This is a genomic window from Butyrivibrio sp. AE3004, assembly GCF_000703165.1.
In the GTDB taxonomy this organism is placed as follows: Bacteria; Bacillota; Clostridia; order Lachnospirales; family Lachnospiraceae; genus Butyrivibrio.
This window is the reverse complement of the sequence record NZ_JNLQ01000001.1, coordinates 113,802-344,487: the sequence shown is the minus strand read 5'-3', so window position 1 is coordinate 344,487 and position 230,686 is coordinate 113,802. Positions and strand designations below refer to the sequence as shown.

The following is a 230,686-nucleotide window of genomic DNA, read 5'->3' as shown; positions in this document are numbered from 1 at the left end:
CACATTCAAAGGGCTTTCCCATATAAAAATTATCGAAGTGACAGGTGATATGCCTTTTTGAAGGAGCGGTTTCAAATTTCATCTGCAGGCGCTTGTCTTCATAAATGGTTGTGCCACCTTCAGAAGATGCGGGCAGACAAAGTTTGCCCATTGGAAATGCATTAAGAACGGTTTCAGTGTGTTCCTTCGGATTATCGCCAAACTCCAGAAGAGAAACAGATTGAAGGCCAATGTATCCGTCATCTGAGATGGTAAAAGCACCGGCAAAGCTATCCGAGAGAACAAGATAGTAATCCCATTCCTTTATTCGCCATGTGGGGGCTTTTATCATGGCTCTGTCATAGCGTTGTATCAGAGCCCTTGACCATCCGGGCTCAGTGAGTTCACCGTCATTTCCAAGTAAAGGGTGCGATGTGGTTACTTCATGGTTTCTGCCCATACAGACCTCCGGATCTGAAAAATGATTGATGCTACATATCAATATTAACACTATTTTTGAACGGTTACATGATAAAATATTTTTATGGAATATAGTCTGATATAAACTGCAGTTTATAGAGGTGCAATTATGTACAATGAATCAGAGATTAAACACATAGTCAGCAGGCAACGTGATTTTTTCAGAACAGGAAGAACGCTTGATACAGAGTGGAGGATAAGACAGCTAAAAAGGCTTAAGAATGCTGTTTTAAGGCATAGGAAAGAGCTTGAAGCAGCGTTATATGATGATCTGGGAAGGTCACCTCTGGAGGCATATTTTTGTGATATAGGCAGTCTTATTCTTGAAATCAATGAAGCTATACATGGACTCCATAGATGGGCAAGACCCGAGACTCATTTTAGCGGAATTCATTGCTTCCCAAGTTTGATCAGCAAGGTATATAAGATGCCGTATGGCGTTACTCTGATAATAAGTCCATTCAATTTTCCGGTTCTCCTTTCACTTGGGGTACTCTGTGCAAGTATGGCAGGCGGGAATACAGCAGTCATAAAGGCAAGCTCCAAATCCGAAAGGTGCACAGCTATTCTGGAAAAAATCATAGCTGAGATTTTTCCGCCAAAATATGTCGTGGTTATAGGTGGCGGACATGATGTGGCTGATTTGTGTCTTGAGCAGCGTTTTGACAAGATTTTTTATACAGGATCTCCGAGAGTGGGAAAGCATGTTATGGAAAAGGCATCGAAGAATCTTACACCTGTTGCTTTGGAACTCGGTGGTGAGACCGGTAACTGGTGCATAATAAGAAAAGATGCAGATATAAGGGATGCCGCAAGAAAGATTGCTTTTTTCAAACTCTTAAACAGTGGGCAGATATGTATAAACATAAACCAGATTGCAGTTGCGGAAGAAATAAGAGAACAGTTCGTTTGTGAATTAAAGAAGGCATTTTCAAGGCAAATAGGTGAAAACTGTCTGAAAAATCCGGAATATCCAAGGCTTATAAATCATGCAGCATATGAGAAGTGTCGGGATACTGCTGAAAAATACAGAGACAGGATTATTTATGGCGGGTACGGTGATGAGACTTCCTTGAAGTATGCACCGACAATAATATGTCCCGTGGATATTGCTGAAGATATAGTTAACAAGGAACTGTTCTGTCCGATTCTTCCGCTTGTACAGTATAAAGATGAGGATATTGATCATTTGTTACATAGTATATCTATGCGGGAACACGGACTTGCTTTATATATTTTTACTAGTGATACAGACTGGGCAAAACAGGTCATGCAGAGAATGCAGTATGGTGGTGGATGTATAAACGAGGTTTGCCTTCATATGATGGTTAAGGGCGTACCGTTTAATGGCGTAGGTCATTCAGGTATGGGGGCTTATCATGGGGAATGGGGATTTAGAGAGTTTACTCATCCTTCGACAGTTCTTATCGGATCGACTAAATTCAATATGTCCATGCGGGAGCATCCCTATGACAGGTTATGGAAAAAAATACTGATTGAGTTCTTTGAAAAATGATGAAGCATATATACGCAAGTCAGCATTTCTTCAGCATAGTCAGTATGAAGTCTGTAACAGACGGTTATTCCCAAAATAGTTCATCGAGTGTTTTGTCCAAAGCTTTACATATTGCTATACAAAGCTTTATTGTTGGATTGTAGTCACCTTTTTCGATAGCACTGATTGTTTGTCTTGAGACGTCGCATAGTTTTGCCAAGTCTTCTTGAGACAAATCCTTAGCGGCTCTGGCAGATTTTAATCTCAAATTTTTCATGGCTTTAGTCCTCGCTTACCTTGTTTTCTTTAATCTGCTTAATACCTATAACAACTGCCAGTGTTATAAACGTTATTGCCATCATAGCGCTGGTGGATACCTTGGAAATCAAAAGTTGCCAGAAGTTTTCATTATGTTCGCTTTTGTCAAAATAGCGAGAAATGGTGGATATAAATTCAATAAGTTGAATAATACCGATGGCGATACAGACTCCAAAATAGCTTTTCCAACTCTGCCCGAGATAAAAAAAAGCATCATGCCATATCGAATAAACCGCAAAAACAAGGAAGCTGGTCATCACAACGATAATGAGTAATCCGCTTAATACATACGGTGGAAGAACCTTACCTGCGCATGTATCATACACAATAATTCCACAAAGCAAAATAATCATTGTAAAAAAGGCCCTTTTATATGCATCGGCTCTGATTTTTTGCTGCATTTCATCATATTGTTCATTTTTCTGTCTGCGCTTTATTATAAGAGCGAGCAGAACTACTATTACTGCATAAAATATTAGTAATATCAAAGATTCATTCATCACATTTTCCTCCTGAAGTTTAGTCAATTTTAAATGCGCATTTGGCTTTGTGATTTTATAATATTCTCTCATTAGAATAATGTCAAGTATATTTGACAATATTCTAATGAAATATGTGCAATATATTTTACATTCTAATAATCACCTCAGATGTTGGATGCGTAAAGTGAGTTATGAAAAAGCTTGATGGACATTTGTTGGACAGGATGAAATACATTATATTAAAAAAAACAACATGATCGAGGAGGCAAAAATGATTGATATTCAGTACTTATTGTGGTTACAAGAGATCAGAAACGCGACCGGGGGACTTTTTGATGAGTTCTTTAATAGTATTTCAAAGGTTGCAGTAGATGTTATGCCGTTCTTACCATTTATCATTTTTTGGTGTGTGGATAAGAAATGGGGGTACCGTTTCCTTATGACTTTAGGAGTCGGAGAAGTAGTAAACGGAATAATCAAATTGACGGTTTGTGCTTATAGACCTTGGATAAGGTCAGATCTGATCGAGCCGGCAGGGGATTCTAAGTCGGCAGCGACAGGCTATTCTTTCCCCAGCGGACATACTATGAGTGGGACGTGTACCTATGGTACAACATTTGCCTGGCAGAGAAAAAAGAGGTCATGGGTGGCAGTAATCTGCGGTGTTTTGATAGCTTTGACCGGTTTTTCAAGGAATTTTCTGGGAGTACATACTCCACAGGATGTGATCGTAGGTTTTACAGAAGCTGTGATAGTAATCTGTATAGTTGGAGTTGTTCAGAAGAAAATAAATGGTGATGATAAAATACTCGATATTCTGTCAGTAATTGGAGTTATTGCTATTATAGGAGCCCTGATATATATCACTCAAAAGCCTTATCCTATGGATTATGTGGACGGTGTGCTCCTTGTAGATCCCGGAAAGATGATGAATGATAGCTTTAAGGCATGTGGTGCATTTATAGGACTTTTGGTGGGAAGCTATATTGAGCGCCACTATATCAGGTTTGAGATTCCGGTTGGGGCCAAAAACCTTCCTATTCTTGCATTTGTAGGATTCATTATAGCTTTTTCCTGGAAGGAGTATTTTGCACCGGCGACAATTGTTGCAGCACTTGGCGGACATTGGGGCAATTTCGTAGCCAGATGTATTTTATGGTTCTTTGTTGTAGCTGTTTGGCCGGTGGTTATACAAAAAGAATGCGATTGAAAAGGGTTGATTTTTTGTAAATAAGGGTTAAAATTACAACAAATGCAGAGAACAGAAATAGTAGATATCTTGAGACCTTCAGAGAGGAGCCGGCCGGTGAGAGGCTTCGGTTTTCGGATATTGAACCCGTCTGGGAGCAGCAGAAGGGAAAACTGATTATTTCAGAAACTTCTGACGGAGGTCACCGTGATCATAGACATGTGAGTATCAGCTCACAATGAGGTGCAGGTTTAGAGTGTAGTGTATTAGCCTGAATTTAGGTGGTAACGCGGATATTATTATTCGTCCTAAGTGTACAAGTAAGGTATACTTAGGACGTTTTTTTTGAAAGGAGCTTAGTATTTATGAAACTTAGTAAATTAGTAGGAGTACGATTCAAGGAAAAGCCGGCATATTGTGTAATCGACAGCCACACTTTCAGTCTTCGCGGAGGATATGTTAAGCGTGTGTCTAACGGTATTTTTTCACTCTATAATCCAATGAAGAGAGTTACCCAGAATATTGAGAGGATTTTAAGAGAGGAGATGGATGCTGTAGACTGTCAGGAAGTTATGTTTCCTGTTGTTCTTCCCGGTTCACTCTGGGAGGAGTCAGGACGTTATACAAGTGTCGGTGAAGAGCTCCTTAGATTTAAGGATCGTAACGACACACCTATGGTGCTTGGTATGACACATGAAGAGGCAGCCGTTCACCTGGTGAGAGAGTATGGCAGTACTTATGCAAACTATCCTTTCTCGATTTTTCAGATTCAGACAAAGTATCGTGATGAAGCCCGTCCAAGAGCAGGTCTTATAAGAGTTCGTGAGTTCACAATGAAGGATGCTTATTCTTTTCATACATCGCAGGAAGACCTTGAGCAGTACTATGAAAAAATGGCAAGAGCCTATGACAGGATTTTCGAGCGCGCAGGTGTTCCCGATGTTATATCTGTTAAATCTGATTCAGGTATGATCGGTGGCAGCGTATCTCACGAATACATGCTTCTTACGGATGCGGGTGAGGATTCAATTGTTCTTTGTGATAACTGCGGTTACAGCGCAAATATGGAGGCAGCTGATACAACTGTTGATAATTCGGGATGTACGCCTGCTGCTGAGCTTAAGAAGGTTCACACTCCGGGTTGCAAGACAATCGAGGATGTTTGTGCATTTTTAAACAGCAAGGTAGAAGAATCCTGCAAGGCAGTTGTTTATCAGTTAAATGCTACAGATGAGTATGTTGTTGTATTCATTCGTGGTGACTACGAGGTCAATGAGACAAAGCTTACTAACTATCTCCATGAGGATGTTCATCCTGCAGAGATTACAGAGGATTCAGGACTTGTTGCAGGCTACTGCGGACCTTATCAGCAGAATGCAAAGTGCAGGATTATTTATGATAAGTCTTTGGAAGGAATCGAGAATCTTTGCTGCGGTGGTAACGAAACTGACTATCATTACACAGGACTTAATATCAAGAGAGATATCGGAGATGTTGAGTATGTTGATGTCAGCAAAATCCGTGATGGTGATATTTGTCCCTGCTGTGGCAAGAAGACGATCAGAATCAGCCGTGGTATTGAGGTTGGTAATATCTTCCAGCTTGGCACAAAGTACTCAAAGAGCATGGAAATGTCATATACAGATGAGGATGGTACATCAAAAACACCTATTATGGGATGCTATGGTATAGGTGTAGGACGTCTTGCTGCAAGTATCATGGAAGCCTGCCACGACGAAAAAGGACCTATCTGGCCCATCACTGTTGCGCCATGGAAGGTGCATGTTTGCTGCATGAGAAGAGATGATGATGCATGCAGAGAAGCAGCAGACAAGATTTACGAAGAGCTTACAAACATGGGTATAGATGTTCTTTATGATGACAGAGATGTCCGTGCCGGTGTTATGTTTGCTGACGCAGATCTCCTTGGTGTTCCCGTACGTGTTATCGTTGGACCCAAGGCTTTGGCAAACGGTGAGATTGAGCTTTCTACCAGGGATAAGAGTGTACAGCTCTCCGTTAAGAAGGAAGACATTATCATTGAAACAAAGAAACTCATGGATTCATTGTATGAAAAAATAAATTCAAAAGTTAAGAGTAAAATATAAGGGGCTACGTGTAATTGAGAATTGATTTTAGATTATGTCAGTGATTGTAAGCATGATACAGAACCCGGATGCGCTGTTAAAGCTGCATTAGAAAGTGGCGAACTGTCACTTGAGCGATATAATCTGTATAAATCGTTAAGTAATGAAAATACAAAGAACTATGCCAGAAAGAAATATCAAAATGGGCAAAGGCTGCAAAGAAGATGAAAAATTCAAATCTTTATACAATCTTAATACGAGAGAGCAATGTTTAATATAGTCTTATTTGATTAGGAGTTAATATCTAGATAAGCGATAAGACCTCATAGCTGTTTTTATGTAATGTAAGAGGTCAACAGGAGTTTATATATGATATTAATAAAAAGTGTAAAGGAGAGGCTTACTTCCTTTCAGATTATTATTTTAGGGTTTGCCGGTGTCATTTTGCTGGGGGCATTTTTTCTTATGCTGCCGGTATCATCAGGTATGGGAGTTGTTACATCTTTTGATAAGGCTCTTTTTACATCTGTATCAGCAGTTTGTGTAACTGGACTTGTTGTAGTTGATACAGCTACATATTGGTCGTTTTTTGGGCAACTTGTGATTTTGATTTTGATTCAGATCGGAGGGATGGGGGTTATTACAGTCGCATCTCTGATGGTGATGCTCGCGGGAAGAAAAATCAGTCTTATGCAGAGACAGACTATGCAGAATGCAATTTCTGCTCCACAGGTAGGTGGAATTGTAAAGCTTACAAGATTTATTTTAAAAATATCTTTTCTGGTTGAAGTGGCAGGGACCGTGCTGCTCCTTCCGGTTTTTGTGCCCTCGTATGGCATACAAGGAATATGGATGTCACTATTTCATGCAGTTTCAGCCTTTTGTAATGCCGGTTTCGATCTGATGGGAAATAAAACAGGCAAGTTCAGTTCACTGTCAGCTTTTTCCGGTAACGGATATCTTAGTTTAGTCATTTCAATGCTGATAGTAATAGGTGGTATCGGCTTTGTCACTTGGAAGGATGTTATATCCAAAAAAACTGCTTTTAATGAATACAGAATGCAGACCAAGGTGGTTATAGTGACTACCATGATTCTTATAATCATTCCATCAATTATTTTCTTTTTTGCGGAATTTTCAAGTGCTCCTTTGGATAAACGCATTTATATGTCGATTTTTCAGGCAATTACGCCCAGAACGGCTGGATTTAACACAGCTGATTATACGAAAATGACGGACGTGGGACAGGGTATAACTATGATTCTCATGCTGATCGGAGGGGCTCCGGGATCAACTGCCGGAGGTATGAAAATAACTACAGTGGCTATTCTTTATGCCAATGCCATTGCAGTATTTGGAAGTAAACCAAATGCTAATATTTTTGGCAGAAGAATTGAGGACTGCATAGTAAAAAGTGCATCTACAATTTTTTTTATGTATGTGACCTTTTCCATAGGTGCAGCAACAATTATTAGCATGATAGAAAAGCTTCCTATGGAGACCTGTATGTTTGAAGCTTTTTCAGCTATCGGAACAGTAGGCCTTACGCTTGGGGTTACACCGTCACTTTCGTCTTTTTCGCACATTTTGTTGATGTCGCTTATGTTTTTTGGCAGAGTCGGGGGATTGACCATTATATTTGCCGCCTTTTCACACAAGGATAAGAGTATTCTCAGATATCCTACTGAGAACATTATGGCGGGATAAGGAGTAAAAAATGAAATCTATACTAATAATCGGAGTAGGTAATTTTGGAATGCTTATTGCCAAACAGGTTCATGAGCTTGGACATCAGGTTATGGCAGTTGATAAGGATGAAGAGCGAATTAACGAGGTTCTTCCTTACGTTACAAATGCTCTTATAGGAGATAGCACAAATGAGAGCTTTCTACGGTCTATAGGAATAAATAATTTCGATGTGTGCATTGAAACTATAGGAAATGACTTTCAGAGTTCACTTGAGACAACTTCACTTTTAAAGGAGCTTGGCGGGAAAAAGGTGGTTTCAAGAGCAAACAGGGAGGTACAGGCAAAGTTTCTGTTAAGGAATGGAGCAGACGAAGTGGTTAATCCGGAAAAAGAGATGGCTAAGTGGACTGCTATAAGGTACACATCAAAGCATATTCTGGATTATGTCAAACTGGATGATAATCACGCTATATTTGAAGTAAAACTTCCAAGGGACTGGATAGGAAAAAGCATAAAAGAAATAAATATCAGACAAAAATTTGGAATAAATATTATGGCAATCAAAGAGAATGGTGATATGAAACTGACAATTTCGCCGGATGATGTATTTGAGGAGGGACAGACTTTACTGGTATTGGGAGAACATAAAGCGATACAAAGATGTTTCCATATATGAGTGGAGGTTTATAATTATGTTAGAGGGTATAGTCTTTATTGCAACGATTCCATTTTTTCTTGGGGCTTTTTATATTACAAATAGAGTGTTTTCCTTTATTTGGGGTATTGAAGGACCTAAGGGTGAACGAAAAAAGAAAGGGATAGTTCATGACCTACGAAACACGAGCAGAAAGCACAATCCCGGCTGAGCATGTACTTGTCTGCCTGTCGCCTTCACCAACGAACAGAAAGATCATTGATGAGGCATCAAAGCTGGCAAAAGCTTTTCATGCAAATTTCACTGCACTTTATGTGTCCAAAACGCAGGAGGATAATCTGCCTGCGGAGGATTCTGCCAGACTTCAAAATAATATAAGACATGCAGAGGATATAGGTGCGACGATAACAACAGTAATTGCAGAGAGTATACCCTTTGCAATTGCAGAGTTTGCCAGAGTTTCGGGAGTTACGAAAATTGTTATAGGACGCAGCAATACAAAAAGATATCATTTTTGGGAGAGACAAACTGTCACGGAACAGCTTATTTCAATTGCCCCCGGTATCGACATATATATTATTCCCGATTCAAAAACTAATAGCAAAATAGAGCAAAGCAGCAGATTTGCAGAACATATTGCTCCTACAGGAAAAGATATTCTGATTACTGCAGCTCTTTTGGTAGGGATGACTCTGGTTGGAATATGCTTTCGCAGGCTTGGTTTTACCGAATCCAATATTATAACGGTATACATCTTTGGTGCTTTACTCAGCGCCATTCTTACGAGGAGTCATTTTTGCAGCCTTATAAGTTCATTTTGCAGTGTTCTTCTGTTTAATTTCTTTTTCACTGAACCAAGGCTCACTTTTCATGTATTTGAACCCGGATATTTTGTCACTTTCATAATAATGCTGGTAGCTGCCCTGCTGACAGGTTCTTTGGCTTACAGATTAAAGGATGTGGCCAGAGAATCTGCTCAGTCCGCTTTTCATACAAAGGTATTATTTGATACCAATCAGCTTCTCCAAAAAAGAAGAACTGCTGATGATATTTTAAAGGTTATGGCCAATCAGGTGATTTTGTTGCTTGATAAGGATGTAATAATATATCCTGTGGAAAATGGCGAACTTGGCGAGGGATATATTTATCTTAGCGATGGTGACGGTAATGGGACACCTTTTCGGGATCATAATGAAGACGAGGTTGTAAAATGGGTTCTTGAAAATAAGAAAAGAGCCGGAGCTACGACCAAGGTTTTTAATAATGCAAAATGTCTGTATCTGGCTATCAGAATAAACGGAACTGTTTATGGAATAATGGGAATAAACGTTGGGAAAAAGGTTCTGAGTTCGTTTGAATACAGTATCCTTCTGTCTATACTTGGTGAATGTGCACTTGCTTTGGAAAATCTCAACAATGAGAAAGCCAAAGAAGAAGCGGCACTAATGGCCCAGAATGAAAAGCTGCGGGCAAATATTCTAAGGACTATATCACATGATCTAAGGACTCCACTGACATCAATATCGGGAAATGCAAGTAATCTCTGCAGCCATTACAAGTATCTTGATGATGAGACCAGAGAACAGATTTTTTCTGACATCTATGATGATTCCGAATGGCTTATACAGCTGGTTGAGAACCTTTTATCCGTAACAAGAATAGAAAATGGGGAGATGCAGCTGAATAAATCATTGGAAGTTCTTGATGATATTGTAGATGAGGCAATTAAACACATTGACAGAAATAAGGCGGACCATGAGATAAATATCAATTGCGCAGATGATCTTGTCGTTGCGGAAATGGATGCAAAACTAATTACGCAGGTTATAATTAATCTTGTTAATAATGCAATAAAGTATACCCAGAAAGGTTCCAAGATCGATATTTCATATGGGGTAAAGGATGATCTGGTTTATGTGAATGTTATAGATAATGGCCCCGGAATGGATGACAATATGAAAGAGCATGCCTATGATATGTTTTACACCGGACATAACACTGTTGCGGATGGAAAAAGAAGTATGGGACTTGGACTTGCCTTGTGCAGATCAATAGTGGAGGCTCATGGAGGAACTATTGAAATAAGGGACAATTATCCTTCGGGGTGTATAATAACTTTTTATCTGAAAAAGAAAGATGTGTGTATAGATGAATAAATTTCAGATTTTGGTAGTGGAGGATGATCCTCCGATCAGAAACCTAATAGCTACAACTTTAAAAACTCATGACTATAAATATCTGTTGGCGAAGGATGGAGAGGAAGCAATTTTACAAGGCTCAACGCACAATCCGGACGTTGTTTTTCTTGATTTGGGACTTCCGGATATTGATGGAGTTGAGGTGATAAAACGAATTCGTGAATGGTCAAATATGCCAATTATTGTGATAAGTGCCAGGAGCGAGGACGAAGATAAAATAGAAGCGCTTGATGCAGGTGCAGATGATTATCTCACAAAGCCTTTTTCTGTGGAGGAACTTCTGGCAAGACTTCGTGTAATGCAAAGAAGAATAGCCATGCTACAGCCGGACAATGATGTTGCAGAGAGTTCTGTTTATGAAAACGGAAAACTGAAAATTGATTTGGCGGCAGGCTGCGCTTATAAGAACGGAGAAGAATTGAAGCTTACTCCTATTGAGTATAAGCTTCTCTGCCTTCTTGCAAGGAACACCGGAAAAGTACTTACGCACAAATATATAACACAAAAAATCTGGGGTAGTGCCTGGGATAGCAATGTTGCGTCACTTCGAGTGTTCATGGCCACTCTCCGGAAAAAACTTGAGGACAAAAACGATAATGCTGTTTATATTCAGACACATGTCGGAATAGGCTATCGGATGCTTAAGGTGGATGCAGGATAAAACCGCAAAGCAGCTCATATCTGAGCTGGGAATAGGGAATGCAGTACTAAAGCATATAGTCTGTTGAGGTGAGTAAATAAATGATATTTATGGAATATGGTCCGGATCAAAGTGATACGATTATTTTACTGCATGGTGGAGGATTATCATGGTGGAATTATCGGGAAATTGCTGAGTTATTACAGGGAGAGTATCATATTATTCTTCCGATTTTGGACGGACATGCAGGAAGTGACAGACCATTTACGACAATCGAAGAGAATGCAGAAGAGATTATCCGGTTCATTGATGAAAAATTATCCGGTTCTGTCCTGCTGATTGGAGGGCTATCGCTGGGAGGACAGATCCTGTTGGAAATGTTATCGAAGCGCAAAAATCTCTGCTCTTATGCACTTGCAGAGAGCGCAGCAGTTATTCCTTCAAAGCTGACGAATATGTTGATCGCACCGACCTTTGGGTGTAGCTATGGACTCATTAAAAACAGATCTTTTTCCAAATTACAGTTTCAGTCTCTGCACATAAAACCGGATTTGTTTGAAAACTATTACCGGGATACCTGTCAAATTAAAAAACAGGATATGATCGCATTTATGAAAGAAAGTACAGCTTATGTATTGAAGGATTCTATAAAAGAGTCATCTGCTATAATCCATGTGTATGTCGGTGAAAAGGAAAAACGTGAGATTCTTCTATCTGCCAAGGCCATTTGCCGGATAATCCCTTCATGCAAGCTGCATCAGATGGACGGTCTTAGGCATGGAGAGTTTTCAATTAACCATGCGGACAGGTATGCGAATGCGATACGGCAAATAGTTAAAGGCGAATAATACCATACATGATAAATGAAGTTGACACATGCCCATAGCGGAATTATGAGGTTGTTTTATGCTACGTGATGCTGATATCAGGGATGGCCTTTGTGACTATCTTGAAACAAAATATGGTAAGATACGCTTCTTTGAAGAGCTTACTATGGGAAAATCCAGAGCGGATATTGTCATGGTTACAGAACAAGGGCTATACGGCATAGAGATTAAAAGTGATGCCGATACCTATGAACGGCTTTCAAGACAGGTAAGGGACTATGACAGATTTTTTGACTACAATTATGTTGTAGTGGGGAGTACTCATGCAGGCCATATAAAAGAGCATGTGCCGGACCATTGGGGAATCATTTCTGTCGAAGATGTTGGCGGCGAACTTGATTGCTATGAGATGCGTTCGCCCCAGCCTAGCCCAAAGGTAAAGCTGACGAATCAGATGGGGCTTTTATGGAAGCGAGAGCTTGCAGTGCTTCAGGAGAAGAACACACTGTACAAATATTCGGATAAGAGCAAGATGTACCGTAAAAAGTACCTTATGGAGAGTGTGGATAAAGAATTGCTAAAAAAACAGATGCTGGAAGTGCTGTTTGAAAGGGATTATTCGATATTTGAGGATTGATAAAAGGGATGCTCATTGTACATTGTACTGATGAGAATCCCTCTTTAATTATTTATTATTTAATAACAGCGCTCTTGGAAAGACCTTTCTTTGCAAAAAGTTTGCCGTAAGCAGCTTTCTTCTTGGCGGGAACCTTAATTGCTACATTCTTTCCGATGGATGAGAATGCTTTGTTGGAAACAGTTTTCTTAGTGAGCTTAGTGGACTTAATTGTAATTTTTGTTAGTCCCGGAGCTCCTTTGAATGCGGTAGCATCAATGGTTTCTACGTTGGCTCCTACAGTAATCGTCTTAAGTTTTTTGCATCCACTAAAGGCCTTAGAACGTATTCCTGTTACTTTATAGGTTACACCCTCGTAGGCGATAGTATTTGGAATAGTTACCTTTTTCCCTTTCTTGTTAGTGAATTTATCAAAACTGACTGTAGGATTGCTCTCGTCTGTAGAGGTAACAACATACTTGTTCCATTTACCTATTAAGATATTGGAATCTATCTCCTGAATTTTTTTATAAAACTCAGTGGATTCAACGCGGGATTTTGTTTGTTCTTCCTGCTTTTTTACCGGCTCTTCTTGCTTTTCCGGAAGGTCGGGCTTTTTGTTATTTGAAGTCTCAACCCACTTTGCATAAAGTGTAAAGCTTGATTTTACAGGAGTATTAAAATCGTATTTGTTATTACCTGCAGCGTCAGTAGTCCAGCAATCAATAGTAAATCCTTCTACGGATGTAACGTTCAGGGGCCTTGATGCCTTCTGCCCTTCTGAAATTAGCTGATCTGCGGGAATTGTTCCCTGCTTGCCGTTAAGGTCAAATTTAACGGTATATTTTGGAATTGAAAAATCGGTGATAACAGTCTTAGCAGGTTTGTTAGTGCTCTTATCTGTAATTGTGTAATAACCCGGGAGACCATCACCAAAATATTGTCCTTTTGAATATTTTTCCGGTTTTTTAACAGTTATGTTATCTCTGATTGCTATATCGTGGGAAATACCACCATATAAAGCGCATCTATCACCGGTTATATTGCTTTTTCCTCCGGCTATGTCTATTGTACCGGTATTGGTATGAAGGCCGTAATAGGAGCAATTATTCACAGTAAGCGATCCGTCAAGCAGTGTGATTGACTTTTCTGAATTAATACCAACGCCTGTTTTATTTATTGTGATTCTTGTATCCTTTCCACTTATTTCAACACCTTTATAAGCCCAGATTCCCTGTTCACCTCCGGACAATGAGAAAATACCGTCTATGCATAAGGAGGACTGATCACAATAGATAGGAGTAACGTAATCCTTTGATACTGTTAGAGTGGCATTTCCGGTAATTGAAAGATCTTTCTTTGAGTACACAATAGTATTGTAATTGCCAACTGTTCCGTAAACATCATTCATTGTGACATTGCTGAAATATAGAGTGCTTGTAGCCGGATTATATGTTATCTTCCCGTCCAGCTTGGGTAATATATTATTTTTGTTGAATTCATTTACTCTTATTCCGGCAACCCAAACGTCGTATTCAGTCAGTTTTTTCCACTTCGCATAAAGCATTATGGATTTATTTACGGGCTGCGGAAAATCGAATTTTTCATCATCTTTGCACTGGTTTGATGTGTACCATCCCTCTATATAATAGCCATTAGCTATAGAAGTTGCAGGGGAGTTTACGACAGCACCCTTGCTAAGCGATAATATAGATGGATTTGTTGCATTATCCGGAGTACGTCCGTTGAAATTAAAATAGACACTTACGCTATTTGAATTTTCAATAGGCTTTACTTCGATATTACGAGCACCGAATTTTTTAGTCGAACCCACGTCGCTTATGCTTGCTAGAGTAGTATACATGGCAGGTACGTTATCAACCTTACTGCCTGATGGATTTGTAATCTTAAATTGCTTTTCAGGAATGTATAAACAATTTACTTGTGCTAAAATTGCTTCACTATTTGCTGTAATTTTTACATGTCCATTAACAAATAAAATTTTGCCTAAGTATGATAGAATTCCATGCCTTGTGCATTGTATGTCAATATAGCTGCAGTTAATTGTAGTACCGCCAACGGCACTTATTCCATCGTGGCTTATGTTTTCCATTTTTACTGATGTTTTATCACCCGAAATGGTAAGAGTCGGACATTCTATGCCGTTGTAAAAACCTTTTATATCATATTTTCCTATAATAGTAAGATCCTCTGTGCACTTGATTGCAGTAAAACCGGCGTCTGAACCATAATTTTGAAAATTAAGGCTGCCGACTTTAATTGTAAGCGGAACTTTAGAATAGATATAACAGGATTCGTATGTGCCTGTAACATTGGCAAGATTACTAATATGAAGTGTATTGGTCTTCGGATCAAAATGATCTTTCGAATCTCCTTTACCATTGTTAATTATTGTTCCGATCTTATCTTTGTTTTCACTTGTAATTTGCGTATCGCCTAGCCAAACATTATATTTTGTTTCTGCATAAGCCTTGTTTTTTATCCCCAACAGCATGAATAGCGCCATGCCAAACATGAGGACATATTGTGTCAGTTTCTTCATTCTTTGCACTTTTTTCATACAACCCCCTTTTTTCGCTGTAAAATTTTGAAATATTGTCCGAATGTTCATTAAACAATGCACCGGAATAGATTCACCCCCTGCGTTTTAGTATATATCATATTTGCGACAAAAAGAATACGGAATATAAATTAAGCGCAGTTGTATGAGACGAAATGCGATACCATTAAAAGTTTATCGTCTTTTAATAATTTAAATGTGCTGAATATCGTATCATTATTAAGAGAAGAACTTTGGGACAAGCCCGCAAAAGGAGGTTAGAATGAAGAGAAAAGTATTATCTTTTTTAATGGCAATGGTTGTTTCAACATTGCTGGTTGCACCTACTAAAATGATCGCGAGTGCAGAAACTGACAGTTCAGGATCTACCTATGTTGTTCAAAAGGGTGATTTTTTGGAGAAAATTGCTCAGGAACAGCTTGGTGACAGCAAAAGATGGAAAGAAATTTACGAGCTGAATAAGGATAAGATAAAAAATCCCAGTATAATCAGGGCGGGAATGGAGCTGCGGCTTACAGCAGAAGAGGAAACCGCTGATACAGAAGAAAAATCAGAAGAAGTCAGTGCCCAGGAAGACAATACGAAGGAAGAGAAAGTAGAAGAAAAGCAAGACGATAAAGAAGAAGCCAAGGAAGAGAAAGTAGAAGAAAAGCAAGACGATAAAGAAGAAGCCAAGGAAGAGAAAGTAGAAGAAAAGCAAGACGATAAAGAAGAAGCCAAGGAAGAGAAGGTAGAAGAGAAGAAAGACGATAAGGAAGAGGCTAAGGACGAGAAGGTAGAAGAGAAGAAAGACGATAAGGAAGAGGCCAAGGACGAGAAGGTAGAAGAAAAGAAAGACGATAAGGAAGAGGCTAAGGACGAGAAGGTAGAAGAGAAGAAAGACGATAAGGAAGAGGCCAAGGACGAGAAGGTAGAAGAGAAGAAAGACGATAAGGAAGAGGCCAAGGACGAGAAGGTAGAAGAGAAGAAAGACGATAAAGAAGCCAAGGATGAAAAAGTAGAAGAGGAAGAATCTGAAGAAGATGCTGAGGCAGAAGAAACAGACGAGGCAGAAGAAAAGGAAGAACCTGAACTGGAATACTGGGCAGCGGATTCACCCGTGGCAGCTGCAATCGTTGAGTATGTTGAGGATGTTACCGACGAGAATTCTGAACACTTCATTCCTGTTGAGGATAGAATAGCTGTTTCTGATATGGATGGAACTCTTATCGGAGAATTATATCCGTCATATTTTGAGTATATGATGTTCATTAACAGAGCACTTTACGATGACACTTATGAAGCTCCGGAGGACATGAAAGAGTTTGCTAAGGCCCTTGAGAAGGGTATTTACACCGGTGATATGCCTGAGGAATTTGAAACCAAGCATGCAAAATACGCAGGTCAGTCCTATGCCGGAATGACACCGGATGAGCTTAAAGAATATACTAAAAAGTTCATGGATACAGAGGCTGACGGATTTAAAAACCTTAAAAAAGGAGAAGCTATTTATAAGCCAATGGTATCAATGATTGAATACCTGGTTGAAAATGATTTCCAAGTCTATATAGTCAGCGGTTCCGACAGAACAGTTTGCAGAGCTATTATAAAGGATAACCTTCCGATTCCTGAAAACAGAATAATCGGTATGAGCTACACCATGGTAGCAAAAGGTCAGGGAGATACTGATGGTCTTGAATATGTTTACTCTAAGGATGATGAAGTGATTCTTGGCGGAGACCTTATCATCAAGACTATTAAGATGAACAAGGTTAGTGAAATTGCACAGGAGATAGGAAAAGTGCCTGTGCTTTCATTCGGAAACAGCTCCGGTGATATTTCCATGGCTCAGTATGTAACCGACAATGATAAGTATGAGTCAAGAGCATTCATGGTTTTGTGTGATGACCTTGAGCGTGAGCATGGAAACATGGAAACAGCAGACAAAATGAGGAAGACATGTCTTGAGCGTGGATTTATGCCTATTTCCATGAGAGATGATTTTGGAACAATTTATGGCGATGACGTTGAGGTGGAGCCTTATGATGATTATGAGGAGCTAGAGAACGCCGGCTGATAATAACGAAAAGGCTTTGATAATAGCAAAAATATCGTAGAATACAGTGCCCTACTCTGTTTTGCATTGTTTGTGCTCGCAATAATCGGACCGGTTGTTTATATCATTATTGCATTTTTTATGGATCCCATTACCTTGCAGAACAAAGGAATAGTCTTTGATATCAGCAAATGGACGCTGACAGCTTATGAGAGAGTAATGACAAATCCGCAGATATGGACAGGATTTGGTAATGCAGTTCTTTATTCAGTGTTATTTAGTGTGATATCGGTATTTATCACTTTGCTTGACAGATACAGCATGGAGCTTTTTATAAATGACGGAGAGCAGGTCATGTCCATGGGTGTTTTCACTGATATAAAGGCTGATGGAATAAGCTTTAAGACAAATGGAGAGCTTGCTATGGATGTTATCATGCATGAGTTGAGGAAAAATGATGCAAAGATATGATGTTGTCGCACTTGGAGAACTTCTGATAGATTTTACGGATAATGGAATAAGTGACCGGCGAAATCCGACATTTGAAGCAAATCCCGGCGGTGCACCGTGTAACGTCCTTTCAATGCTTAAAAATCTGGGAAATAAAACTGCATTCATCGGTAAAGTGGGAGATGAGCCTTTGTTAACAAGCTTCCAAACGGTGACAGAGATTTCGCTTTTTATAGAAATCCCGGTGCGGATATGATAATGACATTGATACGCGGGCGGTATAAATAGTGCTACCGATCAGGAAATAAAAGGCAGGAAATCTCTGACAAGTTCACTTGTTTTACCATTTTCTGATGGGTAAACAAACAGTATAGAAGTTTCTAATGATTTGCATTTTATTGGAAGAATTATGAAATCTTCTCCGGAATCGTCCTTTAACGAAAGGGGATACACTGCTACTGCCTTTTTATTTCTGACCCAAAGAAGAGAGGTACGAGTGTCATCGCATAGACTGAAAATATTTAAAGTAAATCCCTCTGCACTCATGGTATCTTCCAAAAGCTGCTGGTAGCGGCGGTAAATGGAAATTGGGAAGGTGGACAATTCCTCTAAAGTAATGTAGTCTCTGCTTTTTAATTTAATAGAGCTTGTTAACAGAGCCTTTGGTATTGCAGCTACCATGGGCTCTTTTCTTATGGGGATGGATTTTAGGGCACCGGTGGCAAAAGGTGTACGAAGAAATGCAGCATCTAAAGCATCCGTATCAAGCAGATGGGATAGCTCCAAAGTAGAACCATCGTATATGCGATATTTTACTTCGGGAAATGTATTGGAAAACCGGGCCAACATATCAGACACTACAGGGATGGTGGATGGAGTCAGCCCTAAGGCAAAGGTTCTTTGTGAACCGGCCTTTGAAACCTCGGATGCAGTGGAATCTGCAAGTTCAAGGATGCTGCAGCTGCGCTGATAAAAAATCTTTCCTGCTTCAGTCAGGGAAATGTGCTTGTTACCACGAATCAGTAGCAACGCACCAAGTTCATCTTCCAGTTTTTTTATAGACATAGAAAGGGGTGGCTGGCTCATGTGTAAAATCTTTGCAGCCTGATTAATACTTCCCTGATCTACAATTGTCTTAAAGTATTCCATCTGCTTTAAATCCATAGTGCCTCCAAATACTGATATATATTTTGCATATAGCTACATGATATTATTGATATTATGCATATAGCTGCTAACAGTATAAACTAGTCATAGTCATTTTTTCAAATACGAGGAGTAACAGAAAGCAGTAAAAATAATGAAACAGATAGATTTTGAGAATGGAAGAACATTAACAAATATTTTTAGGACAGCACTTCCGATGTTGGTGGCGCAGATATTGAATCTGCTTTACAACATTGTGGATAGAATTTATATAGCACGAATCCCCAAAGTGGGTACGGCTGCCTTGGGAGCCGTAGGTCTTTGTTTCCCAATCGTGATTTTGATCACAGCATTTACGAATATGTATGGAAGTGGCGGGGCACCTCTTTTTTCCATAGCAAGAGGGCGTGGTGATAAGGAAGAGGCTAAAGGAATTCAGAATACGTCCTTCTTTTTAATCCTTGTAACTGCAGTGGCTCTTACATTATTCGGAGAGCTTTTTGGCAGACCGGTACTTTCCGTATTTGGCACATCAGTCGATGCCATGGTTTATGCTCTGCCTTATTTGCGAATATATCTGCTTGGTACTGTTTTTTCCATGGTGGCCACGGGAATGAATCCATTTATCACCGCGCAGGGGTTTTCCACTATCGGAATGACCACAGTAATTGTGGGAGCAGCAGCTAATATTATTTTAGACCCGATTTTCATTTTCTTTCTTCATATGGGAGTGGAAGGTGCTGCAGCAGCCACTATTATTTCTCAGGCCTTGTCTGCAGCATATGTTGTGAAATTCCTATTTGGTAACAGATGTGAGTTCAGACTTAAAATCATGAGATTAAAGGAAATGAAGAAGTCTAAAAACAGGGCAATCAAAATCATTACCCTGGGTACCGCAGGCTTCATGACCTATTTTACTAATGCGGTGGTTCAGATTTCCTGTAATAGCGTGCTATCTCATGTAGGTGGAGATGTCTATGTGGCAGTCATGACCATAGTGAATTCCGCACGTCAGATGATGGAGACCCCAATTATTGCTATTTCCGAAGGAACTTCGCCAATCATCAGCTATAACTACGGAGCCCGAAAATTCGACAAGATAAAGAAGTCAATCATAATAATGTTTACATTGGAAATGGCCTATACAATTTGTGTTTGGCTGGTTATAAGATTTGCACCGGAGACGATCATTGGAATTTTTACAGATGACAAAACAATTCTTAAGGACGCGGTGCCGGCCTTTAACCTGTATTTCTCAACCTTTGTTTTCATGGTGTTTCAGTATACAGGACAGATTGTTTTTAAATCTTTGGGAAAGAAATGGCATGCAATTTTCTTCTCACTGTTTAGAAAAGTTGTGATTGTGGTACCGCTTACCTATATGCTTCCATATCTGTTTAATATGGGTACAAATGGTGTGTTTGCCGCCGAACCTATCAGTAATGTGGTAGGTGGTCTGGCTTGCTTCCTGACTATGCTTGTTGTTGTGAAAAAGATTATAGCGTGCTCTTAGTCTTTTATAATAAATGTATTTCTGTCATAGTCTATTAATCCATCGGCTTTCATATTTGACAGCTCCCTTGCCATGGCGCTACGGTTTATCGAAAGATAATCCGCAAGTTCCGTCCGTGACAGGGGTGTTTCTACATAGCGGCTTTCTTGCTGCTGTGAGAGCATGGACAGATATGCAAGAATCTTTTCTCTTATGGTAGTTTTTCCCATTATTTCAAGTTTGTTCATAAAAGAAATGCTTTTAAGGCCAAGTAAATGGAACATGTTCTCTGATATTTGTGCATGGAAGTGGCATGAGTTGGGACATGTGTGGATTATGCTTTTGGCTGCAAGGAAAAGAACCTTGGTATCGGTAGCAGCAGTGAACGAAACAGATGATTCCTGCACCTTGGTCACAGCAAAGTTCTCTCCAAATAATTCGCCTTCTTTTATGTACGCAAGAAGAGTTCTGTTTCCCCAGATGTCCTCTTTTATGATATGGACATTGCCATATAATACGATTCCTATATAAGGAACAGTATCCTTTTCTAAAATGATATTTTCACCTTTCTGATAATCCTTTTTGAATGAGCCTATACACATCAATAGTTTTTGCAAATCTTCGGGTGAAATATTTTCAAATAACGGTATACACTGATAATCTATCTCTTTATTCATAATAATTTATACTCTTGGTTAAATATTCCAAGAAATAGCCCCTTTCTAAAGACAGAATAAATGAGTTTTGTTGCAATTGCAACAGAATAAGAGCATTGTTTGAATTATTCTGATTGATGAAAATGTTGTAATTCAAAACAAGGAGGTTATTTACCATGGAAAATATAAAGGTAACAAAAGATATGCTGATTGGAAATGTGATTAGTGAGTACCCTGCTGCTTATGATGCTCTTATGGAAGCAGGGATGCACTGTCTTGGATGCCCGTCTGCACAGATGGAATCACTGAAAGATGCATGTCTTGTGCATGAGCTTGATCCGGACGAAGTAGTAGAGAAGGTCAATGCCAGAATTCAGATGGTATCGGTTAAAGCTTAAGGGAGGGCAGCATGAGTGCATTTTTGGGACCAATACATTTTTGGTTGTATGACAAGATTTTATTTCAGGAAAAAATTACAGCAAAGATAGCAGACAAAGCAATAGCTAATGGCTGGATATCTGATGCCTGTGACTTTGAAAATAAATATGTGCAAAAGGAGCTTCCTGCACTGGAAAGTGTTATTGATGAATCTAATATCCATGGCTGGCTCCAGGGAAGGATAAATGATGCAGAAAAAAGATATGCACAGATGATAGATATTCTTCTTTCCGAAAAAGAAGACCACAGGGATGATATACTTAAAGAAGCATACATTGCCGGTAATCAGAAAGCTGTCAGCGGCGGATTATCACCTGACCGGGTTTATAAGCTTTTTGAGGATACTTTTGTAAATGGGATGCCTTGCGACAGGGTAAATTCTGTTATTGGACAGGGAGATGATTTTATCATATGGTCACAGTCCCGGGATATTCATGGTCAGTACTGGGAAGATACTGAATGCGGAGTAGGAATGTACTATTTGCTTCGTGAACAAATCATGAGAGGAATGCTGGAAAATAGCGGATATATATTGCAGACCATCTCAGATGACACATGGAAGATTGTTAGAAGAGGTTAATGATTATGAGTATGGATCAGGAAAAGAAAATATTTGTTCCAACGATGACGCCTGAGCAGATGAAAGAGATGCATGAAAAGAAGGGTGAGATAGCGGCTTCTCTTATTGCTATAAAAGGGCATCCTTTAGAGACGCTTACAAGGGAGAACGAGGTTCTTTCCCGGCTTTTGGAGAATGCTAAAAATGGCAATACAGATCTGGAGAAGATAAGAGAAATCGTAATTCATTATGCAAAAAAGGGAGATCTTATCTATCCACTGTTAAAGGAAAAATATGAAATCGCCGGACCATCAGATCTCATGTGGACTACAGATGATGAAATAAGAGATGAGATATCTTCACTTCTTAAATCCGATTCTTCTGAAAATGATTTTGACGAAAGACTTTCAGTTGTTCTTAAGCGTGCCGGTGAAATGATTTATAAAGAAAACAAGATTCTTTTTCCTATGTGCGCAGTTCAGTTCTCTGAGGATGACTGGAAAGGGATTTATCAGGATTCCAAGGACTATGATATATGTCTGGATATAGAGCCGGGCATATGGGAAGATGGAGAGAAGTACAGAAATGACAGCAGCGAGGGAGTTGATGGAGCCAGGGATGAGATTGTCATGGCAGGCGGTCATATGACAGTAGAACAGCTGACAGCCATGCTCAATACTATCCCTATGGAGATCAGCTTTGTTGATGCTGATAACATAAACAGATATTTTAACGAGGGACACAAAGTATTCAAGCGCCCATCAATGGCAATTGACAGAGAAGTCTTTTCCTGCCATCCACCTAAGATTGAGATTATGGTCAGGTCAATAATTGATGATTTCAGAAATGGCACCCGTGATAAAGTTCCTGTATGGATGAATAAGGGCGGAAGAACAATGCTCGTAACATATATGGCAGTAAGAGACAAAGGCGGCAAATATCTGGGAACCCTTGAACTTGTCCAGGATATGGAATTTGTGAAAGAACATTTTGGTTTAGAGTGACCTGTTTATCCATATTTTTGTATATAATGATTATGCTTTAGGTAGCGTACATATTATGCCCTTTAGATTTCTTTTCATTAACAGAAAACAACAATCGAATATCAGATTACAGACATTTAAGTGTTGAGGAAGCTAACAAAGATATTTTCTTTGCAATTGCTTCCTCGTTTTCTTTGTAACCGCTTTTGATCCAATAATCTATTACGCCTGCGCTTCCTGCAGCGATGTATGAAAAGATTACTTCTTTTTCAATGTTTGATTTTGCCGGTATCATAGGATTGATAAAATTTGAAAACTTGCAATATACCAGCCTTGAAATCTTGTCTGTAAAAGAGGAAGCACCTGATGGGGTAACTGAGATAAGATTGTCATGTCCATCGCTGTTATTTCTTAAAAAGACCAGGGTCTCAACAAGAAATTGTTCAGTTGTGTTGTTTTTAGTTGTAAATTCCAGTTTTTCTGCCAGCTCATTTATTGTTTCGTCCTGGAGTTTATCTATGAGATCCGGAACATCCAGGTAGTATTTATAAAAGGTTGCCCTGTTGATTTCAGCGCGATTGCAAATAGCAGTAACAGTTATCTTTTCATAATCCATTTCACGGATAAGCTCATGAAATGCAGTTCTGATTCTCATTTTTGTATATCGTATTCTTCCGTCTTCTTTTTTATTAATTTTCTGTGACATAATCAACACTTCTCCCTAATGTGTTTACTAACTAACATTTGAACATATATTGATGATTGAAATAAGGTTTTACTCTTTCTATAATCAATCACACAACAAAATAATAAACAAATGTATATTAAATATCAATAGTATATTATTGGGAAAGAGGGAGAAATGAAAGATAAACAGATGAAGGTTTATGAGAGTGATAATCTGTGGGCTTCAGTATTGAAGATGGTTATTCCGGCTCTTATCGCCATAATGGTCATGCTGATCTATAACATGGCTGATATGATATTTGTCGGTCAGACAGGAGACACAGCGCAGGTTGCTGCGGTGTCGGTGGTAAGTCCAATATTCAATATCATTATGGCTGTTGCCATGCTTATTTCAGGTGGCGGTACGGTAATTATTTCAAGGGATCTGGGAGCAAAGGATGTTGAACATGCAAAAATGGTTTCATCACTATGTATGTGGACTGCGGTTATTCTTGGATTTATTTCAGGAGCACTGATAATAACCTTTAGCAAACCGCTTCTCATTTTCCTGGGAGCTACTACAGATATTGAAGGATATGCAAGAAATTACATGATCATTCTTGCCATGGGAGCACCTTTCCTTCTTCTTACCAATATGCTTGGGCAGGTAATGAGAGCCGAAGGTGCAATGAAAGAAGGATTGCTGGGTAACCTAATGGGAACGATCATTAACATAATTCTTGACCCCATCTTCATACTTGTTTTGGGAATGGGAGTTACAGGTGCAGCTATAGCAACAGTAATCGGCAATGTGGCAGCAACAGTTTATTACGGATTGTACATGAAAAAGAAGGCAGTAGTTCTCAACATGAAGCCACATTACGCATTTATAAAACCGATATACATTCTTTCAGTTATGGCACTTGGACTTCCAAATGCAGTCAGCACACTGCTCTCCGGATTATCAAATTCTTTTGCCAATCAGCTTTTGGCAAAATATGGTTCGGACTCTATAGCAGCGAATGCCGCAGCCGGGAGAGTGAATATGATCATAGTAATGATACTCATGGGGATCTGCATGGGAGCGCAGCCGTTGCTTTCCTATAATTATGGTGCAGGTAACAGGAAAAAGCTTGCAGGAGTGATGAAAATACTATTGATCCTTACTTCATCAGTTGGCATCATTACCACGGTTTTAGTCGTAGTACTTAGAAACAGCATAATCGCACTGTTTTTGAAGGACCCGGCAGTTGCAGCAATTTCAGAGAGTATCCTGACAGTACTAATGATAAGTTCCCCATTTCTTGGTTTCTTTTTCCTCGGAACAAATTTCCTGCAGGCTACCGGTTCAGCCATGAAAGCTACGTTTATTTCAGCTTTACAAAAAGGATTGCTGCTTACACCGTTGCTTTTCCTTTTTGAGTGTATTTTTGGCTTCTTCGGAATAAGATTGGCTTATGTGATTGCAGATTTTGGAGCAGTAATCATCTCTTGCATTTTCATGATCTGCGAGTGGAAAAGAATACCGGGAAAGAACCATAATTCAAGTGAAACGGATAGAAGAAAAACTGATGATTTAAGAAAGACAATTGCAAGTTTATCATAATATTGAGAGAGGTATCGACAAATGGTGATATTATTTGATGTTTTAAACGGACTAAAGTACTTTCTGATTTATATGTTTTCTGTTGCTGCATTGCTTTTTGGGGTCAATCGAATTGTAAAATTACCCAAAGAACTGTTTAGGAAGCTTTTTCATTTCGTGGCATTCTCATCAGTTATAGTGATGATCTATGCAGCACAGGAATGGACTGCGGCTGCTATCATTCCAATCGTAGTGATACTGATGATGTATCCGGGGATGCTTATATCAAGTAAGAATGAAAAATTCACAGCGTTGATGTCTGAGAGACGGCCCGGGGAGCTTAAATCAAGTCTTCTTCAGCTATTTGGAACTATGTCACTGATCATTATTCTCAGTTGGGGAATTATTGGAAGAAAAGAGCTTGCAGTAGCAGCAATTCTCATGTGGGGATTCGGTGATGCAGCGGCAGCTCTTATTGGAAAAAGATTTGGAAAGCATAAGGTGCTGCGTTTTAAGCGCGTTGATCATAAAAAGAGCTGGGAGGGTACAGCAGCCATGTCTTTTATTGCCTTCATTTTTGGAATAGCAAGTCTTTTGATAGTTGGCAATGTTCCTCTTGAAATATGCATTCCTGCCGTTATGGTGGCAGCACCACTCGCGGCTATAACTGAGCTTGTAACGAAAAATGGTTATGATACTGTGACTGTTCCGGTGGTAAGCACTCTTTCAATATATGTAATGTATATTGTCATGGGAGTTGCTTAGTCCTTCCTGCTTCTGTATACAGAAGGGGAAACAGAATAGATTCTTTTAAAAACTTTGACAAAATAGTTGTTGTCTGGGTAGCCTACAAAGCTGCTGATTTCCTGAATTGGGAGTGATGACTCTCTAAGGAGCTCAGCGGCTTTTTGACATCTTTTTTTGGCAATGTATCCTGTAACAGTATCTCCGATTTCTTCTTTAAAGATTTTAAGAAGATATGAAACAGAGATGTTTGCTTCTCTTGCAATATCTTCCGATGATATCTTTTCGCTGAGATTAAGACTGATGTATTCAAGGGCTTTTTGTATCGCCGGAGAGTGTCCTCCTGTAGATAAACGATAGTCATGAACGGCTTCAGTTAGCTCTTTTATCATATCCGTAAGATATTTTGTCTGAAGGTCGCGGTTTGCTGCTTTTGTGCTGAGCTGAATATATTTTTGTGTTATGGTATCGATCGTGATAACAGAAAGCCCGGATTCTTCAGCGGCTTTTCTGGAAAGTGCGCGAAGAATGGCAATTCCGGATCCGGAAGCATAGTAAGACATAGTCTCTTTTGGAAACGCAGTCAGTGGATTACCTGATTTCATGGCACTAAAAGCAGATAGCAGATTTTCCGTATCGCCATTTTTTATCATTGAAAGAAATCTTTTTTCAGAATCGTATCTTTTATAAATCTCACTATAGTTCTTTTCTTTGTATTCCTGAGCGTCAAAAGTTTCAGTTTCGTCCTGAATAAAACCCGATAAACGTCTGTATGAGTATTCTGTTATTTCCGGAGCAAAAGAGACAATACAGTTATTTATGATTTTTGTGAGCTGATCGGTATAACAGATCGGAAATCCTGTATAGTACAGTTTTAATGGTATTGATTTGGAGGAAGGTTCATTATACTGAGCCAAAATAGTTTCTGTTTTAATATCAGAATACTCATCTTTCACGTAGGGACCGAGAATGAATCTATGATTTGTGAATTCAAAAAAGCAAGCGCAGACACCGATGGAATCAATGATCTCGTATATGGTATCCGGATTTGATGCGTTTAAGAGGTAATGAAGGGCATCTTTTGTAAACATGGGTTGAAGATGGCTGCTAAAGCAATTTTTTTTCTCGAAAATTTCAAGTGAAGAGGACATGTCTGTAACATCTTCACAGGCGATGCCCAATATATTTTCAAGAATTGTTTGAAACAAAGCGTAATCCATAGCGGCTCCTTCCACTATTCATAAAAAGAATAAAATAATACTACTAATAATAAAATAATACTAACTACAATCGTCGTCAAATGATAGTATTGCCTAAGAAGGAAAGCTTTCGTCAATAAAAGACCAGTAATTGAAAGGGGAATACAGATGGCAAAAAACAACTCTCTGATAAGAGAAGAAAATGGTGTTATGTATAAAAAAGCCAAGACTTGGCATATAGCTCTAGCTATGATGACGGGAGCCGGGCAGATGGCATTCTATCTGCTTATGAACGGAGCAACTTACATCGGAAATGCAAACTTCGGGATTTTGGTTGCTGTAACAGGACTTGTCATTACGGGATCAAGGTTACTTGATGGAATAACAGATCCGATAATCGCATATTTTCTTGAACGATTTAATTCAAAATTTGGAAAGGTGCGTTTTTCAATAATGTTTGGATGGTTGATAATGGCTCTTTCCACAACTCTTATGTGTAACATTGGACCAAAGCTCGAACTAGCCGGAGGAAGAGGTATCGCATATTTTATCCTGTGTTACGCAATATATATTATCGGTTATACATTTGTCAGCATAGCCGGACAGATCAACATGAGTATTCTTACGAACGATCCCAAGCAAAGACCTACAATCGGGGTGTGGAGCACGGCTTATGCATACCTGCTTCCAATGATAATGGGCGTAGTTGCATCAGCTGTGATTCTTCCAAGATTCAATAATATTCAGGGAACAGAATATTTTGGAACATACAATGCTGTAGTAATTATCGTATCATTGTTTTTCTACATTCTTGCATGTATCGGAATAGCTCCATATGACATTCCTGAAAATTTTGAGGGCATAAAGTCTGCAGATTCATCTGATACAAAACCTGGCATTAAAGATATGGTCGCACTTATAAAGGACAATAAGGAACTTCAGAGATTTATTGTGGCAGCGACTTCGGATAAGCTTGCTCAGACTATAGGATCAGCTGCAGTTGTATCGACAATGCTTAACGGAATTATGATTGGTTCAATGGCGATTTCTTCAATTCTATCAGCAGCTGCAATGCTTCCATCCATTATATTTGCCATTATCGGAGCAAAGATTGCCGGGAAAAAGGGAAGCCGCGCAGTAATGATCAGATGGACGCAGATTTGTATCGGGATGAACATAGCATATGCTGCGTATTTGCTTTTTGCACCGACGCAGCTGGTAGGAGGCATACTCGGTGGAAATATTACTACAGGTGCGATTTTGATGGCAGTAATATATGTGCTATTTAACTTTGGTAACAATGCTGTAAAAATGGTTGTTTCCGTTGCAACAAGCCACTTGAGAATGGATGTTGTTGATTATGAAATGGACCGCTCAGGAAAGTACATGCCGGCAACAGTTTCAGCGACCTACAGCTTCGTAGATAAGATTGTATCTTCATTTGGCGCTACTATTGCGACTCTGTGCGTTGGACTTATAGGGTATACAACAACTGCTCCTCAGCAGGGAGATCCTTTAACATGGGGAGTCAAACTAATGACAGTACTTCTAATGATAGGCTTTCCAATCGTTGGCTGGATATGTACTTTGGCTGCAATGAAGAACTCTGCAATCACCTATGAAAAAATGGAAGAAATCCAGAAAAATATCTCGAATAAAAAAGCTGCACAGATGCAGAATGAATATGAACTAAAACGCGATGAAGAAGGAAAGATATTGAGGGCATTATGAGGACAACAACTCTTTGGAATGATAAATGGATATTTGTTAAAGAAGGAAAGAAACAGGAAATCTCCCTTCCCCATACCTGGAATGCGGTTGATGGGCAGACCGGACCCGAACAGTACTACAGAGGTACATGCATTTATGAGAAAACATTTGGCAGGCCTGTATTTAATTATGGTGAGCGTGTCTACATAGAGTTCAGGGGAGTTAATTCTTCCTGTAAAGTTTTTTGGGGCGAAAAAGAAATAGCAGCTCATGATGGAGGGTATTCGACTTTCAGAGTAGATATTACCGATTTTTTACAAGATGAGAACCTTATTCAAGTTCATGTTTCAAATGAACCTAATGGAGATGTTTATCCGCAGAGAGCTGATTTCACATTCTACGGCGGTATATACAGAGATGTGTACATGGTAATAGTAGATGAAAAGCATTTTGATCTGGATTATTACGGTACAAATGGGCTGTATGTAACGCCAAGGATTATTGGAGATGATGCTGAAATAGAAATAAAAGCTTATGTGAATGGTGGTGACAGTGTTCTCATATCTGTTGATGGTGTTTCTGAACAGAAATTCCCTGTGATGGAAATTGATGGCAGAAAAATGGTACACGGAAAATTCATGATAGCTGACGTTCACCTCTGGAACGGGATGGCAGACCCCTATTTATACAACATAACTGCTACACTTTTTGATGACGAAAAAGAGTGCGACAGGATATATGACAGGTTCGGAGTAAGGGAGTTCTCAGTGGATGCTAAGAAGGGATTTTTTCTAAATGGCAAGAGCTATCCTCTCCATGGCGTATCAAGGCATCAGGACAGAGAGGGTGTTGGAAATGCACTTACCCGTAAGATGCATGAGGAAGATATTGACCTTATCCTTTCAATGGGGGCCAACTCCATTCGTCTTGCACATTATCAGCATGACCGGTATTTCTATGATCTGTGTGATGAAAAGGGCATTGTTGTATGGGCAGAGATTCCATATATTACGGTCCATATGGATGCAGGGAGAGAAAATACAATTTCGCAGATGAAGGAGCTTATAGTACAGAATTATAACCATGCATCCATCATGTGCTGGGCACTTTCCAATGAAATCACCCTTCAGGGAATAACAGAGGATTTAATGGAAAATCACAGGATTCTAAACGATATGGTACATGAGATGGATCCTGCAAGGTACTCTGCAATGGCAAATCTGTTTTTGCTTGAGACGGATTCTCCTCTGGTGACGTTGCCTGATATCAGGGGTTACAACCTTTATTACGGCTGGTATGTAGGAGAAATGGAGGATAATGACAGGTGGTTTGATGAGTTCCATAAGAATCATCCTGATGTGGCTATTGGACTGACAGAGTATGGTGCGGATGCTGTTATAGATCTTCAGTCTCCAAAGCCTGAAAAAGGTGATTACACCGAAAGTTATCAGGCGCTCTATCATGAGCATATGCTTGAGATGTTTGCTGCTAGACCATATATATGGGGAACATATCTGTGGAATATGTTTGAGTTTGCAGCCGCAGGCAGAAACGAAGCAGGAGATCCCGGTAAGAACCATAAGGGTGTGATTACCTTTGACAGAAAGCAAAAAAAGGATGCGTATTACATATATAAGGCCTGGTGGTCAGATGAGCCATTTGTTCACCTGTGCGGAAGAAGATACCATGACAGAATTGAAGAAGAAACAGAGATTAAAGTATATTCCAACCAAAAGTCAATAACACTATATGTTGATGGTGAAAAGTATGCTACTAAAAACGGAGAACATGTATTTAAGTTTAAAGTTACAATAAGCGGAACACATAGTATTAAAGCTGTATCAGGAATATTCTCTGACGAGATGGAGATAAAAAAGGTTTCTGAGCCTAATCCTTTATATTTTGCTCCGGATAAAAAGGTCAAAAACTGGTTTGACGTTCCGGCAGGGATAGAAGAAAAAGAAGGTTATCTTTCCATCAACAGCACAATGGCAGAAATACAGGCTGTCACTGAGGGTAAGGCGATAATTGATCATATAATGGCTTCCATGAAAAAAGAAACGGCCGGAGGAATGGGCGAAGGTGTTAGGATTTCAGAGGCAATGCAACAGATGATAGCAAGGCAGCCACTTGTTAAGCTCCTTCAACAGGGCGGTATGGATACAGATTCAGAAGAAGTGCAGGCAATATCAGCGGCACTTCTGAAAATAAGGAAGATATGAATACTAAGCAAACTATTTTTTATAAGTCAAAATGGATAACACCGGAGAAGGAAACAAAACCGGAAGTCCGTAAAGGTGCAGGATATCTAAGACAAAAGTTTTCCTGTACATGTGATAAAGCTGTGCTCTATGCTACAGCCCATGGTGTTTATGAGGTTAAAATAAACGGGCAGGAAATAACAAAAGGACGGCTTATGCCCGGATGCGATTCCTATGATAAGAGGCTTCAATATCAGGAATATGACATAACAGCATTGTTGCGGGATGGAGAAAATGAGATAACTGCCTTGCTGGGAGATGGCTGGTACAGAGGATGTAATGGAATAGATGGTGTTCGTAATCTGTATGGCAGCGATATTTCTTTTCTATGTGCAATATTCGCGGATGAGAAGGAGGATGACCCGATTCTTGTAACAGATGAAAACTGGGATGCCTGTGAAGACGGAGCTATTCTTCTTACCGATCTTGAGCTTGGAGAGAATTTTGATGCCGGAAAAGAAACTAAGGATTGGCATAAGGCAAGAGTCCTGGATTTTTCATTAGATAATCTTATAAGCCAGTCTGCACCTTTTATAACAGAACATGAGGCATTTGAAGGAAAACTCTTACAAACACCTAACGGTGAAAACGTATATGACTTTGGACAGAATCTGGCAGGATATACATCTTTTGTCATTGAAGATGCCATGGGAGGGGAAAAGATAACTCTCATTCATGGGGAGACACTTGATGAAAACGGAAACTTTACAATCGCCAATTTTCAGCCCGGGGACAGAAATAAGTCGGGTGGAATAAGGCAGGAAATTAACTATATCTGCAGACGGGGAAGAAATGAGTTCAGACCGCATTTTTCAATATTTGGGTTCAGATATGCAAAGGTCATAACGGATATTCCTCTTGAAAAGATAAGCATAAAAAGTATCGCAGTTTATTCGGATATGAAGGTTACGGCAGGTTTTGAGTGCGGCGACACAGCAGTTAATAAGCTTTTTAATAACAGCCTATGGTCAATGAAGTCAAATTTCTGTGATATTCCTACAGACTGTCCCACAAGAGAGAGGGCAGGCTGGACCGGCGATGCAGCTGTTTTTGTAAAGACAGGCACATATCTGATGGACTGCAGGGATGTTTATGAAAAATGGCTTGCGAATGTCAGGCTCAGTCAGCATGAAGACGGGAAAATGGCATATATATGCCCTAAGAATTCTGAGCCGGGAAAGATAGCAGAGATGTTTTCTGCGTCAGTTGGATGGGGAGATGCGTCGGTAATTGTCCCGTGGAATCTTTACAGAGTGTATGGGGATAAAACTATTCTCTCAGATAATTATGAGATGATGAAAAAATGGGTGGATTTTCTTGGGGAAAGAGCCGGGAAAAGCAAGCTAAAAAACCGGTTTGGAAAGAATCCATATAGGAAATACATAATTGACACCGGAATGGATTATGGCGAATGGTGCGAGCCTGGAGCAGATGTTATGAAGACTATGATGGCTGCTTTTAAGAACGGGCAGCCGGAAGTTGCAACAGCTTATTATGCATATTCATCAGGAATCCTTTCCCAAATAGCAGATATATTAGGGAAGGAGGAAGACTGTGCCCGTTATAAGCAGATATCAGAGAAGGTAAAAAGTGCGTACAGATATCTGGTATTAAAGGATGGACACATAAGATCTGAGAGACAGTGCGAGTATGTAAGACCTCTTGCTTTAGGGCTGCTTTCTGATGAAGAGGCCAGGGATGCGGCGAGGGACCTTAATGAGCTGGTGATCAAAAATGATTACCACCTGAATACAGGCTTTTTATCGACACCGTTCCTTTGTAGTGTTTTATCAGATTTTGGATATGTGGATACTGCATACAGACTTCTTTTGCAAAAGGGTTATCCATCATGGCTGTATGCAGTTGATAAAGGTGCCACAACCATCTGGGAGACCTGGGATGGTATCAGAGAAGACGGCACAGTTCATGATTCGCTGAACCACTATTCATACGGAGCTGTTTCCGGATGGCTTTTGTCAGGTGTTTTGGGTATTCAGTATGATTTTGAAAAGGTCAGAATAAGGCCTGTACCGGATAAGAGTCTAAAGTTTGCCAAGGGATTCTATGATTCGCCAAAAGGACGCGTTGTGTCTGAATGGAGATATATGGAAGATAAAGACTCTTTTTCCTATCATTTTGAAATACCGGATGGAATGGAAGCAGAGCTTATACTTCCGGGACAGGAACCGATTATTTTGTTAAGCGGAAGTTATGATTTTTAAACGTACTTAGGAATCTATGCATTTATATATGAGAGGATAATTAAAATGAAAAAATTTGATAAAGGATTTATGCTTGGCGCATCAACTGCAGCTCACCAGGTGGAAGGGAACAATACAAACTCCGATTACTGGATAATGGAGAACATGGAATATTCCCAGTTTGTTGAGCCGTCTCTTGATGCGGTTGATCACTATAACAGATATGAGGAAGACATCAGGATGCTTGCCGATGCAGGTCTTAATACATATAGGTTTTCAATCGAGTGGGCACGTATTGAGCCGGAGCAGGGTAAATTCGATGAAAAAGAGATTGAGCATTATAGAAATGTGATCAGATGCTGCAGGGAAAATGGAGTCGAACCTGTTATTACACTCATGCATTTTACATCCCCAATATGGCTGATCAAGCAGGGGGGATGGGATAATGAAAATGTAGTGGAGCTGTTTGCGAATTACACAAAGTATGTAACGGAGCAGCTTGGAGACGACATCAAGTACATCTGTACCATCAATGAAGCTAATATGAGATTGCAGATTGGTGCCCTCATGGAAAGATTCAAAAAGCAGATGATGGCTAAAATGGCAGCTGCAGCAGGGGATGCAGGTAAGGAACACCACACTGATAATAGTGAAAAGGATTCAATGGAAGGCCAGGTTCAGGTAGGGCTTAATCTCTCTGATCCAATGGAAAAAATGAAGATGGCAGCCATGGAAAATGCAAAAGTATTTGGAGATCCTCAGCCACATACATTTGTTTCGGCTACCGATGCCAATGGAGACATGATCGTAATAAAAGCGCATCAGGCAGCGAAAGCAGCGATAAAGGCTGTCAATCCGGGTATTAAAGTCGGAATAACGTTGTCTCTTCATGATTGTCAGTATATAGAGGGTGGCAAGGAAGCAGCAGACAGAGAATGGGATGAAGAATTTGTACATTATATTCCATATATAAAGGATGACGATTTCTTTGGCCTGCAAAACTATACAAGAACTACATATGGACATGATGGAATAGTGCCTGTTCCGGAAGGGACACCAATGACACAGATGGATTATGAGGTATATCCTGAGGCTCTTGAGAATGTGATCAGACGTGTTCATAAAGAGATGCCGGGTATATCCATTATGGTTACAGAGAATGGAATTGCCACATCAGATGATGCTCAGAGAGTTGCATTCATAGATAAGGCAGTAGAAGGTGTGCAGAATTGCATAAGTGAAGGTATCCCGGTAATTGGATATTGTCACTGGTCTCTTATTGATAACTTTGAGTGGCAGAAGGGCTATGCCCTTACTTTCGGGCTCTGTGCTGTTGACAGGAAAACCCAGATCAGAACACCCAAACAAAGTTTGAAACATCTGGGGAGCTACATACAATAAAGGTAGTTGGCCTGATAATCAGAAATTACAGAAGAGTACCGGGATTATGTTTGAAGGGATTTAAAATTTTAAATGAAACGGAAAATAATTGCTGCTATTATTGCAGCAGTAATCATTATATTTTGTCTAGCAACATTTTTTGTTACAGGAAGTGGTGAAGAAAGAGTGTATACAAGAGAGAATAGCCCTATTGATTATGAGTCGGAATTACAGGCAGGAAAGGAGCAGAATCGAATCCTTACAGGTGTTCAGCAGATAATGATAGGGAGCAGGTGCAATAATTATGATGAAGCACTTGCTACACTTAAACAGATCAAAGAGGCTGGATACGATGGTATAGAGCTTAATGAATTCATGATTAAGCCGACGCCGTTAATGGTAAAGATAATGACTAAGGTTGCCGGAATGCCGGCCGGTAACGGTGGAAAGCTTGACTGGCAGAAACTGATAGCAGAAAGTGGGCTTAAGGTCATAAGTGTTCACAGTTATTTGAACAGTATTGAAGAAAATCCTGCAGCTGTTGCTGAACAAGCGCTTAGTTTTGGGACGGATACTGTGGTTATAACAGGAATGTACAGGTTTGATTACGGTAATCCCACGGAAGTGAATAAGCTGGCAGAGAGGCTTAACAAAGCCGGTGAAATGCTTTCAGAATACGGGGTTAAGCTGCTTTACCACAATCATAATGTTGAGCTTCAAAGGGTTACAGAAGATAAGACTGCCTATGATATCATTGTGGAGAACACGGATCCGAAATATGTAAATTTCGAGCTTGATACATATTGGATGACCGACGCAGGCGCGGATGTGAATGCCATAATAAACAAGCTGGGTAACAGGATGGTAATGTGGCATATCAATGACAGAGGATGCAAAAAAACAGGACCATTTACGACTCCAATACTCAAGGAAGATGCTGCTGAACTGGGAACAGGGAATATGCCTTTGGATACTTATTTGGATAATGTGCGCGTAAATACAAACGTAAGAGCAATTGTATTAGAGACACATAAAAACTGGATTGATAAGGATCCTGTTAAGAGTCTTAAAGTCAGTGCCAAGTGGTTTGAAAGATTATCCTGATTGTTACTTTTCAAAAAGCAGAGAGCTGAAGCTTTTCATAATAAGTCGGATCCGAAAATTTTTCTTGAAAACTATTAATAATCATATTAGCCTTTTCTTAGGACATGTGAGTTTTGTCTAAGAGAAGGCTTTTTGATTGCTAATGAGAGTTATTTTTCCAAATTAAGTAGAGATTGAAAAATAAGTATTGAAGAGGTGACAGGTGAAAAGAAAACTAATAGCTTTGATAGTGATGTCTGCAATCACATGTAACCTGCTTTCAGGATGTGGCAATACTGATAATGGTGAATCAGAGATAGAATCTAAGGATAGCGATGCATCCGAGTCTGCGTCGGAAGCTTCCTGGACTCCAATTGAAAATTTTCCAGAAGCTATAAAAGGATGAGGAATAACTGATTATGGCAAACATTATTGATTATGTTCAATGGAAAGGTGATATTTCCTTTGAAGAAAGACCTTTTAATATAGTGGATAATCTTGTTTTTTCGGAGTTGGGTTATCTGGAAATACCCAAGTGGCTGATGTCTGAAGGACAGATTACCATCAGAGAAATATGGGAAAAACTTGGAAAAAGTGCGCAATTCAGAGCCCTTTCGTTTTCGGATGGTGATATCTTGTTGTTGGAAGCCTGTGCATTGTCAAATAGATTTGCAGATGTTGTCATATCAGATTATGAAGATAGTAGTTATGATTCTGACAATACGCAATTTGCTGCGATGACGTTCAGTACTTCTTTCGGGGAGAAGTATATTTCCTTTAGGGGTACAGATGATACAATTCTTGGCTGGAAAGAAGATTTTATGATCAGCTACTGCAAGGTCCCTGCGCAGGAAAGAGCACTTGAATATCTAGAGAAAATTGCGGCTACAGGGCAGAAGTTTTATGTAGGGGGGCATTCGAAGGGGGCAAATCTGGCGCTATATGGGGCGGCTCATCTGATAGACACTAAGGACTGCATAAAAAAGGTATATCTGAATGACGGACCGGGATTTTGCGAAGATGTCCTAAATGCAGATCTGATACGGCAAATAGATGATATATGTGTGAGAATCACTCCTGAATATTGTATAGTAGGAGGTATTTTTCAGCCGGAAATAACAGTGGACTATATTGTAAAAAGCTCAGCACCTCAAATACTGCAGCATGCCCTTCTTAGCTGGCAGATTAAGCCTGAAGGGCTTGATCTTGCTGATGGACATGATGCGGTCAGCGACAAAATAAATTCATTATTTGGTGCATTCATCGAGAAGATGGATGCTCTTGAGGACAGACAGGCATTTGTAAACTCTATTTTTGATACAATGTCGCAAAACGGGGCAATTACTATTTCAGATTTTGTAAAAAAAGGTCCCAATGCATTTGAAGACCTGATAATGAAAATCGCCACTGATGACGAAAGTGGGCATCATCCGTTAAAAAAAGTAAAAGAAAGCCTTGTTCAGGACTTTTCAAAAACATTTCTGTGGAAAGTGATTACAGAGGAAGGTGAAACAAAAAGTATCATAAGAATATGCGTATCGCTCTTGATTGCCGGTATGTGTTATATCATTCCCAATAGTTTGATACAGACCGCTTTTGCAATTGCAATTTTTGCGATAGTTGCATATCAGGTTTCGAGGTCACTTTATTATCTCTATAAGGTAAAATGGGATTTTAACAAAGAAAGAGTGAGAGTCAACCTGAGTATAGTGCTGATAGTATCCTATGTGATCCTGATAATGAAAGATGCGGCGCTGCTTCTGTTTTCCAGTATACTGTTTGGCATTTTCTTTTTTATCAGTTCCTATCAATGTTTGGCAAGGCTTAAAAACAGTACTAATAAGTGGCAAAAGTCCAGATACTGTTTTGAGATGGTCATGACATTTTTATATGGCGGATATCTTCTGTTTTCACCATCGGTCGTACTTGGATGGTACATGATTTCTTTTGGAACATTCATGCTAATTGATGCCATATTTGAGATAATAGAGCTTTATATCAGGCAACGTAAATAATGTAGAAAAAGAATTAGTGCATGGATAGACAATTGACGCCATATCTTATTATCGTCCATTATCAATCGTAATTACGCCTATATATCCTTGAAATGCCGGCCCAAAAACGTGTTCATGAACATTTTCTGTTATTTTTCCATCCCATGAAAAATGCAGATGTCCGCCTAATACTTCCGATACCTTACTGTCAGGTGCATAGATAAGGTCTAATATTTTTTGTGTATTATTATCAGGAACATAATATGTCGTAGCGTTACCCCATGTTAAATCTCTATCACTCCATGCAGCCCGGGATGCATCTTCTAAAGAAGAATCCACTTGTGAATGAATTGGAACATGGGTTAAGAGGATAATAGGTTTATTCTTCTGGCTTAATTCTGTCAGTTTCTCTAAAGCCTGGGGCGGTAACTGGCTTGTACTGTTATTAAAACCAAGGATGATAAATTTTTCATACTCCATATACATTATATCTTCATTTTTACAAACAGTATCTTGAAGGCTTTTACCGTGACCTAAATCTTGCTCTGTAAGCCAGAATGGATAAACGTCATGGTCTGCACGAATATACATATATGGAGTTTTTATAGAGCTTAATCCATTTTTAAGACAGGAAACAGTAGCTTCTGAACAAAAGTCAATCATATCCCCACCAAAGAAAATACCGTCCGCATGGGCCTCATCTAACAATTTTGGTAAGGAATCCGCCCAAACATCATGCGATTTAATACCGTTTTCATTTACAAATGCATTTTCTCTGGCTTGTACTGTGGGTTTATCGGATTCTGCTACCTCGTCATTTGGTATTGTAATATGTAAATCTGATACCCATATAAAATGATAGGGACGGTCAATATCTTCAACTTTGATATGAACATTTTCTATCTTATATCCGGCTTTTTCAAATTGAGTAATATGAAATTCGTCGTTTTTGATGCCCATTTTAATTGCAACTATTACTACTATTGCAACAATGGAAATCATTAATATCTTTTTATATGAATTGTGAGCTAATTTTTCCAAAATCGTTTCCTTTAGCTGTAAAGATTATGTTTATTAAGTACTTATTTACAACCTATTGTAATCAATAATATTGGTCACTGCAATATGTTACAATAATCTCTATGAGTAAAGACAGACTATAGTGATAGCCGTAAAAACAATATATAATCATACGAAATAGAATGAGAAAACTTATTGTTTATGTGGATTGACAGATCATAGTTGGATAAAGGAGAGCCTGAAAGGATGAATGCTTCGGATCTCATAATCAAAAGGCATTCTTTTCGTTCACGGAAAAAGAGCAGGAAACCATTGTGAGCCTCCTTGAAAAGTACAACAAAAGGCTTGAAGATGAAATGAATAGATTTTGAGGTCAGTTATGTTTTTGAGAAAAGAAAAAGATGTGATCCAGCTTTCGGACCACTTTGATTACAGAAGATTATTAAGATACTGCTTTCCATCAATGACAATGGTGGTGTTTACGTCGATATATGGAGTGGTTGATGGACTGTTTGTATCCAACTTTGTTGGTAAAAACGCCTTTGCGGCGATAAACATAGTGATGCCGGCGCTTATGATCCTGGGAGCACTGGGCCTTATGTTTGGCTCCGGTGGAACAGCACTTGTTGCGAAAACTCTCGGAGAAAAGAAAAATGATCTGGCCAATAAGTATTTCTCCATGATGATCGAGTTTGCAGTGCTTCTGGGAATGCTCTCCACATTCATAGGATTTGTTTTCATGCCTCAGATTGTGGATGCTTTGGGAGCATCAGCTCTTATAAGAGACGAGGCAGTTCTTTATGGAAGGGTTGTTATTCTCTTTACTGCGTCAGCTGATCTTCAGTTCGTGTTTCAAAGTTTCATGACTGCGGCCGAAAAGCCGCGACTTGGGCTTAGGATAACTGTAGCTGCAGGACTGACCAATATGACACTTGATGCTGTTTTTGTCGGATTCTTAAAGTGGGGAGTAACCGGAGCTGCTCTTGCAACAGGTTTTAGTCAGATAGTGGGAGGCATTATTCCGCTAATTTATTTTGCCGGGGAAAATGACAGCCTTTTGAGATTCTCTTTTACCAGGATTGAAATGGATGTGGTGGGAAAAGCTGCATTTAACGGCATGTCAGAGCTAATGGCAAACATCGCATCATCCCTTGTGAGCATGGTATTTTACCAATTATATTTGGAGTAAATGGAATCTGGGGAGCTGTAGCTGTGGCGGAAGTTGCATCGTGTTTACTTTCATGGATATTTCTCTTTACGCAGAACAAAAAGTACAATTATCTTAATTTCTAAATCTGTGTAAAATTTTTTGTAACTATGATGGTGGTAGTACTATAAATAAAGAACAATTATAGCCATTCAATTATAGAATTCATTAAAAGAAAGTATATTATATGGATGTGAATGAGCAGGTTTTAGATTATTTGATGGAGACAAAGGGCAATTATTAAGTATAAGGGAGCGAAAGAATAAAAAATGATTTACATAGGCTGTCATTTATCGGTTACAAATGGATATGAAGCTATGGGATGTAAAATGGTAGAGTTTGGTGGAGATACATTTTCATGGTTTACAAGAAATCCTCGGGGAGGAAAATCAAAGGATATTGTCACGGAGGATGCTCAAGCACTGAATCGGATACTTTCTGAAAATAAATTCGGGAAGCTTGTAGCTCATGCCAGTTACACTATGAATCTTTGTTCAGCAAATGCTGATACGAGAATTAGTGGGCGGGATATGTTGAAGAATGATTTGAAGAAAATGGAATTTCTTCCGAACCAATATTACAACTTCCATCCCGGATCCCACACAGGACAGGGAGCAGATATAGGAATTAAACAGATAGCGGATGGACTAAATGAAGTACTCTGGCCGGAGATGAGGACAACAGTTTTGCTTGAAACCATGGCGGGCAAAGGTTCAGAAATTGGAAGAAGTTTTGAAGAGATCAGGCAGATAATTGATCTGGTGGAGTTAAAAGATAAACTTGGAGTCTGTTTCGATACATGTCATATCTGGGATGCCGGATACGATATTGTTGGTGATCTTGATGGTGTACTTGATCAGTTTGATAGGATTATTGGTCTGGACAGACTTAAGGCGGTTCATTTTAATGACAGCAAAAATGAACGTGGTTCCGGAAAAGATCGCCATGAAAAACTCGGACAAGGAATGATAGGATTGGAGGCAATGAAGAGATTTGCAGTGCATCCTGTTTTCGAAGGATTACCATTTATCTTGGAGACACCTAATGATAATGAAGGTTATGTACAGGAGATAGCGACAGTGAAGAGTTGGTTTTACTGAAGCATTAAGACTCATTAAGAGTGTGATAGAATTTTCACTCATTCTGCAAAAAATCTTTTTTGACATAGATATTATTATTGTGATAATATTTTTCAATAAATCCCATGAGGGAGTAGCAAGCGCGACAGCGTAGCAAGTCAACATACTGGTCGGCGGATCTGGCTTGTTTTAAATTGCGAGACTCATGTATAGTGTGGCTATACGTGTGTCTATATATGAGAATGTACCCGGGTATAGTCAAGGCTATATCCGGGTTTTTATATATTAAATCAGGTTAAGGAGACAAATTTTATGGGTTTAATTGAATTATTACTTCTGGGCATAGGTCTTTCCATGGATGCATTTGCTGTTTCTATATGTAAAGGAATAGAGACAAAAAAGGCCGGATTCAAACAGGTAATGCTGTGCGGTGTTTGGTTTGGCTTTTTCCAAGGGCTGATGCCATTCATTGGTTATGTTTTGGGATCAAGGCTTGAATTTATCATCAATAAAGTAGCACCATGGCTGGCGTTTATACTTCTTACCATCATTGGTGTAAATATGCTGCGTGAGGCCTTTTCTTCTGAGGAAGAAGATACCAGAGCAGGTTTTGATGTAAAATCAATGTTCATTTTGGCGGTTGCCACTTCAATTGATGCGCTGGCTGTCGGCATCACATTTGTGGCTGTTCCGGTTACGTTAGTAAAAGCTTCGGCGTTGCTAAACACTGTAATTGGATGTCTGATCATCATGGCTACGACATTTGTCTTTTCTTCATTTGGAGTTAAGATAGGTAATGCCTTTGGGACAAGGTTTAAATCAGGAGCAGAGGCGGCGGGAGGTTTTGTCCTTATTTTCATAGGGCTAAAAATATTACTGGAGCACCTTGGAGCGTTGGAATTTTTGGGCAAGGGAGATGTTGTGTTCGGATTACTGATTCCATTTGTAGGGACCGTTCTGGGGTCAGCCCTTGTATTCATTACAGACAGTGAGATAAAGGAAGATTTCAAACTGATCATGATGGGCATGGCCGGCGGTATAATGATGGCTTGCGCTATGTGGACACTGCTATATCCATCAATCCTTAGGGGAAAAATAGTAACGGCTGCAGTTGGATTTATCATTGGAATAGGCTTCCAGTATTTGCTTGATAAGGTTGTGCCCCACACTCATGTTTTCACAAAAGCTGAAGAAGGCCCATCAAGCAGCCTGAAATATCCGTTTAAAGTAATGCTTTCAGAAGTTATTCACCACGTTCCGGAAGGAATGGCTGTGGGAATCATGTTCGCCGGGGCACTAAACGGAGCAGAGGGAATGTCTTTGGCTGCAGCTTTTGCGCTTACTATCGGCATTGCTGTGCAGAATATCCCGGAGGGGATTTTTGTTTCGAATCCCATCAGGACCGGCGGAGAGGAGAAGAGTAAGTCATTCCTTATGGGGGTAGTATCAGGTGCCGTTGAGCCGCTTCTAGGAATTGTAATGATGATTCTGATTACTGCGTTCCCGGGAATTCAGATGTTTGTTATGTCTCTTACAGCAGGTGCGATTGCATTCCTGGTATTGGAAGAAAACATACCATCTATGCACACAGGAGAGCATTCGGATAAAGGGACCATATCATTCATGCTGTTCTTCTGTTTGATGATGGTCATCACTTTTTCTACAGCAGTATAAGATTGTGTGAGGTTTCAGTATGAAGGTTAAGACCCTTGGTAATAAAAACAATCCAGCGATAGCCATTTTACTTAGGATGTCAGCTGAAGAATCACAGAAAGTATTCTGTGACAGCATGTATCCAGAGCTTCCATGGACAGTGCCAGATCTTTTTTCTTTTCAAGGGCATCAAGAATCTCCTGAATGTCAGAGTTGTTTCCCGGCATGATAAGGTCATTACCTGCTTCAATACATTTTGTTGCAGCAGATCCTCCATTTGCGTTTGTGGTAAGCCAATCGGTCATTATTATACCTGAAAAGCCCCATTCATCTCTTGCCGCTGTGGTGCACAGGTCGTAGTTGTTAGCCGAGTGCACTCCGTTAACCTTGTTATATGAAGTCATTATAGCTTTAGGATCAGCTTCTTTTACGACGATTTCAAAGCCTTTTAAATAGATTTCTCTAAGGGCTCTCTCGGATACTATGCTTGATACTCCGCGTCTGTTTTCCTCCTGGTTGTTGCAGGCAAAATGCTTGATGGTAACTGCACAGTTCTTGTGCGATGAGACACCCCTGGTGATAGCGGCAGCCATTAGCCCACTTACTAAAGGATCTTCCGAATAATATTCAAAATTTCTTCCGCAGAGTGGGTTTCTGTGTATGTTCATCCCGGGAGCAAGCCATAGCTGAACGCCCATTTCTTCCATTTCGGTGCCTATAAGATCACCGATTTCTTCTATGATTGCAACGTCAAATGTTTGCGCAAGCGCTGTGCCAACAGGGATAGCGGTGCAGAACATATAGTGGTCTTCACCTTCAGGGTGAAGGAATTCTTTTCCGAAAATACGATTTTCTAAAGACTCGTAGCGGTTCATCTTATAGATAGAGCCATCTTCCGGATTCACCTGATAATGCTTCTGAAGCCTTATACCTGCAGGACCGTCCGCAAGAATAAGGTGACCGATGCCAAGGTGTTTTAGACCATTAAAGGTTTCTCCTGCTGCGCCCGGTATTGTCATGGCCGCAGAGCCTATTATCTCACCGCTCATAACACTGGGCTGACCGCAGACCAACCTGGCTTTTTCATCTGCTGTCATTTTTGCAAGAACTTCCGTGGCCTGTTTGCTAAATGAAATGTGGTTCTTTTTGATGTTAGCCCTTAAAAGCCTGTCTTTTTCGATGTAGGAAGTGACGGCATTTTCAATGTCAATATCGCTTATGTCAGTGAATGCATATGGATCATTTTGCTTGTAGGCTGTCGGACTATCTGTTCTTGCTGATAACTCATCACGTTTTTGGGGCACGGGGTCTGATGGCACCATTTCCTTAAGCGAATCAAGAAGAGGGCAGATAGGACTTAATGTTGAAAGCACAGTTTTTTTCTGTAAAAGCAAGGCACTTTCCCGCCTTTTCTTTAAATAGCCACATGAATCACATATCTGCGATTCAAGAATATATCTTCCGGCATCAAGGAAGTACTGTGACCTGGCTGTGTGGTAGGATGCCAGGAGATAGCAGGAAAATGAGAGTGAAAGAGTCTGTGACTGCCCGGGATTTAGAATGCCTGTCTTGGCAAAAGCCACAAGCCTTTTATTTTCCTTATGGCGTTCACCTTTGGGGAGGTAGCTATATAGATGAACCACCTCTTTTCCGGGAATTTCACCTATATTTGTCACGTTATAATTGACTGTTATTATGTCCTCGTATATGGAGATTTCAGTCTGGCAAAATTCAAAGGTTGTGTAGGATAAACCAAAGCCAAATGGATACCTGGGTGTAACATCAAAAGTATCAAAGTAGCGATACCCTACATAAATCCCTTCTGAGTATTTTTCCTCAATAACATTTGCGTTGTTATGACTAAAATCAGCACTACCGGGGTAGTCAGAATATTTCATGGCCCAAGTGTCAGTTAGTTTACCGCAGGGATTAACGCTTCCTTTAAGGACATCAGCAAGGGCATTGCCACCTTCCATACCTGCCTGTGACATGAGAACAAGAGCAGATATGTCTAGTTTATCCATGAAGGACAGATCAATGATTCCGCCCACATTCAGAATTACAATGGTTTTTTTATATTGTTCAGTAATGCATTTAAGAGTTTCAAATTCATCCTCAGAGAGTTCATAATCCCCCGGTATATTTTTTCTGTCTGCACCCTCTCCGGAGACCCTGGCTATTACATAAATGGCAATATCAGTATCCTTTTTTACGATGGGACCACCCTTGGGCATGATAATGGGGTTTGATGCGTGAGCATCGTATAGTTTTGCGAAATCTCCGATAGTTCCTGCAATGTCATATATTTTCTGAACCCATGCTTCACGGCAGGATTCATATTCAGCATCATAGTCAGCAAGCCAGTCCTCATTGAGAATCTTAAAACCCGCAGCCCTAAGACCTTCAGTGATATTTACATTATTCCTGTTATTTACCATGCCAGAGCCTGTACCGCCTTTTACGGTATATGATGCTCCGCCGCCATAAAGTGTGATATTCTCACTTTCTTTAAGCGGCAGTATGCCATCATTTTTAAGTAGAACAATGCCCTCTGCTGCAGCTTTTCTTGCTGTTTTCATGGAGGATAATTCTCTATCTGATATTTCAAGAGAAGTTGTTCCTGGATATTTTTGCTGACTCATTTGCGTTTTCCCCCTTATGATGGTTCATGGTTTTATATTGTAAATGATATTGCCAATTAACTTTATTTGACGACTATATTTTACCAAATATTGTTTGATTAAGGAGGCATATATTATTATTCCTCGGACAAGGGATATGCAGTTCCCTTGTCTTTTCTTGTGGTTTCATGATGTAGCAAGGCTGAGAGCAAACCTTAATAAATCTTAAGGTTTGGATAAGGTTTTCTTAATGCAGATTAAATATACTGATTTCCGTAATAAATGCAAAGAGATATGAGGTTAAGAATGAAAAAAATAGAGTTAAAGGATAAAAGGAAAGCAGGGATTATACTTTCCGCAATCGTTCTGACTATTACAATAGCAACAACCGGCGGAGTAAGAATCTATAAAAAATCAGTGGTAAAGGCTGCAGATAATGAAAATCAGCTACAGACAGAGGATATTACCAAACAGGATCTTGAGAAATCACTTTCCATAAATGGTACTATTGCAGCTCTTGAGAGCCAGTCTGTAACAAGTGAATTGTCAGGGGTTAAGGTAAAATCCATAAAGGTCAGGGTAGGTGACCATGTAAAAAAGGGTGATGTGGTTGCAGAACTGGATACATCTACTATAGAAAAGGCATTGAAGCAAGCAGAGGACAGCCTGGAAATAGCTAAACAGAAGGATGCTCTTGAAATGGCTACAGCCAAAAGAAACTATGATACTGCAGTAGAGCAGGCAAGAATTCAGCAGGAGAGAGCACAAAGAGAGGTGGATAGAGCACAGCAGGAATATGAAAAATCTGTCAATGCCTCCGGTACTGCTGATGGACTTTATGCTTCCGCTCAGGAGAATGTTGATAATAAAACAGGAGAAGCTAATTATGCTCAGGGCACTTATGATGAAGCAAGCGGAAATGCTAAAAATACGGCTGAAAAGTACGAAAGAAAGCAGGAAAAGCTTGAGGATGCCCAAAAGAGACTTACTGAAGCAGAGAGGGTAAAAACCGAACTGGACGGAATGCAGGAAGATCAGGTAGAGAACCTTAATGCACAAAAGGAAGAGGCACAAAGAGAACTTGACGATGCGAGAGCAGCGGTTGAAAAGGCAGAGAAGGAAGTGAGAAAAGCAAAGCATGAAAACGAGAAGGCTCAAAGCGCACTTGAATCAAATCAGAATGCACTTAGTGATGCAAAGAGTAATCTTGCTGATGCAAAGGCAGATCAGGCAAATGCTGAGGCAGATGCGAAATCGAAAAAGGAAGGAATTGATGGAGCACAGGATTCAGTCACAAAGGCAAAGGATTCACAACAAGACATTATCAGAGATGGTGAAAAGAGCTTAGCTGATGCAAAGGATAGCATTAAGAGTACTGAGCTTGGACAATCTTCCAGCAATATTTCACTGCAACAGGAGATTGAAAAGTGTAAACAGCAGATTGCGAGCGCAACGCTTATTGCTCCCTGTGACGGGCTTGTTACCTCAGTGGGAATAAAGGAAGGTGCTATTTACGACAACGGTAAGGAAATAATGAACATTCAGAATGATAAGGGCTACAAGGTTAATGCTACTGTAGATCAGTTTGATATCTGTGATGTTAAGGAAGGAATGCCCGTAAAAATAAAAACAGATTCAATGGGAGATGAACTTCTTGAGGGTACAGTTTCTTTTGTATCTCCTATACCCGGAGGCGAGGCTTCGGGCACTGAGCAGTCATCGGGCACAGCTTCAAGCAGCAATGATTATCCTATTGAGGTTTCAATAAAAAACAAGACCGACAGACTGAGAATCGGGATGACAGCTAAGATTACAATAGTCCAGCAGGAAAAGAAGGATGCACTTGTTGTTCCGGATTCCGTAATACAACAGTCAGATGATGGCAAAAACTATATTGAGGTGGTGACAGGAGAAAGTACTACAGAAGAAAATGCGGGAGGAGAAAATCCTGTTCCAAAGACGGAGAAGATAGATGTTACCTATGGAATTAAAACAGATTACTATGTGGAAATAAACGGAAAAGGAATTAAGGAAGGAATGAAGGTGGTTATACCAACCACTGACTACAGTGAGGATACTTTGGAATGATCCGGGCCGAAAAAATATATAAGCGTTTCAATATAGGAACAGAAAACGAAATAGAGATACTTCACGGAATAGATATCAATGTGAAAAAGGGAGAGTTTGTTTCAATTGTAGGAACTTCAGGTTCAGGAAAATCAACTTTTATGAACATTATTGGGCTCCTTGATAAGCCTACAGAGGGAACATATCTCCTTGATGGTATTGATGTGTGTAATGCTTCTGATAAGGAACTTTCACATATAAGAAATCAGAAAATTGGGTTTGTTTTTCAGACCTATAATCTGATTCCAAGGACAAGTGCCTTAAAAAATGTCGAGCTGCCCATGCTTTATGCAGGGATAAAGGCAAAGGAACGAAAGGACAGAGCAATGGAGCTGCTAGAGCTTGTGGAGATGAAGGAGAGAATGCTTCATAATCCTGATGAGCTCTCGGGAGGGCAAAAACAAAGAGTAGCTATTGCAAGAGCACTGGTTAATAATCCCTCGATAATCCTTGCGGATGAGCCTACTGGAGCGCTTGATTCTGCAACAGGAAGAAAAATAATGGATTTATTTCATAAGCTCCACGAAGAGCAGGGGATAACAATAGTTTTTATTACTCATTCACCGGAGCTTGCGACAGAGACAGAAAGGATACTGACCTTGAAGGATGGCCGCATTGTTGATGAAAGGATAGGATACAGATATGCTTCTTGAAAACATAAAGCTTGCACTGTCGGGGCTTTTGGCAAATAAACTCAGAACATTTCTGACTATGCTGGGAATAATAATTGGAATTGCTTCGGTGATCACAATTATGAATGTGGCGGATGCAATGAAAAATTCCACAATGAGTCAGATGGGGGATATGGGAGTCAATAATATATCCTTTTACCTGAGTCAGAAGCCTGATCACGATACGGGAGAATATAGTGAAAATATAAGGGCAATGAAGGATAAGGACTATTTTTCACCGGAGATGCTAAGTGATGTAAAGGGTCATTTTAGTGGAAGGGTAAGTGGAATATCCCTGTCAAGATCAATTGCGGATGCAAAGATCGAAAATGGAAAAAAATATGCAAACGTAAGCATAGAAGGTCTGAATGAAGAGGGTATAAAAAATAAAAAGTTTACGATAATCTCCGGAAGAAATATTACAGCAAAGGAGCAGGAGGACGGCAGAAAGGTGGCTCTTGTATCAGACAGACTGGTGAACAATCTCTTTGGCGGGGATACAGGAAAAGCTCTGGGAAAACAGTTGGAGGCTGTTCTTGAAAATAAATATTATAACTATACGATAGTAGGCGTATACGAGTATGTGGAAAGCGCCGCCGGAGGCTATAGTGCTAAGATATCCCAGAGGGATCTGCGGACAGGGTTGTATATTCCGCTAAAATGTGCGGTTAAACAGGCAAGATCGGGTGAACTCTATGAAAACTTTGATGTGATTGCGGCTACAGGAGAAGATCAGGGAAGTCTGGCCACAGAAATCATGGAATATATTAATACAAAATATTATGACAATAACGATGCTTATGAAGCTTATGGATATAGTATGAAGGAAGAAATAAAGTCCATGGAATCAATGTTGAATACCCAGACCTATGCCTTTATGGCTGTGGGTGCGATATCACTACTCGTAGGCGGTATTGGGGTGATGAACATCATGGTGGTGTCAATAACAGAAAGAACAAAGGAGATAGGTACCAGAAAGGCTCTTGGCGCTACTAATGGCTATATTCGCCTTCAATTCATTACTGAAGCAGTTGTCATATGCCTTATAGGTGGCATATTAGGAATAATAACAGGGGAGCTTTTTGGATTTATTGCATCCAAATTCTTAGGAGCAAGCGGGAATGCATCCGTAAGTGGTATAATATTATGTGTATTGTTCTCGATGATTTTTGGTGTCTTTTTTGGGTTTTATCCCGCAAACAAGGCAGCCAGGCTTAATCCTATAGAGGCTCTTAGATATGAGTGATAATAAAAATATGATACTGATTGCGGAGGATGATATGGATATAATCGAACTGCTTAGATTATATCTGGAAAAAGATGGCTATGAAATACTTGTTGCCATGGATGGCATCACTGCTTTCGGAATTATTGAAAATAATAATCCGGATCTTATTATATGTGACATAATGATGCCCGGAATGAATGGATATGAGCTTATAAAGAAAATAAGGGCATCCTATAATAACATCCCAATAATTGTTTTATCCGCAAAAAATCAGGACAACGACAGGATCCTGGGGCTTGATATGGGAGCTGATGACTATATGACTAAGCCCTTTAACCCGCTTGAACTGGTGGCTCATGTAAAAGCTGCTCTCAGAAGATTTTATAATCTTGGTGGAGGAAATGCGTCACAGAGTATTTATCAGGTTGGAGCGTTACGACTTGATACTGATAAAATGAGATTTACCAAAAATGATGAGGAAATCATTCTGACTCCCTTTGAATTCAAAATAATGAAGCTTCTCATGAAAAATCCCGGAAGGGTTTTTACTAAGGTTCAGATTTATGAACAAATTAATGGAGAGTATTTTGAAAATGACGAAAATGCATTAATGGTTCATATGAGTAAGCTTCGAGATAAGATTGAGGATGACAGAAATAACCCCAGATATATCAAAACCATACGCGGACTGGGTTATAAGATTGATAAGGAATAATGAAAAAACTATTTAAATCCGTAAAACGAAATAAAAGAACACTATACTCATTGATCACCGGGAACTATATTATGTTCGCGGTGATCGTTGTAATTACTGCGCTTTTAATATTTGGCCTTTTTAACCTTTATATGGCAAAAATTCAGTCCAACTATGGAATAAACAGGATAATAGAACAGAAAGACTATCTAAAATCGGAAAATTACCAGAGACTTCAGGTGGAAAGATATCTGGGTAACGGAAGTTATATCGAAATTCTTGATAGAAATGGGAAGGTTTTGTACTGTAGTGATAAAGCTGTTAATAACAGTTATACAGATGAAATATTAGAGTATATCCCAACCGTTGATGGAACAACCTTTTACGCACTTGAAAAAATATACGAAAACGGTGCTGCGGGTGGGTATCTGATACTAAGATATTCCTATGATGAAGATGAACAATATACACTTAACAGTGTGGCAGTTCTTGATGCTTCGAGAAAGACCGTCTATTCCGATAATCAGACTGAAGGCAAAAAGATGTCTGAAAAGGAGATTGAATTCTTAAGTGGTGGATTTGAAGAAAATACTTTTGTTCAAAAGTATGAGTATACCGATAACAGAGGGGAGAGAAGAATTCTGCTTGTCCATGATACTTATGAGAGCACAAATGAGGCGGGGGCATACAGAAGGGTAATCTTTTCGGTATTGCTACTTTTTATAATTGCCATGGGAATAATACTTATTATATTTGTATTAAGAGTATCGTTTGCGGTAAAAAGACCGCTTGATATGTTGAAAAAAGCCATGGCCGAGTTCTCTGTAGGAAGTGAAAGCAGTGGCCTTTCTTATTCGGGTCCAAGAGAGTTTGTGGAAATTATAGATGCATATAATGACATGGCCAATCGGCTTAAGGAAAGTGAAAAACTACGAATTAAGGCAGAAAATGAAAAGCAAAAGATGCTTGCGGACATATCCCATGATCTGAAAACTCCTATAACAGTAATTCAAGGCTATTCCAAGGCTATTGCAGACGGTGTAGTCCCAAGGAAGGATGAGAAGAAATATCTTGAGGCCATAAGGCTTAAATCTGAAAATCTCTCAGAACTAATTAACAGCTTTTATGAATACTCAAAGCTTGAGCATCCGGAGTTTAGCCTTAGTAAAGAAACCAGTGATATCTGTGAGTATTTCAGAGAGTATCTTGCACTAAAATATGAAGAGCTTGATCTTATGGGATTTTTCATGGAAATAGATATACCTGATGAAAGAGTGGAGTATTGCTTTGATAAGATTCAGATTAAACGAGTTTTTGAAAATATAATATCAAATTCCGTTAAGTCAAATAAAAAGGGGACTACAATTTACGCATCTCTTTCCATAGCCGATTCAGCGATAGTAATAAGGCTTGGTGACGATGGAATTGGCATTCCGGATTCACTACGTAGAAATATTTTTGAACCATTTGTGGTAGGTAATGAATCCAGAACAAGTGGGCAAGGCACAGGTCTTGGACTTTCGATTGCAAAGTTGATAGTCGAAGCTCACGAAGGGAAAATCAGCCTACTTGATGGTGATAAGACCTGCGGAAGAACTATGTTTGAAATAACCCTTCCAATGTAGAAGTAGATAAAATTTAAACTAATTTATAGCATCCTTTTCCAATCTTTTGAACAACACCATCGTTTTCATAAGAATTAAGGATACGCTGAAGCTGTCTTGAACTGCAATGCAGTTTAAAGGCAGCTTTTTCTATACCTTTCAGGATATTATTCTCACATTTGTAAGTCATGTAGTTGATAACACGTTCTCCAAGAGTAGAATAAGTGGCGTCCAGATGCATACCTGTTTCAAGCTTTTTGGCCATAGAACAGGCTGCAAGTCTGGTAAAAGAGACGTTAAATTCTGCTGTACCATAGGTGAGCATCTCGCGCCCATCTTCATCAACTTTATCAACCGAATATGAAAGTGCCATAAGTCCTCCAAAATAAAAACGATATTGTACTATTATTTTACAGAATATTGCACATTTAATACTATTACTACTGGAATAATAAACGATATAATCTTATCAAATCAAGAATAAGTTGAGAAATTATTTAAACGAAGGAGAGACAGAAATGGGTTCTTTACTACTGGCTGTTATATATCTGATTTTTATAAGTCTGGGGCTTCCGGACTCACTTTTGGGTTCGGGATGGCCTGTAATGCAAGGGGCGTTTGGTGTCCCGTCATCCTATGCAGGATACGTGTCCATGACAATATCATTTATGACTATAATATCCGCACTTTATAGTCCGAGATTCATAAAAAGATTTCATACAAAATGGATTGTAATATTTTCAATATTTTTGACAATACTGGGACTTTTGGGATTCTCGATTTCCGGGCAGTACTATATGCTGTTTTTGTTTGCGATTCCCTATGGCCTTGGAGCAGGGGCGATTGATGCAGCAGTAAATCACTATGTTGCCAACAACTATTCAGGGTCTGTGATGAATTTTCTGCATTGCTTTTATGGAGTAGGAGCCGTTATAAGTCCGTCCATTATGGCACTTGCTCTTAAACATGCCAGATGGAATGAAGGATACAGATGGACTGCGTTTGTTCAGATAGGTATTCTTTTGGTATGCATTCTTTCGCTTCCTCTATGGAAGAAAAACGAGCAGGAACGGGATGAGGAAATAGCTGATAGCGCGGGGATAAGAGAAACCTTAAAAGTTCCCGGAGTCATACTTACACTGATAGCTTTTTACGCTTATTGTTCAGGAGAAGCAACCTGTGCTCTCTGGGTACCAAGTTATTTTGCCGGAACAAGAACAGGGCTTGGGAATGAACTGATTGCCTCATTTGGTTCGCTGATGTTCGGTGGGCTTATGCTTGGCAGACTTATTTCCGGGTTTATCTCCGATAGATTTGGCGATAGAAAAATGATAAGGATTGGAATAGCTGTAGAACTTTTGGGGATAGTCATGGTAATTCTTCCGATTACCGGCTATATGGTCGCAGTTATAGGCTTTGTGATTATCGGAATGGGAATGGGACCTGTGTATCCTGCCATTCAGCACATGGCGCCAACCAATTTTGGTAAAAGATACAGTGCAGCAGTCATAGGTCTCCAAATGGCATCAGCATACATGGGTAGTACATTCATGCCACTTGTATTTGGCCATCTTCAGGAGCGGATGGGCATATGGATAATGCCGTTTTACCTGCTTTTGTTTGCAGCATTAAACATAGGAATGCTTGAAACAGCATACAGAAGGTTGAGGTGAAAGAGAAAATAAAGATTCAAAATCTTTTTGATGAGTCAATAAAAAACATATCTTGTTGCAATTGCAACAGTATTAAAACTCCGCCGGGATTATCCTTGATGATGAAAACAAGGAAATTCACAGGTAGGAGGTTTTTAACCATGGAAAATAAAATGTTCTGTTATCAGTGCCAGGAGACAGCAGGCTGTACCGGATGCACAATGGCCGGAGTGTGCGGAAAAAAGCCGGAGGTAGCTAATCTTCAGGATCTTCTTGTATATGTGACAAAGGGACTTGCTGTAGTTGCAACAAGACTTAGAAATGAAGGAAAAAGGGTTGATGAAGATATCAATCATCTCATAACCATAAATCTATTCACTACAATTACAAATGCAAATTTCGATTATGACAGCATTGCCCAAAAGATTGATCAGACTATTAAAGTAAAGACAATTAAGCTGAAGCAGCTTGACACAAAGGAAGGACTTCCGGAAGCTGCTCTCTGGAATGGTGAGAAGAGTGAATACGATGAGAAGGCGAAGCTCGTTGGCGTTCTTTCTACAGAGAATGAAGATATACGCTCACTTAGGGAGCTGATCACTTATGGTCTTAAGGGACTTGCAGCTTATTCAAAGCATGCTAACGCACTCTTACAGGATAATGAAGATGTTGATAGTTTTCTCCAGGAGGCACTTTCAAAAACACTTGATGACAGTCTTACGGTGGATGACCTGGTTGCACTTGCTCTTGAAACTGGAAAGTACGGAGTGTATGGAATGGCACTTCTTGATGGAGCTAATACTTCCGCATATGGTAATCCTGAGATTACAAAGGTTGATATCGGAGTAAGAAATAATCCGGGAATTCTTATATCCGGACATGATCTTAAGGATCTTGAGATGCTTCTTGAACAGACAAAGGGAACAGGTGTTGATGTATATACTCACTCAGAGATGCTTCCGGCACACTATTATCCGTTCTTTAAGAAATACGATAACTTTGTCGGAAATTACGGTAATGCATGGTGGAAGCAGAAGGAGGAATTTGCAAGCTTTAATGGGCCTATTCTGATGACAACCAACTGCATTGTACCTCCGGCTGATTCATACAAAGACAGACTCTTTACAACAGGTGCAACAGGATATCCGGGATGCAAGCATATCGAAGGTAAATATGGAGATAAAAAAGATTTCTCTGAGATTATTGAGCTTGCCAAAAAATGCGAAGCGCCCACAGAGATAGAAAAAGGTGAAATTGTTGGCGGATTTGCTCACGAGCAGGTGTTTGCCCTGGCTGATAAGGTTGTGGAAGCAGTAAAATCCGGAGCGATCAAAAAGTTTGTAGTAATGGCAGGATGTGATGGACGAGCAAAGTCCAGAGAATATTACACAGAGTTTGCCAGGGCACTTCCAAAGGATGTGGTTATCCTTACGGCCGGATGCGCAAAATATAAGTACAATAAGCTGAATCTTGGTGATATTGGAGGAATTCCAAGAGTTCTTGATGCAGGTCAGTGTAATGATTCTTATTCACTTGCCCTTATTGCCCTTAAGCTCAAAGACGTATTCGGACTGGATGATATAAACGAATTGCCAATTGTTTATAACATTTCATGGTACGAACAGAAGGCAGTTATAGTACTCCTTGCACTTCTTCATCTGGGAGTGAAGAATATCCATCTTGGACCAACACTTCCGGCATTCCTGTCACCAAATGTTGCAAAAGTGCTGGTAGATAATTTTGGAATTGGTTCTATAACAAATGTAGATGATGATATAAAAATGTTCTTTAATTAAAAATAGAACATGTGTCATTCCTTAATTATTTTTCAACGTTGTTTTAATATTGCACCTTTATATTGGCTTAAGCAAACCAATATAGAGGTGTATTTTTTATGAAAAAAAGAGACATTACAGGCATGAGCTTAAGTATGACATTACCTATGTCCGGTATCTGGAGCTTGTAAGGTCAAAGCAACTAACGCTGATACTGTTACAGTTCCTCAGGAGACCGGAATACATCAGGAATATGAGAAAAAGATCTTTGATACATCAAAACCTATATCGATCGATATAAGGATGGACGAGAAAAAATGGGCGGAGCTTTTAAAGAATGCTTCAAAAAAGAGCGGAAGATACGTTAGAGCATGAGCGTAAGGTTACAAAGACTGATAATCGGGAAAGATAAAGGCAGTTTTTTCTATATGCAGGCCATATTGACATATGTCAATATGGCTATTATTATATATTTGACATATGTCAGAAAGGATAGATTATGCCAAAGATTACAAAATGCAGAAAAATAGCGGGTCTTCCGGGACAGTTTGGATTCATTCCGGCAGATAATGTTGGGGAAAATGCAGTTAAGCTGACTTTTGACGAGTTTGAAACAATCCGTTTGCTTGATAGAGAAGGAATGACCCAGGAGCAGTGTGCAGATAAGATGGGAGTTGCAAGGACAACTGTAACAGCTATGTATGAGAGCGCTCGCAAAAAGGTTGCAGAGATGTTAGTTGAAGGAAGGAGTCTTACTATTTCTGGCGGTAATGTCAGATTTAATATTATGCAGAGCGAGAGTTTCAAGAATATAAGAGTAAAAGGAGAAAACGACATGAGAATAGCAGTTACATATGATAACGGTGAGATATTCCAGCATTTTGGTCATACGGAGAAATTTAAGGTTTACGATGTGAAAGATGGAAAGATTGTCAATGAAGAGGTAGTGAGCACAAACGGACAGGGACACGGCGCTCTTGCTGGATTTCTCATGGGTGGAAAGGTTGATATCCTGATCTGCGGGGGAATCGGTGGGGGTGCACAGGCAGCTCTTAGTGATGCCGGAATTACCCTTTATGGTGGTGTATCAGGCAATGCCGATGATGCTGTAAAGGCATTTCTTGCAGGGGAACTTGATTTCAATCCTGATGTTAAATGTAATCATCATGGCGAAGGACATGCATGTAGCGATCATCACGATGAGGATCATCACTGTGGAGGTCATTGTGGCCATTGAACTTTTTATCACTTTTGTAAGAATTGGACTTTTTACTTTTGGCGGTGGATATGCCATGATCTCACTGATACAGGATATCTGCGTGGAAAAGAAAAAGTGGATCAGCCATGATGAGATGATGGACATTACTGTCATTGCTGAATCAACACCTGGTCCGATAGCAATAAACTGTGCTACTTTTGTAGGCTATAAGAGGCGGGGAATGGTAGGAGCTATAGCTGCTACAACAGGGGTAGTTCTTCCGTCCTTTATTATTATCTATCTGATTTCACTGTTCCTTGACAGATTTCTTGAAATAGCGTGGATAGCGAGTGCATTTAGAGGAATTAAGATAGCTGTAGGGATACTGATATTGGATGCAGCTCTTAAGATGATAAGAAAAATGCCAAAGAAACTATTTCAGATAACCGTGTTGATTATTGCTTTTCTTACTATGATGGCTGTAAATCTTTTTTCAATAAAAGTATCATCCATAACACTAATGGTTACTGCAGGTCTCTGTAGTCTTATAGCATTTTACGTCAAAAATTCCATGAGAACGGAGGGACGAAGCCTATGATATATATTGATCTTTTCCTTGGATTTCTGAAAGTAGGGCTGTTTTCTTTTGGCGGAGCATATGCAGCAATACCGCTTATTAGGGATGTGGTTCTGCATTATGGATGGATTGATGATGAGCAGCTTACTTATATGATTGCTGTAAGTGAAAGCACTCCCGGACCTATTATGGTCAACATGGCTACATATGTAGGCAGCATGATGGCTGGGATTCCCGGAGCTTTGGTTGCAACATTTTCTGTTGTTCTTCCTGCGTTTGTAATTATCATACTTATAATGATCATGTTTAAGAGACTGTTAAAGAATCCCTATACACAGGCCGTGCTCAGAGGACTGAAGCCCTGTATTATGGGAATAATCCTGGCAATGGGAATCAGCATGATTGTGCAGAATATTGTTATTAAGGGGACGGCTTTTTCGCTGGATTTTCGAGCAGTCGTGTTATGCTCCGTTCTGGCCGCTGTCTACTTTGGCTCAAGAAAAATAACGAAATCAGGGATATCTCCAATAGTGCTGATATGTGTTGCTGCAGTGATAGGGGTGGTTATGTACTAAATTATCAACTTAATGTTAGAGACTGGTTGGTGGGGGCTATACAATGAGGATGAATGCCCTGCTAGATAGCTTTAGTATGCCTATGGTATTTGCCAAAGATTAAAATTAGGTTCATGTTTGCTTCACTTATTTCCATGTTTACCCTATAATTGAAACTTGGGGAACTTTTAAAATGGAGGAAAAGCGTATGACTAAAAGAAATGTTGGCTGGGTGCTTGTTATCATCGGCTTATTCATGTTGTTCAAGATGGTTCGTGTATCATCATTTGGATTCTTTAGGATCGGCAGGGTAAGCACATCTGCAATCGTTCTGGTACTTCTTATTATTTCAGCAATAGCAGTAGTAGTTAATAAGAACAAATTCACATGGGGCTGTTTCGTAATGTCGCTGTGTCTGCTGGTTGTAGCGCTCGTTCTTGGAACTGAGCTTTACTTTGCATACTCATCATTTACAGATATCCTTCTTGTGTTCATTCCGGTAGTAATTGGTACAGGACTTATCATCAAGAGCGTTTTTGAGAAACATCATAAAGCAGCTAATAAATACGAGTATTGATCAATCAATTCAGACGGAGGAATATATTTTGGTAAGTTTATTGTTGGGATTAATTACATTAGCCGTAATTTTTATATTTATTGTGATAGCAGCTATTCTTATAGGTATGTTTTTCACTGGATTAACAGGAGGCATAATCCTTCTTTGTACAGGCAAACACTTTTCCAATGACACAAAAAAGAAGGTTGCAAGTCGTATATGCATTGGTGTAGGGATAGTATTACTAATTCTTGCCGGCGGATCAGCAGGCATAATCATCAACTATGCGATAAAAATCTTTGGATGAAATATGATGAGTATCATCTTAATTAGGATCATTACCTAATTTATTCAAGGCATGGTAGTTGGTATGTTATTTGCCGGGCTTTTGATGTCCGACCGATATGGTTCCAAAATCAGAGCATTAAAAAAAATAGTGAAAAAAGGAAACTGATAGTGTAATAGAGACTGAGAGGATATATGAAAACAGTTGTTATTAAGTCAGATATCATAGAAGCTTTACATAATATAGGACTGGAAAAGTGCGATAATGTAATGGTGCATACCTCACTTAGTCAGATTGGCTATGTGTGTGGTGGTGCCAGAACAGTTATAGAGGCACTTATAGAAGTAGTGGGAGATGAAGGAACAATCATGATGCCCACACAGTCATGGAAAAATCTGGATCTTGAGACCGGAGTCCACTGGGAGGTGGATGAATCGGAATGGGACATTATCCGTGAAAACTGGCCTGCCTACAATAAAGAAATTACGCCTACCAATACTATGGGAGCTGTTGCTGAGATGTTTCGTTCCTGGCCTGGAACAATAAGGAGCGACCACCCGGCAAGATCAGTAGCAGCCTAGGGAAAAAATGCCCTTTATCTGACAGAAAACCACGATCTTTCTAATATTTTCGGAGATGAATCCCCGATTGGAAAGCATACGAAACACTATTCGTTGATGGTGAGGATTTTAAGGAAATCGGAGGTGCATTTGAAACTATTCATAAAGTAAACCGACTAACGCTGAGCGGTGCAGACTTACGCTTAATGAAGCAGCGTGAGTTAGTAGATTTTGCTGTTACATGGATAAACAAGAATAGGGGCAGTAGATTATAGATTTTATCTAAGCAATATAGTCAAGAAATATAAAAACAACTACACTAGTGTACTGACACATCCATAATTAACCAAATTGCTTGTCTATGAATTTGATTAAAGATGGACATGTCAGTACACTAGCTTACTTAGAGGATAGGATTTTATAAAAGAAATGGCTGTATTGAAACATGTTTACGAGTAAGGTGCGTTCGTTGGTGTCCACATGTTGAATTTACTAATAAAATACAGCCAAAATGTATATTTCACTGTGTCCACTTCTTGGGGGCCATTTTAATTAAAATACACTGTTGCAAAAAACACAACATAAAATTGCGGTAGAATTATCGATGGAAAAGAAGTTTAATGGTTATTTGTTAATTGGTTATTAAGTCCTGACTCTTACGTTACGTAAGAGTTTATAGTTAATAGACATAAAAAGAGATGCATGCGGAGGACATAGACTATGATAGTAAATAAAGTTTTTTCGCCGGATATTTACAGAAAAATAATGCTGGCAGAAGCAGATAAAAAGGATGATATTTATCGTTACGATATGATGATGCCTTTTAAGGGTAAATGGGATTGTTATCATATTCCGATCAAGCCAACACATCCCGGTGGTTATGACATTATTATGGCAAACAACAGATTAGGACTAATGCCTCCATCTGATATAGACAGGGACTGTGAAATACAGATAGAAGCTCTTAATGATGTGGCAATATGGGATAATTGTCAGAATGCCATTGAACTGGCACTGAAACGCTTTGAGGAACATAATGTTGAATTGAAAGTGCAGGAATATTTATATTCAATCCTTTTAGCAAATCCGAAGAACGCCTATACTGTTATGAATGAGGGATATTGTGGAGACGGAGGTATTCCCGGTTACATAATGGGGTGGCTTATTCCATCTGAAGATACTATAAAGCGGCTTCCTTCAGCGCTGGCGCATGAGACAAATCACAATGTGCGTTATCAGTATATCAAATGGACTAATGATGTTAACCTTGCTGAAATGATAGTGAGTGAAGGATTGGCAGAAAACTACGCTACAACAATATTCGGAGAAGAGTTTCTTGGCCCATGGGTTACAAAAACAGATATGGAATTGATGCCACTTATCAAGGAAATCATTCATGATGGATTAAATGTAACCGGTTTTGACAATATTACATCTTACTTATATGGAGATGAGATGGCTGAAATTCAGGGCTTCCCTAAAATTGGCCTTCCATACTGTGCCGGGTATGCTACAGGATATTATCTGATCAAATATTTCTTGGAAAAGACGAATATTCCGATTGAAAAAGCAACTGTTCTTCCGGCTGAGGAAATATTGAATGTAGTTCCGGAGTTCTGGGAACTATAAAGATTCTTTAATCACATAATCTGAGTTATGCTTAAATTCGGGATAACTAAGATCGTGGTTTCCGGTATATAAGAAAAAAACGAGTATCATTTAAAATCGAGATATGTTTCACTAAAGAGAATGTATTTTATTTTTTCAAGATCCTCACATGTGATGCAAGACTTGTTTTTTTACATAGTGCTTGGCAATAGTTGTTAGTCCGGATGCCATGAAATCAATTGTGATAGCATCAGTGAGTTTATCAGGTGATGACTCACTTTTGTAAGTACAGCCTTACGATGACTACTGCAATAGCGTCTCTTGTGACCGGAAACGATGTGAATCCTAAGATTGCAATGACAGGTGAGGTTTCGCTGCGTGGGCTTGTTATGCCGGAGAAGCGATATGTTCCTTTCTTTTTGTGTCTTTTTCGATGTACTGAATTTGGAAGCAATTTTCGTATTCTTCGAAATACTGAAAATTGCTTCCGTTATTATATTTATTCGATAACGGCTGTTCCGTTTACATATAGTGTATAACCATTACTTACTATTTTAGAAACATCGCCATCAAACGATGTGATATATGTATCCGCTGTCAGAGTCCAGGTGCTGTCCTCGTCGATAGTTACATTGACTTCACCGACTTCCGTAGAAACTGTATCGCCTTTTGCATTTGTGATTTCTCCGCTGATAGAACCTGTAAAGCTGGAACCATCAGTAAGGTTAAATGTAAGGGTAGAATTGCTGCCTACAAGGATTGTACCTTCGAGAGTCTGATTTACGGCATTAACCGTTGCGATATTGTCGGCACCATTCCATCCGTCATCACAGACTGAGAGTAGGATGTTTTTAGAATCCTTGTTAGTGATTGTTACATTGTTCAGATTAATTACAGCGTTGGTGTTTGTTACATGGAACACGTGACCACTTTCACTGGTAAGGCTGCCACCGGTCATGTCAAAGGTTGATGTACCACTATCTGCATCACCTGACATGGACTGATAAATCATGATGGAATCAAGGAAAGTAGCGTTACCATTCATTTTTGTGTTGTTTGCTGTCATGTCACAGTCTTTCAGAGTAATGGAGTTCATTCCTTCAATACATACTGCTTCTGAAAGATTTGAAACAAGAGTTGCATTGGAAACTGTTATGTCAGCAGTTGAGTATATTGAAGGTGAGCCAAGTCCATTAGTTGTATAAATTCCGCCATCCACCGTAACGGTTCCACCACCACGGTCTGTACGTATTGCAGCTGATGACTGTCCGCTGGTTTCAACTGTGAGATTAGAAGCTTTTGTGATTCCACCGCCGGTTGTCATGATACCTCCGGAACCATCGCCTTTTGTTGTAATTGTTGAATCAGAAATGATAACTGTTGTTCCATCTCCGTCTGCACCGTTCTGGCCGCCGTTTCCACCATATGAAAATACACCGTTAGCACCATCTGCATCAGATGTAATGGTAGCATCTGTAATAGTGGTTGTTGATCCGTCCTTTACCAGAACTGCTGCATTAAGGCCGTAGAAGTTACAACTGTCTCCGCCGTCAGAATCACCGGTTTTACTGACAGTTGCATTTGAAATAGTAACATCCTCTGATGTTTCGATCAAAAGAGCGCTTTCATCAGCAGTAGTGCTCTCATAGGTCTGGCCATCCTGTGAATCGCTGCTTGTTATATTCACAGCTCCGGTATAATCTATGTCAGCGCTGCTCATTCCGCCACCACCAAATCCGCCGCCAGGTGCATCACCGGGGGCATTACCGGGTGCTCCGTCAGGCTTATCTCCACTTGGTGGTTCACCGGGAGCTTCTCCGTTTGGTGCTTCACCGTCAGGCTTATCTCCGGCTGGTGGTTCACCGGGTGTTTCTCCGTCCGGAGCTTCTCCATCAGGTTTATTCGGCGTTTCGGTCTGAACCGGCTCTTGTGCAGATGCTGTGGCTTCTTCTGTGATTACTTCAGTAACGGTCCCATTTTGTCCGCATGCTGATACTGACATGCACATTAGTATTATAGTTACGCAAGGAATTAGTTTTTTAACTTCGATTCTTTTCATAATATTTCACTCCTAATTTCAAAAAGGTTTTGTTTTTTGGTTGAACGCATGATAACATAGTGAACCTAAAAATAACCTAAAAGTCAAAAACAATTGAAGTAAAATGAATGATAGCTTTTTGAATATAAAATTAAAGACACATATTTGAAAAGGAGCAGATATGAATACAGATAGAATAACAGAATTAAGAAAAGAGTGGGAAGCAGAGGAGAAGATAGCTCATATACACGGATGGGATTTTTCTCATATTCATGACAGATACGAAGAAGAGGAAGATCTTCCCTGGGACTACAGGCAGATAATTGATGAGAACCGTGTAGACAGTATGAAGTTATTGGATTTCGATACAGGCGGTGGAGAGTTCCTGTTATCGCTTGGACATCCTTATGGCAACACAGCAGCTACAGAGGGTTATCCTCCAAATGTGGAGTTATGTAGGAAAGAGCTATTGCCTCTTGGCATTGAATTCAAAGCTTGTGATGATGCTGCAAATGTTCCTTTTGCAGACAGCTCTTTTGACATGATCATAAATAGACATGGTGACTTTGATTCTTCAGAAACATCAAGACTGCTGAGAGAAAACGGATTGTTTATTACTGAGCAGGTTGGGGCGGAAAATGACAGAGACCTTGTAAAGATGGTCCTGCCTGATGTACCGAAGCCGTTTCCGGAGCTTGAGTTATCTATTCAGAAGAAAAAGTTTGAGGATGCAGGATTAAAGGTTATTAGAGCAGAGGAAGCATTCAGACCTATCCGCTTTTATGATGTTGGCGCATTTGTCTGGTTCGCACATATAATAGAGTGGGAGTTTCCGGGATTCTCTGTAGAAAAGTGTTTTGATAGACTTCTTGAAATGCAGGAAGAGATTGATAATAAAGGATTTGTTGAGGGAACAATTCACAGATATCTCATCGTTGCACAGAAGATTGACCAATAATTATAGGCGATTTTCTGCCCTGCTTTGGTAAGCCGGGCAGAGCCGGTATCAGCTATTGTAATGAAACCTTCATCTTTGAGGACATGTATACTGCAGTAAAAGTCGAGAAACAACACATAACCGTACGGAATAGAGTGAAAAAACTTATTATCTGCATGGATTGACAGAGCGGGTTAGCATAGTCTAACATATAATACAAATGATAATGATTTTCAAGATATATAATAGACCCGATTTTTTCGGGTTTTACTTTTGATAAAAGGTTAGCTATAACTAACGTGCAAAGTGAGAAAGATAGTAGTGGCTGAATGAATAATGAGAAGATAGTTGAGGCTTTAAAAGAACGTGGGATGAGGATTACAAAGCAGAGGATGGTTGTTGCAGATGTCATTGCTGATAATGACGGAGCCAGCTGCAAGGATATCTGCTGTATTGTGCGAAGTAAAGATCCTTCAATTGGAGTGGCTACTGTATTGGTGGTGGAAGAAATTGAAGGAGTTTTAAAAGGAGCTGGTTTTTCTAAGGTAAAGACTGATCATCATAAGAGCAAACCGTGGATTACTGTGATAGCAAAGAAATAAGGATAAGGTTTATGTATCATATTGAAAAAAATACAGTACAGGAAACATTGATAATACCTTTATTTGGTAGAAAAGTATGCTCAGAGCATTTTCCGGATTTGTTTAAAGACCCTGAGGCAGAGCGCATCTGCTCTTTGCTGGATTATGATTTTGCAGAAAAGGGTAAGAAGATGGAGAGTGCAGTAGGGCTTTTTGGCGCGCTTGAAGTCGCGCAAAGACAGTATGATCTTGCATGGGAGGTTAAGGATTATCTAAAGAAACATCCAAACGCAGCGGTAGTAAACCTTGGATGCGGACTGGATGATACTTTTCGAAAATGTGATAACGGAGTCTGCAGGGGCTACAACATAGATATGCCGGATGTAATAGAAATCAGAAACGAGATCCTTTCTGCAGGAGAGAGGGAGACTAATCTTGGATATGACCTTAATGATGAACGCTGGATGGATGAAATAGACCCGTCTCATGGGTGTGTGTTCTTTGCATCCGGTGTTTTCTATTATTTTAAGACCGAAGTGGTAAGAGAATTATTTCAAAAGATGGCAAAAAGATTTCCCGGTGCAGTAATAGTATTTGATTCCTGCAATAAGCGTGGTGCAAAGATGATGACAAAGACCTGGCTAAAGGAAGCAGGCATAGCAGATGTGAATGCGTTTTTCTCTATTGAAGACAAAGCTGAAATAGAGGCGTGGAGTAGAGATTTTGTATCGGTAACCGCGCGAAGTTACATGAGAGGTTACCGAGATATCTACAATGATGTGAGAATCCTGCATAAGCTGATGATCAGGTTCTGTGACAGCTTGGTAAAAATGCAGATCATAAGGATTAAATTCAAGTAATGAGGCTGTGATATTCATGAAATGTAGCAGTTGATTTTAGCCAACAAAGCTCTTTACCCAGTATATTTGATGAAACAAAACAAACAGACGCCCATTGCTACCGAGTAGTGGGATTTACGTCATTTCTTTATCGTTAGGTATTAGCAGGTAGGGAAATGGCGTATTTTATTATGTGGACAGGGATGGGGATTATTCGAACTATGCTGTTAGGAATGTTTCTTTTCCATGAAAAGCTGACAGTTCCACAGGTAATATGTGTTATTCTAATTGTAGTTGGAGTAGCCGGTCTTAAGATTTTAGCCAAAGAATGAGGTGCAGCATGTTTAGAAAAATGAGAGGATATGGTCAGCAGATTTCGGAGCCCATTCATGGAATGTGGAACCTGGATAGGTACGTAAATCTGTTGATGGGTGAGATCCCGTGGCTTCAGGATGATATCAATGGATATGGACCTAAATATGGAAAAACTATCAGAGAGGTTAATCCTCTATATGCATCATTGAGCGGTGAAACCCAAAATAAAACAAAGATTATGGAGAAAAATTAGAAACGTGATAAGAAAAGCCGAACCAAAAGATCTATCAAGAATTGCTGAAATCCTGGTGTTTGCAAAAAGAATAAAGTACCGATCAATCTTTCATAATGATGAATATTCTTTTAACGAGTTGCAGGTAGTTAAGGTTGCCGATGAATTCAAGGATCCGGAACTCCTCGATAAAGTCTGGGTATACGATGATGGTATAGTTAAGGGAATGATCCATCTTAGTGGAAAAGAAATTGTAGAATTATATGTAGATTACTTCTTCTGGAAAGAGGGCATCGGATCTAAGCTGGTAGAATTTGCAAAAGAAAAATTTGATGCTAAGTTCGTATGGGCACTGGAGAAGAACGAAGACGCCATTCGCTTTTATGAGGCGCATGACTTTAAGCTTAACGGGAAAAGACAATTTGAAGAAGGTACACCAGAATATATTGTTATGTTGGAGCGAGACTGAGAAGGAGTATTGGAAAAATGGTCAAATATAGAGAAATGACAGAGGCTGACAACACTGTAGTCGCTACGATGATCAGAGACAACCTGAAAAAGTTTAAGCTTGATATTCCGGGAACGGTTTATTTTGACGAAGGACTGGACCACCTCAGTGATTATTACGGAAGAGATGAGCGAAGATATTTTGTTATTGAGGACGATAATGGTAAGGTAATTGGCGGAATTGGATTTGCCAGATTTGAGCTAGGACAGGATACAGCCGAGCTACAAAAGCTCTATCTTATGGATTCAGCAAAAGGCTCAGGCCTTGGCTATGAAATGATCGACTTCATTGAGGACAGGATGCGCGAGGCAGGATTCAAGGTTTCATATCTGGAGACTCACGATAAACTTCAGGCCGCAATCCACATCTATGAGAAGATGGGGTATAAAGAAATAGAGCGCCCCAAGGAAGTGAATCACAGTACCATGAACAGGTTTTTCAGAAAATGGCTATTTTCATAACAATCATCTGTCTCATAAAACTAATGATTTTCGATACACTTTTGAGAAGCTGCACATTATAGATTTTAGGGGCATATAGTAGGCTAAAAGCCACTAAATGCCTTTATTTATGTGCAAAAACAGGCTATAGTTGTAATAAGCACTTGTTTTGAGGGATTATGACAACGATGGAGGAGAAGTATGAGCTATCCAGATAGGCAAAAGGCCGAGGAAATATTGCGCGAAGCGGAAAGATGTAATCCAGGGCCTTGGGGAAACCATAGCAGGACAGCGGCTTATTGTGCTGAGAAGATAGCAGAATGTTCTGGGATGGATAAAGAAAAGGCATATGTTCTTGGCTTACTGCATGACATAGGAAGAAAGTTTGGAGTAAGACATCTTGGACATGTCTCAGATGGCTATTCGTACATGATGTCGCTGGGCTATGATGAGGTTGCCAGGGTTTGCCTTACTCATTCATTTAACAATATGACCACAGATGAATATATAGCGTGCGGATTAGCTTGGTTCGTACATCATTCGGATCGTCATTTTCTCTAATGCTATCAAGTTCTTTATCAAGACGTTCTGCTTCCTGGAGCAGGACGTCTTCCTTTAATCTACTGCATACTGCTCAATATTGGTTAACGATTAAAGACTACATTTTTCCATAACCATATAGAATTATGCAGTTGTGGAAAAAATGTAGAAAAAAGCATTACAAGGTGGTACAATCAAGGTGTAAAATTTCCACAACTACAAAAAATAGCAAGTTATGGAAGAAATGGCGGGAGCATATGATAGGAAGAGAAGCGGAAATAAAACAACTCAGATCGCTAAAGAATGAGGAGGAACCGCAATTTATAGCAGTTTATGGGAGAAGAAGGATTGGAAAGACATACCTGATTAGAGAAAGTTTTGAATATGAGTTCACCTTTCAACATACCGGAGTAGGAAATGACGAGAAAAAGAGTGCTGAAACACAGAAGCAGGAGCAGCTAAATAAGTTTAGTGAATCCCTATCAGAAGCGGGATATGACTGTGAAGAAAGACTTACTTCATGGACAGAGGCTTTTAATGCGCTTAAAGAAGTAATAAAGAAGTCAAAAGAGAAGAAGAAAGTCATATTTATTGACGAATTGTCATGGATGGATACAAAAGACAGTGGTCTTGTAACTGAGCTTGAGCATTTTTGGAATGGGTGGGCAACAGCCAGAAAAGAGAAAGATATTATTCTTATCATCTGCGCATCAGCAACCTATTGGATTATGGAAAAAATAGTGAATGATAAGGGTGGATTCCACAACCGATTGACGGGGCAAATACATCTGAAGCCATTCACATTGAAGGAATGTGAGGAGTATCTTCATACAAGAAAAATATTACTAAACAGACACCAGATTATCCAGTGTTACATGATCATGGGGGGAGTTCCGTATTACTGGAGCCTTCTGAAGAAAGGACGAAGTCTTCCTCAAAATATTGATGAACTTTTCTTTGCAGAAAATGCTCCGCTTCAAAAAGAGTATAACAATCTGTATAGAGCACTTTTTAAAAAGCCGGAGCAGTATGTAAAGATAATAGAAGCATTAAGTTCTGAAAATAAGGGAATAAGCAGAGAGGAAATATGTAAAAAGACAGGGATTGCAAGCTCCGGCGCATTTTCTAAAAAATTACAGGAACTTGAGGTTTGTGGATTTATTAGGAAATATATCCCGGCAGGATATGTAGAGCGGAATGCGATTTTTCAATTGGTAGATAACTATACGCTATTTTATTTGAGATTCTTAAAAAATAACACCTATGATGAACATTATTGGCAGACTCTGAATAATAGCCCCAAAATAAACGCATGGAGTGGAGTCGCTTTTGAGCGTGTTTGTCTGGAACATGTACCTCAGATTAAAGCGGCGCTAGGAATTGCTGGTGTGCACACAGAAGTCAATGCGTGGAAATGCGATGCAGATAAGAAAAAGGGATTACAAGGCTCGCAGATAGACCTTCTGATTGTAAGGGATGATCAGATTACCAATATATGTGAATCTAAGTACTCAAAGGCTGATTATCGAGTTGATGATTCATTTGATAGAGATATGAAGCGGAAAATATCGGATTATCTGATTGACAGTAAGACAAAACATGCCATTCATGCTACTTTAATTACTAATTATGGTGTTGTGGAAAACGAGTATTCAGGAGAATTACAAGCTGTTATAACCGGGGAAGAGTTATTCAAATAAAAAAATCTGATATAAACACTCTTTCTGAAGTTATAAAGATATATCTCTTTAAAAATGTGAAAAACTAAGAAGGACTAGGAATGAGATTAGAGATTAGTAATATAGGCCCATTAAAAAATGCAAATATAGAATTAGAAGGAATAACAATAATAGCCGGGCAGAATAATGTCGGAAAAAGCACAGTAGGAAAAACATTGTTTGCCCTACTTCAAAACATGGAAGTTTGGAGCATGATATATGAGGATCAATGTGCTCGATTAATATATGAGATTTTTGATAAAGAAAATGTAATCTTGGAGGATTTATGTCTTTCAATTGAGGGGGTATATAGGAGAAGAACAAATAGGATATCTATGATATTAAATGCATTAGCGTTTAGTGAAGATATCCGAATTGCGATTGAGGATTATAAGAGTAAGGATTGTAATTCTAAACATACTTTGGAAGAGTTGGTTGACAAGTTTTGTGATGACTATATATCTGTCTATATGCCTGCTGATGATGAAAGAAAGATTTTCAAAAAGCAGCATAGTGAAAAGCTAAATAAATGGAAAACCGAAATTCTGAACCATATAGATGATATGGAATTTGATGAGCTTGAATTGCAAAAAGGAATGATTTTTAACTGCATTAATGAAGTTTTTGAAAAACAGGCTATAAAAATTGGAAGTCAGAACGCAGAGATTAAATATACTGATTCCATTGAAAGAGATATTCGTTTTCAATTTGATCATGATAATTGTGAGCAGAATATTGTTATTAGAGAGAATAATAGGATTTTTTATATTGAGACATCAAAACTTTTTGATTTCTTATCAGATGCCAAGCACGGAAGTGATCAAAAGGCTTTTCTACAGTTCCTTATGAGACCAAATATATACAAGATGAAAAACTTGGAGAGACAGTATGATTTGGATTATAACAAGAGCAAAGGTCTTTTAAATCTGGACAAGAGTTTTTCAGGGATACTTGCACGTTTGGAAAATGTAATGGGGGGAAATGCGTCATTTTACCAAAAGATAGGACTTGAATTTAAAGACGAAAGATATACGGAGACAATTCATGCAGGTAATGTGTCAGCAGGGCTTAAATCTATGGCACTTTTGGAATATGCATTGAGGATTGGTGCTATAAAAGCAGGCGATATTATGATTCTTGATGAACCGGAAATAAACTTGCATCCGGAATGGCAAGTTGAATATGCAAGGACAATAGTTGAACTGGAAAAGCAATGCAATATTAAATTTATTATTACTTCACATAGTCCGTTTTTTATCAGAGCACTAGAATGCTATGCTGATATTTATGGAAAAATGGGTGAAATGAATGTATATGAGCTGACAAAGAGAGAAGATGGGGAAATTGAAGTGGAAAATGTTTCATACAGCGAGTTTGGAATGTCAAAGCTGTATGATGATTTAGCAGCGCCGCTTGATGCATTGGATGCTTTATTGGAGGGTAATGATTAAAGTTTTAGATTATGTAAAAAAAGAGAAGGAAGGTAGCACACACGTAGAATATGAGGATGAATATATTTTTTCAACATTAAAGTGTGCGGCATATAGTCATAGCGAGAGAGCATTGGCAAATGATTCTAAAGGAAATAGTAATGATGATTGGATTGGGAGTAAATCCAGTCAAATACCTACTATTCTTATGGATAATGTCAAAGGTCTAATTGATAGGAACAGAAAGTCCGTAGATGCTTTCATGTATCATTTTAGCAATGCTGAAAAACTAAATTACCTGATTGAATTTAAAAAAGCATCTAAAAGCGGTGTTATAGATATACTTGATAATGGGAAAGACGATTCGATATATTTTAAGTTTAGAGATACGGCATTACTTATGAAAGACGAAATCCTGTTTGGAGGATGTCTTGAGTCGGTAGATCTGATTAAGAATACACATGTGATTGTGGTATATGCCGGAAAGAATGATAAGGCTGGAAATGAACAGCCACGTCTTCCAGGTTCCAATAAAGCGGAAAAGGATGATAAAGGAAAACAGAAAAAGGCTGTTAGAAACGCATTTCATAGCCCAAACAGAAATATTAATAAAAATAGAAATTATGATAAAAAATCAAAAAAGTATAGAGACTTAGATACGGAATCCACTCTAGATAAAGATTTAGAAATTGAAAACCGTAAAGACATTGCAGACAAAATAGACAGTTTTGCTTGTAAGATTCGTGATTTGCAGTTTGCGTATTGTTTAAAGGATGAATTTTCTGTACCAGGTATACCTAAGGAACGCAAAGATAAAGCAAAGGGTAAAATTCGTCAGGTTACACTTTTTTCTGGTACCGATTTTAAAATGCTTTTAGAAAATGGTGATTTTGATAATTGGGATTGGGGAGATTATCTATGATTAGGTCACTCATAGGTCATGAGAAACTATTTTTGCTAGTCAAATGATTGTGGGGGTTACTGTGCATATACTTTAACAAATTAACGCGATAAAGTGAGTGAGGAAGGCTGTCATCTTGGCAGCTTTCTTTTTTTGAGGATTTTGGGGTATTTCTTAGGTGGAATAATTGAAATTATGTGTTTATGAAACATAAAGATGAAAATACGTAGTGTGAATGGGCAAGGGCACTGCAACAGACAGGTATGAGTCTGAAAAACATTCGTTTATAGATGAGAGAGGTTGTTATGAAGAGCAGGTTAATGAAGAAGTTTGGTTTTTTATGGGGAAGCTCGAGGAAAGAGATTGTGAGGTTACTTGATGAGAATGACAAGGATTATATCATTCGTCAGTGGGGGAGTGAGGAGCTGCCATTTAGGGATTTTTATATAAGCAGGGCTGTGTTTGTTGAATTACTGTTGTTGTCTAATGAGGGCGTGATTGTGGTTGCTTCTACTACTGCGGATGATGGTAAGGGAGGTATAGAACCAGGGAGGTTGGTCTGGGGAGGAAGGTTTGGTGGAGAGAAGAACTGTTCTGATATGTAATTTTTTTGAGCTAAGAATTGTTTGTGTATGTTTCTGTGGGTATAATAATTCAGGATTATTACCATGAAGATGTATAACAAGAGGAGAAGAACTTGAAAAGAATACTGGCTATAGCATCGTTTTATTTGATAAATTTTGGATTGTGGGAGTTGCTTAAAGGATATATTGGTAGTGAATGGGATTCATTTCTGGTATATGTGATTCTATTTCCGTTGATGATTTTTATTTTTTGGAATGAACTTAAATCAGAATGGAAGGAATTTTCTTCTATTCTGAAAACGAAATCATTTTATGTATATCTGATAATTTGGTTGGTTTTGGATTTGCTTTTTACCGGTTTATTACTTTGGGGAATAAATACTTTTGGATGGGATATTTTACCGCAGAATAATAATAACGTAAAAGACCAAATGGTGGTAGTTCCGCTTTATTTGACCATGATTCAGGGGTGCATTTTTGCTCCGGTTATTGAAGAGTTGGTATTTAGATATGCTATTATTAGCAAAACCGAGAATAGAATTGCACAGATGCTATTATTTATTGTTTCAGTGGTAATGTTTGATTGTATTCATATAGTGAGGCTTCCTGAATTCTTTTATTATCTTATACCATCACTCTTTTTAACATCATTTTATATGAAAAAGAAGAATCCATTTACTTCAATAGCTTTACACTCAGCAATAAACGTAGTTGGATATATTTCTTTGATTGCGGGTATTTTGTGAGATATAAATGGATACGAGAAGGGCACAAATGATAGAAATATATTATTTCGATATAGAATCTATAAGCGAATATCAGTTACAAAAAGCATATTCATGGATTTCAGAAGATAGAAAGAAAAAGGCTAGAAGATATAAGTTCCGGGATGATGAGAAAAGATGTGTTTTTGGTGAAGCTTTAGTCAGATATGGATTATTAAAGAAAGGATATGAAAAGGACATTTCAATTTTTCATAATTCTTTCGGAAAGCCTTATATGGGAAAAAACGACACCTTTTTTAACATTTCACATGCTGGAAATTGGGTAAGTGTAGCATTTTCAGATGATGAAATAGGAATTGACATAGAGAAGAAGATATATGATGAAGATGTATGTTAATGCTATACCGCTTGAAACAAAACTCGCAGGAAGAACTTTTAGGGAGTGTTTGAAGGAAACATCTGTAGCGGTTTTTGAAACAATGCGCCATCAGAAATGTGTTTTGTTGAATATATATGATCGGGATGATATCGCTAATACGATTTCCAGCGTAGGTAATATGGAGTTGGAGTAAATGATTTTGTAGCAATCATGGCTGAAAAGAGTCTTTCGATGGTTGTTGGATTATGCGGAATTATTAAGGCAGGTGCAGCTTATGTCCCAATAAATCCTGATTATCCTGAAGACAGAATACATTATATTTTAAAGGATTGTTGTCCTAAGGCGATAATTGCTCATGATTTTAAGTTTGAAACTGATGTACAGGTGGTTGATATAGAAGACTATATGGGACTTGAAGATGATGCTATAGATATAGCTAATAGTCCTGATGATTATGCCTATGCAATATATACATCCGGAACAACAGGTCAACCAAAGGGCACTATTATTAGCCATAAAAACATAAATAGATTAGTAAAAGGTGTTAGCTACATAGATTTGGATGAAGATACCAGGTTACTTCAGACAGGATCTATAGCCTTTGACGCTTCTACATTGGAGGTATGGGGCACTCTATTAAATGGAGGATTGCTGGTTTTAGCAGATTCTGACAAGCTATTGGATTGCAAATTGCTAAGGGAATGTATATCTGAAAATTCAATTACTACAATGTGGCTTACTGCAGCACTATTTAATCAGATGATAATGATGGATAAATATATTTTTTCCGGATTATCTCACTTATTAATAGGAGGAGAAAAACTAAAGGAAGATCATGTACGACTGTTTAGGGAGAATAATCCTAATATAAGACTTACGAATGGTTATGGACCTACAGAAAGTACAACATTTACTACTACATACGAAATACATGCTGTAGATGGAAATATACCTATTGGAAAGCCTATAGAGAATACGCAGGTTTATATTTTAGATAAAAATAACAAACTGTGTGGTATAGGCATGGCTGGTGAATTATGTATAGCCGGTGATGGATCCTCAACATCGCAAATATTAAATATATCCAACGAATAGCCTTTATTTTGCTCAAATGGTTTAACTACAATATTTCCATCTTTATAAACTGCACGAAGCATATCATGATGTTTTGTCAAAGCTTGCAATATAAGCTCTGTCATATTCTCATCATCCTGCGTATTTATCATTATTGACTGATTAAAGTGCCAGGGTTTTGGAAGATTCCAATTCTCAAATTCATGTATTATTGGTGTTTTCTGAACCTCTCCGGATACCTCTCCCTGCTCATATTTGACATTGTCTTCAGCAGCTGCTGTCATAGCTATTTTTCTTGGGCATCGACCTGTCATTACATCCTTTACACTAATCAAGTGATTACTCTCTCTAACATTAGATACAATTCTTATTGCTTTTATAGAGTCACCACCCAGTTCAAAAAAGTCTTCATCAACACTTACACTTGAGATCCCAAGAATATCTTCAAATGCCTTACATATTGCCTTTTCAGCATCTGTTTCAGGTGCAATATATTCAGCCCTGTTGTTTGTTTTGATTTCCGGTAATGCTCTCACATCAAGCTTTCCATTAGTCGTTACTGGAATTTTATCTATCTGCATCATATATGCAGGGACCATATAATCAGGAAGGTTTGTCCTTAAGACAGCTTTTATATCTTCTAAATCCAGAACTGTATCGCTAGTCATGTATGCATATAACGCTTTATCACCTGATAAATCTTCTTTTGCCACAACAACACAGTCATTAACATTCTTATATTGGCGGATAGTACTTTCTACTTCCTCTGGCTCAATACGAAATCCATGAATTTTTACCTGATTATCATTTCTGCCAAGGTATTCTATATTTCCATCTGGCTTCCATCTGGCAACATCACCGCTAAGATACAGCTTCCCTTCCCCGAAAGGATTATCTATAAATTTCTCATTTGTAAGTTCTTCTCTATTTAAATACCCAATTGCCAATAGCTTAGGTAGAAGTTTCATAATTATAGTTTCAATTATGATATCTGCATTAGTTATTTTTCTGAATTTTGTAACAAATAATGACATAGTAGCCCAGTATGAAGAAGCTCAAAAAGGGATTTATCACGATTATGATGCACTTATCACTTCTGATGATCTTACCTTTAAAGTAAAAGATCTAAAATACAAAAAAGATAATACAGAGGATTCCATAGAGCTAACTTATTATGTAATCGAAGATAAGGACAATAAAAATACATATTATAAGCTACTCGGAACGGATGTTAAAAAACTAGTGGATGCGGGACTTATCACACTCCAGTCTGAGTTAGGAAAAAAACCGGTAATTATCAGCAAGAGCACAGCATCAAATAATAAACTTGCCGCTAAGGATAAAATAAATTTTTACACGATGGAGGGAGAAAAAAAAATATCCATAACAAATATTTGTGAGGATAAAGGTTTGTTCCAGGCGGATTCAACATTTCCTTTGGTGATTATGGATAAGAATTTGCTTGTAAAGAAAACGGGCATTGATAAAAAGGCTGTTTCCGCAATGCTTCTTAATTTAAAAGATGACGTTGATATAACTGAATTCGCAAGAACAATTAAAAAAGATAATAAAGGATTTACAGTTAGAGATAATTGAAAATTTAAGAGGCTGGACTACAGGAATGGCAGTGCCGGTATTTGTAGTAGATACCAAAGGTGGAAAAGGAAAAGTTCCTATGCAACCAAATTATATAGTACATTCGGATTCGAAATCATTGGTTCTTAGAAATTATTTGAACGAAAAAATAGAGTATAAAGAATCAGAGTTTTTACTTGCATAAATGTGCGGAGTATTTTCAAGAAAGGGGTTAGGTTATTGTGAAAGAATATGACATTACTAGTTTAGATGCAAACATGTCTTCTTATGATAAAGGAAAGAAAAAACAAATAACAATAAAAATAAATAATAATACTATTGATTATTTTAGAGATTTATCAGAGAAGGTTGGGATTCCTTACCAGACCCTTATGAATTTGTATTTAACTGAATGTGCAGAAAGCAATAGAAAGTTGAAAATGGTTTGGGCATAGAAGGTAAGCGGTAAATAAAAAGCCCTCTAGTTGGTCGCTTACAAATGAAGTACAAAAAGAAAAGACTCAAGCTGCGTAGAAACTTGAGTCTTTTCTTTTTATTCCTCGCCCGTATATGTTCTAGTATAGTGTACCATGCTTACTTTCTTGGCAATCCCCAGTATAAACAATGCTGCCATAATAGCAATTGCTGCTTCAAAACTGAAAAAGCTTACTACTATTGCAAATAATAATAGGAAAATAGCTGCAAACTTTACTGTAAACTTCCCAGATAGTGATTCGATATGACACATACGCTCATCATGCATTTCGTTATAGATTTGTGTAAGTTTCTTATCATCCTTAAGAGCATTTGAATACTTTACAAGATGATAAATACTTATGATGTCCAATACGATTACCATTCCTATTACAAATCCCTGCATGAAATCAGCATAATTAGATGTTGCATACCTTGCAGTTATAGTTGGTCTCTGTGACACAAAATACAATGCTGCACTAAGTAGTATAATTCCAACATATGCAAAATTCTGTTTTTTAATTGATTCTCTCATCTGATTCATTTTTTTGTTATTCATTAGTCTTCTTCCTCCAAGCTCTCAAAATCAAATACTTCCTCAATGTTCATATTGAAGTGATGTGCAATCTTATACGCTAATATCAGAGACGCTGTATATTTTCCTACCTCTATAGAGGTAATTGTCTGACGCGTAGTTCCAACAATATCAGCAAGTTCAGATTGCGAAAGTTTATTCACTTTCCTTAACTCCTTTATTTTGTTTTTCATGACAGCCTCCATACTCTTGCTAAGTTTGCTTTGCAGATTTAGTATAGTTTGCTTTGCATATTATGTCAAGTTAACTTTGCATTATTTTTTATCTTTTTTTAAAATCATCCGTAAGCATTAAAGAGGAAGCCCACACAGAATACCATTTTGAAAAATCAAGAAAGTTTAAGACTTTTCCTACTTTCTAAACTTTTAGTCAACAAAGTTCCTGCAGATTTAATCTGCAGGTTTTCTTATGCAATAGCCGTATCTGATTGCAAATCAGATTTTTCATTATTATTTGATACCTTAGGCTGCTCTGGCATAGGAAATAGATTATCAAGTAAGTGCCTGTTTGCTTCAATCTGATCTATTTCGTATTGTCTGTACTCTTTAGATCATCAAATTAAAAACATTAGCTCTGGATTCTTGTTATATATAGAGTCCAGAGCTTTTTTGGTCGTCAGATTGGATTTTTTCTCATAAACAAATCAATAGACATAAAACCAAACAGATATTGTGTTTTTAAAAACAGATAAGAAGCATAATACAGACATAAGGAAAACACAAACACCAAACACAGATGAGGAGGAATATACCATGAGATTTAAAGATGTTCAGGATACAAGAAAAGCAGAAGTAAGAAAAGAGCAGAGAGATGCAGCTGTCCAGAAGATATTTTCACAGTTTATGGAGAGACTTTCCTGTGTAAACATGTGTAACAGAAAAGCCGTAATGGTATTTGGTGCGACATTTACTATCTGATATATATTAAAGAGAGACTTTGATGCGCATGATTCAGTATGAATTGTGCGCTAAATTTTTAATATATATAATAAATATGTGATTCTTTAGCGTAAATCGTGGGGCTAAAACAATAATGGTCAAGGTGATAGATTATGCAGGATGAAGTGGTAAAAAAGATGGATGTAGCGCTTTCAGATTATCTTTTCCGGCAGCGTGAAGAGGAGTATGTTCATGCAACACTGCCCCAGGAGATGTCAGGCTTTGAATATGTAAAAAACGGTGATATCAAAGGGCTGAAACGCTTTCTTGTAAGGCATAGAAAAGCTGAGTTTCCTAAGCTGTCAGAATCTCCGGTACAGCAGGAGCGATATTTATTTGTATCAGTTATAACTACTTGTTGCAGAGTTTGTATTGAGAGTGGGATGCCATCCGATGAGTCCTATGGATTATCGGATCTCTATATCTTGAAGATGGACAGCTTAAAAACGACTGAGGATATAAAAGCTCTGTACGAGGAGATGATGCTTGATTATGCAGGCAGGATGAAAGCATATCATGAAAATCACACGGATTACTCACCCAAAATCCTTCAGTGTATGGAATACATTGAAAATCATATGCATAATAGGATCACAATAAAGATTATTGCTGACGAAATCGAGATGAATGCTTCATGGCTTTCTACTGTTTTTGCAAAAGAAGTGGGGCTATCAGTATCAGATTATATAAGGCAGAAAAAATTGACCGCTGCAAAGCACCTGCTTTCATATAACGAATATAGCTGCACAGATATAGCTGAATACCTGGGGTTTGCCAATGAGAGTCATTTTTCAGCGCTTTTTAAGAAGTATGAAGGTGTTACACCTAAAGAATATAGAAAGAAAACTTATAACAAAACATTTACCAGTATGGGAAGGAGAGAGTGAGTATGGCAGAGAAGATCGTTCAAACAGCAGGAAGGGATCAGCTTGGAGATTTTGCTCCTGAGTTTGCACATTTCAATGATGATGTTCTCTTTGGTGAGAACTGGAATAATGAGGATATCGACCTAAAGACCAGGAGCATTATTACTGTGGTTGCGCTCATGGCACAGGGGCTTACAGATATTTCCTTTAAACATCATCTTGAGAATGCCAAGAAAAATGGTGTTACCCAAAAAGAGATTGCAGCTGTGATAACACATGCAGCATTCTATTCAGGATGGCCTAAAGCTTGGGCAGCATTCAGACTGGCAAAGGAAGTCTATGAAGCTAACTAAATGGAATAATATTCATGGATTAATGAGAAAATCCGGATTCTTGTCACGTAGAATCCGGATTTTATTTGTATGAAGAAAAGTGTTTCTTATGAGGGGGGTTATATGTTTTGTTCTATGATGTTATCTTACATTGGAAATCGTAACTTAAAGTGAAGTTTATATGTTTTTTATGTGAATTCGATAATCATTACTTTGCAAAGATGAGAATTTATAGAAATTTAATACTTCCCAAGACCTTTGCATTAGATCAAATATTTTAAGGTTAAATATACCGATCATGCAGATGGAGGTGTTTATGGGAAAAATCAGCAAAGCCATCGAAAAGAAAAAGAAAGGAGCTTCTGTAAGCCTTTCGAATGGAAATATGGTAAACGATTCAAAACATACTATGAAGGATTGAAGACGATCCGAAAACTCATGAAATAAAAAGATTATTTTAATGAGTGATGGGAACTACATCAAGTGATTGTACACTTTTTGGATATACGGTATAATGTATATACATTAAAAGGAGGTGATCACATGGAACAGGTTGCAATAAGGGCCTGGGGTAATAGCCAGGGGATTCGAATACCTAAGGATATATTGGAAAAATTGCAGTTAAAGGTTTCTGATGTGTTGGATATAGAAATAGAAAATGACACTATCGTGCTTAGAAAACAGTTTGTTCATAAAACTTTCGAAGAAAGACTTGCAGAGTTTAACGGTGAAATAACAGTTTGCGATTTTGATTGGGGCGAACCGGTAGGGAGAGAGATTTTATGAGCGAGTATAATCAGGGGGATATTATAAGGATTACAGGTTTCAAAAGACAGCTGTTCGTTATAGTTAGCAAAAATGCTTTTATAAACGCAACTGGCATATTTCATGTATGTCCTATGCTTTCTAATATTCAGGCGGGGCCTATACATATTCCAGTGTGTGGGAAAAAGAGTGAATCAGGGACTGTAATTTGCGAGCAGATTAAAGCAATAGATCCTAGGGCAAGAGGATGTAATAGAGTAGATTCTCTTGCATATGAGGACATTATGAATGTATCAGATGCGGTGCAGGGAATTTTTGAGTATGATTGATAATACATTTTAATTTCGAAATAAAGACTGTGATAAAGGCTTATGTAGCTTCATAGTCTTTTTTGCTTTTACTTGTTGGTGGCAGCTGAATTGCAGGAGCCATACATCGAGGATTAAATTTTTTTATGATTTCACTTGAAAACAATTTTTAATCATATTCTCGCACATAGCCCGCTGCTTCATCAACTGTTTTAGCAATTCAGAATCCGAGAGGCCAACAAGACGTTTTCTGAAGCAGTATCTGCAGTACATGGCGCAGACATTGGTGGAGAGTATAAGGGCTGTCTGTTTGTATTTATGCTGAACCCCCCCTCACATTTAGTGTTTTCGCATTCTCCACTTGTATCATAGCTTCCGTTTTGCAATAGTTCTTCCTTAGAAGGAATGCACATTTTTGCAATGGGATCCTCAGGATCATTAATATCTATCAGTGAAAAATAATATGGAGTTATCATCATGGGATAACGTGAGACTATTTTTTCAAGCTTATCTGTTTCAGAAGAGGACAGCCCTAGTTTATCACCCAGTTGTTTTGCGGTTGTAATGGAATTACTTAACTCGTTCTGCCAGCTCAAATTAAATACCTCCTATTAGTGTCCAAATGTATTGCTGGTAACAGCAGCTGCTTTTGCAGCGACAGTGTTAGTTGCCGCATAAAGAGAGTTTGTTGGTGCAACGGGACTCATAAGAACTCTTCCGGTTCCTCGGTATACATTTACCAGACCTTCGCCGCTTACTGCGGAACCTAAGAGTGTCTTCGTCGATTTTTCAACAGTAAACTCAAGATTTGAAGACCAGCATACTGCAAGGTTACCATCAATCTTCAGAGTTTCATTGTTAAGTTCCACTTCTATCATTTCGTCATATGGAACATTACTCTCAAGTGCTGCTATACCACTTCCTGAAAGGCTGAGATTAAAAAATCCTTCTCCTCCGAGTGCTGCTGATGACAGGTTTTTCCTTGCAACCACTGAATTTTTAACCGTTCCGGAACATGCGTAGAACATGCCATCCTCTATAGTAATCCCGGATCCCCATGAACCTACATCTACAAGTATTATATACTTATATGTTGGTTCAAGAACAAGCCATCCATTTCCTACATATTCAGGCTTAACAGCGGACTCTTTGGTAACAGCTCCCTTTACCATCTTTCCGAAAAGATCTCCCACACCTTTTATTCCTGATGTTGCCCGAACATCTCCTGCCATCCATTGCATAGCACCTGCCTGCACAATTGCAGAATTGTTCTCATCAAGCTCTATTACCACCTGCCTTCTTCTTACTCCCATCTTGCCCATAAAATACTCTGCTGTAGCATTTGCCGGTGATACGCTTGAATCTTTAATGTATTCAAGTACATGAAAATTCCCCATATTACTGACAAATTTTCTTCCCTCATTTTCAAAATTTCTGATATTCATTTTATGTTCCTCCTCACAATATAATAATATCATATATTTGGAAAACCCTGTAGATAAATACCTGAATGATGATTTGCATAAGGGGGATTTTTCTTTTATTCCGGATATCGGCAATAAGAGAAATTGGAAGACAGAGTAGCTGTATGGTTAACATCAACTAACAAAAATGTCTGATAAAAAGGCTTGACAAATACTCCCCTCTAGTATATATTGCAGATGGTAGGGGGGACTATAGAGCTCTTTGCAAAGCACTGCGGTCCCAATATCAAGATCAAGGCATCAGGCGGAATTGCATCCATTGAAGATGCTGAGAAGTTTATCGAGCTGGGAGCTCACAGACTTGTAAAGATTGTCAAAAACATGTGATAGTACACAGGACTATTTAGGAGCGATAAATGACGCAGTATATTGTTACGGGAATGACCTGCGCTGCATGCCAGGCCAGAGTTGAAAAGGCGGTAGGAAAGCTACCCGGGGTAAAAGAGGTGAGTGTTTCACTTCTTACCAATTCTATGGGTGTAGACGGTGATGTCAGCGAAGCTGATGTTATACGTGCTGTAGAAGAAGCAGGCTATGGCGCAAAGCCAAAGAATGCAGCAGATGCAAAAGAGAATAAGGAAAAGCACAGCGCTTCCGCTAAGCTTGCTGCGGAGGAAGAAGCCTTAAAGGACCATGAGACCCCAAAGCTTGTTAAGAGGCTTGCCTGGTCCATAGGATTTCTTTTAATCCTTATGTATCTGACCATGGGGCACAACATGCTTGGGTTCCCGGTTCCGGCGTTCCTTGAGCACAATCATCTTGGACTTTCTCTTACGCAGATGCTTCTGGCAATAATCGTGATGTATATTAACAGAGCATTCTTCATCTCGGGGTTCAGGACGCTTTTCCATGGGAGTCCCAATATGGATGCTCTGGTGGCTCTTGGTTCATCGGTATCTTTTGGCTGGTCACTGTATGTTTTTTATAAGATGACCGTGATGATTACTCAGGGAACACCTAATTCGGATCTTATGGAGATTTACCACAGTCAGCTGTATTTTGAGTCAGCGGCAATGATTCCGGCCCTTATCACAGTAGGTAAGACCCTGGAATCAATGTCCAAGGGAAGAACAACAGATGCGCTTAAGAATCTTATGAAGATGGCCCCCAAGACCGCCACGGTAGAGCGTGATGGGAAAGAGATTTTGGTGGATATCGACGAAGTTCAGACGGGAGATGTATTTGTTGTAAAGCCCGGAGATTCAATACCTGTAGATGGAACAATCATTGAGGGAGATACTGCTGTTGATGAATCGGCCCTTACAGGAGAATCAATACCTGTAGATAAATCCGTAGGAGACAGCGTAAGTGCTGCAACCATAAATCAATCCGGATTCTTTAAGGCGAAAGCAAGTCGCGTCGGTGAAGATACAACCTTTTCACAGATCATTCAGATGGTCAGCGATGCTGCAGCCACAAAGGCACCAATTGCCAGAATAGCAGATAAGGTTTCGGGTGTATTTGTACCGGCAGTTATAGCTATTGCAGTCATAGTTTTTATCATATGGATGGTTCAGGGAGCCGGAGTGGTGTTTGCTCTTGAACGGGCTATAAGCGTGCTTGTTATAAGTTGTCCGTGTGCATTGGGACTTGCAACACCCGTTGCGATTATGGTTGGTAATGGTATGGGCGCCAGGAACGGATTTCTGTTTAAGACCAGTGAATCTCTGGAGTCTACAGGAAAAGTTCAGATTGTGGCGCTTGATAAGACAGGAACAATAACTGCAGGTAAGCCTGAGGTAACAGATGTAATTCCTGTAGACGGAGTCACAGGAAAAGAACTTGTTACTGCAGCTTACCTTATGGAAGTAAGGAGCGAACATCCTCTGGCAAAGGCAATCGTAAACTCTGTCCCCAATCCGCCATGCCCGGTGCATCCCATCATTAACTGGAAGGCGCTTCCGGGAAACGGAATATCCGCCGAGCAGGATGGTAAGGCTTTGTATGCAGGTTCCGGAAAATTTATCCGCACTGTATGTAAGATAGATGCTGCTATGGAGAAGAGAGAAAAGAGCCTTTCAGAAGAAGGTAAGACCCCGCTGTTTTTTGCAAGAGATGGGAAGCTTCTCGGGATAATCGCTGTTGCTGATGTTATCAAAGAAGATTCTGCTCAGGCTGTAAAAGAACTTCAGAACATGGGTACCATGGTTGTCATGCTTACCGGTGATAACGAAAGGACAGCCAGGGCAATCGGAAAGCAGGCTGGAGTAGACAGAGTCATAGCAGGTGTTCTTCCGGAGGGTAAAGAATCGGTTATTAGAAAACTTCAGAAATATGGAAAAGTCGCAATGGTAGGTGATGGAATCAATGATTCACCTGCACTTACCCGCGCAGACATTGGCATAGCAATCGGTGCAGGAGCTGATGTTGCAGTGGATTCCGCTGATGTTGTACTGATGAATTCAAAGCTTACTGATGTATCAGCAGCTATAAGGCTCAGCCGGGGAACTCTTAGGAACATATATGAGAATCTTTTCTGGGCATTTGCCTATAATATTATTCTCATCCCCATGGCGGCAGGGCTGTACCGCGGTATTCATATGAATCCCATGTGGGGAGCAGCGGCAATGTCCCTGTCAAGCTTCACGGTATGTATGAATGCGCTCAGACTTAATCTTTTCAAGGTACATGATACATCTCATGACCATAAGATGAGACATCCTGCTTCGATAGAGGAAGTAATAGATAATAATAACAATAACGAAATGGAGGAAAAGACGATGACAAAGACACTTAAGGTAGAAGGAATGATGTGTGAGCACTGCGAGGCCCGTGTAAAGAAGGCCCTTGAAGCTATTGCAGGTGTTGAAAGCGCTGTGGCTGATCACAACGCTAATACAGCAGTGGTAACACTTAGCACAGATGTAGCAGATGATGTGCTTACAAAAGCTGTAGAAGATCAAGACTATAAGGTGTTGGGAGTGGAATAAGCTATGACTTCAAATATCATTATCATTGCAGTAATTGTTATCATTTTTATTGTTGCACTCAGAGGTTCGATCAAGCATTTTAAAGGAGAAGGCGGATGCTGCGGAGGCGGAGGCGGGACCGTTAAAGAGCCTGATAAAAAACTATCCGGAAGTGTGATCAGGACAAAAGTATTCAAGATTGACGGAATGCATTGCGAAAACTGCACCAATCGTGTGAAGAGGGCAATCAATAGAATTGACGGAGTATCTGCTAAACTTAATCTCAAAAAGAAGCAGGCAGTTGTGCAGTATGAAAAAGAAGTAGAAGATGAAACTTTGATAAAAGAGATAGAAGGACTGGGCTATAAGGTTGTATCAGTACAATAAAAAGCCGGTACAATGATGATTTGCAGGAGATTACTTATGGCAAACAAAAAGACAATGAGAACAGCAGCACAGAAAAAGGCTCTGATTAACCGCTTAAAGCGCCTGGAAGGACAGATACGCGGGGTGGAAAAGATGATTGAGGAAGACGCATACTGCAATGACATCCTTCAGCAGTCCATGTCAGCTGCTTCCGCAATAGATGGCTTTAATCAGGAACTCCTTGGATATCACCTGAAAGGATGCGTTACTGATGGAATAAAAAACGGAGATGAAGAAATCGTTGATGAACTATTAAAAACGATAAGAAAGCTTATGAAATAATAGTTTTGAAAATTTTTGGCAATTTTAAGTTTACGGAACAGGATATACTTCGGCACAGTATAACCTGTTCCTTTTTTTGTGTTATGAGCTATACAAAATGTTGCGCAAGTTGCGCAAAAACACAATAAATTTTGTGATTATTCAACAAAAACAGCAGAACGAAAATTGTGACTTAATACAATGGATAAGCTAACTTTTTAAGTGTTATACTAACAGAGCATTAGTTGCGCAAACGGTTGCGCAACTGTTGCGCAAGGAAATCAGGTTTAGCAAAAAGGGAGGATACAAATGAGAAGGGTTAGCTTGAAGAGAAAAGCGGCAAGGGGGATTAGTGCCACCCTTATGTCAGTGATGACACTGGCACAGATTGGCACATCTGTTTGTGCAGAAGAAATGGACTATGCAGCTCCGGAACGAAATTGGAAACTTACTCAGCTTGTAGTAAATGGGGATTTTGAGACAGGCAATACGGAAGGTTGGGAAGTTAATCTTAATAACGCTGATGGAGATAGCGCAGGTACTAAGATTAAAATCGATGAATGGGCATCAAATAATAAAACTCAAATATTTAATTTTTGGAATAATCATGCAGATGCCGAGGACTTTTGTCTTTCGCAGAATATTGAAAAGGTGCCTGCCGGCACATATAAACTTGCTTTTGATGCCGATGGTGCTGAGGCTGAACCCGGAATAGTTCTGAAAGTCTGTGATAAAAGTGTTGAGTATACTACTACAGGTTGGGACGCTTGGTCTACCTACGAAACCGAAGAATTCACTCTGACAGAAGAGAGTGACATTACAATCGGCTTCGAAGGCAGTATTAACAGTGGTTATTGGGGCGATATAGATAATGTCTGCCTTTATACGGATGGTGAAACAGGTACTTCTACTGAAGGTGAGCATACTACGGTAGGCGAAAAAACTTCAGAAGATGATCCGAAGAATACTGAGGGCGAAAAAACGGAAAATGACAAAAAAGAAGATACATCAGTAAATGCAGAGATTTTTGTTGAGAAGGTTCCCGGATGCGATGAGAACTTTATCACAGGAGTAGATGTGAGCTCATATATCGCACTGAAAAATGGTGGTGTAAAGTTTTACAACTATGAAGGGGAGGAGCTTGATGACCAGGGATACTTTAATTTTCTTAGTTCTTGTGGAGTTAATTATGTTCGCCTTCGCGTATGGAATAATCCTGGTGATGAGAATGGCAACGGATATGGAGGAGGAAACTGCGACCTCGAGAAAGCTAAAACAATCGGACAGTGGGTCACAAATGCGGGAATGAGAGTGCTCATTGATTTCCATTATTCAGATTTCTGGGCTGATCCCGGAAAGCAGACTGCACCTAAGGCTTGGGCAGGTATGGGAACTGATGAAAAGGCAGCGGCACTTAATGAATATACAAAAGTAAGCCTGAAGTCACTTCTTGACGCAGGTGTCGATGTAGGAATGGTACAGGTTGGTAATGAAACAAATAACGGAATTGCCGGAGAGAGCGAAAGTGCCGGTATGGTGAAATTGTTCGCTGCCGGTGCACAAGGAGTAAGAGCGGTTTCGGAAGAAACAGGAAAGGATATTCTTGTTGCAATCCATTTTACTAACCCTGAAAGCGGAAGATATTCAGGATATGCCCAAATGCTTGAGAATGGCGGAGTTAATTATGATGTATTCGCTTCTTCTTACTATCCTTATTGGCATGGAACAATAGACAACTTAAACAGCGAATTATCCAAGGTGGCTGAAAAATACAATAAGAAAGTAATGGTTGCGGAAACCTCATATGTTTACACACTTGAGGATGGAGACGGCTGTGAAAATACAGAAACAGAGGCTGATTATACTGAAGGAAAAGATACCTTCAATTTTGATGTATCACCTCAGGGTCAGGCTGATTCAGTCAGAGCGGTAGTTAACGCAGTTGCATCAGCAACTAACGGTATCGGTGTATTTTACTGGGAACCCGCATGGCTTCCTGTTAACCAGGATAAAAAAGATGGACTGAGTAATGAGGAGTTCCTTGCCATAAATAAGGGAAACTGGGAAACCTACGGGACAGGCTGGGCTACAGACAATGCAGGCAGCTATGACGAAGGCGCAAGAAAATATGGCGGTGGCGGCGCTGTTGTTGAAAATGAGGCATGGTTTGATTTTACAGGACATCCCCTTGCATCCGCAAAGATGTATAGCTATATGCGAACAGGCGCAAAGGCTGAACTTAAGATAACCGGCATTAGCACAGAAAAGGTAACCGCAGAGTTTGGCGAAGAGATAAAGCTGTCTGATACTGTTACTGTAAAATACAACAACAATACTTCAAAAGAAGTGGCTGTTGCATGGAATAGTGAAGAACTCGAAGCTGCGAAAAATGGTGGTGCCGGTGAGTATACCATCACAGGAACGGCGGATGTTGACGGTGAACAGGTGGAAACAACCTGTAAGCTTGAAATAAAAGCAAAGAATTACCTTGTTAACCCCGGATTTGAGGAAGGAAAGGACGGATGGGAGCTTACATCCGGCGTTGAAACAAATGAAATTGCCATAAAGAAGGATTCATCCAATACTCACTCAGGTGAGTGGTGCATGAAGTTCTGGAACGAAACTGCTTATGAATTCGACATTAAGCAGACAATTACGCTTGATAAAGGCATATACAGTCTGAGTGCGTTTTTAGAGGGCGGAGATGCCGGTGAAGGTGATGAATTCAAGCTGTATACAATTCTTGATGGTGAAGAAACAGCAGAAAACACTACATTAAATGGTTGGCAGGAATTTACAAATCCTACAATAAGTAACATTGTAATCAGCAATGATGGTACACAGCTGACAATCGGAGCCTATACTAAAGCTTCTGCAAAGTGCTGGGGAGCCTGGGATGATTTTGCACTGATAAAAACAGGTGATGTTGTTCAGGAAAAAATTGAAGAGCCCAAGGATGATTCAGCTAAAAAAGAGACAACCGACAGCAAAGATAAAACCGGTAATGAGACAACAGAGACAACCGGTAGTAAAGGTAAGACCGGTAATGAAGCAACAGAGACAACCGGTAGTAAAGATAAGAACGGTGATGCGACAACAGATAGCAAAGATAAAACCGGCAATACAACAAGCGATAGTAAGGCCTCAAATACAACCATAATTCAGGATAATAAAACACCGGCTGTAGATATACCTACAGAGGAAACAGTAGTAAAGGTTACAGAGGTTAAGCTCAACAAAAAGAAGAAGACACTGAAAGTCGGTAAGAAGTATCAGCTCAAGGCAACAGTTAATCCTACTGATGCAACAAACAAAAATGTGTCCTGGAAGAGCAGCAACAAGAAGGTTGCAAAGGTTAGCAAAAACGGAAAAGTTACGGCTGTAGGAAAAGGTAAAGCTACAATTACAGTTGTCACAAAGGACGGAAAATTCAAGGCAAAATGCAAAATAACAGTTAAGTAATACAAAAAGCAGAAATGTTTCTGATACGGGAAACATTTCTGCTTTATTTTTTTGTCGATCTACAGAGTTTGTCCATTTAATATACTGACGGGAATGATTACATGCCCGGTCTAAGGATTTGTTTTACTGGTATCAAAAGGTCATTGCTACTAATGGCAAAGGTATGAAATAATAATTACATATGCAAAGAAGGTATTTTTGATTATCAGTATTATGGGAAAGGAGTAATATGGGATTATTTGATATGTTTAAGAAAGAAGAAAAGGCTACTGCCATGTTTCCTATATCAATGAAAGCTACAGCAGAAGGTGAGATAGTAGCAATGAAGGATATACCGGATCCGGTTTTTTCACAGGGAATGGTTGGGCCATGTGTTGGTATAGAGCCAAGTAAAGGCACGGTTGTTGCGCCATGTGATGGCAAGATTGCAACTCTTTCCGATACACTTCACGCGTTCGGAATGGAGTGCCCCGGGGGAGTACAGCTTCTTGTTCACATCGGCATAGATACAGTCGAGATGAAAGGTGAAGGCTTTAAGGCATTTGTAAAAGCAGGTGATAATGTGAAGGCAGGTCAGTCTATTGTTGAAGTTGATCTGGATAAGGTAAGAGAAGCCGGTCATCCTACAGTTATTATGACTGTTGTGTCAAATGCAGGTGAATTCAAAAACGTATCATTCAGGGAACAAGGACAGGTAGCTTTCTCCGATGACCTGATCACGATTGAAAATTGATATATCCGGGAAACAGTAATATAAGAAATATGAAAATTGATATACCTGTATGGGACGAAAAATCCAAGAAATAAAATATATACATGAGGAGTATAAATTATGGAATATAAATTGTCAGAAATAGAAAATAAGCGTATATGGGGAAGATGTTCTTCCTTAGATGACTGCACTACATTATTTTGGACCGGGAGTGGAATAGAAGTAAATGTCAGTGCGGGATATCTGTATGCAGATATAGAGTCTACCTTTGGAACACTTGAGTTGTGGATAGATGTTTTTGTTGATGATGCTCGTATAATGCATTTCCCCCTTCAGGAGGGCAGACACAGATATCAGCTGATGCGGGGATTTGATAAGTCACATGTTACAAATGTCAGGATTGCGAGAAGTACACAGTCCATGATGGAGGAATGTGCTTCTGTAATTAAAATATTCTCTTTTGATACAGATGGGGAATTCCTTCCTGTTAAGAAGAGGAAGTACAGTCTTGAATTCATTGGTGACAGTATTACATCAGGGGAGGGAGCGTATGCGCTTTCGCGTGAAGAATGGATACCCACAGTTTTTGACAGTGTAAACAGCTATGCATATATGACTGCAAAAAAACTTGATGCGGATTACAGTATTCTGAGTCAGAGCGGACAGGGAGTGTATGCTTCCTGGGATGGCAGTACCGAATGCTCACTTCCGAAGGTATATCCCTATGTGTGTGCTGCGCAGATATCTGAGGATGCCAAAAAACTCGGATGTATGGATAGCTGGGATTTTAGCAATAATGAAAAGGATGCCATTATTATCAACCTTGGAACCAATGACGGCGGTGCAATGAAACTGGACAAATGGAGTAAAGATGAATTCCTGCAGCAGTTTAAAACCTGTGGAAATCATTTCCTTAAATCCGTAAGGGAGAGTAATCCAAAAGCAAAGATTATCTGGGCATATGGAATGCTTGGAAATGAGATGGAAGAGTATATCTGTGAAATTATTGATACATATAATGCGGAAAATGATGATAACGTTATATATCTGAGGCTCCCGGATTGCTCAGGAATACACGTAGGTGCAAGGCTCCATCCTGATCCGGAAGGTCACCGTATAGCGGCGGAAGTACTATCGGATTGTCTCATGAAGAGTATGTGACACTTTTTGCCGGATGAGGCAGTAGTTAAAGCGCTTAAACTTAATAACAACAAAACAAGTTGAATAAAAATTCTGTAAATTTCAAATATTGTATTGACAAAGATTTTCATTTGGCATAACGTAGTAGTTGCTTGTGACACTGTAAACTTATTTTTTTAGAAAGGAGGTAAACGCAATGATTAAGACTAGACATATTGATGGACTGAACATGGTAATTGTGGTTACCTCGCAGAAGTTTGCCAAGTAATACTATCAGGCATATTTTGGCGTGGTATCCGCTCAGGAGACCACGCCTTTTATATTATTGGGCACATGCGCGCGATGTGCTACAGGCGATAACTAGGCGATAGGGTCTCCGATCCTGTCGCTTTTTTATTTCATAGGAATTGCCTATGAAATAAAAACCGCTCCGCTTAGGTTGCTGCTCATCTGGGGGATGAGCGTTTCGCAACGAGCGAAATGGAGTGTAGAGCGCACAACTGTGCGTTTGTAGATAGAGAGGTAAAACAATGAAAAAGTATTTGATAAAAAACTGGTGGCGATACCTGATTGGAGGAATATCTCTGATCTGCAGCACCGCAATTGATGTAATGCTGCCTTTCGTTACCCTGTCCATGGTTGATGATGTTATCGTGGGCAGAAATATGGATATATTCAGGAGAGATATTATTCTCTTTGTTGCAGCAGGCCTTGGAAGAGCCTTCTTCCAGTTTGTTAAGGAGTTCCTGTGTGACATGTCCGGTTGCCGCGTGGCATCGGGACTTAGAAAAGACATGATGAAGCACATATTCTCCCTGAATAAGGGCTATTTTGACAAGACCAACACCGGTGAGCTTATGGCCAGAGTCAAGGATGATGCCGGATCTGTATGGGATCTTACGGGATTTGTGGGCATGCTTTTGACTGAGGCAACCGTTTATTTCATAGGCGTTGTAATCTGTATGATCACACTGAACTGGAAGCTCAGCATAATCCCGCTGGCATTTATGCCGCCTCTTGCATATGTGGCCCTTCACCTTGAAAAAAAGCTGGGCAAGGACTACGACGATATCAGCGAAAGAAACGCCGCTCTCACAAAGGTTGTTGAAGAGAACATTTCAGGTGTCAGAACTGTAAAGGCATTCTCTGCCGAGGGCCTTGAGATGGAAAAGTTCGATGAAAAGAACGAAGCCTACAGCGATGCTAACAAGCAGTTTGCTTCAGATCTTGCGGACAGCGATCCTCTTATCGGCCTGATTCCCAAGATCATGCAGGTTCTGGTGGTGGCCATCGGCGGCTACGCAGCCATCAAGGGCAGCATCACCTACGGAACACTTGTTGCATTCGTGTCATATTCAATCCAGGTAGTATGGCCCATTGAAAATCTTGGTTGGATGCTTTCTCTGGTTTCCCAAGGGCTTGCAGGCTACAAGAAAATTACCAAGGTTATGAAGACCGAGCCCGAGATTACAGATACCCCGGCAAAAGAGATGCTTAAGGAAGCTGGCAAGTCAGGTGAGATCAGCTTCGATCATGTGAGCTTCAAAATTGACGGCAAGACAATCTTGGACGATGTCAGTTTTAACTTAGGAAAAGGTAAGACCCTTGGAATCATGGGTGCCACCGGTGCCGGAAAGAGCACCATCGTAAACCTTATTGAGAGGTTCTACGACGTCACAAGCGGCAGCATCAAGATCGAGGGAAAAGACATTATGAAGATGCCACTTAGCGATGTAAGAGCGTTTTCCTCGGTTGTAACGCAGGATGTATTTCTTTTCTCGGATACCATTACTGAGAACGTCAGACTTGGATTCAAAGACACAATGGACGTAAGAACCGTTAAGTCTGCCATCAAGAGTGCTCACGCACAGGAATTTGTCGAGAAGATAACCGACAGTTATGACGCTGTCATCGGAGAAAGAGGCATCGGCCTCTCCGGAGGGCAGAAACAGAGGCTTTCCATTGCGAGAGCACTTGCCAAGAAAGCAGATCTTCTTGTGTTGGATGACTCTACATCCGCATTGGATATGGAAACTGAAGCTGCAATTCAGCAGGAACTTCAGGAAAAGAATGATATGAGCAAGATCATCATCGGACACCGTATTTCTTCAGTGAAGGATGCCGATGAGATCCTTGTACTTGAAAACGGAAGGGTGGCCGAGAGAGGAACCCACGCTGAGCTCATCAGAAAAGGCGGTCTGTATTACAGCACCTATGAGGCTCAGTATGGCGACTACCACAAAGCTATGGCTGCCTGCGAATAAGGAGGTGCATATTATATGGCAATAAACAGCACCAGAGAGGATGAGGATTTAAAGGAAACCCTAAAGCTTGATGTACTAGGGCGTCTTCTTAAAAATCTTTTGGAATACAAAGGAAAGATTGTACTGGTAACAATACTTATACTGATCACAGTAGCAATCTCAACCACTTATCCTCTGCTGATTGAAAAAGTAATAAACGACGAGATCATAGACAAGAATGAAAAAGGCCTGTTCATTATGGCAGGTATCATGGTGGCCATGGCTCTCATACACTACGCCGCCACCAGAGTCTGGAGGCGCATAATGGCCGACATCTCCAATGACATGATCAGGAACATCAGAAGAAAGCTCTATGTTCACATTCAGGAGCTGGGAGTGGATTTCTTTGATCAGAGGCCTTCGGGCAAGATCCTGGCCAGGGTAACCGGCGACGTAAATGCGCTTAAGGAAGTTCTCTCCAGTACCATTACAACCCTGGCTCCTGAGGCCATAAGCCTTGTGGTGATCCTGGCAATAATGATCATCAAGAGCCCGGTACTTGCTCTTTCTGCGGCAGTGGCAGTTCCCATCATCATGATGGGACTGTTCTTCTGTGAGATTCTTGCCCACAAGAGATGGCAGAAATGGAAGAAGAAGGACTCCAACATGACAGCATTTATCCACGAGGGTATCGAGGGCGTGTCGGTAATTCAGAGTTTCAACGCTCAGGAGGAATCCTCCAGAGAGTTCAACGGAATAGTAGACGAAGTCATCAATGCTTTCAGATCCGCAGTTCTCATTGCTGACTTGTACAGTCCCACAATTGAGATTGCAGGTGGTCTTGGAACAGCAACACTGTATTACCTGGCCGTGACAAAACTCGGTGTGACACAGGAATCACTGGGAACTCTGTCGGCCTTCGTACTGTACCTGGGGATGTTCTTTAGTCCCATTAGGAACCTGGCCAATTACTACAACAAGCTCATAACCAACCTCTCATCTGCGGAGCGGGTTTATGAGATTATGGATATGGATCCTCTGGTAAAGGATGGCGAGAAGGCTATTGATCTTCCGGAGATCAAGGGAAATGTGGAATTTGACCATGTTACCTTTGCTTATCCCGATGAGCCCGATGTGGACATTCTCCACGATGTGAGTTTCACAGCCGGGCAGGGCGAGACCATCGCACTTGTTGGTCCCACAGGTGCCGGGAAGACAACCATTGTCAGCCTTCTTAGCCGCTTCTACAACACTAAGTCGGGAAGAATTATGGTGGATGGATATGACATTAGCAAGGTTACCATCCAGTCTCTGAGAAATCAGTTCGGCATCATGACCCAGGACAACTATCTGTTCTCGGGAACCATCAGGGACAACATCAAGTACGGAAGACCCGATGCCACTGACGAAGATATGATAGAAGTATCCAAGGCGGTACATGCCCACGACTTCATCAGCAAGCTGGAGAAGGGCTATGACACGGTCATCACCGAAAGGGGTGGCGGACTTTCCAATGGCCAGAGACAGCTGGTGGCATTTGCGAGAACTCTTTTGACGGATCCAAAGATACTGATCCTGGACGAAGCAACTGCCAGCATAGATACCGGAACTGAGATCCTGGTTCAGCAGGGAATCGAAGAGCTTCTTAAAAAGAGGACTTCCTTTGTGGTGGCACACAGACTTTCAACCATCAAGAATGCAGACAAGATCTTTGTCATTGACGATGGCGGAATTCTGGAGTGGGGTGGCCACGAGAGCCTCATGGCCAAGAAGGGCGCTTACTACGAGTTGTACTCCGCTCAGTTTGTGAGGGCTTCGTAAAATTTTAAGTATAATACTCCTGGAGCGGTTTTATGGGTTTGTGAGTGTTTTAGGGAACGACTGATTTGTAGAAAACACTAAATATTACAGGACCAATCCTAGTGTCGCGGTAGCCAGAGACTTCTGATAGACACTAGGATTAGGTTCATGTTTGTCAAAAACAATAAAAAGAATTAGCTATTGTTGCAAAAAAATTGTACAAAACAACAATTGTCAAAATAATTGCAAACCGTATACTTATATACAAACAAAGGCGTTTTGATTCACACAGTGTTTCAGAGCGCCTTTTTCTTTTAATCTTTTTATATAACTAATCCTATATAAGTGCGATAAGACAATGGCGTTTTGGGTTGATACCTGAGCGCCATTTTTTTTCTATAGGACAAAAAAGGGTAATGACCAAACAGGAAATGAGAATATGAATTTGGGAGATCTTCACGTACTAAATAATGTGAAGTATGAGGCTTAAGATGGAGAAAAAGCAGACAGGGTGGGAATCCTGCGCTGAGCAATGAGGAGAGTTTTGGACTGATATATGAGAAAAACATTACCGCACATTCCGCATATAGGGATGCGGATTATAAAATCTTCGCTTGGTGTGCTTATCTGTTTTGCAATTTATTTTATTAGGGATAAGCAGGGCACACCATTTTATTCAGCACTAGCGGTTTTATGGTGCATACAGAACCAGACAAAAAACACGGTGGGAAATGCATTCCAACGGACAATAGGAACGGGAATCGGTGCAGCATATGGACTGGTTTATATTCTTGTAAAGCAAAAATTTTCTGTACTTGGTGATAGCTTTCTTCATTACTGCAGTATTGCACTGGCACTAATCCCCATAATATATACAACTGTTGTTTTAAAGCAGAAGAAGGCATCATATTTTTCCTGTGTTGTTTTTCTGAGCATTGTTGTAAATCACCTCATGGATGAAAACCCATACATATTTGTGGCTAACAGATCGCTTGATACCCTGATCGGGATATTTGTGGGGCTTGCTCTTAACTCCATATGTATTCACGGTGAATATGACAGGGATACACTTTTTATTGCAGATGTTGATAGGGCAATGGATGGACTTTCTACAGGAATAACACCGTATGGTCAGATCATGATAAGGAATATGCTTGAAAAGGGAATTCGGCTTACATTCATGACTTTGAGGACTCCTGCGGGATTTTTGGAAGGAATGCCGGACATAAGACCTACGCTTCCTATAATAGCGATGGATGGAGCAATCCTTTATGACATAAAAGAAAACAGATATCCAAAGGTATATGTGATATCAGCAGAACATTCTTCCAATCTGGAGAATTTTATCAGAGACAGGGGATTTAATATCTTTACAACAATAATTCTTGAGGATGTACTTATCATCTATTATGACGAGCTGAAGAATGTGGCGGAAAAAGACATCTATGGGAAAATGCACAAGTCTCCCTATCGCAACTATCTAAATAAAGCAAGACCTGAGGATCATCCGGTCGTATATATGATGTGTATTGATGAGACCGTAAAGATAGAGCAGCTTGTAAAGGATATAAAGGGAAGCGATTTTTATGATGAGCTAAAGATTCTTTCGTATCCGTCAGATGAGTACGAAGGATATTCATACATAAAAATTTATAACAAGAATGCCTCTGTACAGAATATGACAGACTACCTGAAAAATATGACCGGAGCGGTAGATATGATTACTTTTGGTGACAATGAAAGCAACAGGACAGATTACTGTTATACAGAGTGCGACCAAATAGTGCGTAAACTACACCATATGTTTTATTTCAAGAGAAGGGAAAATGCCTATGAACAATGTGAACCTGCTAAAACATACAGATGATGTCAATGCTCTGCTGGCAAGGTATGGAGTGAAATTCGGAATTTATAAAAATAATGAGTTTAAGGAGCAGCTTTTTCCTTTTGATGCCATACCAAGGATTATTGAGCACGATGAATTTGAATACCTTGAAAAGGGACTAAAACAGCGTGTTACGGCACTTAACCTTTTTCTAAGGGATATTTACAGTGATAAGAAGATAGTGAGGGACGGTGTCGTGCCGGAGGATTTTATCTTTGCTTCCAGCGGTTATATGGTGGAATGTGATGGAGTGTATCCGGTAAAAGGGATATATTCCCACATTTCCGGAATCGATCTTGTAAAAGGTAAGGATGGGCAGTGGTATATATTGGAGGACAACCTACGTGTTCCTTCAGGGGCTTCATATCCTATGATCGCCAGAGAATTCTGCAGGAGGAGCTCTCCCGGGACATTTAATGATGTAAGACTTGAGGATAACAGAAATTATGCAAAGCTTCTGAGAAGAACCATGAATAACGTTAATGTAGGAGGACATACAGTTATCCTTACACCGGGAAGGTACAATGCTGCATATTTCGAGCATTCATATCTTGCTGAACAGACAGGAGCCCATCTTACCAATGGTTCGGAACTTATAGTGGAAAATGACAAACTGTACTTTATTACTGCTGACGGAAAGCATGAAAGAGTCGGGGCTGTTTACAGGAGAATTTCGGATGAGTACCTTGATCCCATGAATTTCAACCCTGAGTCCGTCATAGGAATACCGCATATATATGATGTTTTCAGAAAAGGAAATGTTGCTCTGATAAATGCTCCGGGTAATGGAATAGCTGATGATAAAGGAATTTATTATTTTGTCCCGAAAATGATCAGTTACTATCTGGGTGAAGAGCCAATTCTTCATAATGCGCCTACATATCTGCCTTTCTATGAAAAAGATATGAAATATGTGCTCGATAAGTTCGACAGTCTTGTACTTAAGGATGTGGCTGAAGCAGGCGGATATGGAGTAGTATTTGGCTCCTCAATGTCAAAGGAACAGAAAGAGAGTTTTATAAAACTGCTTAAGGCTGAGCCTAGAAGGTTTATCGCACAGGAAGTTATTGATTTCCAGGATTTGGATATTCTTGAAGGCGGAGAGATGGTTCCGAGAAAAGCTGACCTGAGGGCATTTGTCCTGATGGCAGATGAACCACTTGTATGGAAAAGTGGCCTTACACGTTTTTCAAGAAATCCTGATTCGTTTATTGTTAATTCTTCACAAGGAGGAGGGTTTAAGGATACATGGGTATTATCTCAGTAGAACAGACAAACAGACTATACTGGCTGGGCAGATATGCCGAGAGAGTATACACGTTGGTACGATGCTATTTTAAAAGCTATGACACTATGATAGATGAGCTTTGTGACAGTTATCCTGAGTTCTGTCGGATGATAGATATTCCAAACATTTATGCTGACAAGCAGGATTTTATGAAGTCATATCCCTTTGATGAGAATAATCCAGATTCCATAATCAGAAATCTCATCAGAGCTTATGATAATGCCATTGTGCTGAGAGAAAGCATTGGTTCGGAATCTCTTTCATATATACAGCTTGCAATATATGAGATGAACAAAGCAAAGCTCAGCGATGCTCCACTTATTGAGCTACAGCTTGTTATAGACGATATCCTGGCATTTTGGGGAATGATAGATGATAAGCTGGATGATGATCATGTAAGAAACATTATCAAGTCCGGTAAAAGAATCGAAAGATTTGACCTTTATGCCAGGCTTGGTCTGGGAAGAGATGTATTGATCAGAGAGGCAAACAGAATGATCCCCAGGATTGAAAAGAGCGGAATTGATGTAAAAAAGGACAGACTCGAGGAAATACGTAAGGCTGTGGAAGAACAGGAAGTGGATTATTATGGCGTGATAAAAATGGTAGAGGCGCTGATTGCCTAAGGGTTAAGGGGATGTGATGTCGTGAAAAAACTTCATTTTGATTATTGCATGGAAATCCACTATTCTGCGGATGTTTCGTGGTGCTGCTACACAATAAAGTGTATCCCAAAGGATGATGACAGACAGAAAATATCAAACATAAAAATTGATATGATACCTGAAACAAAAGCAGAATGGTCTACGGATTCTCATGGAAACAGATACATATATGGCAGCAATGAGATACCGCATTCATACTTCAAATACCATATAAAAGGTGAAGCAGAATGCGGATACACTCCACATGAATCTGTAGCAACCGAAACCGAAGAAATGATATACAGACATAGTCATGGACTTACTGTTCCCGGAGATAAACTACGTGAATATATGAATTCCATTAGGGATTCTATGCCTTCTTTTGATGATATGAAACCGCTTGATAAAGCGAAGTATATAATGAGAAAGCTACAGGAATGCTTTGTTTATGAAAAGGGATGCACCAAGATTGGTACAGGAGCAGAGGAAGCTTTTTCTATTGGACGCGGAGTATGTCAGGATTATTCTCATATCATGATTTCACTGCTCAATTTGTCCGGGTGTGCAGCCAGATATGTTACAGGACTCATCATAGGAGAAGGAAAGTCTCACGCATGGGTGGAAGTTGCAGATAATGGCAAATGGTATGGCTTTGATCCGACTAATAATACTCTGGTGCAAGATTCACACATAAAAATAGGCTGTGGTAGGGATGCCAATGAGTGCCAGATAAACAGAGGAATTATGCATGGTGGTGGTCAGCAATCCCAGGATATTTATGTAAATGTTTCGGAGATAAGTCCGGCACAGGACATTATAAGCAGAGGAGCATTGTTTTAATGATAAGTACAGTAGCAGAGGTGTCACTACCTGTTGATGAGGTATTAAGGATAAAGAAAAGGCGCATAATGCCGGACGATTCTAAAAGTAGTCCAAAGCGAATCAGCATTGTTACCGGAATACATGGAGATGAGCTTGAGGGGCAATATGTATGCTTCGAACTTGCCAGGCGGATAGAGGAAAACAAAAAATGTCTTAAGGGAATTGTAGACATTTACCCTGCCATGAATCCGCTTGGGATAGATTCGGTGACTCGTGGGATTCCTGCTTTTGATCTTGATATGAACAGGATATTTCCAGGGAATGCTGAAGGTAATATGACAGAATTACTTGCAGCAAAGATTTTAAAGGATGTTTCAGGTTCAGATGTGGTATTGGACATACATGCCAGCAATATTTATCTGACCGAGATTCCGCAGGTAAGAATAAACAGGCTTCATAGAGAAGAACTGGTTCCGCTGGCAGAGCAAAGCAATGTTGATTTTGTCTGGATCCATGAAGCAAGTACAGTACTTGAGTCAACTTTTGCATACAGCTTAAACAGTACAGGGACCCCATGTCTTGTAGTTGAGATGGGAGTAGGCATGCGGATAACTAAAGAATATGGTGACCAGCTTGTGGATGGAATTTTTAATCTTATGCATTACATGGGAATGTGGACGGGAAAGACAAAGGCGCCAAGAAAAACTATTATTTCTGAAAAATCAGAGGATGTTTGCTTTATCAATGCTGCGGCGGGGGGACTCTTTATCCCGGATGTGAAACATTGGGAGAAGCTTAAAAAAGGTGACAGGATAGGACGTATCATCGATCCGCTTTCAGGAAAAGTTCTGCAGAATGTTGAAAGCCCTGTGGATGGGATTCTTTTTACAATAAGAGAATATCCTATTGTTGATGAAGGCTCACTTATCGGAAGACTGCTTAAGAAGGAAGTCATGGCTTAATGGAAAAGATAATAATTTACGAGATTAAAGGGCTGTATAGAGACAGCTTCAGGATAACCGGTTTTGAATTTGGAATGGGGCAAAAATCACTTTGCATTGTCGGAAGCATGCGGGGGAATGAAGTCCAGCAGTTATACTGTTGTTCCCAGCTTGTTAAGAAATTCAGACAGCTTGAGGAAGAAGGACGTATCAGCCCAAATGTCAAAATTCTTATAATACCATGCTGTAACCCATATTCAATGAATACACAGAAACGATTCTGGACCATTGATAATACTGACATAAACAGGATGTTTCCCGGGTATGACCTTGGGGAAACTACTCAGAGAATTGCCAATGGCATTTTTTCTCAGATAAAAGATTACGATTATGGGATACAGTTTACGTCATTTTATATGCCTGGTGAGTTTGTCCCACATGTGAGACTGATGGATGAAGGATATTCGGATATCAAAACTGCATTGAAGTTTGGTTTACCTTTTGTAGTAAAAAGAACTGTCAGACCGTATGATACGGCAACATTGAACTATAACTGGCAGGTGTGGGACACAAAAGCCTACAGCATTTATACGTCCACTACCAGCAGAATTGATAAAAAGAGTGCCGGACAGGCGGTGCTATCTATACTGAGATTCTGTAAGAGTCTTGGATTTGTGAAATATCATGAAAAGGGTGAGCATCTGACAAAAGTAATAAGTGATAAGGAACTGATCAGCGTAAGGACCGCCAAGCCGGGAATATTTGAGCCGCTTGTAAAAGTGGGTGAAAGTGTAGATGAGGGGACTCCCCTTGCTGATATCATTAACCCTTATGATGGCTCAGTAATGGAAACATTGTACGCTCCAAGGGATGGTACGCTGTTCTTTATGCATTCCGACCCAATCACATATGCGGAAACAGCCGTAATAAAGATGGTATGAGATGCTTCTGTAATTCTCATCATTACATTTTTTGTATGTCATTGTAAAAAATTTTAAAAACATATTGATTTTTTAAACAGATAGGTGTACTATCTGTTTCAAGCAAAGGGGCTGTGCATAGATGCATGGCCCTATTTTGTTTCTAAAAATAATATTGAACAAGCGAGGCGAGGACGTTTCATAATTCATGATATTTCCTCGCTTTTTTATTTTGCTAAGTGGCGAGGATGTCAATAAAGGATATCCTCGCCACTTGGCTTTAGTAGGGATGGTGATTGTATGGAAGTCAGATATTTACCTGCAGGTGACGAAGCAATGGTCATCGAGTTTGGAAAAACAATAGATGATGAAGTAAATAACAGGGTCATTTCCATGACTGCATCAATAAAAAACAAGAGAATAAGAGGAGTCAGGGAAATACTTCCTACTTACAGAAGCCTAATGATTTTTTATAATCCCAGGAAAATCTCCTACATAAGATTAGTCAACATGGTGAAAAGTCTTGGCTATGAAAAAAAGAGCAACGCCGATGAAGATAAGAAAACACTCATAGTTCCGTGCTGCTACGACGACATTTATGGGCCGGATCTTACGCAAATGTCAAAGGAGCTGAATATCACAAAGGAAGAGATAGTAAGTATCCACTCAGGTATGAAATACAAGATATTCATGTTGGGATTCCTTCCCGGTTTTGTTTATCTTGGAGGCCTTGATAAAAGGATAAACATTCCAAGACTAAAAAACCCGAGAACTAAAATTCCCGCAAGGTCAGTTGGGATCGGAGGTTCACAGACAGGTGTTTATCCGATGGATTCTCCCGGAGGCTGGAGACTTATAGGAAGTACACCACTTGATTTTTACGACATAAAAAGAGAAAAGCCAATCCTTTGCGAAGCCGGAGAATACATAAGATTTAAGCCTGTTTCAGGAGATGAATATAAAGATATCAGAAGAGAGATTGAACTTCATAATTACAGTACGGAATATGAAGAATAAGTTAGGACTGAATCATCATATGGGATAGGGGGATAAGGTTATGAGTATAAAGATATTAAATCCCGGTGCAATGACGACTGTACAGGATGAGGGAAGATTTGGATATATGGATTCCGGAATAAGTGAATCTGGTGCCATGGATAAGAACTCATATAGGAAAGCGAATTACCTTGTGGGAAATAAAAAAGGTGAAGCAGTTCTGGAAATCACACTCATGGGACCTGAATTACTTTTTGATAAAGATACAGTATTTGGTTATATGGGCGCGGAAATGGATGCTACGCTGGATGACGAAATTGTTTCAAGAGGAAAAGCCTACATGGCAAGGAAGGGACAGTCATTAAAATTAGGATTTGCAAAAAACGGTATAAGAGCTTATCTGGCTTTTGCAGGCGGTATTGATGTTCCGATAGTTCTGGGAAGCAGATCTACTAATATCAAGTGCGGAATTGGCGGATATAAAGGAAGAAAGCTGCAGGCCGGGGACACACTTGATATAAGAGATCCAGGATATTCAGCACTTAAGTTAAGAAGAATTTTGAAAAGAAAAGCTACTCCCAGTAAATATAGTTCAGAGATTCAGGTGAGAGTAATACCCGGACCCCAGGATGATTATTTTTCCGAGAATGGCCTGATAGATTTTTTTAATACATCCTACAAAGTATCTACAGACATAGACAGGATGGGAATACGACTGGATGGAAAAGAGGTAGAAGCAAACGCACCGACTGACATAGTATCGGACGGAATAACCTTTGGTTCAATTCAGGTCACTTCATCCGGAATGCCAATAATCCTGATGGCAGATCATCAGACTACCGGAGGATATGCAAAAATAGCAACGGTAATTAGCGAAGATCTTCAATTCCTGGCACAGGCAAGGCCCGGGGATGTTATCAGATTTAAACAGGTAGATATTGAAGATGTTCAGAAATTGAATTTTTGGGATTTATTAGCATATATATATGAATCAACTCCGGGGGTGGAGATGATTTATTATCCGGAGGTAATTCATGCAAGATAAAAAGGGGAAGATAGTTACAAATAAATACGCGGAAGTTACACCGGCAGAAGTAAGACAGCTCATAAGAGAAGGGGAAATTATAGGACAGACAAGTGGCATGTGTGAAGGCTACGCACAAGCAAATCTCATTTCTCTTCCAAAGAAATACGCCTATGATTTTTTGCTATTTGCCATGAGAAATCCCAAAGCATGTCCGATACTCGAGGTTCTTGAGGCTGGAGAGGTGTTGATCAGAGAAGTGGCAAACGGAGCAGACATCAGGAGGGATATTCCTAAGTACAGAATTTTTGAAAACGGAGTACTTACAGGGGAATACACAGATGTGAAGAATTACTGGAGAGATGATCTTGTCAGTTTCCTTATAGGATGCAGCTTTTCCTTCGAGGATGAATTGCTAAAAGCGGGAATTCCGGTAAGACATATTGAAATGGGCTGTAATGTCCCGATGTACCTGACAAATATTGCCTGTAAAAAAGCCGGAATGTTCAGTGGATCAATGGTTGTCAGTATGAGACCGATACCGTATGAGCTTGTTCCAAAGGCAGTTCTGGTAACCGGAGAGATGCCCAAAAGAGAGCTTAAGGCAATGGTTCAGTATCAGATTGGTGCCTTATATGCGTTCTGCAAATCTCATGATGTGAAGTTATCACATGTAAAGCCACACGGTGCTATGTACAACATGGCTGCAAAGGACAAGAAGCTTGCAATAGCAATGTGATGTTAGATACATATGCCAGAGTATATGCAAAGGTCGATCTGGAGGCTGTTAATAAAAATGTTGAAAACATGCATGCATCCCTTCCTGATGGAACAAAGATGCTGGCGGTAGTTAAGGCTAATGGATATGGCATGGGAGCAGCCCCTATAGCAAGTATGATTGAAGTAAAGGACTATATCTGGGGATTTGCCACTGCTACAGCAGAAGAAGCATTTGCGCTTCGCGATGAAGGCATTACCAAACCAATACTGGTTTTAGGATACACATTTCCTTATGCGTACAGAAGAATGCTTATGGAAGGAATAAGACCTACTGTATTCAGAGAAGACATGTTAGCAGAGCTTTCAAAATGCTGGAAGGAAAATCGCAAGTCAGCGGAAGATGAGAGGTTTTACGTCCACATAGCAGTTGACTGCGGAATGAGCAGGATCGGTATAAGACCGGACACTGAAGGTGAAGAATTTATCATGAAAGCTTTTAAGACAGAAGGAATAAAGGTTGAGGGCATTTTTACGCATTTTGCAAGAGCAGATGAAAAGAACCTTGCAAGTGCGAGAAAATGCTTTAAAACCTTTGAGAAATTTGTTTATGGAGTAGAAGAGAAAAAAGGAGTGCACTTCACCTTGAAACACTGCTGCAACAGCGCAGGTATAATCCAGCTTTCAGAGGCACATATGGATATGGTAAGGTGCGGTGTCACAATGTATGGCATGTGGCCATCTGAAGAAGTGGATAAAGAAAAAATACAGATAAATCCGGTACTTTCCATGATCAGTCATATCACATATGTTAAGACTATTCCGCCCAAAACAGAAGTGAGTTACGGAGGTACATTTGTTGCTGACAAGGAAATGAAAATTGCAACTATACCGGTGGGATATGCAGATGGATATCCCAGAACTCTGTCAGGCGGGAAAGGGCAGGTTCTTATCAGTGGAAAAAGAGCCCCTGTTCTTGGCAGAATATGCATGGATCAGTTTATGGTTGATGTCACTGATATTGATGATGTAAAAGAGGGTGATGAGGTGGTTCTCATAGGCCATGGATCCTCAGCTGATGAAAATCAAGAATCGATTTCACTGGAAGAATTGGGAGAAAAAAGCGGTAGGTTCAATTATGAGTTTGCCTGTGAAATAAGTGGAAGAGTACCACGTATTTATAAGCATGAAATGAATAAGTACTTAGTATGATGCTACAGGAGATGCGATAGTGTTTACAGATTGTCCTCACCCCGTTTTTTGTGTTCATGAAGAATGGGGATGAGGCTTTTTGTTTTCTCATGGTATACTTTTCCTTACCAGATAAATAAAAACTGCGTACTTGATATAAAATATGTACCAACTATAATAAAGGCATGAGCTGAGAAAAACAAGTAGTTATGAGCATACCTTATTTTGAGTTCATCAAGAAGGGCAATTTCTATGACGATGAAAAAGGAGAAGAATTTCAAATGAAAAAGGCAGCTAATGATATAAAAAGATGTGTTGCCTGCGGTGTCTGCGCGTTGCAGTGTCCAAGAGAGGCAATAGACATCTATAAAGGCTGTCATGCAGTCGTGGATGTCAATAAATGTGTTGGATGCGGAATTTGCGAGAGAGCATGTCCTGCAGGTTCGATTAAGGTAGAGGAGATACATGATGGCATCAAATAAGACAAAACACTGGTATGATTACCTATGGATATGGACAATAGTATATTTTGCACTTGGATTCTTTAATATTCTGTTTGCGTGGCTGGGAATGATTGACTTTATAGTTCCACTTATATTTGCAATTGCGGGCGGAAACAAAATGTTCTGCAATAAGTTTTGTGGAAGAGGGCAGCTTTTCTGGGTGCTCGGGAGAAACTGTAAGTGTTCCCGTAGTAAGCCTGCGCCCGGATGGATATCCTCCAAATGGTTCAGGTACGGATTCCTGGCATTCTTCATGACAATGTTTGGGACTATGGTGTTCCAGACATATCTTGTGTTTTCAGGTACGAACTCACTTAGAAAGACGATAAAGCTTTTTTGGACATTTAGGGTTCCGTGGAAATGGGCGTATAATGGAAGTGCATTCCCTGATTGGGTTGCACAGTTTGGTTTTGGCTTTTATAGTTTGATGCTTACATCAACTCTTATTGGACTGATTGTAATGGCATTGTATAAAGAGAGAACATGGTGCTCATTCTGTCCCATGGGAACTATGACTCAGGGAATATGCAGAATCAAAGTAGGGAAAGGAAAAAAATAATCATGACACTAAGTGAGAGAGCCGAAAAGGCTGTGGAATTAAAAAATTCAGGAATGTATAACTGTGCCCAGGCTGTGACGGCAGCATTATCCGATCAGACAAAGCTTACGGAGGAACAGCTTAAGCAGGTATCAGCAGGGTTCTGTGCCGGAATGGGCAACCTTGAAGCTACATGTGGAGCACTCATAGGAGCGGGAATGATAGCCGGGCTTAATACTGAAGGGAAAGGAACACTGGGAGTTACCAAACGGATACAGGAGGAATTTGGCAAGAGGTGCGGTGCATTGAAATGCAAAGATCTTAAGGCAATCACTGACGGAAAACCCCTCTGCCGCTGTGAAGAGTGTGTTAGAAATGCTGTCGTAATTTATGGTGAGATAATGAATATAAAATAAGTGCAAAACAGACCGTAATCAGTGTAAGTGATAAGGTCTGTTTTTTATTATGGGTCGTGACCCAGTTGAGCTCGCGAAGCGTGCGAAATATCAACCACCCGCTATGCGGGTGCGCGGTGTTTGTTATACAAAAAAATCACCTTTCCGTTATAATTTTGGATGTTCAAGCCTAAATTATAACGAAAGGAAAGGTGATTTTAATGGCCAATAAGGCAAATAGTTTAGCACACACTAAATGGATGTGTAAGTACCACATAGTGTTCACACCAAAGTATAGGAGAAAAATAATCTATAATCAATACAAGGCAAGTATAAGAGATATCTTGAAACAGCTTTGTGCTTATAAGGGAGTAGAGATTATAGAAGGACACTTAATGCCAGATCACGTACATATGCTGGTTAGTATTCCACCAAAGCTTAGCGTATCACAGTTTATGGGATATCTAAAAGGAAAGAGTGCGCTGATGATATTTGATCAGCACGCAAATTTGAAATATAAGTTTGGAAACAGACATTTCTGGGCAGAGGGATACTATGTAAGTACAGTGGGACTTAATGAGGCGACAATAAAGAAGTACATTCAGGAACAAGAAAAACATGATATAGCAATGGATAAACTGAGTGTGAAAGAGTATGAGGACCCCTTCAAGGGGTAGCCGGTATTACAAGCGCCCTTTCAAGGGCTGCGACGAGTCAAAGGCGTTAAAGGCTTGAACAAAGTGAAAGCCAGCGTCTTTAGGCGCTGGCCGGTAACTGCCCCTTATAGGGGCGAGCAAACCACCCGTTGGACGGGTGGTTATGATTGTAGTAACATGAATATAGAAAGAAGAATTCTGATTGAAATTGGAGGAACCGAATGAAAAATATTGGACTCCTCAAAAAACGAATACAAGCGTATTATTGAAGATATGAAGATTATGGAGGACAAGATTTTGAAAGAAAATCTGTAAAAGCACAGGTCAGAGTATTTGATCATCCGGATGCGCTCATAGAAGAGAGGATGCGATTCCAAGCTTGCAGGGTTGCTGGTACTGTAAATATGCGGATTTTCACCTTAAGGAAGAAAGAGCACTAGAGGTGGGAATCTGTTGTTGGCCTAAAAAAATTATAGATTAGAAAGAGAAATAACATGAGTATTTGCATAGAAAAAAATTACAGAAATAACGAGGCTCTTAGAGCATCATTCAATAGACTTGCTGAAAAGACCTTTGGTCTTAACTTCGAAAACTGGTATCAAAATGGTTTTTGGCAGGATAATTATATTCCGTATTCTGTCACGATAGACGGTGAGGTAGTATCCAATGTTTCGGTAAATGCCTGCAACATGAATTATAAGGGCAAAATAGTAAAGCTGATTCAGCTGGGAACAATTATGACAGATCCTGATCACAGAGGAAAAGGCTATGCCAGAATGCTGATGGAAGAGATCATGAAGGATTATGAAGAAAAGGTAGATGGCATTTATCTATTTGCCAATGACTCTGTCCTTGAGTTTTATCCCAGGTTCGGCTTTAAAGAGGCAAAGGAATATCAGTATTCAAAAGAAGTAGTGATAACCGGCGATAATAAAGCGGTAATGGTTCCTCTAAGCAGTAAGGATGATTTTGATAAGGCTGCACGCATTCTTGACACCAAAAGCCAGAATGCTGCGATGTATATGGTTGGAAATTCCGGATTATATATGTTCTATCTGTCACAGTTTATGACGGAGAATCTGTTCTATATTGAGGCTTGCGACAGCTACGCAGTTGCTGAACTGGAGGATAATACGCTGATCCTTTATACTATCATCGGAGATGGATCTTTGGACGAGGTTATTACTTCCTTTGGATCTAAGGTGAAAAAGGTTGTCCTTTGCTTTACTCCAAATGATGTAAATGGCTTTGAGAAAAACGAACTTCATGAGGAAGATACCACTTTTTTTGTTAAAGGAAAGTTCTTTGAAGAAAACGGTGATGAAGAATACATGCTTCAGGCGATAACACATGCATAACCGGACTTTTGTTTGTTGTGATGCATTGTCCATTTCAAATAAAAACTTTTTAGATTTTTCTTGAAAACAATTTTTAATCATATTAGCTTTTTTTAGGACGTCCAAATCTTTCTAAGAGGATGATGTATAATCGAAACAAAAAAATATGTGTAAAGTGGAGGAACCGGACTATGCAAATTTCAGATATTGATAACGGAAAAGCTTTTGACTGGGGAAATACGTCAAAGGATTATGCAAAATATCGGGATATTTATCCGAAAGAGTTTTATCAGCAAATTCTGGATTTGGGACTTTGCAAGGACGGGCAAAAGGTTCTGGATATCGGAACCGGGACTGGGGTTCTTCCACGAAATATGTATCAGTTTGGTGCCGGGTGGATTGGAACCGACATTTCAGAGAATCAGATAGAGCAGGCCAGGCTACTTGCAGCTGATCAGGGAATGAATATTGAGTTTTATGCCTGTCCTGCGGAAGAGGTGGATTATCCTGACAATACTTTTGATGTCATAACCATATGTCAATGCATATGGTATCTGGATGCTAAGGTGATAACCGGGAGATATGCGAGGATGTTGAAGCCCGGCGGGAAACTGCTGATTCTGTATATGGGATGGCTTCCTTATGAGGATACTATCGCAGGAAAAAGTGAGGAAATCATCCTAAAACATAATCCTAACTGGTCCTCATACGGAGATACAGTTCACCCTGTTTTTGTTCCGGAAGAACTATTTGAAAATTTTGACATGGTGATGCAAAAGGAATTCCGGGTTGATGTTACATTCACAAGGGAAAGCTGGCATGGACGCATGCGCGCCTGCAGAGGAGTGGGAGCAGCAATGGACGAAGCACAGCTTCGAGCATGGGATGAGGAGCATTTTAGGATGCTTAATGAAAACGCTCCGGAAGTGTTCGATGTCAAACACTATGTCTCATTTGCTGAACTACAGGTAAGAAAATAATATAAAATAAGTGTAGAACAGACCTGAATAAGTGCATATGAGTCTGCTTTTTTGCAAGTGTGTTAGTGTAATTTTAATTAGAAAACTGGCGAAGGAATAAACTAACAGATATTATTATGGTAATAGTGAAGGATGGACACTATGAAACTATATAAACTTGGAATATGTGGAATAATCAGTTTACTGTCGTATACAGCAATGGTGGGTGCCTTGCAGCAATGCTCATTGGACCTATAGGAACAGGGATTATGCCTAAGGCAGTTTTCGGATTATTTGAGAGATTCAGTACCTTTTCGGCAGTAACCTTCAATGCGGTGCTGGGTTTCGTTTTTGCTAAAGAGATTTATGGTGCCAGGAAGGTATCTCTTGGAGTATTTAAGAACAACGAACCAGCCTACTATTGCTACAAATCAGTAGGATTGAAGGACCTGCCGGATACCGATACCTATGAGATAAATGGTGAAACATGGGACTGCCTGGAACTTGAGATGAATTTGAAATGAACCTTGTATCGGATAATTATGTCTGGCTAAGGAGAGAAAAGCCAGATGTGTCCTGGAAACGAAGACCATTGAGGCTTTGAAAAAATCTGTCGGTTGGCTGAAGGAAAATGATATGGTGTGACAGATAGTACATATATAAGTGAGCCGGGAGATGAAAGATGATAGAAATAAAAATTGCTACAAAAGATGATATAGATAGTTTGATGAGCATTCGCCTTGAGATGCTTAAAGTAGTGAATAATTTATCAGAAGACTATGAGTATTCTGATGAAATAATAACTGAGAGTCGCGATTACTTTTTGAATGGAGACCATTTGACTGTTCTTGCGATGGATGGCGACACGGCTATTGGATGTGCATCCATGAGTTTTTTAAGGATAATGCCGACTTTTTATCACCCAACCGGGAAGAGAGCTCATCTTATGAATGTCTATACAAGAAGTGAATACCGCCGTCAGGGAATTGCCCGGAAAATGGTTGAATTGTTAATAGAAAAAACATGGGAAAAGGGTGCAACGGAAATAAGTCTTGATGCAACCGAATTAGGAAGACCGCTCTATAAGAGTATTGGATTTACCGATTCAACAGAATGTATGGTTCTGACAAAAATGTAGGAGAAAGAGTATGAGAGAAATAACACAGAACGAGGTGAGCAAACTGTACGATTGTATTCGTGAATTATCAGACTATCACAATAAGGCATCTGTGAATTTCAAAGGGTGTTATTCTTTAAATCCTTATGAAAAGACTCTGGAATCTTTCGAAGATGCATTAGGAAAAAAAGAATCCTGTATTGCAGTTACTGAAGAGGAACAGTTGAAAGAAGACTAGATATCAACGGAAGAATAAATGTTGCAGGAACAAGAGGGATTAAGTATGAAGACTTAAGCCTTGCCGTGTGTGATGCTCTTGAAGAGCTGGCATTATCTCACATTACCCCACAGGAAGCAGCCAGCCGGATACAAAAGGCATCGGATAGTATTATGCGTTAGCACTCTGCAAGAATTAAAGTTGAATATAAAATAAGTTTAGGACAGGCTCAGATAAGTACATTTGAGTCTGTTTTTATAAAGTTGGGGCTTGATTTTATAAATAATTGTATTATAATAACATTGTATCCAATTAAATATGGCAAAATATATAAAATGGGCAGGAGGTAATTAAGTCTGTTCCTACCGGCAGTCCAATGCCTGAGGCCCCTGTTTGTCATTTTTGGGTAAAGAATTATAGAACAGAAGATTGATTGGAGGGCATAGGAAATGATATATGATTACAAAGTTACTACAGGAACCGGAGAAGAGCTAAATCTTGCTGATTATAAAGGAAAGGTTATTTTGGTTGTGAACACAGCTACCGGCTGTGGTTTTACACCACAGTACAAGCCCATAGAAGAGCTTTATGAGAATTATCATGACAAGGGACTGGAGGTTCTGGATATCCCATGTAACCAATTTGGTGGTCAAGCTCCCGGAACCGATGATGAGATTCATGAGTTCTGTACTCTTCACTACAACACAACTTTCCCTCAGATGAAAAAGGCTGATGTAAATGGGGATAATGAGCTTCCTCTATACACATACCTTAAGTCACAAAAAGGATTTGAAGGCTTCCAGGACCATCAATACAGAGAAGTACTTGAGAAGATGTTTGCGGAAGCTGATCCTGAATGGGACAAGAAGCCCGATATCAAGTGGAATTTTACCAAGTTTATAGTGGACAGGGAAGGCAAAGTGGTAGCACGTTTTGAACCTACTGCTGATGTTGCGGATGTTGAGGCATGCATCAAATCACTTCTTTGAGATTTGGTTATCAATTGAAAAGTTAACAGAAACTAACATTTACGATTTTACTGTATATTTTGGAATTATGAGTAAGGATTTTAACATTCAGGAATATATGACACACGGAGTTGAAAGGGTAGTTTCAGACGCTGTAAAAGCTACTCTCAAGAACCCAAAAGAAAGTGTTTATATGGCCAAGTTTGCATTGGCAACAAAAACAGCGTCAAAGAAAAGAGCTAAGCTGGAAAAAGAAGGCGAGCACATCCCACCGTTTCTTATTGCAAGTATAACAAGCAGTTGTAATCTTCACTGCTCGGGATGTTATTCAAGATGCAACAATGCTACGGAAGATTCCGCGCCTGTCAGTCAGCTGTCTGATGATGAATGGCTGAAAGTGTTTGATGAGGCAGATGATCTGGGAGTAAGTTTCATTCTTCTTGCAGGTGGAGAGCCTCTTCTTCGGAAAGGCGTCATCGAAGCAGCCGGTAAGAAACAGAACATCCTGTTTCCTATTTTTACCAACGGAACATATATGGCTGATAAGTATTTTGATATGTTTGATGAAAACAGGAATCTTATCCCTATTATGAGTATTGAGGGTGAGAAGGAAGCAACTGACAGAAGGCGTGGCGAGGGTGTTTATGATAAGCTTGCTTCAAATATGGATGAACTGCAGCGCCGGGGGCTTATTTATGGGGCATCAGTGACTGTGACAACTGAAAATTTTAAGGATGTATCCTCAGAAAGCTTTATAGGTAAACTCTCTAACAAGGGCTGTAAAGCGGTGATTTTTGTTGAGTTCGTACCTGTTACGGATGATTCAAAGCACCTTGCTCCTAAAGATGCGGAAAGAGAATATCTGCGAAAAGAAATCATGAGGCTGCGACAGGAACATCCTGAAATGGTGTTTGTATCTTTTCCGGGAGACGAGAAGAACTCTGGTGGATGTATTGCAGCAGGCAGAGGGTTTTTCCATATCAATTCGCATGGCGGAGCTGAGCCTTGCCCGTTCTCACCATATTCAGATATAAATGTGAAGGACACATCCCTCAGGGAAGCAATGAACTCAAGATTATTCAAGGCATTACAAAATGAAGGGGTACTGCTGGATGATCATGATGGCGGATGTGTGCTGTATGAAAAGAGACATGAAGTAGAGGCAATTCTAGGTAGTTTCATTAGTTAAATGTTCCATGACTTCCAGGACAAGCTGGGAGGTAAATCGAACTGCTTGCATATGAAATGTCTAATAATAACACTTTAGTATGCACGACCGATTGGTATCGGGCTGATAAATAAAAAAATTGTCAAATCTTATGCAATCAGCAGAGGTTTGACAATTTTTTTATATCTTTTCATTAATAAATGCTATAAGAATAGCCGGTACCATAGGATACAGGAAAAGTTATGATTTGGCTTATCAAGAAAATGTGCTATTGTATTTACATACATATTCTAATTTTGCTTAAGAATATATATTTCATGTTTTGACTGCTGCTATATTGTATATAGCACAGCAAAAATATCAGGAGGCATAAATGCTACATATCATAGTTCTCAGCAAGGGGTATTTCCCTGAAAAATTAAACACTAAGGATGCTGCAAAGGACAGGGTCATTGTCATTGCATCAGCAAACGATTCCATACCTGTGTCTGCGTATCAGAATGAGATGGTAAGGAACATGGAGGTAAAACTCCTTCCTGAGATAAAGGATACTTTTGCAGAAGGAAAAAACATTTTGCGTATTGCCCAGGCGGTGCTTATAGGTCAGCTTACAGCAGATGAAAATGAATATGAACTCTATACAGATGATGATGTTCTCAAAAAAGGGATTGCCCCTTCTTCAGAATTAAAAGCTTCTTCTAAAAAGCAGCCACGCAAAAAGGTGAACATAGAAGTCGAGACAAAAGAGAAGAAGTCTGAACCCTCCAGCGATAAGGCAATAAAGAAGCAGGAAGAAAAGAAGGAAACACCTTCTGATAAAGAGACTGTAAAGACTTCGGAGAAGAAAACAAAGTCTGAAACAAATGAGAAAGAAACAAAGTCAGCACCGGCAAAGAAAAGACCAATGATCACAAATAAGATGACTGACTTTGCGCCAAAAAAGGAAGGCAAACCTGAAAATAAGGAGAAAAAAACACCTAAGGCTTCTTCGACAAAGAAAGAATCTGTAAAGATTCCCACAATTGCTCAGATTAAAAAGGTATTAGGAGCTGCAAACAGTGGCTACGCTAAAAGTTTACTTGAGGTGTGCAAGAATTCAAATCAGATAACATTCGAAATGAATGTAAGAATGGAACTTGCCAAGGCAGGAATTGATGCAGGTACATGCCAGGAGATTGCAAAAACACTAAACGATGAATTTGGAAAACAGCTCCCAATATCATAAAATTTTAGTTAAAGAAGAAAATTATGTCTATGGATAATAGACTTATAAGAGGTAGGAAATTATATGGATTATCAGTCATGGATAGAGGGTATAGACGGCTTAGCAAGTCTGTATTCTTTTGATCTTCTGGAAGACGGAAGTTATAGCGAGATTCGACTGATGGCAGTTAATAAGAAAAATGTAAGCATGCTTCAGATGAATCCTGCAGCACCGGAATTTTATCCCGGAATATCGTACCGAAATTACTGGATGGATCTGAATTTTGAGAATTATGTTTATAAATGTGCAAGTACTTCCAGCCCTTTGTATTCATATGTTAATGCCCGCGGGGTCTGGCTTAAGGGTTTTTATCTGCCTATATCGAATATCTGGGATGATGATAAATTGCCGGGAGCACCTGCGGGAAGTAGGAGACTATTCTGTCTTTACGTGATAACTTTTTCAGATCAGGTGGAGACGGATTCAATGTCTATGAAGTCTCCGGAAGTTGCCAGTGCTGTGCTGGATATAGGAATCAAGCTACATGAAGCACAGGATTTTTACCAGTCTGTTACTGATGTTGCAGCGCAGATCAGAGTATTCTGCGGTGCTGAAAGGTGTGCCCTGTATACGGTAGATAAGGATACGCAGGAGTGTTCATTTATAGATGCTAGCGGAATGCGAAATCAGTTTATGGAAGAACTTGCCCGGATGATGGGGCGCACTCCTTTTGAAGTGGCAAAGGCCTGGGAAGATGATTTGGCGCTTTCTGACTGTTTGCTGGATGATGATCTTCATATCATAAAAGAACGAGATCCTGCCTGGCATCAATCCTTATGCAGTTATGGGATCCACAATATCATTCTCTATGCTATCAGATATGGTCAGACGTTGGTAGGCTTTATCTGGGCTGCAAACTATGATGCGACAAAGACGGATAAGATAAAGGAAACGCTGGAGCTTTCAACGTTTTTGTTTGCTGCGGTTATAAAAAACCATCAGTTAATGTCTAAACTGGAAATAAAGAGCACAGTAGATGCATTGACACAGGTTGGCAACCGTAATGCTATGGACGAGTACATTGCTGAACTTGTCAAGGAACCCGGACATTTCCCTGAATCTATGGCTGTTGTATTTGCAGATTTGAATGGACTTAAAAAGACTAATGATGAAAAGGGGCATGACGCTGGAGATAAACTGCTAAGGAGGGCTGCAGCTCTTTTAAAGATTGTCTTTGCTGACAATCAGATTTATCGCATCGGAGGAGATGAATTTGTGGTTCTTTGCCCGAATATCACTGAGGAAAAGATGAACGAGCAGGTACGTCAATTAAAGGGTATGGCAGATAATACATACGACGTAAGCTTTGCTGTGGGTAGTGTATATTGCCATGGTGAATATGATTTAAATACTGCTATCCAGGCAGCTGATGAGCAGATGTATCAGGATAAGAAAGCATATTACGGAAGATTAAACTAAAACTTACAATTAAGCTAAATATAATAAAATTGTAGGAATATATAATAGGATAAGTTATGGTGGGGGTGGATTTCTATTATGAAGACAGTTTATGAGTTATTAACAGTGATAATAAACGCTACTTCTAATCAGTTTACCGGTGAAGAAAAAATAGTCCTAATTATTGGAATTATATTTATTTTTATTCTGCTTTCTATTGTCTATTGCTTCTTTATATATATTGTGTACAAAATATGCAAAATGATTTTCAGAAAGATCAAGGCAAAGCACGGAAACAGTATTACTATTCAGTTCGTGGAAAAGGCTATTACAGTGCTGATAATAGCATTTTTCATTGTTGTTCCTATGGGAGGTGATAAACTTGCCCAGTCATTGCTTGGAAGTACTGCAGTAATAGCAGCGATTGTCGGACTTGCTGCAAATGATGTAATAAAAAATATGTTTGCAGGGTTGGAAATAAGTATATATAAGCCCTTTGATATTGGAAACAGAATAGTGTTGGAAGATGGACAGTCCGGAATTGTGGAGAAAATGAACCTGAGACATGTTGTAATACAGCAGCTTGATACAACAAGATTGATTATTCCTAATAGTAGACTTAATGGAGTTACCATAACCAACTTCAGCTATGAGGAGGATGTTCCAAGGTCTATACAGCTTCATTATTCCGTAAGCTACGATACGGATTTGGAAAAGGCTAAAGAGGTAATAAGGAAGACTATTTGTGAAAATCCGCTGACACTAAATAAAGATGGTTATAATCCTGATAATCCTAATAGTAAATCAGTATATTTTCTTGAACTTACTGATAGTTCCATAGTCCTTGGGGCAACAATCTATTATCCACAGGGTATCAGAACAGAAGTAGTAAAAGATGAGGTGAATACTGCTGTATTTAATGCACTAAAGGATAATGGAATCGAAATACCATATAACTATGTCAATGTAGTAATGAGCGGCAACGTATAGAGCCCTGAAATTGTTTAATATGTTCTATTTTAGTTTAAGCTCTTGGCCTTTGCGTATAAGGCTCGGATTCTTGATGATATCTTTGTTGAGTTCATAGATTTCAATCCATTTGTTTGCATCACCAAGCTGCTGTATTGCAATTTTCACCAGGCAGTCACCGGGCTGTACTATGTATGTGGTGCCGGGTGTTTCAGGAGCGTCAGCAGATTCTTGAATGTCATTTGTTTCAGACACAGCTTCAGAAGCTTCCTGCGCATCATTTTCTGCCACTCCAAGGCTGGCCCTCAGAGCATTCTTTTCATCCTCAGAAAGTCCAATAGATGTGAAGTAATCATCTGCCTCGGCTTTTAAATCGACATTTTTGAGATCGGTTGTTCCAAATGCTGATTCAAGACTCTTGGTTATGTTACTGATGATGAAATCATATTTGTCATCGCCGGGTTTTACTCCGTTGTATAGGACATCTGATGTAGCTGATATTCATCATAATAACCACCCGGAGTCTTCATCATCTTCCTGTCTTGCAAAAATACCAAGAGTTCCGGATTCAATATCCGAGTAGTCGCTGCAAAATGGTATATCAAGTATCTGTTCGGCAAATGATACAGTGACCACGTCGCCAAATTTGTATCCGGCATCAAGGATTTCACTGCATTTTGTTGACAAAACGACATTACCATACTTCTTGATTCCGGAAAGATCCAATGTTGCGGTTATTTCCGGTGCTTCTGCAAGGACAGTGATTTTCAGAGGAATAAAAAGAGTCATAACAAGAATAAATGACATGAAGAACAATAATTATTTTTTGCACATTTTTACCTCTTGGTAGAATGAGATTTTAGTGTAGCTGTTTTCTATATAATTGTATGTTATGATGTGGGTGTCAAAAGTATAGAAACACCCTAAAAATGCACATTGATAACTGAATAAAGCTATGTTTTAGTGCTGATCTGCGGTAAAATATTAGTATCAAATCCAGTATTTAACGAGGTTTCAGCCATGTCATTCATCTTAAATGATCATCAGCAAGTGTCTCTTTTTGATTCTCTTACATTTCTCTCAGAAAGAAAACAGAAGATGCTTGAAAGTTCATGGGCTCATCAGTTTTCGCAAGAGATCTTTGTAAACATCAATGAGATGCTGTTTGCTCCATTATACAGCAGTAGTACCAACTCAAGACCAAACGCTCCAATAAATGTTATCGTTGGCGCAATGATGCTTGCTGAGTTCAATGGCATTTCTGAGGATGAGATGATCGAAACCATGGAGTTTGATTTCCGTTATCAGTATGCTCTTCATACTACCAGCTTTGAGAAGCAGCCAATCAGTGACAGGACTTTCAGCCGTTTCCGTGAAAGAGTCTCAGCTTATGAACTTGTGACTGGTATCGACCTTGTTCATGAGTGTATGGTTTCGCTTTCTGATCATATCTGCAAGTTCATGGACTTAAACCCTAACATTAGACGTATGGACAGTATGATGATTGAGTCTAACATCAAGAAGATGGGACGTCTGGAACTGTTGTATACCTGCTTGTCAAATCTTGTAGCAAGCCTTAAACGAGGCGGTTACAATGACAAGATCAAAGGGTTGGAAGCTTATGCGGATCCTAACAACAGGAATCGTGTCGTATATTACGAAAAGGATATCCCTCAGTCAGAACGGATTCAAAAAGTAATCGATGATGCGGTCAAACTTCTTCCAACATGTAAGGATACCCATGGAGAAACCACTGACTATCAACTGCTTGAAAGAGCAATCTCAGAACAGACCAAGGATGATGGCAATGGCCATATCATTCCGAAAGATAAAGGTGAAATGAATGCCACTATTCTTCAGAATCCAGCTGATCCGGAGGCAACCTTCAGAAGTAAGGCTGGTAAAGAGCACCGCGGATATGTAGCCAATCTCACAGAAACTGTTGGTGAAAATGGATCCATTATCACAGACTACCAGTATGATGTGAATACCAGAAGTGATGCATCATTCATCAAGGAATACATCGACAACCAGGAAGAATCTCCTGAAGCTATAGCGCTTATAACCGATGGAGCTTATGACAGCCATGAGATAAAAATGCAGGCTGCTAAAAAAGGCATTGCAGTTTTCTCAACAGGCCTTATTGGTAAACAACCAAATCCTATACTTGCTGAATTTGAGATCACAACTGAAGGTACGGTATCAAAATGTCCTGCTGGAAATGTTCCAAAGAGCACTTCTTACATAAAACAGACAAACAGCGCACGAGTATCTTTCACAAGAGAAACATGTGAAAACTGTCCGCACCGATGTGAATGCAATCCGAAGCTGAAGAAGCGGACTGCCACAATGGTTATATCCTTAAACTCCAGAAAACGTTTGTTAGGATCTTTGGAGATTCTGGATGATGATACCAGAAATAAAATCGGCAGAATCAGGAACGGTGTAGAGACTTCACCGTCAATCCTCAGAAATAAATATGGCGTTGATAAAATGCCTGTCCGTGGAAAGCTAAAGACAAAATACCGCTTTGGCTTTAAAGTTGGTGCCCAAAATTTCGCCAAACTGATGCGGTTTATTAAAGGTAAATCGAAATGCCGGGCATTGGTTATGGAATGACGGTAATAAAGGGGATGAATATGCTCCTCAATAAGGAAATCTGTCATCAAACATAGTTTTATTCAGTTATCAATGTTCAAAATACATGTCAAGGTCACGTATAAATGTGACTTTTGGCACCTACATCATGTTATACGAAATACTAAAGATATTAAGAAAGGCTTAAATTTGCGGGAATAAAAAGTGGCAAAAGTAGTAAAAAACTGAGCAATAATCTGTTAGTGAGCGGTGATTCAGACTGTTATAATTAGCGCGGTACCGTTCAAAAATGAGAAACATGACTTGTTACGGTGCATGTAACAGAACGGTATGAGTCAGATAAAAACATGCGTTTATAGATGGAGGAGAACTTTATAATGGATTATGTTTTTGAAATGCCTGCGGAAATGATGGTAGAGACAGACAAAAAGGGGACAGTAGAGCGTTTTGAATATGACACTTTTACTTATGACGAGGAGAATAAGCCTCTTCACAAGGGTGCCTTTGTTTATCTTCCTTATGGATATGATAAGTCAGTAAAATACAATGTACTATATCTGCTTCATGGTGGCGGATTTACTGAGGAATGGTGGCTAAAGATGTTCCCTGACACCGTGACAATCCTTGATAATATGATTGAGAAGAAGCTATGCGAGCCTTGTATAGTTGTCACTCCCACTTTCTATCACGGTGAGGATGACAAGAATACACATGATGAGGGACGCTGCGAAAATTTCAGACATGAGATAAGAAAGGATCTTGTGCCGGGTATCGAGAGCAGGTACTCAACCTTTACTGAGGGTGATGTATCGGAGGAAAACCTTATAAAAACCCGCTCCCACAGAGCTTTTGCCGGTCTTTCCCTAGGATCCATGACGACCTACAGAGCTGCTTTTTACAATAATTTTGACCTGTTTTCATGGTACGGACCCTTCTCCGGCTGCTGCGGTCCTTTTGGTGATCACGACCTGGAGGTTAAGAGAATCTGCGAGACACTTGAAAATGGCCATAAAAACGGCTATGAGCTTGATTACATGTTCTGCGCGAACGGTGATGCAGACATTGCTTTTGAGGAGCATAAAGACATTATGGGCAGAGCAGTAGCAGAGAGCAAGTACCTTGAACAGGGCAAGAACTATGATTTCTTTATCATACCCGGGGGTGTCCATGACATGAAGGCATGGCAACTGCATATGTACCATGCATTACAGATATTTTTTAAGAAGTAATCAGACCACTACATGAGGAGAAATGCTAAATATTGAAAGATGTGGACTAAACGGTACGCGCTACGTGTTTTTTTGAAACGCCTTTCTATAGCTTAAGGGTAACAAACCTTTGGAATTGCTGAAAAGTTCTGCAAAGTGTCCCGGAGATACATAACCAACTGCTTTTGCAACTTCGGAGACAGGAAGATCAGTATATGCCAGAAGATGCTCCGCATGGTCAATGCGTACCTTTTGTATATAGTCTGCTACGGTCATTCCATAATATGTTTTAAAGGCACTTTTGAGTTTGGTTGTGCCCATACAGGCTATTTTAGATAAAGAATCAATTGAGATTTTATCTGCATAATGGTCATTGATATAAAGACCGAGGCTACTCAATAATTCTGCATCAGCAGAGGACAGGGTGGCCTTATAAAGAGCAGTAGCGGTGCTATTTTACTTAATAAGAAAGAGATTTCTTCTAAAGAGCTTAAGAAAAAAGCCTTTATGGTAATGCAGGATGTGAATTACCAGCTTTTTTCAGACTCGGTTTATAATGAGTGCACTCTCGGAACGGATAAAATTAGTAGGGAGATTGCCGAGAAAACTCTGGAGGAAATGAATCTTCTGGAATTTAAGAACAGACATCCGAACACACTCTCCGGAGGTCAGAAGCAAAGGCTTGCCATAGCAGTAAGCCTTATGATGAATAAAGAAATCCTTCTTTTTGATGAACCTACAAGCGGACTTGACTACAAAAACATGCTTTTATGTGCGGATTTTTTAAAAAAACTGAGAAATAAAGGAAAGATAGTCATAGTGGTAACCCATGATGAAGAATTTATAGATTGTTGCTGCGATGAAATATACAGACTGTCAGAATGAAACTATGCTTCCTGAAAATTATTATCAGATAATGGCATTGATATGAAGGTTAGCCAGTGCTAACATGTATTATTGAAAAAATCTGCAATTTGTAAGGAGGGAGAGTATGAGCTTAAGCGAACTTGGAAAGGACAGCCGGGCGGTTGTTGAAAAACTGACAGGTGACGAGAGATTTATGAGTAGGATCACATCCATCGGTCTTACACCGGGGTGCAGTATCAGGGTTATCAGAAACGATAAGAACAGACCTATGCTTATCTATTCAAGGGATACCCTTATTGCGCTTAACAGGAAAGAGTGTATGGGAATTGAGGTTACGGAGGTGGCAGGATGAGCAGTGCAACAATAGCCCTTCTGGGACAGCCAAATTCAGGTAAATCGACTCTTTTTAATGCGCTTACAGGACTTAGACAGCATGTTGGCAACTGGCCAGGTAAGACAGTTGAAAAGAAAGAAGGTAGCTTTATCTATAAAGGAATGGAGTGCGCTATTGCCGACCTTCCCGGTTCTTACAGCCTTACGGCCAATTCTGACGAAGAACTGATTACAAGAGATTATATCGCATCCGGAAAAGCAGACGTGGTATGCATTCTTGCAGACAGCTCCCAGCTTGAGAGAAGTCTTTTCATGACAGCTGATTATGCAGGTATTGATGTGCCAAGCTTTCTTGTGCTTAACATGGCAGATGTGGCTGCAGATCAGGGAAAAACCATAGACGTAAAATCCATTGAGAAAAAGATTGGAATTCCGGTACTTCTATTTTCTGCTACTGAAGGCAAGAAATATGAACCGTATTATGAAACTATGGAGAGAGCTGTAAAGGAGAAATCCAGGATAAATGTAAAAGCTCTTGAGGCTGAGTATGAGAAAATTGAAGGTTATAGTGAGTTAAAAGAAATAATCCCTGAAGGAATTATCAGCGGTTTTACAACCATGTGGCTTTCTGTAAAGGCTCTTGAAGGTGACAAGCAGGTTCTTTCAATGCTAAAGGCCCGGCTTTCTTTAGAGGATTATAAAAAAGTTCAGAATATCTGTAATAACAGTCAGGGAGCGATAGCTACAGGAAGCAGTAAATTCAGATGGATTGATGAGATACTCGATGGCAGTGTTACTTCCCAAAAAGAAAGTATTGCTCTTGGAAAGCTCGATCAGATATATCTAAGCAGGATATGGGGTAAGCCTGCTGTTATCTTAACAGTACTGCTTGGTCTTATTGCTTCGTTTATTCCGGCACTTCCCTTTATGGGAATAGGGCAGGGGATTGCCGCGTTAAAAACTCCTGTCGCAGCTGCACTTAGTTCAGCAGGATCTCCGGACATTCTGGTTCAGCTTATATGCACAGTTCTTATCCAATCATTCAGCTATATAGTCCAGATGCTGGGATTTGTTTTTGGGGTTACTCTGGTTTTTGGACTCCTTGAAGAAGTCGGCGTTATGGCCCGCATCTCTTATGTCTTTGATAATACCATGGGAAAACTTGGGCTTCAGGGAAAATCTGTTATGCCATTTCTTGTAAGCTTTGGATGCACCATGGGAGGTGCGGCAGGAGCAAGAGTAATCGATAATTGGGGCCAGAAGGTTCTTACAATTGCACTTGCATGGGCAGTTCCTTGCGGAGCAGCATGGGCTGTAATTCCTATGCTTTCGGCTGTATTTTTCGGCCCGGGAGCGGTGCTTGTGATAGTTGCAATTCTTCTTACAATGATCCTGCATATGTGGGTTACAGCGAAAATATTCGGTAGAAAACTGGTTCAGAAAAATGACAGATATGGAATGATAATGGAACTTCCACCTTATCATAAGCCTAAGCTGGGGGCACTTCTTCGTTATGTTCTTGGAAGAACGGGAGACACATTTAAGCGTGTAACAAGCGTTGTCATTTTGGTATGTGGTGTGTTCTGGCTTCTGAGCTATACTTTTGTACCCGGATCACAGCCGATTCTGTATCGCATCGGAACAGCAATTGAACCTGTTACCAAGATTTTCGGTCTTGGATGGCAGCTGTTTATAGCTTTTATTGCATCTGCTGTTGGAAAAGAAGGTGCGATAGGTGTTATCAGCGCACTCTACACAGGTGGAAATCTTTCAGCAGCCTTCAATGCTGCCATGAGCGGAGCCGGAGCAGCATCTAATCTGAACGAAATACTTCTTACAAATGTATCTAAAGCTGAAGCACTTGCCTTTATCTTTGCAATGACCTTCAATATGCCATGTGTCGTGGCTCTTGCAGCTACATTCCAGGAGACTTATTCAGTTAAATGGACTACCAGAATAGCTCTTTATTACACTTTTACAGCACTTCTTTTGGCAGCGGTAGCTTATCGTATTGGACTGCTTATATTCTGATTTTGTTTTTTACGGAGATTAATTATGAAGGATTTAATTGCATTATTAAGTGATGGACATGCCAGAACTGAAAAGCTTCTGGCAATGGAGCTTCACACGACAGTTGAGGATGTAAAAAGACAAATTGAGTATCTTGAACACATGGGAATAATTCGCAGGGTAGATGTTTCCTGCTGCAGCAAAGGCTGCGGCGGGGACTGCGGTAAATGCGCTCCAAAGGATGGCTTTAAGAACATGGGCGAGATGTATGAAATTGTGCTGAATAAAGCTATCTCATGATATAAATATGTTATGCGAGGTCGAAAAACAATACATAGATTCTTGAACTTATTTTCATTTTCTGCGTTCAGGAAGTCATAATAATACGTGATAAAGTGAGAATTGCTTTGGTTTTATGTATTGACAACGCTAATTAGCATATGTTAACATTTTTTAAGTTAGTTATAGCTAACAATAAATGACATAAATAGTCATAAGAAATCTCCTACCTGAAATGCCGCATCTTGCCAATGCGGCATTTTTGCTAAGGTTAAGTCAATCATCATGAGAGTATTACTATATTCCAGTGCAGAAAGCAGGCTAAGTACTGCTGGAATATGATGGTTGATTTAATCAAAAATCTGACAAAACAGGGGTGTTTGAAAAATGCAATTTGAAGAAATGGGAAATATGTCAGGGAAGACATTGATGTTATTGCCTGGAACATGCTGTGACTGGCAGACAAATTTTGGAACGGTCATACCGGATCTTTCTGAGAAATATCACCTTATATGTGTGAACTATGATGGATTCGATGGAAGCGATAATATCTTTCCGGACATGATCACAGTAACTGAAAAAATTGAGAACTATATAAATGAACACCATGCCGGAAGGATTGATGGGGCTATCGGTTCTTCGCTTGGTTCAAGTTTTGTAGGTCAGCTTGTCATGAGAAGGAACGTGCATATAGATCATGCAATCTTTGGCAGTCCGGATCTTGATCAGAGCGGTAAAATATCCGCAAAGCTTCAGTCGATGCTTGTGGTGCCGCTTCTCACAAGCTTTACCGGAAACAAGGAGAAACGAAATAAATCGAAAGAAAAGCTAAAAAAGATATTTGAAATGGATGATGAAAATGCAGAGAAGTTTATGAACTGTTTTTCAAAGTTTAATCCTCAGTCCATTAAAAATGAGTATTACACGGACCTTCTGACACATCTTGAAGAAGACATCAGCGTAGAACACACCAAAGCGCATTTTATCTATGCCAATAAAATGGGGGAGAAGTATCTGAAAAGATACAAGAAATATTTCCATGATCCTGAGATCAGGGAGTTCGATATGCAGCATGAGCAGTGGCTTTTTGGTGGAAAGAAATATGCGGAGCCTGTACTTAAGGCAATAGATGAATTTATGGAAATGCCAATTTAGGCAAGTGATAAAGTTGACTTATTTGGTGACACTAGCAGAACGGGAGGATATGAAAATGCCAAGTATTCAGGCAAAGATGATAAGCAGTCTGTTTAGCCTTGTTGGCGTAAATAAGATGCTCGATAAACAGGGGGAAGATTTTCAAAAACTGTTAAACAAATATGTGGAAAAGCAGAAAATACCCCTTAAGGTTATGCTCCTTGATGAACCCACAAGTAATCTTGATAGTTTGAATGAAGCCGTGATCCTGAAATCTCTAAAAGAAGAAGCAAAGGAAAAGACAGTCGTTCTTGTTTCTCACAGAGAGTCTACCATGAGGATTGCAGATGAAATCTTAAAGTATTGCTTCACCATTATTATTTAATCTTTTTTTCATAGAATGATAATGGTTTTGTGAGGTGTTTATTGTAATACTTAAAATGAGAACATTTTGGAGGATGCATGGATTAAATAGCTAAAGTGCATAATGAAAAAGAGGGAGATAATGTATTTGAAATGGAAGATGATAGCGTTCTTGAATATGTTGCAGCTATGACCGGAGATATGGATGCGACAGTTACAGCAAAAATATTTATGCTTAATGAGGATGCAGAGAAACCCACCGATGGAGTACTGCTCGACAGTGTTACGGAAACGTTTAATTTCGCAGGTTATCACCGTATAAAACTAAACGATAATCTTGTTCTTCGTAAGGGTACTTGCATCAGTATAGTAATTTCTGAGAATGTGCCTGTTGAAGGTGGCGTGAAATATGCGCTGGTCAATAGCAGCAGCCTGAATAAAGCAGGCGCAAAAGCCTTTAATGAGATTCATGAATCCGACGGTATGTCAATTATGCGCTATGCCAAAGCTGTTGTAAATCCCGGTGAAAGCTACATAAGCTTTGATATTGAGAAATGGACTGATTGGACAGATGCCATAGCTGTTTTTGCTAAAAAAGAATCTAATCAGTATATGGCCTATGATAATCTTCCGATTAAGGCATACTTATATCCTTTAGAAGAGGTTGAAAATGTTCATGACCTCTCAGACAAGATTCCCGCTGTCGGCGGACAGGCAGCTGTATGCCCTGAAGATGGATACATATTGCTTGAAATCACAGGAGAATGATTTGTGACTTTCTTTTCTTATAATCGGAGGGCTGAGGGTGAAAAGATGGCTGATAATAACAATAAATCTTTTGATAATGGGGTTTATTCTGTTCTTTATCATAGGGTATGCGAACACTAAGGCAGAAGAGAGCAACAAAAATGAGATTATCGCCTTTGAAAAGATGACCATGACAACAAGTCAGATCATCGCTAATTACCTTGAGGATGAACAGCATCTTTGTGATATATGGGCAAACTACATCAATCGTTCAGCGGAAAACGATACTCCGATGACGACAGAGGACGCTATATCCTATATCAGAAAGGCAAAGATTTCTCCGGAAATTGAAGGACACCTGATCTTTTTGGACAGTCCTGAACGAGAAGGCATCTCGACTACAGGTAAAGTATCTGATCCCGATACCTATACGGTTTCCTATAAGAAGATAGCAATCTTTGACAATATTGAAACTGAGAAGGCTACAAAAGATGTTGTTGGTCTCACAAGAGCCTACACAAACCCTATGAACGGAGTTCAGTCTATTGCTTTTTTAAATAATGTGACTGTTCTTGACAAAGAAAACAACGAGCTGAAAAAAGGTCTTTTGATGCGAGTTGTTCCTTTGAGTCGCCTTGAGCAAAAGCTTGTTTTCCTAAAAGGTGAATACGAAAATGTTGAGATAAGTCTCATTGACAAGGAAGGTAATTACGTTGTTCATGGTAAGTCCTTTAAGAACAGTAATTTCTTTGAGTACTACAAGTCATATAATGCAGCTACGGCAGGAGAATATGAGCATGTGATCAAAGAGATAGCAGGTGGAACAGGCGTCATGACCATCAAGAACTTTAAGAAAGAGGATTGTATTTTGTCCTATACACCTCTTGAAACTATGACGACATGGTTTTTACTTGCCTATATACCTGTGAACGACCTTGTAGCAAGCAGGTCGATAGACTGGTTGCTTCTTGGTATAGCGACTCTTGGCTTTTTAATTCTTTTGATGTTTAATTCGGCTGTCATGATGACTTACAACCGTAAGCTGTCAGAGGCTGCTAAGCAGGCAAATCAGGCTAATGAGGCCAAATCCAACTTCTTATCTACCATGTCCCATGATATCCGTACACCTATGAATGCGATACTGGGATTAAATGAAATGGTACTTCGCGATTGCCGGGATGAAAATATCAGAATGTATTCAGAGAGTATAAGGACTGCGGGAAATACTCTACTTGGCATCATCAACGACATTCTGGATTTTTCCAAAATAGAAGCGGGCAAAATGGAAATTATAAACGTTGATTACTATTTTGCTTCCCTTCTTAATGATCTTGTAAATATGGTGCAAAAGAAAGCGGAAGATAAAGGGCTTTCTTTAAAACTGAACATAGACAGGAATATTCCAACTGTCCTTAACGGGGACGAGATCAGGATTAAGCAGGTTATTATTAATATTCTCTCTAATGCGGTAAAGTACACCAAACAGGGATATATAACTTTTTCCATAAATTCTTACAAGCCTGAGGATAAACCTGATTCAATCATACTTAAAATCAGTGTTGAAGACACCGGTATAGGCATAAAACCTGAAGACCTTGACAAGTTATTTGTTGCTTTTGAACGTATTGAAGAAAAAAGGAACAGGAACATCGAAGGAACAGGACTGGGGATGACTATTGTCCAACGGTTTCTTGATATGATGGGCAGTCATCTTGAAGTGCAAAGCGAATATGGTAAGGGTTCTGTTTTTTCCTTTGAACTTGAGCAGAAGGTCGTTAAATGGGATCCCATCGGAGATTTCGAAGAGGCCTTCAGACGGTCATCCAGCGAGAGGGCAACTTATCATGAGAAATTCACAGCACCTTGCGCAAGAGTACTTGTGGTTGATGATACCACGGTTAATCTTACAGTATTTGTAAACCTGCTTAAGCGGACCGGGCTCCGTATTGATACGGCAGAAAGTGGCGATGAATGCATTTCGCTTTTTAAAAATAATCATTATGATGTTATCTTCCTGGATCATATGATGCCGGACAAAGATGGCATCGAAACCCTCACGGAAATGAAGGAGCTGACGAATACTCCGAATGAAGGAACGCCTGTAATATGTCTTACTGCCAATGCCATATCGGGTATGCGTGAAATGTACACAAATGTCGGATTTGATGACTACCTCACCAAGCCAATTGATGCCGAGCGGTTGGAAATGATGTTATTGCAGTATCTCCCGAAGGATAAGGTGAATACAGTATCCGATAAGGATGACGCTGTCGATAATGAAAAGGATAATAGAGAAGATAATACAGAAGATAATGAGCTTCCCGGATTTCTGTATGATATTAATGAACTCGATTTAGATTCGGGCCTTGAATATTGTGGTGATGCAGAGGATTATATTATGGCTCTTACAACGTACATGAGCAGTGCGGAAAAGAGGGCTGAAGAAATCGAGAACTACTGGAAAGCAGGAGATATACAAAATACAACTATAAAAGTGCATGGGCTTAAGAGTGCTTTACGAATGGTAGGAGCGCTGGAGCTTGGAGAATTCGCTGCAAGCCTTGAGAAGGCCGGAAATAGTGGTGATTCGGAAATGCTGGATAAAGAGCTTTTCGGTCTTTTGGCCAGACACAGGCAGTTGGCGAAGGAACTTGAACCTCTAAATGACTTGCAGGAATAGTACAAAGCGAATGATATTATATAAAGGAAGGTAATGCTTATGAAGAAAAAACTGAGGCTGTTATTTTCTTTGAGTATGACTGTTATGCTTCTTTTACAGGGCTGCGGAGGCCAAAAGAAAGAGGATAGTGCCTTTGTCCCTAAGTATGACAAGGATACCGAGTTTTCTTTAACTGTTGCAGGCAGTTACGGTAACTTTGAATCGCTTGAGGCAGAGTTTGAGCGCTTTTACGAATATTATCCGAGCGCAAATCTACAGTATGTGACAATGGATGATTACAATAATGTCATCTCGAGCGCCCTTGTAAGCAGTGAGCCACCGGATATCTTTATGACCAACAGCGGGATGATTGGAAACGAGATGTATGACAGCATGTTTAAATCTTGCGAGGTTTTGTCAGATTCTTCTGCCAACATTGATTATTCCTGTATAAGGGATTCTCTGATAAGAACTACTGATTCTGGTGATGTTGTTATGCTCCCGATTTTTACCACCTCTTACGGAATGCTTGTCAACATGGATATCTTTGAAAAAGAAGGATTAGAGGTTCCAACTAATTTTAATGAGCTTATGAAAGCCTGCGCTAAGCTTAAGAGTGCAGGATATGAATCTCCCATGATGGGAGCGGATAAATTTACCGGATCCGGGCTGTTTAATTGTTTTGCTTATCCGATGTTTGCCTATAATATCATAAAAAACAGCGATAAGGTAGACGCCCTCAATAATTTCGAGCCTTCATCAGGAGAACTGATGCGTCCTGCACTGGAGAGGCTTTATGAATTTGTGAATTCCGATTGCATAGATGTGGCAAAATGTCAGGAAGAAATAATCGACGAATATGATTCGGTGATAATGAGATTTTTTGAGGGTGATGTACCGATGATGTTTGCTACAGGTGATGTGGTTTCCGGAACGGCTAAGAGAGAGAGTAAGTCTGAAGCTTTTTCGGCACATCCGTTTAAATACAGATTCTTTACCGCTCCTGCAGGTGACGACGGGGGTTATTTTATCAATTCTATCAGTGTTTGCTTTTCCGTTAACAGTCACAGCAGGAACATAGATATGGCCAATGAATTCATGCGGTTTCTGATCAGCAAGGAAGAACTTGGGAACATGGCCGGATTAAAACGTCTGATTACGCCTGTAGATGATTATTCGACTGACGAGCTTTATTCTGCACTCTCCGATATTCCTTCTGACAGGAGCTTTAGTGACAAGGAAACCGGGCTTCTGGATCCGGCGGTCAGACAATTCAGGGCTGCTATCTACGCTGTAGGCAACGGAGAAATGACAGTGGATGAGGCTGTTTCCGCTTACGGAAATATTCCTGAGGAATAGAATGATATGGTGTCAACGACTGACTTAACTGCTGCAGGGGCACATCTTATCCTATTTACAACCGGAAGATTTAAGGATGGAGTAACCTTGTAGCAAGTCATTTTGCCCCTCTAAAATTCTGTCTGAATTTCTGAGGTGTCATTCCAAATTCCCTCTTAAACTGTAGATTGAAATATGAGATGTTGGGGAAACCATTATCCATTGCGATGTCCATCACCGGACGATTTGTCTCTTCCAGCTCATGAGCGGCATTCTGGATACGGCAGTGATTAATGTATTTTATTGCGCTCATTCCTACATTTTCATTAAAAATTCGCATAAAGTAGCTCTCACTAAAACCACTGATAGCAGCAAGCTCAGAGATGGTCAGCTTGTCCTGACAATGTTCGGATATATATTGAAGAACAGAGCGCAGCTGAATTCGCCCGGAAAGAACACTTTCGCTCTCTTCGGGCGTTTTTATGTGTCTGTTTTCGAATAAGAGAATTATGGTATATAAGAGGTGCTCTCGAAGGCGCAGTTCATATAGGAATGGACGCTCATTGAAGCATTTTAAGGCTTTCATAAATTCTGTGCGGATCGATTTATATCCCTCACTTTTCTTATCAATGAATGCCGGCATAACAAGCTGACCTTCTGCCAGTGGTCGAAGATACTTTGATGCAGACAGATCCTGACCACCGGCCCCAAGTAGATCCAGGCTGAAAACAAGACTGTCAGAAATAAGAATCTTTCCGGGAACCTCCGATGCGGAGTGTGTACAGAAGGGAGGAACAAGAATAATATCACCGGGTTTTGCAAGGAAGGTTTCCTGTCCTACCCTATAAGCGCAGACGCCACTCTTAACCAGAGTAATCTCCATCTCCTCATGCCAGTGAAGAGCTACTTCACCATAGGATTTAGGAATGATGGAATGGTAGCTGTTTACCGGTAGAAATATATCACCATGGCTGGCATTTTCATGTTCTGAAAGGATGACTTCTTTTTTTGACATAGGATTTCCTCTTGGGTTGTGTGCTTTTTTAGAATAAATACATATAATAGGATTGTGTTAGTAATTGGCATTATATAGCAAGAAAAAATGCTATTCATTATAGTATTATACTATCAACGCGAGACAAAAACATTTATTTTTTATAAAGTGAGGTATACAAAATGGCAGCAAAATGGTTAAAGGATACAGTTTTTTATGAAATCTATCCTCAGTCATTCAATGACACAAACGGAGATGGAATAGGGGATATCAACGGAATCACAGAGAAGCTTGACTACATAAAGAAACTTGGTTGTAATGCTCTCTGGATCAACCCCTGCTATGACTCACCCTTCAAGGATGCGGGGTACGACGTACGTGATTATAAGAAGGTTGCTCCACGTTACGGAACCAATGAGGATCTTTTCAATCTCTTTGAGGAGGCACATAAAAAGGGAATTAAGGTGCTGCTTGATCTTGTTCCGGGTCACACCTCTGAGGAGCATGAATGGTTTAGACAGAGCCAGAAGGCTGAGGATAATGAGTATTCTGACAGATTTATCTGGACGGATTTCTGCTTTAAGGGTGCAAACGGATTACCTTATGTGGGTGGAGAAAGTGAGAGAAGCGGCTGCTATATTCTGAACTTTTTCAAATGTCAGCCGGCTCTTAACTACGGATTTCTGAATGTGACAGAGCCCTGGCAGAAGAGCATGAGCGATCCTGCTGCGATAGCAACAAGAGAAGCAATGAAGGATGTCATGAGATTCTGGCTTTCCCACGGATGCGATGGTTTCAGAGTAGATATGGCTTCATCTCTTGTAAAAAATGATGACGATAAAAAGAGCGGAACCAGCGCAATTTGGCGTGATGTCAGAAGAATGCTTGATCTCGAATTCCCTGAGGCAGCTATGGTTGCTGAGTGGAGTAATCCGCCGCTTGCACTTCGAGCAGGTTATGATATGGACTTTTGCCTGAATTCTATGGGAAGTGGCTATTCAACACTGATGCGTGATTACTACAACCATGTTTATGGCGAGCAGGTTCAGAAAAATGCTGAGGATCATAGCTATTTTAAGAAGGATGCCGGTGGAAGCATTAACAGATTTCTTGACCAGTATATGGATTGGTATGAGGATACCAAAGGTATTGGATATATGTCCCTACTTACCTGCAATCACGATACACTAAGACCCAGCTATAACCTTGATGAGCGCGAATTGAAGCTGGCATATTCCTTCATTTTCACACTTCCCGGAGTGCCTTTCCTGTATTACGGCGATGAAATCGGCATGAAATATCTGGCCATTCCCACCAATGAGGGTGGATATTTCAGAACAGGTTCAAGAACTCCCATGCAGTGGTCTTCCGGTGAGAACCTTGGTTTCTCAGAAGCTCCCGCTGACAAGCTCTATCTTCCTGTAGATTGTGATAAAGATGCTCCTACAGTTGAGTCGCAGGAAAAGGATGAGAACTCACTTCTTAACACGGTGAAGAAGATTCTCGCCCTCAGGCACAGCGAGGAAAGTCTTCAGGCTGACGCTGAATTTGTACCTGTCTGCACAGAGGAGAATAAACCTTTTGTATACAAGAGAGGTGAATTGTTCTGTATGGTCAATCCCACAGGAAAACCTTTGGAAGTAAGTCTTAATGAAATGCCTAATGGAGAGGTATTATACAAGGTTGGCGATGCAAAGGTGGCAGATGGTAAACTGCTTGTCGACGCTCAGAGCTTTGCGGTAATGAGATAATTTCACATTTTATGTTGCAGCAGGCTGATTCCTGTAGCTGCTGGGAGAAAAACCGCTATACTTTTTAAACGCCTTGGAAAAAGTGAATATGTCATTATATCCGACAGCGAATGCAATGTATTGTATTGAGCTGTCGGAATTTTTTAGCATTTTTTGGGCTGTTTGCATTCGATAGGTCTGAATATAATCTTTTATTGTGGTTCCTGTTGCATCACGAAAAAGCCTGGAGAGGTAACTTCTGTTAAGCCCACAGGTGTCTGCAATAGTATCAACATGTATATTTTCCGAATACTTAAGCTGAATAAATTTTATAACTGTTCTTACATACTGAAGCTGCTGGCTTTCGTTATTCTTTTCTGTGGCTGTCAGATATGCTTTTTTTAAGTAATCCATTATCTCATAGACTTTAGCGAGGCAATAGTATTCGCTTTCATAGTCATTGAAAATGTCGGACAGAATATCAAAAAGATTACGAAAATTTCCTGTTTTGGAAGATATTATATCCTTTACCGGATTGTATTCATCAATCTGACAATCTTTAAGAGCTTCGAGCATAACGGCACCGCCGATATGAGTCCAACAGTATTCCCACGGATCATCCTTGTCAGCTTCGTAATATGCCATGATATTTGCAGGAATATAGAAAAGCTGGTTTGCATGTATATGATACTCTTTTCCCATTATCTGTAGTTTGCCTTTTCCCGAAATCACAAAATGCAAAATGCCCCTTGGGCGTAAGACAGGACCGTAGGAATAACCTGGTTCGCATTTGTAATTTCCTATCTCATAAATGCGAACTTCTGCGCTTTTGTCGTAATCCAAAAAGGCGCAAAAATCAAAACCTAAACCGTTTGAGGAAGTTTTCATGTGCATTCACCTCACAAAATGACAAATTTTAACAACATAATAACATGTTATTAAATGTTGTGCGATATTAAAATTGCATTTGTTGAAACAAATAAACCAAGGGTGCAGATAACCAAAGGAAGAGGTATCTGCAGCAAAATGGGAGGACAAAAATGAAAAAGAAAGCATTAGCACTTGTACTTAGTACAGTAATCGCAGCAGGCATGGTTGGATGCGGTTCATCAGATTCAGGAAATACAGGAGCAGCAAATGAAAATGTTACTGATACTGCAGAGAATACAGATACAGCATCAGGCAGTTCTGAAGGCGGCTATTCAACAGATCAGATTACTATCAATATTTGGGATGCTAACCAGCAGGAAGGAATCCAGCAGATCGCTGATGACTGGACAGCTACATCAGGAGTTAAGTGCTCTGTAGAAGTTATCGATTGGGATAATTATTGGACACTCCTTGAGGCAGGAGCTTCAGGTGGAGAGATGCCTGACGTATTCTGGATGCATTCAAACACAGCACAGATGTATATGGAGAATGATATTCTTCTTGATCTTACAGACTACATCGCAAATGATGCTTCAATCGATAAGGCAAATTATTACGAAGGTGTTTGGGATCTTTATAGCAGCAACGGTAAGCAGTACGCTCTTCCTAAGGATCATGACACAATCGCACTTCTTTACAACAAGGCAATCTTTGACCAGTATGGTGTAGAGTATCCTACAGACAACTGGACATGGGAAGATATGTATGAAGCAGCTAAGAAGATCACAGAGGGTTCAAACGGTGAAGTATACGGCATGGCTATGAATACTTCCAATAACCAGGATGGCTGGTACAACCTTGTTTATGATTACGGCGCACAGGTTATTACAGATGATCACAAGGGAACAACAATCGGTTCTGATGAAGGTAAAGCAGGTATGGAGATGTGCAGAAAGCTTCTTACAGTAGGTGCTCCTCAGTCAGTAGTTGCTGAAACCGGTACAGATTCACTCTTCATGTCAGGTAAGACTGCTATGATCACACAGGGTTCATGGATGATCAATTCCTTCTATAAAGCAGAAAACCACGCTGATTATGCATGGTCAATGCTTCCTTATGCAGACGTTAACGGAAACGGATCATGCGATGCAGGTGAGCGTTACTCAGCTTATAACGGACTTGGATGGGCAGCAAATGCTAACGTAGCTGATCCTAAGGCTTGCTATGACCTTATTGCATACTTCTGCTCAGAGGAAGGTCAGAAGAAGCAGGCTGAGCTCGGTGTAACAATGGGTGGTATGAAGGGCGTTTCAGAAGCTTTCTCAGGTGCTTTCGAAGGAATGGATGTATCTGCATTTGTAAGAGCTGAGGAAGAGGGAGATCTGTTCTTCCGTCCTTACACAAGAAACACAACTGTTTGGGAAGATGCACTTCAGCAGGCAGGCGGTTTCCTTGATGCTTGGCAGAATCCCGAAGATGCTGCAACAATGGCAACAGCTTGTGATAATGCTCAGAAGATAATCGAGGATGCTATCGCAGCAGAGTAAAACATACAAGATTCACAAAATATCGGGATGGTATTTATTTGCCTCTTTGCGAAAGCAAAGAGGTAAATTTTAGGGAAATTTTAAATGAGGAGAAAGAATAATGAGTAAAGGGAAAATGACTCCGTCGCAAAAAAGACAGGCTATATGGGGATGGGCTTTTATTACACCCACGATGCTGGGTCTGATAATACTAAATTTTTATCCGGCTATAAACACGGTATACCAGTCTCTTTGCAAAACCGGAGATTTCGGAAAAGGAAACAAGTTTGTCGGACTTGCAAATTATCAGGCTGTGATTGGAAATACAGAAACCTGGCAGTCATTATGGAACACTGTAAAATATGCGATAGTAGAGGTTCCGCTTGGAATTGTAATTGCACTTATACTTGCTGTTCTTCTGCAGAATAAGCTTCCGGGAAAAGGATTTTTCCGTACTTTATTCTTTCTCCCCATGGTGTGTGCACCTGCAGCCGTTGCAATGGTATGGAAATGGCTTTATAACCAGCAATTCGGTCTTTTGAATAACTTTTTCCACACAAATGCAGCCTGGATATCCGATCCGAACATTGCCTGGATCAGTGTAGGTATAATCGGGGTATGGTCAATTATCGGATATAACATGGTCCTTTTCATTGGTGGTCTTCAGGAGATACCCAAAGACTATTATGAAGCAGCCCAGATTGACGGTGCATCCGGACTTTCACAGTTTTTTAATATAACAGTTCCGCTTCTTAGTCCTACGACGTTTTTCATCGTACAGACAAGAATTATCGGTGCTCTTACGGTATTTGATCTTATGTTCATGGTTATGGATAAAACAAACCTGGCTCTTAACAAAACACAGTCAATTGTTTATCTGTTCTATACATATGCATTTACCAACAGTAACAGGGGATATGGCGCCGCAATAGTTGTTGTACTTGTTGTATTTATAATGATAACAACCTTGTTTCTCCAGAAACTTGAGAAGAAGATTGTATTCTATAACTAAGAAAGGGAACATGTTATGGATAGTATGAAAAAGAAATATGTAGTAAATAAAATACTTACTTATACTGTGCTTATTATATTTTCAATAATAATGCTGGTACCGTTTGTATGGATGATACTTACTGCATTAAAGACAAATCAGGAAGCTATTTCGGTTAATCCGTTTTATATTTTACCTGCACATGGGTGGCATTTTGAGAACTTCGCTACAGTTTGGAAGAGCTACAATTTTGTTACACTCTATAAAAATACAATATTGTTTATTTTCTTCCGTGTTGTATGTGCCTGTCTCACAGCCACCATGGCAGGATATGCGTTTGGAAGACTTGAATTTCCGGGAAAGAAGCTGATGTTTTCGCTGGTTCTTATCCAGATGATGATTCCTTCTCAGATTTTCATCATTCCTCAGTATCTTATGGCTTCCAAGCTACATATTTTAAATTCAACAGCGGGTCTGGTACTTCCCGGAGTTGTAACAGCCTTCGGAACCTATTTGTTAAAAACAGGATATCAGAGTCTGCCAAAGGATCTTGAAGAAGCAGCGGCAATTGATGGATGTAATATCGGTCAGACTTTTCTTTTCATCATGATGCCGTTAACAAGATCTTCTATGATTTCACTTGGAATCTTTACTGCATTGTTTGCATTTAAAGACCTCATGTGGCCCATGATTGTTTGTACAAATGCACAGACGACAACACTTAGTGCGGGCCTTGCAAAGATGCAGGGACAATATGGCAGTGACTATCCGGCAATGATGGCTGCAGCAGTGCTTGCAATTGTACCTATGATTGTAATTTACATAATATTCCAGAAGCAGTTCGTTGAAGGTATTGCCACATCAGGTGGTAAGCTCTGATTGGGAGACTAAAGATGGCGATTAATTTTAATGAAAAAAAGAAGATATTCTTTCTTACAACCAAGAACACAGAATATCAGATGAAAATAAATGAATATGATATGCTCCTTCACACTTACTATGGAGCATCTGTAGGCAAAACAGATATGTCCTATCTTGTTCGCGAGATTGACAGGGGATTTTCAGGAAATCCTTATGAAGGAAGAGATAAGAGAGGTATTTCACCGGATACTTTGCCTTTTGAATACAGTACCTACGGAGCAGGTGATTTCAGAGTAAATGCAGCCGGAGTAATTCTTTCAAACGGTAGCAGAACAATGGATCTTAGGTATAAGAGCTACTCTGTAAGTGAAGGAAAAAAAGAACTTTCAGGTCTTCCTTATGTTAGGGGTGAGGAAGACAATGTACAGATGCTCGAGATTATACTTGAGGATAAAACAGCTAATATAGAGGTTTGTCTTACTTATGGAGTGTTTGAAGAAAAGGATATTATCACAAGATCTGCTATGATAAAAAACAATTCAGATAAGCCCTGTCAGCTCACAAAGGCAGCTTCAATGTCTATGGATTTACTTCATAAGAAGATGGATCTTATACATTTTCATGGAAGACATGCCATGGAGAGACAGGTAGAGAGGGTACAGCTTACCCATGATATTCATGTGGTTGGCTCAAAACGCGGTACAAGTTCACACCATAATAATCCTTTTATCATTCTGTGTGACCATGATGCTACTGAAAATAACGGTGAATGCTATGGATTTATGCTTGTTTACTCCGGTAATCACGCAGAGGAAATAGAAGTTGACCAGGCTGGAAGCATCAGAGTGGTGAGTGGTATCGGAAGTGAAGGATTTTCATGGCTCCTTAACAAAGATGAGAGCTTTGTTACCCCGGAAATTATTATGGCTTATTCGGGTAATGGACTTAACGAGCTTAGTTATTTGTATCACAGAATAATTCGGGAAAACGTATGTCCTAAAGAATTTCGTGATGTGAAGCGCCCTGTGCTTATAAACAACTGGGAAGGAACGTATTTTAACTTCGACGAAAAGAGCTTATTTGAAATCGTGGATGCTGGACACGAAGCCGGGATTGAAATGTTTGTCTTGGATGACGGCTGGTTTGGAAAAAGAGATGACGATAACAGCGGGCTTGGTGACTGGTTTGTAAATGACAGAAAGCTCCCCGGAGGTATAACAAAGATAGCAGAGCATGCTGATTCTCTTGGTATGAAATTCGGTCTTTGGTTTGAACCCGAAATGGTAAATGAGGATTCAGATCTTTTCAGGACTCATCCGGATTGGGCACTGTGTGATCCGGACAGAAAACCTGTTATGGGAAGAAATCAGCTGGTTCTTGATATGTCACGAAAAGAAGTAGTTGACTATATTTTTGAGAGCATGGCAAAGGTTATTGATTCTGCAAAGATTTCTTATATTAAATGGGATTTCAACAGATCTATGGCTAACATTTATTCAAACGCTCTTCCTGCAGACAGACAGGGTGAGGTTGCTCACAGATTCATGCTGGGAACATATGATTTATTGTCAAGAATAAGGAAAAACTATCCTGAGATTATGATGGAAGGCTGTTCAGGCGGAGGCGGAAGATTTGATGCGGGAATCCTTTTCTATTCGCCCCAGATCTGGTGCTCTGATAACAGCGAAGCAATAAATCGTTTGAAGATTCAGAAGGGGACAGGCTTTGGCTATCCCGTAAGTACTATGGGAAGCCATGTATCAGCTTCTCCGAACCATCAGAACGGAAGGGAAGTTCCGTTTATTACAAGAGCAATTATTGCCATGTCAGGTACCTTTGGATATGAACTCGATCCCAGAAAGCTATCTGATGAGGAAAAGGAAGAAATAAAGAAAGAAGTAAGTCTGTTCAACAGATATTATGATCTTATTCAGAGAGGCCGTTACTTTAGAATTAGTAATGAAAAAACTGAGGATTACTTTACTTCCTGGCAATTTGTGTCAGGGGATAAATCAGAGTCGCTTGTCAGCCTTGTAGTTACTGATGTAAGGGCAAATCCTGAAATTCCCTTCATTAAACTACAGGGACTTGATCCGGAGGGAGAATACGTAATAGATAATATCTTTACCTCAGTTACGAATGCACCGGAGGAAGCCGGAATTAAGTCAAAAGAGGAAAAAGATAAAATCAGGTATTCCGGAAGAGCACTTATGAATGGAGGATTGGCGCTTGATCCTTTGTACGGAGTATATCCGTCTGTACAGATACATTTAAAAAGGCTCTAAATTAGTAAAAATATAAATATAATATAAAAAAAATGAGTAAAGCAGATTCTTATCATTACTGAGTGGGATCTGCTTTTTTGTGGAGTAGAGTACAAATGGTGTAAGTGAGAAAAGTTATCAATTACACGTATTTTAGAACAATTCTGATTATGATAATCTTAAGGAAGCAAACAAATGTGGGAGGGATTTATTCTGCATTTGTTTGTTTTTGTTTTAGGCTTTCCTGAATGCAAAAATCAAAATGTGTTCAAGAGCCACCAGATACTCGAAAAAAATTTAAAGAACAGGAGATTACTATTATGAAGAACTGGCATCATTGTGTATGGTTTTTAGGTGGAGTACTTTTTGGAACAGCAGGTGTAAAGCTGCTTTCAAGTAAGGATGCTAAGAAGTGCTATACGCACACTACAGCAGCTGTACTTCGTGCTAAGGAATGTGTAATGGATACTGCGAACAAGGTGCAGGAGAACTGTGATGATATTGTTGCAGAGGCAAAAGAGATAAATGCTGAGCGCAAGGCAAAGGAAGACGAAGCAGTAGTTGGAGAATAATAATATATGAAAATTGTCATTAAACATGAGATAAGGGGACGTATCCGCTTTTCCATGCCCAAAAGACGTTTTTCTTTTGAAGAAGCAGATAGATTACAGTACTATCTGCTTTCTCTTGATGGAGTGGAAAAAGCCACTGTCTATGAGAGAAGTGCGGATGCAGTAGTTGTATATAGTGGTGACAGGGATGAGCTGATTTCTAAAATCTGCGTTTTTGATGCGGATTCTGATGATGTTAAGGCTCTGGTCCCTGAGAACACAGGAAGAGAACTTATGGCTTCTTATAAGGAGAAGCTTATTTCCAAAGTGATTCTTCACTATGGCTGTAAGGTCTTTTTGCCGTCACCGCTACAAAAGATAAAGGCCTGCATAATGGCCACAAAATTTATTTACAAAGGACTTGTCAGCCTGTTTAAGCATAAAAAGCTTGAGGTATCTGTCCTTGATGCGACTGCAATAATGGTATCTATTTTAACCGGAGATTATCAGACGGCTTCGTCGGTTATGTTCTTACTTGGCGTAGGAGATCTTTTGGAAGAGTGGACTCACAAAAAGTCGGTTGATGATCTTGCAAGGAGTATGGCTCTTAAGGCAGACAAGGTCTGGCTTAAGAAGGACGGTGTTGAAGTACAGGTACCAATAAGTCATATAGTTCCGGGAGATGAGATTTCCGTAAGAGTCGGAAGTGTAATCCCTCTTGACGGAACTGTTGTATCCGGAGAAGCATTGGTCAATCAGGCAACTCTGACCGGGGAAGGAATACCGGTGGAGAAAAAAGAGGGTGCTTATGTCTATGCCGGAACGGTGATAGAGGAGGGAGACATTGTCCTTAAGGTCGAGAAGGCATCGGGAACGACCAGATATGAGAAAATCATTAAGATGATAGAAGAGTCTGAGCAGCTTAAATCAGGCGTTGAGTCAAGGGCTGAGCATTTGGCAGACAGATTGGTTCCTTACACTCTTGGCGGAACAATTCTGGCTTATCTTATAACCGGAAATGTGACCAAAGCCTTATCCGTCTTAATGGTTGATTTTTCATGTGCTCTTAAACTATCGATGCCTGTAACTGTTCTTTCCGCGATGCGTGAATGTCAGGACAATCATCTTACTGTAAAGGGTGGAAAATTCCTTGAAGCAATCGCAGAGGCAGACACTATTGTTTTTGATAAGACAGGAACTCTTACAATTGCGACACCAAAGGTTGTGGATGTGGTTCCGTTTTCAGGGAACGATAAGGATGAAATGCTTCGCATAGCAGCCTGTCTTGAAGAGCATTATCCACACTCCATTGCCAACGCTGTTGTAGCAGAAGCGGCAGAGAGAGGGCTTGAGCACAACGAGATGCATAGTAAGGTGGAATATGTTGTTGCTCATGGAATCGCTTCTGATATTGACGGTCAGAAGGTTGTTATCGGAAGCTGGCACTTTGTCATGGAGGATGAGAACTGCGTTATCCCCGAGGGCGAGCAGGATAAGCTGGATAATATTTCCAAGCGGTACTCAAGACTGTTTCTTGCAATCGGCGGTAAACTGTCTGCAGTAATATGCCTGGAAGATCCGCTTAGACCTGAAGCTCCCGACGTTATAAAAAAGCTTCATGAAGCCGGCTTTAAGAATATCGTAATGATGACAGGTGACTCAAAGCATATTGCAAAAAGAGTTGCTAAAAAGGTTGGAGTCGATTCGTATTATGCGGAGGTCCTTCCCGAAGAAAAGGCAGGATTTGTTCAGCAGGAGAAGGCAAAGGGCCATACCGTTGTTATGATTGGTGATGGTATAAATGATTCCCCGGCACTTTCAGAAGCTGATTGCGGAATCGCAATAAGTGAAGGAGCTCAGCTTGCGCGACAGATAGCAGATGTTATGATATCTGAAGACGATCTGTATAAGCTTATTACCTTGAAAGAGCTTAGTACGCTTCTGATGAAGAGAATTCATTTTAACTATAGATTTGTTGTTGGATTTAATCTGGGACTTATTGCCCTTGGACTACTTGGAACAATAATCCCTGCAACAAGTGCTACTCTTCATAACGGTTCAACAATAGCCTTGGGACTTCACAGCATGACAAATCTTAAGAAAGACAGTGACAGGTAGAATAAAAAACATGGAATGAAAGCGAGGGACAAAAAATGAAAAGTCATAAGTTTTTTGCATGGGCTACAGTGATATGTTTTCTTTTAACGATGTATACAGGATATAAAAAGCAATAAAAACAATAAAGCGAGGCTGGAATGTGATGATTCACATTTCAGCCTTGTTTTATGTTAATAATTTTAAGTTAAGACAGAATTTTACGCCAATGTACAGTTATAGCACTAGGTAATACATGCGCAAAAATTGAATATAGAATGGTAAGATTTGCATATATACATAAGAGAATCCATCAAGCATAATAAAACATAACGGTACAGAAAATAATCTTTTACGATGTAGCGTAATAAAAAGCAGAAGTGATCGTTGAAGTCAATGGGGAAAAGAGGGTAATTGAGCTATGATGGATGTTGTGTCTGCAAAGGACAGGGTTATTACAAATATTTATGAAGAGATGGGTGCTGTTTTTATGCAGTCAGAAGTCGGAATTCTTCGTGTAATTCCGCAAAAAGGGGGGATTTTCAGAGTGTCATTTTCCTGTGACGGAGAGTTTTGCAAAGAGCAGGGAGAAGATTATGCGGATTACTCCGGAAGTATTGATTACATTCTTTCAGTAGAGGAACATACCGCAGAAATAAATATTGCAACACATGTTAATAATGATACATATGTTAACAATGTCACAAATGTTAACGGCGCTAATAATGGTATGGGGTTGATCCGTATAAAAACACACGAGGGAGAAGTGCGTGTTAATAGGGCTACGGGAGCTTTATCCTTTTATAATTCTAAAGGTGAACAGCTACTTAGAGAAAGAGAAAATAATCCCAGAGAGCTTGAGAAGATATCACTGTTTAAAACTATTAATGCAGATAACCTCCGGGTTGAAGAAATCAAAACTGCGGATGGAGTAAAGAAAAAGGTAAAGGCTGCAGATAAAGAGGAATATGGTACTGCCTATAAGACGAGAACATATTTTGACTTTGCAGACGATGAATTCATAACCGGTTTTGGGCAGGGAGAAAACGGGGAACTAAATCTTAGAAAAACAACTTATTATGGTCATCAGGGAAACCGAAAAATAAGCATTCCCTTTCTTGTTTCAAGCAGGAATTACGGAATTCTTATGAGTACGAATTCTCTTTTTATGTTTGAGGAAAGTGCAGATCATGCCTTTATCCAGACTGAAGCAGATTTTTATTCGGATTATTATTTCATGTTTGGCAGTAATCTTTTCGAAGTGATAAGAAATTACAGGAGGATAACCGGAAGAGCTGCCATGCTGCCAATGTGGGCTTATGGTTATGTTCAGTCTAAGGAACGATATACGAGTCAGGCCGAGATTCTTGAAACTGCCGATGAATTCAGAAAAAGGAACATTGGGATTGACTGCCTGGTTTTGGACTGGATGAGCTGGGAGGATGGCAAATGGGGACAAAAGAGTTTTGATGCAAGCCGGTTTCCGGATCCCAAGGCCATGACGGATGAACTCCATAAAAAAGGTATCCGCTTCATGATGTCCATCTGGCCCAATATGAGTGCCGGAACCGATAATAATGAAGAGTTTAAAAAAGAAGGTTTGCTTTTTCCGGGAACAGATGTCTATAATGCCTTTTCAAAAAAAGGCAGAGACCTATATTGGTCCCAGGTTGAGAGAGCGCTCTATCCTGCGGGAGTAGATGGCTGGTGGTGTGATTCAAGTGAGCCGATCACTCCGGAATGGATGCATCTTATAGAACCCTCAGATGGAGAAAAATATTTTGAATACAAGCATGACGCTGAAAATATGATGCCTTTTGAGCTTGCAAATGCTTTTGGCAAATATCATGCGAAAGCGATATGGGACGGACAGAGAAAGAACAGTGAAGATAAACGAGTTGTCAATCTCACCAGAAGCGGATGGGCCGGCAGCCAGAAATACGGAACTATTTTCTGGTCAGGCGATATATCGGCAAGTTGGAAAACTCTTAAGAATCAGGTCAAAGCAGGCCTTCAGTTTGCGGCAAGCGGCATGCCGTATTGGACACTGGATGCAGGTGCTTTTTTCGTAAAAAGAGGAATTCAGTGGTTCTGGGATGGTGATTACAAAAACGGAATCAATGCTGCATACAAAAAGCTGTATGTGAGATGGCTTCAGTACGCTGCATTTCTTCCGGTTTTCAGAGCGCATGGAACGGATGTAAGCAGAGAACCCTGGGCATTTGGCGACAGAGGAGATAACTACTACGAAGCAATATGCAAAACCATAAGAAATCGCTATAAGCTGATTCCGTATATATACTCTCTCGGGGCCGCTGCACATTTGGACGATGGCATGATAATGAGGCCGCTCATGTTTGATTTTTCTAATGATAAAAAAGCAGTGGAAATATCGGATCAGTTCATGCTTGGGGACAGTCTCATGGTGTGCCCGATAGTTAATGATCAGGATGAGCAGGTAAAATGTACCGATGAAACCAGTGAAGTGAGTGATATGGATACACGTAGCATATATCTTCCCAAGGGATCTTGTTGGTATGAATTTAATTTAGGAGATTTTTTTGAAGAAGAGGATAACGAAATAACGTCTTCTTACAGATATTATGAGGGTGGCAGGAGCATTGAATATCAATGTCCCCTAAACAGGATTCCTGTTTTTGTTAAGGCCGGCTCAATAATACCTGTCAAAAAGCCACAGGGCTGTACTGATGAAATGAAAGATGAGGATATAGAAGTTCTGATCTATCCCGGCTGCGATACGAAATTCAGACTCTATGAAGATGCGGGTGACGGATACGGCTATGAGAATGGAGAGTACTGCATTACAGAGCTCATATGGGATGATGAGAATAAGAGTTTTTCATATAATACATACGGAAATATAAAATTCAGATCAGGGAATTTGAAAGACATGAGAATAGATTCTAAGATAAAATGAGCTTTATCTGTAATGCCTTCAAGGAAAGAAATTGATGAATTGTGCAAGGGTGGTATATATTCACATTGTAAATGCTTATACACATTCTAAAGGCAAAAAGTTTACATTTAAAATGCAGATCAAATAAATAAAAAATAACAGAAATACTAGACGGTATGTGGCCTAAACAGTCACGTACCGTCTTTTTCATATATATAAAAACGGTATGGTTAATTGCACTATATTTCTTTATATGTTTTGCCATATTTGTGAGTGTAAAGCATTGACAATGGAAAGGACTTCTTGTATATTGAATATATATTCAATGAATGAAAATTCAATACAATGGAGAGAGGGATATGAAAAAAACAGAGAAAATCATAATAATCGGTGGGGGAATATCGGGATTATCAGCAGGAATCTATGCGCAACTGGCAGGATTTAAGGCAGAAATATATGAGAAGAATTCTGTTCCCGGCGGAGAGTGCATGGGATGGAACAGAGAGGGATATCATATAGATAATTGTATTCACTGGCTTACGGGAACCAAGAAGGGAACCGAGCTGTATGATGTATGGAAGACTGTTGGTGCAATTTCAGAAAATACAAAATTTGTCGGACTTAAATCCTTTTACACTTCATGTCTTAACGGTAAAAAGGCAACCCTTTGGGCTGATCTTGAAAGAACAAGACGCGAGCTGACTGAGCTTTCGCCAAAGGACAAGGATGAAATAGACAAATTTATAGAGTATGTGGAATATTCCAAACAATGCCAGGTTCCTGCAGAGAAACCGATGGATATGTTTGGAATCGGCGATTACATACGATATGGCAAATCTATGGGGGACTTCGTTAAAGTCATTAAGGAGCTTGGCAATATTTCTCTGGAGGAGTACAGCAAGCGTTTTAAATCGCCCCTTTTACAGAAGCTTTTCTGTGATTATCTTCCAAAAGAGTACACAGCATATTCCCTGCTTGTATCCTATGCGTCAATTGCAGACGGTAACGGAGATATTCCTATGGGAGCATCACTTGAGATGTCACTTCGTATGGAAAAGAGATTCAAGGATTTAGGCGGAAAAATCTTCTATAACAAGACAGTAGACAAGATTCTTTTGAGGGGCAAAAAGGCTGAAGCTATGCTCCTTTCAGATGGCAGAAGAGTTGAAGGAGATTACTTCATAGCAACAGTAGACACAAGCATTCTTTTTGGAAAAATGCTTGATAAAAAGTATATGCCAAAGGCTCTTCAAAAAGCTTATGCCTCAACTAAAGACTATCCTGCAGTAAGTGGTTTTCAGGTTGCATATACTGCCGATAAGGATTTTAATCCCGGCGAAACAGTATTCATCGACATTGAGCCACTTAAGGTTGGCGGAAGAACAGTGGACCGTATGTACGTTAAGGTTTATGGATATGATCCTAAATTTGTGAAGGATGGAAAGCAGGTAATCCAGACCAATATAGTTCAAAGCGATGATGACTATGCATTTTGGAAGAGTTTATCAAAAGAAGAATATAAAAGAGTAAAGGAAGAACTGGTTTTAGCTGTTACAAAGAGAATTGAAGCCGAATACCCCATGCTAAAGGGAAAGCTTCACTGTCTTGATTCATGGACACCGCTTACCTATGAGCGTTACTGCAATGCTTATCACGGCAGCTATATGAGCTTTATCACAACGCCCACGGGCAAACAGGTACGATTAAAGGGTAACATTGGCAGAATAAGGAACCTTTGCTTTGCAGGACAGTGGAACAGCGCACCCGGAGGACTTCCTGTTGCGGTAACAAACGGCAAATTTGCAATTCAGAGAATATGCAAAAACAAAGGATTTTTTAAAGGCGGAAACAATGACAAGGGAAGAACAGAAGGAAGAGAGAAAAAAAGCAATACTTATGACAGCACTTACTCTATTCGTGGAGAAAGGGTATCATGAGACAAAAGTAGCAGATATCGCAGCAGCAGTTCCTATGAGCACAGGGCTCATGTTCCATTATTTTAAATCTAAGGAGGAGCTGCTGATGGCTCTTGTGGTAATGGGGAAAGAATTTACGAAGGCAACGGCAGGAGGAGACAATATCCCGCCGGATGTCTTTTTAAAAGGTATGCTGGATGAACTGTTTCTCTATGCTCAAAAAGATCCGTTTGTAGCAAATATGTTTGTGCTGATGGCACAGGCCAGAAGAGCGGGAATGCCTGAAGATGTGCGCAAGGTTGCTATGTCGGTTTCTTCTGTGGATGATACTGCTAAACTGATAAAAAAAGGTCAAAAGGAAGGAATTTTCAGAAAAGGAAATCCTAAACTTCTTGCACTGTGTTTTTGGTCAGCTTTTCAGGGAATAATGGAGGAGATGACTATAGATAAAAAGCTTGGCGTTCCGGATTCCGAGTGGCTTCTTTCAATATTGAAGGGAAATTAGCCTTTTCCTTTATGCTTGTCCATGACTTTAAATAGCAAATCCGCTTGATACTCCCATGCAAAAACCGATTATCATAAAGCTTATTGAACCGGTGATTCCAACTCCCGCAAGCGCATATTTGCCCAGAAATTTGCCTACAATCATGGTATCTACAACATTATAAAACTGTTGAAACAGCATACCCATAAGCATAGGCACTGCAAAACCCAAGATCAGTTTCATGGGTGAGCCAATTGTTAAATCTTTTGTGGCTGTTTTTGCCATATTCTTTATCCTCCAGGAAATTTTCCACTTGATTGTAGAATTGATTATAGGACATTATTTCGGTTTGTAGGAGTAGTGCCGGGAATTAATTAAAATAACCGTCCGGGAATGCTTTGCATTCCCAGACGGTACACTTAGAAATCAGTACAGACTGTTTATGTATTCTGTCAAAGCCTCACGGTCATATATTTTCTCGGGACTGCTGATTATGTAATCCGGGTCAACACCTCTGTCTATGTTATAGAATGAACCATTCTTCAAAAATGACAGACGCCTCGTTCCTGATATCTGCATGGAGGAACCCCAGGCTGTGGAAACGTTCTGTACCAAGCAGCTGCCTCCTCCACAGCACCTTGTGTAGTTGAGCTTTGTACAGAAGTAGAGGAGCCGCAACCGATTAGTCCAATAATCAAAGATGTTGTCAATGCCAGAGCAATTTTTCTTTTCATATTTATTTACCTCATCCCTTTACCTAATATGTCTCTTTACCGGTAACACATATACGATTTAAATATATCATTATCCTTTTTCTGCTTATATTAAATACATATTAAATATTCAGCGTTTTTTTAAAACTTTATAAAACATATATGATATCTTGCTAAAGCCCGAGAATAAGCCTTTTTGTATGATATAATTTTTATGCTTTCTATTGGATACTTATAACAATATAAAGAAGAAAAATATATGGTTTCTTGAATGTAAAGACGAAAATACGTTCATAAATCTATGAGCAGAAGTTCAGAGAGGAGGACATTACATGCCTGACGAAGCAACAAAAACAATTGATTACACCACAGGTACACCATGGATTTGCAGTGATCTTGACGGCGTTGTGACTGCAGAAACAAAAACATCTCTTAAGGATGATTTTGCACTTGCGATAAACAAGGATACTATTCTGAAGACCGAGATCCCCGAAGGCTATCCCTATGGCGGAACAGTAATGAACATTGTCCTTCAGAATGCAAAAGACATGCCAAACATGTATAAGGGTGATGCGCCAAAGGAACATGACTCGCTTTTAGCATTTAATATGTTTGGACTCATGATGGACTGGGAAGGTCGTAACCGAGCAGGTATAGCTCCTGCAAAAAAACTTGTAGATGCTATAGAAGAAATAGACAGTCTCGAAGGTCTCAAAAAGTATATTCTTGAAACTCCTTTCAGAGAACAGATGGCTTCCCTTTGGGATGGCGGCTCTTCAATTGATTTTAAAAATTCAGACGCGCACATCCTTGCGGTAGAAAACTGTTCTCTTATGCTGAAGGACTCTGCAGAGTACATAAAACTCACCGAATACGGAAAAATTGTGAAAGAAGCCAAGGTAGAGCTGGTAGAAAAATTGCTCAAAAAATTTGGTTACTCAGAGGAAGAGGCAAAAAAGAAAATCGATAATTGCCTGACCTATGAGACCAGGCTTGCACCAGGTATACCATCTAAGGAGAAGCAGTCAGAGCCGGATTATATGGCAAGTACCTATAATATTTTTTCCTATGAGCAGCTAAAAGAAGCTCAGGGCAACGTGCCGATCCTTGAATTCTTAGAAAAAGAAGGATTTCCAAGGGAGGAAAGATATCAGGTTTATTCTCACGACTTTGTAAAGTTGCTGAATGAAAACTTCACAGAGGAGAACCTTACTCTTCTAAAGGACTATCTGATCGTACATACCGCAATAGAAAGCGCTGATTATCTTGACAGAGATTGCTACGAATATAATATCGAATGTAGCAACAAGATTACAGGTGCAACGGGAATGCGCCCTGATGAAGTTGTCTTCTGTGATTCTATTGCAGAGATGCTTGAATGGCCTGTAGCAAGGTTATATACCGAACGTTACCTTAAGAAGGAAGATAAGGATCGCCTCACGAGAGTCTGCAAAGAAATAGTTGAATCCTATCACGATATCATAAACGGAGCGGAATTCCTTTCCGATGAGACAAAGAAGAAAGCTATTGAAAAGCTTGAGGCAATAGACCTGGCTATTCTTTATCCTGACAACTGGGAGAAATACTCATTTGAAAAGTTGAACTATAAATCTGCAGCTGAAGGCGGATTGCTTTATGATGCAGTGCTTAATACAAAGGCCTTCTTGCATGATAAACTCCACGAGGAACACTTCAAGCCCGTTGATAAGACAAAGTGGGTAATGCCTCCCCACACCGTCAACTGTTTCTATCTCGGACTATACAATACAGTATACATCCTTGGCGCATTCTGCAAAGGTGCAATGTACGACAGTTCGATGTCTGATGAAGAAGTATATGGCAGAATCGGATGGGTTATCGGTCATGAAGTATCTCATGCTTTCGATTCAAGTGGTGCACAGTTTGACAAAGACGGAAACATGACTGACTGGTGGACCGAAGAAGACTATGCAGCATTAAAACAGCGCAGTGCCAAGATGGAAGCATATTTCAACAGTATGCACCCTTGGGAAGGACAGGACTTCCATGGCAATATCATGACCGGAGAAGGCTGTGCAGATATGGGCGGAATGAAAGCCATTCTTAACCTTGCAAAAAAGAAAGAAAACTTCGATTATGACAAGCTTTTCCGAGCTCTTGGCGAAGTATGGCTCACAAGAGGAACATTGCAGAAGGCTTTACATCAAATAACTGACACTCATCCAATGGGATACCTCAGAGTAAATTGCACCTTACAACAGTTTGATGAATTCCTTGAGTGCTACGGCATTAAGGAAGGCGACGGCATGTACCTTGCTCCTGAAGAAAGAGTTGCAATCTGGTAATTATTTTTTACTAATTGTCGTTAAGGCATGATATTTATAGGCTGAGCACATGGATGCTATTCTGTATTCTACAGGTGGCATCCATTTTTTACCTTATGACTTTGCGATAGCACTGAATGCGCGTGATTCCTTTGAAGAAGATGAAGCGCAGACAGATAAGGAAAAGCCGATATTTAAATGCTATTCATTGTTTCTATACGGACCGTCCGGTAGACTTTGAATAAATGTCAGTCATTCAATACGGATGATTGGCATTTTTTATTCTTATTTTAGATTATTACATAGCGAAATATTGTAGAATTAATAGAGCTTAGGTTATATTAACGCGAATTTGAAGTAAGAGGATAATCAATGAAAAGACTTTTACTGTTTATCATGATGTTGTCACTGATGATATGCATTCCCGGAGGGACTGTAAACGCCGGGTATACAGAGCAAATCAAGTCAAAAGACCAGCTGAATAGCCCCGATATGAAGGTTGGAGTTGGCGTGGGATCGGCAGCTATGGTTATTGTGGAAACTGAGCTTCCCCAGGCAGAACTTGTGTATTTAGAACTGAATGAGGGACTACAGGCGCTGGAACAGGGAAAGATAGATGCTTATGTCTATGGCCGTCGTCAGTTGGCACTGGCACTAGAGAGCAGTAATAAAAACCTGGAGCTTTTAGATCAGAACATGGATGAAAAGAGTCATGTCGCTGTGGGAATATCTCCTGTGACTAAGATTGATGGTCTGGAAAATAAGCTGAATGAATTTATTGACGCCGCGCAGGATGATGGAACGCTTGATGATATGTTTTCAAGGTGGGTACAAAATAATGATTATGACATGCCTGAGATTTCACAACCCAAAGATCCTAAAACAAAGCTGGTAGTCGGAACTACCGGTATAGTTACACCCTATAGTTTTTATAAAGGGGACGAGCTTTACGGATATGATATCGAGCTTGCAAAACGCTTTGCATCATATCTGGATGCCAGCCTGGAATTTAAGGTTTATGATTACGGTTCTATCATTAATGCGGCATCAGCGGGGGATGTGGACTGCGTTATGGCTAATCTGAATATTACACCTGAACGCGCTCAGGCGATGACCTTTTCCCATGATCTTTTTACAGAAGATGTTGGAATTGTAGTTAAGAGTACCGAAGGGGGACCTGAACTAAAAAGCTTCGAGGAACTAGGTGGAAAACGGGTATCAATGATAACCGGTGCTCCGTTTGAGGAGCTTGTAAGGAGTTTTGCTCCGGATGTGGCTGAGTTTTCGTATTACAACAACATGCCTGATATACTGCTGGCTCTTAAACAGGGAAAAACCGATGCCATACTACAGAATAATGCCCTTGCGGACCTTGCGGTAAATCGTGATAATGAGCTGGCACATTTTCCTATAATATTAAAGGAAAGTACCTTTGGTATCGCCTTTGCCAAAGAGGATGACGATATTTATGATTGGCAGAAGGCTTATGATGCTATACCCAAGGAAACTATAGAAGAATTATGGAAAAAATGGACCGGATCGGATAATGAGAAAAAAGTTCCGATCAAGCAGGACTGGAAGGGAGAATCCGGTACTGTAAAGGTTGCGGCATGTGATAGCCTTGAGCCTATGAGTTATCTTGGACAGTCAGGAAATGTCATCGGTTTTGATGCTGATATAGTTTTGCTTATGGCAAAAGAGATGGATGTCAAAGTCGAGTTTGTTCCGATGGAGTTTGCTGCGATTCTCTCTTATGTGCAGTCGGGCAAGGCAAAGATGGGCATCGGATCCATCATCGTTACGGATGAGCGAAGAGAAGCGGTTGATTTTATAGAATACTACCCTGCGGCATTTGTACTGGTCGTCAGGAGAGCAAAGGCTGATATTTCAGCTACATCTTTTTGGAACAGTGTAAAAACAAGTTTTGAGAAAACTTTTATCAGGGAAAACAGGTGGAAACTCTTTGTAAGAGGAATTATGACAACACTGCTCATAACAGTGATGTCTATCATATTTGGAACAGCTCTGGGATTTCTTGTTTATATGCTGTGCAGACATGGAGGCAGGATTGCGAACGGCATTACCGGAGCAGTCATGTGGCTTGTTCGGGGTATGCCCATGGTTGTTCTGCTGATGATACTATATTACATAATCTTTGGAAGCGTATCTGTCAGTGGTATCGTTATCTCAATCATTGGGTTCACACTGACCTTCGCATCTTCTGTCATCGGACTGCTGCGACTTGGCGTGGGAGCCGTTGACAAAGGACAGTACGAAGCAGCATATTCTCTGGGATATCCGGACAGAAGGATATTTTTCAGGATAATCCTTCCACAGGCTTTGCCTCATGTGATGAATTCGTATAAGAATGAAATCGTAGGACTGATAAAAGCCACTGCTATAGTCGGCTACATAGCTGTGCAGGACCTGACCAAAATAGGAGATATAGTCAGGAGCCGGACTTATGATGCATTCTTCCCGCTTATTGCGATAGCTGTAATCTACTTTGTGCTTGAGGCACTGCTTGGTATGATAATCAGCAGGATAGATTTACAGCTCGATTACAGAAAAAGAAAGATCCCTAAAATACTTAAGGGGGTAAGACCAAATGATAAGGATTGAGAACCTTAGAAAAGAATATTCGAATTCAACACCACTTAAGGATGTCAGTGTCACAATAAATGATGGTGATGTTATATCAATAATAGGGCCTTCGGGAACAGGAAAAAGTACTCTGATCCGCTGCATTAATCTGCTTGAAAAGCCAACATCCGGTAAGATTTTTCTAGATGACACTGAGATAACAGATCCTGGGTGCAATCTGCAGGAAGTTCATAAGAAAATGGGAATGGTGTTTCAGTCCTTTAACCTCTTTGGACATATGACCGTGGTGGAAAATATCATGGCTCCGGCAATGGATATTCTGGGAAAAGGAGCACAGGAGGCATATGATGATGCTATGAGACTCTTAAAACGGGTGGGCCTTTACGACAAAGCTATGTCCTGGCCTGATGAATTATCAGGTGGCCAAAAGCAGAGGGCAGCTATTGCAAGAACTCTTGCTATGGATCCGGATGTAATCCTGTTGGATGAGCCCACAAGTGCTCTTGATCCAACCATGGTGGGAGAAGTTCAGGCCGTTATAAGAGATCTTGCTTCCTCAGGGAAAACAATGATGATCGTGACCCATGAAATGTCTTTTGCCAGGGCTATAAGCAACAGGATATTATTCCTGGATGAAGGCGGCATATATGATGATGGTACGCCGGAGGAGATTTTTGACAATCCACAAAAAGATAAGACAAGACGCTTTGTAAGACGGCTGAAAGTAATAGAGATTGACATTGAGAGCAAGACTTACGATTACCTCGGTACTCAGACACTTATAGAGGATTATTGTGTCAAAAATCAGGTGCCGTATTCACTGGCAAAGCATATACACCTTGCCTTCGAAGAAGCTGTGCACCAGTGTATTGTAAACGCCATGGATAAGCCAAAGGTACATCTTTCTATCGAATACTCACAGGAAAAAGAGAACGCTGCATTCGTCCTTGCTTATGGCCGACAGCCGTTTGATGTTTTCAAGGATGGGGATGAGATTTCGGTTTCGATTCTTAAAAAGATTGTGAGTGATGAGAATTACTCATGGGACGACAATAAAGAATATGGGAACAATCTGGAGTTTACCCTATATCATCGGAAATGAAATCAACTATGGTATGTCCGGAGAAACCAAGCCGGAAAATGTTATTGAACTTCTTAAATCCGGAAGTAAGGCTATTCGAGAAGTGTCCGGCACATATGGAAAAGACATTAATATCGTTGTTCATTACACAAGGATCACAGATAAAGCAGATGTTCTTACCCTTGTGGAGAAGCTTGTTAATGCAGAGCTTGATTTTGATATGATCGGAATGAGCTATTATCCGTTCTGGGATGGTGGTATGGATAATATGAGTCGTGTTCTCGAACTTATTCGGGAGAGATATGGAAAGAAAGCTTTCCTTGCTGAAACATCTTATTGCTATACTACCAAAGATGGTGATGGATCCGGAAACAGTCTTACGGAAAAGGATCTTGTTGATGGATATCCTGCATCACCTGAAGGACAGGCATCTATTCTTCATGATATATGCCAGTATGTAAACAATGTCGGTGGAATAGGAATATTCTATTGGGAAGGCGCATGGATTCCTGTAGGCCCGGCAAGTAATGACAATTCTGTGATATGGGAGCAGTATGGAAGTGGATGGGCAAGTAGCTATGCTTCCGATTATGATCCTGAGGATGCTGCAGCTTATTACGGCGGGTGCTCTTGGGATAATCAGGCATTCTTTGATTTTGAGGGACATCCTTTGGAATCAATAAACGTGTTTAATTATATGAGAAATGGAGCTGAATAATCTCTTTTAGAATGGCACTTCTTGTTTTGGAAGCAAGACTTAGTATAGGAAAAACACTTTGGGTGAATATTTTTATTTTATGATGTCTTTAAAGGAGAGACGGACCATGAAATTTGAGGATTTATACTTTGAAATAGAGAAAAGGCTTGATAATATAGATTTTGGTAGTACCGATGCCGCCGTATGAAGAAATAAAAGATAAAAGGATAGACAATGATGATAGTAGAGATTACGGATTCAAATGAAAAGCAGGCTGTTGCAAGGAAAGTACTGGAGGCGCTTACTGACTGGTTTGGAATAGAAGAGAGCAGAGAGGAATATATTTCCGGATGTGCCAATTGGACATTTTTTGCAGCAAAGAAAGAAGAGGAGGCTATTGGATTTCTCTGCTTAAAAGAAACAGGAAAGGCTACAGTTGAACTGGCTGTTATGGGTGTGCTAAAGGATTATCACAGAAGCGGCGCTGGCCGACAGCTAGTAGAAAGGGCGAAAGAAACTGCCAGATCACAGGGATATGAGTTCATGCAGGTTAAGACCGTGAAGATGGGAGTTTACGAGGATTATGACAGGACTAATCTTTTTTACATAAGCTGTGGTTTCAAAGAGTTCGAAGTATTTCCGCTACTTTGGGATGAGGCTAATCCCTGCCAAATCTACGTGATGTCTTTGAAATGATTTATGAATACCAGTTGATTGGCAAGTGAAATTGCCACATTCGGACAAAATGAGACATAAATTGACAGGAAATATTTATATAACTCCGCTTAAAATAAAATCATCAAAGAGAAGGAGCTGGATAAATGGAGTGGCTTACCTCAATTCGGAAGGCTATTGATTATATGGAAAATCATCTTGAAGACAATATCAGTTCGCAGGATGTAGTATGAAAATAAAATATAAAAAATAACAGGTCTGAAAAGTGCCGTAAATGCTGGGTTTAAGCGTTTGCGGCACTTTTGTTTAACCGTACATGAATGTGCTATTTTGTTCCAAAATATTCTAAGTTATGCTATCCTATTATTGTAAAATTATTGTAAAAAGATTGTGCACGAGGTAATTTATGAGCAAGAGAAAAAACGGCGAGGGGAGTTATGGAAAAAGAAAGATAAATGGTACTACATATCAATACTACAGATTCCCTGATGGTCATTTTGTTTATGGCAAGACAGCAGCGATACGAGATGAGAAGATAAAAGAATATAAACAAGAATTAGCAGAGAAACCTGAAAATATATTAACAGATAATCCGTTGTTAACTTTTGGGGAGTTCGCACGGATATGGCTCTCTGGACGTACAAATGAATTAGTAGGTACAACATATGGCTCATATCATAATTGTATCGAGAACAGAATGTATGACTTCAAAGATTACGATATAGCAAATGTGCAGCTTACTTCACTGACTCCTAAGATGTTTGAGGATTATCTGTTTGCTCTGGCAAAAGTTTATTCCAAAGCGACAGTAGACAAATCATGGACGGTCCTGAAACAAGTATTGAAAGAGGCTATGAAGAGAGAACTTATGCCCAGATTAGCTATCGAGGATATTAAAATACCTAAGGAAAAAGATGTAAAGGTTAAGCAGAAAGAAGTACCCTTCATTACACCTCAGGATATGGAACGTCTGTATAAAGAGTATACTGATAAAGAATATCCGATGAGTGGCAATATTATCATATTTATTATGTATTCAGGTTGCAGAGTATCAGAAGTAATTGCAAGTAAATGGGGACAGGTATCTGAAGACTTTACTTCAATAAAGATTGACAGAGCTCAGAGTAAAGCATTAAAGAGAGATGAGAAGGGTGATATTATTATTAATGACAATAATAAGATCCAGTTTGTAAAAGATATCAAGGATCCTAAATCTGAGTCCGGTAAGCGGAATATACCTTTACCTAAGAGAGCACAGAAAATATTGAAAGAACTTTATATGAAATATCCTCATGAACCTGATGATCTGATATTCCCAGCACCCAGTGGGGGAGTGTATGACAGAGTAACCATTAACAAGACACTAATCAGGATGGAAAAAAGGGCTGGATGCACACAGTATTATACACCTCATTGTTTACGGCATGGGTATGGTAGTTATTTGTTGTCCAGAGGAGTGGATATTAAGATAGTGAGTGAGCTATTAGGCCATAAGGACGTAACGACTACTTATAATATCTATATTGGAATACTGAAAGAAGATAAGATAAATGCTGTGTTGAATGCTTTTGATGAACCTGACGATTCTGATAACTAAAGGGTAGAAGAGTGATATAATATATTTAATCAACAATAAGCACCCATAAAGAAAGGCGAGACCATTTTATTTGGTCTTGCTTTTTTATAGTTATAATCACGTATTTTTATATTAAAAACATTTTTTAAATATTTTTTTATAACAACCCCCATTTTGAAAATGCACCCGCCGAATAACTTAGTATGATGCTGAAAGATTATTGCTAAACTAAATGACGATAATATGTTTATAGTTTTTTAATAATTTAATCAGCCCATAACACTTACATAGGTGTTATAATCATTAATGTGATTGGTGATTTTCACTAACACAGTTCTTATGAAGGGGTGATGGTCTAACAACCATCAAAGTTAGTTAAAAAAGAACAAAGAGTTGCACCATTAAAGCATTTTGACCAATGCTGGGTGAACGGATCCATAGATCCAAATCAGTTTTGAGAATTTCTACATTCTTTTAACTTTGTTCTTTATACTCTCTTTTAAAATCCCAGAGTAAGGATGCGCACTTTGACAAATGAATAAAGATAATTGCTTATACTTTTTGTTTTTCGACATCTCATACAATAGATGATATGTCGTGTATGATATTTCGTTTATGACCCAAAAGAAAGTTTTCATAGACTTTAGTGTCTGGTTAAGCCAATTTTGGGTTAATAAGAAATTGGTTTTCCCAGACATTAACGTCTGACATAAAAAATATTTTTTATGAAAGGGGAAAACACTATATGAAGAAAAACAAAAAGTTATGGTCATATGCACTGGCCGGTGCGTTGGCTGTAAGTAACTTGAGTGCGGTGGCTATGCCTATGACTGCGTTTGCAGCGAATGCAGGCGATTTAGTGGCTACGGCTGGTACTGCCACACCAACAGAAGTTAATACAAAAACATGGAAAGTCAATCAGGCTGGTACTATAAATTTGGCTTATACTTCTTCAGCTGATGTTGCTGAGAACACAACATCAACACATAGGAAGTTAGATGGCGACAATGGAGCGAGTTTTGATCCATCTGAGTGGAAAACCGACGCTTCAAAGGATGCTCTTAGTACAGTTGCAACCTTAGCAGCTGGGGATACGACTATTAAGGCTCAGGGGGACAGTTCTAACTATGCTGATATTTCTGGCCATTCGTATGTTTTCAGTGTTGGCGAATCAGTTCAGGATGCAACAACAATTGCAGTAGCAGGCGATGATGTTCAAGGTTCCGCAGGTTCTTATACAGCGCCTGTAGGCACAGCATTGACGTTAACAGTTACACCTGAAAGAGACATTCTTAATTGCGAAGCATGGAGAGTTGTAGCTACTGGAGCAAATAGTGGTAAATTGACCGCTGCTAGTGGTACTGATAGTGTTACGGGAAGTACAGCAGATGAGTCATCAATGTTTTCATCCGTATGGAATCTTCCTTCAACTACTGACGTTGTAACAGTAACAGCACAGGTTACAAGAAATAAATTTGCAGCAACTCCTGTTTGGGAAGATGTTGCCATGGCAACTATAACAACAAGTGATGCAAACATATCATCAAATACTTTAACAACTGATTTGACAGTCACAGCAGATGAGGCACTAAAATCCAATACTGCATACTCTGTTGGTACTAGTCTTACAAAAAATAGTATTTATGATAAAGTGCTTATATCTGTCAGTAAAGAAGAGCTTACTACACTTGTAAGTGGTGATACAGATTGGACAGATGACACAAATAAATTCGATAGTGGTGTAACTACAGGAACAACAGGAACAGTTAATGTAAATTTAAGCACCTGTAAAGATGTTGATGAAAGTGGAACTTATTATCTCCAGGCTTGGGGCGTAAAACTTTCTACAAATAATATAACAGACTCGAAGCTTATTAAGACTGCATCTGGTAATACCTCCAAAGCAATCACTGTTTACATGGATAATGCAAAGTCCATGACCATGAGCAGTAATGATACATCAAATAACATTGCAGCTGGACAGGGTTCAATTACTGTTAAGGCAACTACAGATTTGAATATTGCTGATCCAACATATAATTCAGGAAATAAAGATTTTTATTGGGCAATATTCTCAGAAGCAGATTATAACAAACTTGTTTATGCAATTGAAGATGCGGCTGAAAAGACTGTAGGTAATGGTAAAGAATTTGATTCATCACCGTTAACTAATTTACTTGATAATACTAACTTTGCAACTGTTGCTGCAGGTACAAAACCATTCAGTATGGCTTCAGGTAATCTTAGTGGATCTGCTCAGGTACAGTTTAATGACGCCGCGGTTACAACAAAAGGTAAATACTACCTTGTTGCAGCTAACTATCAACTTGGAACAGCAACGGCTGTATATACAGATTCCATACCAAATAAGGATCTTATATATGAAGCATATGAGTTTACGGTTGGTGCTGAAGAAGGTGCAGGCCTTGTTATCAGCACAGGTCTTAATTCTGCTAAGACAGCTGTAAGCGTTTCATCTCCTACAACAGGTCCTACAGCAGGCCCCATATACTTAGGTTCTGATGTGCAATTGCATGCATATATTACCGATCCTGCTAATTCAACAAAACTTACAGAAGCTGATGCTAGCAAGATCACATGGTCAGTAAAGCCTTCGTCAGCAGCTGAAATTACTTCTGATGGTTTGGTTCATGTAAAGAGAACATATACAGGCAATATTGATGTAACTGTTTCATATCAGCCAGAAAGTATTAATGGAGCTGAGCCTGCTGCAAAGACAAATACATTCAGATTTGTTAATGCTGTAAATGATACTGTAACTGCTTCAATTGATGGTGCAGCTACAGGAACTGCTTATCTCAATATCGCTAAACAGCTCAAAGCAACAAGACTTGGCGCCGGAACAAAGGATATATCAGGTGACAGTGATGTAGAATGGACTGTATATAAAGCAGACGGCACAACTGTAGCAGATACAGCAACTGCTGTAGGCGGTGCTTTCAAGGCTACTGCAAGCGGAACATATAAAGTAGAAGCTAAGTATACACCAAGTGAAGGAACAGCTGTTAAGAGCGCACAGATTACAGTTAATGTTGCAGCTGCATCCATGACGTTGGAGTCCAAAAATGGTAAGACAGCAAGTGGTAAGGGCGTTGCTGGTGCACTTGATAGTAAATCACCTGTAACAACCGCAACACTCACAGTTGGTGACTATGTAAACATTGCTGTTAAAGTTGATACTGTAGATATGACCTCAAACGAAGAAACAACATTTACATCTGACGATGAGAATGTTGCGACATTCGATGGTGGTGTTATTACAGCGGTTGGTAAAGGTACCGCTAATGTAACTGCGAAGTACGGAAAACTTTCAAAAACAATCGTGGTTTCTGTTTCAGAACCTGCTAAAGCTACTCCTACAATTGCAGCAGTTGATGATTACGATAACACATCTGCAAACAAACTTACTATCTATGAAGGTGAAGAAAGAACCCTTGGTGTATTTGTTGATGGCGAACAGCTTGAGGGAGAATTCACATTTACAAGTAATACACCTTCAAGAGTAACAATTGATTCTGCAACTGGAACACTTAAGGGCATTGCTCCGGGTACATCTAACATTACAGTAACTGGTACAATCGATGGAAAGACATGGAAGAATTCAACTGCTTACATTGTAACAGTTAAGTCTACGAAAGAAACAGAACTTTTCTATGATGATTCTACCGGATCTAGAGTATCAGATGTCAAGAAAGATGCTCTTTCTGTAGGAAATGTTAGAGCATACTATGCACTTGCAGGTGGTAAGGATGTTGAAGGTGAGTGGACTTCAAGTAACTCATCCGTTGCAACAGTAAATACATCCGGTCTTGTAACTGCTAAGGCTGTTGGTACTGCTACAATCAAGTTTGATGCAACAGATAAGGACATTAAGGATGCAACAATTACTCTTACTGTAAACGCAGCAAATCTTGTCCTTTACAGTGAAGGATCAAAACTCGCCGGAGCAGGAGCAGAACCTGCAAATGGTGGAACATACACAACAGCACAGAATGTAGCTGTAAATGGTGCTCTTGAATTAACAGCCATGAATGGTATCGAAGATGTAACTGATGATATTACTTTGAAAATCAATTCTGCAGATGAAGAATTTGTAAAGATTGATGGTAACAAGATAAGTGGTCTTAAGGTTACAACAGCTGCAGTTGCTGTAACAGCTACTTATAAGACACTTTCTAAGATTGTTAATGTAAATGTTATTGCTACTGCTCCGACAACATCAATTGACATTGATGAGTCAGCAATTGCTCTTGCAGTAGGTGGTGACAGTGCAACAATCACTGCAACAAGAACACCTTCATACACAGCAGATGAGCTTATCTGGACTTCAAGTGATACAAATGGAAAATATGTTAAACTCACTGATAATGGTGATGGAACGGCTACTATAGAGCCCGTTGCAGCTACAACCGCAGATGTAATAATTACTGCAACATCTGGAAACTACAGCGCAACATGCAAAGTAAGTGTTTCTGAAACCGAGGAGCAGGCAGATGCTATCAACGCAGCAAATGATGCAGCAGATGCAGCAAAAGCAGCAGCAGAAGCAGCTAAGAAGGCAGCTGATGCAGCAGAAAAAGCTCCTACAGCTGAGAACATCAAGGCAGCTGATGAAGCAATCGCAAAGGCAGATGCAGCAGCTAAGGCAGCTGATGATGCTATTAAGTCAGCAAAGGATCTTGGTCTTGATACAACTGATGCTGAAGCACTCGTAACTGAAGCAAAAGCAACTAATGAAGCAGCAGCAACTGCAGCTAAGGCAGCTAAGGCAGCTAAGGACGCAGCTGATAAGGCAAAGGCTAAGGCAGATGCAATCACAGCAGCTAACGATGCAGCTAAGAAGGCAGAATCAGAGCCTACAGCAGATAATATTGCAGCAGCTAAGAAGGCAATCGAAGATGCTAAGACAGCAGGAGCTTCTGATGAAGATCTTGCAGATGCTTCTACTAAGGTAGCAAGCGCAGAGACAGCTAAGAAGGCAGCTGATGATAAGGATGCAGCAAAGGCAGATGCAATCACAGCAGCTAACAAGGCAGCTGAGGCAGCAAAGGCAGCTCCTACAGAAGCTAACATCAAGGCAGCTGACGATGCAATCGCAGCAGCAAAGGCAGCTGGCGCAACTGATGAAGACCTCAAGGCAGCTACAGATGCAACCGCAGCAGCTAAGGCAGCTAAGGCTGACGCTGACAAGAAGTCTGATGGTTCTACAACAGGTAAGGCTCCCGCAGCTGGCACAGAACTTAAGGATGCTACAACAGGTAAAGAAACCGGTTATGTAGTAACAAATCCTGAGAAGTTCGAAGTATCCTTCAAGGGAACAGCCGACATGTCTGGAACATGCGCAATTCCTGCAACCGTTAAGGATTCTGCTGGTAACGAGTACAAGGTAACTTCTATCGCAGCTAATGCGTTTGCAGATTCTGATGTTACTCAGATCAACATTACCGGAAACATCACAAGCATCGATCCTAAGGCATTCGCAAACAGTAAGGTTAAGTACATCTCTGTTAAGGATGCTAAGCTTTCAAAGAGCGCATTCAAGTCACTCCTGAAGGCTAAGAAGGGAACACAGATCAAGATTACCGGTAAGAACAAGAAGACCAACATCAAGAACCTCAAGAAGTCAAAGGCTTACAAGAAGGGTAGAGTTAAACTTGTTAAGAAGTTCAACAAGAAGACAAGTAAGAAAAAGTAATATTTAAGGTCTTAAACGGACTATCGAAAAAAATTTAGTATAAGCATTATCTAATATTTGTTCGGAGAGTCGGTATCTTATGGTACCGGCTCTCCTTTTTGCGTCATTCTTCCAGCCGTGCTAAACTATAAATATTCTTATGGGAGGACTCACAATGCCAAACTCTAAAGTCACAACAATTACAATTCCCCTTAAAACTGAAAAGTGGCAGGAAGATTTACTTGAGAAACGTATGGAGATATGTCGCAGTATTTATAATGCTATGCTTTCTGAACGTATCAAGACATATGAGAAGATGCTTAATTCTGTTGAATATAAGAAGTGTATCGACACCATTTATCAAGCTTACAGAGAAACTGACAAAGAAAAGAAGAAAGAACTCAAGAATTCTCTTGAATACAAGCAGGCTGTGCAACAGGAAAAACAACTCATGATGGATAATGGTTTTACAGATTTCCATTTTCGTAGCATAGCTTCTATACATGCCAAGCATTTTGCAGATGTTATCCCATCAAATGTAGTAATACGTTCTATTGGAATTCCTATGTGGGCTGCTTTTCAGAAGAAAATCTACGGAAATGCTAAAAAGGTTTATTTCAAAAAGCCCGGAGAATTGCATACCCTGATAACCAACAATCTAAGCGGTATGGTCATTGCAAATAAGAAGGGCAAATCCGTTAAAAACATGAGTCCTGATGAGGAGTATTGGTGTTCATATAGGTCTAAAGCTGGGAAGAATCTGATGATGCCTCTTATATTAGACCGTAAAGATATATATCTTATGAAGATGATAGAGCATGACATAAAGGTTGTCCGTCTTATTAGAAAGAACATAAAGGGCAGAAGCCGCTATGCCGTTCAGCTTGTTGTCGATGGTGCTCCATATATAAAGAAGGATAATGATGGGAAAACTCTGCATCCAATAGGAGATAAAAAGCTTGGGGTATACATAGATACTACATCCATTACTGTTTTTGATGGGGAGAATATCGAAAAAATAAATATCCGACTGCATGATGACAGGGAAAAGGATATTGGTGAACTGCAGCAGTTCATGGACAGATCCAAACGTATCAGCAATGCGGAAAATTTTAATGAAGACGGGACCATTAAAAAGGGTGTTTATGAAAATAAACATCGTATTTCCCTAAAGTGGAATTATTCTAATAACTACATGAAAGCTAAAGCTCGACTGGCGGATATCAGACGTATCCAAGGTGAGAAACGTAAGATACGAGCAAACATGATCGCAAATGAGATTTTGGAAATGGGACATGATATCAATATCAATGATTATTCATTTTCAAGAGCTGCTGCAAGACAGACGTTTTCTGAAGGTGAAGAACTGACGAAAAGGGGAACAGCTAAGAGCAAAAAGAAAGCTGGTAAAGCTATAATGGAAAATGCCCCAGCTATGATCGTTAGTCTTATGGATATGAAGCTTCAGCAGAGGGGATATGATGGTTTAAAAAAATGTAAACTGCATATTGATTCGAAGATAGAGGATTATAGGGATTTTTATGCAAAGGAACTTTTTGAGATGAAATAGGCAACAAAAAAATCAATGCCTGGGCACTGACTTTTTGACTTTTTTATATTTAGTTGTCAATCCTTTAGACTGTAAAACAGTGGCTATGTACGTCAGTTTCTTCTGTCAACAAGAGCATAACAGACACTGGCTGATTTCCATAAACCTTTCTCCTTGCGGAAGGGTGCTAATTCAACCTGTGGATATTATAGCATGAATCATGTGTCGAAAAAAATAGCCCTATAGGATTTTAATTACTAATCCTATAGGGCTTATAAGTTACATTGAAAATTAGTACTTTCTGAGTGTATATACACAGTTGATCACTGTCTGTACAACCACATCTATATCTGTTTTATCCAGATCAGGACCTAAGCTAAACCTTACACTGCTCATGGCTTGTTTGTCAGTTAAACCGATAGCCTTAAGAACATGACTCGGTTTACCACTTCCATTATGGCATGCTGAACCGGTTGAACAGTAGATTCCTTTCTCTGAAAGCATTTCAACAAGTTCATCAGATTTTATATCAGCAAAACAGTAATTAAGATTTCCGGGAAGCCTTCTGTCAAAATCATATGTGCCATTTATCTCTACATCATCTATGGTATTCATAATCTGGTAATGCATATAGTTTCTAAGTTTAGTCAGCTTTTGCAAATCATCTTCACGTCTTTGCATCATTACTTCAATAGCTTTACCAAAGCCTACAATTCCAGCGACATTTTCTGTGCCTGGTCTGAGACCTTGCTCTTGTCCTCCACCGTACATGAGAGGTGTGATGTCAGAAGATATGTCCTTGTTTTCATCTTTATTTATGTATAGGAATCCAACACCTTTTGGTCCATGAATCTTATGCGCAGAAGCGGAAAGATAATCTATATGTGACTTCTTTACATCTATGGGAAGATAGCATAACCCCTGAGTAGCATCCACATGATATTTGACGTTATGCTTATGACATATTTCACCTATGGTCTGTATGTCTTGTATTGATCCTATTTCATTGTTCGCAAGCATAGTTGATACAAGCTCAAACGGATTATCCATAAGCGTGTAATCCAGCATAGAAGTATCAACAAATCCTTCCTGTGTGACGTTAAAAGTGAATATATTCGGCTGATTTATCACTGAAGCGTGTTCTATCGCCGTACAGAGACATTTTTTATCTGCATTCATATAGAATACCCAGTTGTTTGACTCTGTGGCACCTGATGTGAAATAGATTTCTTCAGGGGAAGCGTTTATAAGTGATGCTATTATGGAACGGGTATGTTCTATTGCTGCGTGTGCTTTACGACCTAATGGGTAAAGGGATGATGGATTACCGTAGGATGCTGTAAGGTAGGGTAGCATTGCATCTAATACTTCAGGATAGAGTGGGGTAGTGGCTGAGTTATCTAGGTAGATGAATTGTTTATCGGTTTTATTCATGAATTCTGTTTCCTCCTGTCACGTGAATGCTTGTGTTAATCGCAAACTAAAACAGCAGTATGAATGATTGATTGGTCCATTCATACTGCTGTTTTGATCTGTGATATTTCTATGAAATACAAAGGTCTATATGATTTTCTTTCTCGTAATCCTTAGCTATGTAAATGTAGTGATAAACAGTTCTCCTTGATACGTTTAACTTCTTTGCGACATCAGTAGTACTGACATCTTTATTCTTTATAGCTGGGTAAAGCTTCCTGAAATCCTCAGGTAAATCATCATATTGCAGAGCATTTCTTCCGAGTTTATTCCCTTTACTTTCAGCTATACTTGACCGTTTCTCAGAAGCATCAGATACCATATCATTTATGATGGATAACATATCAAGCATACCTTTTGTATGGTCGGAGAGTGTGTCATCACGACAGTCAAAAGTGATATTTCCTATGATTAAACGGAGTTTATATTCTTTGATTGTGTTGAAAAGGTTATATAAGCTAACGGGAGAATAGGAGATACGTGTGTAGTCTGTGGTGATGATTGTGTCACCGGGTGTGGACCGATGTAGGATTTCTTTGTACATTGTATTGTACTTGTTGGTACCCTTATCAAATTCATGGAAAATAAGCTTATCGTTAGTTACTCCAAGGGAACGGAGCTGTGAATCTAACTGTTGTAAGTCTTTTTCTGTATCGTTTTTATAATAACGGATATAGCCAAAGATTTTTTCCATGTTTGAGATTCCTTTTGTTACATGTTATAGGAGCACGAGTGGCCACTCGTGCTCCAAGAAACAAAAAACTTATGAGGACTATGAGGTAATCCTCGATTAATAATATAACATGTTTAAGTAATGTGATTCAATGAAAATTACAGGATCATGATTTTGATGTGTGACTCGTCAAGACGTTCCATTACACGATATTTTGTACGTTCTGTTGAAGCTGTGGCAATGGAATTGTCGTTAACTTTAACATAGGAATTTACCTGTGCTGTACCATCGTCTATGCAGACAAGTTTACCGAGTAGACCTACTGCAGACCATTCAGGACGAGAAGAGCGGGGGATGTATTCACGAGTGGGATCATACATGCGCTTCATCTTTGCCCACAAGCACGATATCACGCACTATAGGCAAGACAACCTATAGTGCCAATCTTCATTTCAAGGAGCAGGGACAGACCTTTTCACAGAAGCTGAAAAGGGTGCTGAAGGCAGATTGCGCATAACAAAAAGAGCCGATTTTTGTTCCGGCTCTTTTGAATACTGTATTTGTTTGATATCGCAAAATGCGACATCAAAAATTATTTTATTGTTTTTAGTCTCTTGATTAGGTCGCTAGCCATTTGTTTATCCTGGATCAATGTTATTCCGAAGCATTTAGTGCCAGCGTCCTTGATAGAGGCACCAATATGATACACATCAGTATCATCGATTACCAAAAAACGGTCATGGAATATGGTTGTTCCTTTGACTGTAAGACTGGGGTATTGGCGGTTAAAATTACTGATATCAGTCTGGCTCAAAGTCGTTTTTGGGTGAGTGTATATTGTTACGGCTACACCCTTCTTTTTCTTGGCAAGAAGATTCAGCGTCTTAATATCAACGTATCCATCAATCAGTGACAGGCTTTTCTTTGCTTTTTGGATAAGAGAAGCTATAAGGCTGAAAGCGTCGTAAATCTGACCATCGTAGAATATTTTTTGTTCTGACTCAGCATGATCTGAAATGTAATCGAATACTTTATCGAATTTTGCATCGGTCTCCTTTTGGAACTCCAACTGCTTCAATTCGACATTGCTGATTTTTTCAAATAGCAAAGCGTTGTTAGATATAAATCTACGCATTTCAACGAAAGTATTCATTATACGGACGCTGACATTTACAGCAGTATCACTGTGGAGAACAGCGGATAGCATGGCTATACCTGGCTCTGTAAAGCAGTAAGGGAGCTTTCTGCGTCCACCACGACCTTCATTGTTTGATGTCGCAATTTGCGACTTCAAAGAATTATATTCTTCTTTGGTCATTTGAAAGCAAAAAGACTCTGGGAAACGACCGATATTACGCTTCACACTTTCGTTAAGCCTTCTGGTCTCGACTTGATATAGCATAGCCAAGTCACTGTCCAACATAACCTGTTGCCCACGGACTGTGTAAATTAGGCTCCGTATCACGGTTTCGGATACTGGAGTGATTTCATTTTTTTCTGTATCTTTTTCTTTTGCCACTGTTGTTATCCTCGAAATGTTATATGGCTGCGACATCAAACAGCCTGTGGATAGAATACCATATATCAAAGAAATTCTCTACATTTTTTTCATAAAAAGGCATGTTGCACCAGCCTAGATTTTGAGCGGTTTTTCAGAATTCCCACAAGAAAAAGTACAGGATACTATTGACAAGTAGCAACAGGTGTTACTACCAAATCAACATTGGCAACTGTCGTAGCTAAGTATGACACATTCGTTCTCGTAACTAATGGCATGTATAAATGGTCCGTACATTATGTGGATCTGATGCAACTGTCAACTAGATTAAAAGATAAAGCTGAAGAGCTTAATAATAATTCAAAAGAGGAGTGTAATGAAGAATGAATAACGAACAGCACGACGCAATTATGAAAGAATACAGAAAGCAGCTTACCGCATCATATACAAGAGGTGTTGTCACAGGGCTAAAGCTTGGAGCTAATTATGTAGCTGAGTGTCTTAAAAGTCCTGAAGAGTGGGTCAAGCTTGAAAAGGATGAACTTATGGATATCTTAGGTAATGCACTTGCTATGGCAGAGACAATTAAGAATGGAAGAATCGGTGTTGCTGATATGGAGACCGGAGAAGTCCATACAGAAGACGAAGATGATGACGATGAAGATATTGATGATGAAGATATCGATGAAGATGAAGATGAGTGACATTAATATGGAAGAAAAGAAATTTTTAACAATTAAAGATGTATCAGAAGTATTGCATCTGGGGTATAATAAAACTAGAAAGTTGTTTCATCTTGCAGGATTTCCTTCTATTAAATTAGGTGGTGTATACCTGATAGAAGAAAAGGATTTATTTACATACCTGGATAAGCATAAAGGTTCGCAAATAAATGTGTAAACAAGATTGGATGCAATTATTGTAAAAATCATTGTAAAATCTTACAATAATTCTCACGCCCCTTATAAATACTGAAGTTTATACCTCGTGCCAATTTCCGTGCGTAGGATGTTGCCAATGAGGTGTTTATGTCATCGTTCTTTTTTCAGAAGGGATTTTCGGTAATGACAGGGTACGGACAAGATGGATTACAAAATTAAAACTATGGTAGGATTTAAGGTAATTGGTTTTGCAAGGGTATTTGATGGAGAAACTGCTTATATAGAAATTCCAAAGTTTTGGGATGAGATTAGTGAAAAATATGCGAGCAATGTCTGGAAGGGAATCGCGCCTACAACCCCTTATGAGAAAGCAATTGTAGATAACAACATCGGTGAATACGGCGTTTGTGTTGATGATGTTGGCGAGGGTAAGTTCACCTATATCGTTGCAGGCGTTTACAAGGGCGGCGAAGTCCCTGAAGGTATGATTGTTTATGAATTTCCGGATTTTGACTGGGCTATCTTCGACTGTTATGGACCGTGTCCTAAAGCACTTCAGGATGTGAACACGAAGATTTTTAAGGAGTGGATGCCGGGAAATCCTGATTTTGAATTTCCGGGTCGTGCGAACATTGAGTGGTACGGAGACGGAGATCCAAGTTCTCCGGATTATCACAGCGCAATTTGGATTCCTGTAGTAAAGAAGTGATCAGGGTGTGAGGGAGAATACTAAATAATATGATTTTATTTATTGATGCTTGTGTTAGAGAAAATTCAAGGACAAAGAGGCTTGCACAAGCTCTCTTGAAAAAGCTTAATGAAGAGGTTTTTCGTGTCGCTCTTAAAGAGATTTCCTTTAGTGTGACGGATGAAACTTATTTGCAGAAGAGAGATAACCTTATTTCTCAAGGTGCTTTTGATGATGACATGTTTGCTTTGGCCAGGCAATTTGCAGAGGCAGATACCATCGTGATAGCGGCTCCCTACTGGGATTTGTCTTTTCCGGCTATGCTAAAACAGTATATTGAAGCTATAAACGTCCTCGGAATTACTTTTGAGTATACACCGGAGGGATTTCCAAAGGGCCTTTGCATGGCAAACAAGCTTTATTATGTCATGACAGCAGGGGGAAACTATGTTCCGACGGACTATGGATTTGGCTATATAGAAACCCTTGCTCAGAATTTCTACGGAATAAAAACTGTAGAACTGATCAAAGCAACCGGACTTGACATCATTGGAGCAGATGAAGAAGCTATTTTGAATGAGGCGATTAGTACCATCAGTGGAATATCTTAAGTTTTTTGTGATAAATATCTATCTTGTAAATAACGGGAGGATATATGTTTATTGATGAATTGATAGAAGCAGTATGCAAAGAAAATGGCGCCAGTAAAGTATGCAGATTTGCGCAGGATGGAATATCACAGATAATAAGCAAATATGTTAATTCTATGTCTGAGGAATCTTATTCGGAGTGGATTAATTATCTTATTGCAACAGCAGAACGAGCAGATCTGATGGGGTACTCAGATCATATAGTGCAAGTGATCAGAAAATGATACCGACCATTATAATACTAGCCATAAAAAAGTGGTTGCTGATTTATAATCCTGAGCGGTACTCAAGGCTCATATATGGAGCGATAAGGAGGAAACATGAAAAAATTTGATGCGGTAGTTTTTGATATGGACGGAGTTATTTTCGATTCCGAGAGGGCAACCATGTATTGCTGGCTGGAACTTGCAAAGAAGTATTACATTGAGAATCTTGAAAAGAACTTTCTTGCCTGCACCGGGACAACTAATCAGAGAACACGGGAAATAATGATGGAAGCTTATGGCGAGGATTTTCATTATGATGCCTTTGCCAAGGAAGCATCCGTAATGTTTCACGAAAAATATGATGGTGGTAAGCTTCCAATAAAGAGCGGAGTGCATGTAATTCTTGACTATCTTAAATATCAGGGTAAGAAAATTGCTCTTGCGTCATCAACCAGAAAGCAGACCGTAGTTAATGAGCTTAAGGATGCAGGTCTTATCGATTATTTTGATGAAATAATTACCGGAGACATGGTCACTCACAGTAAGCCACATCCGGAGATTTTTCTCCTTGCCTGCGAGAAGATTGGCATAAAGCCTGAAAATGCTTATGCTATCGAGGACTCCTACAATGGAATAAGAGCAGCAAATGCCGGAGGACTTCGTCCTATCATGGTACCGGATCTTCTTCCTGCCAACGAGGAGATGAAGAAGCTTACAGAGGCGGTTCTTACCAGCCTTGATGAAGTGGTAAAGTATTTCGATAAATAAATATAGCACTATTTGAGCAGTGATTATTCTTATGTGAAAAGAACACTGCTCTTTTTCTATGTATAATTGAACATAGGCATAAATAGAAAACAGGAGATGCACAATCCGTAACAACATTAACATTTTGAGAGGACTGATATGGGTAATTGGGGTGAAAATCTTGACTATGAAGCGCAGGCTCTTAAGGAGTACGAAGGGCGCTTTACCATCAATTTCAAAAAAATATACATGGATGTGGATGAGATATCGCAAAAAACACTTGAAGTAACAGATAAACATCCAAAGGATTCTCTGTTTAAGCTATGGGCAGGAACCATGACAGGAATGTTTATATTTTTCCTGTTTTCATATCAGGTGTTTGCGCTTATCACGATACCGTTTCTGGCATTCTATATAATTGGACTCCTCAGGATAGCAAAATGCTGGAAGAGTTTTAAGTATAGCGTAGCCGAATTCTGGGGAATGAGTGTAATTGGTATTTTAGTTATGTTTGCGGCGGCTCAGATTTTGCAAAGAGTACTTGAAAAGATTATTTTGTAAAATGTGAATGTGCTGACAAAAGGGCAGAAAAGGTACAGGTAATCCGCATTTGTCTGGGAAAACTGGTCAGGACCATTTAACACTCAGGGCGCAGGCCTTGGTTCACTAAATCATTATTCAAAAGGAGCTGTTTGTGAATGGCTGTTCAAGACTATGTGCGGAATAAACGTTGACGGAAAAAATCATTTTGTTTCCGGAGTATATAGATATTAAGAATTCATGATACGTTGAAGCTGCCTTGGACTGCAATGTAGTTTAAAGGCGGCTTTTTCTATGCCCTTTAGGGTGTTATCTTCGCATTTATAAAAATACTATAAATCGCATATTTTTGCACCAAAATAATGATATGATAAATGAAGGATAACAATAGCAAACAGGGAAAGGTTTAGGGAAAACTTATGGAATTTTACGGAAGGAAACCCAATTATAATGTTCTCCACAGAATGATGTTCGGCATGGCAGAGTTTTACAATGGGGGTGCTTTTGTTATCATCAACACGTTTTTTGCGGTATTTATGACCAAGGCTCTTGGCATGCCTGCTGCTCTTGCAGGTACGATTCCTCTTGTGGGAAAGGTGTGGGATGCTGTAACCGATCCCATAATGGGCAATATTACTGACAGAACCACATCAAAATTCGGGCCTAAGAGGTTTTATATTCTTATAGGTGCATTTGCTTCGGCGATAACTTTTCTTCTATTATGGGTGAGCATTCCAAGCACATCACCTGTGGTTCTTTATATCTTTTATCTGTTTATGTATTGCCTGTTTTCAACGGGCTTTACCATACTTTTTGTTCCTTATTACGGGCTGCTTCCTGACATGATGGATGACTATGCAATGCGTGCAAAATTCTCCAACTGCCGCATGATCATGTCAACCCTTGGTTCCATGGTATGCGGCCTCATACCCACTTTCATAATAACAGATACGCTGAACAAGGCATTATATATGAAATGTGCGCTAATTTTCAGCATTCTTTTCCTGTGTACATCGCTTATTACTTTCTTTGGAACCTGGGAAAAGAAAAAGGAACCAATTAACACAACTCTTGCAGAAAGCTTCCCTCAATCCGTAAGTGTATTAAAGAGTAGATCCTTCAGGCTTTTCCTTGGCCTTTATCTCTTTGGGCAGTGTGGAATGGACTTTGTTTCCGGTATGGCTGTTTATTATGTGGACGATGTTCTAAACGGCTATGGAAATGGTTACTTTACCTATCTCATGGCGGTTCTTCTGATATCGCAGCTTGTCGGTATGCTTATCTTTGGACCTGTGATGAGTAAAACATCCAAGAGAACAATAATACTTATCGGCGCACCCATAAGACTTCTTGGCACTCTGGGACTTCTGGCTTTTTCCTACGAAGGGGCAAATATTGTTTTTATACTGATTTTGACAGCGCTTATAGGCTTGGGTAATGCTGCAACTCTCACCGGTATCTTTGCAATAATGGCTGATATGGCTGAAGTTGACGAGCTCATTACCTCTATCAGAAGACCCGGGATTGTCTCAGGTATGGCCACCTTTATAAGAAAAATCTCCGCAGGTGTATCTGCATCCGTTATCGGAATTCTGTTATCTGCAGCAGGTTACGATGAAGTAATCGCCAATAGTGGCGGGCGCCAGGCGTTGGAAACCCAGCATGGTATATCCCTGATTTTCATTATCTGTCCTGCAATATTGATAACATTTTTATTTGTTGTAGCAATAATTTTCCCTATTACCGGTAAAGAATTTACAGTAATTCAGAAGGAAATAGCCCGAAGAAAAGGTGAGGATTCATCCATAGCTACAGAAGAAGAGAAGCAAATCTGTAAAAAGGTCACAGGCTTTGCTTATGATAAACTTTGGGATATTAGAAATTCAAATAAAAAATATTGAAGAAAGAAGGTTAAATTATGAGCTATCCATTGATTTGGGCCCACCGCGGAGCCAGTGGTTATGCGCCTGAAAACACACTTCCTGCATTAAAAATGGCTGCAGATATGAAGGCTGATGGAGTTGAGCTTGACATTCAGCTTACAAAAGATAATGTGATTGTGGTCTGCCATGATGAGACCATAAACAGAACCGGAAACGGTGCAGGTTTCATCAAGGATTATACCTATGAAGAGCTGCTTAAATTTGATTTTTGCAATGGTAATCAGGCTTACGAAGGTGTAAAAATCCCTACCATGGAGGAAGTATTTGATTTACTTGATCCGACAGGCCTAACCATAAATATCGAACTCAAGACCGGAGAGATATTCTATCCTGATATTGAGAATAAGATTGTTGAACTTACAGAGAAAAAAGGCTTTTCGGACAGAGTCATCTATTCTTCTTTCAACCATTACTCGATTATGAAGATTAAGGATTTACGCCCGGAGGCAAAGGTCGGTTTCTTATACGCAGACGGTCATCTCAACATGCCCGGTTACGCTGCAGAAAACGGAGCAGATGCACTGCATCCCGCATTCTATAACCTGCAGTACCCTGATTTTATGGATGACTGCAATATGTTTGAACTTGACGTAAATGTATGGACAGTAAACAGAGCGGCAGATATGATCAAATGCCGGGATATGGGCGTAAATGCTGTAATCACCAACTATCCGGATAAGGCAAGGGAAATCTATGAACAAGGTTAATTTCTTAGGTGAAGACAATTTCATCCAAATAATGAAAACTGAAAACCACGATTTTCGAAAAGCCCATGTAAAACAGGGCAAATTCAAGTCTTTTGACAATACCACTCTCAATTACTACTTTGCCTTACCTGAAAACGCAACCAGGATTGTTGTTTTAGTTCATGGCTTTTGTGAATTCTTCGGAAAATATCATGAGTACACCTGGTATCTGTATCAGGCAGGATTTGGCTTTTTCTTCATGGAGCAGCGCGGACACGGCTACTCTGAAGGTAAGGCAAAGGATCCGGATGTAGTCTATATAGATGATTACAATACATATGTGGAGGATTTCCATACTTTTATGGATAAGGTGGTAATGCCTGCTACTTCTGAAAAGAAAAGAATTCTTATTGCCCACTCTATGGGAGGTGCCGTAGGTACTCTTTTCCTTGAGAAATATCCGGGTTATTTCGACAGGGCTATCCTAAGCTCTCCTATGCTTAAGATGAAGTCGGTTCCTTCAAAATTTGCGATTATCGCGATAAGTATCTATGCATTTTTATTTAGAAAGTACAAATCAATGGCCCCCGGTCAAAAGCACTTTGATGGAATCCCCGTGTTTGAGACAAGCAGTGCCGCATCCAGGGCCCGTTATGACTATATGTTTGAAAAACGTTTAAAAGACGAGCATTACCATACCTATGGTGCATCCATTGGCTGGGCACTGGCAAGCTATAAAGTTTATAATAGGATTTTCAAAAACACTTCAAATCTCTCGCTGCCAATAACTGTATTCACGGCGGGACAGGACCATCTGATTGATTCCGATGGCTATAGGAAATTTGCTAAGAAAGTCCCCCACGCGAAGATTATTACTTTTGAAAGTTCAAGACATGAAATATTCAATGCGACTGAAGAAACACGTAACGAATATTACAGACAGGTACTGGGGATTATCGATTCGTCTTCATAAATGGAGCATATAAAGAATTATGATGAAAAAATCATTTGGGACAATTTTTATCTTTCTTATGAACGTATTGCTTTTAGCAGGCTGTGTTCAAACTCAGTCAGTTGAAAGTGACTCTAAAACCGAACAGGAAGCCGTCAAAGAGAGCACAGATATCGGAGAAGCAGAAGATAACATAAATTCTGACGCGTCCGAAGAAAATAAAGACGAGGAAGTATCAGAGGGAATCTCCGATAGTTCAAATGAAGATATTTCTGAGGAACTCTCTGACAGTTCAAATGAAAATATTTCTGACAGTTCAGCTGAAGAGACAGAAGAGACCACGCCTTCATCATCTGCTTTCGATTTTGCCGGTGCTTTTGCAGAAGGGCAGGTATACAACAACGGAGGCTACTTTGTAAAAATCAGGGATAAGGTGTATTTCAGGAATATTGTGCCTGAATCAATGGAGAAAGGAGCAACCTTCGGAGAATTTCTTAACACTGAGTTTTATACAATGAACTGTCCTATTATATCTTATGACGTTAATACCTGTGATTATGAAGAAATCGGTACTGTTGCGGGGACAGGAGAGTTGTATGCCTGCCCTGAGGGTTTTTATATCGGAGAAACAGTTCCTGACATGTTTGATGCCAGCTGTACAAACCTCTATGATCCGGTAACGAAAGAGAAATCCTATTTCTGTTCAGGATTACCCCGAGGCGTTTCTGAAAGTGGCAAAATACTCGCCGTGGACGATAGTGGCGGAGGCGTCATTCTTACAGTGTTATATAAAAACGGCAAAGAGTGCGCAAGAATAGGTGGCGAAAATATTTATTATGATTATGCAGGATTCGCCGGAGAAACACTGATCACTGTATTGCACAACGCAAATGAGGAATACATCTTATGTTCGGTTGATGAATCCGGAGAAATTACTGAGCTTGGAATGATCGGTAATTCGGACCATGGCTATGGCGTAATCAAGCAGTTTGAATACCATAACGGATATGTATATCTTTGCCTGGGATATTATGAAGGAACCGGACATTTCCTTAGCAGATGGGAAGTTGTCAAAGCAAAACCCGGAGAAAAAGGAAGTCTTGAAATTGCTATTAATGGTGACGATGTCCCAAGCACATATGAAGGCGAAGGCCCGGATCCCGATGTTCAAATTTTCTACTTTGATAAGGATGACACAATTAATTGCTCCGAGCATGTACCGTATAAGTTATATATGGGAACCGGTGATAGCGGAAATGACCTTCTATATTATAATGATCTTTTTGAAGAATGCCCGCTGGTAAAGAATTTCATAGACAGTAGCGATTATGAAAAATGCTCGATCATACAGGATATGGAATCTATAGATAAAACTGCGTTTATCATTTATGCCGATGCCGAAGCAGACAGTGAATATGACCTTGGATGGCGTACCGGCTACCGAATGACAGGCTGGCATATTTGTGCCATTCCGTTTGCTCCCGATCATCTTGATGAACAAGGGCTTGCAAAGGAAATCATTCATTTTGAAAAATAACATCATTCGCACTAGTAGTCCATAAAATCCTTCATCTGGCCACAGCAAATTGAGAAGCTGACTGATTATAAGCTTGTTATTATCCCTGCGATGTATAGTGCAAGTAATGATACTATCAGCGAGATTGAGAAGTATGTGGACGGAGGCGGACACATACTCATGACCTTTTATGTGATCTTATATATAACACAGCTTCACTGGCAGGCATGGAATTAGATTGTACCGCAATTTTCCCTCTTATTATAAGGAAGGGGATAAATCAAAGTGGCAAGGAACTTACATATTACTTGAATTTTTCTGACGAAGAGATTACTGCGGTTATTAAAAATGCCGGCACAGAGCTTTTTTCAAATAAAGCTGTAGGTACGGGTGAAAAAATCGTAGTTCCTGCCTGGAATTTAATAATAATTGAAGAGTTATAAAACATATTATTTACAATGATATTTTTTTGAATCTGTTGATTGTATATAAAAAGACTTGACTCTATAATGAATTTACGGGAATTTCATTATAAGAGGTAAAAACAGTGACTATAACTATTGATTCAATAATTGCAATAACCAAAGAAGCAGGAGAGCTTTTACTTAGTGCGAAGCGTCCTAAGATAATGGAAAAATCGGGACATGCCAACTTTGTAACCGAAACAGACGAGAAGGTTCAAAGATTCCTCATGGAAAGACTTGGTAAGGCTCTTCCTGAAGCAAAATTTCTTGGAGAAGAAGACGGACAGGATGTATTTTCATCCAAAATGGCAAACGGATACTGTTTTGTCATAGATCCGATAGACGGAACATCAAATTTTATTTATGAATACAGACCCTCCGTTATATCCGTGGGACTTCTTAAAGAGGGTAAACCCTATATGGGGGTTGTTTATAACCCTTATGATGATATGCTTTTTTCTGCAGTTGAAGGGCAGGGAGCTTACATGAACGGTGAAAGGATAATGTCATCAGAAGCTCCGCTGTCTAATCAGCTTGCCTGTTTTGGGACTGCGCCTTACTACACAGAATACAGAGACAGGTCTTTTGATATTGCAAAAAAACTCCTTCCTTTGTGCGTTGATCTGAGGAGATCCGGAACGGCAGCGTGGGATCTGTGTTGTGTCGCAATAGGCAGATGCGGTCTGTATTTTGAGATGAAGCTCCAGATCTGGGACTATGCTGCTGCAGCACTCATAGCCACTGAAGCCGGATGCAAAGTAACTGATATTGATGGCAATCCGCTTTCATATACAGGTGCTTCATCCGCCTTGTGCATGTCTCGTGGTGTAAAAGAAATACCGGAATGCTTTAAATAAAAGAGGAGGTATTGATCATGATTTGTTCCAATTGCGGTAAAGAAATAAAACCGGGGCAGAAATTTTGCGGTAATTGCGGAACAATGGTTCCCGGAGAATCAATTGTACAGAAGGAAACATTTTACGTAAAAAAGCTTCCAATGGTAATGATTGTTCTTTTGACATTGGGACTTCTCCTTACTTCCTTTACCATGGGTGCGGGAAGCATGGTCTTTGCAATGGGAATTTCCTGTATCCAGGGAATCGTCCTGATATTTCTCATCTACAGGCTTGACAGGATAGAGCCCGAGCCGGTCTCTCTGCTTGTGAAGCTGTTTTTGCTTGGAGCACTGCTTTTACCGATTGCGGCAATGATAATAGAATCGGTATTTGAAATCGCAGTAAATGTTGTGTCCTCGGAAGGAACAATACTGCACAGTATTCTGGATGCATTTTTTGTCGCAGCTTTCACAGAAGAAATCTGTAAGTACGCTGTATTGAAAAAGCTTACATGGCGTCATCCGGCATTTAATTTCCGATTTGACGGAGTAGTCTATTCAACTACAGTCGCTATAGGATTTGAAGTGGTAGAGAATCTTCTTTACCTGATCGGGTCAGATGCCAGCACTGCATACCTGAGAGCAGCATTTCCGGGGCACTGTATATTTGGAATATATATGGGATATTATTATGGGCAGGCAAAGAGCCTTGAGAACATGGGCGATGTTACCGGTTCCGCAAAAATGAGACGCAAAGGTCTGCTCACAGCCATTCTGATTCACGGAATTTATGATTCCGTTGTCATGGTATGCAGCGGAAGCGAAAATGAGATGCTCATTTTTACATGCATGCTGTCAATGGTGGTTATAATGTGTGTCTTGAATGTTAATGCTTATAAAAACATCAAGAAATTTGCACACGAAGATAAACAGGTTTGATTTGAGAATAGCAAAAATGAAAACACTTATTACCGGAACAAGCCGTGGAATCGGTCTTGCACTTGCAAAAAAATATGTAGATATGGGACATGAGGTCATAGGCTTTGACATATCGGAGAGCGACTTTAATGCACCGTTATATAAGCACATGCTTGTGGATATTACAGGAAAACTCCCTGAAATAGAAGGAATAGAGGTTCTTATTAACAACGCAGGAATTCAGGATGGCCCGAATGTTATCGCAACCAATTTAAATGCCACTATAGCAGTTACTGAGAAGTATGCATTTCAGGACAAAATACACTCGGTGCTGTTCATGGCATCTTCAAGTGCTTCCAACGGGGCTGAGTTCCCTGAGTATGCAGCAAGTAAAGGCGGTGTAGTGACCTACATGAAAAATACTGCGCTCCGCCTTGCAAAATACGGTGCAACCTCAAACAGTATCTCAGCAGGCGGTGTTTACACACCACTCAATGCGCATATAATCGATAGCCCGGAGCTCATGGAGCAGTGCCTTAATGAGACACTTCTTCACAGATGGGCAGCGGCAGAGGAGATTGCTGATTTTTCATATTTCCTCACAAACGTCAACAGAAGTATGACGGGGCAAGACCTTCTTATTGATAACGGAGAACAGTTAAAAAGCAACTTTATATGGTAAACAAAAGCCCTCATACCGATTTTTCAATTGATATCAATCGGTACGAAGGCTTTAATTATTTCTTCTATAAATTCTAAACTATCAGTTATTAACAATTTTATCTGAATTTACTTTCGGTGAAGCATCCTCAAAATGAGTAAGCTCATAAGGCATACGATTCATACAAACAGCTACAAGAATGATAGCAATCAGCTTATCAATATAGTCTGTTACAGCCTGAGTTACGAAAGCTCCTCCAAAAAGCTTAAGTGCTGTCTGTGAAAGTGCCTGAACAACAAAAGTTGTAAATGCTGCGGATGTGATTCCTCCAAACAGGAAAGTCTCTATGCATGCTGAAAGAGCAGAAGCAGGAAGTGTTACAATAAGACATTTCCATAATATGGAGGGCATTGAAAGCTTCTTATTATAGAAAAGAAGACCTGCGATCACGCCCATAAGCACACCGCTAAGTGAAAAATAAATTGCGTATACATCGCCAAGAACACCGTTTATCAGGCCGCCTACAAGAGCGGTAAGTCCACCTGCAACAGGTCCAAGTGCTATTCCTGCAAGCATTGTTCCGATACTGTCAAGGAAGATCGGAAGACTCAGAAGCAAAGAAATCTTACTTCCAACAATATTAATGGCCACCGCAAAAGCGACTAAAGTTATTTTTTTAGCATTGATTTTCATAATAATTCTCCTAACTCTTTTTTAATTTCGTCTCTTGCGATTCCTAATGTCACCTCAGAATCAAATTACCAAAACTATTTTTGTAAACGTCCGGTTCAATATTCAGTACTCTTGTCAAAAACATTTCCCAGAATTTGGGCTTATCAACACTCGTGTATATAACAGAATTGCTGTCCTTTCGGTAAAAGCCCATAGAATCCACAACCGTCTGCCCCATACTTATACCACCGGTTTCTACATCCGTAAAAGCTTCGAATCCTGAGAGAATATCAGGATCAAGGAACTGAGCAACGGCAAGGGGATCATTTATTACACATCCGCGGATATGCTCCCACTCCCAATGAAACTTAAAATAAAAGTTCGTAATTTTCTCAATGAAATCTCCTGTTGAAGGATTAACCTTTTTGATCTCATCCAGAATTTCAGGGGTAAGAACAATCTCTCTTGTCACATCCAGTCCGACCATTTCAATCTTTCCATGATTTTCATAGAGAGTTTGGAAAACAAGCCTTGCACTGTCGGGGTCCTCCCAGTAATTGTACTCCGCAACAGGAGAGCAGTTGCCGTGACTTCTAAAGTTTCCACCCATCGATACAAGTCTTTTTATGGACATGAACGCTTCGGGTGCTTCATCAATAAGGGCAGCCAGATTTGTCAGAGGGCCGAGTGCTATCACAGAAATATCCTCTGTCATAAGAGCCTCTTTCATGAACTGAACTGCAGTTTTTTCGGGAATTTCCTGCCCTTCAATCTCAGGTAAGAAACTCTCCCCAAGACCATCTGCGCCGTGGGTATCAAGAGCATTTACATAGTCTCTTTTTCGTGGTCTATCAGCACCTGCAAATACCGGTATATCAAGCCTTCCAAGAAAATTAAGAATACGTTTTGCATTTTTAAAACCCAATTCGACGGGAGAATTACCCGCAACAATTGTGATTCCGATAACTTCAATCTCCGGACTGTTAAGAGAGAGCATAATTGCCAGGGAATCATCTATTCCCGGATCACAATCAATTATTACCTTATTCATAAATTAAAACTCCGACGGAAAATGGGAATTACATAGAAATTTTCGAAAAAATAAAAGCCCTGCAAATACGCAGAGCTACATAAAATACAGAATTATTCCATGTAGTCCCGGTTTTGTTTATCGACAGGAAGGTACAAATGAACTGTCGTTTCTTGCGAAGAAAAATTATACATTGTTATACGTTAACATGCAAGTATAAATTAAATTATCCACTTGTCTGTGGGCGTCATACCTCCATAGCCCCAGTCCTCATCAGAATCCTGAACCACGAGAGAAAATCCGAGCTTCCTCACGATATTATCAGAACCCTTATTTGCCGGAAGAACACTTGCGGCAATAATCTCAATATCTGTTTCATTATTAAGATATTCAACCATCATTTTCACGGTTTCCGCACCGATACCCTGACCCCAATATTCCTCCATAAGTCTTACTCCGATACTGACCTTGTGAATATTATCCTTATAGCCATAGAATTCTGCCAAACCACAAAATTCATCCTCCTGAAAAATACCAAGAATGATTGATTCTTCAAAGCATTCAGTATAGAGGTGATCAATCACATAATTTATATCAGGGTATTTTTTTTCAAATAAAAAAGTGGGTTCATATCTGTAAACAGCTTCAGATGCAACCATTCTGCCAAGGGCGGGAGCATCTTCCCGGGTTATTTTTTTGAGAGTAAGACGGTCTCCCTTAATATATGGAATTTCTGAAAATAACTTTTTCATAATCGCCTCCTCTATAAACTCTTTTTATATCTGATTTAAGTCCGTTCGGTTGCCAGTACCGTAATACTCTTAAATTCTAGCACTCGCTTATATGTCATTCAATGCTTGAACAAATTTGAAAAATCTTGGAAACTCAATTAGTCATAATTATTTTCTTACAGCTGTTTTTACTGTATAATAGCTATTTGGGGAATTATTAAGAAAAAAGTTTAAAAGGGGAAATCGAAAATGAAAAAAGTAAAAAATAGTCAAATTCGCTCCAAAGGGTATGGCATACATGTAGACTATAAGTAAAAGTTAATAAACTCTTTAGGGAATATACATTGTTTGTATATTCCCTGTTTTTTACAATTAAATGGAGCCTTTTTTGCTATAGTACGCCCTTTTTTAGGGTATTACGAAAAAGGCATACATGGAATAAGTTTATTGTGTAATGTAATTTGATTTAAGAGCCGGTCTGTATGAGAAAAAAAACTGACAGTTTACTGTTTAAATTTGCAATAATCTTTGTGATCTTCACAATGATCACCATAGCTCTTAGTACGATTATTACCTATGCCAGTCAGAATAGTATTTATCACAAACAATGTGAAGAACGTATTCAGGATATTGCTGAATATCTTGAAAAACTCATGATAGCAGATGGTGATGAATTTGTTGTAATCCTGGAAAATGATGATTATAAATCCATGGAAGACCTGGTGGCGGAATGCAATAATCAGCTGGACCGGATTTCAAACGATGAGAGCCTTGAACCATGGGAGCGAATATCAGCCGCAATCGGCTTTGCCAGATTTGACCCGTCGATTGATAACGGGTATGAAAATGTTTTCAAACGCGCAGACAAAGCAATGTATGTGAGAAAGCGCCAGATGAAAGCTATCAGGATTGACTGATTAGCTATATATGCATTATCGTTATAATAATAAAAAAATACTTATTATCATTGGAAGGTTTTGAAAAAAAGGTGATTGGATGAGTGCTACAATTATAAAGGATAAGAAATTTGATGAGGAAAGAGCCCTTTACGGAAGCGATGGAATTATTGTAGAAAATTGCAGCTTTGATGGACCGGCTGATGGAGAGAGTGCCTTTAAGGAGAGTAAAAATATCGAGGTCAGGAACAGCTTTTTTAACCTTAGATATCCCTTCTGGCATGATGACAATCTTAGGATTGACAGAAGTGAAATGACAGACAAGTGCAGGGCAGCACTATGGTATACAACAAATGTTACCATAACAAATTCCAAACTTCATGGCATTAAAGCCCTCCGCGAGTGCTCAGATATCCGAATAGAGAATAGTGACATCATTTCTCCTGAGTTTGGATGGTCTGTTAACAATATTGAAATGAAAGACACCTCCGTGGAAGGTGAATACTTCATGATGCGCTCTGACAGGTTAACTTTCGAGAACGTAAAACTTAAGGGTAAGTATTCATTCCAGTATATTACTGACTCTGCGTTTGAAAATTGTGATTTTGATACAAAGGATGCTTTCTGGCATGCTAAGAACGTTGTTGTAAAAAATTGCATAGTCAAGGGAGAGTATCTTGCATGGTATTGTGAAAATGTGACTTTTGAGAATTGTACAATAATTGGGACGCAGCCTCTTTGCTATTGTAAAGGATTAAAGCTTATCAACTGCAAAATGCTAGATACAGACCTCGCATTTGAAAAATCAGATGTTGAAGCAGTTATTACTACTCCCGTTATTAGTATCAAGAACCCTCTGAGCGGCAAAATTACAGTTCCCGAAGTGTCTGAGATCATAATGGATGACGAAAATGCGAAAGGTGAGATTATTGTTAGCTGAAGGGAACTCTGTGTGAAAGCTTTTCAGAATGATGAATTAAAAAAGTGGCATTACTGCTTTTTTATATCAAATACCTTTTCATAGAGTATATTGAATATTTTGGCAAGTATAACATGTATCTTTATAGATGAATTTTAGTAAAACTTTTCAATATTTTAGAAGCAAGGCTGTACAACATTGGGATACAACCTTGCTTTTTTTAATAATCCTTATATTTTATGAATTCCTGTAGCTTTTAATCCATATCCCGATTTGAAAGTTTATTTGTCACGTGTGATGTGCATAAACCTCGTGCTGGAATTCGTCAACACTTACCAGATGCTGCTCAAAGAAAAGACAACTACATCTATATTGTGGAATAAGTACGAAATAATGGTAGAATTATCATATGGAAAATGTTGATTCTATTATCTCTTTTGTTATTAACTTAATAATATTCGTACTTACGTTAATCTTGACGATAAGGTTCTTTAGAGAGGATGGGAAATGGAGCCCATCCAGAGGAAAAAAAGCTTTCAGATACTTCACTACGCTTAGCAACGTGCTATGTGCGTTGACTTCATTGTGTATGTGTTTCTATCCGAATGCGATGTGTGCATATTATCTCAAGATAATCGGAACAGCCGGTGTTACGGTCACGATGTTGACAGTATTTTTGTTTCTGGGACGGATCTATGGTTATGCTGTGCTTCTTAAAGGATCTGATTTATTTATGCATTTAATAACACCGCTGCTTGCTCTCATTTCCCTTTGTGCATTCGAGAAAAGGGGTATTTCCTTTGTAGCTTCATTTATCGGAATGATTCCCGTTGCTCTATACGCCCCACTTTATTTATATAATGTGGTATTGGCACCTAAAGAAAAGAGATGGGAGGATTTTTACGCATTCAACAGGGACGGAAAATGGTGGATATCATATTTGATGATGCTGGTAGGAACAGCAGTTGTATGTGTTGGATTCTATTTCCTGCTCAATTTGTAAGTAGCTTCTAAAGTCCCACGCTTGCCTCCGGTGCCGGGGCAAAAAAGAAGATAAACCTAATAAGGTACCGGTTTAGCGACAACTAAATAATCAAGGTGTAAGATACACACATTAATTTTTCAAGCACCCCAATGGAACTACATAAACACCGTTTTCCATCTGGTACGCAATCTTATTTTTTGTGACAACCATGAGAAATGCTGGTTTGCCGGATTTTTCATAATCTATATCATTTGCTATCTTAATCAGGTTTTCAGCAGCCTGCTTAATATCCTCTTCTCCGCCAAGTTTAACCTCTATAAGAGCCCATGATCCGTCGTTAAACTGTATTACAGCATCTGCCTCTCGTCTTTTTGAGTCACGGTACTTATATACTCTTGCCCCCATAGTATCTGCATAAACTCTAAGATCATGTACAACCAATGACTCAAATAACAGCCCAAATGTTGTAATGTCTTTAAATATGCCTTCTGGAGTGATTCCCAAAGCAGCTGCTCCGATTGATGGATCTGTAAAATGTCTTGTTCCTTTCGTTCTGATAGCTGTCCTGCTTCTTAAGTTTGGATTCCATGCAGGAAGTTCTTCAATTTCGGCTTTTTCCATAGTATCGGGATCAATGTACTTGTATGTATCCATGTATGCTTCATATTCCTGCATTGTTATTTTCTTGCCATTATATGTGAAAGTACTGTTCTCATCATACTGATCAACTTCAGCGTCAAAATACTCAGCGTAGATGCTTGCCTGTTCGACAATTCTTCCATCAGCATCATATCTGGACAGATCAAGATACTGTCTTCCCATATGAGAAAAGTCGCTGTGGCCTATATATGTATGGCCATTACCTTCATAAATGGAGCAGAAAGCGGCTGTTCCGTCACCAAAAGTAAGCAGACAAACTTTTCCATCTTTTACATCGTAAACATGCATACCATTATTTATCATACATTATCGATACAACGCATGATTCCAATGAAAATGATAAGTGAAACAGTCAGCCTTTTCAATCTATTTTGGTAAATGCCATTGCCCATTTTTAGAAATAAGGAATTCTTATATCTGCCTATAAGATTAGTATGTTTTACAAAGGTGCTGTAGTGAAGCATAATGACCTACAACAGATGAACGGAAAAATGATAACAAGCGGAGGAGAACAATGTCATACGAGGTAGAGAGATACAAGGCAGATATCGTAGTCATAGGCGGAGGATTGGCCGGTTCAACCGCAGCACTTCAAGCCAGGGAAGAGGGGCAGTCGGTAATAGTTCTTGAAACCGGTAATACCTACAGAAGTGGCTGTGCAGGAACCGGAGTAGATCACATCTTCAGCTATGTACCACCGGTACATGAAAAAGTTGGATATACCAAAGAAGATATGAAAAAGGACATGGTCATGTTCAGTAATCTTGAAAAGGGTCTGGGATTTACAGAGTTAGGTGACCTGTTCGTGGAAAAAAGCTTTGACAGAATTATAGGTCTTGAGAAATATGGAATCAATTTTGACTTCGGTGGGAAACACCTTGTAAAAGGCTATAGACTTGTTCCACAGTGGCAGAGCATCCCGACGAGTTTTCATTTCGAGGGAAGAGATATAAAGGTAAAGCTCACTGAGGCAATGAAAAAAGCCGGAGTTCAGATAATCAATCGTGCACAGGGAGTAAGGATTCTGACGTCCAGGGAAGGTAAAGCAGCAGGAGCTATAGCAATCTCAACAAGAGAAGAGAAGCTATACGTTATTTCGTCAAAAGCAGTAATTCTTACAACAAACGGAATCGGAGGAAGGCTGGGTGAGAAAGCAGTCACAACCTACACACATCTTGAAAGACCCAGTGCCAGTACATCTGGCTCAGGAATATCCCTATCACTCAGGGCAGGGGCAGAGGTAACAAATCTTGAATTTGCGCTTCATGACAGTTCTCTTTCTTTTGAAGGGTTTAATTTCCCGGTAGGAGCACCCGGTGGAAGCTGGTGGCCAGCAGGTCGCCTTATTGATGAACAGGGTAATGTTGTAGTCGAGAGGACTTATGAGCTGGATATTGATGATCCGGATTATGTAGAGAAAAACAGGGAACTATACGCTAAGTACAACAGACAGAAAAAGAATATGAAAAAGCTTTTGTCGGAGGGTGAACAGCTTTATGTGGATTTTTCGGAGGCCACGGATGAAGAAATAGAGGAAATCAGACATGCACTTGCAAATGAAGGAAGAATGTGGCTGTGGCTTAAGAATTTCGATGCAGAGAACCTTGATCTGAAATCAGTAAGGATCCCTTACAAGGAAGTACGACATGTTAGTGTCGGAGGAACAGACACTGGTGTCCTTGTAGATGGACACTGCGAGTCAACTGTTGAAAATCTGTATGCGGCAGGAGATGTTATGGGAGCTGTTGGATGTACCTGTGCACCCGGAGCGGTCGTATACGGATATGAGGCAGGACTTCAGGCATCGATAAAAACCAGGGATGAAGAATATCCTGAATTTGATGAATCACAGGTTGAAGAAATAAGAGAACTTGCTGAAAAGATTAGGTCCAAGGGTTCGGAAGGCACAACATGGAAGCAACTTGAGAGTACTCTTCAGAGCATAGTCGGATTGTACGGAAGATTTCCGATAAGCGATGCAAAGATAGAAAATGCTCTGGATGCCCTTTCAGAGATAAGAGACAAATTGGAATTATCCGCGGATAATCCCCATGATGTTGCAAAGGCCTTTGAAGTACTGACCCTTCTTGATTCTGCAGAGGCGATTTTTACCGCAGCCTCAATAAGGACCGAAAGCTTTGGGGGATACGTAAGAAAGCATACAGGAGATATAAAGCCTAGTCAGAAACGGGAATTATATGGTTTGTTTTATAACAAGGAGGGGAAACTTGATTATAAAGTACATGCGACAGGAATTAAATAAAACCGGAAGGAGATTCAAATGGCTACAATTATTGATTACAAAAAATGCACAAATTGCAAGGTTTGCTACGAACGCTGTCCGGAAGGGTTATTCGAGCTGGATGGAGATGGAAATGTATATGTGGCAAGACCCGATGAGTGTTGGTTATGCGGGGCTTGTCAGATGGACTGCCATTCAGGTGCCCTTAGGGTTACATACGATTTGAACAGCAAACCGGTATTTGTAAAGTTAAAATAACTCAGTTTATCAAAAAGGAGGAGCAATATTATGAAGAAGAGAAGTTTATCAATCACATCAATACTATTAACAACAATCCTGGCACTTTCAGGATGCGGCTCAGCATCGGCAGATAGCACGGTGCAGGGAGCGTCTGCAGAACAGGAAGAAGCGGATGTACTCGGAGCAGAAAGAACAGCTGATGGAGAAAAAGTACTTAATGTAGGCTTACAGCAGGTTCCGGATCAGCCGTTTAACCCCGGACAGATAACAAATACCTGGAATGACATTGAAGCTCCAATCTTTGAAGCGCTTATAAAGATGGATGGAAATGGTGAGTATAGTCCTAATCTTGCAACGAGCTGGGAGCTTGCTGATGACTCGCTCTCATTCACCCTTAAGCTTCGTGATGATGTGAAGTTCAGTGACGGAAGCGACTTTACCAGTGAAGATGTAAAGTTCACACTTGAATATTACGGAAAAGAGGAATCAACCCAGGCTGATAGCAATCTGATCAGAAAATATATAAAGGATATAGAGACACCGGATGATTATACGGTTGTGCTTAATTTCAATGAACCCGTAGCAGAATTTGAGTATCTCCTTTCTTCAAACGGAACAGGAACCGGACTCATTTTACCAAGCGATTATTTCGAACAGGTTGGAGAAGAGGAGTTTGGAAAAAAACCTGTAGGAACCGGACCTTTCGTTCTTGAGAGCTTTACAGCAGGAGACAGTGCAATATATACAGTCAATGAGAATTATTGGGGAACAAAGCCCGGCTATGACAGGCTGGTCATCAGGCAATACGCCGAGGAGAGTACCAGAGTCGCAGCTCTTCAGGCCGGAGAGATTGATTTTGCTCCAATAGGTGCAAACAGTGTTGCTACCATAGAAGGCACTGACGGTATAAGCGTCGAGGAATCACCATATGCATCAACACTCGGACTCTTTATAGCGGGAGCCTATGATAACACAGGTGAAGCACTTCAGGATGCGAAGGTTCGTGAAGCACTGAGTCTTGCAATAAACAGGGAAGAACTTGTAAGTGCGGTATTTGAAGGTAACGCTGTTGCAGCAGGTGTGTGGGGACTTTATCCTTTCACCTATGGCTATGATGACTCCAGAAAGGAAGCTGCAGAATATAATCCTGAGAAAGCTAAGGAACTTCTGACAGAAGCAGGTTATCCCGATAACTTTGCTGATCCTGTTATTCCGTTCTATTTCGGACTTGCAACTGTTTATGCAGATGATGTTGCGCAGGCACTTATAGCATATTGGGAGGAGATAGGACTTCAGGTAAATCTGATACCGATCGATCCTACAGAACTCGGAACTCTTAGAAAAACAAAGCCAATACCGGAAGAATTTGAAGGTGCGGTTTATTTCTTCAATCCCCCGAAAAAATACAGTGCTTATGATGCATTTGCACCTTTCTATCCTTCAACTTCAAGAATTGGTCTGATCCAGGGAAACGAAACTCTCGATAAGGCAGTTGATGATATTATAGCTCTTTATGGTGAAGATCGTGTAAAGAAGGTAGATGAAGTACTTGATATCATTGAACAGGAGAAGGTATCAGTACCGGTTGTGTATCCTGGTGAGTATTATGCGGTAAGCTCCAGGATAAAGAGTTTTGATAAGAATGCATCGGGACATCTGGGATATTGGTTCCAAACATTTGAACTTAACTAGGATATAGCTATGAAATATTTTTTAAGTAAGATACTGCAATCACTTATAACATTATTTCTTATATCGATAGTAGTCTTTACTGCACTTCGTGCGACAGGTGACGGTGTGCTGAATTTGCTGCCGACGAATGCATCTGAGGAACAGATAGCATTCTATACTGCCAAACTGGGATTGGATAAACCTGTCGCACAGCAGTATCTGATATATGTAAGGGATCTGCTTCGAGGGGACTTTGGAACCTCGTATACGAGTAAGAGAAGCGTCATTGAGATGATAATGGAGAAACTGCCATACACAATGGAGCTTGCGATATGTGCGATACTGGTTGCATTTGTAATAAGCATAATATTTGGAAGTTTGTCTGCGGTTTATGAGGGGACCTTTTTTGACAGACTGGTATGTGGCACATGTGCATTGCTCCAGGCAGTTCCAACCTTCTTCATTGCTATCATACTTATACAGTTTATCGGAGTTAAGCTAAAGCTCCTTCCCTTTTCAGGTGCCAGTTCAGTAAAACATCTGATAATGCCCGGAGGAGTACTTGGCATTGCAGTATCCTCCGGTATGACCAATCTTTTGAGAAATAATATGATACATGCGTTAAAAAGTGATTTCATTAAATTTGAGAGACTGAACGGTCTTAGGGAATTGAGTGTAATACTACGACACGCACTTAGAAATTCCTTTGCATCGCTGCTCTCCATGAGTTCATTCATATTTGCACATCTTATCGCAGGAAGTATAGCGATAGAAACGGTATTTGCATGGCCGGGACTTGGAACCTTGTCTTATACGGCAGTAACGGGGAGAGATTTTCCTCTGGTTCAGGGTATAGTTATTATCCTTTCTACATTTACCATTCTGCTTTCACTGTTGATGGATGTTATCTCAGGTCTTATAGATCCAAGACTTAGAACTGGCAGGTAACCTGATGAAAAGAGCAAAAAGATTTCCGTGGATTTCCGGATTAATAATTTTAATATTTGTGTTATTGGGTGTGGCAGGACCACTGATCACACCCTATGATCCAACAAGCATGAGCCTATCGGATAAATTTATACCACCTTTTTTCATGGAGGGTGGGAGTTTCAAGCATCTTCTTGGAACAGATGAGCTTGGAAGAGATGTCCTTAGTCGCATCATAATAGGAGGAAGAATATCGCTTATTGTAGCACTTGCAGCGATAGTAACGGGATGTGTTTTTGGAACAGCACTTGGAATTGCGGCAGGGTATTACGGAAAATATGCAGAAACAATCATAATGAGGCTGACAGACGCCTCGCTTGCATTTCCGGCTATATTGCTCGCACTTTTATTATCACTTAGCATAGGACCGGGAATAAAAAGTGCGATCATCTCAATTGCTTTTTCAATGTGGGCTAAATACACAAGGACTGTGAAAACTGATATCCGGATATTAAAACTGAAAAACTATGTAAGACAATCGAAGATAATGGGGGCTACAAACCTAAGAGTCATCTTTAAGCACATTCTGCCGAACATCAGCAGTCTTGTTATTTCAATGCTGACAATGGACGTGGGAATGGCAATCATATCGGAAGCATCCTTGTCATTCTTGGGACTTTCGGTTATACCACCCACACCTTCATGGGGCCTTATGATAGCAGATGGTAAAGACTACTTTGCACGGGCAGCCTGGGTATCGATTTTTCCGGCTATAGCCACTGTGATTACCGTTATTTCCTTCCAGCGGATAGGAGAATATATCAAAAACAGGAGATAGTAATATGGAGCATAAACCGCTATTGGAGGTCAGAGAGCTGAGTGCCACTCTTAAGGCTAAGGATGGTGATGTTCATATCATAAATGGTGTAAGCTTTGAGGTGATGCCCGAGGAGACCTTCGGGATAATAGGTGAATCCGGGTGCGGCAAGACAATGACCTCTATGCTGATAATGAAATATGCCGCCCGGCTGGGATTAAATGTTGACCATGGCGAAATCCTTTTTAATGGTGAGAATATCCTGAATTTTAACAAAAAAAGAACACTCTCATATAACGGCGGGGAAGTGGCCATAATCCTGCAGGATCCGATGCAGGCTCTGGACCCCTTATATAAGATAAAAAGTCAGATGATCGAAATAATACGAAGACATAGAAAGGTATCCCGAAGAGAAGCCATAAGACAGATGTATGAGATTACTTCGCAATTATCTATCCCGAGAGAGAAGCTGGATTGTTACCCACACCAGTTAAGCGGTGGAATGCTGCAGAGAATCGTTGGAGCCATGGTTGTCAGTACCAGACCAAGGCTCATTATCGCAGATGAGCCCACAACCGCATTGGATGTGACAATACAGATACAGTATATGAAGCTGTTAAAAGAGATACAAAGAATCTATCATACGGCAATAATTTTCATCTCACACGATATACATGTCATATCCATGATCTGCGACAGGATAGCTGTAATGTATGCAGGGCAAATAGTTGAGATGGGAACAAAAGAAGAAATCATGGCAGAACCTGGACATCCTTATACAAAGGCACTCTTTAATGTTGCCAGCCTTGGAAGAATACCTGACGAATTATATGACACAATAGAAGGAACTCCACCTGATCTTAGGAATCTTCCTTCAGGATGTCGTTTTGCCGACAGATGTATTCACTGCACGGCTAATTGTCAAAATAAAATGCCGGAGTTCAAAATCTCCGGAACTGATCATAAAGTATGTTGCTGGAGACAGTAGTATGAAAAATATTGTAGAACTTAAAGGCGTAAATAAGATTTATACTGATAAGTCATTATTTGGAAAAACTAAAAAGGCTCATATTCTTAAGGACATCACCCTGTCTATCAAAGAGGGGCAGACATTAGGTCTTGTCGGTGAATCCGGATCCGGTAAAACAACACTTACGAGAATGATCTTAAGACAGGAAGCAGTCTCATCAGGTGAGATTTATTATAAAGGGAAAAATACAGCGGATTTTACTTCTGAGGACGAGAAGGAATACAGAAGGGCCGTCCAGGTGGTATTTCAGGATCCTGTCAGCTCCCTTGATCCCAAAATGAAGATAAAGGATATAATAGCGGAACCCTTGGAGATATCTTCTGAATTAACTAAGGAAGAGAAATCAGATCGTGTCAGGAAAATGATGTCATATGTAGGACTTGCGGAGGATTATCTGGACAGGTATCCGGGTCAATTCAGTGGCGGTCAGCAGCAGAGAATAACGATTGCGAGGGCTCTGGTACAGTCTCCGCGCCTCCTTATACTTGATGAACCTGTATCTGCACTGGACGTATCTGTCAGAGGACAGATCATGAATCTTCTGAAATCCTTTCAGTCAAACCATAAGGTGTCTTATCTTTTTATATCTCATGACATTATAACTGTAGGCTTTCTCAGCGACATGATAGCAGTAATGTATTTCGGGCATATAGTTGAGTATGCCTCAACGGATACCATTTTGAACAGACATCTGCATCCATATACTGCTATGCTTCTTGAATCAAATGGCGCCAAGAATCTTGATGAGGTTGAATCGGATACATCCGAAGCGCCATCACATCTTAATCCTCCTAAAGGGTGTCCCTTTGCAGAAAGATGCAGATTTGCCACAGCTTCCTGCAGGGAGCGCATACCGTATTTTGAAGAGGTGGAAAAAAATCATTTTGTTGCCTGCCATAACCTGGAAAGCATACAAAAATACGACTTTAAAAAACATATAGTAAGAACCGAGAAACCGGAATATATCATATAAAGACATATGAATCAGTAAAAAACGTATACAGGTGAGGAAAAAAGTATGGGAAAAATATACGGAAATATCACAGAACTTATCGGAAAAACACCAATCCTGGAACTATCAAGATATGAAAATAAAATTGGGACGGATGCACACATTCTGGCAAAGTTGGAATTTTTCAATCCTATAGGGAGCGTTAAAGATCGTATTGCCCTGAATATGATAGAGGGAAAAGAGAGGTCGGGAGAACTTAAGGAAGGCGGTACGATACTGGAAGGAACTTCAGGAAATACAGGGATTGCTCTTGCTGCTATTGGCGCTGCACGGGGCTACAAGGTAAAAATAGCAATGCCCGATAATCTCTCTGAGGAAAGGATACGCCTTATTCATGCTTATGGAGGAGAGGTTATTCTGACACCGGCAAAGGAAAACATGGCAGGAGCCGGTGCAAAGGTTGCTGAGATAAATGAGCAACTGGATGACGGAGCCATAATGGGGCAGGGGTGCAATGCCAATAATCCCGGGGCGCACTATAAAACAACAGGACCTGAGATATGGGAAGACACAGACGGAAATGTTGATATTTTTGTCGCAGCCTGCGGAACAGGCGGAACAATAAGCGGTACCGGCAGATTCCTCAAAGAAAAAAATCCGGATATCAAAATAATAGCTGTGGAACCAAAGGGCAGCGCTATTCTTAACGGAGGCGATCCAGGATTACACAAGATACAGGGAATCGGTGGAGGTACAACACCGCCTGTTACGGATGTTGAACTGTTCGACGAAGTAATAGATGTTACTGATGAAGATGCGTACGAGATAGCAAGACTTATCCCCAGAACTGAAGGCTTTACTATAGGAATATCAGCCGGCGCAGCGATCTGGGCTGCAGGAGAGGTTGCCAAAAGGCCTGAGAATGCAGGAAAAAAAATAGTCGTTATAGTACCGGACAGCGGAGATCACTATCTTACGGGGGATTTATACGATTACTGATATACGGGAATAAACTGAGGGTAAGCATGATGAATATAAAATATAAAATCACAAAGGACAATATTAACTGGGAAGAGGTCGCAGGGGTGCTAAGAAAGGCTCATTTGTCAGATCATACTGCAAAGGAACAGCAGACAGTTTTTGAAAATAGCTACGCCGTCGTATTTGTTTACGACGGCGATTCCATAGTAGGAGTTGCCAGAGCTCTTTCTGACGGATTATTTCAGGCAGCTATATACAACGTTGCGTTGGATGAAAAATATCAGGGAAAGGGCATAGGAAGAGAAATGATGAAAAGACTTACAAGTCAATTGAAGGGGCAGAATATCATACTCTATACACATCCACAAACAGTACTTCTATACGAAAAACTGGGATTTAGAAGAGCAAAAACCGCTATGGAATTGTTTGACACAAGTGCCCAAAAGCTGGAATGGTTGGAAGATACCGGATTTTTTCTTCCGGAAAATTACAGATTCTGCGATGAATATAAAAGGTCTGATATGAAGGGACCTGCCTGGAAATATTCAAAACATAATAACTAAAACTTATATGGGCCTATAAGAACAGTGTCTTTTACAAATCATACGCTCTAAAGCATAATTTCAATAAAATCTAACAGGAAAAGAGGTATTGATCATGGGAAATGCATGCAGCATAGCTGAACACAGAAAGAAAACAGCAAGCGGAGCTTTGCTTGACGGATATACGGATGAGCTTGCAGAGAAATTCGCAGCTGAGGTTGGAGCTTCACCCCGTCCAATGGAAACGAAAAATGAGATAGACGAAAGAGGGGCATTTGTCAGACAGCCAAATGCCTTTATTGGAAAAGCCGGAGAAGGAGAAGGGGAGTGGAAGCCTGAGGCCGGAAGGTATCAGATTTACTGGATGAAGGGGTGTAACTGGTCAAACAGACCGGTTATAGTCAGAGATATCCTGGGACTAACCGATGTTATCTATGATATCAGAACTTCACACAGTGGACAGACAAACAAATACGGACATGGTTTTGGGGAGCAGGATGGATTCAAGGATCCCAGGACCGGTGCATACTTCCTGTCAGAATTTTATAAAAATGCCAATCCGAATTTTAAGGGCAGAGCTACAACACCGACAATCGTAGACATTAAGGAAAAAAAGGCAGTTAACAATGACTATCACAGAATGACTAACTATTTGGAGGTGAATTTCAGAGCGTTTCAACCGGAGGATGCTCCTGATCTTTATCCCGTAAAATACAGAGATGTGATCGATGAATTTAATGATTGGCTTTTTCCGCATATAAACAACGGTCATTACAGAATGGCATTTTGCCAATCGCTGGAAGCATACAACGAAGCCTTTGAGGATTTCTATTCATCTATGGATAAGCTTGAAAAAAGGCTTTCGGAAAACAGATTTTTATTTGGTGACTATATTACAGATTCCGATATCAGATTCTTTGTTACAATTGTGCGCTGGGATACAAGTTACTTTAGAAATGTGGGACCAATCCGCCGAAGAATTGCAGATTATCCAAATATCTATGCATATATGAAGGAACTGTACAATATACCCGCATTTAAAAATGCAACTTTTGTTCATGATCTTGTGCTGGGTAAAAGTGAATCGGATCCCGATAAGGATCTGTTTGCTGACTGGAATACAAGGATTGCAAGCCAGATCAATTATGATGAACTGTGGGCAGACGATGGCAAGAGAGCAAAGCTTTCATCTGATCCAACCGGAGATATTTATCTAAGACATCCAAAAGGGGAAACTGTTGAAGAATATCAAAGTGAGATATCTGTATCCCACTGGAACAGTTCAAAACAGGCTGACAGAGATCCCAGCAATCCAAATAACAGCATCCTGAGAGTAGATGCAAGTGTCAACCCTCTCAAGGGTCTTCTGAAGAACAATTGAAATTTATCTGTTATGTCAGTACATTGTTTCCTTAAATAACAATATTTTGAAGAGAGGCAGGTCAATAAATTATGGCAGACAGACTGACGGAAGAATTTGTTAATCTTGCAGAAATAGACGGAGTATCGTATCAGGAGCGGAAGGTTGCGGATTATCTCATACAAAGATGGTCAGAGATTGGTGTAATGCTTTCCGAAGACGGTACGGCTGTGAAGATAGGCGGTGACACCGGAAATCTGTATGGATACATAGAGGGGACGGGATCAAAGGCAAAAGAGCCACCGGTCCTCTTTTGTGCACATATGGATACAGTCTCTCCCGGACTTCGCAAAAAAGTAATAATAGGAACAGACGGTAAAATTACCGGTGATGGTACAACAGTACTTGGTGCAGATGATAGAGCCGCACTTGCGGTAATATATGAAGCTTTTTGTGAGATTTCAGAGAAACATTTGGGGCATCCACCTTTGGAATTGCTTTTTACACCTTGTGAGGAAGTGTATACAGTCGGAGCAGCAGCTTTTGATCATTCGAAACTAAAATCGAAAATGGCTTTTGTTCCGGATTGCAGCGGTACATACGGTGTCTATTCTTCGCAGGAGCCAACCCTTATATATTTTGAAATAAACGTTAAAGGCAAGGCGGCACATGCAGGTTTTGAGCCTGAGAACGGAATAAACAGTATAGCTGTGGCAGCTTCTGCAATAAGTAAGCTTAAACAGGGCTGGTATAACGAACATACGACCCTCAATATCGGAAGCATTAATGGTGGAACCGTAAGTAATGCTGTTCCCGCAGAGTGTGTTATCAAGGGCGAAATCAGAAGTGCTATCCATGAAGATGCTCTTGGTACCTGGGAAGAAATTAAAAATATTTTTGAGGAGGAGGCAGAACAAATAGGAGCGGATGTACTGTTCTCGGAAGATATACGGTTACGGGCGTACAATAAAGAGGACAGTGAAGATACATCCACAGCACTTGGCAAGTATAAGGCGGCACTTTTAAAGCGCGGAGTAGTTGCAACAGCAAAAAAATCCTTCGGTGGAAGCGATGTGAATGTACTTGTCAGGCATGGCATCGATGCCCTATGCATCTATAATCCGATGCATGATATACATACGACTTCAGAGTATACAACTGTTTCGGAGTTAATTGAAACGAAAGAACTCATAAAGCTTCTAATGACAGAATGAGCTTATGAAAATTTTATTAAATATTCGGTATTTTGTATAATTTCACCCCAAAATATGAGAAAATTGCCATGTAAGTGTAGTAATTGTTTCCAAGATACAAAAATGATATGGTCTTGGAAAAATGAATGACTTCTTGAACACAAAATTGTGTTCAGGAATCTATATCTTATGGAGGGTGATAGATATGAAAAACAAAGTAGAAAAAAACGTAAACAGATTACTTGCCGTATGTTGTGCGTCTGTTCTGGCTCTGACTGCCGGAATGGGAGGCATTACTGCCAGGGCTGATGAGCCTGAGCCTTCACCGAATGCATGCTGGCTGCTTAAGACCGGAAAAACAGACACTATTAATTTCTATACGGATTATAAACTTGATAGTGAGTATGCAAACAGCGCAGATGCAGTATTTAGCCTGCACCACGCAGACACGGCTGACTTTAAAGGCTTGAGCTATGATAAGGACAAGGATACTCTTGTAATGGAAAATGTAAAGATAAGAGAGGAGCATACAGATTCCAAATACATTTATGCAAATATGCCAAGATTCTTTAATATCAAGGGTATCTATGGTAAGGGTGTATCAGAGATCAATTCGGCGATTACAGATATTGATTTTAATTGTTTCAACGGCTATACAAATAACCTGACTATATATCTGGATCCCGGAGCAAGTCTGAAGTTTACTTATCAATATTATCAGGATTCCGCGCTTAAGAGTATTGAAGATAAACTGGTGCTTGGAGAGGGTGTAAAGAAAGAGGTAAAGAAGTATTCAAAAACAGAATCTGAGGACTGGACATATTATTATGAGGAATATACATTCAGAAGAAATTTAGATATAGCCCCTCTAAAGGCTTCGGCTAAACTGAGTTCTAACAGTATGGAATATACAGGTGCCGAGCTTAAACCTACCGTTACAATAGAAGGGCTTAAGGAAGGTACTGATTTTACAGTTGCATATGCCAATAATGTACAGATTGGTACCGGTAAGATAACCGTTACCGGAATGGGAAAATATGAAGGTTCCTTTGATCTTACATTTGAGATAACACCTAAGACTCTTGAACCCACAGATGAGAATGCAGCCAATTACAAGACTGCAGCTACAGATACTCCAGATGGTGTGGAAGCTACCTTTACAGGTGACAATTCTAAAAAGGATAAGAGTGTTACTATTCCCGATACAATTAAACTTAAGAATGGTTCTGAAGCTAAGGTAACGAAAGTTGATAATAATGCATGTAAGGGAAACAAGAATCTTACAAGCGTTAAAATAGGCAGCAATGTCAACGAAATCGGAGAAAATGCATTTAGCGGATGCCCGAAATTGAAATCCGTAACACTGCCTGCATCTGTTACAACTATAAGAAGTAATGCATTTAAGGGCGACAAGAACCTTAAGACAATTAAAATTTATGCCAAAAACCTTAAATCTATTGGCAAGAATGCATTTAAGGGAATAAACTCCAAGGCAACCTTTAAACTAGTCGGTACTAAGAAAGAGAAGGCTGCAGCTGCGAAGCTTATTAAGAAGAGCGGAACAGGTTACAAGAAAACAATGAAGATTAAAAAATAAGACTTTAGAATAATAGGTTATTCGTTCATATTTCAGTAGATACCCTCGTGTAGGCACGAGGGTATCTGATATTTTTGAGGGGGAGATTTATGAAAGACAGAAAAACTGACTACATCTAAATGGAATACCTTAGGGTTATAAGTGCTTTTGCAGTCCTGATGAAGAAAATACCGATTGTTAAAACCATTGTAAGCTAAAAAAACAGCCATAAAAACTTTCGTGAAATAACGATTGTTTTTATGGCTGTTTATTATGAAGTCTTTTTTTATAATCTGTTAATCCAGGCAAAAATCAGGTCTGACACCATGCCTACATCTTCCTTAAGGCTCTCGTCGATTCCCATACCCTCGAAATCATTACCGCTAAAGAATTGCTCGATCAGCTCATCTCGACGTTTGTCAGAGACATTTACACCCCTGCCTTCTTTTACGGAAAAAGCGGCGCGCATTGTCTGCTCCATTGTATATTCTCCACCGCTCCAGCCTTTGAAATACTCATCGTTAGCGATAGACAATCCATGGTGACCTGCAGGGAATACATAATGTGCGAAGGGAACCTTCTTTTCGCGCAGTGCCATTGCAAATAAGTAGCTGTTTTCAACGGGAACAAGGTCATCAGTTTGCGTCTGCCAGAGGAAGCAGGGCGGAGTGTTCTCGGTGACCTGTTTCTCAAGTGAGAAGTATGTAAGTTCGTTCTCTGAAGGATTCTCACCAAGGAGAGCCTTTACTGAATCCTTGTGTGTAAACTTGCCTGTAGTGATAACAGGATAGGAGAGTATCACGCCGTCCGGCTTATTGGACACATCACAAAATTCCGGATTTGTATCAGCAACATCGTTGTAGTGAACTGCGAGACTTCCACACACATGAGCACCTGCTGAAAAGCCGCAGATTACAAGCTTTTTTCCATCGATGCAGAACTTTTCTGCATTCTTTCTGATATAACGAACTGCACGGGAGATGTCGTTTAATGGCTGCTTCTTAAGAGGCACTGACATAGTAATGTCAGTCGTGTAGGAAAGGACAAACACATTCATTCCGCGATTATAGAACTCCATTGCAGGCAGTTCACCTTCATGAGATACGACCATACAGTAGCCGCCTCCGGGGACTACAAGCATGCAGTCACGCTTTTTGTCATCATCATGAAGATATGCAAAAATGTTCGGTGTAAAACCATAGGAAGCAGCATAGTCATACTCACCTTCATTCCAAATGTTCTCACGGAATTTTTTTATCGTAGGCTTAGGCATATCCTTAAGAAGAAAGTCTTCATCAGCATAATTCGGTACCCATTCATCAATCTCTGATTCGGAAACAGCTTCCTTAAGAACCGCATAATACGCTTCCTTGGCTGCACATTTTTCATGGAAAAGAAGAGGATAACTTGTCTCTCTTCTAAAGCCGGAAAGCCAGCTGTCCTCATCAAGAAGATTCCAGAAAGTGACACTGGTAATGTTTGCCTTACCGGATTTTTTTGCATCAAGATAAATCCTGAAAAATTCAGCATACCTCTGGGCCAGTGCTTTCTGGGATTCCGCTCCGGGATCATTGTTATGCATGTCGAGCTCAGTGATGTTGATCTTAAGCCCCAGTGTGCCGTACATCTCAAGCGCAGTGCGGTAATCGTTAAGGTCAGGGTGGTCCATCAGAAGATGAGACTGCATGCCCATTCCGTCCACCAACTTCTTATCAATGAGAGGTGTGAGGACATTTTTTATAATAAAGTCTCGCTTCCACACCTCGGCTGTTTCATAGTCATTGTAAAAAAGATCAACGCCCGGAGCCGCATATTTTCTGGCATATTCGAATGCTTTTATGAAGAAATCATTTCCGACAGTTTTTGTCCATATTGACTTTCTGAAATCGCCCTCATCAACTATCTCGTTGACAACATCCCACGCATAGATAATTCCGGGATAGTTCGTCTGAACAAAATCCAGGACGCCATGAATGTAACTTTCAAGTCTTGCAAGGATAGTCTCTCTGTCTGCAAGCGGAAAGTTTTCATTATATTTTTCGCAGAAAAACCACTTGGGGGTCTGATTGTGCCACACCAGAGTGTGTCCGCGCATAGCAATCCCCTGCGTTTTGGCAAATTCAAGATAGGGAATTGCATGCTTAAATGTGAGAGCCGGTGAAAGATTGTATTTTTCGGGATTGGACTTGTTCTCATCCTTGTCCAGATAGAACATCGGCTTCATGTCATTTTCACATGTAAAACTGTTGAACTGCGCAGTAAGAAGCTTCATATGAGCCTGTGTGTGCAGATTCCATCGTGATATTGCTGCTCCAATCTTAAAATATGGTTGAAAGGCGGTTTTTAATTTCATGTTATCTCCTAATATTTTCATGACCGCTGAATGTCATAAGTATCATCAAAATTGTTACAGCCTATTATCTAATATTTCAGAGAATGATAATACCGAATTATTGCCGATATATTTGCGGTAGTTGCTGAATATGGTCAGATACTAACCATTGAAAAAGGATTCTATAATATTGCTTAAGCGATGAGAAATTCCATTTTTATATATAATTAGGGTAACTTTATCACGGAAAATGGTACAATAGTAGATATAATGCGTGTATCACAATTGATGAAAACTGCGTGATTACTTAGTCGGGAGGATACTGATGAAAAAACAAAAAAGCATACTTAGAGGCGGTATCCGTCAAAAAATATTCAGTATGATGCTGATTACCATCATTCTGATCATAACGGCATATACGATAGTATTTTTTTATCAGACAAGCAGGGTTGAGAAGCTTGTAAACGATACTTATGAAATGCAGCGTCAGGCATATAAGGAGATAGGTCTTCAGGCACAATATCAGGCAATTCAAAGCTATGCAATGGAAAGCTTTAAAACGCAGATGTTCCATGCTCGAAATGTTCTGCTGATACTGATAGTAATCATTGTCGTTGCAGGACTAATTTCTGCATATTCCATTTCAGGGAGAATCATAGATCCTCTAAACACCATAACAAGGCGGGTGGCATCTCTGGGGATCCGGCACAGCAAGTTTAAAATGGAGGATGTTTACAGGACAGGGGATGAAATCGAGGTTCTGGCAGAAGCTTTTGCCAAGCAGTCTGAAAGAACGCTGCTCTACATTGACAAAATAAAAAGAGTTACAGCAGAAAAAGAGAGAATAGGCGCCGAACTGGAGATGGCAAGCAAAATTCAGGCAAGCCAGTTACCAAGGCTCTTTCCGCCTTTTCCTGACAGAAAAGAATTCAGTTTGTATGCAAGCATGGATCCGGCTAAGGAAGTCGGAGGAGATTTTTATGACTTTTTCATGATCGACGATGATCACCTGGGACTTGTAATGGCTGATGTTTCAGGCAAGGGAGTCCCGGCAGCATTACTTATGATGGTTACGAGGGTTCTGATAAAATCACGACTTCAAAGCGGAAGTAGCCCGGAGGAGACTCTTGAAAGTGTTAATAATCAGCTCTGCGAGAGTAATGATGAAGACTTTTTCGTAACTATGTGGGTCGGCGTAATTCAGATTTCAACCGGAAAGGGAATTGCAGTTAACGCAGGTCATGAACATCCGGCACTACGCAGAGCAGACGGACAGTATGAGCTTATAATATATAAGCACGCAATGCCCGTTGGCACCATGGAGGGACTTAAATTCAGGCAGCATGAATTTGAGATGAATCCCGGGGACAGCCTGTTTGTATATACAGATGGTGTCCCGGAAGCAAACAACTCACAAGATGAGCTTTACGGAACTGAGCGAATGCTGAATGCACTAAATACAAATCCTGATGCACAGCCTGAGGAGGCACTATCAAATATCAGTAAAGATATAAATCGATTTGTGGCAGGGGCAGAGCAGTTTGACGACATAACCATGCTTCTCTTTACTTATCATGGAGAGAACGGAAAAAACAATCGAAATCTGGAGGCCTAAGTTTATGAAAAAGCATGGGATTAAGCTTTATCTTAAAACCATAGGGGATATTTTCATTCCGCTTCTTCCCGGCGTCATCTGTGCCGGACTTTGTGGCGGAGTTGCATCCATCATAGCCCAAGCAGTCCCGGGTTATGAGAAAAACGAAGCATGGCGGTTTATATATCAGATTCTTACACTGATCAACACTTCAGTGATGACGTATCTGACTGCCTGGGCAGGTTATCGTGCCACTGAGCAGTTCGGCGGCACACCTATTCTTGGTGGTATGCTTGGAATGATCACAGCAATGGATGGGATTAACGTAATCTCTTCTGTACTCGGATTATATAATAGTGAAGTTCCGTTGGATTCCATCCTGAGAAGTGGAAAAGGAGGCGTGCTGGCAGTGATCGCCGGAGCGGTTCTGATCGCAAATGTGGAGAAGGTTATACGTTCGGTTATGCCACGTGCTGTTGATGTGATATTTACGCCTATCCTTACAATGTTCGTATGTCTGGTTCCCTATATTGTTTTTATCATGCCACTTTTTGGATATGTTTCCGAAGGTATAATATGGCTGTTTGGAAGAGCGTGTCTTTCCGGTAATATTTTTGTCAGAGCTTTATCCGGTTATTTTGCAGCAGCTTTTTTCCTGCCGCTTGTTGCTATGGGTATGCATCACGGACTTGTGGCTCTATACAGCGTTCAACTGCAGGAGCTTGGCTATATCACACTCTATCCGGCTCTTGCCATGGCAGGTGCGGGCCAGGTCGGAGCAGCATTAGCCATTTGGAAAAAGGCAAGAAAAGCAGGAAACAAGGAATTCTGCTCAGTGATCGCAGGTGCATTACCGGCAGGACTTATGGGTGTTGGTGAACCTCTTATTTACGGAGTTACCCTGCCACTTGGAATTCCTTTTCTTACAGCCGGTTTAGGCGCAGGTTTCGGCGGAGCATTCATTATGCTTACGCAGGTAGCCTCAACAGGTTGGGGACCGTCAGGTCTTCTTGGAGCGTTTTTGATGACTGCAGGACAGGGCGGCCGTGCAAGGAGCGTGCTGTTTTATCTGATAGCCCTTGTCATCAGCTATGTTGGAGGCTATGTCATTACAAATCTGTTTTATGGAGATAAGGAACTGAATGTTGAAATATCGCCTTCAGAAGAACAGGTTGCTTTTTGGCGCTCGTCTACATTTGCCCGTCTATGCAAAAAAAAGCCCCAGCTCGTCAGGGCAGGGGATGCTTTGATGGAACTCGGAGGACATGGTATGGCCAATCTTGCGATAACAGCAGCAGCGGATGGAGAAACAGTTCCCATGAAAGAAATACCGGACATCATTTTTTCGTCAGGAGTCATTGGCAGATGCATCGGTATCATGCCGGAAAATGGGCATATTTATGCACCTTGCGACGGTGTTATCGCTGAAATTGCCGATACCAACCATGCGATGACTTTCAGGATCGAAGATGGTATGGAAATCATCCTGCTCATTGGGATTGACACATTTACTCTCAGCGGCGAGGGACTTTGTCCTCTGGTTAATGTAGGAGAAAAAGTAACTGCAGGACAGGCAGTACTTGAGGCAGATCTTGAGAAAATAAATAATGCCGGCCTTTCTCCGATTGTCATTACGGTAATGAGTAACCAGATGTAGTAGTTTGCTTAATTTTAATGCTTAAAGGCGGAACCCGCGCAAGGAACGGGTTCCGCCTTTAAAAAATTTAAAAATGCTACTTGAGCATGGATGGATAATTTCTTCTTACTATAGATATTGCTGCCAGTGCACCGATAGACTTAAGTGTTTTTTCTAGCATGTCTGTTCTTTCAATTTTTTTCCCGGATCTTTTCTGTGCGGCTTCTTTTTCATAACTGTTCAAAATCATTTTTTCATACCTGCTTTCTTTCATAATATAATTGATACTTATTTTGTGGTTTTGCTTACAAACAGAATCTTACTCTGAGAATTGTCACAGAATTATCACTGACTTCATCCAAACATTAATTCAGTTGATGGACATTTGTTGGACGTAACTAAATATGATATAAATAAAGAAAGATTTTTTCACCAAAATTAAAGGAAAAAGGAAGTACTGCAAGAGGTATTCCTGAGGTTGTTGGAAGAAGATATGATGAAAAAGACGAAGCATTAGACGAGGAATACCTTTCATCATGGTGGATGGATGAAGCTACTACTCAATTCAGCAATATCTACTGGGCTGAAATTAAAAGCGGAGAAACTCCGGTTATTCGATGCTATTTTGAACCTTTCCCAAGAGGGCAGTTAAGCCTTGGATTTAACCTAAATTACAATAACGGTAAATATGAAATTGGTGACATTGAAACAGATTATAAAGAAATCTGACAGATAATATAAGATTTATAATTTTGAGGGGATATTATCGTGGAAAATATTGTTCGTCCGGATGACAGCGCGTATTCTAAGCGTACAAACGCTATTGTAACGCTACTTTTTTTGGTGCTATCAATTATGGTTTTTTTACCAATTTTACTCGTATTTATTGTTTCCATCTCTACAATGGAGAGCATTACTAATACGGGTTACAGTTTTTTTCCTAAGGGTCTGTCACTGGATGCTTATCGATACCTTATGGGATCCGGCTTCTATCTGGCAAGAGCTTTTCTCAATTCAGTCTTTATTACTATAGCCGCAACTATAATGGGACTTTTTCTGATGTGTCCGATAGCATATGCCATATCAAGAAAAGACTTTCGCTATAGACGATTTTTTCTGATATTTCTCATGATTCCCATGTTGTTTTCAGGCGGAATGGTCGCAAACTACATGATAAACACGCAGGTTCTGCATCTGCGTAACACCTATTTTGCACTGATACTACCCGGGCTGTGTTCTACCTGGTACATACTTATCCTTAGGAATTATTTCCAATCTGCAATTCCGGATTCGCTGATTGAATCTGCAAGTCTTGATGGCTGTCGCCATCCACAGATTTTTCTATTAATTGTAGCGCCTGTGGCAAAGCCGGTAATAATGACCGTCGCTGTTCTTCAGATGTTTACATTCTGGAACAGCTGGTATCCCGCACTTTTGTACATAGACAGTAATCACACAGAGCTATATCCGCTTCAGTATGTTCTTGTAAATATGGAGAGGAGTATAGATGCCATAACAAAGGATGCTCAGTACATGTCCGGAATGCAGGCAAATGTCGCTCCGGCAGCTACGATACGTATGGCAATGGTTGTCATAGTTGTATTGCCTGTTATGATACTGTTTCCGTTTTTCCAGAAATTTCTGACTACCGGAATGACTGTCGGTGCTGTGAAAGGATAACTATGAAAAGAGCTCATTTGCGTATATTTTTATTTCTTTTTCTTATGATGATTCTGGCAGGCTGCGCTAAAAAGCAAGATTCGGGATCGGAAGGTATAGTCAATCTGCGCTGGGTTACTTACAGTGGTGGAAGTATTCCTCTGGATGCCAAAAAAGTAATCGCTGCAGCCAATAAAGTATCTGCGGAAAAAATCAGAGTAACTGTAGACCTCGAATTTCAGCCAAGTGATAAGATCAATCTGATGATGGCTTCAGGTGAGTACTATGATATGGTATTTACCAGCTCATGGGTGAATGACTTCGATAAAAATGCGTCAGCCGGTTGTTTTCTGGATATAACCGATCTGGTTGAAAAGGAAACACCCGAACTTTATAAGACCATCGGAAAATACTGGGAGTGTGCAAAGATAAACGATAGAATATACGGAATTCCGACGCTTAAGGACATGGGCGCTGAAGAAATGTTCAGAATGAATTCCGATTATTTTGAAGGGCAAAAGGGAATGATAATTCCCGAAAGGATGACCTTTGGCGAGCTGGAGCCATATCTTGAGGCTTATAAGAAGGATTTTCCAGATAAATATCCATTGGCCATGGACAAGTCAGGCTTCCCGGGGTACCTGAACTGTGTGGAAAGAATAGTAGACGGAATAATAGTAATTCCATACGACACAGAGGATGGAGATGTAAAAGCAGTACCTCTCTGGGAATGTGATGAACTCACAAATAAGTACAGAACTTTGCATAGGTGGTATACAAAAGGATATATACATCCGGATGCAGCAACAATCCAGTCAACATCGGCAGATAAATCAATACCCGTAAGAGGAGGTGTTGCCTGGAGAGGATATCAGGGATATTCAAATCCTGAACAATGGGGATTTAATGTAAAGACTTCGATTTATGAGGGCCCGTATCTGTCCAGGTCAAGTGAGCAGGGAGCCATGTTTTCCATATGCGCTGCATGTCCTGAAGAAAAAGCCGTAGCATGTCTTAAGTATATGGAGCTTCTTAACACTGACCAAAAGTTTAGGGATATCCTTGGCTATGGGATAGAAGGTACTCATTTTGAATACCTTGAAAATGGGACTGTATTAAGATTACAGGAAGGATCTGACAGATATAATTTAGGACTTTATCAGACGGGATCATCCGTAAATGCCTCTGTTGAGTCTGTAAGCCGGACATTTTTGGCAGACCCCGATCAATGGGCGCAGGTTTACAAAGGCTATGATGAGGAAGGTATTTACAGCAAAGCCAATGGTTTTGCCTATAATCCGGGGAGTAATGAGGATATCATAACCGCTATAAGAGCCATTTACAGTGATTACAGTACCGAGTTATGTACAGGAACAAGTGACCCCGATGTAGTTCTACCGCAGATGAAGAAGCGGATGGAAGCAGCCGGAATAAATGAGCTTCTTGATGATGTCAACAGGCAGCTTGATATCTGGGAATCAAAGAATCAGTGAGGTTGCGAATATGTCTAAAAAGGATAAAAGAATGGGAATGCCCCAAAAAAGAAAAAAGGATACGTTAGATCTGCTATTTATGTCTCTTCCCGCATTCATATGGTTCATTCTGTTTGCATATCTACCCTTGTTTGGAGTTGTATTTGCCTTCAAACATTTTACGCCTATAGCAGGACAGTCACTGTTTAAAAATCTGTTTATAAACAGTCGCTTTGTGGGACTTAAGAATTTTTCATTCCTTCTCAGGTCTTCGGATATGCCGCAGATTATTTTTAACACATTGTTTTACAATGTTATTTTCCTGATTGTCGGAATTGCTCTTCCTGTACTGCTGGCAATCTGCCTGTCAGAGATACACAGTAAAAGATTTTCCGGATTTGTTCAGATGACTACGGTTCTTCCCTATTTTATGTCATGGGTAGTCGTAAGCTACTGCGTTTACGGATTCCTTGCAACTGATGAGGGACAGCTGAATCATATCCTGAAATTGTTTGGAGTAACAGCGATTCAATGGTATCAGTCGCCTGTTTACTGGCGTTTCATCCTGATAATTACCGAGCTTTGGAAATCAACCGGTTACGCCATGATAATATATCTTTGCTCAATCACAGCTATAGACCGTTCGCTGTACGAAAGTGCATCGCTTGACGGAGCTCGCTTTTTTGACAGGGTAAGATACATAACCTTGCCGCTACTTAAGCCAACCATCGCAACAATCCTGATACTAAGGATGGGTAGCCTTCTGACATCGGATTTTGGATTGTTTTACCAGGTTCCCCTTGATTCAAACTCCCTTCAACCAGTAACTCAGACTCTGGATGTTTACGTTTACAAAGCGCTCATGAAACAGGCAAACTTTAGCTTTTCATCAGCGGCTGCATTTCTCCAGAGCGCTGTGGGATGCATACTTTTGCTAATAGCGAACACCATAATAAAAAAGATTGACAAAGACAGTAGTCTTGGTTGAAAAAAGTGTGGGAAATAGCATCCGGATACGGTTATAATATTCCCATGAAACAGATTTCTTTATAATCATGTGAGGGGGACAAAAATGAAGAAAAGGACAGTACTTGCAGTAGCGTTTATGATAACAGGGTGTATGCTATCGGGCTGCGGAAACAGTAATGAGGGTAAAGCCATGACCGGTCAGCAGGCTGAAAATTCTGAGACCGAAAGTGCCCAAGAGAATGATGTTCCGGAAGAGAATTCTAAAACGGATAAGGCACAGGAAGATAGTTCTCAGCCTGGGGAATCACAGGAAGAAAACGCCAAGGCTGAAGATGCCAAGAACTCTGACGAAGGTGAATCTCAGGATTATGCTGACGCGCAGGAGGTAAACTGTCCCACATCTGAGAAAGAGCTGTTTTCTTTCATGGAGGGAGAATGGGATTTTGTAAATCCCGTCACATTAAGCGATTATGGGCATATTGAAATCGCAGAAGATGGTACGTTTACTTACGGATACACAGGAAAAGATGAGACCTGCAGCGGAGAATTTATATCAAACCATCTGTATAAAGGAGAAAAGGACGTTCCCCTTTCATTTACTATTAATGTGTCCGGAATAGATAAAATATCTTTTGTCGATACGGACTACTATGTTCCTGATGATGGAAAAGACACATCGGATACCAAGATTTATTACGGAAGCTGCGATGACGAAGATTTTATGTACATGGAGGAGACAGGCAACGGAGATTCCTTCATAGGAAGCGTACTGTTCCAGGACCAGAGCAGTGCAGACGGCTCATTTTCTCTTTCATCAAATTCTTTCATAATGCACAGAAAGAGCAGCTCTAAAACGGCGGTATCTGCTAACAGTGGCAGTTTTTATGCATGGATCTGGAAAGCGGATGACGGCGGAATCTGGGCGCAGGAGATGAATCCCCTTACCTGGGATGACGAAAATGAGTACACATTAAACCGCTATACTGCAGCAGCTTTTTCTCCTGAAAACATGGTATCTGCATATTACAAATACTCAGACAAGGTTGACCGTAAGCTTCTGTTAAACGGACGACGCCTTGGAATGGAATATCCAAGATACATGTGTAAACTGACCATCGGCTCAGACGGTAGCCTGGATGATATCGAGGAAGTCGATGATGCATTTTACGGCATGTATGACTTGGGGGACCTTGAACCTGAAATTTCCTATGATAATGGGATGATATTTACATACAACGGCGTAGACTACGATCTGTCCGAAAAGGCTGCGGGCACTGCTATTCTGGACGTTTATCCTGTATACGGAAAAGAGATTGTGGATTGTCATGTATCACCTCATACAAACGTATATTACATATTTGACAAATTCAGAGGAGAATTTTGTTCTGAGGCTATAGAAGGCACGAATCTTATCTGGCTTGATGATGATTTTACTACTGCAATTTACGCTCAGGGTAATGAGGTAAGAGACCTTTGCGGGGATCTTATGTTTGTTGCAGATGGTGATGAGATTGCGAGTCTTGAATTTGTCGATGGTGGAAAAAATGTAAAATGCTCCTCATATATAAACGGCTCAGATGAAGTAAAAGAAGAAGTATGCGAAATGCCTGATCGTCTCGATGCCGCAATGAATGCATATTGCATTTACGAAGATTCGGGAAGAGCAAGTGACTATAGAAAGTTTATGAAGCTCGTTCCTGATGATGCGAAGTTTCTTGCAATTACAGATCCCCAGGTGTGGAGCAGAGATTTGTTCTACCTGTCCGACATGCTTGAACAGAATGCCGTTAACTATGTCATGGTCGCTGCTCTCTACGACAATTCTGTCGTTGATGTTTATCAGGATGGTGAAAAATGCACTGCAACCGGGTACTTGGACAAAGGAAAAAATTGTATGTACAAGATGACGGTTTCAGAGACCATGCCACTATACACCATCAAAGTAACAACAGGTGCTGACGGAAAAGAAACTACAACAGAGTGGCCGGTAGTTGAATTTAGCGGCGAGACCTATCAGCACTGTAAGTTTATTACAGGAGTCAATGAATAAGGGTAATAATATTACCATTCACTCTGACCAGGCCTTCATCCTGCATTCTTCCAAGCTCACGACAGACACTGGAACGCTCAGAGCAGATGTACTGTGCGAGCTGTTCCCTGGTAAATGCAAAAGTGAGATTTGAGGAAGCTGTCAGTTTTGACAGCTTCCTTTTTGATTATCACTACTGAGAGAATCATAGACATATAATTCAAATTTTTAAATTTGCAAAAAACATCTCATTTTATTTCATATTTATAATATCAAGATATATTTATAATTGTTTATAACCATTTATAACTGTTTATAATCATTTATAAAAAGAATTTCTATTTATAAAACTAATAACAATTTATTTTTATACAATTCTTTTTTTTTCAGTCTTGTTGCTATAGAATGGAAATGGTATGAAAAAAACAAAGGGGAGGGTGTCATATATGCTCAAAAGGCTGAAGAAATCATTCTGTGTTGTTCTTTTATTCTTTTTTATTCTCATTTTATCGGTACAAAATAGTAGAGCGTATTCAACATATCCGGATGAGGATTTTGATACAGACAAATATTTCAGTGCTGAAACTACCAAAGAGGTAATTGATATTCTAATGAAAGCAAGGGCAACGCATCAAGAAACTGTTGTTATCCGTGCTAATCCATCCAAGGTTACAATAGAGAACCCCAAAGAGGGGTGGATTGATCTTGACAGTTCTATCTATAACTATTTCCATTATGGATATTGCGGTGGCTTGTTTAACGCTATGGATTATGATGTATTCAGTGGTCCGGGCTGCGAGGGGAGAAAGGCGGACAAATCTGCAGAAGGCTACAATTTTTATAAAATAGTGTTTACCTATCATGATAATGATGATGAGCTTGCCAAAGCAGATCAGAAATTAAAGCAGATTATGGCAGATAGCAAAGCCACAACAGATGCTGAAAAATTAAAATACCTTTATCAGTGGATGAAGCAAAATGTACCTGAGGGAAAGGATTCTGAAACAGGTTATCCGAGAAATTGTAACGGAATATACGGATGTTTATTTGGCGACGGAACGGGTTATTGCTGTTCAACCTATGCCTGCACTATTCAACGATTCTGTGAACTAACCGGAATAAATTCATATATAATTGGCGGAGCTTATATGTATGGCGAAGTAAGCCACGCATTTAATGTGGTTGAACTGAATGAAAAATGGTATGTGATTGACTATGCTTTTGATGATTTCCTCGAGGGAATGGATTCTATCAATAGTAGCAGTACCCATAAAGAGCTTATAAATAAGTATATGCCTGGATATACATTTGCCAAAGAGGATTTTTTTCCTAAGGAACGTATACCTATTACCGAGGACATGGTTACATTAGAAAAAACAGAATACACATATTGTGATGATCCGATAAACCCTAAAGTAAATGTTACTATGAATGGTAATTCTCTTACTGCTTATTCTGACTATACTTTAACATATTCAAATAATTATAATGCCGGATTTGCTTTAGTGACAGTTACAGGAATAAATGATTATACGGGTTCTGTTACTAAAGAATTTAAGATAGTACCCAAATCACTTGACAACGTGATTGTATCTATGCCAAAAACATTATTTATTTGTAATGGAAAACCGATAGAACCGATTCTAATACTAACAGATACAAATAATTGCTTACTATCGTTAGATAAGGATTACTTGTTATCCTATACAAATAATGTTGATGTAGGAACAGCAACAGTGATAGCGACCGGTTGCGGAAATTATACCGGTACAATATCCCGAAATTTCACTATTTGCGAAGATCCTTCTGCTAAATCCGAGTCTGAGAGCGAATCAAAGGAATTATCCGAAGAAAAGACTGAGCAGATAGATAAAAAACAGAAGAGCAGCAGCATAACTAAATTAGATTCCGGTAAGAAATCCGTTAAAATTTCATGGAAGAAGCAGTCTAAAGACATTAAAGGATATGAAATTCAATATAGTCTTGATAAAAAGTTTAAGAAAAATGTAAAGACGATTTCTGTTAATTCAGAGAAAGTTACATCGAAAAATATTAAAAAACTCAAATCAGGGAAGAAGTACTATATACGCATCAGAACCTTTAAGAAATCCGGAAAAAACAAGATTTATTCCAAGTGGAGCAGCGCAAAGAGTGTTAAAGTACTCTGAATGGTAAGCATGTTTTTAATAAATATCAAAATATACTAAAAGATGTTTTAAGCAAGAATAGCTTCAAGGGAATTAAGAAGAACGCTACAATCAAGATTGTTTGCAAGGATAAGAAAACCTTTAACAAGGTAAAGAAAATGCTTAAGAAAGCCGGCGCCAAGAACGCCAAATTTAAATTCAAAAAAGGCTGATAAATGAGGGAAAGCTGGCGTCTTGTCACGGGAACGCCAGCTTTTTTTGAAGAAAAGTTTATTGTTTCTATATTTTCTTATGAGGGGAATCAAGAGGTGTGTCATTTCTCTTGATATTTATATAATACTGTCTAATTCGTAAAAAAAAGTGACTGGAGTGTGTTTTATTTGTGAACTCGTTCATTGATTCAATATTTCTAATATCTTTCCGGAAAATGAAGTGTTCTCTTCGTAGATGTCCTGTTTCAAGATATGTTGCCGGTTCAACAGTATAAATAAAATGGGTTTTAAAAGAGTATGAAGAATCTATAAATGTGAACAATATGCAATTTTTGCGTATTATAATCACATGTATAAAGGCGAATTGTGGTTATTCGCAGGAGTATTAGTAACGCAGGATTCTTGCTTGCATTTCCGATTTTGCGCAAAAGAAGTCATAGTTTCGAATTATAGGTAGCACAGATTATGAACCACAAAAAAAGTCTGGCAACAAGAATATGGATTGTTGTTTTGTTGGCGGTAATTCTTTCCACCGGCTCTTTTTGTGTTGTCGCTCTTTATCAGACTAATACCGCCATAATCAGATCCACAAGACAAAGAATGCTTGATATTGTTAATTGCGCTGCCGGTTCAATAGACGGGGATACGCTTGAGCGTCTTACAAAAGACAGTGTGAACAATCCCGGCTACCGAAGAGTTTATAATGCCCTTGCTGTTTTTCGTGATAACATAGAAGCTGATTCTGTGTATGGAATTAAGGCGGAAGATGACGGCCGTTTTACCTTTACCATCGATCCTTCACTGGAAGAACCTGGAGAATTTGGCGAAGAGGTTATAAAGACAGATGCTCTGGTAAAAGCAAGTAAGGGAATCAGTGCCGTGGATTTAGTGCCATATACAGATCGTTGGGGAACTTTTTACAGTGCCTACAGTCCCGTGCACAATTCATCAGGAGAGATAGTTGGTATTGTGGCCGTTGATTTTAGTATAGATTGGTACGAAGGGCAGCTAAAGGAACAGGTGCGTCGTACACTTTTGCTTTTCCTTATAGTACTTGGAATTGTGCTTCTGATGATAGGAAGTCTTTGTTATATACTGATAAGGGCTATAACATTGCCAATGAAGCAGATTACGGATACCGCGCAGCTTTATCAGAATGGAGATTTCAGCAAAAAGCTTGAGATTGACAGAGAGGACGAGCTTGGCGTTTTATCAAGAGCGCTGCAATCAATGGCGACGGCTCTAACGGAGCAGATAAGAGAGGCAGATGAGGCTAACCGTGCAAAGAGTAATTTCCTTGCCAATATGTCTCACGAAATTCGTACGCCAATTAATGCAGTTCTGGGAATGAATGAGATGATACTCAGAGAGTCCGCAGACCCTGAGATTAGATTATACTCTGAAAATGTCAAAACAGCCGGTTCAACGCTACTTGGCATTATCAATGATATTCTTGATTTTTCCAAAATTGAAGCAGGTAAGCTAGAGCTTATCCCTGAAAAATACGACCTATCATCCGTTCTAAATGATTTAGTGAACATGGTTAGTCCAAGAGTTGATGCCAAGGGATTGGAGCTTGTTCTGGATTTTGATCCTGATACACCAAAGCAATTATATGGGGATGCAGTTCGTATCAAACAGATTATTACAAATATACTTACCAATGCTGCCAAGTATACTGAACAGGGCAGTATCGTTTTCCATGTGGGATTTTCAAAAACAGATAATGATCCCGAAAATGTGCTTCTTGATGTAGCTGTTAAGGATACCGGTATCGGCATCAGGGAAGCTGATGTAAAAAAGCTGTTCTCAGAGTTTGAGAGAATTGAAGAAAAAAGAAATCGCAATATAGAGGGGACAGGTCTTGGTATGAATATTACCAAGAATCTTCTTGAAATGATGGGGGCTACCCTTGAAGTGGAAAGTATTTATGGAGAGGGGTCCAACTTCCATTTTTCATTAAAACAGAAGATTGTAGGTAATGAGGTGCTTGGAGATTACGCATCCTCATATGGGGAAAATCATGATAAATCAGAAGAATACAGAGAAAAATTCACCGCCCCCGGAGCAATAGTACTTGTAGTTGACGATAATGATATGAATCTGGTGGTTTTTAAAAATCTGATCAAACAGACCCTTATTATGGTCGATACCGCTGATAGTGGAGACAAAGCCCTGGAAATGATGAGGGTGAAAAAGTATGATATCATTTTCCTTGATCACATGATGCCTGATAAAGATGGAATCATGACACTGCAGGAGATGAAACAGGAAGAGGATAATCCTAATCTTAATACACCGACAATCTGTCTTACTGCCAATGCTATCTCCGGTGCCAGAGATGAATACATTGCAGCAGGTTTTTCTGACTATCTTACGAAACCTATAGATACGGATAGTCTTGATCTGATGCTTATGAAACACCTTCCGGAAGAGCTTATTGAGATAGTCCATAGTGATTTAGATGATGCCAATTTGCTTGTCCACGGTCCACGACTTGTATATAAAAAGCTGTCATTGTTAATTGATCAGAAGCTTATAGACATAGACAGTGGCTTGAATTACTGTGGCCGGGCTGATGTATATCTGGACTTACTAAAGGCTTTTTATAATCTGGCTGATGAAAATATTGAAGAACTTGATTGGCTCTATTCCAATGAAGACTTTGAGAATTACTCAATAAAGGCAGATGTTATTAAAACATCTGCCAGAATAATCGGTGCAATCAAGCTCGGGGAAGATGCATATAGGCTTGAAGCTGCCGGCAAGAACGGAGATTATGCTTATATCAACAGACACCACGAGAGCTTTATAAAAAAATACATGGATTACAAAAATCTGATTGCTGCGCTTAATATTTAAGTTTTTTTCTAATATCTGTTAGCGAAATCAGATCGTGAAGGTTGCTCCGAATATGTTAATCTTTGGTTCTTTGTTATGCATCTCAAACAGCTTTTCTCTGTACTGGTCATAGCTCATAGCCAGACTATGCTGTTCTTTGTGTTCTTTGCGTTCTCTATTTATTGTTAAATTCTGAATATCTTTGAATTTCATGGTAAACCTCCTCTATCAGTATCTTCATCAAACAACCCATAGGGCATTCCAAACATAATTCCCATGTACACCCAATATTTATCACAATCAAAGTTCGTTCTCCCCGATTACACGGATTTAACTCAGTTTTACACGGAATTATATAATAGTGTACGGATTCATAACAGGATACTAATTAAGCGAAAAAGGAGATAACAGATTATGAATGGCAGAGTTGAATCAGATCTAAAAATAAAGAGAAGTATAGATAAGATACTGGTCGGACAACCGATTATTCTTAGACAGTATCTGGACAATATGTCACAGAATACATGGATTACAAAGAAAGACTATGTACAGGCCGTTAAGATGTATTTTGATTGGCTGCGGGATGAAAGAGGAGTAAAAGATATAACAGTTGAATTCTTATCAACTCAGCTGCCTTTGGATATTAATGCTTATATGGCAAAGATCAAATACATAACAGATACGCAGGGTAATATAAAAGAATCATCTTCTTCAAAACAGGCTCAGGCATGGAGTGCCTTGAAATCTTTTTATGAGTTCTTATACATAAATGAATTTATAAAAGAGAATCCCGTAGCTAAAACCAGAAGACCAAAGAACACTGATGCACCGTGTCAGAAGTATCTTTCTCAAGAGCAAATGAAAAAGCTCATTAAGAAAATTGAAACAGAAAATAAAATAAGTTACCAAAGAAGTAAGCTTAAACCCAGAGACTTAACAATAATAAAGCTGTTACTTACAACCGGTATGAGAGCTGAGCCTTTAATAGAAATAAATATAGAAGATATAGATTTTGAACATCGGACGGTATCCACCATTAATAAAGGACATAAGATAAAAGAATTTGAGCTTATTGGTTCAGTTATGGAGTCTTTAGATGAGTGGCTGCAGCTTAGAGCAAAGATAATGGATCAACCTGTTAATGCGCAGAGTGGACCATTATTGGTCACAATATGCGGCGAAAGATTGGGGTACTGGGGCTTAAATAATGTGGTAAAAACCTATACCAAGCTGATTGGGATTAAAAACGGATATTCATGCCATAAGATGAGACACAGCTATGGAACTGCTGTTTACAGTATGACAAAAGATATCGACTTCACGAGAAAGAAACTGGGGCATAAGAGTATCAACACTACTCAGCGCTATGTTAATGAGGTTGATGATAAGCTTGATGATATTGTCAACAGTAAGCTTAGTGCTATTGTAGGCTAAAGATACAAAGAAGCGTCTACAGAACTGAATGTAAAAATACCGGTGATCCAGACTGTACAGCGGACCACCGGTATTTTTATTTATCCACTATATTGCTGATGATACTCTTGAAATAAAAATATTTGCTACGGTATATGATTCAGGAAACTCTATGTTTTATAATATACCTTACACAGAGCTTGAACATATAAAACTGTCTTCAATTAAAACGCACACCTTCATAGCCAAGGAAAACTGACTGTTGTCATATGTTCAGGATAGTTAATCTGTTGATTTAGACAAAACACGGATGAGCTTTGATATATATGATGTTTTCAAAGGGCTGGAATCTCAAGTGTATATATTTTTAAGGAAAATGGAAAGGATACGAATAAACTAATGATTTACGAAAATGTACTTGCTGCAGTAGGGCATACTCCAATGATACGACTTAACAGAATAGCAGATCCGGAGGGAGCTGAGATTCTTGTGAAATTTGAAGGTATAAATGTTGGCGGTTCTATTAAGACAAGAACAGCACTTAATATGGTTCTGGCTGCGGAAGAACAGGGACTTATAAACAAAGAAACCATAATAGTAGAGCCTACCAGTGGTAATCAGGGAATAGGCCTTGCCCTTGTAGGAGCGGTACGTGGTTACAAGACGATAATAATAATGCCTGATTCAGTCAGCGAAGAGCGCCGGAAGATAGTCAGACATTACGGGGCAGAAGTAATACTTGTCCATGATGAAGGAGATATAGGGGCATGTATTGAGGAATGCTTAAATACAGCCATCAGAATGCAAAAAGAGAATCCAAAAGTATTTGTTCCGCAGCAGTTTGAAAATCCAAATAATACCATGGCACATAAAAATCACACTGCTCTGGAAATAATGGAACAGGTTGAAAAGCCCATCCATGGTTTTTGTTCGGGAATAGGAACAGGTGGAACAATCACGGGTATAGGCGAGGCACTCAAAGCTCAATATCCAACCATCGAAATATGGGCTGCAGAACCTGAGAATGCTGCTATCCTTGCCGGAGGAAATATCGGAACTCATCTTCAGATGGGAATAGGTGACGGTATAATCCCGGAAATCCTTAATCGTGATATATATGATGATATATGTGTTGTATCGGACGAAGAAGCTATAGCCATGGCGCAACGACTCGCCAGAGAAGAAGGAATAATGTGCGGAATATCCAGTGGAACCAACGTTGCCGCTGCAGTAAAACTTGCCAAAAAGCTTGGAAAAGGTAAAACGGTAGTTACAATTCTGCCCGATACTGCCGAGAGGTATTTTTCCACGCCTCTTTTTGAAGAATAAGAAAGTAGCTTTTGGTATCTTAATAGGATAAGCAAAAGTTTCATGATATAATCAATGTATGTGACAAATTAGCATTATCATAAGTATATCCTTTTCAATTAAGGAGGTGTTTATTATGTTTGGCTCAAATAATTCCGAAAAAAGATTCGAGCATCACTCTATATCTATTGACTCATGCGAGAGCGGTGCATTTTCAAACACGATTAGTGGTGAAATTATCATAGATAGAACTACCGGTGTAAATTATTTGTTTGTTATGGGCGGAACCGATAAAGCTGGTTTGACGGTGCTCGTAGATGAAAATGGAAAACCTCTGGTTACCAAATTTGATGATTAGTGCGGAAAAAAGCAGGAATACCAGTTGCGGCGTTCCTATACAAAAAAGCTAGGAGCAGAGAGCTCTTAGCTTTTTATTTGCAACAAATCAAAATGCTGATAGTCTGTCCTCTTCTGATACATAATAGGGACTTGTTGTATCCACATCATAAATTTCATAGAACTTATCAAACTGACCCAATACATAGTTTACACGCTCTTTACCCGGAAGATGTGTATCCTCCACTGCCTTCTTAAGGCCATCCTGCGTATAATAGCATGTATATACTTTCGCATAAGTTTTGAAAAAAGCATCGTAATCAGGATTTTCCATATTCTCAAGAATTCTGAGGCAGCATTCTATACCCATAATATCGGAGAAGGTTTCACCACAGACACGCTTACCATCCAGAGTTATGCCATCTCCAACCTCTTTTCCATCAAAAAAATCTTCTATTTTCTGAGTTCGCTTTGTATACTCCGCATATTCTTCATCAGACATCCACTTATCATAATAGCCTTCATAGTCGTAGTTGCTGCCCTTTGGATCGTAAGCATGCGACAATTCATGCGCCAGCATACATCCCCAATATGCCAGTTTTTCTTCATATGAATCATCGTCCAATTTATTCTCAAGATATCCATCACCAATGACTATGCTGTTATTCTGTGAAAAATAAAATGCATTATCAACTAAAAATGAAGCTGAAAACATTTCCTTATCCGTCTTATCATTTACAAGCTGTTTATCAAGAAAATCATACATACTTACTTTAAGCGCTATGTAATTTTCAAGCGGATTTTCTGCCAGTTCCACTTCTGAAAAGTCATCGGTATGACCATTTTCACCTATATAGTTTTTCAGGTAAAAAATCTTGTGTCCTGCCTGCTCCTTTCCATGCACTGAAAGCCAGTCGGAATCAGCTATTACAGTCCGCATGGTCGTCTTTACATCTTCAAGTATCGTTTCCATGCTTTTAATAGTCTCATCATCAATATATTGATCCTTGTACGTTTTTTCGATTATATTTTTTCCGGGGCCAAACATTGCATTCCTTAGACATATTTCAAAATCTGCCGGGGTCACGTCCGGATAAACAGTGTTGAAGGTAATTCCCTCATCCTCCTTATCAAGTCTTGATAAGCTTACAGCCGCTGAAACAAGTAGATGATCTCTTATTTTGGAAATATTTTTCTCTGTATAATACTCACTCAGGAAATCTATATAATCCATTCTGGAGTAGAACATTTTATCTTTTCCAAGAGCATTTTGCTTACTAAGGATATCAAAAATCGGAAATTCCACATTTTTCTCTTCAAGTATTTTCGAATCTATAAATCCAAAGTATGTATCTTCTGACAATTTCTCCAAATAAGAGGAAATAATAACATCCATCTCATCTGCGTTTTCTACCATCTGCGAAGTCCTATCCTCATCATATCCAAGCTGCTCAAGATATCTTTGTATGGCAGATTTCTGCTCATCTGACATCCGCTCTTTTTGATTTACGGTCATGGGAGCGATGTTGTTTATTACATCTCCCATGTTAAAATCGACTACTCTGTACATGCCAAAATTAAACTGTCCCCAGAATTTTTCTGTAAAAAGTGCATATAGAGCATCCCTTGTTTCAATGCTGTCAATTAAGTCAAGCTTTTCCTTTATCGCATGCTTTGCGCTGCCATCCTGCCATTTTGCATCACGTATCTGATTATATACATATAGAAATTTGTAGAGATCACTATCTTCTGAAAGTGAAGATATATCTGTATCGAATATGGATAGGACTCTTTCATCAATAAGTCTTGATTCTTCTGTTACGTGTGAATAACTGTCATACCCGTTTTCTTCAGCTTTTGCCTTTGCAGTTTCTTTCCATTTATCATTAACCAGGGCATCAAAGTCATAGACGTATTCCTTACCGGTTTCTTCTATATTCGCTTCACTTTCTGTGTTTTCTTCAATTTTACTTTGAGTGATTTCGTTTGGCTGATCAGCCTCTCTTAGTTCAGATGCAGCACATCCTGATGCCTGCACTGCAATAGACATGATTAAAACAGTCCCGGCCAATCGGGCAGACGTTCCCCTTGTGCGACAAATATTTTTCTTTTTCATACCGTTTCCTCCTAATAATTGTTCCCCAATCAATTATAGCAATAATTAAGGCAACAATAATTTAGTAAATGTAAAAAAGCCGGGATCAGACTGTACGTCTGACCACCGGTATTTTACTATTACTTTTTAATAGCCTTTTTAAGCTTCTTTTTTGTTTTTCCTTTGACACCTTTAATCTTGACGGTAGCACTTTTATTTATCTTCTTAAAGGCGTGTTTGCCAATTTTCAGAGAATTATTGGCATTAATAGTTACTTTTTTAAGCTTTTTACATTTATAGAATGCTTTCTCACCAATCGATGTAACGTTTGATCCGATCGTGACAGATTTGACTTTCTTGTTACCATTGCAGGCATTAGCTGCTATAGCTACAACCGGATAAGTTTTTCCATTTACGGCAACTGTATCCAGACAGGCTTTTTTCTTGGAAGCAATCTTTACAGCGGTTGCATTGCCGTTTGTATCACTACATTCGTTAAACATGAATCTAAAATCTGTTACTTTTCCTGTTTTGAAGTGGTTTATAGCTGGCAATTGACGGTGATAAGATTATTGGGACAAGTGGAATGTCTTTTGTAGAGAAACCACCGTATTCCGGATGCCCTAGTGGTAAGATGGGGTTGCTATCCAGTATGTTTACGGATCCGGCATATAGACGTCAGGGAATTGCAAAAGAGCTATGGGTAACTCAAAGGCATTTTTATTTGGTCATTTTTGTCCTATATTCCTTAGGTGTCATATGAAATTGCTTTTCAAATAGCGAATAGAAATGTGTCCGGTTGGAGAACTGTAGGTTTTGGGCAATTGATGTGATGGATTCTTTGGTTGTTATCAGCTCGTCTGCAGCTTTTTTTAGACAAAAGGTCATACCATAGTCATAAAGACACATGCCTGTAAATTTATTCACGATTCTGTTGAGATAATCACCACTGTAATTTAATGCTATTTCGAGTTCAGCGCGGCTAATTCTGCCATTCTTTTCATCCATAAGATGGTCTATACGGCTGAAAAGAAGCTGGTCGTTTCCCATACCCATTTCAACTTCCGTGCAGTGATAATTAGCATTGGAGGATATGAAAAATAGAAGCTCACTAAGGAGACTCCTCATTTTATATGAGGAGCCAAAGTGTGGAAACATCATAGTGTTCAGCATTTCAGTCGCCATCTCATGGAGTGGTTTGCACCCTGATAAGCTCTTAAAAGCGGGTATCATATCCAGATATGCCTTGCGGTCAGGGTTATCCAGATCAGAGATGATGAATTTGTACAGATCACTTTTCATAAATTCTTTTTCCGAATGAAAAGAAGAATGTTCTGCTACTGTGAATAGCTCACCTATCATGCTTGTTGACAGTCCAACAAACAGAATACTGGCTTCAGTATCAAAATTTTCCGCATGTCTTATTCCTCTGTTTATGAGACAGCATGTTCCGGCTGGATATTTGTAATCTACATCCTCGATTCTTTGCGTTACAGTCCCACTTAGAACAATCATAATCTCGTAATAATCATGAAAATGAAGGGGATGGTCGTGAAAAGCCCTGTCGTGACCATAAAAAGAATCTCTTGCATAGAATGACGCATCCTCTGAAAAGGTAATTGCGTTCATATAGTCATTTTCTCCGATCCCGCTGCAGAATTCGTACGTTATCTGGTATGGTAGCTTTAATTGGTAATAATTTGACTCACTTCCGGTATTTATATTAAACGAAGCGTTAGGATTAGTGCTGGTTATATAATCTTTTGATATCTCTTTTAACATAATTCTTAACCTCAAAGCATTCCCATATATGATACAAATTTTAGCACAGAAGTCGGTTCGTGTCATTGTTTTGGATAGTCGAAAGCAATAAAATTTCAATCAAGACAGATGCATGAATCACAGTAAATATCAAGCATAGACACGAATTGAGTATTAGAAAAGAGGAATGGATATGATAAAAAAATTGAAACGACACTGGATGCTGCTATTGATGCTTTTGCCCGCACTCATATATGTTATAGTTTTCAGCTACATTCCTATGACAGGAATAATAATGGCATTTAAGAAGTATCAATACAACGGTGGAATATATCTTTCACCCTGGAATGGTCTTAACAATTTTAAAGCGCTCCTAATCTCAGGAAAGCTGTTTCAGGTGACAAGAAACACGCTGCTTTACAACATAGCTTTTATATCATTTGGTGTTGTATTTGAAATGGGAAGTGCAATTCTCCTTAACGAGATCATACACAAGACTTTTAAGAAAACAGTGCAGTCACTTATGTTTCTTCCATATTTCATAAGCTGGGTTGTTGCAGGAGCCATAATATATAATGTTTTCAACTTTGAGAGGGGAGTATTTAATAACGTCGTAACTTCATTTGGGGGAACTCCTTTTGATCTTTATAATACGCCCGGGGCATGGCCTTTTGTCCTTATCTTTTTGAAGTTATGGAAACAGACCGGATATGGTTCGGTTGTATATCTGGCGGCGATAACAGGTATGGATCAGGAAATGTTTGAAGCTGCTTCTATAGATGGTGCTTCTGCGTGGCAGAAGATAAGGTATCTTACAATTCCCTCCCTCCTACCAACGATGATGATCCTGGTACTTCTTGGTATAGGAAACATCTTCCGCGGAGATTTCGGGTTGTTCTACCAGACCGTTAAGAGCAGTGCACTCCTTCAGCCGATGACGGATGTTATTGACACATATGTGTTCAGACTTCTTATCGACAATGGAAATGTGGGAGTGTCTGCAGCGGCTGGTCTATATCAGTCAGTTCTATGTTTCATAACCATCATGGTATGTAACAAGCTGGTTAAAAAAGCAAATCCTGATTATGCACTTTACTAAGGAGCCTTTTTTGTTGTCGTGCGTATTTTGCACGACATTACAAAAACGGACATCCGACAACATATAGTCAGATATAAATTATGGTTTATAGAGGAGGAGAAAATGTCTGCTGATGTTATAAGCCTTACGGAAGGCACAAATATTGAAGATATAGGAATGCCTGATAAAACAGGTGAAAAGAAGAAAAAGAAAGTTAGCCGTGATCAGATGGCTGTAAATGTTGTCGGTTCAGTAGTAGTTGGATTATTCGCTCTTATATGCGTTTTCCCTTTTTACCTGATAATAGTGGCGTCGATAACAAGTGAGGCATCACTGATAAGGGATGGGTATCCATTACTGCCAAAGCTTTCTGAGTTAAGCCTTCAAAGCTATGCACTGTGTCTTAAGAATCCCGTAGCGATACTTAAATCCTATGGGATGACAATAAGTGTGACCGGTATAGGAACATTTCTTTCTGTCCTTATGGCAACAATGACAGGATATGTGCTGAGCAGAAAGGACTTTCCCTGGAAAAACCAGTTTTCATTTTTCTTTTTCTTTACAACGCTTTTTAATGGCGGACTGGTTCCGTGGTATCTGATGTGCACACGATATCTAAAATTTAAAAACAGTATCATTGGACTCATTCTTCCATTGATGTTTTCAGTATGGAACATGATCATTGCAAAATCATTCATGGCCGGGATTCCTTCAGAGATAACAGAGTCAGCAAAAATTGACGGTGCGAATGACATAACGATATTTGCAAAGCTGATACTTCCACTGAGCAAGCCGCTTATTGCAACGCTTTCGCTGTTTGCGGCGCTTGCATACTGGAATGACTGGTATAATTGCATGCTGTTTGTAACAAATGAGGATATGTTCACTTTGCAATACTATCTTCAGAGGATCCTGGGGAGTGCAGAGGCGATGAGGATAGTGGCTGAAAAGTCAGGGATAGCACTTCCATCCATTCCGCTTGAGGGAATGAAGATGGCAATGACTATAATCGCGACAGGTCCTATAGTGCTGTTGTATCCCTTCGTCCAGAGGTATTTTGTCAAGGGACTTACAATCGGAGCTGTAAAGGGATGATTAACATCTTATTTAGCACCCCGATGCAGATATGTAGTTCTGTATGAGTTACCCTTTGTGGGTTAAAGATTTAAAGGAGGACAAATAATAATGAGAAAAAAGGTATTGTCAGTAATTCTTAGCGTAGTTATGACTGCATCCATGCTTGTAGGATGCGGATCAGCTTCAGGGGAAACAGAAAATATAAACACGGAAAATGAAGGAAATACAGAAATAAAGGACGAAGCTACTGCAACCTCAGCATCTGTATCACTTGATGAGCTTCCTGCAAAAATAGGTGAAGGAATCGTAAAAGCCACTCCTGAAATGTATGGGGATGTTGATTTGTCTGAGCATAATACCGTGAATATTACACTTATAGGTGATACACCTGCTGCGTGGGATGATGTTCTTGCAAAGACAAATGAATATCTGGAGTCCTTTAATACAGATGTGGAAGTAAGTTTCCTCAGCTGGTCAGATTACCAGCAGATGTATCCGCTTACTCTTACAGGTGGTCAGGTAGATCTTATTTTCACCGCACCATGGTGCTTTATGTACACAGAAGCTGCAAAAGGATCGTTCTATGTGCTTGATACTGACTTTATTTCAAAGAACATGCCGCTCACAAATAAATATCAGGCAGCTGAGAGTTGGGATGAGACAACCATTTCCGGTCAGACAATAGCTATTCCTTCAAACCAGGCATCACCTATGGGCAAGATTGTCGCAATACGACAGGATCTTGCGAATAAATATGGAATCAGTTCTCTTGATAACTGGGACGATTACATGAATTATGCAAAGACAATTGCTGAAAAAGAGACACCGGAAAGCGGAATATATGCGCTGGCAGCTTCAGGTGATAACAACGAATTATGGGACGTATACAGACAGCAGGAGGATACATTCCTTGCTCTTGACAGCGATTACTTTGATCTTATTTATAACTATAAAGAGGGATCGCTGCCTGAAGCATCTGATATCAAGCTTGTATATGAGACAGATCTTTTCAAAAACTATGCCCATGACATGAAGGAATTGGCAGATGCCGGGGCATGGAGCAGAAGTGCTCTTACAAACACTGTTACCGATGACGATGCATTTGGAAATCTTCAGGGTGCATCAATCGCATGGAATACCTCAGTATTCACGTATATAGAACAGGCAGAACAGACTGAAGGGGTAGTTGGGGCTGCTTATGATCTTACAAAGGAAAACCTTGTTGGTTGTGAATGCTATTCAAACAATGACATGGCTATAGCTGCTGGAAGCGCTGATCCTGCAAGAGCTGCTATGGTTCTGGATATTCTGAAGTGCGATACATATCTTAACCATCTTTGGATACTTGGAGTAGAAGATGAGCACTATACGATAAATGAAGCAGGGGAATATACTGAGACAGATAAGGCAGGGGATTTTGCTGCATATGCGATTTCTGCATCATGGGCTATCAAAAATGGTGATCTTAAGGAAGCAGGCGGTGACCCCAGGGCTGAAAAGGTAACAGAAAGCTGGGAGGAAAGAGTAGTAAATAATCCCACAGTAACATTTGTATTTGATGATTCAAATGTTACTGATTACAAGGCAGCTGTAAGTGCCGTGCTTAATGACTATGTACCCATGCTGGAGCTTGGCCTTGTAGATGATGTGGATTCTACAATAGATGAGATGATCAAGGCTTGCTATGATTCAGGACTTCAGAATGTTCTTGATGAATTCAGCACGCAGTATGATGCATGGAAAGCAACAAGATAAATAAGACAGATTGAAAAGCCGCCATGTGCGGCTTTTCTAAAATAATAAAAACAAAGGACTATCGAATATGAAAAATAAGTTTGCATATGGGGCTGATCTTGGATGGATGACCCAGCTAGAGGACAGAGGATTTAAATGGATTAATGAAAAAGGTAAAAATGTATCCTGTTTGGAGGCAGTAAAGGAAAAAGGTACCGATTCAGTGAGATTCAGGATATTTGTTGATCCTCCAAGGGAAGGCTATGTTGAGGAAAAAGATGGGACTATGGTAATGCTTGGATACTGCGATGCGTCAAGGGTGGCAGAGGCTGCGTTAAGGGCAAAAAAAGCCGGTATGCGCATCATGCTGGATTTCCATTATAGTGATGAGTTTGCAGATCCTAAAAAACAGTATATTCCCAGAGCGTGGGCAGGACTATCCCATGAGGAGTTATGCAAAAAGGTTGGAGAGCATACTGAAAATGTTCTGAATATCATGAAAGATATGGATATATCTCCGGAATGGGTCCAGGTTGGAAATGAGATAAATCCCGGGATGATGCATCCTATGGGAGATCTTGAAAAACATCCTGTGCAGCTGGTCGAATACATAAATAGTGGGTATCTGGCTGTAAAAAGGGTGTTTCCGAATTGTAAAGTTGTTCTTCATCTTGCAAGCGGTCAGCATCCTGACTGGGTAATGCCATTCCTGGAAAACTTTTTTGATAATGGTGGGATGACAGATATCCTTGGTTTTTCAGATTATCCATACTGGTGTGACCTGATAAATAAGGAGAATCCGGAAGAAAATGTGGATTCCAGTATAAACAATTGGGCAAGGTGCATTGATATGTACAGAGATAAATTCCATAAGCCTGTAATGATCGCGGAAATAGGCGGACCGGAATATGAGGCACAAGAAACAAGACAGCTCATAGGAGACACTATCAGGATGCTTAAAAAAGTACCGGATAACGAAGGGCTTGGGATTTTTTACTGGGAACCGGAAGTATGCTCAGAAGTTCTTCCGGATGCATATCCACTTGGAGCTTCAAAGCTGACAAAGAACTATACCCTTCAGCTTACTGAAGCGCTGTCAGCATATAAAGATGCATAAATCATGTTATTTTAATAATGACGAAGATAGAACAGGGATAGTTGTAGAAGCACTGTCTGTGTATAAGTATTCTTAAATAGAATGCCAAGATGCTGAGTCAAGAAATAGCGCTTGCGCTGGGGGGGCAAATATCTTCCACTGGAAATAATGACATATTCTTTTGCGGGATAGGTACACAGGCAATAGGGCTTGCTTCAATGGGCTATAATGTTACCGCTTCTGATATCAGTGATGGAGAATTGTCAGAGGCGAAGGAAAGAGCCGAAAAGAATAATGTGAAAATTCATTTTGAACACGCAGACTTTTGTGCTTTGTCTGATACATTTAAAAATCAATTCGATATTGTGATTGCGATGGATAACGCTTTGCCACATATGCTCACAAGTGAGTCGTTAGAGCGCGCTATAGCAAGCATTGTGGACCAGACAAAGATAGGTGGAATAATAGTTGCGAGCATTAGGGATTATGATTCTATTCTTGCTGAAAAACCATCATATTCTCCACCGTATATTCATAAAACAGAACGGGGACAAAGAGTTTCTTTTCAGACTTGGGCATGGAAGGATGATAATTATCAGTTGACTCAGTATATAATTGATGATGAAAACGCGCTAGAAATCAGTAAGTTCGAGTGTGAATATAGGGCTACCCGCAGAAAAGAAATGACAAATATGTTTCTTTCTAAAGGTTGTACCGATGTGGCTTGGAAGTTCCCGGAAGAGACAGGTTTTTATCAACCGATAGTAATAGCCAAGAAGTAAGCAGGCACGTTCGAGGGTCTGGAGTTTGATTTCCAGACCCTTTTTTATTTTACAAATCTCTTATAATCTTGACGATCGTCTATAATGTATTCTACTTTAATTACGTTTGATTCATAGTAAGTCTGATAAACAGCCCAAAGGTGACGCCATATGTGGTAAGCTCTGTATTTTTTTGGAAGATCTTCAAGTCTTCCGCTACCAGCTTCTGGATTGTTTTCCAGCGTATCAAGCATGAACTCGAAACTGTCAATCAGGTCATTTGCTACATCAGGACCGTTATCCGCTTCACAGGTATCAACCCACATAAAGAGGATATCCTTAGCTTCAGGTGAGAGTTCGACAGTGCATTTAACCATTTCTTCTTGACCTCAATTCTGCAAGGACATCGCGGCCATTAAAGTCAGGTCTTCCGGCTAGTCTTTTCTCTTCGATTTCAACAAGTTTTTCCCTAAGTGCAAGTGTGCGTTCTCTTTCATCATAGGTTTCAATATCCATGACAACAAGATCCCCCTCACCATTTTTTGTTAGGAAAACAGGAGACTTTGTTTCTTTGCACAGGTCAGATATCTCATTATAATTCTGTCTTATCTTAGCAGAAGGTCTTATAAGTGTCTGCATTTGACCACCTCCAATTTGTATAGCACTATTATGACTATATTATAACTTAATATTACTATGGCATCAACAATTCAGTAAATGGAAAAAGCCAGGATCACATAATTGTATTCCTTTTTTGTTTTAAATGTATAGTTTAATTTTTGCACATATAGGAGATAGAAGAAAAAAGTAATTTTCTTTGTTTTGTGATTTTTTATTTCATTATAGCGGTTTGCTTTATCTCCGATAAAACAGCATTTTTATAGACAGAGATTTTGAATTTAATTGTGTATCTTAAGGGCTATCAGATAATATACAACAACCCCCTCCATCATTAAGGTGATAGAGGGGGTAACACTAGCAGATCTTTAATTATTTTGTTTTTGCTTTCTTGATACTACTCCAAGAAGAATAAATCTGTTTGCCGGATACTGTCTTGTAAGCTCTGATGCGGACATAATAAGTTTTACTCTTTTTAAGTTTCTTCAATGTAGCAGAAGATTTTGCAGAAACATTTATTGTCTTTGTCTTGTTCTTTTTAAATGACTTTGCTGTAGAATATTGAATTTCATAACCTATAGCATTATCTACGGATTTCCACGAAACAGAAAGTTTTTTGTTTCCTCTTTTTATCTTGGAAATACTCGTTGCCTCAATAGTTGTTTCTACATCTGTTGTCGAAACTGGCGTATTATTGCTATCGACTTGTGGCGTCTTTGTGGTCTCTGTTGAAGTAGTTTCTTTGGTATCTATATTGTCGATGGCAGGAGTTACTTTTGAATCATTACTATCAACTGCAGGCTTGTTTTGAGATTCTTTGTTTTCGGCAGTTGATGTGCTAGGTGATTCATTATTACCTGTAGCAGGAGTATCTGTCTTTTCTGTAGCCGGATTTTCCTTTGGCTCATCTGTTTTTGACGAAGGTGTATCATTCGGTTCTTTATTTTCTGTAGCAGGAGTGTCTTTGGGTTCAATAACTTCCCATTTTGCATACAATGTAAGAGGATTGTCATTTACAACATTTTTGGCAAAATCCCATTCGGCTCCATTTTTATCGAACCAACCTATAAACTTGAAACCTTCCTTCGTAGGATTTTCAGGAATATCTGATGCTCCAATAGTTGTTCCTAAAGTGGTATATACTGATGTGACAGAATTTCCACCCTGAGAATCAAATTTAATTTCAACTTGATGGCATTCTTCCCATGTAGGAACAATAATGTGTTCTTTTTTTACATTGGCAAAATTACTATATTTGTCATAAACAATAATTTGTATCTTATATTCTCCAGTTTTATTGTTGTGATTGCTTGTACTTACATGACAATGATATCTTCCATCAGAAAATTCAACTTTCTCTGTATGCTTACTAGTATTTTTGTCATCTTCGATTTTGTAAGAATACATATCGACTGACTTGATAGCACTATCATCAGTTATGATGCAAGAAAAATCAAAACCATCAGAATCCAAATTTGATACTACCATATCCGAAACAATAGGCGGTTGCGTCTCCATATTTATACGAACGGTATTGGTCTTGAATTCGGTACCGGATTGCATTTTTACATATAGATAAGCGTCGTATTTTTTATCAAACTCAAAAGAGAGTGTTTTACCAAAGCTAAATGGATTCTTAGTTGTTGAATTTGAGTATGCTTCAATCCAAGTAGTTTGGTCAGCAAGCTTATATCTTATTCCATATGACTGAATTGTTCCGGTATATGATATGTTAGCACAATCAAAAAAGACACCGCCATTAACATACTCGTGTATAGTTAATGGTTCTCCGAAATTAACAGTTTCCTTTTCATTAATTGTTACTGTCCTTTGATCAAATAAAACATTTGAACCGCCACCTGTATTTATTGCATAAAAGTAAATAGGCTGTGAACCTGTCTTACTGGTGGAAATAGTGTCTGAGAAACCATGGTAATCACCAACATTAAATGCATTGTTTACATCAGGGCGATATTTGTCTGCTTTTATTACATGGCCTTCACCACTTCCAGCTGGGCCACCGATGTACACATGAACTTCGATAGGAGATGAAGTATTATCTTTGTCAAAAGCCCAACCTCTTACTTGGATATTGCCATAACCGCCATTTGCAATATCAGTACATCCTTGTGGATCATAACTTGTTGTAGCTGAATAGTTTGGACGTAAAAAAATGAGTCTCGAATTTCTGCCTGAAGTA

General features: G+C 39.7%; 220 protein-coding genes, 7 pseudogenes and 1 other annotated feature (2 of these 228 only partly in view). Of the genes and pseudogenes, 185 read left to right on the top strand and 42 right to left on the bottom strand.

Going from position 1 to position 230,686, the window contains the following annotated elements:
• Positions 1 to 439: the 5' portion of a DUF2804 domain-containing protein gene (locus BV60_RS0101805; protein WP_029319106.1), read on the bottom strand. The gene continues 587 nt to the left of window position 1, outside the view; 439 of the gene's 1,026 nt are visible here — the first part of the coding sequence; its start codon is at positions 437 to 439; the stop codon falls past the left edge of the window.
• Between the two features lie 129 nt (positions 440 to 568).
• Between BV60_RS0101805 and BV60_RS0101800 the strand changes: the two genes are divergently transcribed.
• Positions 569 to 1,975, top strand: a complete 1,407-nt coding sequence (locus BV60_RS0101800; protein WP_029319105.1) for an aldehyde dehydrogenase family protein — start codon at positions 569 to 571, stop codon at positions 1,973 to 1,975.
• Between the two features lie 64 nt (positions 1,976 to 2,039).
• Here the strand turns inward: BV60_RS0101800 and BV60_RS0101795 are convergent, their stop codons facing one another.
• Positions 2,040 to 2,231 carry a helix-turn-helix transcriptional regulator gene (locus BV60_RS0101795; RefSeq protein WP_029319104.1) on the bottom strand — a complete coding sequence of 64 codons (192 nt, stop codon included), beginning with the start codon at positions 2,229 to 2,231 and terminating at the stop codon, positions 2,040 to 2,042.
• 4 nt (positions 2,232 to 2,235) lie between these two features.
• Positions 2,236 to 2,772, bottom strand: coding sequence for a DUF6442 family protein (locus tag BV60_RS0101790; RefSeq protein ID WP_029319103.1), 537 nt, complete (start codon positions 2,770 to 2,772; stop codon positions 2,236 to 2,238).
• A gap of 253 nt (positions 2,773 to 3,025) precedes the next feature.
• Here BV60_RS0101790 and BV60_RS0101785 point away from each other — a divergent pair, with 253 nt between their 5' ends.
• From BV60_RS0101785 to BV60_RS0101750, 9 genes are all read left to right on the top strand, one after another.
• Positions 3,026 to 3,964, top strand: coding sequence for a phosphatase PAP2 family protein (locus BV60_RS0101785; protein ID WP_242840923.1), 939 nt, complete (start codon positions 3,026 to 3,028; stop codon positions 3,962 to 3,964).
• Positions 3,965 to 4,002: 38 nt separating this feature from the next.
• Positions 4,003 to 4,257 (top strand) — a binding site (T-box leader).
• Positions 4,258 to 4,308: 51 nt separating this feature from the next.
• The gene (locus tag BV60_RS0101780) at positions 4,309 to 6,051 is read left to right on the top strand and encodes a proline--tRNA ligase (RefSeq protein WP_029319101.1); all 1,743 of its coding nucleotides are present in this window, start codon (positions 4,309 to 4,311) and stop codon (positions 6,049 to 6,051) included.
• A 21-nt stretch (positions 6,052 to 6,072) separates the two neighbouring features.
• Positions 6,073 to 6,258, top strand: coding sequence for a hypothetical protein (locus BV60_RS23635; RefSeq protein WP_081846538.1), 186 nt, complete (start codon positions 6,073 to 6,075; stop codon positions 6,256 to 6,258).
• Between the two features lie 141 nt (positions 6,259 to 6,399).
• Positions 6,400 to 7,737, top strand: coding sequence for a TrkH family potassium uptake protein (locus BV60_RS0101775; protein ID WP_029319100.1), 1,338 nt, complete (start codon positions 6,400 to 6,402; stop codon positions 7,735 to 7,737).
• A 10-nt stretch (positions 7,738 to 7,747) separates the two neighbouring features.
• Entirely contained in the window at positions 7,748 to 8,395 is a 648-nt protein-coding gene (locus BV60_RS0101770) for a potassium channel family protein (protein WP_029319099.1), read from the top strand.
• A 149-nt stretch (positions 8,396 to 8,544) separates the two neighbouring features.
• A complete protein-coding gene (locus BV60_RS0101765) occupies positions 8,545 to 10,530 on the top strand; it encodes a DUF4118 domain-containing protein (RefSeq protein WP_051656435.1) in 1,986 nt (661 codons plus the stop codon).
• Complete coding sequence (locus BV60_RS0101760; RefSeq protein ID WP_029319097.1) at positions 10,523 to 11,233, top strand: response regulator transcription factor; 711 nt, start codon at positions 10,523 to 10,525, stop codon at positions 11,231 to 11,233. The genes BV60_RS0101765 and BV60_RS0101760 overlap by 8 nt, the downstream gene beginning before the upstream one ends.
• 80 nt (positions 11,234 to 11,313) lie before the next feature.
• Positions 11,314 to 12,060 carry an alpha/beta fold hydrolase gene (locus BV60_RS0101755; protein ID WP_029319096.1) on the top strand — a complete coding sequence of 249 codons (747 nt, stop codon included), beginning with the start codon at positions 11,314 to 11,316 and terminating at the stop codon, positions 12,058 to 12,060.
• Between the two features lie 58 nt (positions 12,061 to 12,118).
• Positions 12,119 to 12,676, top strand: a complete 558-nt coding sequence (locus BV60_RS0101750; RefSeq protein ID WP_029319095.1) for a sce7726 family protein — start codon at positions 12,119 to 12,121, stop codon at positions 12,674 to 12,676.
• A gap of 55 nt (positions 12,677 to 12,731) precedes the next feature.
• Here BV60_RS0101750 and BV60_RS0101745 read toward each other — a convergent pair whose 3' ends face one another.
• The gene (locus BV60_RS0101745; protein ID WP_029319094.1) at positions 12,732 to 15,236 is read right to left on the bottom strand and encodes an InlB B-repeat-containing protein; all 2,505 of its coding nucleotides are present in this window, start codon (positions 15,234 to 15,236) and stop codon (positions 12,732 to 12,734) included.
• A gap of 262 nt (positions 15,237 to 15,498) precedes the next feature.
• Here BV60_RS0101745 and BV60_RS21515 point away from each other — a divergent pair, with 262 nt between their 5' ends.
• The 3 genes and pseudogenes from BV60_RS21515 to BV60_RS0101715 form a co-directional block, all read left to right on the top strand.
• Positions 15,499 to 17,292 carry a LysM peptidoglycan-binding domain-containing protein gene (locus BV60_RS21515; RefSeq protein WP_051656434.1) on the top strand — a complete coding sequence of 598 codons (1,794 nt, stop codon included), beginning with the start codon at positions 15,499 to 15,501 and terminating at the stop codon, positions 17,290 to 17,292.
• A 72-nt stretch (positions 17,293 to 17,364) separates the two neighbouring features.
• Positions 17,365 to 17,742, top strand: a complete 378-nt coding sequence (locus BV60_RS24450) for a GH32 C-terminal domain-containing protein (RefSeq protein ID WP_330376166.1) — start codon at positions 17,365 to 17,367, stop codon at positions 17,740 to 17,742.
• Positions 17,729 to 17,985, top strand: a pseudogene (locus tag BV60_RS0101715) (PfkB family carbohydrate kinase); the annotation flags it as partial. The gene BV60_RS24450 and the pseudogene BV60_RS0101715, both read left to right, overlap by 14 nt.
• A gap of 33 nt (positions 17,986 to 18,018) precedes the next feature.
• On the opposite strand, the gene BV60_RS0101710 reads toward BV60_RS0101715, so the two are convergent.
• Positions 18,019 to 18,885, bottom strand: coding sequence for a LysR family transcriptional regulator (locus BV60_RS0101710; RefSeq protein ID WP_029319091.1), 867 nt, complete (start codon positions 18,883 to 18,885; stop codon positions 18,019 to 18,021).
• A 136-nt stretch (positions 18,886 to 19,021) separates the two neighbouring features.
• Between BV60_RS0101710 and BV60_RS0101705 the strand changes: the two genes are divergently transcribed.
• On the top strand, positions 19,022 to 20,380 hold the full coding sequence (locus BV60_RS0101705; protein ID WP_029319090.1) for an MATE family efflux transporter: 1,359 nt from the start codon (positions 19,022 to 19,024) through the stop codon (positions 20,378 to 20,380).
• Here BV60_RS0101705 and BV60_RS0101700 read toward each other — a convergent pair.
• Complete coding sequence (locus BV60_RS0101700) at positions 20,377 to 21,036, bottom strand: Crp/Fnr family transcriptional regulator (RefSeq protein ID WP_029319089.1); 660 nt, start codon at positions 21,034 to 21,036, stop codon at positions 20,377 to 20,379. The two genes, BV60_RS0101705 and BV60_RS0101700, sit on opposite strands and share 4 nt — an antisense overlap.
• A 155-nt stretch (positions 21,037 to 21,191) precedes the next feature.
• On the opposite strand from BV60_RS0101700, the gene BV60_RS0101695 reads away from it, so the two are divergent.
• From BV60_RS0101695 to BV60_RS0101685, 3 genes are read left to right on the top strand one after another with little or no spacing between them, the layout of a single operon-like run.
• Positions 21,192 to 21,413 (top strand): DUF1858 domain-containing protein, encoded by a 222-nt coding sequence (locus BV60_RS0101695; protein ID WP_029319088.1) that lies wholly within the window; start codon positions 21,192 to 21,194, stop codon positions 21,411 to 21,413.
• Positions 21,414 to 21,424: 11 nt separating this feature from the next.
• Entirely contained in the window at positions 21,425 to 22,033 is a 609-nt protein-coding gene (locus tag BV60_RS0101690; RefSeq protein ID WP_029319087.1) for a hypothetical protein, read from the top strand.
• Positions 22,034 to 22,038: 5 nt separating this feature from the next.
• Entirely contained in the window at positions 22,039 to 23,016 is a 978-nt protein-coding gene (locus tag BV60_RS0101685) for a PAS domain-containing protein (protein WP_242840922.1), read from the top strand.
• A gap of 106 nt (positions 23,017 to 23,122) precedes the next feature.
• Here BV60_RS0101685 and BV60_RS0101680 read toward each other — a convergent pair whose 3' ends face one another.
• The gene (locus BV60_RS0101680) at positions 23,123 to 23,701 is read right to left on the bottom strand and encodes a TetR/AcrR family transcriptional regulator (protein ID WP_029319085.1); all 579 of its coding nucleotides are present in this window, start codon (positions 23,699 to 23,701) and stop codon (positions 23,123 to 23,125) included.
• 156 nt (positions 23,702 to 23,857) lie between these two features.
• Between BV60_RS0101680 and BV60_RS0101675 the strand changes: the two genes are divergently transcribed.
• The gene (locus BV60_RS0101675; RefSeq protein ID WP_029319084.1) at positions 23,858 to 25,267 is read left to right on the top strand and encodes an MATE family efflux transporter; all 1,410 of its coding nucleotides are present in this window, start codon (positions 23,858 to 23,860) and stop codon (positions 25,265 to 25,267) included.
• Positions 25,268 to 25,288: 21 nt separating this feature from the next.
• Positions 25,289 to 26,011, top strand: a complete 723-nt coding sequence (locus tag BV60_RS0101670) for a diacylglycerol/polyprenol kinase family protein (protein ID WP_051656432.1) — start codon at positions 25,289 to 25,291, stop codon at positions 26,009 to 26,011.
• Here BV60_RS0101670 and BV60_RS0101665 read toward each other — a convergent pair.
• Positions 26,008 to 27,210, bottom strand: coding sequence for a helix-turn-helix domain-containing protein (locus BV60_RS0101665; protein ID WP_029319082.1), 1,203 nt, complete (start codon positions 27,208 to 27,210; stop codon positions 26,008 to 26,010). The two genes, BV60_RS0101670 and BV60_RS0101665, sit on opposite strands and share 4 nt — an antisense overlap.
• Before the next feature lie 147 nt (positions 27,211 to 27,357).
• Here BV60_RS0101665 and BV60_RS0101660 point away from each other — a divergent pair, with 147 nt between their 5' ends.
• From BV60_RS0101660 to BV60_RS0101630, 7 genes are all read left to right on the top strand, one after another.
• Entirely contained in the window at positions 27,358 to 28,920 is a 1,563-nt protein-coding gene (locus BV60_RS0101660) for an MFS transporter (protein WP_051656431.1), read from the top strand.
• Positions 28,917 to 31,121, top strand: coding sequence for a glycoside hydrolase family 2 protein (locus BV60_RS0101655; RefSeq protein WP_029319080.1), 2,205 nt, complete (start codon positions 28,917 to 28,919; stop codon positions 31,119 to 31,121). Before BV60_RS0101660 ends, BV60_RS0101655 begins: the two co-directional genes overlap by 4 nt.
• On the top strand, positions 31,118 to 33,382 hold the full coding sequence (locus tag BV60_RS0101650) for a family 78 glycoside hydrolase catalytic domain (RefSeq protein ID WP_029319079.1): 2,265 nt from the start codon (positions 31,118 to 31,120) through the stop codon (positions 33,380 to 33,382). Before BV60_RS0101655 ends, BV60_RS0101650 begins: the two co-directional genes overlap by 4 nt.
• Before the next feature lie 45 nt (positions 33,383 to 33,427).
• Positions 33,428 to 34,762 carry a glycoside hydrolase family 1 protein gene (locus BV60_RS0101645; protein WP_029319078.1) on the top strand — a complete coding sequence of 445 codons (1,335 nt, stop codon included), beginning with the start codon at positions 33,428 to 33,430 and terminating at the stop codon, positions 34,760 to 34,762.
• Positions 34,763 to 34,834: 72 nt separating this feature from the next.
• Positions 34,835 to 35,845, top strand: coding sequence for a sugar phosphate isomerase/epimerase family protein (locus BV60_RS0101640; RefSeq protein ID WP_081846536.1), 1,011 nt, complete (start codon positions 34,835 to 34,837; stop codon positions 35,843 to 35,845).
• 202 nt (positions 35,846 to 36,047) lie between these two features.
• Entirely contained in the window at positions 36,048 to 36,230 is a 183-nt protein-coding gene (locus BV60_RS0101635; protein WP_029319076.1) for a hypothetical protein, read from the top strand.
• A 13-nt stretch (positions 36,231 to 36,243) separates the two neighbouring features.
• Entirely contained in the window at positions 36,244 to 37,839 is a 1,596-nt protein-coding gene (locus tag BV60_RS0101630) for an Mbeg1-like protein (protein WP_029319075.1), read from the top strand.
• A 48-nt stretch (positions 37,840 to 37,887) separates the two neighbouring features.
• On the opposite strand, the gene BV60_RS0101625 is transcribed toward BV60_RS0101630, so the two are convergent.
• Positions 37,888 to 38,859 carry a metallophosphoesterase gene (locus tag BV60_RS0101625; protein WP_029319074.1) on the bottom strand — a complete coding sequence of 324 codons (972 nt, stop codon included), beginning with the start codon at positions 38,857 to 38,859 and terminating at the stop codon, positions 37,888 to 37,890.
• 358 nt (positions 38,860 to 39,217) lie between these two features.
• On the opposite strand from BV60_RS0101625, the gene BV60_RS0101620 reads away from it, so the two are divergent.
• The 3 genes from BV60_RS0101620 to BV60_RS22535 all read left to right on the top strand — a co-directional run bounded on the left by BV60_RS0101620 (position 39,218) and on the right by BV60_RS22535 (position 42,798).
• Positions 39,218 to 40,027: an MATE family efflux transporter gene (locus tag BV60_RS0101620; RefSeq protein ID WP_051656430.1), complete on the top strand. Its 810-nt coding sequence runs from the start codon at positions 39,218 to 39,220 to the stop codon at positions 40,025 to 40,027.
• Between the two features lie 287 nt (positions 40,028 to 40,314).
• A complete protein-coding gene (locus BV60_RS0101615) occupies positions 40,315 to 41,145 on the top strand; it encodes a deoxyribonuclease IV (protein ID WP_029319072.1) in 831 nt (276 codons plus the stop codon).
• Between the two features lie 291 nt (positions 41,146 to 41,436).
• Positions 41,437 to 42,798: a manganese efflux pump gene (locus tag BV60_RS22535; protein WP_081846535.1), complete on the top strand. Its 1,362-nt coding sequence runs from the start codon at positions 41,437 to 41,439 to the stop codon at positions 42,796 to 42,798.
• Positions 42,799 to 42,869: 71 nt separating this feature from the next.
• On the opposite strand, the gene BV60_RS0101600 is transcribed toward BV60_RS22535, so the two are convergent.
• The gene (locus tag BV60_RS0101600; protein WP_029319071.1) at positions 42,870 to 45,419 is read right to left on the bottom strand and encodes a glycoside hydrolase family 3 protein; all 2,550 of its coding nucleotides are present in this window, start codon (positions 45,417 to 45,419) and stop codon (positions 42,870 to 42,872) included.
• Between the two features lie 285 nt (positions 45,420 to 45,704).
• Between BV60_RS0101600 and BV60_RS0101595 the strand changes: the two genes are divergently transcribed.
• From BV60_RS0101595 to BV60_RS0101575, 5 genes are read left to right on the top strand one after another with little or no spacing between them, the layout of a single operon-like run.
• Complete coding sequence (locus BV60_RS0101595) at positions 45,705 to 47,486, top strand: HlyD family efflux transporter periplasmic adaptor subunit (RefSeq protein ID WP_029319070.1); 1,782 nt, start codon at positions 45,705 to 45,707, stop codon at positions 47,484 to 47,486.
• Complete coding sequence (locus BV60_RS0101590; protein WP_029319069.1) at positions 47,483 to 48,178, top strand: ABC transporter ATP-binding protein; 696 nt, start codon at positions 47,483 to 47,485, stop codon at positions 48,176 to 48,178. The genes BV60_RS0101595 and BV60_RS0101590 overlap by 4 nt, the downstream gene beginning before the upstream one ends.
• A complete protein-coding gene (locus BV60_RS0101585) occupies positions 48,168 to 49,442 on the top strand; it encodes an ABC transporter permease (protein ID WP_029319068.1) in 1,275 nt (424 codons plus the stop codon). Before BV60_RS0101590 ends, BV60_RS0101585 begins: the two co-directional genes overlap by 11 nt.
• Positions 49,435 to 50,139, top strand: coding sequence for a response regulator transcription factor (locus BV60_RS0101580; protein ID WP_029319067.1), 705 nt, complete (start codon positions 49,435 to 49,437; stop codon positions 50,137 to 50,139). The genes BV60_RS0101585 and BV60_RS0101580 overlap by 8 nt, the downstream gene beginning before the upstream one ends.
• Positions 50,139 to 51,743 (top strand): HAMP domain-containing sensor histidine kinase, encoded by a 1,605-nt coding sequence (locus BV60_RS0101575; protein WP_081846533.1) that lies wholly within the window; start codon positions 50,139 to 50,141, stop codon positions 51,741 to 51,743. Before BV60_RS0101580 ends, BV60_RS0101575 begins: the two co-directional genes overlap by 1 nt.
• A gap of 13 nt (positions 51,744 to 51,756) precedes the next feature.
• Here BV60_RS0101575 and BV60_RS0101570 read toward each other — a convergent pair whose 3' ends face one another.
• Entirely contained in the window at positions 51,757 to 52,095 is a 339-nt protein-coding gene (locus BV60_RS0101570) for a hypothetical protein (protein WP_029319065.1), read from the bottom strand.
• A 145-nt stretch (positions 52,096 to 52,240) separates the two neighbouring features.
• Here BV60_RS0101570 and BV60_RS0101565 point away from each other — a divergent pair, with 145 nt between their 5' ends.
• The 11 genes and pseudogenes from BV60_RS0101565 to BV60_RS24445 all read left to right on the top strand — a co-directional run.
• Complete coding sequence (locus BV60_RS0101565) at positions 52,241 to 53,395, top strand: MFS transporter (RefSeq protein WP_029319064.1); 1,155 nt, start codon at positions 52,241 to 52,243, stop codon at positions 53,393 to 53,395.
• A 140-nt stretch (positions 53,396 to 53,535) separates the two neighbouring features.
• Entirely contained in the window at positions 53,536 to 55,170 is a 1,635-nt protein-coding gene (hcp, locus tag BV60_RS0101560; protein WP_029319063.1) for a hydroxylamine reductase, read from the top strand.
• Between the two features lie 478 nt (positions 55,171 to 55,648).
• Entirely contained in the window at positions 55,649 to 56,386 is a 738-nt protein-coding gene (locus BV60_RS0101555; protein WP_029319062.1) for a NifB/NifX family molybdenum-iron cluster-binding protein, read from the top strand.
• Positions 56,376 to 56,945: a chromate transporter gene (locus BV60_RS0101550; protein WP_242840921.1), complete on the top strand. Its 570-nt coding sequence runs from the start codon at positions 56,376 to 56,378 to the stop codon at positions 56,943 to 56,945. Before BV60_RS0101555 ends, BV60_RS0101550 begins: the two co-directional genes overlap by 11 nt.
• Positions 56,942 to 57,499 carry a chromate transporter gene (locus BV60_RS0101545; protein ID WP_029319060.1) on the top strand — a complete coding sequence of 186 codons (558 nt, stop codon included), beginning with the start codon at positions 56,942 to 56,944 and terminating at the stop codon, positions 57,497 to 57,499. Before BV60_RS0101550 ends, BV60_RS0101545 begins: the two co-directional genes overlap by 4 nt.
• Before the next feature lie 187 nt (positions 57,500 to 57,686).
• A complete protein-coding gene (locus tag BV60_RS0101540; RefSeq protein ID WP_029319059.1) occupies positions 57,687 to 58,055 on the top strand; it encodes a hypothetical protein in 369 nt (122 codons plus the stop codon).
• A 28-nt stretch (positions 58,056 to 58,083) separates the two neighbouring features.
• Entirely contained in the window at positions 58,084 to 58,341 is a 258-nt protein-coding gene (locus BV60_RS0101535) for a hypothetical protein (RefSeq protein ID WP_156035906.1), read from the top strand.
• A gap of 173 nt (positions 58,342 to 58,514) precedes the next feature.
• Positions 58,515 to 58,901, top strand: coding sequence for an aminoglycoside N(3)-acetyltransferase (locus tag BV60_RS23625; RefSeq protein WP_242840920.1), 387 nt, complete (start codon positions 58,515 to 58,517; stop codon positions 58,899 to 58,901).
• A gap of 59 nt (positions 58,902 to 58,960) precedes the next feature.
• Positions 58,961 to 59,155: an AAC(3) family N-acetyltransferase gene (locus BV60_RS24310; protein ID WP_334291190.1), complete on the top strand. Its 195-nt coding sequence runs from the start codon at positions 58,961 to 58,963 to the stop codon at positions 59,153 to 59,155.
• A 445-nt stretch (positions 59,156 to 59,600) separates the two neighbouring features.
• Positions 59,601 to 60,509 carry a DUF2268 domain-containing protein gene (locus BV60_RS0101525; protein WP_029319057.1) on the top strand — a complete coding sequence of 303 codons (909 nt, stop codon included), beginning with the start codon at positions 59,601 to 59,603 and terminating at the stop codon, positions 60,507 to 60,509.
• 272 nt (positions 60,510 to 60,781) lie between these two features.
• Positions 60,782 to 60,883: pseudogene (locus tag BV60_RS24445) on the top strand (S16 family serine protease); the annotation flags it as partial.
• Positions 60,884 to 60,987: 104 nt separating this feature from the next.
• Here BV60_RS24445 and BV60_RS0101515 read toward each other — a convergent pair.
• Positions 60,988 to 62,547 (bottom strand): hypothetical protein, encoded by a 1,560-nt coding sequence (locus BV60_RS0101515; protein ID WP_029319056.1) that lies wholly within the window; start codon positions 62,545 to 62,547, stop codon positions 60,988 to 60,990.
• A 160-nt stretch (positions 62,548 to 62,707) separates the two neighbouring features.
• Between BV60_RS0101515 and BV60_RS0101510 the strand changes: the two genes are divergently transcribed.
• From BV60_RS0101510 to BV60_RS0101435, 16 genes are all read left to right on the top strand, one after another.
• Entirely contained in the window at positions 62,708 to 63,484 is a 777-nt protein-coding gene (locus BV60_RS0101510) for a class I SAM-dependent methyltransferase (protein ID WP_029319055.1), read from the top strand.
• Positions 63,485 to 63,792: 308 nt separating this feature from the next.
• Entirely contained in the window at positions 63,793 to 64,065 is a 273-nt protein-coding gene (locus tag BV60_RS0101505; RefSeq protein WP_081846531.1) for a transcriptional repressor, read from the top strand.
• Positions 64,066 to 64,076: 11 nt separating this feature from the next.
• Positions 64,077 to 64,904, top strand: a complete 828-nt coding sequence (locus tag BV60_RS0101500; protein ID WP_029319053.1) for a class I SAM-dependent methyltransferase — start codon at positions 64,077 to 64,079, stop codon at positions 64,902 to 64,904.
• Between the two features lie 155 nt (positions 64,905 to 65,059).
• Positions 65,060 to 65,215: an SMR family transporter gene (locus BV60_RS22525; RefSeq protein ID WP_035776877.1), complete on the top strand. Its 156-nt coding sequence runs from the start codon at positions 65,060 to 65,062 to the stop codon at positions 65,213 to 65,215.
• A gap of 8 nt (positions 65,216 to 65,223) precedes the next feature.
• Positions 65,224 to 65,451, top strand: coding sequence for a hypothetical protein (locus tag BV60_RS0101490; RefSeq protein ID WP_029319052.1), 228 nt, complete (start codon positions 65,224 to 65,226; stop codon positions 65,449 to 65,451).
• 4 nt (positions 65,452 to 65,455) lie between these two features.
• The gene (locus tag BV60_RS0101485) at positions 65,456 to 65,899 is read left to right on the top strand and encodes a GNAT family N-acetyltransferase (protein ID WP_029319051.1); all 444 of its coding nucleotides are present in this window, start codon (positions 65,456 to 65,458) and stop codon (positions 65,897 to 65,899) included.
• A gap of 17 nt (positions 65,900 to 65,916) precedes the next feature.
• Positions 65,917 to 66,399 (top strand): GNAT family N-acetyltransferase, encoded by a 483-nt coding sequence (locus BV60_RS0101480; protein WP_029319050.1) that lies wholly within the window; start codon positions 65,917 to 65,919, stop codon positions 66,397 to 66,399.
• 180 nt (positions 66,400 to 66,579) lie between these two features.
• The gene (locus BV60_RS0101475; protein ID WP_081846530.1) at positions 66,580 to 66,939 is read left to right on the top strand and encodes an HD domain-containing protein; all 360 of its coding nucleotides are present in this window, start codon (positions 66,580 to 66,582) and stop codon (positions 66,937 to 66,939) included.
• 236 nt (positions 66,940 to 67,175) lie between these two features.
• A complete protein-coding gene (locus tag BV60_RS0101470; protein ID WP_029319048.1) occupies positions 67,176 to 68,618 on the top strand; it encodes an AAA family ATPase in 1,443 nt (480 codons plus the stop codon).
• A gap of 80 nt (positions 68,619 to 68,698) precedes the next feature.
• Positions 68,699 to 70,087, top strand: coding sequence for an AAA family ATPase (locus BV60_RS0101465; RefSeq protein WP_029319047.1), 1,389 nt, complete (start codon positions 68,699 to 68,701; stop codon positions 70,085 to 70,087).
• Complete coding sequence (locus BV60_RS0101460; RefSeq protein ID WP_029319046.1) at positions 70,080 to 70,988, top strand: hypothetical protein; 909 nt, start codon at positions 70,080 to 70,082, stop codon at positions 70,986 to 70,988. Before BV60_RS0101465 ends, BV60_RS0101460 begins: the two co-directional genes overlap by 8 nt.
• Before the next feature lie 269 nt (positions 70,989 to 71,257).
• Complete coding sequence (locus BV60_RS0101455; protein WP_197029482.1) at positions 71,258 to 71,572, top strand: hypothetical protein; 315 nt, start codon at positions 71,258 to 71,260, stop codon at positions 71,570 to 71,572.
• 92 nt (positions 71,573 to 71,664) lie between these two features.
• The gene (locus BV60_RS0101450; protein WP_029319044.1) at positions 71,665 to 72,297 is read left to right on the top strand and encodes a CPBP family intramembrane glutamic endopeptidase; all 633 of its coding nucleotides are present in this window, start codon (positions 71,665 to 71,667) and stop codon (positions 72,295 to 72,297) included.
• Between the two features lie 28 nt (positions 72,298 to 72,325).
• Entirely contained in the window at positions 72,326 to 72,673 is a 348-nt protein-coding gene (locus BV60_RS0101445; RefSeq protein ID WP_051656427.1) for a 4'-phosphopantetheinyl transferase family protein, read from the top strand.
• Entirely contained in the window at positions 72,654 to 72,848 is a 195-nt protein-coding gene (locus tag BV60_RS0101440; RefSeq protein ID WP_035776874.1) for a hypothetical protein, read from the top strand. Before BV60_RS0101445 ends, BV60_RS0101440 begins: the two co-directional genes overlap by 20 nt.
• A gap of 17 nt (positions 72,849 to 72,865) precedes the next feature.
• Positions 72,866 to 73,750 (top strand): AMP-binding protein, encoded by an 885-nt coding sequence (locus BV60_RS0101435; RefSeq protein ID WP_029319041.1) that lies wholly within the window; start codon positions 72,866 to 72,868, stop codon positions 73,748 to 73,750.
• Here BV60_RS0101435 and BV60_RS0101430 read toward each other — a convergent pair.
• Positions 73,639 to 74,763 (bottom strand): AMP-binding enzyme, encoded by a 1,125-nt coding sequence (locus BV60_RS0101430; RefSeq protein WP_081846529.1) that lies wholly within the window; start codon positions 74,761 to 74,763, stop codon positions 73,639 to 73,641. The two genes, BV60_RS0101435 and BV60_RS0101430, sit on opposite strands and share 112 nt — an antisense overlap.
• Between BV60_RS0101430 and BV60_RS22940 the strand changes: the two genes are divergently transcribed.
• The 3 genes from BV60_RS22940 to BV60_RS0101415 are packed head-to-tail and all read left to right on the top strand — an operon-like array spanning position 74,714 to position 75,759.
• A complete protein-coding gene (locus BV60_RS22940) occupies positions 74,714 to 75,325 on the top strand; it encodes a hypothetical protein (RefSeq protein WP_029319039.1) in 612 nt (203 codons plus the stop codon). The two genes, BV60_RS0101430 and BV60_RS22940, sit on opposite strands and share 50 nt — an antisense overlap.
• 25 nt (positions 75,326 to 75,350) lie before the next feature.
• Positions 75,351 to 75,509, top strand: a complete 159-nt coding sequence (locus tag BV60_RS22515; protein ID WP_081846527.1) for a hypothetical protein — start codon at positions 75,351 to 75,353, stop codon at positions 75,507 to 75,509.
• Positions 75,510 to 75,546: 37 nt separating this feature from the next.
• Positions 75,547 to 75,759, top strand: a complete 213-nt coding sequence (locus tag BV60_RS0101415; RefSeq protein ID WP_242840919.1) for a BrnA antitoxin family protein — start codon at positions 75,547 to 75,549, stop codon at positions 75,757 to 75,759.
• A gap of 98 nt (positions 75,760 to 75,857) precedes the next feature.
• Here BV60_RS0101415 and BV60_RS0101410 read toward each other — a convergent pair whose 3' ends face one another.
• Together BV60_RS0101410 and BV60_RS0101405 are read right to left on the bottom strand one after the other, a co-directional pair.
• Positions 75,858 to 76,337, bottom strand: a complete 480-nt coding sequence (locus BV60_RS0101410) for a hypothetical protein (RefSeq protein ID WP_026491883.1) — start codon at positions 76,335 to 76,337, stop codon at positions 75,858 to 75,860.
• A complete protein-coding gene (locus tag BV60_RS0101405) occupies positions 76,337 to 76,546 on the bottom strand; it encodes a helix-turn-helix transcriptional regulator (RefSeq protein ID WP_026490098.1) in 210 nt (69 codons plus the stop codon). Before BV60_RS0101405 ends, BV60_RS0101410 begins: the two co-directional genes overlap by 1 nt.
• Positions 76,547 to 77,125: 579 nt before the next feature.
• Here BV60_RS0101405 and BV60_RS22935 point away from each other — a divergent pair.
• From BV60_RS22935 to BV60_RS0101375, 5 genes and pseudogenes are all read left to right on the top strand, one after another.
• Positions 77,126 to 77,290, top strand: coding sequence for a hypothetical protein (locus BV60_RS22935; protein WP_156035904.1), 165 nt, complete (start codon positions 77,126 to 77,128; stop codon positions 77,288 to 77,290).
• 134 nt (positions 77,291 to 77,424) lie between these two features.
• Complete coding sequence (locus BV60_RS0101395) at positions 77,425 to 78,198, top strand: helix-turn-helix domain-containing protein (RefSeq protein ID WP_029319037.1); 774 nt, start codon at positions 77,425 to 77,427, stop codon at positions 78,196 to 78,198.
• A gap of 2 nt (positions 78,199 to 78,200) precedes the next feature.
• A pseudogene (locus tag BV60_RS0101390) lies at positions 78,201 to 78,524 on the top strand (carboxymuconolactone decarboxylase family protein); the annotation flags it as partial.
• Between the two features lie 528 nt (positions 78,525 to 79,052).
• A complete protein-coding gene (locus BV60_RS0101380) occupies positions 79,053 to 79,295 on the top strand; it encodes an AbrB/MazE/SpoVT family DNA-binding domain-containing protein (RefSeq protein ID WP_029319035.1) in 243 nt (80 codons plus the stop codon).
• Positions 79,292 to 79,603 (top strand): type II toxin-antitoxin system PemK/MazF family toxin, encoded by a 312-nt coding sequence (locus tag BV60_RS0101375; protein ID WP_029319034.1) that lies wholly within the window; start codon positions 79,292 to 79,294, stop codon positions 79,601 to 79,603. Before BV60_RS0101380 ends, BV60_RS0101375 begins: the two co-directional genes overlap by 4 nt.
• Positions 79,604 to 79,794: 191 nt before the next feature.
• Here the strand turns inward: BV60_RS0101375 and BV60_RS0101370 are convergent, their stop codons facing one another.
• Positions 79,795 to 80,178, bottom strand: coding sequence for a hypothetical protein (locus BV60_RS0101370; RefSeq protein ID WP_029319033.1), 384 nt, complete (start codon positions 80,176 to 80,178; stop codon positions 79,795 to 79,797).
• A gap of 15 nt (positions 80,179 to 80,193) precedes the next feature.
• Entirely contained in the window at positions 80,194 to 81,027 is an 834-nt protein-coding gene (locus tag BV60_RS0101365) for an AIM24 family protein (protein ID WP_029319032.1), read from the bottom strand.
• A gap of 216 nt (positions 81,028 to 81,243) precedes the next feature.
• On the opposite strand from BV60_RS0101365, the gene BV60_RS22510 reads away from it, so the two are divergent.
• The 34 genes and pseudogenes from BV60_RS22510 to BV60_RS0101190 all read left to right on the top strand — a co-directional run bounded on the left by BV60_RS22510 (position 81,244) and on the right by BV60_RS0101190 (position 115,957).
• Positions 81,244 to 81,393 (top strand): hypothetical protein, encoded by a 150-nt coding sequence (locus tag BV60_RS22510; RefSeq protein ID WP_330376162.1) that lies wholly within the window; start codon positions 81,244 to 81,246, stop codon positions 81,391 to 81,393.
• Between the two features lie 29 nt (positions 81,394 to 81,422).
• Positions 81,423 to 83,996 carry a heavy metal translocating P-type ATPase gene (locus BV60_RS0101355; protein ID WP_029319031.1) on the top strand — a complete coding sequence of 858 codons (2,574 nt, stop codon included), beginning with the start codon at positions 81,423 to 81,425 and terminating at the stop codon, positions 83,994 to 83,996.
• Positions 83,997 to 83,999: 3 nt separating this feature from the next.
• A complete protein-coding gene (locus BV60_RS0101350; RefSeq protein ID WP_029319030.1) occupies positions 84,000 to 84,362 on the top strand; it encodes a heavy-metal-associated domain-containing protein in 363 nt (120 codons plus the stop codon).
• 36 nt (positions 84,363 to 84,398) lie between these two features.
• Complete coding sequence (locus BV60_RS0101345; protein WP_242840918.1) at positions 84,399 to 84,683, top strand: metal-sensing transcriptional repressor; 285 nt, start codon at positions 84,399 to 84,401, stop codon at positions 84,681 to 84,683.
• 288 nt (positions 84,684 to 84,971) lie between these two features.
• Complete coding sequence (locus BV60_RS0101340; RefSeq protein WP_051656426.1) at positions 84,972 to 88,124, top strand: glycosyl hydrolase 53 family protein; 3,153 nt, start codon at positions 84,972 to 84,974, stop codon at positions 88,122 to 88,124.
• 229 nt (positions 88,125 to 88,353) lie between these two features.
• A complete protein-coding gene (locus BV60_RS0101335) occupies positions 88,354 to 88,857 on the top strand; it encodes a PTS sugar transporter subunit IIA (protein WP_029319027.1) in 504 nt (167 codons plus the stop codon).
• Between the two features lie 99 nt (positions 88,858 to 88,956).
• Positions 88,957 to 89,997: an SGNH/GDSL hydrolase family protein gene (locus tag BV60_RS0101330; protein ID WP_029319026.1), complete on the top strand. Its 1,041-nt coding sequence runs from the start codon at positions 88,957 to 88,959 to the stop codon at positions 89,995 to 89,997.
• A gap of 509 nt (positions 89,998 to 90,506) precedes the next feature.
• Positions 90,507 to 92,240: an ABC transporter ATP-binding protein gene (locus tag BV60_RS0101325; protein ID WP_029319025.1), complete on the top strand. Its 1,734-nt coding sequence runs from the start codon at positions 90,507 to 90,509 to the stop codon at positions 92,238 to 92,240.
• Between the two features lie 15 nt (positions 92,241 to 92,255).
• Entirely contained in the window at positions 92,256 to 94,040 is a 1,785-nt protein-coding gene (locus BV60_RS0101320) for an ABC transporter ATP-binding protein (protein ID WP_029319024.1), read from the top strand.
• Between the two features lie 571 nt (positions 94,041 to 94,611).
• Positions 94,612 to 95,886 carry an FUSC family protein gene (locus tag BV60_RS0101315; protein WP_197029480.1) on the top strand — a complete coding sequence of 425 codons (1,275 nt, stop codon included), beginning with the start codon at positions 94,612 to 94,614 and terminating at the stop codon, positions 95,884 to 95,886.
• Positions 95,852 to 97,171, top strand: coding sequence for a circularly permuted type 2 ATP-grasp protein (locus tag BV60_RS0101310; RefSeq protein ID WP_029319022.1), 1,320 nt, complete (start codon positions 95,852 to 95,854; stop codon positions 97,169 to 97,171). Before BV60_RS0101315 ends, BV60_RS0101310 begins: the two co-directional genes overlap by 35 nt.
• Positions 97,153 to 97,818, top strand: coding sequence for an alpha-E domain-containing protein (locus BV60_RS0101305; protein WP_029319021.1), 666 nt, complete (start codon positions 97,153 to 97,155; stop codon positions 97,816 to 97,818). Before BV60_RS0101310 ends, BV60_RS0101305 begins: the two co-directional genes overlap by 19 nt.
• Positions 97,819 to 97,839: 21 nt before the next feature.
• Complete coding sequence (locus BV60_RS0101300; RefSeq protein WP_051656425.1) at positions 97,840 to 98,676, top strand: transglutaminase-like domain-containing protein; 837 nt, start codon at positions 97,840 to 97,842, stop codon at positions 98,674 to 98,676.
• On the top strand, positions 98,676 to 99,620 hold the full coding sequence (locus tag BV60_RS0101295) for a M14 family metallopeptidase (RefSeq protein WP_029319019.1): 945 nt from the start codon (positions 98,676 to 98,678) through the stop codon (positions 99,618 to 99,620). Before BV60_RS0101300 ends, BV60_RS0101295 begins: the two co-directional genes overlap by 1 nt.
• The gene (locus BV60_RS0101290) at positions 99,620 to 100,540 is read left to right on the top strand and encodes a M14 family metallopeptidase (RefSeq protein ID WP_029319018.1); all 921 of its coding nucleotides are present in this window, start codon (positions 99,620 to 99,622) and stop codon (positions 100,538 to 100,540) included. The genes BV60_RS0101295 and BV60_RS0101290 overlap by 1 nt, the downstream gene beginning before the upstream one ends.
• A gap of 279 nt (positions 100,541 to 100,819) precedes the next feature.
• Entirely contained in the window at positions 100,820 to 101,536 is a 717-nt protein-coding gene (pxpB, locus tag BV60_RS0101285; RefSeq protein WP_029319017.1) for a 5-oxoprolinase subunit PxpB, read from the top strand.
• A 40-nt stretch (positions 101,537 to 101,576) separates the two neighbouring features.
• The gene (locus BV60_RS0101280; RefSeq protein ID WP_029319016.1) at positions 101,577 to 102,560 is read left to right on the top strand and encodes a biotin-dependent carboxyltransferase family protein; all 984 of its coding nucleotides are present in this window, start codon (positions 101,577 to 101,579) and stop codon (positions 102,558 to 102,560) included.
• Positions 102,550 to 103,122 (top strand): annotated as a pseudogene (locus BV60_RS0101275) (D-glutamate cyclase family protein); the annotation flags it as partial. The gene BV60_RS0101280 and the pseudogene BV60_RS0101275, both read left to right, overlap by 11 nt.
• A gap of 9 nt (positions 103,123 to 103,131) precedes the next feature.
• A pseudogene (locus BV60_RS24440) lies at positions 103,132 to 103,275 on the top strand (LamB/YcsF family protein); the annotation flags it as partial.
• A 2-nt stretch (positions 103,276 to 103,277) separates the two neighbouring features.
• Positions 103,278 to 104,468, top strand: coding sequence for an alanine racemase (gene alr / locus BV60_RS0101270; RefSeq protein ID WP_029319014.1), 1,191 nt, complete (start codon positions 103,278 to 103,280; stop codon positions 104,466 to 104,468).
• Between the two features lie 188 nt (positions 104,469 to 104,656).
• Positions 104,657 to 104,929, top strand: coding sequence for an ATP-binding protein (locus BV60_RS0101260; RefSeq protein ID WP_330376161.1), 273 nt, complete (start codon positions 104,657 to 104,659; stop codon positions 104,927 to 104,929).
• The gene (locus tag BV60_RS0101255) at positions 104,916 to 105,509 is read left to right on the top strand and encodes a 4Fe-4S binding protein (RefSeq protein ID WP_029319012.1); all 594 of its coding nucleotides are present in this window, start codon (positions 104,916 to 104,918) and stop codon (positions 105,507 to 105,509) included. Before BV60_RS0101260 ends, BV60_RS0101255 begins: the two co-directional genes overlap by 14 nt.
• A gap of 2 nt (positions 105,510 to 105,511) precedes the next feature.
• Positions 105,512 to 105,904 carry a C-GCAxxG-C-C family protein gene (locus BV60_RS0101250; RefSeq protein WP_029319011.1) on the top strand — a complete coding sequence of 131 codons (393 nt, stop codon included), beginning with the start codon at positions 105,512 to 105,514 and terminating at the stop codon, positions 105,902 to 105,904.
• Between the two features lie 200 nt (positions 105,905 to 106,104).
• Positions 106,105 to 106,560 (top strand): IS200/IS605 family transposase, encoded by a 456-nt coding sequence (tnpA, locus tag BV60_RS0101245; RefSeq protein ID WP_026529146.1) that lies wholly within the window; start codon positions 106,105 to 106,107, stop codon positions 106,558 to 106,560.
• Positions 106,561 to 107,033: 473 nt separating this feature from the next.
• A complete protein-coding gene (locus tag BV60_RS0101235; protein WP_029319010.1) occupies positions 107,034 to 107,897 on the top strand; it encodes a GNAT family N-acetyltransferase in 864 nt (287 codons plus the stop codon).
• 170 nt (positions 107,898 to 108,067) lie between these two features.
• Complete coding sequence (locus tag BV60_RS0101230) at positions 108,068 to 108,856, top strand: class I SAM-dependent methyltransferase (RefSeq protein ID WP_029319009.1); 789 nt, start codon at positions 108,068 to 108,070, stop codon at positions 108,854 to 108,856.
• Positions 108,857 to 109,020: 164 nt separating this feature from the next.
• Positions 109,021 to 109,359: a hypothetical protein gene (locus BV60_RS21510; RefSeq protein WP_029319008.1), complete on the top strand. Its 339-nt coding sequence runs from the start codon at positions 109,021 to 109,023 to the stop codon at positions 109,357 to 109,359.
• Between the two features lie 158 nt (positions 109,360 to 109,517).
• Entirely contained in the window at positions 109,518 to 109,973 is a 456-nt protein-coding gene (locus BV60_RS0101220) for a GNAT family N-acetyltransferase (RefSeq protein ID WP_029319007.1), read from the top strand.
• Positions 109,974 to 109,983: 10 nt separating this feature from the next.
• On the top strand, positions 109,984 to 110,190 hold the full coding sequence (locus BV60_RS0101215; RefSeq protein ID WP_029319006.1) for a hypothetical protein: 207 nt from the start codon (positions 109,984 to 109,986) through the stop codon (positions 110,188 to 110,190).
• 428 nt (positions 110,191 to 110,618) lie between these two features.
• The gene (locus BV60_RS0101210; RefSeq protein ID WP_029319005.1) at positions 110,619 to 111,158 is read left to right on the top strand and encodes a glutathione peroxidase; all 540 of its coding nucleotides are present in this window, start codon (positions 110,619 to 110,621) and stop codon (positions 111,156 to 111,158) included.
• Between the two features lie 67 nt (positions 111,159 to 111,225).
• Complete coding sequence (locus tag BV60_RS0101205; RefSeq protein ID WP_029319004.1) at positions 111,226 to 112,326, top strand: radical SAM protein; 1,101 nt, start codon at positions 111,226 to 111,228, stop codon at positions 112,324 to 112,326.
• A 352-nt stretch (positions 112,327 to 112,678) separates the two neighbouring features.
• Complete coding sequence (locus BV60_RS0101200; RefSeq protein WP_029319003.1) at positions 112,679 to 113,530, top strand: hypothetical protein; 852 nt, start codon at positions 112,679 to 112,681, stop codon at positions 113,528 to 113,530.
• A 63-nt stretch (positions 113,531 to 113,593) separates the two neighbouring features.
• Positions 113,594 to 114,988 (top strand): GGDEF domain-containing protein, encoded by a 1,395-nt coding sequence (locus BV60_RS0101195; RefSeq protein WP_029319002.1) that lies wholly within the window; start codon positions 113,594 to 113,596, stop codon positions 114,986 to 114,988.
• A 78-nt stretch (positions 114,989 to 115,066) separates the two neighbouring features.
• A complete protein-coding gene (locus tag BV60_RS0101190) occupies positions 115,067 to 115,957 on the top strand; it encodes a mechanosensitive ion channel family protein (protein WP_029319001.1) in 891 nt (296 codons plus the stop codon).
• Positions 115,958 to 115,981: 24 nt separating this feature from the next.
• On the opposite strand, the gene BV60_RS0101185 is transcribed toward BV60_RS0101190, so the two are convergent.
• Both BV60_RS0101185 and BV60_RS0101180 read right to left on the bottom strand, forming a co-directional pair.
• The gene (locus BV60_RS0101185) at positions 115,982 to 116,227 is read right to left on the bottom strand and encodes a LysM peptidoglycan-binding domain-containing protein (RefSeq protein WP_051656423.1); all 246 of its coding nucleotides are present in this window, start codon (positions 116,225 to 116,227) and stop codon (positions 115,982 to 115,984) included.
• A 213-nt stretch (positions 116,228 to 116,440) separates the two neighbouring features.
• Positions 116,441 to 116,743, bottom strand: coding sequence for a hypothetical protein (locus BV60_RS0101180; protein ID WP_029318999.1), 303 nt, complete (start codon positions 116,741 to 116,743; stop codon positions 116,441 to 116,443).
• Between the two features lie 213 nt (positions 116,744 to 116,956).
• On the opposite strand from BV60_RS0101180, the gene BV60_RS0101175 reads away from it, so the two are divergent.
• Positions 116,957 to 118,555 carry a transposase gene (locus BV60_RS0101175; protein WP_029318998.1) on the top strand — a complete coding sequence of 533 codons (1,599 nt, stop codon included), beginning with the start codon at positions 116,957 to 116,959 and terminating at the stop codon, positions 118,553 to 118,555.
• A 356-nt stretch (positions 118,556 to 118,911) separates the two neighbouring features.
• A complete protein-coding gene (locus tag BV60_RS20690; protein WP_029318997.1) occupies positions 118,912 to 119,763 on the top strand; it encodes an alpha/beta hydrolase in 852 nt (283 codons plus the stop codon).
• A 60-nt stretch (positions 119,764 to 119,823) separates the two neighbouring features.
• On the opposite strand, the gene BV60_RS0101165 is transcribed toward BV60_RS20690, so the two are convergent.
• On the bottom strand, positions 119,824 to 120,141 hold the full coding sequence (locus BV60_RS0101165) for a helix-turn-helix domain-containing protein (RefSeq protein WP_029318996.1): 318 nt from the start codon (positions 120,139 to 120,141) through the stop codon (positions 119,824 to 119,826).
• A 9-nt stretch (positions 120,142 to 120,150) separates the two neighbouring features.
• On the opposite strand from BV60_RS0101165, the gene BV60_RS0101160 reads away from it, so the two are divergent.
• The 9 genes from BV60_RS0101160 to BV60_RS0101120 all read left to right on the top strand — a co-directional run bounded on the left by BV60_RS0101160 (position 120,151) and on the right by BV60_RS0101120 (position 129,493).
• Positions 120,151 to 120,627 (top strand): ATP-binding cassette domain-containing protein, encoded by a 477-nt coding sequence (locus BV60_RS0101160; protein ID WP_081846525.1) that lies wholly within the window; start codon positions 120,151 to 120,153, stop codon positions 120,625 to 120,627.
• Positions 120,628 to 120,733: 106 nt separating this feature from the next.
• The gene (locus BV60_RS0101155) at positions 120,734 to 120,961 is read left to right on the top strand and encodes a FeoA family protein (RefSeq protein ID WP_029318994.1); all 228 of its coding nucleotides are present in this window, start codon (positions 120,734 to 120,736) and stop codon (positions 120,959 to 120,961) included.
• Complete coding sequence (gene feoB, locus BV60_RS0101150) at positions 120,958 to 122,973, top strand: ferrous iron transport protein B (protein WP_029318993.1); 2,016 nt, start codon at positions 120,958 to 120,960, stop codon at positions 122,971 to 122,973. Before BV60_RS0101155 ends, feoB begins: the two co-directional genes overlap by 4 nt.
• A gap of 24 nt (positions 122,974 to 122,997) precedes the next feature.
• Positions 122,998 to 123,252 (top strand): FeoC-like transcriptional regulator, encoded by a 255-nt coding sequence (locus tag BV60_RS20685; protein ID WP_035776869.1) that lies wholly within the window; start codon positions 122,998 to 123,000, stop codon positions 123,250 to 123,252.
• 366 nt (positions 123,253 to 123,618) lie between these two features.
• Positions 123,619 to 124,386: an alpha/beta fold hydrolase gene (locus tag BV60_RS0101140; protein WP_035776868.1), complete on the top strand. Its 768-nt coding sequence runs from the start codon at positions 123,619 to 123,621 to the stop codon at positions 124,384 to 124,386.
• A gap of 55 nt (positions 124,387 to 124,441) precedes the next feature.
• The gene (locus BV60_RS0101135) at positions 124,442 to 124,750 is read left to right on the top strand and encodes a hypothetical protein (protein WP_029318991.1); all 309 of its coding nucleotides are present in this window, start codon (positions 124,442 to 124,444) and stop codon (positions 124,748 to 124,750) included.
• Positions 124,751 to 124,845: 95 nt separating this feature from the next.
• Complete coding sequence (locus BV60_RS0101130; protein WP_029318990.1) at positions 124,846 to 125,496, top strand: lectin like domain-containing protein; 651 nt, start codon at positions 124,846 to 124,848, stop codon at positions 125,494 to 125,496.
• Between the two features lie 37 nt (positions 125,497 to 125,533).
• Positions 125,534 to 128,155 carry an ATP-binding protein gene (locus tag BV60_RS21505; protein WP_051656421.1) on the top strand — a complete coding sequence of 874 codons (2,622 nt, stop codon included), beginning with the start codon at positions 125,534 to 125,536 and terminating at the stop codon, positions 128,153 to 128,155.
• 39 nt (positions 128,156 to 128,194) lie between these two features.
• Positions 128,195 to 129,493, top strand: a complete 1,299-nt coding sequence (locus BV60_RS0101120) for an ABC transporter substrate-binding protein (protein ID WP_029318988.1) — start codon at positions 128,195 to 128,197, stop codon at positions 129,491 to 129,493.
• A 97-nt stretch (positions 129,494 to 129,590) separates the two neighbouring features.
• On the opposite strand, the gene BV60_RS0101115 is transcribed toward BV60_RS0101120, so the two are convergent.
• The gene (locus BV60_RS0101115) at positions 129,591 to 130,487 is read right to left on the bottom strand and encodes a helix-turn-helix domain-containing protein (RefSeq protein WP_051656420.1); all 897 of its coding nucleotides are present in this window, start codon (positions 130,485 to 130,487) and stop codon (positions 129,591 to 129,593) included.
• Positions 130,488 to 130,648: 161 nt separating this feature from the next.
• On the opposite strand from BV60_RS0101115, the gene BV60_RS0101110 reads away from it, so the two are divergent.
• Complete coding sequence (locus BV60_RS0101110; protein ID WP_029318986.1) at positions 130,649 to 132,217, top strand: alpha-amylase family glycosyl hydrolase; 1,569 nt, start codon at positions 130,649 to 130,651, stop codon at positions 132,215 to 132,217.
• A 9-nt stretch (positions 132,218 to 132,226) separates the two neighbouring features.
• Here BV60_RS0101110 and BV60_RS0101105 read toward each other — a convergent pair whose 3' ends face one another.
• Positions 132,227 to 133,084: an AraC family transcriptional regulator gene (locus BV60_RS0101105; protein ID WP_029318985.1), complete on the bottom strand. Its 858-nt coding sequence runs from the start codon at positions 133,082 to 133,084 to the stop codon at positions 132,227 to 132,229.
• Positions 133,085 to 133,236: 152 nt separating this feature from the next.
• Between BV60_RS0101105 and BV60_RS0101100 the strand changes: the two genes are divergently transcribed.
• The 10 genes from BV60_RS0101100 (at position 133,237) to BV60_RS0101055 (ending at position 146,691) form a co-directional block, all read left to right on the top strand.
• A complete protein-coding gene (locus tag BV60_RS0101100) occupies positions 133,237 to 134,613 on the top strand; it encodes an ABC transporter substrate-binding protein (RefSeq protein ID WP_029318984.1) in 1,377 nt (458 codons plus the stop codon).
• A 100-nt stretch (positions 134,614 to 134,713) separates the two neighbouring features.
• The gene (locus BV60_RS0101095) at positions 134,714 to 135,604 is read left to right on the top strand and encodes a carbohydrate ABC transporter permease (RefSeq protein ID WP_029318983.1); all 891 of its coding nucleotides are present in this window, start codon (positions 134,714 to 134,716) and stop codon (positions 135,602 to 135,604) included.
• Between the two features lie 15 nt (positions 135,605 to 135,619).
• On the top strand, positions 135,620 to 136,462 hold the full coding sequence (locus BV60_RS0101090) for a carbohydrate ABC transporter permease (protein ID WP_035776865.1): 843 nt from the start codon (positions 135,620 to 135,622) through the stop codon (positions 136,460 to 136,462).
• A 14-nt stretch (positions 136,463 to 136,476) separates the two neighbouring features.
• Complete coding sequence (locus BV60_RS0101085) at positions 136,477 to 138,729, top strand: alpha-galactosidase (protein ID WP_029318981.1); 2,253 nt, start codon at positions 136,477 to 136,479, stop codon at positions 138,727 to 138,729.
• A gap of 299 nt (positions 138,730 to 139,028) precedes the next feature.
• On the top strand, positions 139,029 to 139,280 hold the full coding sequence (locus BV60_RS0101075; RefSeq protein ID WP_029318980.1) for a DUF6110 family protein: 252 nt from the start codon (positions 139,029 to 139,031) through the stop codon (positions 139,278 to 139,280).
• Between the two features lie 6 nt (positions 139,281 to 139,286).
• Positions 139,287 to 141,377 (top strand): heavy metal translocating P-type ATPase, encoded by a 2,091-nt coding sequence (locus BV60_RS0101070; RefSeq protein WP_029318979.1) that lies wholly within the window; start codon positions 139,287 to 139,289, stop codon positions 141,375 to 141,377.
• A 35-nt stretch (positions 141,378 to 141,412) separates the two neighbouring features.
• A complete protein-coding gene (locus tag BV60_RS24435; RefSeq protein WP_442856300.1) occupies positions 141,413 to 141,493 on the top strand; it encodes a DUF6219 family protein in 81 nt (26 codons plus the stop codon).
• A gap of 281 nt (positions 141,494 to 141,774) precedes the next feature.
• Complete coding sequence (locus BV60_RS0101065) at positions 141,775 to 144,291, top strand: glycoside hydrolase family 31 protein (RefSeq protein WP_051656419.1); 2,517 nt, start codon at positions 141,775 to 141,777, stop codon at positions 144,289 to 144,291.
• A 338-nt stretch (positions 144,292 to 144,629) separates the two neighbouring features.
• The gene (locus tag BV60_RS0101060) at positions 144,630 to 146,207 is read left to right on the top strand and encodes a phytoene desaturase family protein (RefSeq protein ID WP_029318977.1); all 1,578 of its coding nucleotides are present in this window, start codon (positions 144,630 to 144,632) and stop codon (positions 146,205 to 146,207) included.
• Positions 146,122 to 146,691 (top strand): TetR/AcrR family transcriptional regulator, encoded by a 570-nt coding sequence (locus BV60_RS0101055; protein WP_029318976.1) that lies wholly within the window; start codon positions 146,122 to 146,124, stop codon positions 146,689 to 146,691. Before BV60_RS0101060 ends, BV60_RS0101055 begins: the two co-directional genes overlap by 86 nt.
• Positions 146,692 to 146,721: 30 nt before the next feature.
• Here BV60_RS0101055 and BV60_RS0101050 read toward each other — a convergent pair.
• Positions 146,722 to 146,955, bottom strand: a pseudogene (locus tag BV60_RS0101050) (MATE family efflux transporter); the annotation flags it as partial.
• Between the two features lie 141 nt (positions 146,956 to 147,096).
• Entirely contained in the window at positions 147,097 to 147,285 is a 189-nt protein-coding gene (locus BV60_RS0101045; protein WP_029318974.1) for a hypothetical protein, read from the bottom strand.
• 430 nt (positions 147,286 to 147,715) lie between these two features.
• On the opposite strand from BV60_RS0101045, the gene BV60_RS0101040 reads away from it, so the two are divergent.
• The 9 genes and pseudogenes from BV60_RS0101040 (at position 147,716) to BV60_RS0100985 (ending at position 163,584) form a co-directional block, all read left to right on the top strand.
• Entirely contained in the window at positions 147,716 to 149,707 is a 1,992-nt protein-coding gene (locus tag BV60_RS0101040) for a M13-type metalloendopeptidase (RefSeq protein ID WP_029318973.1), read from the top strand.
• Positions 149,708 to 149,756: 49 nt separating this feature from the next.
• Complete coding sequence (locus BV60_RS22925; protein WP_156035901.1) at positions 149,757 to 149,927, top strand: hypothetical protein; 171 nt, start codon at positions 149,757 to 149,759, stop codon at positions 149,925 to 149,927.
• A 131-nt stretch (positions 149,928 to 150,058) separates the two neighbouring features.
• On the top strand, positions 150,059 to 152,308 hold the full coding sequence (locus BV60_RS0101030; RefSeq protein ID WP_029318972.1) for a transporter substrate-binding domain-containing protein: 2,250 nt from the start codon (positions 150,059 to 150,061) through the stop codon (positions 152,306 to 152,308).
• Positions 152,295 to 153,011 (top strand): annotated as a pseudogene (locus tag BV60_RS0101025) (amino acid ABC transporter ATP-binding protein); the annotation flags it as partial. The gene BV60_RS0101030 and the pseudogene BV60_RS0101025, both read left to right, overlap by 14 nt.
• 340 nt (positions 153,012 to 153,351) lie before the next feature.
• Positions 153,352 to 154,089: a glycosyl hydrolase 53 family protein gene (locus tag BV60_RS0101020; RefSeq protein ID WP_051656418.1), complete on the top strand. Its 738-nt coding sequence runs from the start codon at positions 153,352 to 153,354 to the stop codon at positions 154,087 to 154,089.
• Positions 154,090 to 154,302: 213 nt separating this feature from the next.
• Entirely contained in the window at positions 154,303 to 154,764 is a 462-nt protein-coding gene (locus BV60_RS0101010) for a GNAT family N-acetyltransferase (protein WP_029318969.1), read from the top strand.
• A 385-nt stretch (positions 154,765 to 155,149) separates the two neighbouring features.
• Entirely contained in the window at positions 155,150 to 156,340 is a 1,191-nt protein-coding gene (locus BV60_RS0101000; RefSeq protein WP_029318968.1) for a tyrosine-type recombinase/integrase, read from the top strand.
• A 724-nt stretch (positions 156,341 to 157,064) separates the two neighbouring features.
• Positions 157,065 to 162,035: an Ig-like domain-containing protein gene (locus BV60_RS21500; RefSeq protein ID WP_051656417.1), complete on the top strand. Its 4,971-nt coding sequence runs from the start codon at positions 157,065 to 157,067 to the stop codon at positions 162,033 to 162,035.
• Positions 162,036 to 162,189: 154 nt separating this feature from the next.
• Positions 162,190 to 163,584, top strand: a complete 1,395-nt coding sequence (locus BV60_RS0100985; protein ID WP_029318967.1) for a helix-turn-helix domain-containing protein — start codon at positions 162,190 to 162,192, stop codon at positions 163,582 to 163,584.
• Positions 163,585 to 163,854: 270 nt separating this feature from the next.
• Here the strand turns inward: BV60_RS0100985 and BV60_RS0100980 are convergent, their stop codons facing one another.
• The 3 genes from BV60_RS0100980 to BV60_RS0100970 form a co-directional block, all read right to left on the bottom strand.
• Positions 163,855 to 164,997 (bottom strand): cysteine desulfurase family protein, encoded by a 1,143-nt coding sequence (locus BV60_RS0100980; RefSeq protein WP_035776862.1) that lies wholly within the window; start codon positions 164,995 to 164,997, stop codon positions 163,855 to 163,857.
• A gap of 109 nt (positions 164,998 to 165,106) precedes the next feature.
• Positions 165,107 to 165,730 (bottom strand): recombinase family protein, encoded by a 624-nt coding sequence (locus tag BV60_RS21495; RefSeq protein ID WP_029318965.1) that lies wholly within the window; start codon positions 165,728 to 165,730, stop codon positions 165,107 to 165,109.
• Positions 165,731 to 165,867: 137 nt separating this feature from the next.
• A complete protein-coding gene (locus tag BV60_RS0100970; protein ID WP_242840917.1) occupies positions 165,868 to 166,089 on the bottom strand; it encodes a peptidase G2 autoproteolytic cleavage domain-containing protein in 222 nt (73 codons plus the stop codon).
• On the opposite strand from BV60_RS0100970, the gene BV60_RS24430 reads away from it, so the two are divergent.
• Positions 165,987 to 166,226 carry a transposon-encoded TnpW family protein gene (locus BV60_RS24430; protein ID WP_081846549.1) on the top strand — a complete coding sequence of 80 codons (240 nt, stop codon included), beginning with the start codon at positions 165,987 to 165,989 and terminating at the stop codon, positions 166,224 to 166,226. The two genes, BV60_RS0100970 and BV60_RS24430, sit on opposite strands and share 103 nt — an antisense overlap.
• Positions 166,227 to 166,301: 75 nt before the next feature.
• Here BV60_RS24430 and BV60_RS0100965 read toward each other — a convergent pair whose 3' ends face one another.
• Positions 166,302 to 167,228, bottom strand: a complete 927-nt coding sequence (locus tag BV60_RS0100965) for an ORF6N domain-containing protein (RefSeq protein WP_029318963.1) — start codon at positions 167,226 to 167,228, stop codon at positions 166,302 to 166,304.
• Positions 167,229 to 167,432: 204 nt separating this feature from the next.
• On the opposite strand from BV60_RS0100965, the gene BV60_RS23390 reads away from it, so the two are divergent.
• The 17 genes from BV60_RS23390 (at position 167,433) to BV60_RS0100885 (ending at position 178,915) form a co-directional block, all read left to right on the top strand.
• Positions 167,433 to 167,594, top strand: coding sequence for a hypothetical protein (locus BV60_RS23390; RefSeq protein WP_197029478.1), 162 nt, complete (start codon positions 167,433 to 167,435; stop codon positions 167,592 to 167,594).
• Positions 167,591 to 167,911 (top strand): hypothetical protein, encoded by a 321-nt coding sequence (locus BV60_RS0100960; protein ID WP_029318962.1) that lies wholly within the window; start codon positions 167,591 to 167,593, stop codon positions 167,909 to 167,911. Before BV60_RS23390 ends, BV60_RS0100960 begins: the two co-directional genes overlap by 4 nt.
• Positions 167,904 to 168,107: a helix-turn-helix domain-containing protein gene (locus BV60_RS0100955; RefSeq protein ID WP_197029477.1), complete on the top strand. Its 204-nt coding sequence runs from the start codon at positions 167,904 to 167,906 to the stop codon at positions 168,105 to 168,107. The genes BV60_RS0100960 and BV60_RS0100955 overlap by 8 nt, the downstream gene beginning before the upstream one ends.
• Positions 168,108 to 168,290: 183 nt before the next feature.
• The gene (locus BV60_RS0100950; RefSeq protein WP_051656416.1) at positions 168,291 to 168,797 is read left to right on the top strand and encodes a GyrI-like domain-containing protein; all 507 of its coding nucleotides are present in this window, start codon (positions 168,291 to 168,293) and stop codon (positions 168,795 to 168,797) included.
• Positions 168,798 to 168,826: 29 nt separating this feature from the next.
• Positions 168,827 to 169,387 (top strand): NAD(P)H-dependent oxidoreductase, encoded by a 561-nt coding sequence (locus tag BV60_RS0100945; RefSeq protein ID WP_029318959.1) that lies wholly within the window; start codon positions 168,827 to 168,829, stop codon positions 169,385 to 169,387.
• 44 nt (positions 169,388 to 169,431) lie between these two features.
• Positions 169,432 to 169,650 (top strand): hypothetical protein, encoded by a 219-nt coding sequence (locus BV60_RS0100940; RefSeq protein ID WP_029318958.1) that lies wholly within the window; start codon positions 169,432 to 169,434, stop codon positions 169,648 to 169,650.
• Between the two features lie 96 nt (positions 169,651 to 169,746).
• Complete coding sequence (locus BV60_RS0100935) at positions 169,747 to 170,400, top strand: HAD family hydrolase (protein ID WP_029318957.1); 654 nt, start codon at positions 169,747 to 169,749, stop codon at positions 170,398 to 170,400.
• A 138-nt stretch (positions 170,401 to 170,538) separates the two neighbouring features.
• The gene (locus BV60_RS0100930; RefSeq protein WP_029318956.1) at positions 170,539 to 170,940 is read left to right on the top strand and encodes a hypothetical protein; all 402 of its coding nucleotides are present in this window, start codon (positions 170,539 to 170,541) and stop codon (positions 170,938 to 170,940) included.
• Between the two features lie 398 nt (positions 170,941 to 171,338).
• Positions 171,339 to 172,820, top strand: coding sequence for an MFS transporter (locus BV60_RS0100925; RefSeq protein ID WP_051656415.1), 1,482 nt, complete (start codon positions 171,339 to 171,341; stop codon positions 172,818 to 172,820).
• Between the two features lie 17 nt (positions 172,821 to 172,837).
• On the top strand, positions 172,838 to 173,569 hold the full coding sequence (locus BV60_RS0100920; protein WP_029318954.1) for a glycerophosphodiester phosphodiesterase: 732 nt from the start codon (positions 172,838 to 172,840) through the stop codon (positions 173,567 to 173,569).
• A 31-nt stretch (positions 173,570 to 173,600) separates the two neighbouring features.
• Positions 173,601 to 174,521, top strand: coding sequence for an alpha/beta fold hydrolase (locus BV60_RS0100915; protein ID WP_197029471.1), 921 nt, complete (start codon positions 173,601 to 173,603; stop codon positions 174,519 to 174,521).
• A 58-nt stretch (positions 174,522 to 174,579) separates the two neighbouring features.
• Positions 174,580 to 176,037 carry a hypothetical protein gene (locus BV60_RS0100910; RefSeq protein ID WP_197029470.1) on the top strand — a complete coding sequence of 486 codons (1,458 nt, stop codon included), beginning with the start codon at positions 174,580 to 174,582 and terminating at the stop codon, positions 176,035 to 176,037.
• Between the two features lie 21 nt (positions 176,038 to 176,058).
• Positions 176,059 to 176,253 (top strand): beta-galactosidase trimerization domain-containing protein, encoded by a 195-nt coding sequence (locus BV60_RS23965; RefSeq protein WP_156035914.1) that lies wholly within the window; start codon positions 176,059 to 176,061, stop codon positions 176,251 to 176,253.
• Positions 176,244 to 176,459 (top strand): hypothetical protein, encoded by a 216-nt coding sequence (locus BV60_RS0100900; RefSeq protein WP_029318951.1) that lies wholly within the window; start codon positions 176,244 to 176,246, stop codon positions 176,457 to 176,459. The genes BV60_RS23965 and BV60_RS0100900 overlap by 10 nt, the downstream gene beginning before the upstream one ends.
• A 104-nt stretch (positions 176,460 to 176,563) precedes the next feature.
• On the top strand, positions 176,564 to 177,337 hold the full coding sequence (locus BV60_RS0100895; RefSeq protein ID WP_035776859.1) for an inositol monophosphatase family protein: 774 nt from the start codon (positions 176,564 to 176,566) through the stop codon (positions 177,335 to 177,337).
• Positions 177,338 to 177,354: 17 nt separating this feature from the next.
• Positions 177,355 to 178,254 (top strand): PrsW family glutamic-type intramembrane protease, encoded by a 900-nt coding sequence (locus tag BV60_RS21490; RefSeq protein ID WP_051656412.1) that lies wholly within the window; start codon positions 177,355 to 177,357, stop codon positions 178,252 to 178,254.
• A gap of 16 nt (positions 178,255 to 178,270) precedes the next feature.
• Positions 178,271 to 178,915, top strand: a complete 645-nt coding sequence (locus tag BV60_RS0100885; protein ID WP_029318948.1) for an SDR family NAD(P)-dependent oxidoreductase — start codon at positions 178,271 to 178,273, stop codon at positions 178,913 to 178,915.
• Positions 178,916 to 178,996: 81 nt separating this feature from the next.
• Here BV60_RS0100885 and BV60_RS0100880 read toward each other — a convergent pair whose 3' ends face one another.
• From BV60_RS0100880 to BV60_RS0100870, 3 genes are all read right to left on the bottom strand, one after another.
• Complete coding sequence (locus BV60_RS0100880) at positions 178,997 to 179,587, bottom strand: ECF transporter S component (RefSeq protein ID WP_051656411.1); 591 nt, start codon at positions 179,585 to 179,587, stop codon at positions 178,997 to 178,999.
• A 49-nt stretch (positions 179,588 to 179,636) separates the two neighbouring features.
• Entirely contained in the window at positions 179,637 to 180,617 is a 981-nt protein-coding gene (locus BV60_RS0100875; RefSeq protein ID WP_029318946.1) for a nucleoside hydrolase, read from the bottom strand.
• A gap of 200 nt (positions 180,618 to 180,817) precedes the next feature.
• Positions 180,818 to 181,348 carry a GNAT family N-acetyltransferase gene (locus BV60_RS0100870; RefSeq protein ID WP_029318945.1) on the bottom strand — a complete coding sequence of 177 codons (531 nt, stop codon included), beginning with the start codon at positions 181,346 to 181,348 and terminating at the stop codon, positions 180,818 to 180,820.
• Positions 181,349 to 181,809: 461 nt separating this feature from the next.
• Between BV60_RS0100870 and BV60_RS0100865 the strand changes: the two genes are divergently transcribed.
• From BV60_RS0100865 to BV60_RS0100855, 3 genes are all read left to right on the top strand, one after another.
• A complete protein-coding gene (locus tag BV60_RS0100865) occupies positions 181,810 to 182,244 on the top strand; it encodes a diguanylate cyclase domain-containing protein (protein WP_029318944.1) in 435 nt (144 codons plus the stop codon).
• 79 nt (positions 182,245 to 182,323) lie between these two features.
• The gene (locus BV60_RS0100860) at positions 182,324 to 183,163 is read left to right on the top strand and encodes a DUF3737 family protein (RefSeq protein ID WP_029318943.1); all 840 of its coding nucleotides are present in this window, start codon (positions 182,324 to 182,326) and stop codon (positions 183,161 to 183,163) included.
• A 388-nt stretch (positions 183,164 to 183,551) separates the two neighbouring features.
• The gene (locus tag BV60_RS0100855) at positions 183,552 to 184,145 is read left to right on the top strand and encodes a hypothetical protein (protein WP_156035898.1); all 594 of its coding nucleotides are present in this window, start codon (positions 183,552 to 183,554) and stop codon (positions 184,143 to 184,145) included.
• Between the two features lie 111 nt (positions 184,146 to 184,256).
• Here BV60_RS0100855 and BV60_RS21485 read toward each other — a convergent pair whose 3' ends face one another.
• Positions 184,257 to 185,090, bottom strand: a complete 834-nt coding sequence (locus tag BV60_RS21485) for a DUF4143 domain-containing protein (protein WP_051656410.1) — start codon at positions 185,088 to 185,090, stop codon at positions 184,257 to 184,259.
• Between the two features lie 211 nt (positions 185,091 to 185,301).
• On the opposite strand from BV60_RS21485, the gene BV60_RS0100845 reads away from it, so the two are divergent.
• The 12 genes from BV60_RS0100845 to BV60_RS0100790 all read left to right on the top strand — a co-directional run bounded on the left by BV60_RS0100845 (position 185,302) and on the right by BV60_RS0100790 (position 198,339).
• On the top strand, positions 185,302 to 187,050 hold the full coding sequence (locus BV60_RS0100845) for an FAD-dependent oxidoreductase (RefSeq protein ID WP_029318940.1): 1,749 nt from the start codon (positions 185,302 to 185,304) through the stop codon (positions 187,048 to 187,050).
• An 18-nt stretch (positions 187,051 to 187,068) separates the two neighbouring features.
• Positions 187,069 to 187,287, top strand: a complete 219-nt coding sequence (locus BV60_RS0100840; protein ID WP_081846519.1) for a 4Fe-4S dicluster domain-containing protein — start codon at positions 187,069 to 187,071, stop codon at positions 187,285 to 187,287.
• Positions 187,288 to 187,317: 30 nt separating this feature from the next.
• Positions 187,318 to 188,961, top strand: a complete 1,644-nt coding sequence (locus BV60_RS0100835; RefSeq protein ID WP_029318938.1) for an ABC transporter substrate-binding protein — start codon at positions 187,318 to 187,320, stop codon at positions 188,959 to 188,961.
• A gap of 9 nt (positions 188,962 to 188,970) precedes the next feature.
• Positions 188,971 to 189,888, top strand: coding sequence for an ABC transporter permease (locus BV60_RS0100830; RefSeq protein ID WP_029318937.1), 918 nt, complete (start codon positions 188,971 to 188,973; stop codon positions 189,886 to 189,888).
• A gap of 4 nt (positions 189,889 to 189,892) precedes the next feature.
• Positions 189,893 to 190,705 carry an ABC transporter permease gene (locus BV60_RS0100825; protein WP_051656409.1) on the top strand — a complete coding sequence of 271 codons (813 nt, stop codon included), beginning with the start codon at positions 189,893 to 189,895 and terminating at the stop codon, positions 190,703 to 190,705.
• A 4-nt stretch (positions 190,706 to 190,709) separates the two neighbouring features.
• A complete protein-coding gene (locus tag BV60_RS0100820; RefSeq protein ID WP_029318935.1) occupies positions 190,710 to 191,672 on the top strand; it encodes an ABC transporter ATP-binding protein in 963 nt (320 codons plus the stop codon).
• 1 nt (position 191,673) lies between these two features.
• Positions 191,674 to 192,687, top strand: coding sequence for an oligopeptide/dipeptide ABC transporter ATP-binding protein (locus BV60_RS0100815; RefSeq protein ID WP_029318934.1), 1,014 nt, complete (start codon positions 191,674 to 191,676; stop codon positions 192,685 to 192,687).
• Positions 192,688 to 192,732: 45 nt separating this feature from the next.
• Entirely contained in the window at positions 192,733 to 193,665 is a 933-nt protein-coding gene (cysK, locus tag BV60_RS0100810; protein ID WP_029318933.1) for a cysteine synthase A, read from the top strand.
• A 26-nt stretch (positions 193,666 to 193,691) separates the two neighbouring features.
• Positions 193,692 to 194,210 (top strand): GNAT family N-acetyltransferase, encoded by a 519-nt coding sequence (locus tag BV60_RS0100805; RefSeq protein ID WP_242840916.1) that lies wholly within the window; start codon positions 193,692 to 193,694, stop codon positions 194,208 to 194,210.
• Between the two features lie 94 nt (positions 194,211 to 194,304).
• On the top strand, positions 194,305 to 195,570 hold the full coding sequence (locus tag BV60_RS0100800; RefSeq protein WP_081846518.1) for a glutathione S-transferase C-terminal domain-containing protein: 1,266 nt from the start codon (positions 194,305 to 194,307) through the stop codon (positions 195,568 to 195,570).
• A 71-nt stretch (positions 195,571 to 195,641) separates the two neighbouring features.
• Positions 195,642 to 196,763: a M20/M25/M40 family metallo-hydrolase gene (locus BV60_RS0100795; protein WP_029318930.1), complete on the top strand. Its 1,122-nt coding sequence runs from the start codon at positions 195,642 to 195,644 to the stop codon at positions 196,761 to 196,763.
• A 184-nt stretch (positions 196,764 to 196,947) separates the two neighbouring features.
• The gene (locus BV60_RS0100790; RefSeq protein WP_029318929.1) at positions 196,948 to 198,339 is read left to right on the top strand and encodes a leucine-rich repeat domain-containing protein; all 1,392 of its coding nucleotides are present in this window, start codon (positions 196,948 to 196,950) and stop codon (positions 198,337 to 198,339) included.
• Positions 198,340 to 198,604: 265 nt separating this feature from the next.
• Here the strand turns inward: BV60_RS0100790 and BV60_RS22495 are convergent, their stop codons facing one another.
• On the bottom strand, positions 198,605 to 200,671 hold the full coding sequence (locus BV60_RS22495; protein WP_197029469.1) for an endo-1,4-beta-xylanase: 2,067 nt from the start codon (positions 200,669 to 200,671) through the stop codon (positions 198,605 to 198,607).
• A gap of 304 nt (positions 200,672 to 200,975) precedes the next feature.
• On the opposite strand from BV60_RS22495, the gene BV60_RS0100780 reads away from it, so the two are divergent.
• On the top strand, positions 200,976 to 202,265 hold the full coding sequence (locus tag BV60_RS0100780; protein WP_051656408.1) for a PP2C family protein-serine/threonine phosphatase: 1,290 nt from the start codon (positions 200,976 to 200,978) through the stop codon (positions 202,263 to 202,265).
• A gap of 4 nt (positions 202,266 to 202,269) precedes the next feature.
• Positions 202,270 to 203,901 carry a glucose PTS transporter subunit IIA gene (locus BV60_RS0100775; RefSeq protein ID WP_051656407.1) on the top strand — a complete coding sequence of 544 codons (1,632 nt, stop codon included), beginning with the start codon at positions 202,270 to 202,272 and terminating at the stop codon, positions 203,899 to 203,901.
• A gap of 76 nt (positions 203,902 to 203,977) precedes the next feature.
• Here BV60_RS0100775 and BV60_RS22915 read toward each other — a convergent pair whose 3' ends face one another.
• Complete coding sequence (locus tag BV60_RS22915; protein ID WP_197029468.1) at positions 203,978 to 204,154, bottom strand: hypothetical protein; 177 nt, start codon at positions 204,152 to 204,154, stop codon at positions 203,978 to 203,980.
• A 269-nt stretch (positions 204,155 to 204,423) separates the two neighbouring features.
• Between BV60_RS22915 and BV60_RS0100765 the strand changes: the two genes are divergently transcribed.
• The 5 genes from BV60_RS0100765 to BV60_RS0100745 all read left to right on the top strand — a co-directional run bounded on the left by BV60_RS0100765 (position 204,424) and on the right by BV60_RS0100745 (position 210,030).
• On the top strand, positions 204,424 to 204,609 hold the full coding sequence (locus tag BV60_RS0100765) for a hypothetical protein (protein ID WP_029318925.1): 186 nt from the start codon (positions 204,424 to 204,426) through the stop codon (positions 204,607 to 204,609).
• A gap of 39 nt (positions 204,610 to 204,648) precedes the next feature.
• A complete protein-coding gene (locus BV60_RS0100760) occupies positions 204,649 to 205,560 on the top strand; it encodes a carbohydrate ABC transporter permease (RefSeq protein ID WP_051656406.1) in 912 nt (303 codons plus the stop codon).
• A gap of 44 nt (positions 205,561 to 205,604) precedes the next feature.
• Positions 205,605 to 207,032: an ABC transporter substrate-binding protein gene (locus BV60_RS0100755; protein WP_197029467.1), complete on the top strand. Its 1,428-nt coding sequence runs from the start codon at positions 205,605 to 205,607 to the stop codon at positions 207,030 to 207,032.
• A 10-nt stretch (positions 207,033 to 207,042) separates the two neighbouring features.
• Complete coding sequence (locus BV60_RS0100750) at positions 207,043 to 207,999, top strand: ABC transporter permease (RefSeq protein WP_051656405.1); 957 nt, start codon at positions 207,043 to 207,045, stop codon at positions 207,997 to 207,999.
• 84 nt (positions 208,000 to 208,083) lie between these two features.
• Positions 208,084 to 210,030: a hypothetical protein gene (locus BV60_RS0100745; RefSeq protein WP_029318921.1), complete on the top strand. Its 1,947-nt coding sequence runs from the start codon at positions 208,084 to 208,086 to the stop codon at positions 210,028 to 210,030.
• Here BV60_RS0100745 and BV60_RS24305 read toward each other — a convergent pair.
• Positions 210,020 to 210,175, bottom strand: a complete 156-nt coding sequence (locus BV60_RS24305; protein WP_255358077.1) for a helix-turn-helix domain-containing protein — start codon at positions 210,173 to 210,175, stop codon at positions 210,020 to 210,022. The two genes, BV60_RS0100745 and BV60_RS24305, sit on opposite strands and share 11 nt — an antisense overlap.
• 280 nt (positions 210,176 to 210,455) lie before the next feature.
• Between BV60_RS24305 and BV60_RS0100735 the strand changes: the two genes are divergently transcribed.
• A complete protein-coding gene (locus BV60_RS0100735) occupies positions 210,456 to 212,177 on the top strand; it encodes a fibronectin type III domain-containing protein (RefSeq protein ID WP_029318920.1) in 1,722 nt (573 codons plus the stop codon).
• Between the two features lie 656 nt (positions 212,178 to 212,833).
• Positions 212,834 to 215,230 carry a response regulator gene (locus BV60_RS0100725; RefSeq protein ID WP_051656404.1) on the top strand — a complete coding sequence of 799 codons (2,397 nt, stop codon included), beginning with the start codon at positions 212,834 to 212,836 and terminating at the stop codon, positions 215,228 to 215,230.
• 27 nt (positions 215,231 to 215,257) lie between these two features.
• Here BV60_RS0100725 and BV60_RS22910 read toward each other — a convergent pair whose 3' ends face one another.
• Positions 215,258 to 215,422: a hypothetical protein gene (locus tag BV60_RS22910; protein WP_156035896.1), complete on the bottom strand. Its 165-nt coding sequence runs from the start codon at positions 215,420 to 215,422 to the stop codon at positions 215,258 to 215,260.
• Between the two features lie 201 nt (positions 215,423 to 215,623).
• On the opposite strand from BV60_RS22910, the gene BV60_RS0100715 reads away from it, so the two are divergent.
• The 3 genes from BV60_RS0100715 to BV60_RS0100705 all read left to right on the top strand — a co-directional run bounded on the left by BV60_RS0100715 (position 215,624) and on the right by BV60_RS0100705 (position 218,288).
• A complete protein-coding gene (locus BV60_RS0100715) occupies positions 215,624 to 216,643 on the top strand; it encodes a tyrosine-type recombinase/integrase (RefSeq protein ID WP_029318917.1) in 1,020 nt (339 codons plus the stop codon).
• A 378-nt stretch (positions 216,644 to 217,021) separates the two neighbouring features.
• Positions 217,022 to 217,951 carry a cysteine synthase A gene (cysK, locus tag BV60_RS0100710; RefSeq protein WP_029318916.1) on the top strand — a complete coding sequence of 310 codons (930 nt, stop codon included), beginning with the start codon at positions 217,022 to 217,024 and terminating at the stop codon, positions 217,949 to 217,951.
• A gap of 115 nt (positions 217,952 to 218,066) precedes the next feature.
• On the top strand, positions 218,067 to 218,288 hold the full coding sequence (locus tag BV60_RS0100705) for a DUF6440 family protein (protein WP_029318915.1): 222 nt from the start codon (positions 218,067 to 218,069) through the stop codon (positions 218,286 to 218,288).
• A gap of 87 nt (positions 218,289 to 218,375) precedes the next feature.
• Here the strand turns inward: BV60_RS0100705 and BV60_RS0100700 are convergent, their stop codons facing one another.
• Positions 218,376 to 220,382: a M13-type metalloendopeptidase gene (locus BV60_RS0100700; RefSeq protein WP_029318914.1), complete on the bottom strand. Its 2,007-nt coding sequence runs from the start codon at positions 220,380 to 220,382 to the stop codon at positions 218,376 to 218,378.
• 119 nt (positions 220,383 to 220,501) lie between these two features.
• The gene (locus tag BV60_RS0100695) at positions 220,502 to 220,864 is read right to left on the bottom strand and encodes a leucine-rich repeat protein (protein ID WP_029318913.1); all 363 of its coding nucleotides are present in this window, start codon (positions 220,862 to 220,864) and stop codon (positions 220,502 to 220,504) included.
• A 44-nt stretch (positions 220,865 to 220,908) separates the two neighbouring features.
• On the opposite strand from BV60_RS0100695, the gene BV60_RS24300 reads away from it, so the two are divergent.
• Positions 220,909 to 221,124, top strand: a complete 216-nt coding sequence (locus BV60_RS24300; RefSeq protein WP_081846513.1) for a GNAT family N-acetyltransferase — start codon at positions 220,909 to 220,911, stop codon at positions 221,122 to 221,124.
• On the opposite strand, the gene BV60_RS0100690 is transcribed toward BV60_RS24300, so the two are convergent.
• Positions 221,082 to 222,143, bottom strand: a complete 1,062-nt coding sequence (locus BV60_RS0100690) for an AraC family transcriptional regulator (protein ID WP_029318912.1) — start codon at positions 222,141 to 222,143, stop codon at positions 221,082 to 221,084. The two genes, BV60_RS24300 and BV60_RS0100690, sit on opposite strands and share 43 nt — an antisense overlap.
• A gap of 172 nt (positions 222,144 to 222,315) precedes the next feature.
• On the opposite strand from BV60_RS0100690, the gene BV60_RS0100685 reads away from it, so the two are divergent.
• The 5 genes from BV60_RS0100685 to BV60_RS0100665 all read left to right on the top strand — a co-directional run bounded on the left by BV60_RS0100685 (position 222,316) and on the right by BV60_RS0100665 (position 227,889).
• Positions 222,316 to 223,221, top strand: coding sequence for an ABC transporter permease (locus BV60_RS0100685; RefSeq protein WP_242840915.1), 906 nt, complete (start codon positions 222,316 to 222,318; stop codon positions 223,219 to 223,221).
• Positions 223,222 to 223,323: 102 nt separating this feature from the next.
• Positions 223,324 to 224,295 (top strand): carbohydrate ABC transporter permease, encoded by a 972-nt coding sequence (locus BV60_RS0100680; protein ID WP_330376160.1) that lies wholly within the window; start codon positions 223,324 to 223,326, stop codon positions 224,293 to 224,295.
• Positions 224,296 to 224,385: 90 nt separating this feature from the next.
• A complete protein-coding gene (locus tag BV60_RS0100675; RefSeq protein ID WP_029318909.1) occupies positions 224,386 to 226,032 on the top strand; it encodes a DUF3502 domain-containing protein in 1,647 nt (548 codons plus the stop codon).
• 67 nt (positions 226,033 to 226,099) lie between these two features.
• Complete coding sequence (locus BV60_RS0100670; RefSeq protein ID WP_051656403.1) at positions 226,100 to 227,128, top strand: glycosyl hydrolase 53 family protein; 1,029 nt, start codon at positions 226,100 to 226,102, stop codon at positions 227,126 to 227,128.
• An 89-nt stretch (positions 227,129 to 227,217) separates the two neighbouring features.
• On the top strand, positions 227,218 to 227,889 hold the full coding sequence (locus BV60_RS0100665; RefSeq protein ID WP_051656402.1) for a class I SAM-dependent methyltransferase: 672 nt from the start codon (positions 227,218 to 227,220) through the stop codon (positions 227,887 to 227,889).
• A 44-nt stretch (positions 227,890 to 227,933) separates the two neighbouring features.
• On the opposite strand, the gene BV60_RS0100660 is transcribed toward BV60_RS0100665, so the two are convergent.
• The 3 genes from BV60_RS0100660 to BV60_RS0100650 form a co-directional block, all read right to left on the bottom strand.
• Positions 227,934 to 228,245 carry a type II toxin-antitoxin system RelE/ParE family toxin gene (locus tag BV60_RS0100660; protein ID WP_029318906.1) on the bottom strand — a complete coding sequence of 104 codons (312 nt, stop codon included), beginning with the start codon at positions 228,243 to 228,245 and terminating at the stop codon, positions 227,934 to 227,936.
• The gene (locus BV60_RS0100655) at positions 228,238 to 228,507 is read right to left on the bottom strand and encodes a type II toxin-antitoxin system prevent-host-death family antitoxin (RefSeq protein ID WP_029318905.1); all 270 of its coding nucleotides are present in this window, start codon (positions 228,505 to 228,507) and stop codon (positions 228,238 to 228,240) included. The genes BV60_RS0100660 and BV60_RS0100655 overlap by 8 nt, the downstream gene beginning before the upstream one ends.
• 351 nt (positions 228,508 to 228,858) lie before the next feature.
• Positions 228,859 to 230,686: the 3' portion of an InlB B-repeat-containing protein gene (locus BV60_RS0100650; RefSeq protein WP_029318904.1), read on the bottom strand. Its footprint extends 527 nt past the window's final position; only the last 1,828 of its 2,355 coding nucleotides appear in the window; the start codon falls outside the window, past its right edge — the gene reads right to left on this strand; it ends in the stop codon at positions 228,859 to 228,861.

Excerpts from the sequence above, each read along its gene's own strand:
- BV60_RS0101800 (WP_029319105.1), top strand. The coding sequence starts at position 569 with ATGTACAATGAATCAGAGATTAAACACATAGTCAGCAGGCAACGTGAT.
- BV60_RS0101795 (WP_029319104.1), bottom strand. The coding sequence starts at position 2,231 with ATGAAAAATTTGAGATTAAAATCTGCCAGAGCCGCTAAGGATTTGTCT.
- BV60_RS0101790 (WP_029319103.1), bottom strand. The coding sequence starts at position 2,772 with ATGAATGAATCTTTGATATTACTAATATTTTATGCAGTAATAGTAGTT.
- BV60_RS0101785 (WP_242840923.1), top strand. The coding sequence starts at position 3,026 with ATGATTGATATTCAGTACTTATTGTGGTTACAAGAGATCAGAAACGCG.
- BV60_RS0101780 (WP_029319101.1), top strand. The coding sequence starts at position 4,309 with ATGAAACTTAGTAAATTAGTAGGAGTACGATTCAAGGAAAAGCCGGCA.
- BV60_RS0101775 (WP_029319100.1), top strand. The coding sequence starts at position 6,400 with ATGATATTAATAAAAAGTGTAAAGGAGAGGCTTACTTCCTTTCAGATT.
- BV60_RS0101770 (WP_029319099.1), top strand. The coding sequence starts at position 7,748 with ATGAAATCTATACTAATAATCGGAGTAGGTAATTTTGGAATGCTTATT.
- BV60_RS0101765 (WP_051656435.1), top strand. The coding sequence starts at position 8,545 with ATGACCTACGAAACACGAGCAGAAAGCACAATCCCGGCTGAGCATGTA.
- BV60_RS0101760 (WP_029319097.1), top strand. The coding sequence starts at position 10,523 with ATGAATAAATTTCAGATTTTGGTAGTGGAGGATGATCCTCCGATCAGA.
- BV60_RS0101755 (WP_029319096.1), top strand. The coding sequence starts at position 11,314 with ATGATATTTATGGAATATGGTCCGGATCAAAGTGATACGATTATTTTA.
- BV60_RS0101750 (WP_029319095.1), top strand. The coding sequence starts at position 12,119 with ATGCTACGTGATGCTGATATCAGGGATGGCCTTTGTGACTATCTTGAA.
- BV60_RS0101745 (WP_029319094.1), bottom strand. The coding sequence starts at position 15,236 with ATGAAAAAAGTGCAAAGAATGAAGAAACTGACACAATATGTCCTCATG.
- BV60_RS21515 (WP_051656434.1), top strand. The coding sequence starts at position 15,499 with ATGAAGAGAAAAGTATTATCTTTTTTAATGGCAATGGTTGTTTCAACA.
- BV60_RS0101710 (WP_029319091.1), bottom strand. The coding sequence starts at position 18,885 with ATGGATTTAAAGCAGATGGAATACTTTAAGACAATTGTAGATCAGGGA.
- BV60_RS0101705 (WP_029319090.1), top strand. The coding sequence starts at position 19,022 with ATGAAACAGATAGATTTTGAGAATGGAAGAACATTAACAAATATTTTT.
- BV60_RS0101700 (WP_029319089.1), bottom strand. The coding sequence starts at position 21,036 with ATGAATAAAGAGATAGATTATCAGTGTATACCGTTATTTGAAAATATT.
- BV60_RS0101695 (WP_029319088.1), top strand. The coding sequence starts at position 21,192 with ATGGAAAATATAAAGGTAACAAAAGATATGCTGATTGGAAATGTGATT.
- BV60_RS0101690 (WP_029319087.1), top strand. The coding sequence starts at position 21,425 with ATGAGTGCATTTTTGGGACCAATACATTTTTGGTTGTATGACAAGATT.
- BV60_RS0101685 (WP_242840922.1), top strand. The coding sequence starts at position 22,039 with ATGAGTATGGATCAGGAAAAGAAAATATTTGTTCCAACGATGACGCCT.
- BV60_RS0101680 (WP_029319085.1), bottom strand. The coding sequence starts at position 23,701 with ATGTCACAGAAAATTAATAAAAAAGAAGACGGAAGAATACGATATACA.
- BV60_RS0101675 (WP_029319084.1), top strand. The coding sequence starts at position 23,858 with ATGAAAGATAAACAGATGAAGGTTTATGAGAGTGATAATCTGTGGGCT.
- BV60_RS0101670 (WP_051656432.1), top strand. The coding sequence starts at position 25,289 with ATGGTGATATTATTTGATGTTTTAAACGGACTAAAGTACTTTCTGATT.
- BV60_RS0101665 (WP_029319082.1), bottom strand. The coding sequence starts at position 27,210 with ATGGATTACGCTTTGTTTCAAACAATTCTTGAAAATATATTGGGCATC.
- BV60_RS0101660 (WP_051656431.1), top strand. The coding sequence starts at position 27,358 with ATGGCAAAAAACAACTCTCTGATAAGAGAAGAAAATGGTGTTATGTAT.
- BV60_RS0101655 (WP_029319080.1), top strand. The coding sequence starts at position 28,917 with ATGAGGACAACAACTCTTTGGAATGATAAATGGATATTTGTTAAAGAA.
- BV60_RS0101650 (WP_029319079.1), top strand. The coding sequence starts at position 31,118 with ATGAATACTAAGCAAACTATTTTTTATAAGTCAAAATGGATAACACCG.
- BV60_RS0101645 (WP_029319078.1), top strand. The coding sequence starts at position 33,428 with ATGAAAAAATTTGATAAAGGATTTATGCTTGGCGCATCAACTGCAGCT.
- BV60_RS0101640 (WP_081846536.1), top strand. The coding sequence starts at position 34,835 with ATGAAACGGAAAATAATTGCTGCTATTATTGCAGCAGTAATCATTATA.
- BV60_RS0101630 (WP_029319075.1), top strand. The coding sequence starts at position 36,244 with ATGGCAAACATTATTGATTATGTTCAATGGAAAGGTGATATTTCCTTT.
- BV60_RS0101620 (WP_051656430.1), top strand. The coding sequence starts at position 39,218 with ATGTTTTTGAGAAAAGAAAAAGATGTGATCCAGCTTTCGGACCACTTT.
- BV60_RS0101615 (WP_029319072.1), top strand. The coding sequence starts at position 40,315 with ATGATTTACATAGGCTGTCATTTATCGGTTACAAATGGATATGAAGCT.
- BV60_RS22535 (WP_081846535.1), top strand. The coding sequence starts at position 41,437 with ATGGGTTTAATTGAATTATTACTTCTGGGCATAGGTCTTTCCATGGAT.
- BV60_RS0101600 (WP_029319071.1), bottom strand. The coding sequence starts at position 45,419 with ATGAGTCAGCAAAAATATCCAGGAACAACTTCTCTTGAAATATCAGAT.
- BV60_RS0101595 (WP_029319070.1), top strand. The coding sequence starts at position 45,705 with ATGAAAAAAATAGAGTTAAAGGATAAAAGGAAAGCAGGGATTATACTT.
- BV60_RS0101590 (WP_029319069.1), top strand. The coding sequence starts at position 47,483 with ATGATCCGGGCCGAAAAAATATATAAGCGTTTCAATATAGGAACAGAA.
- BV60_RS0101585 (WP_029319068.1), top strand. The coding sequence starts at position 48,168 with ATGCTTCTTGAAAACATAAAGCTTGCACTGTCGGGGCTTTTGGCAAAT.
- BV60_RS0101580 (WP_029319067.1), top strand. The coding sequence starts at position 49,435 with ATGAGTGATAATAAAAATATGATACTGATTGCGGAGGATGATATGGAT.
- BV60_RS0101575 (WP_081846533.1), top strand. The coding sequence starts at position 50,139 with ATGAAAAAACTATTTAAATCCGTAAAACGAAATAAAAGAACACTATAC.
- BV60_RS0101570 (WP_029319065.1), bottom strand. The coding sequence starts at position 52,095 with ATGGCACTTTCATATTCGGTTGATAAAGTTGATGAAGATGGGCGCGAG.
- BV60_RS0101565 (WP_029319064.1), top strand. The coding sequence starts at position 52,241 with ATGGGTTCTTTACTACTGGCTGTTATATATCTGATTTTTATAAGTCTG.
- hcp (WP_029319063.1), top strand. The coding sequence starts at position 53,536 with ATGGAAAATAAAATGTTCTGTTATCAGTGCCAGGAGACAGCAGGCTGT.
- BV60_RS0101555 (WP_029319062.1), top strand. The coding sequence starts at position 55,649 with ATGCCAAAGATTACAAAATGCAGAAAAATAGCGGGTCTTCCGGGACAG.
- BV60_RS0101545 (WP_029319060.1), top strand. The coding sequence starts at position 56,942 with ATGATATATATTGATCTTTTCCTTGGATTTCTGAAAGTAGGGCTGTTT.
- BV60_RS0101540 (WP_029319059.1), top strand. The coding sequence starts at position 57,687 with ATGACTAAAAGAAATGTTGGCTGGGTGCTTGTTATCATCGGCTTATTC.
- BV60_RS23625 (WP_242840920.1), top strand. The coding sequence starts at position 58,515 with ATGAAAACAGTTGTTATTAAGTCAGATATCATAGAAGCTTTACATAAT.
- BV60_RS0101525 (WP_029319057.1), top strand. The coding sequence starts at position 59,601 with ATGATAGTAAATAAAGTTTTTTCGCCGGATATTTACAGAAAAATAATG.
- BV60_RS0101515 (WP_029319056.1), bottom strand. The coding sequence starts at position 62,547 with ATGAAAAGAATCGAAGTTAAAAAACTAATTCCTTGCGTAACTATAATA.
- BV60_RS0101510 (WP_029319055.1), top strand. The coding sequence starts at position 62,708 with ATGAATACAGATAGAATAACAGAATTAAGAAAAGAGTGGGAAGCAGAG.
- BV60_RS0101505 (WP_081846531.1), top strand. The coding sequence starts at position 63,793 with ATGAATAATGAGAAGATAGTTGAGGCTTTAAAAGAACGTGGGATGAGG.
- BV60_RS0101500 (WP_029319053.1), top strand. The coding sequence starts at position 64,077 with ATGTATCATATTGAAAAAAATACAGTACAGGAAACATTGATAATACCT.
- BV60_RS22525 (WP_035776877.1), top strand. The coding sequence starts at position 65,060 with ATGGCGTATTTTATTATGTGGACAGGGATGGGGATTATTCGAACTATG.
- BV60_RS0101490 (WP_029319052.1), top strand. The coding sequence starts at position 65,224 with ATGTTTAGAAAAATGAGAGGATATGGTCAGCAGATTTCGGAGCCCATT.
- BV60_RS0101480 (WP_029319050.1), top strand. The coding sequence starts at position 65,917 with ATGGTCAAATATAGAGAAATGACAGAGGCTGACAACACTGTAGTCGCT.
- BV60_RS0101475 (WP_081846530.1), top strand. The coding sequence starts at position 66,580 with ATGAGCTATCCAGATAGGCAAAAGGCCGAGGAAATATTGCGCGAAGCG.
- BV60_RS0101470 (WP_029319048.1), top strand. The coding sequence starts at position 67,176 with ATGATAGGAAGAGAAGCGGAAATAAAACAACTCAGATCGCTAAAGAAT.
- BV60_RS0101465 (WP_029319047.1), top strand. The coding sequence starts at position 68,699 with ATGAGATTAGAGATTAGTAATATAGGCCCATTAAAAAATGCAAATATA.
- BV60_RS0101460 (WP_029319046.1), top strand. The coding sequence starts at position 70,080 with ATGATTAAAGTTTTAGATTATGTAAAAAAAGAGAAGGAAGGTAGCACA.
- BV60_RS0101455 (WP_197029482.1), top strand. The coding sequence starts at position 71,258 with ATGAGAGAGGTTGTTATGAAGAGCAGGTTAATGAAGAAGTTTGGTTTT.
- BV60_RS0101445 (WP_051656427.1), top strand. The coding sequence starts at position 72,326 with ATGATAGAAATATATTATTTCGATATAGAATCTATAAGCGAATATCAG.
- BV60_RS0101440 (WP_035776874.1), top strand. The coding sequence starts at position 72,654 with ATGATGAAGATGTATGTTAATGCTATACCGCTTGAAACAAAACTCGCA.
- BV60_RS0101435 (WP_029319041.1), top strand. The coding sequence starts at position 72,866 with ATGGCTGAAAAGAGTCTTTCGATGGTTGTTGGATTATGCGGAATTATT.
- BV60_RS22940 (WP_029319039.1), top strand. The coding sequence starts at position 74,714 with ATGATATCTGCATTAGTTATTTTTCTGAATTTTGTAACAAATAATGAC.
- BV60_RS0101430 (WP_081846529.1), bottom strand. The coding sequence starts at position 74,763 with ATGTCATTATTTGTTACAAAATTCAGAAAAATAACTAATGCAGATATC.
- BV60_RS22515 (WP_081846527.1), top strand. The coding sequence starts at position 75,351 with ATGGCAGTGCCGGTATTTGTAGTAGATACCAAAGGTGGAAAAGGAAAA.
- BV60_RS0101410 (WP_026491883.1), bottom strand. The coding sequence starts at position 76,337 with ATGAATAACAAAAAAATGAATCAGATGAGAGAATCAATTAAAAAACAG.
- BV60_RS0101405 (WP_026490098.1), bottom strand. The coding sequence starts at position 76,546 with ATGAAAAACAAAATAAAGGAGTTAAGGAAAGTGAATAAACTTTCGCAA.
- BV60_RS22935 (WP_156035904.1), top strand. The coding sequence starts at position 77,126 with ATGAGATTTAAAGATGTTCAGGATACAAGAAAAGCAGAAGTAAGAAAA.
- BV60_RS0101395 (WP_029319037.1), top strand. The coding sequence starts at position 77,425 with ATGCAGGATGAAGTGGTAAAAAAGATGGATGTAGCGCTTTCAGATTAT.
- BV60_RS0101380 (WP_029319035.1), top strand. The coding sequence starts at position 79,053 with ATGGAACAGGTTGCAATAAGGGCCTGGGGTAATAGCCAGGGGATTCGA.
- BV60_RS0101375 (WP_029319034.1), top strand. The coding sequence starts at position 79,292 with ATGAGCGAGTATAATCAGGGGGATATTATAAGGATTACAGGTTTCAAA.
- BV60_RS0101365 (WP_029319032.1), bottom strand. The coding sequence starts at position 81,027 with ATGAATATCAGAAATTTTGAAAATGAGGGAAGAAAATTTGTCAGTAAT.
- BV60_RS22510 (WP_330376162.1), top strand. The coding sequence starts at position 81,244 with ATGGTAGGGGGGACTATAGAGCTCTTTGCAAAGCACTGCGGTCCCAAT.
- BV60_RS0101355 (WP_029319031.1), top strand. The coding sequence starts at position 81,423 with ATGACGCAGTATATTGTTACGGGAATGACCTGCGCTGCATGCCAGGCC.
- BV60_RS0101350 (WP_029319030.1), top strand. The coding sequence starts at position 84,000 with ATGACTTCAAATATCATTATCATTGCAGTAATTGTTATCATTTTTATT.
- BV60_RS0101345 (WP_242840918.1), top strand. The coding sequence starts at position 84,399 with ATGGCAAACAAAAAGACAATGAGAACAGCAGCACAGAAAAAGGCTCTG.
- BV60_RS0101340 (WP_051656426.1), top strand. The coding sequence starts at position 84,972 with ATGAGAAGGGTTAGCTTGAAGAGAAAAGCGGCAAGGGGGATTAGTGCC.
- BV60_RS0101335 (WP_029319027.1), top strand. The coding sequence starts at position 88,354 with ATGGGATTATTTGATATGTTTAAGAAAGAAGAAAAGGCTACTGCCATG.
- BV60_RS0101330 (WP_029319026.1), top strand. The coding sequence starts at position 88,957 with ATGGAATATAAATTGTCAGAAATAGAAAATAAGCGTATATGGGGAAGA.
- BV60_RS0101325 (WP_029319025.1), top strand. The coding sequence starts at position 90,507 with ATGAAAAAGTATTTGATAAAAAACTGGTGGCGATACCTGATTGGAGGA.
- BV60_RS0101320 (WP_029319024.1), top strand. The coding sequence starts at position 92,256 with ATGGCAATAAACAGCACCAGAGAGGATGAGGATTTAAAGGAAACCCTA.
- BV60_RS0101315 (WP_197029480.1), top strand. The coding sequence starts at position 94,612 with ATGCGGATTATAAAATCTTCGCTTGGTGTGCTTATCTGTTTTGCAATT.
- BV60_RS0101310 (WP_029319022.1), top strand. The coding sequence starts at position 95,852 with ATGAACAATGTGAACCTGCTAAAACATACAGATGATGTCAATGCTCTG.
- BV60_RS0101305 (WP_029319021.1), top strand. The coding sequence starts at position 97,153 with ATGGGTATTATCTCAGTAGAACAGACAAACAGACTATACTGGCTGGGC.
- BV60_RS0101295 (WP_029319019.1), top strand. The coding sequence starts at position 98,676 with ATGATAAGTACAGTAGCAGAGGTGTCACTACCTGTTGATGAGGTATTA.
- BV60_RS0101290 (WP_029319018.1), top strand. The coding sequence starts at position 99,620 with ATGGAAAAGATAATAATTTACGAGATTAAAGGGCTGTATAGAGACAGC.
- pxpB (WP_029319017.1), top strand. The coding sequence starts at position 100,820 with ATGGAAGTCAGATATTTACCTGCAGGTGACGAAGCAATGGTCATCGAG.
- BV60_RS0101280 (WP_029319016.1), top strand. The coding sequence starts at position 101,577 with ATGAGTATAAAGATATTAAATCCCGGTGCAATGACGACTGTACAGGAT.
- alr (WP_029319014.1), top strand. The coding sequence starts at position 103,278 with ATGTTAGATACATATGCCAGAGTATATGCAAAGGTCGATCTGGAGGCT.
- BV60_RS0101260 (WP_330376161.1), top strand. The coding sequence starts at position 104,657 with ATGAGCATACCTTATTTTGAGTTCATCAAGAAGGGCAATTTCTATGAC.
- BV60_RS0101255 (WP_029319012.1), top strand. The coding sequence starts at position 104,916 with ATGGCATCAAATAAGACAAAACACTGGTATGATTACCTATGGATATGG.
- BV60_RS0101250 (WP_029319011.1), top strand. The coding sequence starts at position 105,512 with ATGACACTAAGTGAGAGAGCCGAAAAGGCTGTGGAATTAAAAAATTCA.
- tnpA (WP_026529146.1), top strand. The coding sequence starts at position 106,105 with ATGGCCAATAAGGCAAATAGTTTAGCACACACTAAATGGATGTGTAAG.
- BV60_RS0101235 (WP_029319010.1), top strand. The coding sequence starts at position 107,034 with ATGAGTATTTGCATAGAAAAAAATTACAGAAATAACGAGGCTCTTAGA.
- BV60_RS0101230 (WP_029319009.1), top strand. The coding sequence starts at position 108,068 with ATGCAAATTTCAGATATTGATAACGGAAAAGCTTTTGACTGGGGAAAT.
- BV60_RS21510 (WP_029319008.1), top strand. The coding sequence starts at position 109,021 with ATGTGGAATAATCAGTTTACTGTCGTATACAGCAATGGTGGGTGCCTT.
- BV60_RS0101220 (WP_029319007.1), top strand. The coding sequence starts at position 109,518 with ATGATAGAAATAAAAATTGCTACAAAAGATGATATAGATAGTTTGATG.
- BV60_RS0101215 (WP_029319006.1), top strand. The coding sequence starts at position 109,984 with ATGAGAGAAATAACACAGAACGAGGTGAGCAAACTGTACGATTGTATT.
- BV60_RS0101210 (WP_029319005.1), top strand. The coding sequence starts at position 110,619 with ATGATATATGATTACAAAGTTACTACAGGAACCGGAGAAGAGCTAAAT.
- BV60_RS0101205 (WP_029319004.1), top strand. The coding sequence starts at position 111,226 with ATGAGTAAGGATTTTAACATTCAGGAATATATGACACACGGAGTTGAA.
- BV60_RS0101200 (WP_029319003.1), top strand. The coding sequence starts at position 112,679 with ATGCTACATATCATAGTTCTCAGCAAGGGGTATTTCCCTGAAAAATTA.
- BV60_RS0101195 (WP_029319002.1), top strand. The coding sequence starts at position 113,594 with ATGGATTATCAGTCATGGATAGAGGGTATAGACGGCTTAGCAAGTCTG.
- BV60_RS0101190 (WP_029319001.1), top strand. The coding sequence starts at position 115,067 with ATGAAGACAGTTTATGAGTTATTAACAGTGATAATAAACGCTACTTCT.
- BV60_RS0101180 (WP_029318999.1), bottom strand. The coding sequence starts at position 116,743 with ATGTCATTTATTCTTGTTATGACTCTTTTTATTCCTCTGAAAATCACT.
- BV60_RS0101175 (WP_029318998.1), top strand. The coding sequence starts at position 116,957 with ATGTCATTCATCTTAAATGATCATCAGCAAGTGTCTCTTTTTGATTCT.
- BV60_RS20690 (WP_029318997.1), top strand. The coding sequence starts at position 118,912 with ATGGATTATGTTTTTGAAATGCCTGCGGAAATGATGGTAGAGACAGAC.
- BV60_RS0101155 (WP_029318994.1), top strand. The coding sequence starts at position 120,734 with ATGAGCTTAAGCGAACTTGGAAAGGACAGCCGGGCGGTTGTTGAAAAA.
- feoB (WP_029318993.1), top strand. The coding sequence starts at position 120,958 with ATGAGCAGTGCAACAATAGCCCTTCTGGGACAGCCAAATTCAGGTAAA.
- BV60_RS20685 (WP_035776869.1), top strand. The coding sequence starts at position 122,998 with ATGAAGGATTTAATTGCATTATTAAGTGATGGACATGCCAGAACTGAA.
- BV60_RS0101140 (WP_035776868.1), top strand. The coding sequence starts at position 123,619 with ATGCAATTTGAAGAAATGGGAAATATGTCAGGGAAGACATTGATGTTA.
- BV60_RS0101135 (WP_029318991.1), top strand. The coding sequence starts at position 124,442 with ATGCCAAGTATTCAGGCAAAGATGATAAGCAGTCTGTTTAGCCTTGTT.
- BV60_RS0101120 (WP_029318988.1), top strand. The coding sequence starts at position 128,195 with ATGAAGAAAAAACTGAGGCTGTTATTTTCTTTGAGTATGACTGTTATG.
- BV60_RS0101115 (WP_051656420.1), bottom strand. The coding sequence starts at position 130,487 with ATGTCAAAAAAAGAAGTCATCCTTTCAGAACATGAAAATGCCAGCCAT.
- BV60_RS0101110 (WP_029318986.1), top strand. The coding sequence starts at position 130,649 with ATGGCAGCAAAATGGTTAAAGGATACAGTTTTTTATGAAATCTATCCT.
- BV60_RS0101105 (WP_029318985.1), bottom strand. The coding sequence starts at position 133,084 with ATGAAAACTTCCTCAAACGGTTTAGGTTTTGATTTTTGCGCCTTTTTG.
- BV60_RS0101100 (WP_029318984.1), top strand. The coding sequence starts at position 133,237 with ATGAAAAAGAAAGCATTAGCACTTGTACTTAGTACAGTAATCGCAGCA.
- BV60_RS0101095 (WP_029318983.1), top strand. The coding sequence starts at position 134,714 with ATGAGTAAAGGGAAAATGACTCCGTCGCAAAAAAGACAGGCTATATGG.
- BV60_RS0101090 (WP_035776865.1), top strand. The coding sequence starts at position 135,620 with ATGGATAGTATGAAAAAGAAATATGTAGTAAATAAAATACTTACTTAT.
- BV60_RS0101085 (WP_029318981.1), top strand. The coding sequence starts at position 136,477 with ATGGCGATTAATTTTAATGAAAAAAAGAAGATATTCTTTCTTACAACC.
- BV60_RS0101075 (WP_029318980.1), top strand. The coding sequence starts at position 139,029 with ATGAAGAACTGGCATCATTGTGTATGGTTTTTAGGTGGAGTACTTTTT.
- BV60_RS0101070 (WP_029318979.1), top strand. The coding sequence starts at position 139,287 with ATGAAAATTGTCATTAAACATGAGATAAGGGGACGTATCCGCTTTTCC.
- BV60_RS24435 (WP_442856300.1), top strand. The coding sequence starts at position 141,413 with ATGAAAAGTCATAAGTTTTTTGCATGGGCTACAGTGATATGTTTTCTT.
- BV60_RS0101065 (WP_051656419.1), top strand. The coding sequence starts at position 141,775 with ATGATGGATGTTGTGTCTGCAAAGGACAGGGTTATTACAAATATTTAT.
- BV60_RS0101060 (WP_029318977.1), top strand. The coding sequence starts at position 144,630 with ATGAAAAAAACAGAGAAAATCATAATAATCGGTGGGGGAATATCGGGA.
- BV60_RS0101055 (WP_029318976.1), top strand. The coding sequence starts at position 146,122 with ATGACAAGGGAAGAACAGAAGGAAGAGAGAAAAAAAGCAATACTTATG.
- BV60_RS0101040 (WP_029318973.1), top strand. The coding sequence starts at position 147,716 with ATGCCTGACGAAGCAACAAAAACAATTGATTACACCACAGGTACACCA.
- BV60_RS22925 (WP_156035901.1), top strand. The coding sequence starts at position 149,757 with ATGGATGCTATTCTGTATTCTACAGGTGGCATCCATTTTTTACCTTAT.
- BV60_RS0101030 (WP_029318972.1), top strand. The coding sequence starts at position 150,059 with ATGAAAAGACTTTTACTGTTTATCATGATGTTGTCACTGATGATATGC.
- BV60_RS0101020 (WP_051656418.1), top strand. The coding sequence starts at position 153,352 with ATGGGAACAATCTGGAGTTTACCCTATATCATCGGAAATGAAATCAAC.
- BV60_RS0101010 (WP_029318969.1), top strand. The coding sequence starts at position 154,303 with ATGATGATAGTAGAGATTACGGATTCAAATGAAAAGCAGGCTGTTGCA.
- BV60_RS0101000 (WP_029318968.1), top strand. The coding sequence starts at position 155,150 with ATGAGCAAGAGAAAAAACGGCGAGGGGAGTTATGGAAAAAGAAAGATA.
- BV60_RS21500 (WP_051656417.1), top strand. The coding sequence starts at position 157,065 with ATGAAGAAAAACAAAAAGTTATGGTCATATGCACTGGCCGGTGCGTTG.
- BV60_RS0100985 (WP_029318967.1), top strand. The coding sequence starts at position 162,190 with ATGCCAAACTCTAAAGTCACAACAATTACAATTCCCCTTAAAACTGAA.
- BV60_RS0100980 (WP_035776862.1), bottom strand. The coding sequence starts at position 164,997 with ATGAATAAAACCGATAAACAATTCATCTACCTAGATAACTCAGCCACT.
- BV60_RS21495 (WP_029318965.1), bottom strand. The coding sequence starts at position 165,730 with ATGGAAAAAATCTTTGGCTATATCCGTTATTATAAAAACGATACAGAA.
- BV60_RS0100970 (WP_242840917.1), bottom strand. The coding sequence starts at position 166,089 with ATGTATGATCCCACTCGTGAATACATCCCCCGCTCTTCTCGTCCTGAA.
- BV60_RS0100960 (WP_029318962.1), top strand. The coding sequence starts at position 167,591 with ATGAATAACGAACAGCACGACGCAATTATGAAAGAATACAGAAAGCAG.
- BV60_RS0100955 (WP_197029477.1), top strand. The coding sequence starts at position 167,904 with ATGAGTGACATTAATATGGAAGAAAAGAAATTTTTAACAATTAAAGAT.
- BV60_RS0100950 (WP_051656416.1), top strand. The coding sequence starts at position 168,291 with ATGGATTACAAAATTAAAACTATGGTAGGATTTAAGGTAATTGGTTTT.
- BV60_RS0100945 (WP_029318959.1), top strand. The coding sequence starts at position 168,827 with ATGATTTTATTTATTGATGCTTGTGTTAGAGAAAATTCAAGGACAAAG.
- BV60_RS0100940 (WP_029318958.1), top strand. The coding sequence starts at position 169,432 with ATGTTTATTGATGAATTGATAGAAGCAGTATGCAAAGAAAATGGCGCC.
- BV60_RS0100935 (WP_029318957.1), top strand. The coding sequence starts at position 169,747 with ATGAAAAAATTTGATGCGGTAGTTTTTGATATGGACGGAGTTATTTTC.
- BV60_RS0100930 (WP_029318956.1), top strand. The coding sequence starts at position 170,539 with ATGGGTAATTGGGGTGAAAATCTTGACTATGAAGCGCAGGCTCTTAAG.
- BV60_RS0100925 (WP_051656415.1), top strand. The coding sequence starts at position 171,339 with ATGGAATTTTACGGAAGGAAACCCAATTATAATGTTCTCCACAGAATG.
- BV60_RS0100920 (WP_029318954.1), top strand. The coding sequence starts at position 172,838 with ATGAGCTATCCATTGATTTGGGCCCACCGCGGAGCCAGTGGTTATGCG.
- BV60_RS0100915 (WP_197029471.1), top strand. The coding sequence starts at position 173,601 with ATGAAAACTGAAAACCACGATTTTCGAAAAGCCCATGTAAAACAGGGC.
- BV60_RS0100910 (WP_197029470.1), top strand. The coding sequence starts at position 174,580 with ATGAACGTATTGCTTTTAGCAGGCTGTGTTCAAACTCAGTCAGTTGAA.
- BV60_RS0100900 (WP_029318951.1), top strand. The coding sequence starts at position 176,244 with ATGGAATTAGATTGTACCGCAATTTTCCCTCTTATTATAAGGAAGGGG.
- BV60_RS21490 (WP_051656412.1), top strand. The coding sequence starts at position 177,355 with ATGATTTGTTCCAATTGCGGTAAAGAAATAAAACCGGGGCAGAAATTT.
- BV60_RS0100885 (WP_029318948.1), top strand. The coding sequence starts at position 178,271 with ATGAAAACACTTATTACCGGAACAAGCCGTGGAATCGGTCTTGCACTT.
- BV60_RS0100880 (WP_051656411.1), bottom strand. The coding sequence starts at position 179,587 with ATGAAAATCAATGCTAAAAAAATAACTTTAGTCGCTTTTGCGGTGGCC.
- BV60_RS0100875 (WP_029318946.1), bottom strand. The coding sequence starts at position 180,617 with ATGAATAAGGTAATAATTGATTGTGATCCGGGAATAGATGATTCCCTG.
- BV60_RS0100870 (WP_029318945.1), bottom strand. The coding sequence starts at position 181,348 with ATGAAAAAGTTATTTTCAGAAATTCCATATATTAAGGGAGACCGTCTT.
- BV60_RS0100865 (WP_029318944.1), top strand. The coding sequence starts at position 181,810 with ATGAGAAAAAAAACTGACAGTTTACTGTTTAAATTTGCAATAATCTTT.
- BV60_RS0100860 (WP_029318943.1), top strand. The coding sequence starts at position 182,324 with ATGAGTGCTACAATTATAAAGGATAAGAAATTTGATGAGGAAAGAGCC.
- BV60_RS0100855 (WP_156035898.1), top strand. The coding sequence starts at position 183,552 with ATGGAAAATGTTGATTCTATTATCTCTTTTGTTATTAACTTAATAATA.
- BV60_RS21485 (WP_051656410.1), bottom strand. The coding sequence starts at position 185,090 with ATGATAAATAATGGTATGCATGTTTACGATGTAAAAGATGGAAAAGTT.
- BV60_RS0100845 (WP_029318940.1), top strand. The coding sequence starts at position 185,302 with ATGTCATACGAGGTAGAGAGATACAAGGCAGATATCGTAGTCATAGGC.
- BV60_RS0100840 (WP_081846519.1), top strand. The coding sequence starts at position 187,069 with ATGGCTACAATTATTGATTACAAAAAATGCACAAATTGCAAGGTTTGC.
- BV60_RS0100835 (WP_029318938.1), top strand. The coding sequence starts at position 187,318 with ATGAAGAAGAGAAGTTTATCAATCACATCAATACTATTAACAACAATC.
- BV60_RS0100830 (WP_029318937.1), top strand. The coding sequence starts at position 188,971 with ATGAAATATTTTTTAAGTAAGATACTGCAATCACTTATAACATTATTT.
- BV60_RS0100825 (WP_051656409.1), top strand. The coding sequence starts at position 189,893 with ATGAAAAGAGCAAAAAGATTTCCGTGGATTTCCGGATTAATAATTTTA.
- BV60_RS0100820 (WP_029318935.1), top strand. The coding sequence starts at position 190,710 with ATGGAGCATAAACCGCTATTGGAGGTCAGAGAGCTGAGTGCCACTCTT.
- BV60_RS0100815 (WP_029318934.1), top strand. The coding sequence starts at position 191,674 with ATGAAAAATATTGTAGAACTTAAAGGCGTAAATAAGATTTATACTGAT.
- cysK (WP_029318933.1), top strand. The coding sequence starts at position 192,733 with ATGGGAAAAATATACGGAAATATCACAGAACTTATCGGAAAAACACCA.
- BV60_RS0100805 (WP_242840916.1), top strand. The coding sequence starts at position 193,692 with ATGATGAATATAAAATATAAAATCACAAAGGACAATATTAACTGGGAA.
- BV60_RS0100800 (WP_081846518.1), top strand. The coding sequence starts at position 194,305 with ATGGGAAATGCATGCAGCATAGCTGAACACAGAAAGAAAACAGCAAGC.
- BV60_RS0100795 (WP_029318930.1), top strand. The coding sequence starts at position 195,642 with ATGGCAGACAGACTGACGGAAGAATTTGTTAATCTTGCAGAAATAGAC.
- BV60_RS0100790 (WP_029318929.1), top strand. The coding sequence starts at position 196,948 with ATGAAAAACAAAGTAGAAAAAAACGTAAACAGATTACTTGCCGTATGT.
- BV60_RS22495 (WP_197029469.1), bottom strand. The coding sequence starts at position 200,671 with ATGAAATTAAAAACCGCCTTTCAACCATATTTTAAGATTGGAGCAGCA.
- BV60_RS0100780 (WP_051656408.1), top strand. The coding sequence starts at position 200,976 with ATGAAAAAACAAAAAAGCATACTTAGAGGCGGTATCCGTCAAAAAATA.
- BV60_RS0100775 (WP_051656407.1), top strand. The coding sequence starts at position 202,270 with ATGAAAAAGCATGGGATTAAGCTTTATCTTAAAACCATAGGGGATATT.
- BV60_RS22915 (WP_197029468.1), bottom strand. The coding sequence starts at position 204,154 with ATGAAAGAAAGCAGGTATGAAAAAATGATTTTGAACAGTTATGAAAAA.
- BV60_RS0100765 (WP_029318925.1), top strand. The coding sequence starts at position 204,424 with ATGGATGAAGCTACTACTCAATTCAGCAATATCTACTGGGCTGAAATT.
- BV60_RS0100755 (WP_197029467.1), top strand. The coding sequence starts at position 205,605 with ATGATGATTCTGGCAGGCTGCGCTAAAAAGCAAGATTCGGGATCGGAA.
- BV60_RS0100750 (WP_051656405.1), top strand. The coding sequence starts at position 207,043 with ATGTCTAAAAAGGATAAAAGAATGGGAATGCCCCAAAAAAGAAAAAAG.
- BV60_RS0100745 (WP_029318921.1), top strand. The coding sequence starts at position 208,084 with ATGAAGAAAAGGACAGTACTTGCAGTAGCGTTTATGATAACAGGGTGT.
- BV60_RS0100735 (WP_029318920.1), top strand. The coding sequence starts at position 210,456 with ATGCTCAAAAGGCTGAAGAAATCATTCTGTGTTGTTCTTTTATTCTTT.
- BV60_RS0100725 (WP_051656404.1), top strand. The coding sequence starts at position 212,834 with ATGAACCACAAAAAAAGTCTGGCAACAAGAATATGGATTGTTGTTTTG.
- BV60_RS22910 (WP_156035896.1), bottom strand. The coding sequence starts at position 215,422 with ATGAAATTCAAAGATATTCAGAATTTAACAATAAATAGAGAACGCAAA.
- BV60_RS0100715 (WP_029318917.1), top strand. The coding sequence starts at position 215,624 with ATGAATGGCAGAGTTGAATCAGATCTAAAAATAAAGAGAAGTATAGAT.
- cysK (WP_029318916.1), top strand. The coding sequence starts at position 217,022 with ATGATTTACGAAAATGTACTTGCTGCAGTAGGGCATACTCCAATGATA.
- BV60_RS0100705 (WP_029318915.1), top strand. The coding sequence starts at position 218,067 with ATGTTTGGCTCAAATAATTCCGAAAAAAGATTCGAGCATCACTCTATA.
- BV60_RS0100700 (WP_029318914.1), bottom strand. The coding sequence starts at position 220,382 with ATGAAAAAGAAAAATATTTGTCGCACAAGGGGAACGTCTGCCCGATTG.
- BV60_RS0100695 (WP_029318913.1), bottom strand. The coding sequence starts at position 220,864 with ATGTTTAACGAATGTAGTGATACAAACGGCAATGCAACCGCTGTAAAG.
- BV60_RS0100690 (WP_029318912.1), bottom strand. The coding sequence starts at position 222,143 with ATGTTAAAAGAGATATCAAAAGATTATATAACCAGCACTAATCCTAAC.
- BV60_RS0100685 (WP_242840915.1), top strand. The coding sequence starts at position 222,316 with ATGATAAAAAAATTGAAACGACACTGGATGCTGCTATTGATGCTTTTG.
- BV60_RS0100680 (WP_330376160.1), top strand. The coding sequence starts at position 223,324 with ATGTCTGCTGATGTTATAAGCCTTACGGAAGGCACAAATATTGAAGAT.
- BV60_RS0100675 (WP_029318909.1), top strand. The coding sequence starts at position 224,386 with ATGAGAAAAAAGGTATTGTCAGTAATTCTTAGCGTAGTTATGACTGCA.
- BV60_RS0100670 (WP_051656403.1), top strand. The coding sequence starts at position 226,100 with ATGAAAAATAAGTTTGCATATGGGGCTGATCTTGGATGGATGACCCAG.
- BV60_RS0100665 (WP_051656402.1), top strand. The coding sequence starts at position 227,218 with ATGCTGAGTCAAGAAATAGCGCTTGCGCTGGGGGGGCAAATATCTTCC.
- BV60_RS0100660 (WP_029318906.1), bottom strand. The coding sequence starts at position 228,245 with ATGGTTAAATGCACTGTCGAACTCTCACCTGAAGCTAAGGATATCCTC.
- BV60_RS0100655 (WP_029318905.1), bottom strand. The coding sequence starts at position 228,507 with ATGCAGACACTTATAAGACCTTCTGCTAAGATAAGACAGAATTATAAT.